Consider the following 230,686-nt stretch of genomic DNA (forward strand, 5'->3'; position numbering starts at 1 on the left):
CGATCGTTCAACTTAACGAGAACGCCCGGCTTAACTTTATCTACGTAGCCGAAGTTGGTGAAACCGATGCTGCCGTAAACATTTACGATGGACAACGCCAATATTTCGTCACAGCCGTACAAGCCTTCGTCGTTGGCGATCATGTCCTGCAGCGGCGGCAGCAGCTTGCCCTCCTCGGCAAGCATGTCCAATTGAATGCCGGTCAGGATGGCATTTTGCACCTCGCGCTTGTTCATGACGGCCGCGACGCTTTCTTCGCATTCCTCCATCGTCATATCCGGAAAATAATCTTTCTGGAGAAATAAAACGAGTTCTGCGATCTGCGTTCGTGTGACGCCGCGCTGGGCCAGCCATTTATCCGTTGCCTCGGCTACTTTGCGGCTGTCTAATGCGTATGCGCCCGGATCGGACATGGCGGTACCTCCTGCTTGTTTTTTTTTGTGGACGGATCGGGTCTAAAAGAAATGTGAGCCCGTATACATAGTACTACAAAAGGGCCAGTACCACCAAGCCGCCACGGCTTAGACGAAGGGGAGGAAACGAATGACGATTCGGTATCATTGGATCCGCAAAGCGGCTCTGGCAGGGGCTTTGACGCTGCCGCTCGCGACTGCAGGCTGCGGCTTTTTCTCAAAGGAGACGAGCCAGAACATTGATCCGCCCCCGGCGGAAGCGCAGAGCGGCACGCAGACGACAAATGCCGGAGCGGCCGCCGCGTCCGCGGACGGGCAAGGCGCTCAAAGTTCGATGACGGTCTATTTGAAGGACGGCAACGGCTATTTGGCGCCGGTGTCGCTGCAAACCGCGGAAGGTACCGGCATCAGTCCGGGGCAAAGAGCGCTTGAGCTTATGGTCGACGATGGACCGCACGCCTCCGGGCTCCCGCAAGGATTTACGGCGGTGCTGCCGAAGGGAACGACGGTCAAGTCGCTGCATGTGGACAAAAACAAGCTGGCCGTCGTCGAGTTTTCCAAGTCGTTTACGGATTACAATCCGCAGGATGAGAGGAGCATCGTCGAAGCGGTGACCTGGACGCTGACGGGGATAAGCGGCATCCAGAAGGTGGAGTTATGGTGCGAGGGCGAAAAGCTGAGCGAAATGCCGGTGGACGGCTTCCCGCTCGATCAGCCGCTTACAAGGGCGGTCGGCATCAACCTGGAACAGCAGCAAGGGACGGCATCCCGTTCGACTCCGGTCACCCTTTACTTTTCCGCTCAAACGGAAGCGGGCGACTCCTATTACGTTCCGGTAACGCGCCTCGTTCCGCGCTCCGGCGACAGCATGCTGAAGACGGCGATGACGCAGCTGATTGCCGGTCCGCTCGATTCGAGCGCCCTGACGGGTGTCATGCTTCCCGACGTCGGCGTGAAGGACATTTCCGCCAGCGGCGATACCGTAACGGTGGACTTGCAAGATGCGCAATATAAAAAAGGGGAGAAAGTGCCGTCGGAGATGCTGCAGGCGGTCGTGCTTTCCCTTACGGAAACGAGCGGCGCGTCCAAGGTGCAAATCAAGCTTAACGGCTCCTCCGACTACAAGGACGACAATAACGCGTCGTACAGCGCCCCTGTCAGCCGTCCCGAGCATCTGAACGCATTCAAATCGTAACGGCACGAACAGAAGAGGAAGAGCAGCCTGTCCCCGGACGGGCTGCTTTTTTTAAAATATAAGAAAAGATTTCACCGCGAAACGTATGGTCGACTATTAAGGCGGCGTCAGCCGTTTCTGCTTGGTTAGACCGGAAAAGCACCTCGCCATCATGCGCCGCCTGTCATCCTTTTGGCAGGGCAGAGTGAAACGGATAAGCATAAAATCGGGTAATGGGACATACATTGGTTATGATCCGTTTTGGCAGGATAAGTGTGAAAGCGCAAAAGATGCTTTTCGCGTAGGTCTTTGGTAGAATGGGAAGGATTAGCATCATAATGAGGGTTGGGAGGACACACATGAGAACAGACCGCCGGGAAGCCGGTCAGACAAGACCGGTGACAATTACGACAGGCGTTAACAAATACGCGGAAGGCTCCGTGCTGATTGAAGTCGGAGATACGAAAGTGATGTGCACCGCTTCGGTGGAGGAGCGCGTTCCTCCGTTTATGAAAGGTCAAGGCAAAGGCTGGGTAACGGCCGAATACTCGATGCTGCCGCGGGCGACCCAGACGCGCAACCAGCGCGAATCGGCACGAGGCAAGCAGAACGGGCGCACGATGGAAATCCAGCGGCTGATCGGACGGGCACTGCGCTCGGTTGTCGATCTGCATGCGCTCGGCGAGCGTACGATTACGCTCGACTGCGACGTTATCCAGGCTGACGGAGGCACCCGCACGACTTCGATTACGGGCGGGTTCGTAGCGCTGGCGCTCGCGGTACATAAGCTGTCCAAGACGGCCAATTTCACAAAATATCCGATCCGCGATTATATGGCATCGGTGAGCGTCGGCGTTGTCGGCGAAAGGGCTGTGCTCGATTTGAACTACGAAGAGGATTCCAAGGCGAAGGTTGATATGAACGTTGTCATGACCGGCGCAGGCAAGTTTGTCGAAGTTCAGGGAACGGGCGAAGAATCGCCGTTTTCGCGGGCCGAGCTCGATGAGCTGCTTGGCCTTGCAGAGTCGGGAATCGCCGGACTGGTCACCAAGCAAAAGGACGTACTGGGCGAGGCCGGTTCGCGCATCGGAACGGCAACCGTATGATGGCCGGCGGAAGCGTTATTGTCGTCGCGACGGGCAACGCCGGTAAAGTGCGCGAATTCGCCCATGCCTTTGCCGCATACGGCAAAGAGGTAGCAAGCATCCGCGATTATTCGGGCATTCCCGATATTGTGGAGGACGGCGATACGTTTGCCGCGAATGCGCGCATTAAGGCGAAAACGGTAGGCGATGCGCTCGGACTGCCTGCGCTGGCCGACGATTCCGGGCTGTGCGTGGACGCGCTTGGCGGCGCTCCGGGCGTCTATTCCGCCCGGTATGCGGGCGAGGGGGCTGCCGATGCGGACAATAACGCCAAGCTGCTGCGCGAACTTAAGAAGGCTGCGGAGGCGGGAGGGATCGTGCCGGAGGCGGCTGACGGACTGCCAAGCGGCGTACGCGCGCTCAGCACCGCCCGGTTCGTATGCGCGCTTGCCTTTTATGATCCCCGGTCGGGCGCATTTACGGAAAGCGAAGGAACCGTCTCGGGGCTTATTATCGACCGGCCGCTGGGCGAGGGAGGCTTCGGCTACGACCCGCTCTTTTGGCTGCCGGAATCCGGCCTCACGACAGCGCAGCTGTCCACTGCGGACAAGCAGCGCATCAGCCATCGCGGCCGCGCGCTGGCGCTGCTGCTTAAGAAGCTTGGTTCGCTGTAGCGGCGCATGCGGCCTGACCGACAAAGTTACTTAAGCTGTGACTGAAGAAGTGCTGATCCGTCGCGCGTGTTAGGAATTGTTCCGTGCCAGTAAGCGGTCGGTTTCCCGGCCGTCAATCGGGCTGATCGCATTAAATCTGTGCAGGCGCACAGGTTGATGCCGTCCGATAAAAGTCCCGCAGCAAGACGCCTCGCCGGCCTCCAGCTGCGGGACTTTTTAGCGTAATCGGCTTTTTTCGGATTTATGCCTGGTCGTTCAACCGCATCGAATCGGCCATTACGCTTCAATACCGTAAGGAATGTTGTCGGGATAGCGTGCCCATGGGGCTATGAACACAAAAGCCCCGGTTCTGATGACTGGAGCTTGAAATCGCGTTAACGGATCGAAATGTTGTATTTCCGCAGCCAGAGGTTCATCTGATACAGGTAGGCGAACAGCTGCGGCCCGCCCATCAGCTGGCTGAACCAGGGGGTATGCGAACCGGCCGCGTCGGATTCTGCAAATTCGCGGACTTTTTTAACATTAATCAGGGGCAGCAGCGGCGAGGAAGAGTCGTCAAGCACCTCGAGCAGCATGCCCCGGACAGCGTTCAAGTAGTTTGGATTGTGGGTTTTCGGATATGGACTTTTTTTGCGCGTCAGGACGTCTTCCGGCAGAACGCCGCGCAGCGCCCGCCGCAAAATGCCTTTTTCCCGGTCGCCCGCCGTCTTGATTTCCCAAGGAATGTTAAACACATATTCGACCAGTCGGTGATCGCAGTACGGCACCCGCACTTCCAGCCCGGCGGCCATGCTCATCCGGTCTTTGCGGTCGAGCAGCGTCGGCATAAAGCGGGTGATGTTCAAATAGGACATCGTCCGCATTTTCCGCTGCTGTTCGTTTTCACCCGCCAAATGCGGCACCTCCGCGACCGCTTCGCTGTACCGGTCCTTAATATACTCCAGCGGTTTTGCCCATTCCGCCGCCTCCGGGGATAATAGCTCCGCCCGCATCCCGGAGGCGAGCGACCACGGGAATGTGCCGGCGCTCAGCGCTTCTTCGCGATGGAACCACGGGTAACCGCCGAACAATTCATCCGCCGCCTCGCCGGATATGGCAACGGTAGCGCCCTTCTTTATTTCACGGCAGAACAGCAGCAGCGAGCTGTCCACGTCCGCCATGCCCGGCATATCCCGCGCCCAGAGGGCATCGTCCAGTGCTTTCACAAGCTCGGGTGTATCGAATTGCACCGCATGATGCTCGGTTTGCAAATACGATACCATGCGCTCGATCCAGATCCCGTCCGAGTTCGGCTGGAAGGCGTGAGCTTTGAAATGCTTATCGTTGTCGACGTAATCGACGGAATAGGTATGAACGCTGCCTTGGCCGTTCCGGTTATAGTACTTGACGGCCAGCGAAGTGAGCGCGCTGGAGTCGAGCCCTCCCGACAGCAGCGTGCATACCGGCACGTCGGAGGCAAGCTGGCGCTCGAGCGTATCCTGCAGCAGCTCGCCGATATGGAGGGCGGTTGCGTCGACATCGCCCTCATGCTCCCAGCTTTGCAGCTCCCAATACGTCGAGATGCGCACGCCCGCGCGGCTCACCGTCATGCACTTGCCGGGCTTAAGCTCCGACAGCTCTTCGTAGACGCCGACGCCCGGCGTACGTGCGGGCCCGACAATGAACAGCTCCGCGATGCCCACCGCGCCGACAACCGGCTTGAAGGCGGGATGCGCCAAAATCGCCTTCGGTTCGGAACCGAACAGGAACAGCCCGCCGGTACGGCTGAAGAACAGCGGCTTGACGCCGAGCCGGTCGCGGGCCAGAAACAGCTCCTGCTCCTTCGTATCCCAGATCGCGAAGGCGAAGATGCCGTTAAATTTTTCGACACACGATTTGCCCCATTCCATATAGGAGACCAGCAGCACTTCCGTATCGCAGGTAGTCGTAAACACCCTTCCGCGCGTCTCCAATTCCCGCTTCAGCTCCGGCGCGTTGTACAGCTCCCCGTTGTAAACGATGATATAGGAAGCGTCTTCCTCTTTCCGGATCATCGGCTGTGCTCCGTTTTCCGGATCCATTACCGACAGCCGGCGATGACCGAGCGCGCAGTGGGATGAAATCCAGGTTCCGCCTGCGTCCGGCCCGCGAAGCGCGAGTGTACACGTCATTCCTTCCAGTATTTCGCTCTGTTCCGTCAGGTCGCGTGTCCAGTCGATCCATCCGGTGAATCCACACATTGATTCTCAGTCCTCTCATGATTGCTGGGCTAAATTCGCGTATTAAAATAGATATGCTGAAAAAAGGGATAAGATGTCTGTCCAATGGGCGAAACTAACGGGACAGGTGACGCTTCCAGGAAAGAGTTGTGGAGGAATGTCGAAAGAGGCGTTCGCCTGCCGAAACCGTCCGCAGTTTCAAGAAGCTGCCCGGCTTTCGGAAGCACGAGATGACCACAGGACTTTAGTGGAGGGAAAAAGCAAGAAAGGGGAAGTGAGCGATGAATGTCATAGAAGCGCACGTACGACGCTCCGTCGAACGGGACGGGGCCACATGCGGGGAGGTGGAGGTGCATACCGATGACCCTCAGTGCGAGAATGTACTCGCTTATTTTTCAAATTCGGGAGACAATGAATTCGACCTCGTGTCTATCGTGAGGAACGATGCGGATTTTCTTACGGACTGGTTCGATAACAGCATGCACACCGCCTTTGAGGAAATTTCGATGCAATGGTTTGAAAATCGAAACACAAAGACGGATTGGGGCCGCAGGGAAACGTTTAAGCTGCAAGTGCTGGAAAGCGGACAGGTCCGGGAGTATTTGCACCGGTTGTTGGGTTAATTCTGCTGCGAAAATAAAAAAGGAGGGCGGTCGCCCTCCTTACGTTAATCTTGTTATATCAGCTGCTCTTTTCCTAACATAGCGCCGCACCATGTGCGGAAAATATCCAAGGCCGCTCCGCTGTCCAGCAGCGATTTGCACGTGTAGACGCCTTCTTCGACGGAACCGACGCGTCCCGCCAAATGAAGCCGGACCGCTCCGCAAAGCATAACCTGGTTCGTAAACGCCATGTGCGCTTCGCCGCGAAGCACCTCTTCGGTGACGCGAAGCTGATCGGCTGCCGTCCATCCGTTTTCCTTCTCGGGCAGCGGTGTTTCCAGTCCATATTCGTCGGGGTTCACCACATGCAGGCGCGGCTCACCGCCGTCGACGATGTAGGTCCGGGTCGCACGGTCGATAAACATATCCTCGGATCCTTCGGGCCCCTGGACGATTAACGCTTTCTCGTATTGCAGATTTTGGATCAGCTTGGACATTCTCTCAAACACGGTGTTATGGTAGACGCCATATACAATATAGGGCGATCCCGAGTAATTCACCAGTTTCTCCGCCGAATTCAGCACCGTGCGCATGCCGAGCTCTTCGCGAATCGAACGCAGCTCCTTCAGCGGCGGACACCACATCTCGGCAGGGACAAACAAAACTCCGGTCGCTTCCGCAACGCGGATGAGGGCGTCCTTTTGCATCCGCTGCGCGTCAATGCCCATTTCCAGCAGCAGATCGAGAAGCGTCGTTCCCCATTTCGGAGGAAGGGAAGGGGCCGAGTGCAGGGTTACGGGCAGTCCGGCCGCGGCGAGCACGAAGGCGGTCGGGAAAGTCGCCATAAACGATTTTTTGCGTCCGTCGTAAGGGCCCGCGCAGTCAATGCCTTTCCGAACCGGCGCGCGTTCCGCATGTTTGCGGAGCACCGTTACAAACGCCTCCAACTCCTCGACGCTTTCCATCTTAATGCGCTCAGCGATGAAAAAAGCTCCGATCTGGGCCGGAGTGGCTTTACGGGTCATAATCCATTCGGCCGCCTGCAGCGATTCTTCCATGCTCAAATCGCGGGCGCCCCTCTTGCCGCGAGCGACTTCCTTCAGCAAGTTAATCATGTTGTTTCTTGCCTCCTTTATTTCGATTCCTTCAGGAGCTGGTATACTTTAACGATTGAGGTAGCCACATCGACGATCCGCTTCCGTTCGTTCATTGCCTGTTTGCGCAGAAAATCGTAGGCTTCCGCTTCGGAAATATTTTTCATCTTGGACAATATGCCTTTTGCCATGTCAATCCACTTGCGGTCTTCTAGCTGCGCCATCATCTGGGCGCGCTCGCTTTGCCATTGCTTCCGTTCAAAGTACTGTCTGGAGCTGAAATGAAGCGCCCAGTGCAGCTCCTGTTCGCTCATCGAAGGTGTGAGGATGCCGTCAACGGTGACGTTTTCCTCGCATGCCTCCAACGATTCCGAAGCAGAAGACGCGCTGCACCACCAGATCAGCGGCAGCGATCTGGTCCACAGAAGTTCTTTCCCCCATCCTTTGAGCTCTCCCACCGGCAGATCCAACACCGCTGCGTCCGCTTTGTTTACCATCACTTTAGCCCTCTCGAGCGTCGAAGCGGTGCAAACGAAATAGCCGTACTCCTGCAGGATAACTTTAGGCGAAGACGTTGGTTGATCGGAATATTCCGGGGACGATCGTGCCGTCTCGGTTTGAATCACAATCAAAGAACGCATGCAGAGCGATTCCTCCTTGTCCGAATGAACCCTAGCGTCATTATACTGCCATATATATATCATACCTGTTAACCAAATGTCGATATTAAGTTTTTTCAAATTATAAGAAAGTATGCAGTTTTCTCGCCTTCTTCCTTATATTTCAATGCGAAATATCACAGCAAGGATTTTTTATCTGTCCGCTGGACGGAGTCACCCGTGTCTGCTTTTGTAAAGATTTCTTTTTTTATGTCAACTATATTTGTGTCAACTATATTGACACCAGGCTCGCCGGCATAGTATATTGTCTTTACAAAACAAATGAATAAGGATCAATCGGATACAATGGCGTATCTGGAATCATTGGCAACGAAGCCTATTTTCGCTACTGCATGGGAAACGTGTAATCTTTTCTCCCGTTCAGAGCGAAAATAGGCTTTTTCTGGTCGCAGGTTTATCTGGTCGGTTGTACTTTTTCGGTTTCCTGTTGATAGAGAGAGGAGAGATTCGATGAAAACGACAAAAAAATTAGTGATGATCGGCAACGGTATGGCGGGGGTACGGGCAATCGAACATCTGATCAAGCTCGCTCCCGATTCTTATGAAATTACGATTTTCGGTGCGGAGCCGCATCCTAACTATAACCGGATCATGCTTTCCACCGTTCTGGCGGGCGGATCGAGCATGGATGAAATCATCATTAACGATCTGCAGTGGTACGAGGATAACCGGATCCGTCTCTATACCGGCGAGCCGGTTGTGAAGATCGATTCGGCAAACCGCAAGGTTATCTCCCGCTCCGGCATCGAAGCGGAATACGATAAAGTAATCATCGCGACGGGCTCCAAGGCGTTCATCCTGCCGATTCCGGGCGCCGACAAGGAAGGGGTCATCGGCTTCCGCGACATCGCGGACTGCGAAACGATGATGGATGCGTCCAAAACGTACCGCAAAGCGGCCGTAATCGGCGGCGGTTTGCTCGGTCTTGAAGCGGCGCGGGGCCTGCTTAACCTTGGCATGGATGTCACGGTCATCCATATCAACGGTCACCTGATGGACCGCCAGCTGGACGAACCGTCGGGCAGAATGCTCCAGCGGGAACTGGAAGCGCAGGGCATGAAGTTTCTGCTGAAAAAGCAGACACTCGAAATTACCGGGAAGAAACGCGCGCAAGGCCTGAAATTTGCGGACGGCACCTCACTTGAAGCCGACCTGGTCGTCATGGCCGTCGGAATCCGGCCGAACGTGGAAGTGGCAGGCGCTTCGGGCATCGACGTCAACCGCGGCATCGTCGTGAGCGACTGGATGGAAACGAACGTGCCGGACGTCTATGCCGTCGGCGAATGCGTCGAGCACCGGGGAATCGGCTACGGGCTCGTTGCGCCGCTGTACGAGCAGGGAGCGGTGCTGGCGAAGCGTCTTGCCGGTATTGAAACGGACGGGTATACAGGCTCCGTCACGTCCACGAAACTGAAGGTTTCCGGCGTCGACGTCTTCTCCGCGGGCGAATTCAAAGATTCGCCGGACAGCCGTTCCTTGAAGATCCAGGACGAAGTGGGCGGCGTGTACAAGAAGCTCGTCATCCGTGACAACAAGCTGGCCGGTGCGGTATTGTTCGGCGACACCGCCGACGGCGCGTCGCTGTTCTCGCTCATCAAGAGCGGAGAATCGATTGCGGGACGCGAAAAAGAGCTGCTGCTCGGCATTCCGTCCGAGCTGATGGGCCAGTCCAAGGGAGCGAAGTTCGAGTCGATGCCGGATGATGAGATCGTCTGCGGCTGTAACGGGGTCAGCAAAGCCGCGATCGGCGAAGCGATTACCGCGAAAGGCTGCACGTCGGTAGCCGACATCAAGGCCTGCACGAAGGCGTCTGCATCCTGCGGCGGCTGTAAGCCGCTCGTGGAAGGTTTGCTTCACTTCTACGCCGGCGATGCTGCGACCGAGTCGAAGGAAGGCATTTGCGGCTGCACAAGCCTGAGCCGCGAGGAAGTTATCGACGAGATCAAGCGCATGCGCCTGATGACCGTCAAGGAAGTCATGAACGTGCTGGAATGGCGGGAGAGCGAAGGCTGCTCTAAATGCCGCCCGGCGCTGAACTACTACCTCGGCATGCTTTGGCCGGAGGAGTACGTGGACGAGAAAGAGTCCCGGATCACGAATGAGCGGTACCACGCCAACATCCAGAAGGACGGCACGTACTCCGTCGTTCCCCGTATTTACGGCGGCGTCACGTCGCCTGCGGATCTGAAGAAAATCGCCACGGTGGCGGAAAAATATAATGTTCCATTAGTCAAGTTTACGGGCGGACAGCGGATCGACCTGCTCGGGGTGAAGAAAGAGGACTTGCCGGGAATGTGGGAAGACCTCGATATGCCGTCCGGTCATGCTTACGGAAAGACGCTGCGTACGGTCAAAACGTGCGTCGGCAACACGTTCTGCCGGTTCGGCACGCAGGATGCAATGGGTATGGGCATCAAGCTGGAAAAAGCGTTTGAGCGGCTGAACACGCCGGCTAAAGTGAAGCTGGCCGTCTCCGGATGTCCCCGTAACTGTGCGGAAGCAACGATCAAAGATTTCGGCGTCGTCGCGATCGACGGCGGCTGGGAGCTGCATGTCGGCGGCAACGGCGGCATTCACGTCCGAGCGACCGATTTGCTGTGCACGGTCAAAACGGATGATGAAGTTATAGAGTGGGCCAGCGCTTACTTGCAATATTACAGGGAGAATGCGCGGTGGAACGAGCGGACGTCGAACTGGATCGAGCGGGTCGGACTGGATTCGGTGAAAGAGGCGCTCGCGAAGAAGGAAGACCGTGAAGCGCTTGTGGAGCGGATCGAGAAGACGCTCAGCCTTACAACGGATCCGTGGAAAGAAATTATTGAAAACCGTGAACTTCGCAAAAATTTCGAACCGCTGGCAGACGTACAGACGGTAAAGCAATAGGAGGAACGACACATGGCTAAACTGTTGGTTGGACATCTCTCGGACATTGACATAAAAGGCTCCCGGACGATCCGGGTGCAGGATACAGAAATCGCCGTATTTCGTTTGTCCGACGGCAGTGTGCGCGCGGTGGAAAACCGCTGCCCGCACAAAAACGGACGTTTGTCGGAAGGCATGGTATGCGGGGATGCGATTCATTGTCCGCTGCACGATTGGAAGATCGATCTGAAGAGCGGGCGCGTGCATGAACCCGACGACGGCTGCGTAACGACGTATGTGACGGAAGTGGAGCCGGAAAGCGGCTCGATCTACGTCACTATATAATAGGTAGATATTCAGCTTAGAAGAAACGGGGCGGCCTTGATCATTTGCCGCTTCAATTCTTTTATATAAAGGAGGACAAGCGTATGTCATCTGACATCCCGGCCGGCTGTTGCTCCGGCGGCGTCTTATTATCGGGCATCATGTTTGATCTGTCCAATCAGGAGAAGAGCGGCGGCGCAGCGCAGGCGGACAGTACCGCTTATACGGTGAAGGGCGCCTTCAAGCCCGCTGTGGAGAGTGGACTATGAGACAAACGGGGAAAGTATATATTGTCGGTGCCGGCCCTGGCGATCCCGAGCTTGTGACACTTAAGGCGGTTCGGCTGATCGGAGCGGGGGATGTCATTTTGTATGACCGGCTGGTCGGAAAGGAACTGCTGGCGCACGCCAAACCGGGGGCCGAATTGATTTACTGCGGCAAAGCTCCGGGCCGGCATGCGATGCAGCAGGAGATGATTAACAAAGCGCTTGTCGCGTATGCGCAGGAAGGAAAAACGGTCGTCCGCCTGAAAGGAGGCGACCCGTTCATATTCGGCCGCGGAGGCGAAGAAGCGCTCGAGCTTGCGGCGGCAGGCATTCCTTATGAGATCGTTCCGGGCATCACATCGGCGATCGGAGCTGCCGCTTATTCTTCGATCCCGCTTACGCACCGGGGCTCTGCCGCTTCCTTTGCCTGCGTGACCGGCAGCCGCTGCCGGGGAGGGGAGACGGGGATTCGCTGGGATCTGCTTGCACACAGCGTCGATACGCTCGTTATTTATATGGGCGTCAGCCATCTCCCGGATATCCGTCAGGAACTGCTCGCGCATGGCAAGGACGCATCGACTCCGGTCGCTTTAATCGAGCGCGGCACAACGAATAAGCAGCGGACGGTCGTCGGCACGCTGGCCGATATCCACGAGCTGGCCGAGTCGCAGCGGGTCAAAAACCCGGCCCTTATCGTCGTCGGAGAAGTCGTCAAGGTGCGGGAGCAGCTGGCGGGCCTGGAGCAGCAAGCGCTGGCCGAATACGGATACGGAGAGATGTTTGGCTAAAGTGAATATTTTTGCGCCGTGAAGCGGCGGTATGAAGCCTGTTGAGAAATCTCAACGGGCTATTTGTTTAGGGCTTTCCTTCCCCCTAACCAAAAGACAAAGCGCGAAAACGATGAAAGCGACAAGCATAACAAACGAAGAGAAGCCGAAATTGACTTTTTGCGAAGTGAGCTTCTGCAAAGCAGCCGTTAGCGATGCGCAATGCAGCTTTTTTTGTCTTCGGCATGACGACAAATGGCGAGGCTTACCTGCGGTAATATTCATTTCTGTTGACATTCAGAACTTGTCGTTATAATTTTGTTATAAAAAGCAACATGTCTTTTACATGAGGGTGAGAAGAGTGGCCGTAGAATACAGCTTACATCAAACCCAATCGACGGGACTTGCGATGAGCCGCGAGATGCTTCAAGGTCTGGAGATTTTACAGCTGTCCGCATTTGATCTGAAAGATTACATCGAGCGGCAACTCATTGAAAATCCGGCGCTTGAGGAGCAAGGCGAAATTGTGTTTTCCTTTACACCGAAGGTTGGAGTTGCTGCAGGAAACTCCTTTACGGAACGGCGGGTTGATCCTCTGGACATGGTCGCTTCCCGAGCGGATACATTAGAGGCGATTTTGTTGGAACAGCTCAATTGCCTTCGAGGACTTCCCAAGCAAATCAGGTTCATAGCGCGTTATATTATTGGTAATTTGGATGACAGTGGGTATTTGAGGATGAAGGCGGACGATATCGCTGATATCCTTCAGGTTTCGATTACGGAAGCAGTCCAGAGTCTGTCGCTGGTACGCAGCTTTGAACCTGCAGGGGTGGCGGCGGAAGATCTTCGTGATTGCTTGCTACTACAGCTAAGACATAGACCGGAGCGTCATGCGCTTGCAGAATCGATTGTTACTGATGATCTTGATCAATTGGCGAGCGGCAATTATAAAGTATTGTCGAACAAATACGGCGTGTCCGTTCACGATATTCGTCAAGCCCTAGAAGTGATCCGCAGCTTTAATCCGCGTCCGGGAGGGTTTGGCATAGTAGAGGATATCCCTTATGTCATACCGGACATCATTATTCGCAAAGAGGCCGGACGATACGTCATTACGGTCAACGATAAGACCATCCCCCGTCTGTCGGCAAATACAGCGTACAAGCAGTTAGTGAAAGACAGCAAAATCACGGACAAGGAGCGGCGCTTTTTAAACGAGCACCTTCGCTCTGCCCAGTGGCTCCTGAAATGTATAGAGCAGCGAAATGCGACACTGCTTCGTATAGCAGAGGCTATTTCCACGCTCCAGACTGAATTCTTGGACAAGGGGCTCAGCTTTTTAAAACCTATGGCCCACAAGGATATTGCTGAACAAGTCGGTTTGCATGAGTCGACGGTAAGCCGTGCGGTCCGGAGCAAATATATTCGGACGCCAGGGGGCGTCTTTGAACTAAAAGCTCTTTTTTCATCGGCGCTGCAAGCTTTGTCCGGCGAGTCCGCTTCTTCTGAAAGCGTCAGAATAGAGCTCCAGAAACTTGTGAGCGGAGAAGATCGAGTAAAGCCTTACTCCGATCAACAGCTGGCGGATCTGCTCATGGCACAAGGCGTTGTGATCGCAAGAAGGACAGTTGCCAAGTACCGGAAGCAACTCGGCATTGCTCCGGCTCTTCAGCGAGCAAACAGGAGGTAGAGGGGGAGTTTGATTGAAGCGGTTGAACATCGCAGTAATCGCCGGGTATGCTGCAACAAGCGCTAAACTCTGCAGCCAACTCACAACATTGCTCGGCCAATACATGTTATTCCATCCGTTTTCCGTAGACAATTGGACAGGTGAGCAGGATATGGATTTGGTAATGATCAGCTCTCATATTTTGTTCATTAAGCATTCTCCCTTCCATATCAAAAAGCAAACGGACATTTTAATTCTCAAACGGACGTTGTCGAAAAAAGGGTGGGATCGGATCAAGAACTTGCCTTCCGGCAATCAATATCTCGTGGTCAATGACGAACGCGATTCAGTCGTCGAGACGATCTCTTTGCTTTATGAATTGGGATTACGCCATGTAGATTTAATTCCATACTATCCCGGAGCGCCGGAAACCCGGAACGTATTGCGGGCGATTACCCCGGGGGAAGCGGAGCTGGCACCCGAAGGCATGGCGGAGGTGATTGATGTCGGGGACCGGGTAGTGGAAATCAGCACCGTTGTCGAGATTTTGACCCGCTTCAATCTGCTCAACGGAGAAACAAGGCGTATTTTAGACGCATATGCCAAGAAAATCGTGACATCCAATCAAGGTTTGCAGATGACGATGCAGGAGTTGATTGATGCCAAAAACTTGTTTGAGGAAACTCTCAACATGGTGCAGGACGGTGTCGTAACCTACGATGATAATGGCATTATCACCTTTGTCAACCGAACTGCGGAACATTTGTGGGGCGCTGGCGTGTGGGAACTGTCAGGCCGCAATATTACGGAGTTATTTAGTCACCATCATATCGACTTGAAACTCCTTAATGAAGATGCGAAAGATCAGCTTACAACGATAAATAAGAAAACCGTAATTCTGAATAAAATGCCGATACGGGGTCACGGAAGCGCGACGGAACGGGTGCTGATCCTAAAAATGGCGGAAAAGGTCGAGGAACTTGAGCTAAAGCTGCGCACGCAACTTCGTGAAAACGGACATGCGGCGAAATTCTCATTCCGGGACATTGTTACCGGCTCAGAGGCGATGAAGCGTCTGATCGCACGAGCGAGTAAAATGGCCAAAAATGATTTTAGCGTGCTGATTCTCGGTGAAAACGGTACAGGCAAGGAACTGTTCGCCCATTCGATTCATCAGCAATCCGATCGCTCCAGATTTCCGTTCATAGCTATAAACTGCAGTGCGCTCCCAGAAAACTTGCTGGAAAGCGAGCTGTTCGGTTATGAGGACGGCGCTTTTACTGGCGCCAAAAAGGGCGGAAAACCGGGACTTTTCGAGCAGGCGCATAGAGGGACGATTTTTCTTGACGAAATTGGCGACATATCAGCCAATTTACAAATCCGCTTACTCCGCGTCCTGCAACAGAAGGAGATTCTTAAGGTCGGGGGAACGAAGGTGCTGCCGGTAGATGTTAGGGTGATCGCGGCGACGAACAGGGATTTAGCGGCCATGGTACGAGACGGTACCTTCAGGGAAGATTTGTATTACCGACTCAAGGTGCTTCAATTGAAAATTATGCCACTACGGGAACGCAAGGAGGATATTCCATTACTCGCACGCTATTTTTTGACACGCCGGGGCTACCCGCACGAACTGCCGGATGATGTGATGGAAGCGCTGATGTGTTACCACTGGCCAGGTAACATTCGCGAGCTGGAAAATACGATGGAATACGTGTCCATCATGAGTGACGGAACGTTTGGCGTGGGAGAACTGCCTTTTTTGGAAGCGGAGCCGGTTCAAGGCTTGCAGAGGATACTTGACCCCATCGAGGGTGAGGTAGTCAATCCAGCTCGGACCCCGGTTTTGGCGGGCGATTCGATTTCCGTGAATTGGAAGTCGATCAATACGGCATCAAACGGCTCCTCAGCAATCGCGGCGCTGCCTGCGGAATGTTTAGACGTCGATCTCGATATGCTGGTCCTCGAAATGGTCTTGGAGGCCAAGGTAAAAGGCGGTCACACAGGCCGCAGAAATATTGTGGAAATAGCCAAAGGCAAAGGTGTGGTCATGACGGAAAATCAGGTGCGGCGGCGTATGGAAGGCCTTCGCGCTAAAGGCCTGGTGTACTTGAGGCTCGGTCGTTCCGGGTGTTCGCTTACGGCCGAAGGCTATCGATATTTGCGGGAAAAGCAGCAATATTCAATTCCAGAGTACCCCGCTGAAACGAATAGTTAAGCAAATACAGACCGTTTGTTAACGACGTTAGGAGCGTGACAGTCAAGGGCACCGAAAGGTGCTTTTTTTATTGAAATGGGTTTAATAGGTGAAAAATATGGATTATTAGGATAATTGGGTCAATTGGGTTACTGAAAAGATGATCTGAATGGGAGGGAGATATTTCGATATCGGCAAACAGCTAACTTTATGGTTCATTATATCAAATAAAAACTGATTTTCGTGGCTGGCACGCTTCTTGCTTATATTTAGGGTGAGCTCAATTTATTTAAAAGGGGTGACATCAGAACTGAAGACACAATCAATAACAAACGTGGAAATGCAGCTGCTTGTAGCGCTTGCCTCCAAACTGATCGGCTTCGAGAACACCGAAGCGGAACGAATCAACCGCTGTGCCGAATTTTGCAAGGAATGGTTGAACGAACATGGTGTAAGTTGCGAAACGGTTGAGAATGAAGGGCTGCGCAGTGTTGTGGCAACCGTTGGCAGCGGCAGTCCTACCGTCCTTCTAAACGGACATTTGGACGTTGTCCCCGGTTCGCCCGAGGATTTTGTCCCTCGGGTGGAGGGGGGAAGCTCTTCGGTCGTGGCACTTATGATATGCTCGGCGCCGTCGCCGGCATGATGGTGCTGATGGTGAAGCTAGCGGCATCTTCACTAAACTGCCGGGTCGTACTGGTTCTTGTGCCGGACGAGGAAAGCGGAGGCGAGCGTGGAACGGCACATTTGGTGAAGCAGGGCATCATTGGCGATATTGCCATCTGCGGCGAGCCTACAAATCTCAATATCGCCGTTCAGGCTAAAGGCATATTGCAGTTGCTCGTCGAGGTCCCGGGTGTGGCTGCTCACGGAAGCCGGCCCTGGCTCGGAACGAATGCGATTCTTAAGGCGATGGACCACTTTCGAAAACTCACTTCACTGCCTTTTTTTCAGGAAAGCACATTATTCTTCCATCAGCCATCTCTTAATCTGGCAAAAATTCAAGCCGGTCATGTGTTTAATCAGGTTCCCGATCGATGCGCGCTCGGTATCGACATCCGCTATCTGCCAGGTCAGAACCCGGATGACATTTTGAAGGCGGTTCGGGAAGTGATGGCCGGCTCTGAGGTGAGAGTGCATTTTCATGGGACGCCGGTTGAAACCAAGACGGACGATGTGTTGGTGAGCAGGCTTTGTCGTCATGCGGGCGCCTCTTTCTTCGGCCAAGACGGGTCTGCGGATACACGGTTTTATGCTGAGCAGGGAATTCCTGCCGTGGAATTCGGACCCGCAGGGGCTAATCACCACGGTCCCGGAGAATATGTGGATATTGCGTCGCTGTGCGATTATGTACGGATTTTGCATGAATTTATTTTACATATAAAGGATGATGAACAATGAAATTTGACAATAAGGTCGTAATCGTTACCGGTGGTGGATCGGGCAACGGAAGATCCATCGCGCTGCGTTTTCTGGAGGAGGGGGCGAAGGTCGTCGTAGCCGATCTGAATTTGGATGGAGCCAATGAAACCGTTGCGATGGCTTCGGCCGGCAGCAAGGCACTGGCGTTGAAAGCGGACGTGACGAACAAACGCGATGTGGAGCAGATGATTGCAAGCGCCGTGGAGGCTTTCGGTACGCTTGATATTCTGGTTAACAATGCGGGCATCGTTGCCTTTACTCCGTTCCTGGAGTTATCGGAGGAAGAATGGGACAAAGTGCACGATGTCAATCTGAAGGCTCCTTTCCTGTGCTCGCAGGCTGCTGCCAAAGTAATGATTGATGGCAAAACGCAGGGGCGCATTATTAACATTACATCGGTGGAAGCACACCGGATTGTATCGAGCAGCGGTCACTGTCAGCCCCATTACAACTCCTCGAAGGGAGGGCTCAATTTGCTCACCAAGGCGGTGGCGCTGGAACTGGCGCCTTACGGGATCACGGTGAACAGTGTGGCTCCGGGTGTGGTGGCGACACCTTTTACCGAGAACGGTCTCAAGAATCCTGAAATCAAGAAGTGGGTGCTTGACCGAATCCCGGTCGGTAGAATCGCGGCTACAGAGGATATCGCCAATGCAGTGCTTTTCCTGGCCATGCCGGAATCGGAATATATTACAGGATCGACAATATTTGTGGACGGCGGTTGGACCATCGCTTAATCCAAACTGGAAAAAAGGGGAGACAAGGATGACAAGACTGAGTTTAGCAGCCCTGGGGAATATGGCCGACTCCGGCGAGATCACTTCCGTCATTGTAGCCGGTGTTGACATGCAGGGAAAGCTGTTCGGCAAGCGCATCCCCGCAAAACATTTTGTGGAAGACGCTAAAGACGGCATTCATATGTGTGCTTTGAATTTGGCCTGGGACGTAAGCCTTAATTTCGGCGCCTTCGACTTTTGTAATTGGGAGACGGGTGCCCATGATATGAAAACCGTCCCCGATTTATCGACGTTGCGGCCTTATCCTTGGTCCCCTCAAACGGCTTTTGTACTCGCCGACCTTTACGATAAAGACGGCTCGGGGATTAGCATCGCTCCGCGAAATATGCTGAAGGCGCAGATCGCCAAGGCGGATTCCATGGGTTTCAAGGCATTTGCCGCATCTGAAATTGAATTTTATATTTTCAAGGAAACCGCCGAATCCGTTCGGGTCAAAAATTATACGAACCTGACCCCCTTGTTTCCGTATCCGATCGACTATTCGGTATTCCGATTGACGGTCGACCACTGGTTTCTAGGTCAATTGACGACGAACCTCGAGGCGGCCGGCGTGCCGATCGAAGCGCTAAAAGGCGAATGGGGCAACGGTCAAATCGAACTGAACGTTCGTTACGCGGAAGCTCTTGAGATGGCCGACCGCACCGCGATTTATAAAAACGGGATTAAGGAAATGGCTGCCTTGAACAACCTGATGGCTACATTCATGGCAAAACAGGATACGAACGACTCCGGAAGCAGCGGACATACCCACATCAGCCTCTGGGACAGGGAAGGGGTCTACAATCGACTTTACGATCCGGATGCGGAATACGGCTTGTCGACGAACGGACGCTACTTCCTCGGAGGAATGCTCGCGCTGGCGCCGGAAATGATGGTATTCTACGCTCCTTATGTGAATTCGTACAAGCGCATCAACGATTTCGGCTCCGGCGCACCGAATACGGTAAGCTGGGGTATTGACAATCGCAGCACCTCGTTCCGTTTTGATGGTAAAGGCAAGTCATGCCGCTTTGAAAATCGGGTGCCCGGCGCCGACGCCAATCATTATTTGGTGCTGACCGCGATGCTGGCTTCGGGATTGTACGGCATCGAACATAAAATCGAGATTCCCGGTCCGATCAAGGGCAATGCAAGCGGAATGGAGCTGCCCAAGCTTCCGACCAATCTGTACGATGCTTGCCGGCTGCTGGAGAAAAGCGATACCGTTCGCGAATTGCTTGGGAGCAGTGTGGTCGATCATTATTTGCAGGCGGTCCATCTGGAGCTGCAGGAATATTTTTCGACCGTGACAGACTGGGAGCGCCGGAAATATTTTGAGTTTATCTAGCCAATTGTGGGTTTTATTAACTTGATCATGATCAGGGAGGATGCGGATGGATAGCGTAATGCTAAATGAATGGAATTATAACTGGGTCGGAGGCGAACGACGCTCGTCTGCGGCCACGATGGAAGTACGCAATCCGGGAACAGGAGAGCTGATCGGTCTCATCCCCGACCTGGAGGATCAAGGCGTGCAAGAGGCCATAGATCACGCCAGTGAAGCGCTGCACGAATGGTCGGAGCTGCCGGCCAAGAAAAGAGCCCGCTATCTGGAAGAATGGTCGGAGCGGCTTATGCACAACCGCGAAGCGCTTGCTCTGTTGCTGTCCAAGGAGCAAGGCAAGCCTTTCTCTGAAGCGAGAGGCGAGATCGAAGGGACTGTCGACATTATACGGTGGTATGCGGAGGAATCAAAAAGGGCTTACGGTGAAATCATTCCTTCCTCCAATCCGGGCCAGCAGTTGCTAGTGTACCGGGAGCCGATAGGCGTAGTAGCGCTAATCACGCCGATGAACTTCCCTAGCGCGACCGTAGCGCGGAAGGTTGCACCGGCGCTTGCGGCTGGTTGCACCCTAGTGTTGAAGCCGGCCGAAACGACGTCCATGACCGCCATTGCCATCTTCAGCCATCTCATACAGACGGGTCTGCCTAAAGGGACGGCCAATCTGGTAACGGGAGACCCTTCGCGAATCGGGAGCGTACTGATGCAGGATTCCCGCGTACGCAAGGTTTCATTTACAGGTTCGACAGCCGTTGGTAAAAAATTGATGGAGCAGGCTGCGGCGACCGTCAAAAAAGTATCGCTTGAGCTGGGCGGCAATTCGCCGGTCATCGTGTTCCCGGACGCCGATCTGGACAAAGCTGCCAAACAGATTGTCGCCAATAAATTTGAAAACTGCGGCCAGGTTTGTAATGGAATTAATCTCATCTATGTGCATGAGGATGTTCACGACGCCTTGTTGGACAAGCTTCTTACGCTTATCCGGACATTGATCACGGGTATCGGTACAGAACCAGGCACCGACATCGGCCCGCTCATTAATGAAAGGGCGGTGCAGAAAGTGGAGCGGCTTGTGCTAGACGCCATAAATAAGGGAGCCAAGCTGCTCACCGGAGGAAAACGCCTTACGGAAGAACCATATACTCGCGGGCACTTTTATGCTCCGACGCTGCTGGATGGCGTTACCCGCGAGATGCATATAACGCGTGAGGAAATATTTGGGCCGGTCATGCCCGTATTAACATTTAAACGTGAATCGGAGGCTGTGGCTGCTGCGAATGATACGAGCTATGGTTTGGCGGCTTATCTTTTTACTCGAGATTTCGCCCGAATCCACCGGATGATCCAGCAGCTGCAAAGCGGCAATATTGGGATCAACGGGACATCGCTTGCTTACACGCAGGCGCCGTTTGGCGGAATTAAAGAGAGCGGCATCGGCCGTGAAGGCGGAAGACAAGGGCTTGAAGAATTTATTTCGTTAAAATATGTCGCCATGACCACGGTATAACGTTGGGGCGAACAGCGCGGCCATAGGTGGGGATCGAGTATGAGAGTGAGCAATCAACAAACGCTGACGGTGCTCATGAAGCGTCGTGAAGAGGTGCTGCTGCGAATTACGGGATTGTTTGTCCGCAGAAGCCTCGAAATCGAGAGCTTGAAACTGGAATGTAAAGTTACGCCGAATGACGGTGTGTTATGGCATATGACCGTCACGGCACGGGCTGAGGAACGAGAATGGAAACAGCTGATTCTGCGGTTGCTCAAGTTAATCGATGTGCTGTCGGTGAATGGCAGTGGCCTCGGGGCTGCATTAAACCGGAAGGCTGAGTGATGATGGAGGAGGGAAGGACGATGCAAACGATTACGCTTCGGGTAACCGACAGGCCCGGCGTATTAGCGCGCGTTTCTGAACTTCTTGCCGGTCGAGGCTGTAATATCGATAGCATGAAGATCACGCAGGAATGCCGTCCCGGTTTCGCTCTTATGCGCATTAACGCCCGTATCGATAATGACCATCTGGATATTCTCGTCCGAGAGATGGGGAGCCTCCAGGATGTGCTCGTCGTCCGGTCGGCTCGGGAACGGACAGCGGCGTTCTCATATTGGACCGTAGCATACGGCTTGTTCGTTACGATTTTGGGTATTAATTTGGCTTCTCCTTTATATGCGGCTTATAAGATTCAATGGAGTTTGACACCAGGGATGATCGCGCTTCTCTTCGCGGTTTATGCCTTTGTTGTAATACCTTCGATCGTTTTATTCGGGCAGTTGTCGGATCGAATCGGATCCAAAGCTATTCTGCTTTGGGGGATCTTGGTATCATTGCTTGCCTCAATCTGCTTCGCAATGGCGGGTGGGGTTTCCATGCTGCTGTTGGCTAGGGCGATACAGGGGCTTTCCGTAGGGATGTTCAACGGCGTAGCGGTATCCGCGTTGACGGCGCTCCATCCTAGTCGCGACAGTCACCGTGCCGCGTTCTTTGCGGCACTCTCCGTCACGACGGGAAACGCCCTCGGGCCGTTGATGTCCGGGGCGCTTGCTGAGTGGGCGCCGTTCCCGACCCGGCTTCCATACCTCGTACACGGATTGTTGATCCTTCCCGGTATAATCGGGTTGCTGTTAGTGCGCATCCAGCACCCGGTTCCGGTAAAGACCCGGCTTCATTTGCCTGTCTTGCCACGCACAATCCGGGCTCCATTTTATACAGCCGCTGCGACTTCCTTTATTGCGTGGGCCGTGGTCAGCCTGTTCCTGTCGGTTATCCCATCTTACATGGACGAGTGGATTGGCAGGTCGTCGAGCTACTTATTCGCCGCTTTTACAGCTGCTATTGTATTGGGCGTATCATCGGCCAGCCAATCTCTGTTTGCTAAATGGCCATTACCCCGGATGGCGGCCGCGGGATTCGTTCTCCTGTTTTCAGGCCTGACAAGTCTTGTACTCACCATGCATGTAAGTTCATCGATACTGCTTGCGGTGTCGGCAGTTCTCGTCGGCCTCGGACATGGCCCGCTGTACGCCGGCAGCTTGGCATCCGTCAATGAACTTGCTCCGGAACAGGCTCGCGGGGATACGGTTTCCTTTTTTTACGCCGGCACTTATCTGGGCGTTGCGATCCCCGTTTTAGGTTTCGGGTATGCCGCTGAATACATCGGTTTTGTGCATGCTGTCGAATTATTTAGTGCGGTGATGTGCGCATTTTCGGTTTGGACTTGGATGCGTTGGCGAAATGTGAACAAATGGAGGGATTTCAGATGAGATTGTTTGACATCATGGACAAGGACGATTACGAAGAGGTACTGTTTTGCAAGGATAAGCGATCCGGATTGAAGGCGATCATCGCGATTCACGATACAACGCTTGGTCCGGCACTGGGTGGAACCCGAATGTGGGCCTATGGCTCAGAGGAAGAAGCGCTTGAAGATGTACTGCGCTTGGCCAAGGGCATGACCTACAAAAATGCCATTTCAGGGTTGAATCTGGGCGGAGGCAAAACCGTGATTATCGGAAACCCGCGAACCGACAAGAGCGAAGCGATGCTGCGTGCGTTCGGTCGCTATATTCAAAGTCTGAATGGACGCTATATCACTGCCGAAGACGTCGGAACGACAGTCGAGGATATGGATACGATTCACCAGGAAACGGATTACGTAACCGGCATCTCGCCAGGATTCGGTTCCTCGGGCAATCCGTCCCCGGCAACAGCTTACGGCGTGTATCAGGGCATGAAGGCTGCAGCAAAGGAAGCTTTCGGTTTCGATAGTTTGGCCGGTAAAACAATCGCCGTTCAGGGCGTCGGCAATGTCGCTTTCAATCTATGCCGGTATTTGCATGAAGAAGGGGCGTACCTTATAGTGACCGACATCAACAATGAAGCGGTCCGACAAGCTGTTGAAAAGTTCAGAGCGGTAGCCGTAGACCCTGAGGATATTTATGATGTCCACTGTGATATTTACGCGCCGTGCGCGCTAGGCGGGACAATCAACGATGAGACGATTCCACGGCTTAAAGCCAAGGTGGTCGCGGGCTCGGCCAATAATCAATTAAAGGAAGCCCGCCATGGCGATCGGCTGCATAAAATGGGAATCGTTTATGCACCGGATTATGTAATTAATGCGGGCGGGGTCATCAACATAGCCGATGAATTGAACGGATACAACAAGGATCGCGCATTCAAGAAGATCGGAGAAATCTATGGGACGCTTAACCGAATTTTCGATATATCCAGAGCTGAAGGAATCCCGCCGCACGCGGCCGCGGACCGTCTGGCAGAACAACGCATCGATCAGCTCCGTCATGCCCGCAGTACGTTCTTGCGGAACGACCACCATGCTATAAGCCGTCGCCGTTCATTCAATAAAGCCTGATCAACGAAAAGACAGTCCGTCTGCCGTTTGAAAGGTGGACGTTAATATTTTTCATTAAGGAAAGAGAGGCGCTGTTTATGTCGAAATCGGTGGCATCGAACGAAATGCTGAATTCGGGGGAATCCCCGAACACTCGGAGAGAACCGGCTGAAAAACAAACTGGCTATACTCAGGAATTGCGACGGACGCTAACGTTTAAAGATCTGGTTACTTTTGGCTTAATTACAATGCTGCCGATTGCTCCTACTCAAGTATATGCCCTGGCATCTGCCGAAAGCTTCGGTATGGCACCCCTTGTCTACTTGGTCGGTATGATCGCGATGGTGTTCACGGCGCTCAGCTACAGCGTGATGAGCCGTGAGTTTCCGATCGCCGGCTCAGCTTATTCATTCGTCCAGCGCGGACTTAATCCTCATGTCGGATTTCTGACCGGATGGATCATTATCCTGGATTATCTGATCATACCCGGCATGCTCATTTCGTTCTCGAATTTGTGGCTTTCCGCCGTACTCCCCGGTATCCCCCCAATCGTCATTCTGATTGTCTTCGCCGCTATCATCACTCTCGTCAATGTTCGGGGCATCATTCTTACCCGCTGGGCCAGCTATCTTTTTCTTTTCTGCCAATTGGGACTAATAGTGATCTTTATTATTTGTGCTTTAAAATATGTGCTGATCGACGGTAATGGGCTAGGCGGGTTTTCACTATCGCCTTTCTACCAGCCTGGGAAAGTCGACCTCCAATTCATCGCGACAGCCGCATCGATCGCTGTTCTTGGTTTTATCGGATTTGACAGCATCAGCACGCTTTCCGAGGAAACTAGAAACCCGACCCGAACGGTCGGCAGGGCCGTCGTAGCCAGCTTATGCCTCATCGGTTTGCTATTTCTGAGCCAATCGTATTTTGCGACACTGGCTCACCCGGATCATACTGACCTGGATCCTGGAATGGGCTATTTTGACATTATCCGCGAAGTCGGCGGTGATGTGCTCTACTATGCCTTCATCGTAATCGGAGTCGCATGTGTGGGCATCGCCAACGCATTGACGGTTCAATCGGCTATTTCACGCGTAATCTACTCCATGAGCCGCGACAAGCTTCTCCCATTCTCCGGCATCCTATCCAAAGTACATGACAGGTACAAAACGCCGGCCAATGCAACGATTTTCGTTGGACTCGTTTCCGTTCTCACCGGGCTTTTCCTGTCCCTGGATCTGCTTGCCAAGCTTGTCAATTTCGGAGCCATGTCCACCTACATGCTGCTCAATCTTTCGGTTATCACCCACTTCATCATCAAAAACAAACGAAGAGGCTTTGGGAGTCTCATTCGCTATCTCGTCTGTCCGCTTATCGGCTTCTCGGTCATAGGGTTCATATGGAGCGGCTTTGACAAGACGACTTACATCATCGGATTCGCATGGCTTGCAATAGGGATCGTGTTCGGCGCCATCAAATCAAAGGGATACCGCGAGGTGCCTCCTGCACTTTCGGAAATATGAGGGCAGGGGGCTTGACATGAGACTGAATAATAAAAGGGCAATCGTTACAGGAGCGGGACGGGGCATCGGCTTTCAAATCGCGAAGCGGTTTGCGGAAGAAGGCGCTCGTGTTGTGGCCACAGACGTTTTGGAAGCCGGGGCCGAAGCGGTGAGCGTGCTTAGCAACGCAGGGCTTGACATTGTCTTTCACCGCGCGGACGTTTCCCAAATCCTCGACGTCAGAGAGCTTGCCGAGTTCGCACGACGTACATTGGGCGGTGTCGATATCCTTGTCAACAACGCCGCCGTCAATATTCCCGGATCGATACTGGAGCTGACTGAGGAAATTTGGGACCGGACATTCGATGTGAATGTTAAATCGATTTTTCTGCTATCACGCGAAATCATACCGGACATGCGGGGCGCAGGCGGTGTCGTGATCAATATGGGATCGGCTAATAGTTATGTAGCGGAACCGCGACTGGCCGCCTATGTGTCCTCGAAAGGCGCGATACTTATGCTGTCTAAAGCGATGGCATTAGATTTCGGGCCAGACGGCATTCGTGTGAACTGCATTTGTCCGGGCTGGGTTGATACATCGTTTAACGATCGTCATGCCGAACTGTTCGGCGGCAGGGACGAGGTATTGAAAAATATCGCCGATATTCATCCTATCGGACGAACGATTCAGCCGGAAGAGATTGCGAATACGGCAGTATTTCTTGCCTCCGACGAAGCAAGAGCCATTACGGGAGCCGGTATTTTGGTTGACGGCGGATATACGATTAAATAGCAACTGCAAGATTATATAAGGCAACTCGGTTGCTGGCGCCCCCGCTTAAGCCTTGCGTTTGCGACTGCAGGAACGATCAGGCGTTATTTTGCGAAGTGAGCGGGGAGGAGTGATAAACAAGGTGTGATATTAGAGATAACAATGCTGGCAAGCTCTTCAAATAGAAGTTAAACCCAGTAGATCTTGAAGGGTGCCGTCCAATTTGCTGTGTTTGAACGAAAAGCCTTCTCTCTCCAGCCGCTCGGGAATGACCCAGCGGCTCTTTAATATTAATTCCGTTTCGGTGCGCAGCAGAAAGGAGCCGATTTCAAGCATCCATTTGGCAGCGGGCAAGCCTGCTTTTCGGTTCATCGCCGCTCGAAGCTGTCTCATCAGCTCGCGGTTCATAACGGGATTCGGCGCCGAACAATTGAAGATCCCGCTCAGGTCTTCTCTCTCTTTAAGAAAAAGAATGATGCGGAATAAATCTTCCACGTGAATCCAGCTAAACTTTTGATTGCCCGATCCCTGGACGCCGCCAAGCCCGAATGTGACGAGATTCCGGTAAGGGATCATAACGCCTCCATGCTCCCCGAGTACAATCGCGATTCGCAATGCGATTTGCCGGGTCTTCGGCAATTCGAACGAAAAAAACGCGCGCTCCCATGCTTTGGCTACTTCAACGGAAAAGCCGGAACCGATTTCGCCGTTTGCTTCCGTCATCGGCCGGTCTTCGGCATGCCGGTAAATGGTAGCTGTGCTGGAGTTGATCCAGAGCGGCGGCGGGCTGATGCACGCGGACAGCGCACTGCCCAAAATTTGCGTTGTCTCCTTTCTCGACTTAAGAATCGCTTCTTTATTTTTCCGGTTATAGCGGCAGTTGACCGACTTCCCGGCCAGGTTGATCACGAGCTCGGCATGTTCCATTGCTTCGGTTATGGCGCTCGGATCATTCCAGGATAGATGCCCGGGCTGTCTCGAAATAATGCGTACTTCATATCCGAGTTGCATAAACTTCTCCTCTAAATATTTCCCGATAAAACCGGTCCCGCCGGCCAATATCACTTTCTTCTTCATGAGCCCACCTCAATTCGTCCGTATATGAGCCTGTAATATAGGGTATCGGGCTTATTTTAACACAGGTCGTCCCCCTTGAATGACACGGGCAGAGGTTTTATTATCACACTCTGAATAGAGTATACTGTCAGTACCTGGATGGAGGCGGCGAATCCGGTTTAGGATAACAGGAGCATATAATTGGTAAAATTATGCACGAAGAGGTGAGTCTGGTGGCGTTTGAACCTGTCGATGCTTCATTTTTTGGACAACCTACACTGGAATTGGCGCGTTCGCTGCTCGGCATGCTGCTCGTGAAGGAAACCGAAGCGGGTACGGCTTCGGGATGGATTGTGGAGACGGAAGCGTACATCGGGCCGGGTGACCGGGCCGCGCACAGCTACAACAACCGGAGGACGGCCAGAACGGATGTCATGTTCGGTCCGGCCGGCCATGCGTACACTCACGTTATGCATACGCATTGTCTCCTTAATGTGGTCAGCGGGGACGTCGGCCATCCGGAAGGCGTCTTGATTCGCGCGCTTGAGCCTTGCACCGGAATCGAGCTGATGGCCAATCGCCGCGGACAAGTAAAAAAGAAACAAGAGCTTACAAACGGGCCCGGCAAACTGACCAAGGCGCTTGGAATCCGGATGGACGATTACCGCAGACCGTTATTTGAACGGCCGTTGTTTATTGCGGAGGGCAGAGGAGTCGAATTTATCTCGTCCGGTCCGAGGGTCGGCATCGACAACAGCGGCGAGGCTAAAGATTACCCGTGGCGGTTTTGGGATGCGGGGAGTCCGTTTGTATCAAAAAATGCGGTGAGAAAAACGAAAATGATATAAAATGAAGGGTATAGTTGGATAACGATGGAATAGGGGGGATACGAGTGGATTTAAACGGAAAAGTGGCGCTTGTTACCGGCGGCGGCACCGGCATCGGCAGAGAGACGTGCATCGCGCTCGCCAAGCGGGGGGCGGCGGTTGCCGTAAACTATTCGCGTTCAAAAGAAGAAGCCGAAGAAACGGCGCAGCAGATCCGAAACGAAGGCGGGCGCGCCATCGCGCTGCAAGCCGACGTTTCAAGCGACAGTGAAGTAAGACGCATGGTCGATCGTATTGTGCAGCAATTCGGGACGGTCGATCTGCTCGTCAATAATGCCAGCATTACCCGGCACATCCCGCTTGACGATCTGGAAGCGGCAACGGAAGACGTATGGGACGCGCTCTTTGACGTGAATGTCAAAGGGATGTTTTACTGTGCCCGGGCCGTCGCGCCTTACATGAAACAGAACAAACAAGGAGCCATCGTCAATGTCGGCAGCATTGCCGGACAAACGGGGGTAGGTTCTTCGCTGCCGTACGCTGTTTCCAAATCGGCCGTTCACGGGCTTACGAAATCGCTCGCGCGGGCTTTGGCGCCTGAAATCCGGGTGTGCAGCGTGGCGCCCGGCGCTGTCGCAACAAGATGGTGGGCCGGAAAGGAACAGCAAATGGAGCGGCTAAGCCCGAATCTTCCGCTGCAGCGCATCTCGACGGCCGAGGATATCGCCCATTTCATCTGCGCGACCTTGGAGCAAGAAGCAATTACAGGGCAGATTATCACCTTAGACTGCGGACAAACGCTGTAGGTTTAGAATAGCGCACCGCGCCGCCCGTTATACATCATCATTGCTAATGCTAAGCTTCATCCGTTTTCTGTTTCGGTAACGCAAAAATACCGCCCGCGATCCGGCCGATAAGCCGGAAGCGGGCGGTATTTTTTTGCTTCGGTCGTTCAGATCCCAAAATCGGCAGCTTATGCTGCCCGATCAGCGGACCGTTGGAAGGAGGTGTTAACCGCTGATCGTTTGTGCCGATTCGATAGGAGTCGTTTTGGCTTTGCCGCTTTCTCCCATCCAGCTGTTCCGCCATCTCATCTGCATGACAACGAGCAGGCAAAGCGCCGCGGCCGCAATGAGAGCGAGACAGATGAAGCCCAGCATATAAGAACCGGTCGATTTGTACAGGTTGCCGAGAATAAGAGGAAGCGCATATCCGCCCAGTCCTCCCGCAGCTCCGACAATGCCCGTCATCAGGCCGATTTCGTTTCCGAACCGCTGAGGAACAAGCTGGAATACCGAACCGTTGCCGGCTCCAAGACACATCATGCCGATAAAGAGCAGCGTTAAAACTACAGGAAGGGGAGGCAGCGTTGCAACGCAAGCAAGCATGATCCCGGCGCCTCCATACAGGATGGTCAGCATCCGCGCGCCGCCGATACGGTCGGACAAGAAACCTCCCACCGGTCGGAAGAAGCTGCCGGCAATGACGCAGATGGTTGTGAAATCTGCCGCGCGTACCGGAGCAAGGCCGTATTGCGAATTGAAAAAGATCGTCAAATAGTTGGCAAGTCCGACGAATCCGCCGAATGTGACGCAGTACAGGGCGCAGAACACCCAGGCGTCCCCTTGCTTCAAAATGTTGGCATACTGGCTAAGCTTTTTAGGCGCCGGACGGTTTGGACTGTCTTTGGCAATAAGCGTGAAGATGATGAAGACGAGAACGATCGGAATGATGGCTAGGCCGAATACGACTTCCCAGCTGCCGTAATGCTGGGCGATGCGGTTGGCGAACAGAGTCGTGAATACCGTTCCGCTGTTGCCCGCCCCGGCAATTCCCATCGCAAGACCTTGGTGCTCTTTCGAATACCACTGGCCTGCAAGCGGCAGCGCCGCTGCGAAGGAAGCGCCTGCAATACCAAGAAGCAGGGCGACGATATACATCTGATCAAGGGAATGAACGAATTTCCAGCCCATGACGAGCGGAACAAGCGTGACGAGCATACCGATTTGCCCGGTACGTTTCGGACCGATATAGTCGGTCAGAAAACCCAAAACGAGCCGCAAGATCGATCCTCCAAGAATAGGAAGAGCAACAAGGTTCGCTTTTTGTACCGGATCCATCGCAAAATCTTTCGCAATGATGACGCTGAGCGGACCGATCAGTACCCAAATCATAAAGCTGACGTCAAAATACAAAAACGCGCTGAACAGTGAAGGCTTATGCCCGCTTTGCCAAAACCCTTTTCTCTCCATCCTTCATCTCTCCCTTTTTTTTTTGATGAAGCCTGTCCGAGACCTTTGTTTCGTGCAGTCTGTACGGCTGCCGCCGGAAATTATCAAAAAAGGCCGCAACTCGTCCTTTAAATAGAACGAATCGCGGCCCCATTGCCGACGGCAGCACGTCATTGTGCAGCCTCTTGAATTTAGAATTGCTTCATCACGAAATTGTGATTTTCTACACAGATTATAAAGACTAATCAAAGCCAATGTCAATATATATGACACAACTTTTTTGGAAGTATTTTTTTCTAATCCAATAGTGTCATTTATATTGACACTGCATCTCGGATCGACTATTCTTGGAACATAAGACTCAGCACAACGGCGTGCTGACCAAGATGGCAATGACGCCCTTTTTCCTGTATATATGTATATAGGAAGAGGGCTTTTTCTGCATATGGGGATAAATAAAGTCATTAGGAGGGAGAGAATGTCCATTAAATATGCTGACATCTCCGAATCCGTCACGGTTGATCAGGCCAATCTTAAGCTTGCGTCGCTTACCCGGCTTCCTTCTATTGAGAAGATCCGTTTGGAAGAAGCCGCAGGACGGGTACTGGCGATTGATTTCGCAAGTCCATTTCCGCTTCCGCCGTTTCGCAGGGCGGCTATGGACGGTTACGCCATCCGCTCCGAAACCGTCCGCTTCGCAAGCCCGGACAATCCGGTACAGCTTGTTGTTCAAGGCGAAATAAAGCCGGGCCAGTATATGCCGGCATCGGCCCAGAAGGCGGGGGTGAACCGGGCGCTTCGCATCTTTACAGGCGCGCCTGTTCCCGATGTTTACGATGCCGTCGTCATGCAGGAAGCGGTTAGACGGATCGAGCAGCCGGACAACGCGCACCGCATTCAGATTGACCGCCCTTACCGCAGCGGCCAGCATATCGCCGAGCAAGGGGAAGATGTCCCTTCGGGAATGACATTGCTTGGCCAAGGTACGGTGCTGGGAGCGAAAGAGATCGCCGTGCTGGCCTCGTTCGGACAGATGGAGATCGACGTCTTCCGCCAGCCGCGGATTGCGGTCATCCCTGTCGGAGACGAGCTGATGCCGCTCGGGAGCAAGCTTGGCCCGGGACAGATTTACGAGGCGAACGGAATGATGATCCAGACGCGGCTGCGCGAGTTCGGAGCTTTAATTGTAAGATATCCGCCCGTACCGGACCGCCTCGAAGCGATTGAAACCGCAATCGGGGAGGCAGTCCGGCAGGCGGATATCGTTGTGACGACCGGAGGGGTGTCGGTGGGGGATTACGATCTGGTAAAGCAAGCGGCGCTCAATATCGGCGGAAGTCCGCTGTTCACCAAAGTATTGATGCGTCCCGGCACGCCGACCTCCGCCTTTGCAATAGATTCCCGGCTTCTGATCTGCCTGTCGGGAAACCCGTCGGCTTGTTTTGCCGGAATGGAGCTGCTGCTCCGTCCGGCCGTGATGCAGGCTTCAGGGCGCAAGGAGCGTCGGCTCGTATGGCTGGAAGGGCGACTGAGTGAACCGGTGGACAAACCATCCCCTTATCCGCGATATATACGCGCTTACGTGTACCGGGATGCGGATAAATGGAACGTCGAGCCGCTTCGGAACGATAAATCCGGCAATGTGGCCGCTTTCGCGCAAGCCAATGCGCTGGCGCTCATCCCGGCCGGGGGCGCCGGGGCCTCACACGGACAGGCGGTCCGCTGGGTCCCCCTCTCATCTTGACAGAATTCGGGTTTGGAGGATGAACATGATGAATACGAGACTGATCGTCATCGGCAACGGAATGGCCGGTATAAAAGTTGTGGAGGAGATCGTCAACCTTGCGCCTGGTTCATTTCAAATTACGGTTTTCGGCGCGGAGCCTTACCCGAACTATAACCGGATCATGCTTTCCAAAATGGTTCAGGGGAACGCTTCCTTCGACGACATCGTCATTAACGACTGGACTTGGTATAAAGAACGGGGAATCAAACTTTACGCAGGTGAAACGGTAGCCCGCATCAATACTACGGCCCGTACGGTGGAGACCGTCTCCGGCATCAAGGAATCGTACGACATTCTTATTATTGCAACGGGTTCCTCCGCTTTCATTCCTCCCATTCCCGGAACGGACAAAAACGGCGTCATCGCTTTCCGCAATGTGGACGACTGCACCAAGATGATGGAAGCGTCAAAGGTGTACAGCAAGGCGGCCGTTATCGGCGGCGGACTGCTCGGATTGGAAGCCGCCCGGGGGCTGCTTAATCTGGGGATGGAGACCGAGGTCGTTCATAATGCGCCGCATTTGATGAACCGCCAGCTGGACGAGACGGCGGCACGGATGCTGCAGCGGGAACTGGAAGGTCAGGGGATGCGGTTTAAGCTCAGTAAAAATACCGTGCGGATTACCGGCAGGTCGCGTGCACAGGGCTTGCAATTTTCCGACGGCAGCCGGCTTGCGGCGGATCTGATCGTGCTGGCCGTCGGAATCCGGCCGAATGTGGAGCTGGCCCGAAGCTGCGGCATTCATACGAATCGGGCGATCGTTGTCGATGATTACATGAGAACGAATATCCCGGGAATCTATGCGGTCGGAGAGTGTGCGGAGCATCGGGGAACCGCTTATGGCCTAGTTGCTCCGCTGTACGAGCAAGGCAAAGTGCTGGCGAAGGTCATCTGCGGAGTCGAGACCGGGCCCTATACGGGATCCGTCCCCTATTCGCAGTTAAAAGTTTCGGGAGTCGACGTCTTTTCGGCGGGAGATATAAACGACGATCAAGCCGAAACGGCGGTCCAGATGTATGACGGCATTCGGGGCACGTACAAAAAAGTGACCATGAGCGGCGGCGTCGTCTCCGGCGCAATCCTGTTCGGCGATACCGCCGAGGGTACTTCGCTGCTCGGCCTCGTGAAACGTGCCGCTCCCGTTTCGGCATTGTCTGCCGGAGACAGCGGCAAAAACGCCGCCGATGAAGCGGCCGCCTCCATGCCGGACAATGAAACGGTATGCGCATGCAACGCGGTCAGCAAAGCTGCCATCATGTGCGCCGTACTCGAAGAGGGTCTTTCGACAGCGGACCAGGTTAAAGAAAGGACGAGGGCTTCGGGATCGTGCGGCGGCTGCCGGCCGATGGTGGAGGCGCTTGTGCGGCACACGCTCGCAAGCGGCGGCTCGGTAACCGTCCGCTCGGCGGACCCCGTCTGCGATTGTACCGGCCTCGATCACGAATCGTTGAAAGAGGCGCTCTTGGATGCGGGATGCGGCACCCCGGCCGAAGCGATGTCCGCTCTGGGCTGGAATAACGAGCAGGGATGCCCGGTTTGCCGGCCGGCAATCCAATATTACTTGGAGACAATGAACCATAACGGCTGCGGAGCGGCTGTCAGTGAAGGCGGAACGGCATGTGCCGGGGGCGAGTCCATCGCAGGCACCGGCGCCGATGCGGAAGGCGGCGAGGGACGTAATGTCGGCGTGACGGTCCGTTTTGGAGTGGACGAGAGCATTGACTTCGCTCCTTACAATGCGCACGCAATAGGTAAGGAGCTTGAGAACAGCTGGAGCCGCTTAACGCTGCCCGCTTCGGTACGCGCCGTCTTCTCTTCCGGATATCCGGCAGGCGTTCTCGTACATGATATCGGTCTGACCGGATCTCCTGCCGGCTGGGAAGTCTACGCGGGCGGTCATGCGGAGCATCCGGTCAAGCAGGGGCAGCTGATCGGCACCGTCGAGACGGATGAAGAGGCGCGGAGCTTGGCCGCTGCCTGTCTTCAGTTGTACCGCGAAGGCGCCCGTTACGACGAGCCGGTATGGAAGTGGCTGGAGAGGGCCGGCGTCCTTGCAGTCCGTGAAAGCTTGCTGGATCCGGCGTTCCGGGAGGAGCTCGTGCAGCGCCAGGCTGCATCGGCCGCAGCTTCAAAGCATGAAGCCGTTCAAGTGATGCAGTCCAAACGAAGCGAAGGAAGCGAGGAAGGGGCAGGTGAAGCGAATGCGGCAGTCGTTAGAACCGGTTATTAAACCGCTCGCAGTGATGGAGTCGCAGTGTCCGTTCTGCAGCGTGCAGTGCAAGGTGAAGGTGACGGAGGAGAATATTCCGGAGTCGAGCCGCTTGTCCTATAAAGCGGAAGGAATTTCGAATGCGGCGTCGGAAGGCAGATTGTGCGTCAAAGGGATGAATGCGCATCAGCATGCAACGAGCGCAGCGCGGCTGCTGCATCCGCTTATCAAGAAAGACGGGCGGCTCGTGCCTGCATCGTGGGAGGAAGCGCTGCAGACGATCAGCGGGCATTTCAAATCCGCCATCAAGGAGCGCGGACCCGACTCCATCGGCGTTTACGGCGGAGGTTCGCTGACCAACGAAGCTGCTTATTTGCTCGGCAAGTTCGCCCGCGTGGCGCTCGGAACGAAGTATATCGATTATAACGGCCGCTTCTGTATGTCGGCAGCGGCTTCGGCAGGGAACAAAACGTTCGGAATCGACCGCGGTCTGACATGCCGGCTGGCGGATATCCCGCTGGCACGCTGCATCGTGCTCGCGGGAACGAATATCGCGGAATGCCAGCCTACGCTTATGCCTTATTTCAACAAGGCGAAAGAAAACGGGGCGAAGATTATCGTGATCGATCCCCGTGTGACCGCAACGGCGGCTGTTGCCGACCTGCACCTGCAGATCAGGCCGGGCACCGATGCCGCGCTTGCCAACGGCATGCTCAAAATCATTCTCGAAGAGGGATTGGCCGACGAATCGTTCGTCCGTGCCAGAACGAAAGGGTTCGAGGAGCTGAAGTCGCACCTGGAGAAAGCCGACTTAAGCGAGATTGCCTCGTTATGCGGGCTTAATGCCGAGGCGATTCGGGAGGCCGCGGTCACATACGCGCAGGCGGACACGGGCATCATTTTTACGGCTCGAGGAGTCGAGCAGCAGACGGACGGCCACATGTCGGTCCGGAATTTTCTCAATCTGGTGCTTGCAACCGGCAAAATCGGCCGGGAAGGGTGCGGATACGGAGCCGTCACCGGGCAAGGGAACGGCCAGGGAGGCCGGGAGCACGGACAGAAGGCCGACCAGCTGCCGGGCTACAGAATGATTGATAATGAAAGCGACCGGGCGTATGTCGCATCGGTATGGGGAATTGCGCCGGAACAAATCCCAGGCAAAGGCGTTTCCGCTTACGAGATGATGGAGCTTGTTGCTAAAGAACAGATCAAAACATTATTTGTTATGGGCTCCAACCCTATCGTGTCCAACCCGAATGCCCGTTTGGTCGAGGAAGGTCTGCGCAAGCTGGATTTGCTGGTAGTAGCGGATATGTTCCTGACCGAGACGGCTGCGCTCGCCGATGTCGTGCTGCCGGTCAGCGCTTATCTGGAGAACGGGGGGACAATGACGAATCTCGAAGGCCGCGTTTTGCTGCGGGAAGCGGCTCGTCCGGTTCCGGGAGAAGCACGCCACGATTGGAGCATTCTGTGCCAGCTTGCAAATCAGCTGGGCAAAGGCGATTATTTTACATTCGGTTCGTCGGAAGAGATTTTTAACGAGCTCAGACTCGCCAGCCGCGGAGGGGTGGCCGATTACTACGGCATAACGTACGACAGACTGCGCCGGGAAGAAGGCATATACTGGCCTTGTCCGTCCAAAGACGATTCGGGTACGGGCCTGCTGTTCCGGGAGAAATTCGCTCATCCGGACGGCAAAGCGGTATTTACTGTTGTGGAAAGCCGCAGCCCGCAGGAAACGCCGTCCGCGGACTATCCGCTGACGCTGACGAACGGCCGTTTGCTCGCGCACTACCTCACCGGGGTGCAGACGCGCAGAAGCCCTTCGCTCGCGGCGCGCGAAGTGGAAAACTTTATGGAAATTAACCCGAGAACGGCGCAAAAGTTCCGGATCGAGGACGGGGAGTGGGTCGAGGTCCGCTCCAGACGCGGCAGCTTTACCGTTCGCAGCCGGGTTACGAAACAAATTCGCGAAGATACGGTCTTCGTGCCGATGCATTGGGGCGGCGCCCAAAACGTCAACCGGGCGACCACGCCTGAACTCGACCCGTTCTGTAAAATGCCGGGTTTCAAAACGTCGGCCGTTTCCGTCCGCCCGGTTCGCCTCTTGCAGCGGGAGGGAAGATGACAGCGCCTGAAGCCGGGGCACCAAAAGCTGCGGCACCAAATGCTGTGGCACCATATGCCGGAGCACCAAAAGCAACTTCGCTCACGGCTTCCGACATGCCGGTGAAGAACTCCACTATGGAGGGGATCATTTTGGCGGGCGGTCAGAGCCGCCGGATGAACGGCGTCATGAAGGCTCATCTGCCCGTGGCGGGCATCGCCATGATTGACCGCGTCTCCGCTGAAATGAACGGCATCTGCGGCAAGGTTCATGCCGTCGTCGGAACTGAGGCGCAGCAAAGAGCCATAGGTGGAGGAGGTCTGTCCGTCGTTGTGGAATCGGAGCCCGGCCGCGGTCCGCTTCCCGCGCTGCAGACCGGCTTGTCCTTGGTTCGGACTCCTCTGGCGTGGGTATCCGCTTGCGATATGCCGCTCGCGTCGTCTAAAGCCGCCGCTTATATGGCCGAGATGCTGGTCCGGAGCGGCCGGATGGCAGCCGTTCCTTTCGTAGGCGGCAGGCTTCATCCGCTGCAGGCGGTATACCGCCCGGAATGCCTTCCTTTTATTCGGAAATGTGTATCAGCCGGCGAGCTGCGGATGAACGCTTTTTTGGAAACGGTTGATGTGCTTCAGATCACCGAAAATGTATTGGAAGAAGCGGGTATCGACGCCCGATTCGTAATAAATGTGAACCGTCCGGAGGAGTATGAGCAGATTTGCCGGATCGGCAACGAGTTTTTTCAACCAAACGCTTAAGAAAGGGGAAGAAGGATGGGTAATCCTGTAGTCTTTCAAATCGTCGGCTATAAAAATACGGGGAAAACGACTTTAACGTGCAGGTTGATCGACTTTTTCGGGGAGAGGGGGATGCGCACGGCAACGATTAAGCACGATGCGCACAGCTTTGAATCCGAACCGCCGGGATGCGATACCCGAAGTCACCGCGAGGCCGGCGCCGCTTGGTCAGCCATTACGTCGCCGGGTCGGACTGCAGTCGTCATGGAATTTCCTTCTTCCCTTGATGCGTTAATTATGCAGGCGCCGTCAGTCGATTTGGTGCTTGTTGAAGGCTTCAAGAACGAACGTTATCCGAAGCTGCTCTTGATCCGGGAAGCGCAAGATGTGCATCTGGCTGCATCGGCCGCAGGATTGACCGGCATCGTGCTTTGGCCGCAGCTGTATCGTCAAAGGAATTCGCTTTCATTGCCTTCCGGCATCCCGGTGATGGAAATCGGCGATTTCGAAGCGATTGCCCATCATGTGCTGGAGGCGGTGCTGCAGGCATGCGAGCCGGTGCAAATGCACCCGGCTGCTGCCGGTTCGCTGGCACGGAAGGCGCCCGCCGCCGTCAAAGCTGCGGACCCGGCCGGCGTGCGAATCGAGCGGAATCATCCCGCAGAAGCGAACAACGAAGGAGTGCGGTGGTACAAAGATTTAACGCTTGATACGAAGCGGATGACCGTATTCCGGGGCAGTCTCCCGATCAATCTGACGAAGACCGAATACGAGCTGCTGCTCCATTTTATTCAATCGGACGGGGCGGTGCTGACCCGTGAAAACATGATGGAAGATATTTGGGGCAGCCCCTTCTTCGGCAACAGCAATGTGGTGGATGTGCACGTGAAGGGCGTGCGGCGCAAGCTTGGGGACAGCGCAGCGTCCCCGGTCTATATTAAGACGGTGAGAGGCGTAGGATACCGTCTGGCCGATTAACGGCATCTTGCAACCGCATGCAATGATTAGACGGATGCTGTCTCATAAGTATTCACATAAAATGAGCTAGTCCTAAATAGGACAAAAGGGGACCTCCTGTTTCGCTGGCAAAGCGGAGTTGGAGGTCCTTTCCACGCTAAACCTGCGACTGTGCAGGTATTATCGATCGAAATCGCATGTCAGGAGGGAAAACCTGCAATGGCGATGGTACAGGAATTCTCAGCTTTTATCGCCTGAACGAGAGATGCAGACGATATGCGATTTTACGTCCGGATGCCTTTGTTCGGCCCAGCAGGATCGTGCTTCTTGTTGAAGAACGGCAGGTGCAGACCGTACCTTTTAACCGGCTTCTTGCTTAAGCCCCGCTGTCCGAAGGCGATCGTGGCGTTGATTTCCCCGCCCAAAATAATAATGATGGAGCTCAGATACAGCCAGATCAGGAGCACGATTACACCGCCGAGGCTGCCGTACGTTTTTGTATAGTTGCCGAACTGGTTTACATAAATGGAAAATAAAAACGAGGTGACGATCCAGCCAATGGAAGCGAAGACGGCACCGGGAATGACTTCCTTGAAATTCATTTTCCGGTTCGGTGTAATCCAGTACAGCAGCATGAACACGCCGATCATCGCAGCCAGCGGCACGACATACTTCAGAACCGCCCAAATCGGCTCGAACCCGTCGGGATAGCTTAACAATTGAAACATGTACTCTCCGATCGAACGGCCGAAAATAAGCATCAGCATCACCAGCATAATAACAAGCGCCAGCACGACCGTTGCGAGCAAGGAGATGCCGCGCACTTTCCAGAACGGACGCGTCTCCTCCTCGTCATATGCCTTGTTCAAGCCCTTGATAACGGCGTTAACGCCGCTCGAAGCGGCCCAAATCGTCGCAATCATCCCGACCGAAAGAAACGCGCCATTGCGGTTTACGGAAACCTCACGAATGATGTCGCGTACGGTGTCTCCCGAACTTGCGGGAAGGTTCCGGATCAGCCCATTGAGAACCGTATCGCTTGAAAGCTGCACAAATCCGATCAGCGTCACCAGAAAAATAAGAAACGGGAAAAAGGCGAGAATCAGATAATACGTAAGCTGGGCGCCGAGCGCAGGCACCTCGTCATCGCGGAAACGGGCGATCAAGTTTCGGGAAAAATCCATGATTCGAACTTTACGATTAAGTTGATGTTTCATATTATATTCCTCCTTCAGGTTTTGCCGGAGGCAAAACCACTTCGAAAGCATAAGGAAAAAATTCACCTCTCATTACCCGCGAACGATCGGTTGAAAACGGGCGGATCCATCGCCGTCAAGAGTGCTGCCGATTACATGGACAAGCGGATAGCTGAGAAAAAATATGCATGGCGGAATGCTGCTCTACGTTTAAGTTCTGTTTACAAGATGAATGAAGCCGTCTATTGAAGCTTTTCAGTAGCGGCTTTTTTGATTACTTATGTATTCCATTTTGTAACAAGAGATCGTAGTATTGGAAAGGGGTCGGAGTTTAACAGCCGGGGCTAATCGTTTGAACGCATTGATTTCAGAATTGCAATGGAAAAAAGGGGAAGTTAAGAAGTGGAGCATCTTAGTATTGAAATGCTGCTGTTTATTATCGCCGGAGGCTTTGTGGCCGCATTTGTAGACGCTGTTGTCGGAGGCGGCGGAATGATTGCGGTTCCGGTGCTGCTGATGACGGGTATGCCCGCCGATGTCGTGCTTGGGACGAACAAATTAGCGGGCACGATGGGCTCGCTGACAAGCACCGTAACCTTTATGCGTTCGGGAAAAGTGGATTTCAAGTCGGTCAAATGGCTGTTTCCGCTCTCCTTGTTAGGGGCGGTGAGCGGAACGCTGGTGCTGCGGCACATTCCTTCGGACTTTCTGAAGCCTCTGGTCGTCGTTATGCTGATCGGGATTACCGTTTATACGATTTTTCGCAAAAGTTGGGGAAGCAGCTCCACGTTCCGGAGCTACTCCGCAAAGTCGGCTTGGCTGATCGCCATCACCGCGCTCGGGTTTGGTTTTTATGACGGATTTTTCGGTCCGGGAACCGGTTCCTTCCTTATTTTCGCCTTTTTGATGCTCGGACTCGATTTCGTTAAAGCGGCGGGAAACGCCAAGGTGCTTAATTTCGGCAGCAATATTGCGAGCCTGGCTACTTTTATGCTGCTCGGCACAATTAACTACGAGATCGGCCTTCCGATGGGAGCGGCGATGATCGCAGGTTCGATGTGCGGATCCAAAGTAGCTATTCGCAAGGGCGCCGCTTATGTGCGGCCGCTGTTCATCATCGTTTGCGTATCGTTAATCGGCAAACAGGTGTGGGAGCTGGTATCGAAGTAACGGGCGGAGACAGATCGAAGATGAGCACAAGATGGAATAAAAGGGGGTTGGGCACGATTTCGTACTTAAATTCGCGATCGGATAACACCAACGCCCACTTACGGACAATACCGCAAGTGGGCGCTTTTTTTCGTTTATTCAAGACCAAACTGCGCTTTATTAACGAGTTCTCCGGATAGGAACATGAAATTGGCGTTTGCTCCGATCGAGCCTTCACCGTTATACATATAGACTACGGCGTCACCGCTCTCGGATAGTGCGTTTCCAGGACCGCCAACGATCTTTTTCACTTCCGAATAAGACATTCCAATTTTGACAGATTCATATTCTTCCAAACTAATGGTGGCGTTAGCATCATCGTCTCCCATCGCCTCAATCTCCTTTGACATTTCTTGATTTATCTCTTGCGATATCGTTTGAACCTCGGAATACTCTTCTGTATCGGGGAACTCATTCGAGAAAACGGTTATGTACGCCCGTGTCACGTCGGTATCGCCCTTTGCCTTATTTTCCTTGATTTTTTCAAGCATCTTTTTTGCGCTTAGCGAATTAGCCTTTTCGCTACTCAGTGCTTTATTTAGCTCGTTGATTTTGTTTGCATCACTTTCCGCAGCACGAAGCAGGTTTTGGTTTTTGGTCTGAAGTTCTTGAATTAGATCTTTATCTTCTTGACTACCACAACCGGTTAGCATGACAAGCAATGTCAATATTGCCGCAGTTCTAAAATTCCACACCTGAGTAATCCCTCCTCATACAAAATAATCCTAATTATACCAGATGTTACAATTGAACCGTATATAATAAGGAAGGAAAACGCCGGCTTGTTATCAGTCTTTCCTTTAACGTTCGTCTTACCCTTTCGTGGATCGCCCAACGCAAAAAAACCTCCCGCGGATTCTCCGCGAGAGGCTTCGTATGTAAAGCAGTTCAGGCGCTAATTAACGGCTAGACTGTTGCCCTTCCGTTGTGCCTGCCGAACATTCAACGTCCGACAAACGTTGATTTAACGGGCTTATTACGTGAAATGGCGTCCCAGAAGGGATTCGAACCCCCGACCGACGGCTTAGAAGGCCGTTGCTCTATCCAGCTGAGCTACTGGGACGTATAAAAAAGACAGAAACATTGAATATATTAGCACGCTCCGAACTGAAACGCAAGAGGTAACAACAATAAAATTTAAATATCTTTCAAACGCCATTCTATCCGCAATTGAAAAATTGGCTGCACTGGCATGCGCATTTTTTTCCAAAAACGGCCCCAAATCCATTTCAAGGCAATTATCGCCATAACAAGGGAAACAAAAAAAGCCCTGCATTTCAAGGCTTTCGTGAACTAAAAATCTTCGCTTCCCTTCCGAAGAGGTTATTCATTATGGAGCGGGTGAAGGGAATACTCAAAATCCTCGATTTCACTGTTCCCGCCGGGAACGGATCGAGGAAGATTTTGACGCGCGTCCTAATGAGATGATTCAAGATGTATTCACGGACGGTCGAACCGCCGAGGGTTCGCTTCCCTTCCGAAGAGGTTATTCATTATGGAGCGGGTGAAGGGAATCGAACCCTCGCCTCAAGCTTGGGAAGCTGGCGTTCTGCCATTGAACTACACCCGCATGCAAAAATCCGTGCTTCCTAAATGTACCATACAGGCCGGACCGAATCAAGAAAGACCCGCTCGTTACCTTGCTTCGACGGCTCATCTTGTATTAAGATCAGGACTTCATCCTCGCGCCGGATCTTATCTGTCAATTTGTCTCTTTTGAAAAACGGTTCCGATTCGATTCCGACATATGCAGTTATGGTTAAATTGTAAATGGGCAACCATAGGGACAGTCATTTTTATCTTTCGTAAACGTCATGTTATAATCAAACCAAATATCGGGTTGGCCATAACGCGGACGCGACAACGGGGCGGTGTTACCATTACGACTTCTAACGATTCGCATAACGAACAAAAGGAAAATGTCTATCTGTTTCCGAAAATGCTGGACCATTATCAGGTTCAGCTGACGCGGATGCTCGAGGCCGAGCAGTATGGCGAAGCGAAGCGGCTGCTCCGCTTTTTGCTGCAGTGCCAGGGCGAGGATCGCCGCCATTATGAGGAATGGGGCAACTTGCTCGCCTGGCTGGATATGGCGTTTCCGGGTACCGGCAACGACAGCCCCGAGGGGGATCCGGATGCGGAAGAGGACATCGACGAAGATTCGCTGCGCCGCGAAGCGCTTGACCCCGGCGAGCAGGACGAATCCTATGTCCAGCAGGTGCTATACATAATGAAAAATCATCCGATGATCGACCAGCAGATGCTCGCGCTGGAGCGGGCCGCGCATTTGCGCAGCCACGAGGTGGAAGAGGCGATTGTCAAATGGCTGTCCGGGGAGGCTGTACATCCGATCGTCCAATTTAAGGCGCTGCAATGCTTGCGGAAACGGGGGGTGACCGGCCGGATCGCTTTGGAACGGCTTGGGGAAACGGTGGAGCTTGACGTGGAAGTGACTCCGCTTTCGATGGACGATTTCCCTTCGCAAATTCAGCAAATGCTGGAACGGGTAGAAAAAGTGACGGAGGTCAACGATCCAACCTTGCCGCATTTTGCGAAAGAGCTTTGGAAGGAATGCCTCCAGTTTTTGTACGGCACCTCGGTCTATTCCTGGATGCTGCGCGATGACATGGAGACGGTTGACTGTTTCGCCGCCGCCCTTCATATGACGCTGCTGCTCGCCGTCTACGGCTCGGCCGACGATGACGAAATCAGGGATACATACGGAATAACGGGAGAGCTTCGCTTCCGGTACGAACAGGCATGCCGGGCGCTGCGGCAAATCGCCGAATTCCAGGAAGGATATGGGGATGACCCCGAACCTTGAAATCCACAGCGATGTTGTTTATAATGGAATGGTTTATGAAAACGTGATAGAATCAGCGTAAGACGCTTATTTTTTTGGAGGGGAAAGCATAAAATGAAAGCAACCTGGGAAAAGATAGACAAGAACATCGTCGCAATCGATGTTGAAGTAGAATCGGAAAAAGTCGATGCAGCCATCGACCAAGCATTCAAAAAAGTCGTTCAAAAAGTAAACGTTCCGGGCTTCCGCAAAGGCAAAGTGCCGCGTGCGATGTTTGAAAAACGTTTCGGCGTGGAAAGCCTTTATCAGGACGCGATCGATATTATTTTGCCTGAAGCTTATTCCGAAGCACTGCAAGAAACGTCGGTTAAACCTGTAGACCGTCCGGAAATTGACGTCGAGCAATTCGGCAAAGGACAAGCTTTCAAGTTCAAAGCGAAAGTAACCGTTAAGCCGGAAGTGAAGCTTGGCGAATACAAAGGCCTTGAAGTGCCGGCCGGCAGCTCGGAAGTAACCGATGAAGAAATTGGCGAAGAACTGAACCGTCTGCAGCAGCGTCATGCCGAACTGGCCGTCGTTGAGGAAGGCGCAGCCGAAAACGGGGACATTACGGTTATCGACTTCGACGGATATGTGGACGGAGAACAATTCGAGGGCGGCCAAGCGGAGCGTTATTCGTTGGAGCTGGGATCGAACTCCTTTATCCCGGGCTTTGAAGATCAAGTGGTCGGCATGCAAACGGGCGACTTCAAAGACGTTGAAGTAACGTTCCCGGAAAGCTACCATGCGGAGAACCTTGCCGGCAAAGCGGCTGTGTTCAAAGTAAAGCTGCACGAGATCAAACGCAAAAATCTGCCGGCTCTGGACGATGAGTTCGCCAAAGACGTCAGCGAATTCGATACGCTTGAAGAGTACAAGCAGGATCTGTCGAGCAAGCTGAAAGAGCGCAAAGAAAAAGAAAACGAGCAAGCCCGCGAAACGGCCGTTATCGAGAAGGTGGCTGAAGGAGCGGAAGTTGAAATTCCGGAAGCGATGATCAACACGGAGATCGATTATCTGTTCCGAGATTTCGAGAACCGGATCCGTACGCAAGGTCTGACGATGGACCTGTACTACCAATTCTCCGGACAAGACGAGGCTGCTCTTCGCGAACAAATGCGTTCCGACGCCGAGCGCCGCGTGCGCAACAACCTCGTGCTGGAGCAAGTTGCCAAAGAAGAGGGCATTGAAGTAACGGAGGCCGACGTGAATGAGGAGCTCGAAAACCTCGCCAAGCAGTACAGCCGTACCGTTGAGGAACTACGCGGAATTTTTGCCCAAAACGGATCTCTGGACAGCCTGAAGGACGATCTGTCCCTGCGCAAAACACTTAAATTCCTCATTGAAAACAGCAAAGTCGTAACCGAGGTCGCTTAAGTTTCGCGATAACCGGTTTTCAGAAGGTAAGGCACGTCTTTATGCGTGCCTTATTTTTCACCAATCGGCCGTCCGCTCATCGCTACATAAAAATATTTGTGAATCCCGGGGGTATTTTCCCCGTACATAACAGCAAGCCGTGATCGTATACTGTAATATTCGGAATGCTTTCCTGAAAAATGACATTGCATCTTCAACGTGTTAAAATGGAAGAGTATTCAGACTCCAAACCAGAAAAGAGGTTGGTCGCATGAACTTGGTACCGATCGTAGTTGAACAAACAAACCGCGGGGAGCGTTCTTACGATATTTACTCCCGGCTCCTGAAGGACCGGATTATCTTTCTCGGCAGCGCCATCGACGATGACGTCGCCAATTCCATCATTGCACAGCTGCTCTTTCTGGCGGCCGACGATCCGGAGAAAGATATACACCTTTACATTAACTCTCCCGGCGGTTCAGTGACGGCGGGAATGGGTATTTACGATACGATGCAGTTCATTAAGCCTGACGTATCAACCATCTGCGTCGGCATGGCCGCAAGTATGGGATCGCTGCTTCTTACGGCTGGAGCCAAAGGTAAGCGCTTTGCGCTGCCGAACAGCGAAGTTATGATTCACCAACCGCTCGGCGGCGTTAGAGGACAGGCGGCGGATATCAAAATTCATGCCGACTGGATCATCCGCACGAAGCAAAAGCTGAATCAGATTTATGTGGAACGAACGGGACAGTCGTACGAGAAAATCGATCGCGACACCGACCGGGATTTCTTTATGAGCGGTGAAGAGGCGATGAATTACGGTCTCGTAGACAAAGTGATTACGACGCCCGAATCGCCGACGCTGTAACAATCTCTACTAAGGGGTGATTGCATGTTCAAATTCAACGAAGAGAAAGGCCAGCTGAAGTGTTCCTTCTGCGGCAAGTCTCAGGATCAGGTTCGTAAGCTCGTAGCCGGACCAGGCGTATATATATGCGATGAGTGTATTGAATTGTGCACGGAAATCGTGGAGGAGGAGCTCGGACACGAGGAAGAGCTCGATCTGAAAGACATTCCGAAACCGAAAGAAATCCGGGCCATTTTGGACTCGTATGTCATCGGTCAGGAAGCGGCCAAAAAGTCGCTCTCCGTTGCGGTTTACAATCATTACAAACGGATCAATTCGCAGAACAAGCTCGAAGACGTCGAGCTGCAAAAGAGCAACATTATGCTTGTCGGCCCGACGGGCTCCGGTAAAACGCTGCTTGCCCAGACGATGGCCAAAATTTTGAATGTGCCGTTCGCCATTGCGGACGCCACTTCGCTTACGGAAGCCGGTTATGTCGGCGAAGACGTGGAAAACATTTTGCTGAAGCTGATCCAGGCGGCCGATTACGATGTGGAGAAAGCCGAGCGCGGCATCATCTACATCGACGAAATCGATAAAGTGGCGCGCAAATCCGAAAACCCGTCCATCACGCGCGATGTTTCGGGCGAAGGGGTACAGCAGGCGCTGCTGAAAATTTTGGAAGGCACCGTCGCTTCCGTTCCGCCGCAGGGCGGACGCAAGCATCCGCATCAGGAGTTCATCCAGATCGACACGACGAACATCCTGTTTATTTGCGGCGGCGCGTTCGACGGACTGGAACAGCTGATCAAACGCCGGATCGGCAAGAAGGTTATCGGCTTCAACGCCGGCGGCGAAGGAACGAAAGATATGAAAGCCGGCGAATACTTGTCGCTCGTGCTTCCGGAGGATCTGCTCAAATTCGGTCTCATTCCGGAATTTGTAGGACGTCTGCCGGTTATTTCCACACTGGAGCCGCTTGATGAGCAGGCGCTAGTACGTATTTTGGCGGAGCCGAAAAACGCGCTCGTGAAGCAGTATCAAAAGCTGCTTGAGATGGATAACGTCAAGCTGGAGTTTGAACCGGCAGCGCTCGAAGCGATCGCCAAAGAAGCGATCAAGCGCAACACCGGTGCTCGCGGTCTGCGTGCCATCATCGAAGGCATCATGCTGGAAGTGATGTACGAGGCTCCTTCCCGCGAGGAAATGAGCAGCTGCGTCATTACGGAAAAAGTCGTTCAGGATCGCATCATTCCGGAACTGACGGCCAAAAAAGGCAAGAAGAAGGAAGAAAGCGCCTAATTCGAGCAGTTCGATTACCGTCTTAGTCTCCACCCTGCCGGCAGCCTGGTTCAGGCTGCCCAAGCAGGGTGGACTTTGGCGTTCATGGGGAGAGAACCTTATGTATTCGCGTAAAGATACCGTTCCGGTTAAAGTAGGCGGGCTGACGATCGGCGGAAGCAACGAAGTCATCATCCAAAGCATGTGCACGACCAAAACGGCGGATGTGGAAGCGACCGTGGCCGAAATATTGCGGCTGGAGGAAGCGGGCTGCCAGATCGTGCGGGTAACCGTCAATAACAAGGAAGCCGCCGCTGCCATTAAGGAAATCAAGAAACGCATTCATATTCCGCTTGTCGCGGATATTCATTTCGACTACCGGCTTGCCTTGGCGGCGATCGAGAACGGAATCGACAAGGTAAGGATCAATCCCGGCAACATCGGCCGCCGCGAGAAGGTCGAAGCGGTCGTCAAAGCGTGCAAGGAACGCGGAATTCCGATCCGCATCGGTGTTAACGCCGGTTCGCTTGAGAATCATCTGCTCGAAAAGTACGGGTACCCGACTCCGGAGGCGATGGTGGAAAGCGCCTTGTTCCATATCGGCATTTTGGAGGAACTCGATTTTCACGATATTATCGTGTCGCTCAAGGCGTCGGATGTACCGATGGCGCTGGAAGCGTACCGGATGGCTGCGGAGCAGATCAAATACCCGCTCCATCTCGGCATTACCGAGGCGGGGACGCTGTTCTCCGGCACGATCAAGAGCTCGGCCGGCATCGGCGCGCTGCTGGCGATGGGCATCGGCAACACGGTGCGGATCTCGCTCAGCGCCGATCCTGTGGAAGAAGTGAAGGTGGCCCGCGAGCTGCTGAAGACGTTCGGCCTCATCACGAACGCGGCCACGCTCGTTTCATGTCCGACCTGCGGACGCCTAGACATCGACCTGTTCTCGATCGCCAATGAGGTCGAGGACTATATCGCATCTATTAAAGTTCCGATCAAAGTATCGGTACTCGGCTGCGCGGTGAACGGCCCCGGTGAAGCGCGCGAGGCGGACATCGGCATTGCGGGCGCCCGCGGCGAAGGGATGCTGTTCCGCTACGGAGAGATGATCCGCAAAGTGCCGGAGCAGGAGCTGCTCAGCGAGCTTAAGAAAGAAATCGACGAGATTGTGCGCGTCTACGAAGCGACCGGCGAAATTCCGGGCCGCAATAAGCATCACCCCGTCACGAAGTAGAGGGGAAAAAGGAGTTGCTGTGCGGGAGGGTTTTGATCGAGTGTGGTATTAAGGCCGCTGCGCGGCTGATTCGTGCTTCCGATCGCTGTTGTCCTCCGATTTCTGAATGGTATTAGATTAGGGTAGAAATCGGAGGACAAAGGCGAACGCTGACGCTTCTCCAGTCACAAGTCAGCCTCTCCACTCCTCTACACCGCAGATGCAAACCCTCCCGCTTCGCTCTCCTTTTTTAGAGGGGAAGCAGGTGCAGCTGCGCGGAAGGCTCGCTTGCTTTTTAAATCAATAAGAATGTGCGCACTTCTTGTTTTTAAAGGTGCGGAAAAAATTTACAAGCCCCGCTTAACAAGCGGCTTCATTTTTCACCCTTCTCTTGTACATGTGCAGCGCTGAGGCGAGCACGGAATCAAGAGAAGGGTTTTTCTTGCTTATCACGATTATTCCATCCCCATGGAGGCAATACTAGCCTTTATTGGACTTTATTTCGCAGGAGCTTTGAAAGGAGCGGGATGGAAATGACATTGAGTATGTTTTTAATGCTGGTGCAGGTGTTTTTTGCGGTCGTGATCGGCGTCTATTTCTGGAACATGCTGCGCAACCAGCGCACGAACAAGTCGGCCGTCGATAAGGAATCGCGCAAGGAGATGGATAAGCTGCGCAAGCTGCGCTCCGTTTCGCTCACGAAGCCGCTTGCGGAGAAGACGCGGCCGCAGTCGATGTACGACATCGTCGGCCAGCGGGAAGGCTTAAGGGCGCTGAAGGCGGCGCTGTGCAGCGCTAATCCTCAGCACGTCATCGTGTACGGCCCTCCCGGTGTCGGCAAAACGGCAGCGGCGCGCGTCGTGCTGGAGGAAGCGAAAAAAAACCCGGCGTCGCCGTTTCTGGCGGACGCGAAGTTTACGGAGATCGATGCGACGACGGCCCGGTTCGACGAGCGCGGCATTGCCGATCCGCTGATTGGCTCGGTTCATGATCCGATCTATCAGGGAGCGGGGGCCATGGGCGTGGCCGGCATTCCGCAGCCGAAACCCGGCGCGGTGACGAAGGCGCATGGCGGGATGCTCTTTATTGATGAAATCGGGGAATTGCACCCGATTCAAATGAATAAACTACTGAAGGTGCTGGAGGACCGGAAAGTATTTTTGGAGAGCGCTTATTACCATTCCGAGGACACCAACATTCCGCTTTATATTCACGATATTTTTCAAAACGGCCTGCCGGCCGATTTCCGGCTTGTCGGCGCGACGACCCGTTCGCCGCAGGATCTGCCGCCCGCGCTCCGTTCGCGCTGCATGGAGATTTATTTCCGGCCGCTGCTTGCCGATGAGATCGGGGAAATCGCCGATAACGCAGTGAAAAAAATCGGTTTCGGGCCTTGTCCGGATGCAATCGAGGTCATTAAAAAATATGCCACCAACGGCCGGGAAGCGGTCAATGTCGTGCAGCTTGCGGCAGGGCTTGCGCTCTCCGAAAAACGCGACTCGATTACGGCCGCCGACATTGAATGGGTCGTGAACAGCAGCCAAATTCCGCCGCGCCCGGACCGGAAAGTTCCGGCGTCGCCGCAGATCGGCTTCGTCAACGGACTCGCCGTATACGGTCCTAATATGGGCACGCTGCTGGAGATTGAGGTGAGCGCCATTCCGGTCGCAGCCGGAAAAGGAACGTTTACGATTACCGGCGTCGTCGACGAAGAGGAGCTGGGCGGCGGACAGCGGACGCTGCGCCGTAAAAGCATGGCGAAGGGATCGATCGAGAACGTGCTGACGATACTGCGCCGCTTCGGCATGAAGCCGGAAAATTACGACCTGCACATCAATTTCCCGGGGGGCACGCCGATTGACGGTCCTTCTGCCGGCATCGCGATGGCGACGGCAATCGCTTCCGCGATCAAAGGGATTCCGGTCGACAACAAGCTGGCGATGACCGGCGAGGTCGGCATTCACGGCAATGTGAAGCCGGTAGGCGGGGTGCTGGCGAAGGTGGAGGCCGCATTCCAGGCGGGAGCGCAAAGGGTCATTATTCCGAAGGACAACTGGCAGGCGGTTTTTGCCGATCTGAACGGTGTGGAAGTCATAGCAGCCGATCGCGTCGAAGAAGTGTTCAATCTCGTATTTCCGAAGGAAGAGGAGCTTGCGCAGCCGGCCCAGCAGCCCGCGGCGAGCGAACTTTTTCGCGCTCCGGGCGTCTCCTATTTGCAGGCGGATTCCGTAGAGTGATAAAATGGATGATACATACATTTTGGAGGTGCTGGTATGGGACCTGGAAAAGGAAAAGGTCGTCGGCTGCCTCTGCTGCCGCTGCGAGGACTGCTCGTTTATCCCAGCATGGTGCTTCACCTTGACGTAGGAAGGGAGAAGTCCGTCCGCGCGCTGGACCGCGCCATGATCGATGATCATATGATTCTGCTCTGCTCCCAGTCGGAGGTCAATATTGAAGAACCGACACGGGACGACATTTACCGGGTTGGCACGATTGCGCGAGTCAGACAGATGCTGAAGCTTCCGAACGGCACGATTCGTGTCCTTGTGGAAGGCGTTGTCCGGGCGGAAATTACCGGCTACCTGGACAATGATGACTTTTATGAAGTGACGGTACGCGAGCTTCCGGAGGAGGAATCGGGGGATTCGGAGATCGATGCGTTAATGCGCACCGTGCTGAACCAGTTCGAGCATTACATTAATTTATCGAAAAAGGTTACGCCGGAAACGCATGCCGCGGTGTCCGACATTGATGAGCCGGGCCGTCTGGCCGACGTTATTACAAGCCATCTATCGCTCAAAATCAAAGACAAGCAGGAGATTTTGGAGACGGTAGACGTGCACGCCCGTCTGGAGAAGCTGCTCGATTTGCTGAACAACGAGCGGGAAGTGCTCGAGCTTGAACGCAAGATCAGCCAGCGCGTGAAGAAGCAGATGGAGAAGACGCAGAAGGAATATTATTTGCGCGAGCAGATGAAGGCGATCCAGAAGGAGCTCGGCGATAAGGAAGGCCGAGCGGGCGAGGTGGAAGAGCTTCGCTCCCAGCTGGAGGCGTCCGGTGTGCCGGATCACGTGAAAGAAAAGATAACGAAGGAAATCGACCGTCTGGAAAAAATGCCGGCTTCCTCTGCCGAAGGCGGCGTGATCCGCAATTATATCGATTGGTTGTTGTCGCTGCCGTGGAACAAAACGACGGAAGACCGCTTGGATTTGAAGCAGTCCGAAGAGGTGCTGAATCAGGATCACTACGGACTGGAGAAGCCGAAGGAGCGGGTGCTGGAATATTTGGCCGTCCAACAGCTTGTGAAGAAGCTGAAAGGGCCGATTTTGTGCCTTGTCGGACCTCCCGGCGTCGGCAAAACGTCGCTGGCCCGCTCAATCGCGAAATCGCTGGGCAGGCAGTTTGTGCGCATTTCACTCGGGGGCGTGCGCGACGAAGCGGAAATCCGGGGCCACCGCCGCACTTATGTGGGCGCGATGCCCGGCCGGATCATACAAGGGATGAAGACCGCCGGTTCGATGAACCCGGTGTTCCTGCTGGACGAAATCGACAAAATGGCGATGGATTTCCGCGGCGACCCGGCATCGGCGCTGCTTGAGGTGCTGGACCCCGAACAGAACAACACGTTCAGCGACCATTTCATCGAAGTTCCGTTCGATCTGTCGAACGTCATGTTCATTACGACGGCGAACGCGATGCACAACATTCCGCGGCCGCTGCTCGACCGGATGGAAGTGCTGTACATTCCGGGCTATACGGAGCTGGAAAAAATGCAAATCGCGCGCTCGTTTCTGCTGCCGAAGCAGAAGAGGGAGCATGGACTCGAAGAGGATCGTCTCGTTGCCTCGGAAGACGCGCTGCTGCAGCTGATCCGCGAATATACGCGGGAATCCGGCGTGCGCAACCTGGAGCAGCAGGTGGCGGCAATTTGCCGCAAGGCGGCCAAGCAGCTTGTGGCGAACCCGGAGAGCGCACCGATCGAAGTCGGGCCGCAGCAGCTGAAGGAATGGCTCGGTCCTTCCAAATTCCGCTACGGGCTGGCGGAGGCCGAGGATCAGGTCGGCGCAGCAACCGGACTCGCCTGGACGGAAGTCGGCGGCGATACGCTCGTCATCGAAGTGACGGTGCTGACCGGCAGCGGCAAGCTGACGCTGACCGGCAAGCTGGGCGACGTCATGAAAGAATCCGCCCAGGCGGCATTCAGCTATACCCGCTCGCGGGCGAAGGAACTGGACCTCGATCCGCAGTTCCATGAGAAGAACGATATTCATATTCATATTCCCGAAGGCGCGATCCCTAAAGACGGACCGTCTGCCGGCATCACGATGGCGACGGCGCTTATTTCGGCGCTTACCGGCCGCAAAGTGTCCCGGGCGGTCGCGATGACCGGAGAGATTACGCTTCGCGGAAGGGTGCTTCCAATCGGAGGCTTGAAAGAGAAATCGCTGGCCGCGCACAGGGCGGGCATCACGAAAGTGCTTATTCCGAAAGACAACGAACGCGACCTGCGCGATATTCCGGACAGCGTCCGCAGCGATCTGGAATTCGTTCCTGTCAGTCATATGGATGAAGTACTCCGGCATGCGCTGCTGCCGGCCGAAAGCAATGAGAAAGCGGGTACTACCATTTCATGAAAATAACGCAAGCCGAGTTTATTATCAGTGCGGTTCAGCCGCACCAGTACCCTGATGACGCCTTGCCGGAGATTGCTCTGGCGGGGCGTTCCAATGTCGGGAAATCGTCGCTGATCAACCGCATGATTCAGCGCAAAAACCTGGCGAGGACAAGCTCCCAGCCGGGCAAGACGCAGCAGCTTAACTATTACCGGGTCAACGATCAGGTATATTTTGTGGACTTTCCGGGTTACGGATACGCAAAAGTTTCGAAATCGCAGCGCGAGGCATGGGGAGGGATGATCGAGCGGTATTTGCAGCAGCGGGAGCCGCTGAAGCTCGTTCTGCTGATCGTCGATATCCGTCATCCTCCTTCAGCCGACGACGTGCTTATGTATGGATGGCTCAAGCATTTCGATATCCCGCTCTGCGTCGTTGCGACCAAGGCGGACAAAATTCCCCGCGGCAAATGGGACAAGCATATTCGCATGATCCGCGACAAACTGCAGGCCGATCCCCGGGACCGGGTTGTTTTATTTTCCTCGGAAACGGGTAACGGGAGAGACCAGCTGTGGGAGGTCATAGCCGGCGCGGCAGGAATCGGCGGCTGAAAGAGCGCGGCGATCGGTAAAAATGCGGAGCATACTGCGTGATTAGCCGGGTCAATCAAGGAATCAGGCGGAATTTTCAGAAATATGGCGGATTATAACGGCTGAGCGGCAGGAATAAAAACCCGAAATCGCGTATAATATACTTAAGGTATGTAGCCGAGGCGGCGCAAGCCTCCGAAACCAGCTTTAAAGTTTAAAGAATTGAGGGATTTTTATGGCTCAGCGGATAGCCACGGAATATGTTAAAGCCAAACTGCAGTTAACGCGCGAAGAGATGATCCGATTTGTCCGGTTTTTTGATGAGCAGCAGGTGCGCCTGCATGTGAAAGTGCTCGATAACGGCAGCCAAGAGGTGGTTCTCGAAGATCGTGCAGGGAGGGAAGAAATCCGCTTTACGTTTGAACGGGAAGAAGAGCTTTACGTATGCGTACTGTCATGCCGGCTGTTGCATCCGGGATTAACGAATGCGATGCGCAAGGCGGTCATGACATTCAAGGGCGACGCTATCGTCCGCCGTATTTACAGCCATTATACGATGATTTATCACTACGAGTCAGGCATGGTAAGGCGTATTGAAGAGAAAAATGATGCCGGCTTAAGATTGGTGTTCCAGTACAAGGACCGTCTTGGCGAGCTGGAGCGTCAGTTCCGGGAACGTGAGGTGGAGCGGCGGATTGAGCGGCTGCAAAGCCGGATCAACGAGCTGCTCGATCTTCGCAACGGCGCCTGCTCCGCGGGCGAAGTTCAAGGGATTGACCGGCAGCTGCAGATTTGCTCTCATCAGCTATTCGTCCTGGAAGCCTGATACTGTATCGTGAAGGAGCCGCCTTTTGGCGGTTCTTTTTTCATCGGTCCGTGTCCAGAAAATTAATATTTCATTTCAAAAAAAAGGGTTGCATTTAGCGGCGATAGATGTTATTTTTATCTTCGTTGAAATCAATAATAGGAACCAGGATTCACTCAGGACATGGTAATGTTACGAGAGATTATTCCCTCGAGAAGTGAATGACGTAGGTCCTAGCGGATGAAATTTTTCAAACATTTTATTCCTAGGAAGGGGGAGCCGAAAGATGGAATATTCGACTTTCGGAAGGCACGTTGCGGTTGATACTTGGGGTGTAGATTTTGAACTACTTAACAATGCGGACTTTTTGGAAGCCCACATGGTAGAGGCGGCCGAAGCTTGCGGCGCTTCCGTACTCTCGGTTCAAGCCAAACAATTTGAGCCTCAAGGTGCAACGGTGTTGGTGCTTTTATCGGAAAGCCATCTCTCGATTCATACTTATCCCGAGAAAGGCTTTGCCGCTCTGGACTGCTATACCTGTGGTGAAACTGTGGATCCGCAGCTGGCGATCGATTACATGCTTGCTGTACTGAAACCGGAAACGGCGTATGCGAAGAAACTTGTGCGGGGCATGGGTGAACTTCAAGTAGTTGAACCGCAATTGAAACAAATCGAGCTGGTTTAATACCGGCACCCGCTATTTGTAACGAAATAACCATGGGGATCCATGGTTATTTCTTTTTGTACCGGAATAGAAAGCGCCATTAAAGGTTAAAAATAGAAAACATGCGTCAAACAAGTTTCATAAATTCATCACGGAACAGATCGTCCAAACATGATATAATAATGAAGAATTCTTAAAGAGGCAGGTGATGAACGCATGCACATTATTGTTGTCGGTTTGAACTATCGAACGGCGCCCGTCGAAGTCCGGGAACGGTTCACGTTTGTGGAACGGGATTTGCCCGAGGCACTCAGTCAGCTGAAGCAAACCAAAAGCATATTGGAATGCGCCATCGTTGCAACCTGCAACCGTACGGAACTGTACGCGGTCGTAGACCGTCATCACCTGTGCGCTCATTATATCCGCTCGTTTATGGAGAAGTGGTTCTCTCTTTCCAGAGATGAATTCACAAACCATTTATATATGTATGAGGACGATCATGCGATCGAACATTTGATGCGCGTTACAAGCGGTTTGGACTCGATGGTGCTTGGAGAGACCCAAATTTTGGGACAAGTCCGCAACGCCTTTTTGCTTGCCCAGCAGCAGAAGACGACGGGAACGATTTTCAATATGCTGTTTAAGCAAGCCGTTACGATGGCCAAGCGCGCCCACTCCGAAACAACGATCGGCGAATCGGCCGTATCGGTCAGCTATGCGGCGGTGGAGCTGGGCAGAAGAATTTTCGGTCAATTTTCCAAAAAAACGGTCATGATTTTGGGCGCGGGCAAAATGAGCGAGCTGACGGCCAAGCATCTGTACGGCAACGGTGCGGACCGCGTGCTCGTCGTGAACCGCACATACGAACGGGCGGTGGAGCTTGCGGGTAAGTTTAACGGCATTCCTTGCTCGATGGAAGAGGCGGTTAGCCGGCTGCATGAGGCGGATATTATTATCAGCTCGACCGGAGCCAGCGGATTTGTTCTTACCCGCAGCCAGGTGGCTGAGGCGATGAGCAAGCGCAAGTCGCGGCCGTTGTTCATGATCGACATCGCGGTTCCGCGCGATCTGGATCCGGCCATCGCCTCCGTCGAAAATGTGTTTCTTTACGATATCGACGATTTGGAAGGCATCGTAGAGATGAATCTCGAGCAGCGGCGCAAGGAAGCGCAGAAGATCGAGCTGATGATCGAGGATGAGCTGGAAGAGTTTAAGTTGTGGTACAAGACGCTCGGCGTCGGCCCGCTGATCCGGGCGCTTCAGGAGAAGGCTTCGGATATCCAGCAGGAAACGATGGCCAGCTTGACCAAGAAGCTGCCGGGACTGGACGAGCACGAATTGAAGGTCATTCATAAGCTGACCAAAAGCATCGTGAACCAAATGATGCACGATCCGATTCTCCGCATTAAAGAGCTGGCCGCCGACAAAAAAGCCGACGAGGCGATGGAGCTGTTTGTGAAGCTGTTCGCACTCGAAGAGCCGCTTGCGCAAGCTGCCGCGGCCGAAAGGAATGCGGCTGCAGCGGCATCCGCATCCGGCAAGGCAGACATAAAGAGCGCCGGTAGAGGCGCATTGGCAGCGACGATGCCTTAAGCCGGGAGGCGCATATGTTCAGTAAATATTGGTTCTACGACGCGATTTTGTATGTGTATGCCCTGAGCCTTCTGTTTTACTTCTCCGACTTCGTGGACGCGAATCGGAGAGCAAAGCGGATAGGTGCAGGGCTGCTTGTTTTCGTCTGGATTTTGCAAACGGGCTTCCTGCTTGTAAGAATCGTATCCCATTTCGACATGACGTTGTTTTCCCGGTTTGAATACTGGTTTGGCGTCTCATGGCTGCTCGTCACGGTGTCGCTTGTCATCAGCCGCTTTTTCCGGATCGAGTTCATCGTGTTTCTCGTCAATGTGATCGGTTTCGGGGTGCTTGCCCTGAATTTGTTCACGAATCCGAATGCCAAGGTTAAGCCGGCCGCATGGGAAACGACCCGGGAGCTGCTTATCGTACATATTAGCCTTATTACTTGCTCGTTCGCCGCGCTGACGATCGGAGCCGTTTTTTCCGGAATGTATCTTTTTTTGCACCGGAGACTCAAATTCAAAAAGTGGTCGCAAACGCTGCTCCGTCTCCCGAGCCTTGAGCTGATCGACCGTTATGCGTTCCGGTGGGTGCTGGTCGGCATGCCGCTGCTCGCGCTGTCTTTATCGGTTGCGGTCGCGTTGATCGTTTTGGAAGGCAGATGGAACTATTTGCTGGACTGGAAAGTCATTTCCTCGTTCTCCGCTTTGGCGATGTACTGCGTCTATTTGATTCAGCGGGTGCTGCTCGAACGGACAGGCTGGCAGACGGCGCAGTGGAATCTGGTTTGCTTCGCCTTTCTCATCGTCAATTCGTTGATCAATCCGATGTCGAAATTTCACCAATGATCATGACCTCTTATGGAGGGAGCGTGCGATAGATGGGCGGTTACCCGGTCATACTGAAACTGGAAGGAATACGGTGCGTCGTCATCGGCGGGGGCGCCGTGGCGGAGCGGAAAACAGCCGGTCTCTTGGATGCGGGGGCGGATATCGTTATCGTCGTCAGTCCATCGCTCACACTGCAGCTGAGGAAGCTTGCCGAATCGGGACGGATTACGGCCGAAATAAAAGAGTACGAGCAGTCCGATATCCGGGGGGCGGGACTTGTATTCGCGGCTACCGACAGCCGGGAAGTAAACGCCCGGGTTGCCAGTGACGCCGCCCGCGCCGGCGTTATGGTGAATACCGCCGACGAGGGTAGCGGCGGCTCGTTCATCACGCCCGCTGTCGTCCGGCGCGGCGATCTGCTGCTGGCGGTAACGACGTCCGGCGCAAGCCCGGCGCTGGCGGCGCACATCCGGCAGGAGCTTGAGCACCGTTACGGGCCGCGTTATGAAGCGGCTCTGCGCGATTTGAAACGTTTGCGCGAAGAATTGAAGAAGTTGGTACCGGATGCGGTCAAGCGTAAGGAACTGCTGCGGGAGGCGGCCCAGCGAATGAATGCGGAGCTGACGGCATCTGAGGTTCATGCGGTCAGGGAACGGAATCCGGGCGATGCCGACGTGGAGCAGCACTAGGCGTGTCAAGAGTGCGGCAGCGGCTGTTAATGATGGTCGGCCCGCGCGGCGGAGCCTTTTTGCCACATTCTCACTGCCATTCATACATACTTAAAGAGGAGGCTGATTCGCATGACATTGCGCAAAGGGCGGACGATTGTGGTCGGAACGAGGCAGAGCGCGCTTGCGCTGACCCAGACCGGCCAGGTTATCGACGGGCTGCGGGAGCTGTCGGCACGGCACGGGATGGATTACAGCTTTGAAATCCGCAAAATCGTGACGAAGGGTGACCGGATCCTCGATGTGACGCTGTCGAAAGTAGGCGGCAAAGGTCTTTTTGTAAAAGAAATCGAGCAGGCGCTGCTTGATAAAGAGATCGATTTGGCGGTACACAGCATGAAGGACATGCCGTATGAGCTGCCGGAAGGGCTCATGAACGGAGCTGTTCCGAAACGGATCGATCCGCGCGACTGCATCATTACACGCGGCGGCGAAGGGCTGGCCGAGCTGCCTCACGGAGCCAGAGTGGGGACGAGCAGCCTCAGGCGCGCCAGCCAGCTGCAGCACTACCGTCCGGATCTTCGTCTGGAACCGGTCCGGGGCAATATCGACTCGCGAATCCGCAAGCTGGAAACCGAAGGCTTCGATGCGATCGTGCTGGCGGCAGCTGGTCTTACGAGAATGGGCTGGCAGGAGAGGATGACGGCGCCGCTTGAGGTCGATGTTTGTCTGCCGGCCGTCGGGCAGGGGGCGCTTGGCATTGAATGCCGCCAGGAGGATACGGAAATCAGGGAACTGCTGTCGCTGTATAACGATCCGGAAACAGAGCTTGCCGTCCGTGCGGAACGCAGCTTTCTCGGCGCCCTGAACGGAGGCTGCCAAATTCCGATCGGCGCTTATGCGACGATAAGCGGGGGTTCGGAGGAAGAACCGGAGCTGCAGTTGACCGGTATGGTAGGCAATCCTGACGGAAGCACGGTATTAAAGGAAATGCGCCGCGGAACGGATCCGGAAGCGCTTGGGAAAGAAGTTGCGGATGCGCTCCGGGCGATAGGAGCGGATCGCATTTTGTCGGAAATTGGGGGATAAAGATGGATAAAGGGAAAGTGTTTCTGGTCGGCGCGGGCCCGGGAGATCCGAAGCTGATCACCGTCCGCGGACTGGAGTGTATCTCCTGCAGCGACGTCATCGTTTACGACCGGCTTGCCAGTCCGAGGCTGCTGAAGCATATGAAGCCGGGAGCGGAGAAAGTGTATGTGGGCAAGCTGCCCGACCGCCATACGATGAAGCAGGAAGATATCAATCAGCTGCTGGTCGATCTGGCGCTGCAAGGCCGAACGGTGACGCGGCTGAAAGGCGGCGACCCGACGATTTTCGGCCGGGTGGGGGAAGAAGCGGAGCTGCTGCAGGAGAATGGGATCGAGTTCGAAATCGTCCCGGGCATTACGTCGGCGATCGCGGTTCCCGCTTATGCCGGCATCCCCGTTACGCATCGGGATTTGGCTTCGTCGCTGTCGATCATTACCGGTCATGAAAGTCCGGACAAGCTGGACCGTTCCATCCACTGGGACAAAGTGACGAACGCGACCGGAACGCTTATTTTTCTGATGGGCATCGCCAAGATCGGATACATTAGCGAGCAGCTGATCCGCTACGGCAAATCGCCGCAAACGCCGGTCGCGCTCATCCGCTGGGGAACCCGTCCCGAGCAGGAGACGCTTGTCGGCACGCTGGAGACGATTGAACGCCAAGTGAAGGAAGCGAATTTCCAGCCGCCGGCGGTCATCGTCGTAGGTGAAGTGGTGAACCAGCGCGAGCAGTTAAAATGGTACGAAAACAAACCGTTGTTTGGGACGCGTGTGCTCGTCACGCGCGCGCGCGCGCAGGCCAGCGAGCTGTGCGACCGCATTGAAGCGCTTGGAGGAGAGCCGTGCGAATATCCCGTTATCGATGTGCGGGAGCCGGAAAGTCCGCAGGCGGCGCTTGCGATCCGGGAGGCGCTCGCCGATCCGCAGCGCTACGACTGGATCATGTTTACGAGCGTGAACGGAGTCGAGTACTTCTTCCGCTGGCTGAAACGGCTGGGCGTCGATATCCGCGCGTTCCACCGCGCGCGGATCGCGGCTGTCGGTCCGAAGACGGCAGAAGCACTCGAAGCACGCGGTCTTTGCGTCGATTCGCTGCCGTTCAAGTTTCAAGCGGACGGTTTGCTGGACAGCTTGGCGGATCATATTGAGCCCGGACAAACCGCTCTTCTGCCCCGCGGCGATTTGGCGCGGGAGACGCTGCCCGCAGCGCTGGATCAGCGGGGCGTAAAATCGGTAACCGTCGACGTCTACGAAACGGTGCTTGCCGATGCGCAGGATGTGTTCGCGCTTGAATGGCTGCGGAACAAGGAGGTCCATGTCGTTACGTTCACCAGCTCCTCTACCGTTACGAATCTGATGGAACTGCTGCGGCGCAGCGGCGTCGATAATCCTGCCGAGCTGCTGCAGGGTGCCGAAATCGCCTGCATTGGACCGGTAACGGCCCGTACGGCCAAGGAAGCCGGCTTGACGGTGACGATCGAGCCGCAGGAGGCGACCATCGACGGGCTCGTCGCCGCAATTGCGGCGCGGCGGGCGGAAATGCGGTTATAAGACGGGATAGGCCGGAAGCTTTTTTTGCCGAATCACATCCGAAGCTACCGATGCTGTCTTCATCAGTGACGACAGTTTCGTGAACATATAGAAGTTTGTCTTTGTGCAAAAGCGATTAGGAGGTCAACGCTATGAACTTTCCAACCGTAAGACACCGCCGGCTGCGCCGGACCGCCGCGCTGAGAGGTCTCGTGCGTGAAACGGTATTGACGCTTAACGATCTCATTTATCCGATTTACGTTACGTATGGTTCGGACATTAAGGATGAAATCTCTTCGATGCCCGGTGTGTACCGTTTTTCACTGGACAGACTCGAAGCGGAAATCCGCGAAATCGTAGACGCCGGCATTACGTCCATCATGATATTCGGCATTCCGGAACATAAGGATGCGGTCGGAACGAGCGCCTATGATCCGAACGGAATCGTGCAGGAAGCGACGCGCAAGGTGAAGGAGTGGGCTCCGGATCTCGTCGTTATTGCCGACACCTGTCTGTGCCAATATACGGACCACGGCCACTGCGGGATCGTTCATCGCAACGAAAGGACCGGAGAGGCGGAAGTCGACAATGACGCTTCGCTTGCACTGCTTGTGCGCACCGCCGTCTCCCAGGCCCAGGCGGGCGCCGATATGATCGCGCCGTCCAACATGATGGACGGGTTCGTGCTGTCCATCCGCGCCGGACTGGATGAAGCGGGGTTCGCCGACATTCCGATTCTTTCTTATTCGGTTAAATATTCGTCGGCCTACTACGGCCCGTTCCGGGAGGCTGCCCATTCCGCGCCGCAGTACGGCGACCGCAAGTCGTATCAGATGGACCCCGCCAATTTGCGGGAAGCGCTGCGCGAAGCGGAGTCGGACATCGCCGAAGGGGCGGACATGCTGATGGTAAAACCGGCTCTCGCCTATTTGGATGTCATACGCGCGCTGAAAGAAAATTTCGATCTTCCCGTAGCCGCCTACAACGTAAGCGGCGAGTATGCAATGGTGAAGGCGGCTAGCGCAAACGGCTGGATCGACGAAAAGTCGATCGTGATGGAGTCGCTTCTCGGCATGAAACGCGCGGGCGCCGATTTGATCATTACGTACCACGCGAAGGACGTCGCCCGCTGGCTGTAGAAGATAGGCTTACGAAGTGGTTTTGCTTCGCAAAAACTTAAGCTTATGCTTACGATGTGGTTTTGCCTCCGGCAAAACCTTTAGGAGGGATCATATGATCGGACAGATAGGCAGAAAAAAGGACGACCGGTCGCGGGAAGCGTTTGAGAAAGCGAAACGCGTTATTCCCGGCGGCGTCAACAGTCCGGTGCGCGCGTTCAAATCGGTCGGACTGACGCCGGTTTACGTGGAGCGCGGAGAAGGCTGCACGGTTTACGATATTGACGGAAACCGGTATATCGACTATGTCGGTTCGTGGGGACCGCTCATTATGGGCCATGCCCATCCTGAAGTTGTGGAGGCGCTGAAGAAGACGGCGGAAAAAGGAACGAGCTTCGGCGCGCCGACGGAGCTGGAAACGCTGATGGCCGAGCTCGTTTGCGAGCGCGTTCCTTCCTGCGACATCGTGCGGATGGTCAACTCCGGCACGGAGGCGACGATGAGCGCCCTGCGGCTGGCGCGCGGCTATACCGGACGGAGCAAAATTTTGAAATTCGAAGGCTCGTACCACGGCCATGCCGACAGTCTGCTCATTAAAGCGGGTTCCGGCGTCGCGACGCTCGGTCTTCCGGACAGCCCCGGCGTTCCCGAAACGATTGCGGCGCATACGATTACCGTTCCATACAACGACCTTGAATCAGTCAAGCTCGCGTTTGAGAAGTTCGGCGAGCAGATCGCCTGTATTATCGTCGAGCCGGTTGCCGGCAACATGGGCGTCGTGCCGCCGCTGCCGGGATTTCTGCAGGGCCTGCGCGATGTGACGGAGAAGTACGGCACTCTGCTTATTTTTGACGAGGTGATGACGGGGTTCCGCGTCGACTATCATTGCGCGCAAGGTTTGTACGGCATAACGCCGGATTTGACCTGCCTCGGCAAAGTGATCGGCGGCGGTCTTCCGGTCGGCGCTTACGGCGGAAAAAGGGAAATTATGGAGCGGATGGCGCCGGCGGGGCCGATTTATCAAGCCGGCACGCTGTCGGGCAATCCGCTCGCAATGGCGGCCGGATATACGACGCTGAAGCTGCTGACGCCGCAGACGTATGAGCTGCTCGAGCGGCTGTCCGTGCAGCTGCAGGCCGGATTCGAGCACAACGCCCGCAAGATCGGCATCCCCGTAACGATCAACAGGGTAGGCTCAATGATTTGTCCTTTCTTTACGGAGCAGCATGTCATCAACTACGACATCGCCCGGACATCGGACCTGGAACGGTTCAAAAACTATTTTGGCGCGATGCTGGAGCTTGGAGTAAGCGTCGCCCCATCCCAGTTCGAAGGCATGTTCATGTCGGCTGTGCATACGCCGGAAATTGTGGATCAGACGATCGCTGCGCATGATAAAGCGCTGCGCCGCCTGTAACGAAAGGCGGACAGGGCATGTTTGATTACAGCCAGGCGCTCCGGAAAGGGGAATGGCTGGAAATACCGCTTTCCGCCCTAGCGCTAACCGGATCGGAATCAAAAGGAGCGGCAGTGCCCGCAGGTTTAAGCAATCCGGACGAAGGAGCGGTCCAGTCTGAACCCGAAAGCCGTCCGGACGAGGAAGTCGGCCCGTCCGAAGCCGGAAGCGATGAGCGCGAGGGAGCCGCTCCGCTTGGGGCCGGAAGCCACCCGCACGAAGTGCGGCAGAGGCTTCTGGCCCTCTCTTTGTTTCCGGCAAAATGGATCAACCGTCTGTTTTCGGTCGGCGGCATACGTCTGGAAGGAGAGACGGTGCGCCTGCTGGCGTTTCCGGCGGCGAATCCCGCCGCCGACCCGCTGTATCGCCAGGCAGCGGAAGCGCTACGCGAACTGAAGCGGAGGGAGGAGAAGCCGGGCAGTAACGGCCGACCGGACAAATCCGGCAGCTTGAAAGCGGCCGGCGCCGCAATCGTTCCCATTCTGTACCAAGACGATTACTGCATGGTACTCGATAAGCCGGCCGGAATGCCCGTGCATGCTTCTTTTCCCGGACAGCGGGGAACGCTGGACGAAGCGGCGGCGCTGCACTGCCTGCTTGCGGGTGACCCGCTGCCTGTACGGCATGTGCACCGGCTCGATGAGGATACGTCGGGACCGGTTCTTTACACGAAAAACGATCTTTCCCAGCTGCGGCTCGATGAAGAGATGCGGCATAAACGCATTGACCGGCAGTACATCGCGCTTGTGGAAGGGATTCCCGCGCGCAGCCGGGGGACGGTCCGCGCTCCGATCGGCAAGGACCGGCACCACCGCTCGCGCCGGCGGGTACATCCGGGTGGCGATGAAGCCGTTACCCATTACGAAGTGGCGGAACGGTTTGCCGCCGCCGCTCTGCTGAGGCTTCGCCTGGAAACGGGCCGGACCCATCAGATCCGGGTTCATATGAGCCATCTGGGACATCCTCTGATCGGCGATACGCTGTACGGAGGAAGCGCAGGTCTGCTCGGACATCAGGCGCTGCACGGCGAAAAAATCATTTTCACCCACCCGCTCTCCGGTGACCGGATGGAAATCGTTTCACCCGTACCGGAATGGTTTGAAGCGGTCCGTTCGCGTTTGAAGGGTTAATTCATAGTCATGCCGTGCTTCTCCCTGCCATATAGATAGATAGTGAATGATATTATAGCCCAAGCATTCAGCAGGGGAAGGGAGGATTGAAGCATGACGGATCAAAGTAACGGGCTGCGCTTCGACGTTTACGAACGCGTTCATTTGCCGGATGAAGTCCCCGCTATCGAGGAACTTGAGGAAATTGAGCTCGTTCCCCGCATCCAGGTAGTGCAGCAGGGTAATCAGGCGCTGCTCAAGGGGCAGCTTCTGCTGCGCGGCGTCTACAGGACGCTGGAGAGCGAGACGTCCCCGCAGACGATGGAGCACCGCATTCCGGTCGAAATTACGCTTCCTATGAACCGTATTGAACGGCTCGACGATATTTCCGTGGAAATCGATAACTTTGATGTCGATCTGCTCTCGGTCAGAACGCTCAATATTACAGGTGTGCTGTCGCTTCTCGGGATAAAAATGGAGGGGGCGCCCGAACCGGATCCTTCGTGGCAGGAGGAGCCGTTTACCGTCGTACACCGGCGGGATCCGGATTTTTTGCCGGACAATGCCGGGGCGGGAGCGGCAAGCGTCTTTCCGAATCCGGCAGCGGACGATGCTGCTTGGGGTGCGGCGCGGAGAGCTGCGGCGGAACCGGGTGCCGACTATGAGGGCGCTCAGCCGTATAAAGCGTATGCGGCGCCGCCGCAAACAGCAGGCTTGCACAGTGCGCCGCAGCCGTCTTTCAGGCAGCCGGCAGCGCCGGATCCGGAGGCGTATTGGCCGGTGGAGCGGCCTGCAGCCGAGCTTGCAAGGCCGCAAGCGGATCGGCCGCCGCACCAAACGGCCGCGGCGGATGCTTATGCGCAGCCGTCTTTTCCTGCATGGACGCAGCAGCTGCAGCAGGCGATACGTCCGCAGCCGCCGCACGAGCCGGTGACGGAACCGTTTGCCGGGGAAGCGGAAAGCCATTCCGATATATCTGCCGGGTATACGAGTTATCCGGAGAAGGACAGGGAGCCCGAACCCCAAGGATGGGAGCTGCTGTCCGGGGGAGCGGATGCACAGCTATATAATGAGCCTGAAGAAGAGGATCAATACCAGGATGTACCGGATCGTGCGGAAGCGGAGGCGTACTTTCATTCCGTAGCCGGAGCATATGCGGAACAAACGGAAGGTGCGGATCAACGGCCGGATGAAGATGAGGCGGAGGAGGAGCCGGTTTATTTTTCCCCGTTCTTTACGGAGCCTGAGGCGTCGTTCGCCGCAGCTCCGCCGGATAACGAAAAACAGGAGATGCGGGTAGCGGTCGGCAGCAAGAAGCCGCACCAACCGCAGGAGCCCGCGCGGAGGGAACAAAGCGGATTCGGCTTTAAATCGCTGCTTGCTTCCAGCAGGCGCGAGCAGGAAGCAAGGCAGGCCGCGGAGCAGTACGCCAGCCGGCTCGCTTTGGAGGAAGAAACAAGCGGCGGAGAAGATATTGAATGGAAAAGTCTGTTTTTGGGGCGTTTCGGCGAGGAGGACGAATTCCGCAAAGTCCGGCTGTGCATTGTACAGAGGGAGGAGACGCTCGATCAGATCGCGGAGCGTTATCAGCTCAATCCGCGTGAAATCGCGCTGTACAACCGTCTCTCCAATCAGAGCGTCGCCCAGGGACAGGTGCTCTACATTCCTTGACTTCGCAGCGCAGCGAAAGTTGTCCGGCGCTCTGAACATCCGCCTCCGCCTTGAACCGGGGCTGCTCCCTTATTGCTTGCGACGGCGTTTTCCAAATGGAAAACGCCTTTTTTATTTTTGGGCGTTCCAATAAGAAGGCGCATCAACGATCCGCTTCCGTTTTTTCATGTGGATGATGTCCGCTTGGCGGGCCCAATATCGCGCGGTCAGGTTGACTGAACGGCTCAATAACGGTAAAATAGACATAATCTTATGTTGATCTCAACAACGTTGATGGGGAAGAGCCGGCAGATGAGCCTTCAGAGAGCAAAACCGTGTATGCTGTGAGGTTTTGCAGGATATCGCTGCGGCAGGTCGCCCCGGAGTTGCCCGCCGTACTGCAGCGTTTAAACGTGTGATGCCTGCGTACCGGCCGGCCGGCAGCAGCCGTTATCTGTTCAGAGTGCCGTTCTCCCGGAAAGGGACACGGAACAAAGGTGGTACCACGGAAGATAACCTTTCGTCCTTTGCTATAGGGGCGAGAGGTTTTTTTATTTTTCAAAATCTAGCAAAGTTCACGTTTCATGCCTGACCTTTCTTAGATTTCACCGCGAAACTATTGCTGGCCCGTATAAGACGGCGGCTGCAGTTTCCGCTTGCAAGCTACAATTACTCATAGTGAGGATGAACGCGATGTCTGAGAAACAAACGACAACGGAAATGCCGACGACATACGATCCGAAAGCGGCAGAACAAAAAGGCTACGATTACTGGATAGAAGGCGGCTACTTCAAAGCCGGTCAAAGACCGGATGCGAAGCCGTATACGATCGTCATTCCGCCTCCGAACGTGACGGGGATGCTTCATATCGGCCACGCGCTTGATTTTACGCTGCAGGATATTTTGATCCGCACGAAACGGATGCAGGGCTATGACGCCCTCTGGCTGCCGGGCGCCGACCACGCCGGCATTGCGACGCAAACAAAGGTGGAGCAGAAGCTGCGCGAGGAAGGATTGTCCCGCTACGACCTGGGCCGCGACAAGTTTTTGGAGCGGGTGTGGGAGTGGAAGGAAGTGTATGCCGGCACGATCCGCGAGCAGTGGGCGAAAATGGGCTTTTCTCTCGACTACAGCCGCGAGCGGTTTACGCTTGATGAAGGACTCTCGCGCGCGGTGCGCGAAGTGTTCGTCCGCCTGTACGAGAAAGGTCTCATTTACCGCGGCAAAAAAATTATTAACTGGGATCCGGCCGCGCGCACGGCGCTTTCCGATATCGAGGTTGAATATAAAGAAGTAAACGGCAATCTGTACCACCTCCGCTATCCGCTTAAGGACGGCAGCGGTTACGTGACGGTCGCCACGACCCGTCCGGAGACAATGCTCGGCGATACCGCCGTCGCGGTTCATCCCGAAGACGAGCGCTACAAGCATCTCATCGGCCAAATGCTCGTGCTGCCGATTATCGGCCGCGAAATTCCGATCGTCGGCGACGAGTATGTCGAGAAGGACTTTGGATCCGGAGCGGTCAAAATTACGCCGGCCCACGATCCGAACGACTTCGAGGTCGGCCTGCGCCATGACCTGCCGCAAATTATTGTCATGGACGAGAGCGGCATCATGAACGAGAACGCCGGCCCTTACAATGGAATGGACCGCGCGGACTGCCGCAAGGCGATTGTGAAGGATCTGCAGGAGAGCGGCGTTTGCATACAGATTGAAGAGCACGTCCATCAGGTCGGCCACAGCGAACGGAGCGGCGCGGTCGTCGAGCCGTACCTGTCTACGCAGTGGTTCGTTGCGATGAAACCGCTCGCGGATGCGGCCATTGCCGCGCAGAAGTCCGGCAAAGGCGTCAACTTCGTGCCGGACCGCTTCGAGAAAATTTATTTGCACTGGATCGAAAACGTGCGCGACTGGTGCATCTCCCGCCAGCTGTGGTGGGGACACCGCATTCCGGCGTGGTACTGCGACAAGTGCGATTCGCTGCACGTTGCCCGCGAAGATTTGGCCGAGTGCCCGTCCTGCGGCTCGGGCGAGCTGCGCCGCGACGAAGACGTGCTCGACACGTGGTTCAGCTCGGCGCTGTGGCCGTTCTCGACGCTCGGCTGGCCGGATGAGGACAGCGAAGATCTGAAACGCTACTATCCGACCGATGTACTCGTGACCGGATACGATATTATTTACTTCTGGGTTGCCCGGATGATTTTCACGGCGCTTGAATTTACGGACCAAATCCCGTTCAAGGACGTGCTTATTCACGGTCTGGTGCGCGACGCCGAAGGCCGCAAAATGTCCAAGTCGCTCGGCAACGGCGTCGATCCGCTGGAAGTGATCGAGAAGTACGGCGCGGATGCGATGCGCTTTATGATTTCGACCAGCAGCACGCCGGGACAGGATTTGCGCTTCCGCTGGGAGAGGGTGGAGCAGGCCCGCAACTTCGCGAACAAAATTTGGAACGCGTCGCGTTTTGCGCTTATGAACCTGGAAGACGTCTCCTTCGCGGATATCGATATCAGCGTGGAGCTTGGCACGGCGGACCGCTGGATTTTGCACCGGCTGAACGAAACGTCCCGCTCCGTCACGCGTCTGATCGATGCTTACGAATTTGGGGAAACCGGCCGGTTGCTGTATAATTTCATCTGGGACGATCTATGCGACTGGTACATTGAATTCGCGAAGCTGAACCTGTACGGATCCGATCCGGCAGCCAAGCGCGCGACCCAATCGGTACTCGCTTACGTGCTGGATCGAACGCAGCGGCTCATCCATCCGTTCATGCCGTTCATCAGCGAGGAAATCTGGCAGCATCTGCCGCATGAAGGCGACACGATTACGCTGGCCCAGTGGCCGGCGTACGACGAGAAGCTGGAAGCGCCGGAAGCGGTGCGCGAGATGGAGCTGCTGATGGATATGATCCGCGCGGTGCGCAACATCCGGGCTGAAGTGAACGTGCCGATGAGCAAAAAGGTAGAGCTGTTGATCAAGCCTTCGGGCGAAGCGGAAGCTGCCATCCTGACGCGCAACGAAGAGTTCGTGAGCCGGTTCTGCGGCACGTCGGCCCTTACGGTCGATATCTCGCTTTCCGCTCCCGATAAAGCGATGACGTCCGTCGTCTCCGGCGCCGAGCTGTACTTGCCGCTGGCGGGACTGATCGATATCGAGCAGGAAATCGCACGGCTTGAGAAAGAAAAAGCGACGCTGGACGGCGAAGTGCTGCGCATCGAGAAGAAACTGGCGAACGCCGGCTTCGTATCGAAAGCGCCGGCCAAAGTCATTGAAGAAGAACGGGCCAAAATGGCCGATTATGCCGATAAACGCGCCAAGGTGCTGGCTCGCATCGACGAGCTGCGCGGATAGCCGGCTTTAGGAAGAAGGAAGCAAAGGTGACGGAACGAAAGCAAGAGATTCTTGAACCGATGTCAAGCTACGAGGAAGCGCGGCAGTGGATTGAAGGGCTGGTGCCGTTCGGCATCCGGCCCGGTCTTGACCGGGTCAAGGAACTGATGGAACGGCTCGGACACCCCGAGCGCCGGCTGAAGTTTATCCATGTCGCGGGCACGAACGGGAAAGGTTCCGTATGCGCCTATTTGACCTCGGTGCTGATCAAATGCGGCTACGATACGGGGACGTTCACGTCCCCTTACATAACCAAATTTACGAACCGGTTCCAATATAACGGGCGGGATATCGAAGAAGAAACGCTGCTTATGCTGGCAAACCGGCTGAGGCCGCACGTGGAAGAAATCGCCGCGACCGAGCTCGGTTCTCCGACGATGTTCGAAGTGGCGACGGCGCTGGCGATTCTTTTTTATGCAACGGTCGCATACCCGGATTTCGTCGTGTTCGAAACCGGGCTCGGCGGCCGTCTCGATGTGACCAACATTGTGACGCCGGTTATTTCGATCATTACGAATGTCGGGCACGACCATATGGATATTTTGGGCGACACGCTTGCCAAAGTCGCAGCGGAGAAAGCGGGCATTATCAAAAACGGCGTACCCGTCGTCTCCGCCGTAGCGCCGGGGGAAGCGCTGGACGTCATCAAGGCGAAAGCGGCCGCTTCCAAAAGCACGCTCTATCAGCTTGGGGAGCAGTTCCGCGAACTGCCGCTGCAGGTAGCCGAAGACGGGCAGACGTTTACGTTCGAGGGGCCTTTCCGCACGGTTTCTCCGCTAAGCGTAACACTGAGCGGCGCGCATCAGCGAACGAACGCGGCCGTCGCCGTCATGGCGCTGGAAGTGCTGCGCCAGTATTACGCGCTGCTGATTGACGACGAGCATTTGATCGAAGGGCTGAAGAGCACTGCTTGGCCCGGACGGCTCGAAATGGTGTCCAGGCAGCCGCGGATGCTGCTCGACGGGGCGCACAATCCCGAAGGAGCCGAGACGCTTGCGGCGGCGCTGCGCGACGTGTACCGCTACGAGCGGCTTTATATTATGATGGGAATGCTGGAGAACAAGAGTCATCGCGAGTCTCTCCGGCATATACTTCCAATAGTGGATACTCTTATTCTGACCGAGCCCGATTTCCGCAAAGCAATGCCCGCAGGGCGGCTCGGAGAAATCGTCCGCGAGCTGCTGCAGGAGGCCGGGCGTCCCGTCGAAGTTATCGTGGAGCCCGACTGGACGGCCGCGCTTGACAACCTGCAGCGGATCACCGGGGACGCCGACCTTGCGGTCGTTACCGGAACATTATATTTGATAGCCGATGTCCGCGCCCGAGTGCTGGATCATTCGGATTCTGAAAAAGGTTGGTGAACCGTCATCGTGAGTACAGCAGAACATGTTCATTTCATCGGCATCGGCGGTTACGGCATGAGCGCCATTGCGCGCGTCATGCTCGAAATGGGATATAAAGTAAGCGGCTCCGACGTTACCCGGCAGGAGCTGACCGAGAAGCTCGCCAAGAAAGGGGCGGCCGTATATATCGGGCATGACGCGAGGCATGTGGCCGGCGCCGATCTGGTCGTCTATTCGACCGCTCTTTCCCGGGACAATGTGGAGCGCAAGGCGGCGGAGAGCCTCAATATTCCGGTGCTTCACCGCTCGCAAATGCTTGCGCGGCTGATGAACGCGGGCAAAGGCATCGCGGTGGCCGGCGCGCACGGCAAAACGACGACTTCGTCGATGATTGCGCTCGTCATGGAAACGTGCGGCGCCGACCCCACCTACATTATCGGCGGCGAAATCGTCAATGTGGGAACGAACGCCAAGGCGGGCAAAGGCGAATTTGTCGTCGCCGAGGCGGACGAAAGCGACGGCTCCTTCCTGCACTATCATCCGGCACTGGCGGTCGTGACCAACATCGAGCCGGACCATCTGGAAAATTACGGCGGCAACTTCGACAACTTGAAGAAGGCGTATGTCCAGTTTCTGTCTCAGGTGAAGGAGGACGGCAAAGCGATCGTTTGCGCCGACGACGAAAACATCGTGGAGCTGCTTCCCGCGCTGACCGCATCGCAGCCGAAGGAACGAATCATTACGTACGCCATTGACGGTGAGGCCGACTACAAGGCGGACAACATCGTCCTTGGCGACCGCAAGCTGTCGTTTACGATGTCGCACGGCGGCACGGAGCTCGGCACGGTCGAATTGTCCGTTCCGGGACGCCACAATGTATACAATGCGATGGCGACGATCATCACCTGTATGGAAGCGGGGTTGACGTTTGCAAGCATCGCGGCCGCCATCAGCGAATTTATCGGCGCCAAACGCCGTTTTCAAGTGATGGGCGAAGTGAACGATATTCTGATCATTGACGATTACGCTCACCATCCGACGGAAATCCGCGCGACGATCAGTGCGGCCAAGGCGACGGGGAAGCGGATTGTCGCGGTGTTTCAGCCGCAGCGCTACACGCGCACTTTTTTCCTGCTTGAGCAGTTTAGCCGTGCGTTTCCGGAAGCCGATGAAGTGATCATAACCGATATTTATTCGCCGGCCGGAGAAAAGCAGATTGAAGGCGTAAACTCGAGCAAGCTGGTGGAGATGATTCGCAGCAACAGCAACCCGAATACGACCTACGTGCCTTCCAAGGAAGAAGTCCAATCCTACCTTTCGCAGCGCGTGCAGCCCGGCGATCTTGTGCTGACGATGGGCGCGGGAGATATTTGGAAAGCGGCCGACGGGCTGGCCAAACAGCTGAAGGACGGGCTGCAGTAACGTTCAGGAAAAGCAACATAAAGAGGCGATCCGCTTTCGCAGCGGGCCGCCTCTTTTTGCGCATAACTCTCTCAACCGGTTCATAGAGTAGCAATAGAAGAACCGGACAAGGAGAGATAATGAATGAATCCGAAAGCGCGCATAACATACCGTTTCGATCAGACCGGCAAACTAGCTCCCTCCCCGGTGCCTTCCCGCTCGCCCGGCGCCTTGGAAACGGACCGGCCGGAGGCAAAGAGCAGTGAGTATACGGACAAAAGGCGGGTTAATGCGTCGAATGATAATAAAGGGACCGAAAATACGCTTTACCGGGAACCGCTTGAATTTACAACCGAATTCGTGCCGTGGGAGAGCCCGTTCCAGGATGATGTGAAGGCGCTGGAGCAGCTGATCCGCGACATGGAAAATGCTCCCGAGGATAAGGGGAAGGGACTGTCCGGAAACGTCATTCCGGACACAAGCATTAAGCCGGACGCAGGTGCCCGGCCGGAGCTCAGTTCCAAGTCTCAATCGCGCGGAGGACCTCATTCAGGCGCAAATCCGCAATCACCCTCGGAAGTGACCCGGAATATGGGCGGGTTTGATTCCGCCGAACATTACCCTTATTTTGACGTGTACTCCAACGGGTTTGAGCGTGAAGCGCCTTATGAGGCGGAGCATTCGCTGTTTACAGGGCCGATTATCGAGCTTGATGATGAGTATGAGGCTCTGCATGATAGAAAAAAGCTTTTTTTCGCCTCCGCTCGTCTAAAAGGACGCCAAGACATTCCGCCCAAATTCAGCGGCGCCCATCCGGGCAAAGGACCTTCGTGGCTGAAAGTGATCGCAACCGTAGCCGGAGCGCTTGCGACCGGAGCGCTGTTTGGCTATATGGCGCTGGCGATGTTCGCCGGGGAAGACGTCCTGCCGGACGGCGCCGCCGGCAACGCTCCGGCAGCGCAGAGCGATGCCGGGCGTCCCCCGGCCCAAGCAAACGGCGGCAGCGCTGATGGAACGGCGGGGGGAGAGGCGGCCGCAAACACGCCGGACAAAGCGGCGGGACAAGACGGCGCTGCGGCGCAGAAGAACGTGAAGGTGGACGGACAAATATACCAGCTGCTTCAATATGGTGTATTTAGAACGAGCGAGAGTGCCGATGAAGCGGCCGAACAGCTGCGTTCCAAAGGCTTCGCCGCCTCCGCTGTTTCCATGGACGGAGGGTATCGCGTCTATGCGGGCGTGGCCGGCGATCGCGATGGAGCGCTGGCGCTTGCCGGACAGCTTCCGGGTGTGGAAGTGTATATCAAGGAAGTGGAAGTCCAGCCGCTGTCATCGATAAGCTATCGCGGAGATGCTGCAGCGTTCAATGACTTTGCGCTGGCGACGAATCGTCTGATCCGCGCGCTCAGCGATTTGTCGCAGGCCCAGCTCATGCAGGATCAGCCGTCGGCGGTTTCCGAGGCGGCCACACAGGCGTGGACCGAGCTTCACCGGAAGTGGACGACGCAGCTCGCTCCGGTCCGCAAAGGCGTTGCCGCAGAAGCGGCGGTCGCGGCCGTCGATAAGCTGGCTCAAGCGGTCAACAGCGCCGCCGTTTCGATGGACAGCTATAACAAGAAGCCTTCCCGCGCGTCGATGTGGACGCTTCAGGGGGCGCTTATGGACGCTTTGTTCGCCGAGAAAGAGCTGTTCGGACTTATTCGCGCATTGTAAGGCCGCATTTGATCGCGTATAATAGACGATGATGTCAATACATGGCGAGAGGCGTTGAAAGATGAAGAAAAACGGCTGGATTCTCCTGTTATTCATCATACTCGGTCTTGTAACGGGATCGCTTGTGTCCACATGGTTCAAGACCGTCCAGGGGTTGTCTTTCCTGTCGAAGTCCATACCGCTTACGTGGTCTCCTGCCGCCGATTTGCACGTCGTCAGCTACGATTTGACTTTTCAAGTGGACCTGAGTCTGTTCAGCATTGCCGGGCTGCTGCTTGCGCTGTGGCTGTACCGGAAAATGTAGCATCGACCGAAAAAATAGGCATCCCGCATCATATCAAGGAGTGCGATACGTAAGATGACTTCTGAACCGAACATACCGAGCCGGCTCGTGCTGGCTTCTTCTTCTCCGCGCCGGCAGGAACTGGTTGCATCTTTGGGCCTTTCCCTGCCGGTTCATATTTTGCCGACGGATACGGACGAATCCGTTCCGTCCGGATGGACGCCGGCGCAAATTGTCGAGCGGCTCAGCCTGCGCAAAGCGCGGGCTGCGGCGCGTCTCCTGGCCGCAGCGGGCGATAGCGTGCCTTCTCTTGTGCTGGGAGCCGATACAATCGTCGTGCTGGACGGGGATGTGCTGGGCAAACCGGCAAACCGTGCGGATGCCGTGCAGACGCTTCGACGTCTGCAGGGCAGATCGCACAAGGTTTATTCCGGAATGACGCTGATCGGCACGCATACGGGAGCGGAGATAAGCGCGCACCGAATGACGCGCGTTACGATGAAGCCGCTTGATCATGAAACGATTGAACGCTACGTCGCCACCGGAGAGCCGCTTGACAAAGCGGGCTCCTACGGCATTCAAGGACTCGGCGCGACGCTGGTTTCCGGCATTGAAGGCTGTTACTTCAATGTGGTCGGACTGCCGCTGTCGCTGCTGTCGGACATGCTGGCCGAGCAAGGCGTTCCCGTTCTTTAGACGCGGTAGCGTTTCTACTATTGGCAGGAGAGGCGGAAAAGAGATGCAGGAGTCTTACCGATTGCGCGATGTCCCTGAGGAAGAGCGTCCCAGAGAACGGATGATGAGGCATGGGGCCGAGGCGCTCAGCCATGCCGAGCTGCTGGCGATCTTGCTGCGTACCGGTACGCAGCGGGAGTCGGCGGTTCATTTGGCGGGGCGGGTTCTGAAAGAATGCGGCAGTATACGAAATTTGGTTGATATGGGCATTCAGGAACTGACGACGATTCGCGGGATCGGTCCTGCCAAAGCGCTGCAGATCCGGGCCGGCATCGAGCTCGGGCGCAGGCTGGCGCGCAGCCGTCCCATCGATATTGTCACGGTCCGCAGTCCGCACGATGCGGCCGATTATATTATGGAAGAGCTGCGGTACTTAAAAAAAGAACATTTTGTCTGCTTGTTCCTCAATACAAAAAATCATATTATCGGCCGTGAAACGCTGTCGGTCGGCACGCTTAACGCTTCGCTCGTACACCCGCGCGAAGTGTTCCGCTCCGCCGTCAAGCATAGCTGCGCGTCTATCATCTGCGCGCACAATCATCCGAGCGGCGACCCGACTCCGAGCCCGGAAGATGTAACGCTTACACGGCGTCTTGCGGAAGCCGGAGAGCTGATGGGCATTGACGTGCTGGATCATATTGTCATCGGCGACGGACGATATATTAGTTTGAAGGAACAAGGCCTGATGTAATATAATAAGATGGATTGTCGCAATTAAGAAGGGAGTATTCACATGTTTGGTGGTTTTTCGAAAGATTTGGGAATTGACCTGGGTACCGCAAATACCCTTGTATATGTAAGAGGCAAAGGCATAGCTGTCAGGGAGCCGTCGGTGGTGGCCCTGCGTACCGATACAAAGACAATTGAAGCGGTCGGCGAGCACGCCAAGAAGATGATTGGGCGCACACCAGGCAACATCCGCGCCGTCAGGCCGATGAAAGACGGCGTAATCGCGGATTTCGAAACGACCGCCACCATGATTAAATATTTTATCCGACAGGCGCAGAAGCAGCGTTCGCTGTTCCCGCGCCATCCTAATGTTATGGTATGTGTGCCGTCGGGCATTACGGCCGTGGAGAAAAGAGCGGTCGAGGACGCTACGAAGCAGGCCGGCGCCCGCGAAGCGTATACGATCGAGGAGCCGTTTGCGGCGGCGATCGGAGCGGACCTCCCCGTATGGGAGCCGACGGGAAGCATGGTCGTCGATATCGGCGGCGGCACGACGGAAGTGGCCGTTATTTCGCTCGGCGGAATTGTTACGAGCCGCTCGATCCGCATTGCCGGCGACGAAATGGACGAAGCGATTATCCAGTACATTAAACGTCTGTACAACTTGATGATCGGGGAGCGGACGAGCGAGCAGCTGAAGATGGAGATCGGTTCGGCAATGCCGCTGGAGACGCCGGAGCAGATTGAAATCCGCGGCCGCGACCTCGTAACGGGACTGCCGAAAACGCTCTCCATCACCTCCGATGAAATTGCCGAAGCGCTGACCGATACGGTGCATGCGATCGTCGACGCCGTCAAAGTAACACTGGAGAAATGTCCGCCGGAGCTGTCGGCCGACATTATGGACCGCGGCATCGTGCTGACCGGCGGCGGAGCGCTGCTTCGCAATCTGGACAAGCTGCTTGCGCGTGAGACGGGAATGCCCGTCATCGTAGCGGAGAACCCGCTCGACTGTGTGGCGATCGGAACCGGACGGGCGCTGGAAAACATTCATCTGTTCAAAAACAAGGGCGTTTCCCGCTCCAGAAGATAAGGAAACGGGCACGCTCCCCATTCCGGAGCGGCGAGAAGCAGGTAAGCAAGCAATAATGGGCGGGTGATCGAATTGTTTAAGCTGCTGCGAAACAAGCGGTTGTTCGTGCTCATGATCGGTTTTATTCTTTTCATCGCGGTGATCGGGTTCTCGCTCAGCAACCGCAAAGAGTTGTCCTGGCCGGAAAAATTCGTCAAGGATACGGTAGGATACACGCAGCAATGGTTGTACAAGCCCGCTGGTTACATAGCGGGCTTGTTCCAGGATATTCGCCAGCTGCGTTCAATCTACGAAGAGAATGAACAGCTCCGCACGATGGCGGCCGCTTACGCGCGCGACAAGATAGAGTACAATTTTACGAAGCAGAAAAACGAGGAGCTTGAGAAGGCGCTCGCATTTACGGAACGGCAAAAGCAAATGAATGACTACCAATATATCGTGGCCCAGGTGGTGGCGCTCAGTCCCGACCCTTACAATAAGACGCTGACCATTAATCTCGGCTCGCAAGATGGGATCGAAGCCGATATGGCCGTCGTCACCGTGGACGGTCTCGTCGGCATGGTGAGCAAAGTATCCGCATTCACCTCAACGGTCATGCCGATTACGGAAATCGACGATCAGGCTCCGGTTCCGAAGTGGATTTCGGCGACCATTCTCGGGCGTGAATCGGACTCATTCGGCATTATCAGCAATTACGACGAGGAGACGGACCGTCTGCTCATGACCAAAATTCCGGAGTCGGACAAGATGGCCGTCGGTGATACGGTCATTACTTCCGGTCTTGGAAATGTGTTCCCGAAAGGCATTGTGATCGGCACGGTGGAGTCGAGGCAGGTGAGCGACTTCGGCCTGACGAATACCGCAGCGGTTGAAATCGCCGCCGATTTCGACCATCTGTCGGAAGTGTTCGTTGTCAAGATTCCAAAGCTGGAGACCGGAAATCCATGAGCATGCGTTTCATCGTGCTGATCATGCTGCTGCTTTTTCTGGTGGAAGGAACGATTGTGCCCTGGCTTGTTCCGGACGGCTTCGCGGGGCGTCTCGTTCCGCATTTCACGTTTGTCATGGTTCTTTACGCCGCCTTGTACCACTCCAGGCATTCGGCGCTGCTGCTGGGCTTTGGCTTCGGTATGCTGCAGGATGTCGTCTACTACGGGCATCTGATCGGCGTTCACGCGTTTACGATGGGGCTGATCGGCTATGCGGTCGGCATCATGCTGGAGCGCAAGCGCAGCACGCTGTTTATGGCGCTGGCCATGATCGGCTTTGCGGACTTATTTTATGAAGTGCTTGTATTCTATGTTTACAAAGTGTTCCGGATTACGAACGAGACGTTCGCCTGGGCGATGTACGACCATATTCTTCCGAGCTTGTTCTTGCAGCAGGCGTTTGCGCTTGCGGTCTATATCCCGGCCAGACGCTGGTTTTCCGAAGCATCGCGGAACAGGCTGGACAAAGACCGGGATTAGCGCATCAGCGCAAAAGCAGGAGATAGCGGCTTTCGTCCAGAATTGATTACGTTCAGGGAGGGACGAGTGTGACCGACAAACAGCATATTACGATCAAGGGCGTTAAAGAAGGTCTCGTGTTCCTCTTTGACGATCAATGCGAATTTTCGGCGCTGCTGGACGAACTTCATTACAAGATGGAGAAGTCGCATCAGCAGCTGCTTTCCGGGCCGCTTATTCACGTTCATGTCAAGCTTGGCGCAAGGGCCGCGTCGGATGAGGACAAGGAACGGATCAGAGCCGCCATCCGGCAGCGCGGAAATTTGCTTGTGCAGTCGATTGAATCGGAAATGGAAGCGCAGCAGAAACGCGATGAGAACGCCGAGCGGTTGAAAATGATGACGGGTATGGTCCGGTCGGGCCAAACGGTTGAACACGACGGAAGCCTGCTGCTGCTGGGAGATGTGAATCCCGGCGGCGCTGTCGTATGCACGGGTGATATTTTCGTGCTGGGCGCGCTGAGGGGAATGGCTCATGCCGGCGTGAGCGGTAGGGAGGACGTCATTATCGCCGCTTCGCTGCTGCGTCCGACTCAGCTGCGCATTGCCGAGGTCATCAGCCGTCCGCCGGAAGAATGGATAACGGGCGACGCTTCCATGGAGTATGCGTATTTGACGGAAGGCGTGATGCAGATCGACAAAATGAATCAGCTGTACCGGATGCGCAAGGATGCGATTGTGTTCAAAGGGGTGTAGATCATGGGAGAAGCAATCGTCATAACATCGGGCAAAGGCGGCGTCGGCAAGACGACGACCTCTGCCAATCTGGGAACGGCGCTGGCGCTGCTCGGCAAAAAGGTGTGCATGGTCGATACCGATATCGGCCTGCGGAATTTGGACGTTGTGATGGGACTTGAAAACCGGATCATTTACGATTTGGTCGATGTCGCCGAAGGCCGGTGCCGGCTGCAGCAGGCGCTCGTCAAAGATAAGCGGTTCGAAGATTTGTACATGCTGCCGGCTGCGCAGACGAAAGACAAGAACGACATCTCGCCGGAGCAGGTGCGGGATATCGTGCTTGAGTTGAAAAAAGAATACGATTACGTGATCATCGACTGTCCGGCAGGCATTGAGCAAGGTTTCCGCAACGCGGTTGCGGGCGCCGACCGGGCTATCGTCGTCACGACGCCGGAGAACGCCGCGGTTCGCGACGCGGACCGGGTGATCGGACTGCTCGAGCAGTCCAATATTTCGGCAAAGCTTGTCATCAACCGCATACAGGCCAAGCTCGTCAAAAACGGGGAAATGCTCGACGTCGACGAAATTTGCCAAATTCTAGCCATTGATTTGCTGGGCGTCGTGCCGGACGACGACCGGGTCATTAAAGCGGCGAACTCCGGGGAGCCGACGGTCATGGACCCTTCTTCGCGCGCAGCAATCGCTTACCGCAACATTGCCCGGCGCATTCTGGGCGACATGGTGCCGCTTATGTCTTTGGAAGACAAGGCAGGAAAATTTATGCGGCTGCGCAAGTTTTTCGGAATAGGATGAGCGCATTGTGATTAATAAACTGAAAAAGATGGATGCCGGCATTGTGATCATCCTCGTCTTATTTATGATCATCAGCACGCTGCTCGTGCGCAGCGCCACCTACGGCAACAGCGAATTCCCCAATTACGATGTGAAGACGCTTATTTTTTACGGTATCGGCTTTATTGTCGTCCTGCTCATTACGCTGCTCGATTACCGGCTGTTTCTAAAAGGCTGGCTGTATTTGTACGTCATTTGCATCGTGCTGCTCATTCTCGTCTACTTCTTCGGCGCCGACATTAACGGAGCGCGCAGCTGGTTCAAGCTGCCCGGCGGCTTTCAGTTCCAGCCCGCGGAGATGGCCAAATTCGTGCTCATCATCGGCATCGCGTACTTGATGGGTCGCAAAGGCGGCGATAAACTGAGCTTTACGACCGACCTGCTGCCGATCGCGGCGTTCTCCTTTTTGCCGTTTGCGCTTGTCATGATTCAGCCGGATCTCGGCAACGCGATTATTTTTCTCGTCATCGTGCTCGGCATGCTGTGGATCGGAAATGTAAAGTATTCCCACGTACTCATCGGCCTCGCGGCCGTTATCGGGGGATTGGTGCTGTTTGTGACGCTGTTCACCACTTTCAACGGGGAGATCAAACAGTACTTGGACGATCATGAGAAGGGGCACTGGTACAAGCGGATCAACACCTTTATCGACCCGAACAGCGCTTCGGACGATGACAAGCACCAGTCGCAAAACGCAAAGATCGCCATCGGCTCGGGCGGACTTACGGGCGACGGATATATGAAAGGCGACTCCAAAAACCGGCGCTTTATCCCTTACCCGTACTCGGATTCCATCTTTGTCGTCATCGGGGAGGAGTTCGGTTTTCAGGGATCGGCCGTTCTGCTGCTGCTCTACTTTTTGCTGATCTACAGGATGATTATTATCGCCTTCCAGTGCTACGACCTGCGTGCGTCGTTTATCGTCATCGGCATCGTGTCGATGTACGTGTTTCAGGTGTTCCAGAATGTCGGCATGATGATCGGCCTGATGCCGATTACCGGCATTACGCTGCCGTTCATCAGTTACGGCGGGACATCGCTGCTGCTCAATATGCTTAGCATCGGCATCGTGTTCAGCATTAGGGCGCATCAGGAAAAATATCAGCTGGATTGACGAGTTTATCCATGTAGCGATATAGCCGATACAGACGCGTCAACTAGATCGAACCGTCCGGACACGAGCCGGGCGGTTTTTTTGCGCCGGTCGCCCTTATCAAAGCTGCTTCATTGCCGGCAGAGACGCTCACACTCTTTGTTTTCTTTCTCCCGACCGCCTGCAGCATACTTGTCTTCCTTCGCTCATACAGATAAGAACAAGCTTTCCTTTACGCAACTGTAAAGGGCTCGTACGGAGCAGAATGGGAGGGGACGGGAATGAAAATTCAGAAGAGCGTCCGGCAGCGCCGGCAGGAAAAAATCCGCCGCCTGACAGAAGATGGCACGAAAGCGTCCGGAAGACTTCCGGTACGCCGGGAACATCGCACGGATCCGGCATCTCCTTATCGATACGATGCATACGACAGCGGTGCTTTTGATTCGGAGAGGTTTCCGATCCGGGATGATCATAGAGGCTGGCATGTGGGAAATCCATTCCCGAATCTAAACGTTACGGCGGGCGGCGAATACGGCGATCCGGATAACGATCCGGAGAAGGCCTGGAAAGAGCAACAGGCCGATTGGTGGCGAACGGGAGCTGGCGGGTTCGAACGGACGCCTTACATTAGGCAAGCGCGGGGAAAAGGAATGGACGACAGCTCCCGGGACCGGCGCTCCGGCGGCACTTACGGCAGCGAAGGCGGCGGGCCGCTGCTGCGCGAGCTGAGAATGAGGCTGCTGGCGGCGGCCCTGCTGTTCGGCGCCGTATGGGGTCTGTTTCAGGCGCAGGGCGAGTGGGCAACCGGCGGGCAGTCGTTTGTAACCCGGGCACTGACGCAAAATATGGATTTTCAAGCGGTAGCGGTATGGTACCGTGAAACATTTGACGGCGCCCCGACGTTTATACCTATATTCGGCGGCAGCGATAACGAAGCGAAGAGCGTGGCGGGCACCGTGAAGCTGCCGGTTACCTCGCCGCTTGAGGGAGGATCGATCGTGCGCACGTTTGCCGAACTGCTCAGCGGCGTTGAACTTGCCGGGAAGCCCCAGGAGGACGTCGGCGCAGCGCAGGAAGGCCGGGTGACGCTCGTATCCGGCGACAGCGGCAGCGGCTTCACCGTTGTCATTCAGCATGCCGGAGGGCGTTCGACGATATACGGCAACATGAGCGCGGCGGAAGTGAAAAAAGGCGACTGGGTGCAGCCCGGGCAGACGATCGGCGAGCTGGGGCCGCAGGTGGGGACAAGCGGCACGGCGCTGCTCTACTTTGCCGTCAAGCAAAATGACAGCTACGTCGACCCTGCGGACGTGGTCCCGATTGATTAAAATTAGAGGCATCGTCTGGTCGCTGCACCCCTTGTTTGCGGTTATTATGCTCATGTCCGTGCTGACCGGATATTTTATCGAGCTGCTGACGCTGTTTACGCTTGTGCTGATCCATGAGATCGGTCACGTGGCTGCGGCTCGCGGCTTCGGCTGGACGGTGCGCGCGGTGAGGCTGCTGCCGTTCGGCGGAGTTGCGGAGATGGAAGAAGAGCCCGGAGCTCCTTCCGCCGAAGAAGCGGTCGTCGCCCTGGCGGGTCCGCTGCAAAACGTATGGATGGGGGCGGCAGCCTGGGCGCTCGGCCATTTCGGGCTGATGGATTCTGCTGCGGCCGCTTATATTGCCGAGGCGAACGCCATTCTCGTTCTATTTAATATGCTCCCGATTTATCCGCTGGACGGCGGAAGACTGCTTAAGGTGGCACTAAGCTTCAGCTTCAATTATTATAAGGCGCTGCAGGGGAGCGTTGTGGTTGGCATGGCGCTGAGCGTCCTGATGGTCGGTTATTCGATCTACCCGCTCTTTTTCGGCGGCGGCGTTCATGCCAATTTGCTGGCCGTAGGTTTCTTTTTGCTTGCGAGCAATTGGACCCAGCGGCGCAATCTGCCGTTTGTGTTCGTACGTTTTTTGATGCACCGGGACCGGGTGGCGGTGCGGCGCATCACGCAAGGGGCGCATGCGCGGCCCATCGTCGTGACGGCCGGTCAGTCGATCTGGTCGACCGTACGGCTGTTTTTGCGCGAGCAGTATCACCTCGTTTATGTGATGGAAGAGCGGGGGAAAATTGTGCGCGTGCTGCCGGAACAGCGCATAATCGAAGGCTATTTGGCGGGAGACCGTGCAGTTTCGGACCTTTTCAGGTAGAATAGAATCTGGATCCACCGATCATTCGATTGCTTGTTATCATGGACAACTAACGGTCTTTGGCCGCGCAAGGCAGGTGTGAGCGGATAACGATGAAAACGATGCTGATTCATGAAGAAGGCGAACTGCTGCAAACGGCTGTGCTGCACAACGGGCGGATCGTTGATTTTTTCATGGAGCGCTCCGAAACGGGCGGGCTTGTCGGCAACATCTACAAAGGCAGGGTCGTCAACGTACTCCCCGGCATGCAGGCGGCGTTCGTCGATATCGGATTGAACAAAAACGCTTTTTTATATATTGACGAGCTGCTGCAGCCAACCGATGAGAAGCGCCAACGGGACAAGCCGTCGATTACGGAGCTTGTGCGTCCCGGTCAGGAGCTGCTCGTTCAGGTCATCAAGGAGCCGCTCGGCAGCAAAGGGGCGCGCGTGACAAGCCATTATTCGCTGCCCGGCCGCTGGCTCGTCTACATGCCGAATGCGGATTACGTCGGCGTTTCCAAAAAAATCGAGTCCGAAAGCGAACGCAACCGGCTGCGCGGCGTGGGCGAGTCGCTCCGGCAGCGCGGGGAAGGAATTATTATGCGGACGCTTGCCAAGGGCGAGAGCGAGGAGTCGCTTCGAAGCGATCTGATGCAGCTGCGCCAGACGTGGGAAAACGTCCGCTTGCGGTTCAAAGCGGCGAAGCCGCCGGAGCCGGTGCTGCTTGAAGCCGGTTTGCTGAGACGGATTTTTCGGGACATGCTCTCCTCCGATATCGATGAAGTGTGGGTGGACGATCCGGCGCTGTTTGAGGAAGCGGCCTCGATGATCCGCGAGCTGGCTCCTGCGATGGAGGGGCGTTTGCGCCTTTATCCTGCTCACGGCTCGGTGTCGCTGTTCGAAAAATACGGAATTGCGGAGCAGCTTAACGCCGCGTTCCAAACGCGCGTCTGGCTTCCGAGCGGCGGCTACCTGATCTGGGAGCAGACGGAAGCGTTAACCGTCATTGATGTGAACACCGGCAAATTTACGGGGACGAGCGGGCTGGAGGACACGGTGTACCGGACGAATCTCGAAGCGGCGGACGAAATCGCCCGGCTGCTGCGGCTGAGGGATGTCGGCGGCATCGTCATCGCCGATTTTATCGATATGGAAGCTTCGACCCACCGGGAAGCGGTGCGGCAGCGACTGGAAGAGTCGGCGGGCGGCGACCGTACCAAATGCCAGATCCACGGCTGGACCCGTCTCGGATTGCTCGAAATTACACGCAAAAAGACGCGGGAGAACGTCGGCCTGCAATTTTACCAGCTGTGCGAGACGTGCGGCGGCAGCGGGAGACGGTATGTCGGGCTTCCGAAAGCGAGACGGGGCGCCGACGCGGGCGGCCATCGTCCGCAATAGCGCTTTTTGCACCTTATACCGATAAGGAATAAAATTGCAGTTGAACCGTACGGTTTTGTGTGCTACAATACTTGGGTGTATGTCACGCAAGACATACTCAGGTACCGCTCCGGAGGGGTTAATTCAAGTGCGGAAGGGCTTTGCCCGCAAGCCGCCACCTTATCCAGGCGAGTCTTGTATAACAAGGAGGTGCACCAATCATGTTCGCAATTATCGAAACAGGCGGAAAGCAGTACAAAGTTCAGCAAGGAGATGTCATCTACATCGAGAAACTGAACGCAAACGAAGGCGAAAGCGTAACGTTTGACCGTGTTCTGGCCGTATCCAATGGCGAAGGTCTCGTAACGGGAACTCCGGTTGTATCCGGCGCTACCGTTTCCGGCAAAGTCGAGAAACACGGCAAAGGCCAAAAGATCATCGTTTACAAATACAAAGCCAAAAAGAACTACCGCCGCAAACAAGGCCATCGTCAACCGTACACGAAAGTTACGATTGAGAGCATCCAGGCTTAAGGGGCATTCTCATGATTTCCGTAACGATCACAAGGCGGGCTGATGGGCGAATCGCTGCTTTCGCAGTGGAAGGGCACAGCAATTACGCCAAATCTGGCCGGGATATCGTATGCGCGGGCGTTTCCGCCATTACGGTAGGAACCGTCAATTCGATTGAGGCTCTTACCGGCGTGGAGCTGCCGGCTTCCATGAAGGACGGCTGGCTGCAAAGCGACATTCCGCAGCTGGGGGACGAGGCCGCCGAGGCTAAGCTTCAACTGCTGCTGGAGTCGATGGTGGTTATGCTGGACGGCATACGAGAATCATACGGCAAGTATATCGATATACAGGAACAAATCGTGTAACGAAGGAGGGAAACAACGATGTTGAAACTGAATCTTCAGCTTTTCGCCTCCAAGAAAGGCGTAGGCTCCACGAAGAACGGACGGGACAGCCAGTCGAAACGTCTGGGCGCAAAACGCGCTGACGGACAAGTGGTAACGGCCGGCAACATTTTGTACCGCCAACGCGGAACGAAAATTCACCCGGGCAACAACGTAGGTATCGGCAAGGACGATACGTTGTTCGCGCTTATTGACGGCGTAGTCAAGTTCGAGCGTTGGGGACGTGACCGCAAAAAAGTGAGCGTATACGCAGTGGAAGTGGCTCCGGTAGCTGCAACTGTAGAAGCTTAACAACCGGCAAGCGACCCGGCCTGACTAGACAGGCCGGGTTTTTTTGTCGGGAAGCGGCAGCAGGACGCCGTCACCCGGGACTTTCCGGTCCGCAGCCGGCCTGCGGCATTCCGGTGAACGCATTTCGTCTCTTAAGAGAGTCACCTTAACCGAGAAAGTGGGATTGTGAAATGAATCGCTTTGGAGCGGCAAAGCTGAGTGCGGCGGTATCCGTGCTGCTGCCGGCGGCTAGCGTCATAATTTGGCCATCCCTGCTGTGGGTGCATGCGGTGTTCGTCTTTTGGCTTGCGGGTGCATCCGCCGTGTGGATTGCCGCCGACCGCAAAGAAGGGGCGGGACGGCTGGAGCGAGCGGTGCAGGCGGTGCAAAAATCGGCCATTCATACGTTGAATCATCATCGCCATGACTGGATGAACGAGCTTCAGGTTCTGTATGGATATATCCGGATGGGTAAGCCGGATAAAGCGGTCGCAAGTGTGGAAAAAATAAGAGACAAGATGGCGATTGAGAGCCGGATCTCGAAGCTTGGCGTTCCGTCTCTGGTCACTTTTATTCAGTCGTTCCGCACATTTTCCCATTCGCTGCAGCTCGATGTGGATATTGATACGGGGCTTCAATTCGAAGATTTGCCGCTTGACCGTCAAGCCATCGCCGATGCTATTGTCGATGTGGTCAATGCTTACCGGTTCCAGGTCAAGCCGGGACCAGGCGAGCCCGCCACATTGCGGCTGAGGATTTACTGCAGCGATAACAGCCTTCAGGTTGAGCTGCATTACGATGGCGATATTAAAGATGAGGATCAGCTGCTTCAAATATTGAAACAACGCCTGCTCGGAACGCCGCTGCAGGCCGCGCGGCTGACGCAGTTCCACCATGTGCTGCTGGAGGCAAAGCTGTCCGCTTGAACGGAGGATTATCATGTTTGTCGATAAGGCAAAAATATTTGTAAAAGGCGGGGATGGCGGAGACGGCATCGTATCGTACCGCCGTGAGAAATATGTCCCTAACGGAGGTCCCGCAGGCGGCGACGGAGGCAAAGGCGGCGACGTCATATTCCGGGTCGACGAAGGGCTGCGCACGCTGATGGATTTCCGCTATCAGAAGCACTTTAAAGCGCAGCGCGGCGAGAAGGGCAAGCCGAAGGGGATGCACGGCGCGGGCGCGGAAGATATGATCGTCCGCATTCCTCCGGGTACCGTCGTCATTGACGACGATACCCAGGAAATTATCGCCGACCTGACCCGTCACGGACAAGAGGTCGTCGTGGCCCGCGGCGGGCGGGGCGGCAGAGGCAACATGCGCTTTGCGACGCCGAACAATCCGGCCCCGGAAATTTCCGAGAACGGCGAAGAAGGTCATGAGCGCTGGCTCGTGCTGGAGCTGAAAGTGATGGCGGACGTCGGTCTGGTCGGGTTCCCGAGCGTCGGCAAATCGACGTTGCTGTCGATTGTTTCGTCGGCTAAGCCGAAAATCGGCGCGTACCACTTCACGACGATTACGCCGAATCTCGGCGTCGTCGACGTCGGCGACGGACAAAGCTTTGTCATGGCCGATTTGCCGGGACTGATCGAAGGAGCCCATGAAGGGGTCGGCCTCGGTCACGAGTTTTTGCGGCACGTCGAACGGACCCGCGTCATTATTCATGTTGTCGATATGGCCGCTACGGAAGAGCGCGACCCCTATGAGGACTGGGTCAAAATCAACGAAGAGCTCGTGCTTTACAACCCGAAGCTGGCGGAGCGCCCGCAGATCATTGCGGCCAACAAGATGGACATGCCGGAAGCGGCGGAGCATCTGGAGGCGTTCAAAGCCCGTCTGGCGGAGACCGCATCGGACCGGGAATATGAGATTGTTCCGATCTCTTCCCTGACGAAGGAAGGTATTCAGGAGCTGCTGTACAAGGCGGCGAAAGCGCTCGAATCGGTGCCGGATGCGCCTGCTGTCGAGGAAGTGAAGGATGTCACCGAGCGCAAAGTGTACAAGCACGAGGCGCGCCAGGAAACGACGTTCCGGGTATACAAAGAAAACGAAGGATTCGTTGTCGAGAGCGAAGCGATCGAGAGTGCGATCAAACGCGTCAACCTCAATTCGTACGATGCGGTGATGCGTTTTGCCCGCATGATGCGTAAGATGGGCGTCGACACCGCCCTGCGCAAAATCGGAGCCAAGGACGGCGATACCGTCCGGATCGGCGATTTCGCGTTTGAATTTTTCGAAGGCAGCGATTACTTCCACGAGTAACGAGCTTCCGCCCTTGCGGCGGGAGCTTTTTTCATCCTTGACACTGAAAAAGATGCCGCTGCGACATGCTGTCCAAAGAACCTTAGATGTTACGGGAACCTCAGATTATCCTCTTCTTTGCTTTGTTTCCAATATGATACAATTGACCGAAAAGGAGAGTGGATACTAGTGGTTAAATATTTACTCATTGGATTAATATTTCTACTGACTGCATGCAGTGCTCAAGATACAACCGATAATCTGCCGGAATGGGAATTGAGCGGAACTTTTGAAGCTGGCGGAGTTAAGATGTACGGAAAAAAAGACCGGTTAGGGTTTGTACCTCAAGGCAATAGCGATATATCGAAAGGTGGACACTTTATCATTTATTTCTGGGGAAAGCAAGAAGAATTAGCGAGTACATACAAGCTAATAGGCGTACACAAGGAGACGGGGATAACACAAACATTGTATCCCGAATGGGATGTTTCAAGATCGAAAAATCCGGTAGGAGCCGATGCGCAAAGTGGAGCCAAATTCGTGCTGGACAAAGAAGGAAATAAAAAAGGAATGTGGCGGCTTGAAGTATACATGGGTGATCGATACTTTGATAGTATCGTTGTAGAAGCAACATGACTCTACTCGGCAGACGAATAGGATAATATCAAAATTTGACCAATTACTCCTAAAAAAAGTGGATCTTGTCAAGATTCACGGTCTAGAATTTTATTTTTTGTCTGAAACCTGCCTCTTTTTCTTGGGAAAAGCAGACGCGGCTGCGCAGAAGGAGCCCTTTGTCACCTGAACAAAGCAAGCCTCCTCGAACAAACTCATGCCTTTATTTAAAAGACGAAATAGAAGTGCAGTGCCGAATTTCATTCCCTGTTCACTCCCTGGTGATAAGGGAGCGGAATGGCTGGTTCGGAGTCGGAGAAGCGATAGCGATCGGAGACCCGAACCAGCCATGCAGCGGCCTTCTTTCAACCAATAATCCGCGGCGCTCATTTTCACCGCCCAACCTATTGCCGTTCCTCCCGTATTACGTTATAATGTCCACTATATAAGAACAACTGTCTTTTATAGGAGGACGTTTTGATGGCGGTACGTTACTACGTCGTCCGCGAGGATCTTTTGCCCGAAGCGATCGTCAAGACGGTAGCGGTGAAGGACATGCTCAAGCGGGGAGAAGCGGCTACCGTGCACGAGGCGGTGGAACGGGCCGATTTGTCGCGGAGCGCCTTTTACAAGTATAAGGACGGCGTGTACACGCTGAGCGAGCTGGAGCGGGGACATATCGTGACGTTGTCGATGGATTTGGAACACCGCTCCGGCGTGCTGTCGAACGTGCTCGGATTGCTTGCCAGGCGAGGGGGAAATGTGCTGACCATCAATCAGAGCATTCCGCTGCAAGGGCTTGCCAATGCCGTCATCTCCATCGATACGGCGCCGCTGACCGGGGAAATGAGCGAGCTTCTGGAAGAGATCCGGGAGCAGCAGGGCGTACGCAACGCAAGCATAATCGGACAAGGATAACAGCCAGATATCACAGCTGATTGACGGAAAATTGAATGTTGGAGGAAATCGATATGAAGCCGGTAAAAGTGGGACTGCTCGGACTGGGAACGGTCGGAACGGGCGTGGTCCGTATTGTGGAAGGTCATCAGGAAGATTTGCGCAGCCAGGTCGGATCTCCGATTGTCATTGAAAAGGTGCTTGTCCAAAACAAGGACAAGGCGCGCAGCATCAGCATCGACGCATCGAAGCTGACCGAAGATGTTGCGGACATCATTTATAATCCGGATATTGATGTCGTCGTCGAAGTGATGGGCGGCATTGAACATACAAAGCAGCATATCCTTGAGGCGCTGTCGAGAGGCAAGCATGTCGTGACGGCGAACAAAGATTTGATGGCGCTGCACGGCCAGGAAATACTCGCCAAAGCGGCCGAGAACCGCTGCGACGTGTTTTACGAAGCAAGCGTGGCGGGCGGCATTCCGATTATCCGGACGCTGATCGAAGGCTTTTCGTCGGACCGGATTACGAAAATAATGGGGATCGTCAACGGGACGACCAACTATATTTTGACGAAAATGAGCCAGGAGGGCGCATCCTACCTCGATGTGCTGAAAGAAGCGCAGCAGCTTGGATATGCGGAAGCAGATCCGACCTCGGACGTCGAGGGCCTGGACGCCGCACGCAAAATGACGATTCTCGCCCGCCTTGGCTTCCGCGCCGAATTTGCGCTCGAGGACGTTTCCGTACAAGGAATTTCGGGTGTGTCGAAAGAAGATATTTTATATGCAAAACGTTTAGGCTACGAAGTGAAGCTGCTCGGCATTGCGGAGAGAAGCGACGACCAAATCGCGGTCAGCGTTCAGCCGACGATGGTGAAGCAAAGTCATCCGATCGCCTCGGTGAACGGCGTGTTCAACGCGGTCTACGTACACGGGGAAGCGGTTGGGGAGACGATGTTTTACGGAGCCGGCGCCGGCGAGCTTCCGACCGCAACCTCGATCGTCGCCGACCTTGTCGCCGTCGTGAAAAACTTGAAAATCGGGGTCAACGGACTGCAGGACGTCGCGTCATACAAGGAAACGAAGCTCAAAACCGACGAGCAGATTTCGTCCAAATACTTTTTGCTGCTGCACGTTGACGACAAAGCGGGCGTGCTGGCGCGCATTACGCAGGTGTTCGCCGAGTACGAAGTGAGCCTCGAATCGGTTCTGCAGCAGCCGAATCCGCACAATCCGGAAGCCGAAATCATCGTCATTACGCACGATGCGAACAAAGCGGCGATGAACAAAGTGCTGCAGGCGTTCGACTCGCTCGAAGTGATCCGCAAGGTGAAAAGCATTTACCGCGTGGAAGGCTAAGTGTAAGCTGCTGCCCATGCGGGCGGCGCATGTGACGGACCGCCAGATTGCAGCGCAGCGACGCGCGCTGGAGCAGAGCGGCGCGAAAGGATAGGAGTTTTTGCAGATGAGAAAAAGCGAGGATGCGATGAAAACGGTCCGTTCGTACACGCTGCAGCCGGTTGATCGCAAGTACGCGGCCGCCCGGGCTTAAGCCGAAAGGAAGGAACGTTTTCACGGATCAATCGCAAATTGGAAGGTGAACGTATTGGCAGGGCGTACTATCATCGTCAAAGTTCCGGCCAGCACAGCGAATCTCGGACCGGGATTTGACTCGCTCGGCATGGCGCTCTCGCTGTTCGCATGGATCGAGATGGCCGAAGGGAACGGACAAACAGTAATTAAAATGCACGGCAGCGGTATGGACAGCATTCCGGCCGACAAGAACAATTTGATTTATAAAGTGGCTCAGCTCGTATTTCGGGAGGCGGGCGTTTCCGTTCCTGAGCTGAACATTACGATGTACAGCGATATTCCGCTGACCCGGGGGCTAGGCAGCAGCGCTTCCGCCATCGTCGGCGCGCTTGTTGCCGCGAACGCATTGATCGGCAGCCCGCTGACGGAAGACAAGCTGTTCCAGATGGCTTCCAAGCTGGAGGGGCACCCCGACAATGTCGGGGCTTCGCTGTTCGGCGGCATCGTAATTTCCGCTTTTGACGGCCGCCGCGCCGATCATGTGCGCCTTGAGCCGCATCAGGCGCTCGATGTGCTGGTCGCGGTTCCCCGCTTCCAGCTTTCGACCGAGAAGGCGCGGCATGCGCTTCCAAAGCAAATCGGCATGGCCGATGCCGTCTTTAATGTGGGACGCAGCTCGCTGCTTGTTGCGGCGCTTGCGTCCGGACAGCTGCACCTTATTGCCGCCGCGATGAAGGACCGCCTTCATCAGCCTTACCGGGCGGCGCTTATTCCCGGCATGGCGGAGATATTGGATGGCGCCGCGCACCATGGCGCGCTCGGCGCGGCCCTAAGCGGGGCGGGCCCGACGGTGCTTGCGCTGTGCGAAACGGGCAGCCCAAGGGCGGGGGAGCTCGAAAAGTATTTGATCGATACGTTTGCCGAAGCCGGGGTAACGGCTGATACGATGTGGTTGAAGCCGTGCGTCACCGGCCCGGTAATCGCCGAGGTAACCGATGAACAAGCGAAAGTTCCCTTTATGGAGCGGATAAAAGGAGAAGTGCGGGCATGATAAGCGTAGCGTTGCTGCCGGAAGGAACGGTTTCCGACGAGGCGGCCCGGTATCTTTGCGGTAACGATGGGGCCGTCAGGGTATACCGGAAGCTGATCTCGGATGTGTTTTTGTCTACCGTAAACGGGGATACGGACTACAGCGTCATCCCGATTGAAAATACGATCGAAGGATCGGTCAGTATGCATCTGGATTGGCTCATTCACGAAGTCGATTTGCCGATTCAGGCGGAATGGATCTACCCGTCGATTCAAAATCTGATCGGCCGCAGCAGCGAATGCCGGGGCGACAACGGCGAAATCGACTTCGGCCGCATTGTGCGGGTGATGAGTCACCCGGTTGCGATGGCGCAGTGCCAGGAGTTTCTGCGGGCCAATCTTCCGCATGCGGATTGGAAAAATGTGAGCAGCACCGCCGAAGCGGTCCGCATCGTGCAAGAGAATCCGGGCATGGGACTGGCGGCGATCGGCACCTCGATCGCGGCGGAGCATTTCGGGCTTGACGTGCTCGCTCCCGGTGTGACCGATCACAGTAATAACTTCACGCGGTTTTTGCTCGTGGGGAAGGAGCCGTTCAGGCTGAAGGAGTCGCCGGTCCGCAAGACGACCATTCTCGTGACGCTGCCGGAAGATTATCCGGGCGCGCTGCATCAGGTGCTGTCGGCATTCGCTTGGCGCCGCATCAACCTGTCGCGGATCGAGTCGCGGCCGACGAAGAAACAGCTCGGCACGTATCATTTTTATATTGAAATCGAGATGGCGCTCGACACCGTTCTGCTGCCGGCGGCGCTGGAAGAAATTAAAGCGATCGGCTGCGGGGTACGGATTCTCGGCTCTTATCCGCTGTTCGCGTATGAAGGTCGTCAAGGCTAGATTCGGCGTCAACGACTGCCAATGAGCGTTAACCAAAATGAAAGCGGAGGTGCGGCAGCGATGGCAGAGCAGGTCATTGTGCGGCAAGCTCGGGCTTCCGCTCAAGGAAGAGCCGTTTACGCTGCATGACGTTTATGTGGCCGACGAGGTTTTTTTTACCGGCACCGCTGCGGAAGTGATCGCCGTTCGCGAAGTGGACGGCCGCACGATCGGCTTAGGGCAAGCCGGCCCGGTTACGCTGCGGCTGTTGGCCGAATTCCGCCGCTTGGTCGAAACCGACGGCGTACGGGCTTTTTAAATCGCATACTTTCCTCAATCATGGACCGGCACCGTCGGAGCTTACAGGCTTTGACGGTGTTTTTGCGTCTATCCGCTTTTTCGCCTCATTCGTGATCGGTCACGTTCATATTATTTTTTTAAAAAGGGCGACACCCGCCCATCTTCTGCATAGGATGTAAGGATTGGCAGGAGGCCATGCGCCGCTGCATGCCAGAACGTGAACAGGAGGTATTTGGCGAGTGAAGATCCATATCGTGAAAAAAGGAGACACGTTGAGCTTAATCGGCAAAAAGTATGGAGTGACGGTGGATGAAATTTTGAAGCTGAATCCGGGTATTGAAAACCCGGACGTCATCGATGTCGGTTTAAAGGTAAAGGTTCCGTCTCCTGCGCCAGGGGACAATGTGATGCATCAGCATCTCGTAAAGCAGGGCGATACGCTGTGGAAGCTGTCCAAGGCTTGGGGAATTCCGCTCGGCGACCTGATTAAAGCCAATCCCCACATCAATAATCCGAGTGTTCTGATGACCGGTGATATCGTCAATATCCCGAAAGTAAGCTCGCTGTCGGATGCTGCCGAGTTGAAGGAGCCGAACCCGATTCCGCCGGGCTCGGGCATTCTTCCGCAGTCGGTAAACGCGGTGCCGCCCGCCGGAAATGTGGCCCCTATTCATGAAAAACCGAATACAGCGCCGATCCAGGGCAAGCCGTCAACGGCGCCTGTACCTAATGTGCCTCCGGTTAAGCCGTTGACCGAAATGATTCAGAAGCCGTCCACGCTGCCTGTCCCGGCGCCGCTTCCCGCTCCGCCTGCCCCCGCTCCGGTTCCGGAGAAGAAATTGCCCGAAGCGAAAGCGCCTGAAACCAAGTTGCCCGAAGCAAAAGCACCCGAAGCGAAAATGCCTGAGGCGAAAGCGCCTGAAGCGAAAGCACCTGAAGCGAAGTTGCCTGAAGCGAAAGTGCCTGAAGCTAAAGCGCCTGAAATGAAAAAGCCTGAAATGAAGAAGCCTGAGGCAAAGATACCGGAAGCGAAAAAGCCCGAAATGAAAAAGCCCGAGATCATGCCCGAAATCAAAAAAATGGAGAACCCTGCCCCGGCTGCCGTTCTTCCGTATCAGCCGAACATTAATCTGTTTGAACAGTACGGTGTTCCTGCTGCCGATGCGGCAGCCATGTACGATTTTCCGAAAATGCCGGAAAATACGGAGGCGGTTTACGGTGGCTATGGGATGCCCAATCAGACATATCCATACCATGGAATGGGAACGATGCCCGGAGGCGGATATCCAACGGATGCATGGGGAACCGGATATCCCGTCATGCCTGCAAGTACATGGGGTTCGCCGATGATGACGGCCGAGACATCCCCTTGGTCCGTCGGCTCTTACCCTAATGTGCCGGGGGGAGAATCACTGTTGAACGCCGCCGCTCCGGTTGCGCAGATGCCGAAAAAGGAATTTATCGGTGCTGAAGGCTTTGGCGGCCCTAACGATAACGCCCCGGCCCATATCGGAGCGGCAGGAACGAAGCCGGCGGCACCCGCGCCATACACACCTTATGTAGTTTATCCCCCCGTGCCTGGGTCGGAAAACGTGATGCCGTACGCCAACACCGCGCTTGGAGCGGAAAATATAATGCCGTACGCCAATCCCATGCTTGGAGCGGAAAATATAATGCCGTACGCCAATCCTGCGCTTGGAGCGGAAAATATAATGCCGTACGCCAATCCTGCGCTTGGAGCGGAAAATATAATGCCGTACGCCAATCCCGCGTTTGGGGCGGAAAATATAATGCCGTACGCCAATCCTGCGCTTGGAGCGGAAAATATAATGCCGTACGCCAATCCCGCGCTTGGAGCGGAAAATATAATGCCGTACGCCAATCCCGCGCTTGGAGCGGAAAATATAATGCCGTACGCCAATCCCGCGCTTGGAGCGGAAAATATAATGCCGTACGCCAATCCCGCGTTTGGGGCGGAAAATATAATGCCGTACGCCAATCCCATGCTTGGGGCGGAAAATATAATGCCGTACGCCAATCCCATGCTTGGAGCGGAAAATATAATGCCGTACGCCAATCCCATGCTTGGGGCGGAAAATATAATGCCGTACGCCAATCCCATGCTTGGAGCGGAAAATATAATGCCGTACGCCAATCCCATGCTTGGGGCGGAAAATATAATGCCGTATACCTTTCCGGGCTATGGCGCCTTGGGCGGCGCCGCTCAGCCAAACTTGCCGCTGCCTATTTATCCGGCTATGACGGCAGGGTACGGTTACGGCGGGTGGCCGGCTCCTTTGAATGCGGCCGCTATGAACCCGCATACGTATCCGTACCCCGGCTATTCATACGATCCATATAAGGCTGCCGAGGCGGGTAAGGGGGCGAAAGAGGACTGTAACTGCATTGGCAAGGAGGCGCGCACCGAAGAGGCTGCAACCGCGCTTCAATCCGAACCAGAGCGGAAACCGGATAAAAAAGGCAAGTCCCATTCCAAACCGGCGAAGGAAACCGCAAGCCTCAAGCAGGCCCGCAAACCGGTCGTCCGCACCGCCAGTGCCAGACCGCCCGGCATTCGGGTAAGAAACAGCAGACCTTGGATTAACAGTTAAGAGCGGAACAATATGGACTCTCGTGCCAAAGATGATCGCGGCGGCACGGGGGTCTTTTTTTTCATGCTCAGCGGGGGAAGGGAAGTTGTCCATAGTGGCATGTATGGCGAATATTTCATCTCATACGGAGAAACAATAGCAAAAAATGAATTCGAAGGAGCTTCGGGGTGATGAAATTCAACCTTTGGAAAAATTTAAAAAGACGGATCCGCCGAGGCAGGCGGCCGCTGCTGACGCTTGGGTGCTGTTTGCTGCTGCTCGGCTCGGGCCCGCTTGCGGGTACTGCATCGGCGGGCGGCAGCGTCGATCATGCTGAAGGGGAACCAGCTCCCGGCTTGTCGGACAGGCTTCAATCGGGACAGCCTCCGGTTAATGTCCGTCTACGGCGCACGTTTTTGTGCGGGGAAGAGCTGAAGCTGCTTGGCGTAATGCCGGTCAAAAAAGTCGTATATCTGCTCAGCTCGCACCCGCAGTGGACGGCAACGCTGGATAATACCGGAGCCGTCGAGCTGACGGAGAGTGTGGACGATTTATCTGAAACGTGCAAAAAACACGCGGTGATCGGTCTGGACAAAAACGGCAATCTTTCGCTTTTTGACGGGCCGCCGAAAAAAGAAAAGGTTGTGCGGACGTTTTTTCAGCTCGATATGCGTTACCTGGAAAGCGCGCTGCCTAAAGAAGAAGTGGACCGGCTTATTAACGGCATCCGGGTGCAGGATAAGGACGAATACGACAGTGTGCTGTCCACCTTCACCGAATTCGCATTGAACAGCAGAGCGGCGTCCGCAAAAACGAACTGACCTCTGGCCGGCCAGGCCCCGGATTACGAGCCGGATTAACTTCACATACTGGATAGACGGGGCTGTCTCAAAAGCAAGTTAGTAGCGGTATCAATCAAGCCCTTCGAGGTCGGCAACCGGACGATCGGCGCGAAGGTGAACGGACGGATTGTACCGCTCGACCAAAAGCTGAAGCTTTAAAAGTGTAAACGAACCGGTCAAGGGGCTATCCTTGGCCGGTTCGTTCGTTATAGTGCTCTACTGCCTGCTTTTTGTAACGCAAATCGTCCATGCTTCCCCAATTTCATACCGCCGTCGAACGCTCCAAACGCTCTGTATGAGGGATATGTTTGAAAAAGATGCGTTCGTGCATCTCTATTCCTTTAATTAATTAATCGATTACATAAAAATTCATGCAAAAATGCTTTTATTGTCGATCCCATCTTACGTTTAATAAACCAAAGCCAGAATTCCCCTTCCTCAAAATGCGTAGCATTTAGATGGGGGATGAATGGCTCTTTTTTTGTTCCGAAACGGAAAAAGAAAAGAAAGTAATGGAATTATCTAAGACAAATTTGATATACTAAAATTACAAACATACGTTCTGGAGGTGGCGAAACCATGCTGCTCAATTATAAATTTGAGATTTATCCAACAACCCTACAACAAGAAAAACTGAATACGTGGATTGCATGGTGTCGTCAAACTTACAATAGTGCGTTATTGGACAAACAAAATCGGTACAAAACATGTATGCCAATGAAATTAGACAGTAATAACCATTCAGTATTTCCCTCAACTATCATCTCATTCTTTGCATCAAATTATCGTCAAAAAGTGATTACGGATGCGATCTTCGGGCATGCAAAAGACATTTTTGAACGAATCGCGCAAAACTATAACGTTACCCTAAACGAGTGGAATCATGACCACGATCATATCCATGTCCTATTCAAAGCCAATCCCAATTCGGAATTGTCGAAATTTATCAATGTGTATAAAAGTGCGAGTTCCAGGCTCATCAAAAAAGAGTTTCCTGCAGTTCGAAAGCGGCTCTGGAACGAATATTTCTGGTCGCAAAGCTTTATGCCTCATAACCGCTTGCGGCGCTCCTTTAGAGGTATTGAAAGCATATTTTGAACATCAAGGGAAGGAGGCGAAACAAACATGATTCGATGCCTTAAAACACCGTTTCGAACGTCGGCAGCCGACCTGAACCGGTTATTCGAGTGTAACCGGATTTCAGCTGAAATTTGGAATCAGTGTCTTTCCGTCGCGAAAGAGTATTCCTTACAGCGAGGCGGCAAATGGATTGGTCAAACAGAACTTCAAGCCGCATTGAAACAGCAGTTTCCGCTTCATTCCCAATCGGTGCAGGCGGTTTCCCATAAATATTTGTTTGCGAGAGACAGTGCCAGACAATTGAAGAAGCAAGGTTTGGCTTGCAAATACCCGTACAAGAAAAAGAAATACTACAACACGAAATGGGTCGATAAATCGTTCAAAATCAAGGGCAGTGTGATCGAACTCAGTCTGGGTTTGCATAGCGGCAAGCGTCAGCAACCGATCAAAATTACCGTTCCTCACCTGCCTGATGCCGACATCAAAGAAATTGAACTTGTATTTGACCGGAAACTGATGATCTCAATGAGCTATGACGATGGCAAGGAGGCACCCGTAAACGAAGGGGAGCAGGTGGCGGGCGTAGACTTGGGCGAGATTCATTCGATTGCGGCGACGACGACGTCAAACCAATCCCTCATCGTGACCGGAAGAAAAGTAAGGAGCATTCATCGGCTTCGTAACAAGAAGCTTGCCGAAATTCAGAAGCGGATGAGCAAGTGCATCAGAGGCAGCCGTCAATGGAAGAAGTACAACCGGGCCCGAAAGTATATGCTAGGCAAAAGCGAGCGCCAATTACACGACGCGATCCACAAAACGACACGAGCGTTTGTACAGTGGTGTGCAGATCAAGAGGTGAAGGAGGTCGTCGTCGGACAAGTGGAAGGAATCCAGCGCAACACGAAAAAGAAGCGAAGAAAAACGGTGAATCAGAAGCTGTCCAATTGGAGTTTTGGGAAAATCCGGAAGCAACTTGCTTACAAGCTTGAAGCATACGGAATCGGCGTCCAAACGATTGACGAACGTTACACAAGTCAACAATGTCCTTGTTGCGGCCGGAGGAAAAAGTCTTCGGCAAGAATTTATACGTGCTGCTGCGGTTACAACGAACATCGGGATGTTCACGGCAGCAAAGGGATTTTGTCCAAACATCTCTATAGCGAGATCCGTTACTTGGGCAAAACGGAAGCAATCAAGTATCTACGGATCGCGTAAAAGCGAAAAGTAGTAGATGGTGAGTTCCCACCCACTTGCAAAAGTGTTGCTTACAGAACCATTCCGTTTCATTTCCGCTGCAAGCAGCGAAAGACAGCAGAAAACCTGCTGTGTTGTAGAAAGCAACGGGATGGCTAGTAAGAAACCCCTTGCCTCTAAGCAGAGCGTAGGCAGGGGAGGTTCATGCCGTAAATGCCCTGAATTCCTGCACCATCGCAGGTTCTCCCTCTCGACATACGATTTCGATCGATAAAACCTGCACCGTTGCAGGTTTAGCGAAAAAGGGCCTCCGACTCCGCGTTGCCAGGGGAACCGGAGGACCTTTTGCTTCTATTTGGGGCTGTCTCGTTTATGTGAACAGTTATGAGACGGCTTTTTTGGCGTGTGCGAGAGTGTCGAAAGTACAATAAAAACGCGTGTTCTCATTATAGGTTTCTTTTGTTATAATGAGGAAGTCCGGCGGCTGCCGGCTCCGAAATAGCCGCCGTTGCCGATCAGAGAAACCGGCTTTGTTCGTTACGGCCGGCCGGTGGAATGCGGGGAGAGATTGCGACTTGCGGATATTAGGAATAGATCCCGGCATTGCGATTGCGGGATTCGGTTTTGTAGATAAGGTCGGGAGCAAGCTTACGCCGGTGCAGTACGGGTCGATTGAGACCGAAGCGGGTACTGCGCCGGAGAAGCGGCTGCTTCAAATATATGAAGCGGCGGTTGCGCTGATAGAGAAGTACAAGCCGGACGCCGTTGCGGTGGAGAAGCTGTTTTTTAACCGCAACGTGACGACGGCTTTTGCTGTCGGGCAGGCTAGAGGCGTCATTATATTGGCTGCCGCCCAGCGCGGGCTGCCCGTAGCTGAATATACGCCGCTACAGGTTAAGCAGGCCGTTGTCGGCTACGGCAAGGCGGAGAAGCGGCAGGTGCAGGAGATGGTCCGTATGTTCCTGAAGCTGTCTTCGGTTCCGAAGCCGGACGATGTGGCCGATGCGCTCGCTGTGGCGATTTGCCATGCCCACTCCGCTGTCCTGCAGCAAAAAATTAACGAGGTGTCGCGCAAATGATCGATTATGTACGGGGACGTGTCGTCCACTTGGAGAGCGATTCCATCGTGATAGACGTCAGAGATATCGGCTATCAAGTTATCACGCCCAATCCCTATGCGTTTGCCAAAAACGAGGATGCGGTTACCGTTTATACCCATTATCATGTCCGGGAGGACGCCGCACTGCTGTTCGGATTTCAAACGCGCGAGGAGCAGGCGTTGTTCCGGAAATTACTAGAAGTATCTGGAATCGGGCCGAGAGTAGCGGTCGGCATCTTGGGAGGCGGTCGTCCGGAAGCGGTAGTCGCGGCGATCCACCGCGAAGATTTGTCCTTTCTGACCCGGCTGCCGGGCATCGGCAAGAAGACCGCCCAGCGGATGATTTTGGATTTGAAGGATAAGCTCGCGATGAGCGCAGCCTCCATCGAGACGATGTGGGAGGCTGAAGCTGTCGGCCAGACGGCGGGGCCGGACCGTTACCCGGTATGGTCGGAAGCTCGCGAGGCATTGGCCGCGCTAGGTTATTCGGCGGCTGAGCTCGACCGCGCCTGGGAAGGAATGGGCGGTGCCTGCGAGCCCGGAGAATCGGTTGACGCATTGATGAAACGGGCGCTGCAGCAGCTTTTCAAAGGTTAACCGTCAGGCGCTGACGGTTACGCAGCGGCTTTGCAGCCGCAAAAGCGGAACGAATGCTTACGAAGTTGGTTTTGCCTCCGGCAAAACCGTAGCTTATGCTTACGATGTTTTGCCTCCGGCAAAACCTGGCTTATGCTTACGAAGTTGGTTTTGCCTCCGGCAAAACCTGGCTTATGCTTACGAAGTTGGTTTTGCCTCCGGCAAAACCTTAAGGAGGACTCGAAATGGACGACGAGCGGATGATATCCGCGAACCTGATGATGGAAGATCAGGCGGTGGAGTTCAGCCTGCGTCCCCGGTATTTGTCCGAGTATATCGGACAATCGCAAGTGAAGGAAAATTTGAAAGTGTTTATCGAGGCGGCAAAGCTCCGCAAAGAGGCGCTCGATCACGTGCTGCTGTACGGTCCGCCGGGCCTTGGCAAAACGACGCTGTCCAATATTATCGCCAGCGAGCTTGGCGTCAATCTGCGCACGACTTCGGGACCCGCGATTGAACGGCCAGGAGACCTCGCCGCCCTGCTGACGAATCTCCAGGAAGGGGACGTGCTGTTCATCGACGAAATCCACCGCCTGCACCGCTCCGTGGAGGAGGTGCTGTATCCGGCGATGGAGGATTTTGCGCTTGATATTATGATCGGCAAAGGTCCAAGCGCCCGTTCCGTGCGGCTTGAGCTGCCCCCGTTTACGCTTATCGGCGCGACGACACGCGCAGGGCTATTATCGGCTCCGCTTCGCGACCGGTTCGGCGTTGTCAGCAGGCTGGAATATTATCAGACGGATGAGCTCGCGTTTATTATTGCCAGATCGGCGGAAATTCTCGGCATCGGCATGGTGGGCGACGCTGCGACGGAAATCGCGCTGCGCGCACGGGGGACGCCGCGGATCGCCAACCGGCTGCTGAAGCGGGTGCGCGATTTCGCCCAAGTGAGGGGCAGCGGCATTATAACTCCCGAGCTTGCCGAGCAGGCGCTAGGTCTTATTCAGGTGGACCCGCTCGGCCTGGATAGGATCGATCACAAAATGCTGCAGGCGATGATTGCCAATTACCGCGGGGGGCCGGTCGGGCTCGACACGATTGCGGCGACAATCGGCGAGGAAAGCCAGACAATCGAGGACGTATATGAGCCTTATTTGATGCAAATCGGCTTTTTGCAGCGGACGCCGCGGGGACGGCTCGTGACGCAGCTAGCCTATAAGCATTTGGGACTTCCGCTTCCGGACGCGGAATAATCGAAGAGGCCGTCTTTCAAAAGAGGAAACGATATGCGCGCAGCGCAATAGAAGTAAGCGATCGATCTTGAAGCGGATGGATGCATCCGGATGCCGCAGCAAAAACAGTGAACCGGCCGACAACTCGGGGAGGCGGATCGGCGTGATGGGAATAAGAGGAATGAAGCGACGGGCCGAAGATGGGCTGGAGCAGAAAGAAGATGTTTTATTTGTGCTTTACGACGAGCATTGTTCGCTGTGCACTTCGTCCGTGAACGGACTAAAACGGCTTCAATCGTCCGCCGATCTCCGCTATATTCCGCTGCAAAGCATGAGCGGAGATGATGCTCCGCACGTTCCGGGGTTTTCCGGAATCGGCATGGAAGCGTTGTATGAAAAGCTGCATGTCGCTGACGAAAGAGGCCGTTTGTATGCCGGAGCAGATGGTGTGATCCGAATTATGAAGACCGTTCCCGGATTGCGCTGGATCGGCTTCTTGTACGGAATCCCGGGGATGAGCCGGTTTGGGGACGCCGTATACCGGTTCATCGCAAAGCGGCGTTATGAGTGGTTTGGCCGTACCGATACCGGCTGTGCGAACGGCGCGTGCAGCATACCTCAAAGGAAGCCGGGTCCGCCCGAATCTAATGAATCGGGCTCTCATCGCCAAAGCCGAAATTGAGGAACGCAGGGCTTATGCTTACGAAGAGGTTTTGCTTACGAAGTGGTTTTGCCTACGGCAAAACCTAACATGCTTACGAGGTGGTTTTGCCTTCGGCAAAACCTTAAGGAGGAGAGAGAACGGATGATAAAGCGCGGGAACTTCAAATGGTTTGCCGCTCTCATTGCCGCCGGTTTGCTGGCGTTGTCCGCTGCGGCGGTTAATCCGTCCTACGGCGCGCTGCCGAAGCTCGACAACATCCGGGTAGCCCTATTCCTATCATTTCCTGGGAAATATAACCTTGTGACGCCGGCCGCCACCTTGAGTTCTGCGGGGGGACTGAAGATCGGATTTCGCAATCCGGACAGCACCAGCCAGCTCGTAACGGTCGCATCGGGAACGAATGTCCGTTTCGCTTTGGACGATTATAAGGTAAAGCTGATCGAAACGCCAAGCTTTACTAATGCGTTGGCCGTCTTTAATGCGGTCAAGAGCGCTTCCGGCAGCGGCTACATCACGTCGCTTGGCAAAAACGGCACAACCGTATACCAGGTGACGGAAGGCAATTACGCGAGTGCGGCCGAAGCCGCGGCCGCTTCCGCCAAATGGAGCTCGAACAGCTCGCTCAAAAGTTTGGGCGCCGCAATCGAATTGGCCGGTCCGCTCCATTTGGAGAGCGGCACTTTCTCCTCCCAGCAGGAAGCGGAGCAGGCGGCTCAATCGTTCGGCGATGCGGGTGTCGACGCGTTTGTCGCTTTAAGGCAGCCGCCGGGCGAAAATGCGGCTCGTTATTCCGTTATGGTAGGGGCTGCGTCAGATCAAGCCGGATTGGACGGCGTGAAGCTGAAAGCCGCTTCGGCGGTCGGAAGCGATTCGCTTCAGGCGGCAAGCGCGGACCCTTATATGCTGATTCGCAGAGATTTGACCGGGACCCAGAAAGCGGACAGCAGCATCATGCAGTACATGCTTCCTCCAACCGCTGCAAAAGTATGGGTTTCTCCGGCGGGAAGCGAAGGTTTGAAACTTTCCGAAAGGTACAACCGTACATATAGAGGAAATTTTGAGTTCAGCGGCATGAACGGCAAGCTGGCCGTCATCAACGAACTGCCTTTCGAACAATATTTGTATTCGGTCGTAGGGGCGGAAATGCCGGGATCGTGGCCTGCCGAAGCGCTGAAGGCGCAGGCGGTAGCCGCCAGAACCTACGCGTTGTATCAGGGGACCGGTTTTCAAATCGCGCAGGTTGTCGATACGACACTGAGTCAGGTTTACGGCGGCATCGGGAGCGAAAAAACGTCGACCGTCAAGGCTGTCCAGGCTACAGAGGGTGAAGTCGCCGTTTATAACGGGGCGTTAATCGAGTCGCTTTTCTCTTCCAGCTCGGGAGGCAAAACCGCCGATGCGACCGAAATATGGAATCAAGGCATCGCTTATTTGAAAAGCGTCGACAGTCCGGACGATTTGTCGGAAAAAGGACTGTACCGCTGGTACCGCATTGCGCTCCCTTCCGGCATGACCGGTTATGTGCGCGAGGATGTGGTGGAGCCTACGGGCCGGACGAATGCCGCAGGTGCGCCGATCGTGCGCGTCAAGCAGGACGGAACCAACATCCGTACGAATCCGCTCATCCAGGATAATGTGGCTCCTGTCGGCAAAGCTTCGGCAGGCACCGAAGCGGCGGTGCTGGAGGAGACGGTCCAGTCCAACGAAATGAACTGGTACCGGGGGCCGTTTTCATCCGACGACCTGCTCGCATCGATGAAAGGAAAAACGTCGGCGCCGGTATCCGGTCCGATCCAGTCGCTGCAAATTACCGGCCGCGGTCCTTCCGGCCGCGTGACCGAAATGCGGATCAATGGAAGCGTGCTTCCAATAAAATATCCGGATTCGCTCCGCTCCGCGCTCGGCGGGCTTCCGAGTACGCTGTTCAATGTGGAGTCGACCGCAGACATGACGATGATGGGAGCCGGTGGCGAAGCAAGCGTGAAAACTTCCCGTACAAGCGGCGCATACGTTCTCGGTGCCTCGGGCAGAGCTGCGGCCGGAGAAGGCAATATGTTCATTATGAACGGAAGCGGGACAATCCGCCCGGTCACGCAAGAAGCCGCCTACCGTTTCACCGGAAACGGCAGCGGACACGGATTGGGCTTGTCCCAATACGGCGCCAAGGCTCTGGCGGATAGAGGGTATGATTACCAGAAGATTCTGAAATACTACTATACAGATGTTACCATCGTGAAGGACTGAGTATACGTTCATGAAAGCAGAAGATTTTGATTTTGAACTTCCCGAATCGCTGATCGCCCAGACGCCATTGGCGGAAAGAACCGCTTCCCGCCTGCTGACACTGGACAAGGACAGCGGGGAAATCGGTCATCACGTCTTCACGGACTTGGCCGATTACGTTCAGCCGGGGGATACACTCGTGCTGAACGATACCCGGGTGCTGCCTGCCCGCTTGATCGGAACCAAATCCGATACCGGCGCCAAAGTGGAGCTGCTGCTGCTGAAGCAGCTGGAGGGCGACCGGTGGGAAACGCTGGTGAAGCCGGCGAAGCGGGTTAAAATCGGCGCGAGTATCCGCTTCGGGAAAGACGAAAGCGGAGCTCCGCTGCTGGAAGCGGCGGTGGAAGAGGAAGGCGACATGGGCGCACGCGTCATTCGTTTTCGGTACGAAGGCATTTTTCAGGAGCTGCTGGACAAGCTGGGCGAAATGCCGCTGCCGCCGTACATTAAGGAACGGCTGGAGGACAGGGAGCGCTATCAGACGGTATATTCAAAACATGAAGGCTCGGCGGCCGCTCCGACGGCCGGGCTTCATTTTACGAAGCCGTTTCTGCAGCAGCTGGAGAATAAGGGCGTTTCGATCGCTTACGTTACGCTGCATGTGGGGCTCGGCACATTTCGTCCGATGTCTGCGGAAAACGTCGAGGAGCATGTTATGCATTCCGAGTATTATGAGATCGATGAGCATAACGCGGCTCTTATCCGGCAGACGAAGCAGCGGGGAGGGCGAATTGTCGCCGTCGGCACAACGTCGGCCCGGACGCTGGAAACGGCGGCGGCCAAATTTCCGGAAGGGCTTCAGGCCTGCAGCGGATGGACCGATATTTTTATATATCCGGGTTATACGTTCAAGCTTGTCGATGCGCTGCTGACCAATTTTCATCTGCCGAAGTCGACGCTTGTGATGCTTGTCAGCGCGCTCGCGGGACGGGAGCGCATCATGGCCGCATACAAGGAAGCGGTCGAACGGCAGTACCGGTTTTTCAGTTTTGGCGACGCGATGTTTATTTATTAGGGAATGGATGAGTGAGAAGCTGTGGCTGTTAAATATGAACTTATAAAAGTATGTAAGCAATCGGGCGCAAGACTTGGACGTCTGCACACGCCGCATGGAATAATCGAGACGCCGACATTTATGCCGGTCGGAACGCAGGCGACGGTCAAAACGATGAGTCCCGAAGAACTGAAGGCGATGGACGCGCAAATTATATTGAGCAACACGTATCATTTGTTTTTGCGTCCTGGGCATGATTTGATCCGCAGAGCCGGAGGCCTGCACCGTTTCATGAACTGGGACCGTCCGATTTTGACCGACAGCGGCGGATTCCAGGTGTTTTCATTGAGCGAAATGCGCAAGATCACCGAGGAAGGCGTCCAGTTCCGTTCGCATCTGAATGGCGACAAGCTGTTTCTTTCGCCCGAGAAAGCAATGGAAGTCCAAAATGCGCTCGGTCCCGACATTATGATGGCGTTCGACGAATGCCCGCCTTATCCGGCGGACTACGAATATGTGAAAAACTCGCTGGAGCGGACGACCAGATGGGCGGAACGCTGCTTGAAGGCGCATGCCAGGCCGCATGATCAGGCGCTGTTCGCGATCGTACAGGGAGGCATGTATGAAGATCTGCGCCGCCAGAGTGCGCTCGATTTGACTTCCATGGATTTCCCGGGGTATGCTATTGGTGGACTGAGCGTAGGCGAGCCCAAGCATTTGATGTTCGAAATGCTGGAGAGCACGGTACCGCTGCTGCCGTCCGGCAAACCGCGTTATTTGATGGGCGTGGGCTCGCCGGATGCGCTTATTGAAGGCTCGATCCGCGGCATCGATATGTTTGACTGCGTGCTGCCGACACGCATCGCGCGCAACGGAACGACGATGACGAGCGGAGGACGGCTGGTCGTACGCAACGCGCAGTTCGCGGAGGACCTCGGGCCGCTTGATCCGGAATGCTCCTGTTATACGTGCCGCAATTATTCGCGGGCTTATATCCGGCATCTCATTAAAGCGGACGAAACGTTCGGACTCCGGCTGACCACATACCATAACCTGCACTTTTTGCTGCAGCTGATGAGAGATGTAAGACAAGCGATCATGGAAGACCGGCTGCTCGATTTCCGGGATACGTTTTTCGCTAAATACGGTTTGCACGACAATGATAAAGGATTTTAAGAGGGAGGTGTAACAATACCGATGATCAATCTTGCAGGTGAGGCAGCAGGAGGCGGATCAGGCGCGCTCGGGATGATCCTGCCGTTTGTACTGATGTTTGCCGTCTTTTATTTTCTTCTGATTCGTCCGCAGCAAAAAAAGCAGAAGCAGCGTAACGCTCTGCTCAGCTCGGTCAAAAAAGGAGATAAAATTTCCACGATTGGCGGCATGCATGGCACGATTACGGAACTGACCGACGATACGGTCGTTCTGCGTGTCAACGATACGACCAAAATTACGTTCGAGCGGAGCGCGATCAGCAATGTCATTACAAGCGCCCCCGCCCCGACGGAGAAACCGGCTGGCCCCGTGAAAACGGAAAAGCTGGAAAGCAACCCGGAGCAATAAACCGGCTGCTTAAGATGAAGAAAAGACAGTCAAAGCGAAGCGTTTTCGCTTGACTGTCTTTTTTTGTCCGGCCGGAACGATTTCCGCGAAAGCCGGCCGGCTATCGGTGCCGCTGCGCAACCTGCTCTGCCAGCAGCGCGATCCTCTCCCGCAATTGTGCAGGGGCGGCAACCTCCGCTTCACCGTGAAGCGTTAAAATGATATCGGAGGCGGCTTCTTCCGAGTCAAACAGCAGCCGGGCCTCATAACCAGGCTCCTGACCGGGCGCGAGTTGTCTGCTGCCGATACCGGGCCTGATATGCTCCAGCGATGAAACCGCCTCATTTTCGCGATGCCGGCGCTTCAGTTCCGTAAGTTCCACGTACCGCAGTCGGCGCAGCTTGGCCAGTCCGGCATCCGTTAACAACACGGTGGCGGCAAAACGCGGAAGCCGCTCCTTGAACGACCGAACCGATTGCTCCCACCAATCGCCAAGAGAAAAAGAAGACGGGCGGCTGAACGTCTCCGCTGTCATTTCGGCTTCTTTCATACGGGAAATCCGGTAGGAGCGCATTTGTCCGTCATGCTCGGCGGCCAAGTACCACAAATGGCCTTTAACGATCAGTCCGTAAGGATTTACGGTCCGGACCTCACCACGGTTCTTTTCCTCCACTTCCGGTAAATCCGGTTCTCGATAAGCGCTATAGCGGAAGCGCAGCCTCCGTTCTTTCCACACCGCTTCCTGCACGAGCGCAAGAAAAGGAGTGTCCTCTTTGACTTGATGCCATCCGGCCCCATCGACGTGAAGTCTTTCCCGGACAAATTCCGCATGCGGCAGACTTGCCGCCGGCAAGGCGGCCTGAAGCTTGATCCACACCGATTTCAGCTCCTTCGATAAGCCCAGATCTGCGGCCGCATCTTTGGCTTGAAACAGGTGCAGCGCTTCGAGCTCGGACGTCGTGAGTCCGGTAAGATTGGTCCGGTATCCCTCCATCAAACTCCAGCCTCCCTTGGCGCCGCGATCCGAAACGACGGGTACGCCCGCCGAGCCAAGAGCGTCCATATCGCGCAAAATCGTTCGTTCGGACACTTCAAGCCGCGCCGCCAACTGTTTGGCCGTCAGTTTCCTTCCTGCTTGCAGCAAAAGCATAATGGACAACAGCCGGTCCCCTCTCATAAATGACAGCTCCTTATCGCTATATTCAGATCATACTCTCCGCTCTTTCTTAGATTACCAATATAATTATGACAATTGTTGTCGTGATTCACAATTATACTAATCGTATATTTCCGAAAATTTGAAAAAGGGAGTGTTGCTTCTATGACGCAATCCGTTTGGAACCCGAAAGATAAGCTGAAAGGAAAAGTGGCGCTGGTGGCGGGAGGCGCAAGAGGCGCCGGACGCGGGATTGCCGAGGCGCTCGGAGAGGCGGGAGCGACCGTCTATGTGACCGGCCGGACGACGCGCTCTGCCCGTTCCCCCATGAACCGTCCGGAAACGATCGAAGAAACGGCCGAAAGAGTGACCGCCAAAGGCGGAAACGGCATCGCTGTGCGGGTCGATCATTCGTCCGTTGATCAAGTGAAAGATCTGATCGGGCGTATCCGCAGCGAGCACGGCCATCTTCATCTGCTCGTCAACGACATTTGGGGAGGCGATCCGCTTACGGATTGGAGCAAGACATTTTGGGAGCATTCGCTGAGCGATGGAATGGCCGTTATTAACGGTGTTCTGACGACACATCTCAACACCGCATACTGCTCGGCTCCGCTACTGATCGAAAGCGGCGGCGGACTATTGATCGAAATCACGGACGGAACGGATTACAAGTACCGCGGGAACGTGTACTACAGTTTGGCCAAGGCGGCCGGCATTCATTTGGCGGCCGCGATGGCGGAAGAGCTGAAGCTGCACGGGGTGGCGGCGCTGGCGCTGACGCCGGGATTTTTGCGCTCGGAAGCGATGCTCGATCATTTTGGCGTGACGGAGAGCAACTGGAGGCAGGCAGCCGCCATCGAGCCTCATTTTATCGCATCGGAAACGCCGCTTTTTGTCGGCCGCGCGGCCGCGGCACTGGCATCCGACCCCGCAGTGATGAACAAGTCGGGCGGGGCATACAGTTCATGGGGGCTGTCGGATGAATACGGCTTTATTGATGCAGACGGCAGCAGACCGCATTGGGGCAATTACTTTGCAACGATTAAATAAATGCAAAGAAAGACGGGCTGTCCTGGCAAAGGAGCCCGTCTTTTCGTAAAGCAAACGATTATTTTAATTCCTCGCCGGCTGCATAAGGGATTCTTACCCGCCGGACGGAAGTGAGGCGCATGTCACTGAGCTTGAAGCCCATTGCCGAAGCGAAGACGGCAAGCAGGACGCCGCCCATCATATCGGTCAGCCAGTGAATGCCCATGTAGAAGATGGTGAAAATAATAATCGCGGCGCTGGCGCTGACAAACCACGCCCATTTGCGGATTCCGGACCGGATCGCGATGATGGCCATCGTGACCGAAATCGACGTGTGCAGGCTTGGAAAACAATTATCCAGGCCGGACAGGCCGCGGTACTGGTTTTCAAAATCGGGAAACGATTCGAGCATATAAAAATGGACGGAAGGATTGAACGCCCAGACCTCTTTTACGGGAAAAAACAAATAAAACGGAATCGCAATGAGATAGTTAAGCATGACCGCGTAGCAGGTGGCGTAATACAGTTTTTTGGATTTATCCATATAAGTGTACACGCCGATCGATGCGATGAGCAGCGACTGAAACACAACGATATAGAAAAACGCGAGTACAGGCGTCAGCCAGGGCGTATGGAACAACTGCTGGAACAGCATCACGAAGTTGCCTTCCATCGACTGGATCGCGTGCGTAAAGTCGGCGTGGTATTGCATTTTTTTCTCGATCAGCAGTTCGTATTTGTTGCAAAATAAAATGGCGATCAGCGCCACGAAATGGAACAAATATCTGCGCGAAACGAACAAATTCCGGATAAAAAGACCTGCCGCTCTAAACGGATTGCGTCCGGTTCCGTACGCTATGAGCAGAGCAACGGTCACAACGGTGTAAATAAGCACCGTAGTCATGCTGTGAAACAAAACCATGTCTTTCCCCCTAATATCCCCTCATAGTGATTTGAGGGGCAATCTCTTAAATGACTGAACTAGTATAGCACAATTAAGGGGGAAATTCACAAGCGGCGTCACTCTTTGTCCGTTAAATATATGGAAGAAACCCGCCTTGACTCTGTTATTTTTTCCAGTTTACACCAATCATTCCGCCGAATGAACCTGCCAACGCCGCAATCAGAAGCAGCAGCGCCGTTCGGCTGGACAGTGCGGCATCCGCTGCGAGGAAGCTGATGATGAGCACAAGCAGTCCGTAAATGAGCCCGAGCGCACCCCCGTAATACCACCCTTTAAACCCGGAACGTTTTCCGGATACAAAACCGCCGGCCAATGTGGAGATGCCGTGTATGCCGAGCGCGCCGGCAGGCAGCCCGTCTTCCTTGAGCCCTCCGTAATGCAGCAGCAGCGACAATAGAACCGCTCCCGCGGCGAGCCAGACGCTCGCGTAGAGCAGCCCGGACAGCAGCGGCGATCCTGCACGGACATGATTCACATTTTTATTGGCATTCATTGGATTCACCCTCCCGATTTTCTCCTATTCAACCATATGGTCAAGCCGGCCGGTTTAGTACAACCGTCCCTGTCAGAAGGTTGGTTCGCTGCCATAAATTTCGACTTCCGCATTCCGCATGATGCCGGGAATGGAAGGCGACAATACGGTGTAGCGACCGCCAGAGATGCACGTTAAGCACGACAATTTAAGGAGGGATTTCCGTGGAGTTGTTTTCGCTGCTAATCCGAACGGTAATCATTTACTTTGTTGTGTTCCTGATCATGCGCCTGATGGGAAAAAGGGAAATCGGAAAAATGTCGGTGTTTGATCTTATCATTTCGTTCATGATCGCCGAGAGCGCCGTTATTGTCATCGAAGACACGGAGCGGGCTATATGGGATGGTGTCGTACCGATGCTCGGATTGATGGTCATTCAGGTTTCGATCGCTTTTGTATCGATGCACAGCCGCAAATTGCGGCTGCTGTTCGACGGCAGGCCGAGCATCATTATCGCGAACGGCAAGCTGGACCGCGAAACAATGCGGAAGCAGCGCTACAATTTGGATGACCTGATGCAGCAGCTGCGGGAAAATCAAATTGTCAGCGTGCACGAAGTTGAATTCGCCATCCTCGAAACAAGCGGCAAGCTGTCCGTCATTAAGAAAGAGTCTGCGAAATCCGAAGAAAACGCCCATGTGACGGACTCGCCGGCGCAGCCATGGTTAGAGGAGCCGAAGCAGCCGGACATGACGGAGCTGCAGCAGCGATCGCCGGTTGGAACGAATCTTGAACTTCCCGCCGGGATCCGCTTCGAAACGCTGCCGATTCCAATTATTATGGAAGGGAAAGTGATGGAGGACGGATTAAGCAAGATCGGAAAAAACCGTTTTTGGCTCAAAAAAGAGCTCGGCCAAAAAGGGGTTTCCAATACGAAGGATGTGTTTTTCTGCTCCATCGACCATAAAGGGCGGCTGTTTGTCGATATCGAGCGGAAACCGGCTCATTGACATTCCTGTACATGTACCTCCAAGCAGCTATTTAAACCATCGCCCCAAAAGCGGAATGCGTGCCACGTCGTAGCGGTCGATAATGCCCATTGCGATCATGAGCAGCAAATAAATGACGGTTCCGGCAAAGCAGGCGGCAGCAAGGCTCAACCATTCGGCCGGCAGACCGCCGCGGTTCATCAGCAGCCGGCAAGCGGCTCCCATGACGATCATCGCCGCGCCGACCTTCACGAAATCCGGCAGCTTCATGCGGAAGCCGACAAAACGGGCGACGCTGAAAGCATGCAGAAGCGTAACGAGCACGATATTGACTCCGATGGCAATCACCGTGCCGTAAATGCCGAGCTCGGGCCTGGAAGTCAGCTCGGTAATTAAATAAAGCTTGACGACCGCGCCGACGAACGTGTTCATGAGGGCGGTTCCCGGTTTATCGAGCGCCTGCAGGGCCGCCTGCAAAGGGGCCTGCAAATAAATAAACAAGCCGAATGGGGCGAGCAGCTGCAGCATGGGCGCGATGTCGCCATGATCGTACAGCACGCGGCAGAGTGGCTCGGCGAGCAGTCCCATCACGACGACGCACGGAGCTCCGGTTACAAGCGCAAGCCGCATCGATTGATGCAGACGCTTGTGAATGGCGATGCGGTCGCCGCGCGCGGCCGCTTCGGCCAATGACGGGACGAGCGAAACGGCGAGCGAATACGTCAGCGCCGTCGGCAGCAAAATAAGCGGGATAATCATCCCCTGCAGGGAGCCGTACTGCGCGGTGGCGCTGCCGGTGGCGATTCCCGCGGCCAGCAGGGCGCGCGACGTAAGAATCGTTTCCAGCAAATACGACAGCGATCCGACCATGCGGCTCGCCGTTACCGGTATCGATAATCCGAGCAGGCGCCGCACGATCGGCACGCGCCGTTTTCTCGCTGCCGGTGCATTGGGCGGCGGATTATTCCCAGGCACAGCGTTGTCATTTGCGGCTGCGCCGCTTGAACCGGGGCTTTCCAACTCGCTCTGATCGCGGCGTTTCGCCTTCCGGTATTGATAGAGCAGAACGGCAAGCCCTCCGACCTCGCCGGCTACGACGCCCAGCATGGCGCCGGCTGCGGCCCATTCAAGTCCGAGCGGCAGCAGCGCCGTGGCGATCAATAGCTGGCCGCCGATGCGGATCAATGTTTCGACGACTTGGGACACAGCTGTAGGTACCATATTTTGCTTTCCTTGGAAGTAACCCCGGTAAACGGACGAAAGGCCGACAATAAAGAGCATCGGAGTCATAAACAGGAACGTTTGATAGACACGGGAATCGGTCAGCAAATGTGACGTAATCCAGGGAGCGAATGCGAGCAGCCCCGCCGTTGTGAGGAAGGCTAAAATCAAGGTCAGAGCCATCGCCGCCCGAAAAATATGTCCGACGCGCCGGGTGTCGCCTTTGGACTCCGCTTCCGCGATCCACTTGGCGACCGCAAGCGGGATTCCGCCCGTAATGACCGTCAGCAGCACGCCGAGAAACGGAAAGCTGAGCTGGTACAGACCGACGCCTTCGGCCCCTATAATGCGCGGCAGTACGATCCGCGGCACAAAGCCGAGAATCCGGTTCAATATTCCCGCCGCCAGCAAAATCATAGCTCCTTTAATAAACGTTTGCTTCGTCACGGCTATTCCCTCATCTCTATTTGTCCAGATCAAACGGGCATTCCGGCATCGCCTTGCATGTCCGTATTTCATTTTATGCGTGGCATGTCTTTCGGCATGTCACGCTTTTTTTCGGCGGTTCCAGATATAGAAGCAGGAATATCAGGCAAGAGAATCGAACAGTACATAGGGACGGAGTAAAACGGCCGTTTGACGCGGACTGCTTTGCGAAGATGCAAACAAGGGGGTTACAGCATGAGGAATGACGAGCTGAACGGCGAAATATTTACGCTTTGCGAAAGCAAGGCGGAGGAATTTCGGCTCATCGGATACGAACAAGTGACGGCGCAGGATATATGGGATTGCGTCAGCGACAAATATGCCAAACACGGCGAACCGCCTTTGCATCAACTCGTAAATGACATCCTGTCGCTTAAAACGCCGAAGTTTATGAATTTTTTAACGATGAGCGCATACAAGGGAACCCGTTTTTAATCAGGGGGCTCTTTTTTTTGACTCAATTTTCCCACCTAGGTATAATAGGGACTATTGAGAACTTAAGGGGGAACATCAAGCACAATGAAACGGATGCTAGCTTTTTTGCTGCTGGTCGTCATCTGCTTTGGCGCGATCGCGGCAACCAGCCCGTACCTGATGGATCGAATCAAGCTGGGGCTGGATCTCAAGGGCGGATTTGAAATACTGTATGAAGCTTCTCCACTGCACGAGGGCGGCAAAGTAACGAGAGAATCCCTGAACGAAACGGCCAAAAGTCTGGAGAGCAGGGTTAATAAAACAGGCGTTTCCGAGCCGGAGGTGACGACGGAAGGGACGAACCGGATCCGCATCAAGATCGCCGGTCTCGGCAAAGCCGACGAAGCGGCGCTGCGCGAGAAGCTCGTCGAGCCGGCCGAGCTGACGTTCCGCAGCGCAAGAGGCTGCGCAGCGGACAAAGGCTACTGCAAGATCGAGCTGATCGGCAACGACTTCAAAGAAAACGGCGCAGCCATTTTCCAGGATTCCCTTGGCGGCTACCAGATTTCCATCAAGCTTAACGATCAAGCCAAATTTGCCGAAGTGACGCGGGAAGTTGCCAAGCTTGCTCCGACGGGAAATAATCAGCTGGCAATCTATCTCGACGACGAGCAGCTGTCGGCTCCGAACGTCAATGAGGAAATTAACAGCAACGAAGCTACGATTACCGGCAATTTCACGCGCGACGAAGCGGCAAACATCCGCGATACGATCAACCTGGGCGCGCTGCCGCTTAAGCTGGAAGTCAAATATACGCAGTCCGTTGGAGCTACGCTCGGCAAGCTGAGCTTGCAGCAGACGGTGTGGGCCGGCGTAATCGGCACCATTCTCATTTTGGCGTTTATGCTCATTTTCTACCGGATCCCGGGCGTTGCTGCAGCCGTCTCGCTGATCTTCTACATTTGGCTGCTGCTTGTCGGCTTCTGGCTGCTGGATGCGACGCTTACGCTTCCGGGCATCGCCGCATTCGTACTCGGCATCGGCATCGCCGTCGACGCCAACATTATTACGGCCGAACGGATTAAAGAAGAAATCCGCACCGGCAAGAGCATCATGTCCGCGTTCCGGGCAGGTACGAAAACTTCGCTGCGGACGATTATCGACGCGCACGTCACGACGATTATTGCGTCGCTGGTACTGTTTTTTATCGGTGCGGGTACGGTGAGAGGCTTTGCGGTCACGCTTATTTTGAGCATTATCGTCAGCCTGATTTCCAACGTCGTCCTGTCGCGTTATTTGATCTACCTGCTTATCCGGAGCGGCAAAGTGAACAAACCGGGCCATTATGGGGTAAAGGAGAGTGAAATCAGTGCGCTCTAAAGAAACCAAATTTAATTTCATTCATGTGAGCCGCTATTTCTATATTTTCTCCATCGCCATTACGGTCATCGGAATTGCGGCGCTCGCCTTTTTTGGCTTGAATTACGGGGTTGACTTTAAGTCCGGTTCCAACGTCGATATCGCGGTAACGAAAAATTTGTCCGACCAGAGGAGCAGCATCGAATCGTATTTGAATGCGAACGAATACGGCGAGCATACGCTGACGATGGGCACGGAACGGATTACGATCCGGTTCGAAGATGTGCTTACCGACGCCAAGGAGAAGCAGCTTAAAGCTGACTTCGCCTCCAAATTCGATGCCGGCGCTTCGCTGGAAGTGAACACGGTCGACGTCGAGATGGCAAGGGAAACCGAGTGGAACGCGCTGAAAGCGATGCTGATTGCCTGCATCGGCATTATTATCTATATCGCCATCCGCTTCGAATGGCGGTTCGGCGTGGCGGCGATCGTCGCTCTTGTCCACGACGCTTTCATCACGATCAGTCTGTTCTCGATTTTCCGGCTGGAAGTGAATTTGCCGTTTATTGTGGCGATTTTGACGATCATCGGTTATTCCATTAACGATACGATCGTTATCTTCGACCGGATCCGCGAAAATTTGCGGTTTGCCAAATTGAAGACGACCGCGGATCTCATCCATGTCGTGAACCAGAGCGTATGGCAAACGCTGACCCGCTCCATCAATACGGTGCTTACCGTCATGATCGCGGCGGTTTGCCTGTTCATTTTCGGCAGCGAATCCATCAAACTGTTCTCGCTGGCGATGATAATCGGGCTTGTAAGCGGCGCTTATTCCTCGATCTTCATCGCAAGCCCGTTGTGGTTCATGTTAAAGAAACGCTCGAAGCCGAAACCGGCCGCCAAATCCCAGGCCGCGTCTTGATGATGAGTGTTATTAGCTAATGCTTACGAGGTGTTTTTGCTGACGCAAAAACTTTAGCTTATCCTTACGAGGTGTTTTTGCTGACGCAAAAACTTTAGGAGGCGCATATCGCAATGATGCAGCATGATGCGAAAGCCGAGTCGGTACGGGCACTGATCGTCAATACCGGACTCGCTCTCTTCAAAGGAACGGCAGGATGGTTTACGGGGAGCGGGGCGCTGCTTGCGGACGGTTTCCGTTCCGCCTCGGAAGCTTGCGCATCTTATGCGCGTGCGGCCAATTTGCGGTCGGGTGGCCGACATCCGGCCGACAAGTCTTCGGCGCCGAGGACCGAAGCGGCCGCCAATCTGATATTGGCGGTGCTGCTGCTTATTGTCGGCTTGGAAATCGGTATTTCCGCCGTCCGCAATGCGGTTTACGGCCTTCAAGCCGCTCCGGACTGGTACGCCGCCGCGGCCGTTCCGGTCGCATTCGTGATGAAAGCGGTGCTGGTCCGGGATTTGCAGTGGAAGAGCGAGATCGCATTTTCCGCAGCCGCTCTGCTTGGAGCGGGCGGCGCGCAGCTCGGACAGCTGCTGCAGGCGGAGCCTCTTTATTATCTGGATCCTGCCGGCGCGCTGTTCATCGCGGTGCTGGTCATCCGCAAAGGCTGCAAGCTGGCAATCGCGGCAACGCGCAGAGAGCAGGCGCCGTCTCCGGTAATGGAAACGGCGGATGAGCTGATGGAAGTGATCCAGCGCGTCGAGGGGGTTGTCACCGTCGAAGCGCTGAAAGCGAGAGAGAGCGGCCATTATATCGTGGCGGATATCGTCATCAGCGTTAATCCCCGCATTACCGTTCTGGAAGGAAATGAAATCGCCAAGAGGGTAAAGCTTCTTTTAATGAAGCGTTTCCTCCATCTTGCCCATGTTCACGTTTATGTGGAGCCATACGATCCCGGATATCCGTATAAATCGAACCACGATCCGAATCAGGAGCATTCGCCCAGCCTGCTGCAATAGTATTTAGTTTCCGACGGTTATTTTCGAGTGCGATTGATTGTCAATAATCGATGCATCAAGAGAAGTGACGCTGCTGCCGGTGCAGCAGCGTTTTTTGCGAAAGGGTGGTGATAAACGCCGTGATTAAATCCAAAACCCGCTGGCTTGTCAAAGGGTTGGATGCAGCCGGCGAGCAGCAGGCAGCCCATCTTGGCCGGGAGCTGAAACTGCCGCCTCTTGTCGCCCGCCTGCTCGTTCAAAGGGGGTATGAAGACCCGGCGAAAGCGCAGTGGTTTCTGAGTGCGGGAGCGGAAGACATGCATGATCCGATGCTCTTGCTCGGAATGGAACAGGCGGCAGCCCGTATTCGTCAAGCGGCTCAAAGCGGGGAAAAGGTCCGCATCTACGGCGATTATGATGCCGACGGCGTATCTTCGACAGCGCTTCTGCTGCACGTGTTCCGCCGGCTCGGCATCGATGCCGATTATTACATTCCGCATCGCACAAGGGAAGGGTACGGACTCAATAACGACGCGATACTCCGCTCCGCGGAAGCGGGGATTACACTGCTCGTTACCGTCGATACCGGAGTCAGCGCCGCCCGGGAGGTGGAATATGCGCAGCAGCTCGGCATGGACGTCATCGTGACGGACCACCACGAGCCGCCTGCCGTGCTGCCGCAGCCGCTGGCGCTTGTAAACCCGAAACAGCCTGGCTGCCCGTATCCGTTCAAAGGGCTGGCAGGCGCAGGCGTCGCCTTCAAGCTGGCGCACGCGCTTCTGGGGCGCCCGCCGCTGGAACTGGCGGACATCGCGGCGCTCGGCACAATCGCGGATTTGATGCCGCTGACCGGCGAGAACCGTATTCTCGTCCGCTGCGGACTGGAGACGATGCGCAGCGGCTCCAGAACCGGGCTGCGTGCGCTGGCAGAAGCCGCCGATGTATCGCTCGGCTCCGTTTCCGCTTCGGACGTGGCCTTCTTTATGGCGCCGCGCATTAATGCGGCGGGGCGGCTGAAGCACGCCTCGGAAGCGGTCGTTTTGTTAACGACCGAGGACGCCGAACAGGCCGGGAATTCGGCAGCCGTGCTCGACCTGCTGAACCGGGAACGTCAGCATATCGTCGATGAGATGACAAAGGAAGCGGAAGAGCTGTGGCAAGTCCGCAAACGGCAGTGTATCGATGAAGGGCTCCCGGAACCGGGCGTCATCGTGTTGGCTGCGGAAGGCTGGAACCCGGGCGTCATCGGCATCGTCGCCTCCAAGCTGCTGGAGCGCCATTATAAACCGGCGGTAATCTTGGGCATTGATGCCCAGACCGGGATGTGCAAAGGCTCCGCCCGCTCGATTGACGGATTCGACATGTATGCCGCCTTAACGGAATGCGCCGGCTTGATGGACCACTTTGGCGGCCACCAGGCCGCTGCAGGGATGAGCCTTCACCGCGACCGTCTGCCCGAGTTCGAACAAACGTTGTGCGCTTGTGCAGCTCGGGTGCTTAAGGCCGAAGACCTAATACCAAAGACGTTGATCGATCTCGAATGCGCACTTTCGGAAGCGACGCTGGAGACGATCGGGCAGCTGTCGCAGCTGGAGCCGTTCGGAAGCGCCAATCCGGCTCCAAGACTGCTGATCAACGGCGCCAGATTGGCGGAACGAAGGGTCATCGGGAAGGAACGGAACCATTTGAAGCTGCTGCTTGGCGGCGTTCAAGGAGCGGATCTGGATGCGATCGGCTTTGGGCTTGGCTGGGTAGCCGGGCGGCTGGAAGCGGCTGAGAGCGCCGATGTGATCGGCGAGCTGTCCGTGAACGAATGGAACGGACGCCGCAAGCCGCAGCTCCTGCTCCGGGATCTGCGCGTATCGGAGCTGCTTGTTTATGACAGGCGCAACGAAACGGAACCGCTTGCGAGCTTGCGCCGCATCGCGGATGATGCTGCCGCCGGCGGATCGCAGCTGTACGTTGTAGGAGACGAGGGCGGGTTGCCGGAAACGGCATCCGCGCTTCAGTTGGGCGATTCAAAGAAGCATGCGGATGAGACCGGCAGCATAGCGGGCTTTTATACATATGAGGCGCTGCCTGCCGACTTGTCCGATTGCCGCGAGCTGGCGCTTATCGGCCGCCCGCCAGCGATCGAACGGCTGGCCGCATTTTTAAGCCGGTGCCCGAATTTGGAAGCGGTGCACGCGATGTACCGCACCGCCGGTCCGGCAGGTTTTCCGCAGCGTGAACATTTCGGCGCCGTTTATCAGCTGCTGAGGCGTGCCGGGGAAATTCCGGCGGCAATCGCACCGGATCGGCTTGCTTCTCAAACAGGCTGGCCAAAAGAGGCGGTAGAGATGATGCTGGGCGTCTTTAAGGAATTGGAATTGGTAACAAGGCTCGGAGGGGCAATCGCCCCGGCGGCATCGCCCCGGAAGCGCGAGCTTGACGAATCCGCTCTGTACCGCGACTGGCGGCAAAGGACGGAGGAAGCGGCCGTGCTGCAGGCGCCGCTGGAAGAGCTCGCCCGTTGGATGCGTAAACAACTTCATTTAACCGAAAGGAACTGATCAAATATGGATATCAATTTCAAGGATTACATCCGGGAGATCCCGGATTTTCCCCAGCCCGGAATCCTTTTCAAGGACATTACGACGCTGTTGAAGCACGGCAAAGCGTATGGGGCGGCTATTGAAGCGCTGAAAGAAGCGGTGAAAAATAAAGAAATCGATCTGATCGCAGGACCGGAGGCCCGCGGCTTTGTTGTCGGCGCGCCGCTGGCGCTGGCGCTCGGTGTCGGTTTTGTGCCGATTCGCAAAAGCGGCAAGCTGCCGGGAGAAACGATCGAAGCGAAATACGCTCTGGAATACGGCAATGACTGTCTCGCCATGCACAAGGATGCGATCGCTCCGGGCCAGAAAGTGCTCATCGCCGACGACTTGCTCGCCACCGGCGGCACGATCGCCACAACGATCAATCTGATCCGCCAGCTTGGCGGCGAGGTGGCCGGCGCCGCATTTTTGATCGAGCTTGAAGACTTGAACGGCCGCGAGAAGCTGGGCGATGTCGATGTATTTTCGTTAATCAAGTATTAAAATGCCTGCGGCTGCTGCGCCGCAGCTGAGCGGACGACAGCCGCCTAAATCAATGTGGGAAGCCTCTTTGCCCTGTTTGGGAAAAGGGGCTTTTTTGCATTTAAATCGTATCGACCGCTAGCGCGAAAAGCGAAGTTGAATGAAAATTTGCGAGTATTCGCAACCCTGCGGACGGTTTTTGTCGAACAAAGTCGAACTTTCGCTATTATCTCGAACCGGAATGGTCCGATCGGACCGCTTTGCTAGTTGACGTAGCGGCTACACAAAAGGCATAATATGAGATAAACCAAAAAAACAGGACTAATCGGAATTGCGTAACTAGTCGAATAAAGACATTTTCGCGGGAAAGGGACGTTTCATGGGCATAGAGCAGCTACTCGAAAAAGCGTCGACATATATGAAAGATCAGGATCTGCAGCGGGTGCGCGTCGCATACGAATTTGCCGAGCAGGCTCATCACGGGCAAGTGCGCAAATCCGGCGAGCCGTATATTTTACATCCGATCGCAGTCGCGGACATTCTGGTCAATATGCAAATGGACGTCACGTCGATTATCGCCGCGCTGCTGCACGACGTTGTGGAAGACACGACCGTGGATCTGGCCGAGGTGAGGGCGCGGTTCGGGGAGACGTGCGCCATGCTGGTCGACGGCTTAACCAAGCTGGAGAAAATCCGCTTTCGCTCGAAGGAAGAGCAGCAAAACGAGAATTACCGTAAAATGTTCGTCGCCATGGCGCAGGATATCCGCGTCATTCTGATCAAGCTGGCGGACCGTCTTCATAATATGCGTACGCTCAAATTTCAGTCGGAGGAAGCGCAGCGGCGGATCGCTTACGAAACGCTCGAAATTTTTTGCCCGATTGCGCACCGGCTCGGCATTTCGGCGATTAAATGGGAGATGGAAGATATCGCGCTGCGCTATCTGAATCCCCAACAGTATTATCGCATTGCCAATTTGATGAAAAAAAAGCGGGTCGAGCGCGAAGCATACATTTCCACAGTTGTCGGCCGCATTAGCGAGAAGTTGGAAGAAATGGGCATCGACGGCGATATTTCCGGCCGTCCGAAGCATATTTACAGTATTTACCGCAAAATGTCGATGCGCAACAAGCAGTTCAGCGAAATCTACGATTTGATGGCAATCCGGATTATCGTGGACAACATTAAGGACTGCTACGCCACGCTCGGCATTATTCATACATTGTGGAAGCCGATGCCGGGACGGTTCAAAGACTATATCGCCATGCCGAAGGCGAATATGTACCAGTCGCTGCATACGACCGTCATCGGTCCGAACGGCGAGCCGACGGAAGTGCAAATCCGCACGTGGGAAATGCACCGCACAAGCGAATACGGGATCGCCGCCCACTGGGCGTACAAAGAAGGCATGCCGACTCCGGGCGGAAATTTCGAAGATAAGATGACCTGGTTCCGCGAAATCTTGGAGCTTCAGCATGAAGCCGAGGACGCCTCGGAGTTTATGGAATCGCTCAAAATGGACTTTTTCTCCGACCTCGTGTTCGTTTTTACGCCCAAAGGGGAAGTGATCGAGCTGCCTGCCGGCTCCGTGTCGCTGGACTTCGCGTACCGGATTCATACGGAAGTCGGCAACCGGACGATCGGCGCGAAGGTGAACGGACGGATTGTGCCGCTGGACCAAAAGCTGAAGACCGGGGACATCGTGGAGATTTTGACGTCGAAGCATTCCTACGGCCCAAGCCAGGACTGGATCAAAATCGCCCAATCGTCGCATGCGCGCTCCAAAATCAAACAATGGTTCAAGCGCGAGAAGCGCGAGGAAAATGTTGCAAAGGGACGCGAAATGCTCGAACGCGAGCTGAAACGGCTCGGTCTGGAGACATCGGTCTGGATGACCGAAGACAAGCTTCAAGAAGCGGCGACCAAGTTCACCTTCACCGATATCGAAGATATGATGTCCGCGATCGGATTCGGAGGCATTACGGCTGCCCAGGTTTGCAGCAAAATGACGGAGAAGATGCGCAGGGAAGCGGAAGAAGCGAACCTGATCGAGCTGACGAACGAACCGAAGGAAATGAAAACGCCGGGTCCGAAGAAAAAGCCGGCTACGGGCGGCGTTTCCGTGAAGGGGATCGACAACCTGCTCGTCCGGTTCGCCCGCTGCTGTTATCCTGTTCCGGGCGACGAAATCGTCGGCTACATTACGCGCGGACGCGGCGTATCCATTCACCGGAAAGATTGTCCCAACCTTCCGATCGAGATGGAGGGCGAGGAAGCGGACCGCCTGATCGAAGTGGAATGGGAAGATTCGGCCGATTCCAACTACAGCGTCGACATCGAAGTGACGGGCCACGACCACCGTGGATTGCTGAACGAAGTGCTGCAGGCGGTATCGGAGAGCAAAACGAACATTTCCGCCGTTACCGGCCGCACCGGCAAAAACAAAATGGTCATCATTCATATGACCATACTCATTCGCAATGTCGACCACCTGCAGTCGGTCGTCGAGAAGATCAAACGTTTGAAAGACATTTACTCGGTGCAGCGCATTATGCAGTGAGAAGAATGGAAGTGTGCGGAAACGGAATATCGCTGCGCGGCTGATTCGGGTCTCCGATCGTTGTTGTAGCCGGATCGTTTTTATTATGTAACTCTATAAGGGTTACGATCCGGCTACAAAGGCGACCACTCCGTTTCTCCGACTCCGAACCAGCCGCTCCGCTCCGTTTTTCGCCGCACTTCCAAAGAGGAAGGGAAGGAAAGAAAGCTTGAGAGTAGTCGTTCAAAGAAGCAAGCAGGCGTCCGTAACCGTGGGCGGCGAGACGGTAGGCGAGATCGAATCGGGACTCGTGCTGCTTGTCGGCATTACGCATGATGATACGGAACGCGACATCCGCTGGATGGCGGACAAAATCGCCGGCCTGCGCATTTTTGAAGACGGCGACGGCAAGATGAATCTGTCGATCCGGGAAGCAGGCGGCGCCGTTCTGTCCGTATCGCAATTTACGCTCTACGGCGACTGCCGCAAAGGAAGGCGTCCGAGCTTCATCGCGGCAGCCCGCCCGGAATATGCGCAGAAGCTGTACGACGAATTCAACGCACAGCTTCGAAGCGCCGGGCTAACCGTCGAAACCGGCCGCTTCGGCGCGATGATGGACGTTTCTCTTGTGAACTGGGGACCGATCACGCTGATCGTCGACAGCAAGGAATAACGGATGCTCCGCTGCTGACTGCAGAATGTTCGGGACGGCAGATCGTAACGCAAGGTCAATGCCGTACCGCTGACTGTACACTGCGGTTATAGAGAACGGCGGCCCGGGCAACAATAACCTTTATTAAATGACAGCGCCCTTTAACACGCCTGCTGCGACGGTGGTGCTGAATAAAGGAGATTGGGACCGGGTGAGGCAAGGATATAAGGAGCAAGGCATGGAAAAAGCGAGTCGGGCGCTTTTGCAGCCGGAACGGCGGGAAGCGATGCTGCTGGCGGAGCTCGACAATGAGATGGAAGCCGAGTGCGATTGGTTTGTCGGAACGATGGTTCCGAGGCGGGAGCAGGCGGAAGGATAAATAAAGGAGTTACATTTTCATACATGTGCACATTCAGGCGGCGGATTCCTCCTTTTAGCGGACGCTGTCGCATATCGTGCCGTTATTTTTCGAAGACGTCAACGTTACATTTTCGGACGGGCCCTTGCCCGGAGAGGCGGATATCGCGATTGCGCTGACCGCAGAGCTGGGGCCGGTTGAGGAACAACAGATCAGCCTTGAAGCTTCCGCGCAGAAGAATATTCTATCGACGGGAGCGTCTTTGCATTCCCGGCAACGTCGCGTTTATACGGCGGCTGTGCCGGAAGATGAGCACCGCAAGGTGCTGAAGCAATCGCTGTCACGCGTATTGCTTGATGTGCTGCAGCAACATACCGGACTCGTTCAGCCTTGGGGCATATTAACCGGCATTAGTCCGACGAAGCTGCTTCACGAACGGATGTGCAGAGGAGCGGATCCGGCTGCCTACCAGGCGGGAACTGCGGGAGGATTACCTGATAAGCGAAGAAAAAATCGCGTTGATGGAAGAAATCGTGGAACGGCAGCTGGCGGCCATTCCTGACTTGTACAGCCTTCGCGGTGAAGTGAGCATCTACATCGCTCACGGTTCATACGCGTTCGTTCAAACGGGCTTCGGAAATGACGCAGCACCGGTGTACCGGCAAAAAAACATTCTCGGCAGCTTGGAAAATGTCGGCTACTTTTCTTCACTATACCGAAGCGAAAATTGAAGCGTTGGAAAAGCTGTTCGGCGCAGCGCCGGCTGCGCAGCACGCATCTCTATAGGTTGAAGACCAAAATAAAGCGCTTTAATTTTTGTAATGAAACTGTAACTTGATTAACATAGTTCTTTAACATCGTCAGCCTATAATAAGACTCGACCCCCTTTTTAATATAATCTACTTTTGAACCTGCGGCGATTCGCCGCAGGTTATTTCTTTTTTGGATGAACCGGAAGGGTAAAATAGCCGAGCCGTTGCCCAGGATTATGACAATTTTGGCGCTTACCCGTTTGGAGTAAGCAATGAAGCGGCTTTTTTCATTCGGTCCTGCTGTCTCTTTCGCTGCTTGACTTTACCCGGCGGTGTTAGGTAAAATATAAAAATGTAACTGTTCATAAACTTTCAATGATGGGAACGAGTAATCGCCACATACGTACTCAGAGAGGGACGCCTTTAGGCTGGAAGCGTCCTTATGGTAGTGGGACGAAGGACATCCCGGAGAACATTCGTCGAACCGATGCCGCAGCGCAAGGCGAGCGGAAGACGCAGTAGACGAATGCGTGTAACGGGCGTTAACCGTTTGGAAGCGGTATATCGCAACTCCGGTCTCACGCCGGAAGCGGGTACCGGAATCGGGGTGGCACCACGGGAGAACCGAGCTCTCGTCCCTGGCGGCGTTTTGTCGTCAGAGACGAGGGCTTTTTTGCTTGGCCAAACGATCGGCTGGGCTGCCTGACTTGGCTGAGGCCCGAATTCGAAACGGATCGGCACATATAAAGGCTTGCAGGTTTATTTTAGCTTGGTTGGTGCCGTGATGCGGTGAAGAAACAGGAGGGGTTACAATGGCTTTTCAAAAACCGCCGGGAACGCAGGATTTGCTGCCCGGAACGGTGGACCAGTGGCAGTATGTCGAAGGAATCGCGCGCGATGTGTGCCGCAGATTCAATTTCCGCGAGATCAGGACGCCGATCTTTGAATCGACCGAGCTGTTCCAGCGCGGTGTAGGCGAAACGACCGACATTGTGGAAAAAGAGATGTACACCTTCACCGACCGGGGGAACCGCAGCATTACGCTGCGGCCGGAAGGGACGGCAGGCGCGGTGCGCGCATACGTCGAGAACAAGCTTTACGGCGAGCCGGATTTAACGAAATTGTATTATATCGGGCCGATGTTCCGGTATGAGCGGCAGCAGGCGGGGCGCTACCGCCAGTTCCACCAATTCGGCGTTGAGGCGCTCGGGTCCGTCGATCCGGCGCTTGATGCGGAAGTGATCGCGCTTGGGTATACGTTTTATACGGAAGCGGGATTAAAGGGCGTGCGCGTCGAAATCAATTCCGTCGGGACGCCTCAGGTGCGGGCCGTCTTCCGTCAGCGGCTGCTCGAATTTCTGGAGCCGAAGCGCAGCCAGCTCTGCAAAGACTGCCAATCGCGGATGGACCGCAACCCGCTGCGCGTGCTGGACTGCAAGACGGATCAGGCGCACTTTGAGGGGGCGCCGTCCATTCTGGACAGCCTGGATGACGAGTGCCGCGAACATTTCGATAAGGTGCGCGGTTACTTGACAGGGATGGGCATCCCGTTCGAGGTTAATCCGCGGCTGGTGCGCGGTCTCGATTACTACACCCATACCGCATTCGAATTTAAGGCGGAAGGAATCGGAGCCATCGATACGATCGGCGGGGGCGGACGTTACAACGGACTTGTCGCCGATATCGGCGGACCGGATCAGCCGGGCGTAGGCCTCGGCCTCGGACTGGAGAGGACGCTTCTCATCCTGGAGCACCAGGAAGCGAATCCGGAAGGGCTCGCTGCCCTTGATGTCTATGTCGTAGCGCTGGGTGAAGCTGCCGAGCGGGAAATACCGTCCTTGCTGTTCCAGCTGCGGCTGGCGGGACTGTCGGCGGAACGGGACTATTTAGGACGCAAAATGAAAGCCCAAATGAAATCGGCCGACCGCTTCAAGGCGCGGTTTACGGCCATTCTCGGCGACGACGAGCTGGCGGCCGGCGAAATCGCCCTTAAGGATATGTCCACAGGCGAGCAGCGCATGGTTCCGCTCGCTGCGCTCGCGAATGAAATAGTAAGCCGGCGCTGATTGTTCAAGCGAACATCGATTGTTTGACAAGTACAAATTCGGCTGCTAATGATGTTTTCTTGCATTTTTGCTTATGTGCCACAACTTTGAAGTCGGTGAAAAAAAAGAGCGGAGCGGCCGGTTTGGAGTCGGAGAAGCGGCAGCGTTCGCTTATGTCCCCGGATTCTAACCTTCTTAAGGATTTATTGAATCGAGGAATCCGGGGACGGAAGCGATTCAAGAGACCCGAATCGGCCGCGCAGCGGCTTACTTCACCGCGCTTTACCACAAATTATTAAGGGGATGGAAACGATGATGTTAAAAACCCATCAATGCGGGCGGCTGACGAAAGCCGACGTGGGACAAACGGTAACTTTGAACGGCTGGGTGCAGCGCCGGCGCGACCTGGGGGGCGTATTGTTCATTGACCTGCGCGACCGGACAGGCATCGTGCAGATCGTCTTTAACCCGGACTTCTCCGGCGATGCGCTGGAGGTCGCCGACCGTGCGCGCAACGAATACGTGCTGGCTGTAAAGGGAACGGTCGTGCAGCGCGATCCGGAAACGTTCAACCCGAACCTGCCAACCGGCGAAATTGAAGTGCGCGTACAAGAAATCGAAATTATGAACGCGGCCAAAACGCCTCCGTTCCCGATCGAAGACGGCGTCGAGGTCGACGAATCGCTGCGGTTGAAATACCGTTACCTCGATTTGCGCCGCCCGGAAATGCAGAAGACGCTGCTGCTCCGCTCGAAAGCGGCCAAACTGTTCCGCGACTATTTGGACGGCGAAGGCTTTATTGAAGTGGAAACGCCGATTTTGACGAAAAGCACGCCGGAAGGCGCCCGCGATTATTTGGTGCCGAGCCGCGTTCACCCGGAAGAGTTTTTCGCGCTGCCGCAGTCGCCGCAAATTTTCAAGCAGCTGCTTATGGTCGGCGGTCTGGAGCGTTATTATCAAATCGCCCGCTGCTTCCGCGACGAGGACCTGCGCGCCGACCGTCAGCCCGAGTTCACCCAGGTGGACATTGAGACTTCCTTCCTGTCGCAGGACCAGCTGCTCGGCATGATGGAAGATTTGACGGCCAAGCTGCTGAAGGAAACGGTAGGGGTGGAGCTGCAAACGCCGTTCCAGCGCATTACGTATGCCGACGCCATGAACAAATACGGCTCCGACAAGCCGGATCTGCGCTTTGGCCTTGAAATCGAAGACATTACCGATATCGTATCGGCAAGCGACGTCAAAGTGTTCGCCAACGTGGCAGCGAGCGGCGGCGTGGTCAAAGCACTGAACGCCAAAGGCTGCGCAAGCTGGAGCCGCAAGGAGCTCGACGACCTGCAGCCGTTCGCGGCCCGCTACGGCGGCAAAGGGCTGGCATGGATTACGGTGAAGGACGGCGAATGGCGCGGGCCGATCGTCAAGTTCCTGAAGCCGGAGGAAATCGCGGCGCTTACCGAGCGGCTGAACGTCGAAGACGGCGACCTGCTCACCTTCTCCGCCGACAAGAAAAAAGTCGTCGCCGACGTGCTCGGCAACCTGCGCTCCAAGCTTGGACGCGATCTGGGTCTGATCGATGATTCCGTGTTCAAATTCGCCTGGGTCGTCGACTTCCCGCTGCTCGGCTGGGATGAGGAAGCGAAGCGTTACGTCGCGGAACATCATCCGTTCACCCGTCCGAACGAAGAAGATCTGCACCTGTTCGACAGCAACCCGGGCGAAATTCGCGCCCAAGCGTACGATCTTGTGCTGAACGGCTACGAAGTCGGCGGAGGCTCGATGCGGATCTACAAACGCGAAGTCCAGGAGAAAATGTTCGCAGCGCTCGGTTTTACACCGGAAGAGGCGCATGAGAAGTTCGGCTTCCTGCTCGACGCGTTCGAATACGGCACGCCTCCGCACGGTGGCATCGCGTTCGGTTTCGACCGCCTTGTCATGCTGCTGGCCGGCCGCACGAACTTGCGGGAGACGATTGCGTTTCCGAAGACGGCAAGCGCGACCGATCTGCTTACCGACGCTCCTTCTCTGGTCGAGGCGTCGCAGCTGGAGCAGCTTCATATCCGCACTGTGCCGAAGCCGGGCTCGAAGCCTGCCCCTGCCGCACCGCAGGCACAAAGCGGCACGGAAACGGCTCCTGCGAAATAACGTCTGCAGAGATTAAGCCGGCAATAGATGAGGGGGCGACGGTCCGCCGCCCCGCATCTGCCGCGGCTTGTAACAGACGATAACCTGATGTGCGACTAACGCAACGATTTTAAGGAAGGAGGCTTGCCGTTTATGCTGCACCAATTCTCCCGTACGGAGCTGGCGATCGGTCCGGAAGGACTGGACATTATGAAGGGAAGCACCGTCGCCGTGCTTGGCATCGGCGGAGTCGGTTCGATCGCTGCGGAAGCGCTCGCCCGTACGGGCGTCGGACGAATCGTCCTGATTGACAAGGACGTCGTCGATATTACGAACGTGAACCGTCAAATACACGCGCTTACAACGACGGTCGGAGAGCCGAAAGCCGACCTGATGCGCGATCGGATCAAACTGATCAATCCCGATTGCGACGCCGTCAGCCTGCGGATGTTCTACACGGAAGAGACGTACGAGAAGCTGTTCGAGTATCCGCTCGATTACGTCGTCGACGCTTCGGATACGATTTCGTACAAGATCCATCTGATCAAGCAGTGTCTGGAGCGGGGCATTCCCATTATTTCCAGTATGGGGGCGGCGAACAAAATGGATCCGACGAAGTTTGAAGTGGTCGACATTTCCAAAACGCATACGGATCCGATCGCCCGCGTCGTCCGCCAGCGCCTGCGCAAGGAAGGCATCCGCAAAGGGGTAAAGGTTGTCTTTTCGGCCGAGGAGCCGAAGAAGCCGCGCCTCGACGTAACGCAGCGGATCGTGCCGGAGAATGCGCCGGGAATCCGCAAGGCGCAGCATCCGCCGGCGAGCAACGCTTTCGTGCCACCGGTCGCGGGCCTCATTATGGTCAGCGTCGTCGTGCGGGATTTGCTGGCCAAAGGCGGAGTGACCGTCTAACGGAGTGACCGTCAATCGGTGTACAAGCAACTGCTTGTCGCCTATTATACGCGTCCGGCCGCTTGCCTGAAGTCGAATCCCTGCCGCAGTTCAACCTTGCCCGTGCGTGGCACTTTAGAAATATCGCTGCCGTTTGGCCGCCGAAAGAGAAAATAACTCTTGCGCGGCCGGGCGGCATTTTTCTATAACGAAAAAGCATTTTTTGACAAACCGTATTGACCTGATGAACCGTGAGGTTTACCATCATGCTAATAACTTTCTGTCAGGAGGCCGAACACGATGAACGAATGGATTAATCGCCTGCCCAAGATTGAACTGCACTGCCACCTGGACGGCTGTGTAAGACCGCAGACGGTAGCGGAAATCTCCGAACGCGAAGGCATCGAGCTGTCCGCAGACAGTCTGGACGAACTGACCTCCTGGATGAGAGTGCCGCCGTCGTGCACCAGTCTCGTCGAATATTTGAAACGGTTTGAGCTGCCGCTGCAGTGCATGCAAACCCCGTATGCGCTGGAACGTATCGCACGGGAATTGGCGGAAGACGCCGCTTATGAAAATGTAAAATATATGGAAGTCCGATTTGCTCCCCATCTCCATACCCGGCAGGGCATGACAGCGGCAGAAGTCATTGCGAGCGTAGGCGCGGGCCTTGCGGCTGCCGAGAAAAACGCCGATATTATCGTGCGGATGATCGTGATCTGCATGCGTCATCATTCCGTGGAGCTGAACATGGAAGCGGTCCGCGCCGCGGCCCAATTCTTAAGCAAAGGCGTCGTCGGCGTCGACTTGGCCGGCGATGAAGCGAATTATCCGCCGGAGCTGCACGAGAGCGTGTTCCAGCTTGCCGATGAGCTTGGCATTCCGGTCACGATCCATGCCGGAGAAGCGGGAGGGGCGAATAATATCCGCACCGCCGTCGAACGGCTGCATGCGCGGCGGATCGGCCACGGCGTCCGCCTGTATGAGGATGCCGAGGTTGCCCAGCTGCTTCGCGAGCGGAACGTTCCGCTGGAAATGTGCGTGACCAGCAACGTGCAGACGAAGGCCGTCGATTCCTTCGAGAAGCATCCGATCCGCCTGTATTTGAACAGAGGGATCGGCGTCACGGTCAATACGGACAACCGCACCGTTTCCGATACCGATTTGACGAAGGAGTACAATTTGCTGTCCCACCGTTTTCAATTTAAAGCTGCCGACTTTAAAAAAGTCGCCGTTCGGGCGATTGAGGCCGCTTTCGTCGAGCCTGAACTGAAGCCGCAGCTGCTGCGGAAGTTCCAGGAGGAATGGGAAAAGCTCGGCATATAAAAGCGAACGTTTGTACGCATATGTCCAGTGTGATACAATTTGCTTACCCTATGGCAAAAGGTTGTGCGAATCAATGGATTTATTCAGTTACCAGGAAGCGGAACGGCCGCAGCACAGGCTGCTTGCCGACCGGATGCGGCCGCAGACGCTGGACGAATATATCGGGCAGGAGGATATCGTCGGCCCCGGGAAGCTGCTGCGGCGGGCGATCGAGAGCGACCAGGTATCGTCCATCCTGCTCTACGGCCCTCCGGGCTGCGGCAAAACGACGCTGGCGCATATTATATCCCTTAGCACGGACGGGGATTTTGTCAGGCTGAACGCGGTTGACGCTTCCGTCAAAGATGTGCGCGACGTCATCGAACGCGCCAAGACGAGCAAGTCGCTTTACGGCCGCAAGACGATTTTGTTTCTCGACGAGGTGCACCGCTTCAACTCCTCGCGGCAGGACGCGCTGCTGCCGGCGGTGGAGCAGGGCATAATCGTTTTTATCGGAGCGACGACGGAAAATCCGTTCCATTCCGTCAACGGCGCCCTTCTGTCCCGCTCCACGCTTTTTCAGCTGCATGCGCTCGACAAGCGGCACGCGCTCGAGGCGATGCGGCGCGCGCTCGCCGATTCCGGCCGCGGGCTCGGGTTTATGGATATCCGTGCGGACGAGGACGCGCTGGAGCATATCGCGGCCATGGCCGGAGGCGATATCCGCCGGGCGTTGAACGCGCTCGAGCTTGCCGCCGTTACGACGCCGTCCGAACCCGACGGCTCCGTTCGTCTTACGCTTGAGGTCGCTCAGGAATCAATTCGCAACAAGGCGATTCGCGCCGACGAATCGACGCAGTACGATGTGCTGTCGGCGTTTCACAAGAGCATCCGCGGCTCCAGCGATGCCGCGCTGTACTGGTTCATGTACGCGGTGGAGAAGCTCGGCATGGACCCGGTGGTTTTCCTGCGGCGGCTTATCGTGGCGTGCAGCGAAGATATCGGCCTGGCGAACGTTCAGGCGATGGTGCAGGCGGTGACGGCGATGGACGCCTATCATAAGATCGGCTGGCCCGAGGCCAAATACAATATCGCGCAGGCGATTTTGTTTGCGGTCGAGAGTCCGAAGTCCAACGCCACAGCGATGGCGCTGTCCCGCGTCCAGCAGGCGATGGACAGAGCCGGCGCCTCCGATGTTCCGCTGCATCTGCGCGATGCCCATTACAAGGGCGCAGAGAAGCTCGGTCATACCGGATATTTGTATCCGCACAATTTTCCGGGGCATTATGTCGAGCAGCAGTACTTGCCGGACCGGCTGGCGGGCGAAACGTTTTATCAGGCGACCGCTCAAGGCACGGAGGACAAAATCCGCATCAATCAGGAACGGAGAAAAAACAAGCGACATTCGGAGTCTTAACGGTACAATAAAGACCAGGTTTGAGAGCGAAATGACTTCTTTTTCATGATATTTGCCTTTGACAAAAACTATTGGAGTAGTACAATTGAAATGGCTGTAAATAAAGCGGAATACGTTCATGAATGGGAATGATCGGAGGCGCCTGCATATGCTGTTTGCAGGGCACGGTCTCCTTTTTTACTTAAAGTTTCCCCGGCGCAATTTTAATGCACGATGTCAAAAGAAGTAGGAGGATTAAAGATGGCAGACAAAACGGTCGTATTGAAATCGCCGGAAAAAGGTTGGAGACGCAGCGGCATGGAGCCTTCACTCGCCGAATCGCATCGTTCGCTTGGCATACCGCGCCGCGGTTCATGGTTTCGCAAATTGCTTGCCTTTATGGGTCCGGGCTATCTGGTTGCCGTCGGTTATATGGACCCCGGGAACTGGGCGACAGGCATTGCCGGGGGATCGATGTTCGGTTATACGCTGTTGTCTGTCGTCCTGCTCTCCAATCTGATGGCGATGGTGCTGCAGGCGCTGGCCGGCAAGCTCGGCATTGTTACGGGCCGGGATTTGGCGCAAGCGTGCCGGGATCATTACAGCAAGCCGGTCTCATTCGTTTTATGGCTGCTTTGCGAATTGGCGATTGCCGCCTGCGATTTGGCGGAATTAATCGGAACGGCAATCGCGCTCAACCTGCTGTTTGGCATTCCGATGCTGTGGGGAGTTATTTTGACCGCCTTCGATGTGCTGATCGTGCTGCTGCTGCAAAACAAAGGTTTCCGTTACCTGGAAGCACTCGTCATTACGCTGATCGGCACGATTGGACTGTGCTTTCTGATTGAGCTTGTGTGGGCGCAGCCGGTCGTCTCCGATGTGCTGGGCGGATTTGTTCCGAGCGCCGAAATCATTCAAAATCCGGAAATGCTTTATATTGCGGTCGGGATTCTCGGGGCGACCGTCATGCCCCACAACCTGTACCTGCACTCATCTATCGTGCAAACCCGCAGCTTCGACACGTCTGATGCAGGGAAAAAAGAGGCGATCCGCTTTGCTGCGATCGATTCCTCCGTGGCGCTGTTTATGGCCTTGTTCATTAACGCCGCCATCCTGATCGTGGCCGGAGCGGTATTTCATACGTCGGGTCATACCGATATCGCTGAAATCGGCGATGCGTACCACCTGCTTTCGCCGCTGCTCGGCGGAGCCGCGGCCAGCATCCTGTTCGGCGTCGCGCTGCTCGCTTCGGGGCAAAACTCGACGCTGACCGGCACGCTGGCGGGACAAATCGTGATGGAAGGCTTCCTGAACATTCGCATGCCGGGCTGGCTGCGAAGGCTCGTTACCCGGCTTATCGCCGTCATTCCCGCTGTGATCGTCACGGCGGTCTCAGGTGAGCAGGGAGCAACCGATCTGCTCATATTAAGCCAGGTTATATTGTCGCTTCAATTATCGTTTGCCGTTATTCCGCTTGTGAAATTTACGGGCGACAAGGCGAAGATGGGGCGGTTCGCAAACCGGCCGTGGCTGAAAATTTTATCCTGGTCCATCGCCTTTGTCATTGCAGTACTGAATTTTTATCTGCTTTACCAAACGGTAAACAATTGGTTCTAATCTGCATTTTCCCGCTTTTCGAAAGTAGAATGGGTTTCATAGGACTTCGCCTCCGGTTAATGATGAGGGCGAGGTCTTTTTTTGCGCAAAAACGCGCAGTCGAGCGTAAAAGAAGCATATTCATGCAACAAGACGTAATAAACTTAACAATAATCTGAAAATTGACCGTTTACCGCCCCATAAGGCGAAAGCGGCTGCCGGGGCCGCATTGACGGGACGGCCCGAATTGGAATACTCTTATCTTATAATCTTTTTTTATAAATCATTTAGGGAGGTGTGCCTGTCTTTTGCCGATGCCGGCCCGGCCGGGGCGGAAGACGGGGAAATTGTTGAGTGACCCTTTACCATTATGGCTCAGTGCGCTTTTGATTATTGTGTTAGTATTTTTGAACGGTTTTTTTGTTGCAGCTGAATTTGCCATGGTCAAAGTCCGGGGAAGCCGGATTGATACGCTTGTTTCGGAAGGACATTCGCGTGCCCGATTCGCTTCGCATGTAACGGGGCACTTGGATGCTTATCTGTCCGCCTGCCAACTGGGAATCACGCTTGCGTCTCTTGGTCTCGGCTGGGTTGGGGAACCCGCCATCGCAAACGTTCTGGAACCATGGTTTCACGCAATAGGGCTCGATGGAGTGGTTGTGCATACCGTCTCGTTTGTCATCGCATTCTCCTTTATGACCATTTTGCATATCGTATTGGGAGAACTCGCGCCGAAGACATTAGCCATCCGCCAATCGGAGACCGTAACGCTGTGGACCGCTGCGCCGCTCGTCTACTTTCACAAAATCATGTATCCGTTCATCTGGGTTTTAAATGGAATGGCGAACTGGCTGCTGAAGCGTGTCGGGATCGAACCGGCTTCGGAGCACGTCTCGGCGCATACCGAGGATGAAATTCGCATCTTGATGAAAGAAAGCCATAAAAGCGGTCTGATCGACAAAGTCGAAATGACGCTGATGGACAATATTTTTGAGTTCGTCGAAACGCACGCCCGCGAGATTATGATCCCCCGTACGGAGATGATCTGCCTCTCGACCAACGTTCCGTTTGAACAAAACCAAGAAATCGCGCTGCGGGAAATGCATACGCGTTACCCGGTTTACGAGAACGATAAAGACAATATTATCGGCTTCGTGCATATTAAAGATTTGCTGAAAACGACCGTTCCGGCCCCAACCGACATCCGTCAGGTAATGCGTCCGATAACGACCGTGCCGGAATCGATGCAGATCAGCACGCTGCTGAAGCTGATGCAGAAGAAGAAAACGCAGATCGCCCTGCTGATCGATGAGTACGGCGGCACTTCCGGCCTTGTGACACTGGAGGACATTATGGAAGAAATCGTCGGCGAAATCCAGGACGAATTCGATGAGGAACGGCCGGATATCGAGAAAAGGGATGAGAGCACCTATTCGCTCAGCGGACTGATGCTGATTGAAGAAGTGAACAGTTTCTTCGGTCTCGATATCGATACGGACGATTACGATACGATCGGCGGCTGGATGTATTCCAAGATCGAAATTCCGCCGACGCGCAACCAGCGCGTGACCTATTCCGAAGATGTCGAGTTCATTATCGAAGAAACGGATCACCTGCGCATTTCACGCATCACGCTCCACAAAAAGGCTGCAGCGGTAAACGAGTTGCCGGAGGCGGAAGCCGACCTGCAGGTCGGCATGGGATAATGGTAGGCCGGGGCTTTCGCCCCGGCCTTTTGGTTGTGAGGAACAAGAGCGGCTGGAGATGGAATTCCATCTCCAGTCCTTCGCATCGCACAGCGCTCATCGTTGCGGCAAGCGCAACATTTACAGAGCAAAAGCGACATACAACAAATGCATCAAGAGCTGATGGAATAGAGCAAAAACCACAAACATGAAAGAACAAGGGAAACAAAAAAGTAGAGAGCAACGGCAGCAAGCAATTATTTTGGAAAAACCTTGACATTAAAGGAGGTTCGAGATTACATTATATATGAACATATGCTCATATATAAAAACGAGAAACTGCAGCAGTTACCAAACGTAGCACTTATAAAGATGATATATTTAAACAGGGACGATAAGGACAATCATAATGTATCATAGCGACGATAACGACGTTATTCGCCATTATAACAAGCCGTCTGCCAATGCCGCCAATAGGAGTGATCTGCATGCACAGCCACAGCCACGACAACCAAGGTCATGACCATTCACACCATCATCATCACAATCATCATCACCACCATGATTTATCCAAGGAAGGCAACAAAAAAGGACTGAAAATCGCCCTTGCGATCACGCTCGGCATTATGCTGTTGGAGTTTGTTGGAGGACTCGTTACAAACAGTCTTGCCTTGCTCTCGGACAGCGGGCATATGCTAAGCGATGCCGCTGCGCTTGTATTAAGCCTGGTTGCGTTTTGGTTTGCGTCGAAGCCGGCATCACCTCGGAGAACGTTCGGCTATTACCGTTTTGAAATATTGGCCGCTCTGTTCAACGGCATTGCGCTGTTTTTTATTGCCGGTTTTATAATCTTGGAAGCTTATGAACGATTTTTTGAACCGCCTGTTGTAGCCGGCGGCTCGATGATGCTCATCGCTCTAATCGGTTTGGCCGCGAATCTGGCAAGCGCCTGGTTCCTTATGCTGAAAGGCGATGTTAAAAACAACGTGAATATGAAGAGTGCTTATATTCACGTTTTAGGTGACGCATTGGGTTCGGTAGGCGCAATCGCAGCCGGACTTTGCATGTACTTCTTTGACTGGTATGCGGCAGACCCGATTATCTCCGTTCTTGTGGCTCTTCTGATTTTGAAAAGCGCTTGGGGAATCATTACGAATACCGTCCATATCCTGATGGAGGGTACGCCCGGCTCCATTGATCAAACCAAAGTGAAACGGGCATTGGAAGGCATTGAAGGCGTGAAGAACGTGCATGACTTGCACATTTGGACGATCACTTCCGGACTGGATTCGATGAGCTGCCACGTGCTTGTTGAAGACGGATATGATTGCCAAGAAGTATTGCAAAAGGCATTGCAGCTTATGAAACACGACTATCATATCGACCATTGCACAATTCAAGTTGAAAATTCAACGATCCGCCACGAGCAGACGAAGATATAGTCGGGGGAAGCTGTGATGAAGCGTTACGACGTCATTGTTATCGGGTCGGGGCAAGCCGGACTTGCCGCGGGATATTATTTAATGAAAAAAGGGGTATCGTTCGTACTTTTGGATAAAGGAAGCGAAGCCGGAGAGGTGTGGAGAAACCGCTATGACAGTTTGGTTCTTTTCACCCCAAGGTTTTACAGTTCCATGCCCGGAATGCCCTTAAACGGCGAACCAGGCAGTTATGCGGCAAAGAATGAAATCGCTGAATACCTTAAAACATATGCCGAACAATTTGCATTGCCGATTCATTACGATACGGAAGTATTATCGTTAAAGAAAACGGCGAATCGGTTTCTTGTTGAAACGAATCAAGGTCGGTATGAATCCAAAAAGGTCATTATCGCCACAGGTCCGTTTCAAAAGCCGTACATCCCTTCTATTTCAGCCGGTTTGCCAAAGGGAATCAAGCAGATCCATACCGCTCATTACCGAAATGAAGCTGACCTTCAAGATGGTTCGGTGCTCGTGATCGGAGCAGGAAATTCAGGCGCGCAGATTGCCGTTGAGTTAGCCCAAGACAGAGACGTTTATTTGTCGGTAGGGCACACAATAAAATATATGCCGTTGATGCTTTTGGGCAAAAGTATTTTTTGGTGGTTTCGTGAGTTAGGCGTTATGAAAGCAAACCTTAATTCTGCAATGGGCAAATTCATAAGCCGGCAACCGGATCCCATATTCGGCTTTGATCTGAAGAACATGATTCGTGAGGGCAACATACAACTGAAAGCCAGAACAAAAGCCGTGACAGGCGATTCGATCATGTTTGAGGACAATTCCTTGCTTCAAGTTCAAAATATCGTGTGGGCGACCGGTTTTCATTCCGATTACAGCTGGATCCAAATACCCGGCGTTATCAACGGACAAGGAAAGCCGATTCATGAAAGAGGAATCAGTCCGGTTTCGGGCATCTATTTTGTCGGTTTGCCATGGCAATACCGAAGAGGTTCAGCACTTATTGGCGGTGTCGGCCAAGACGCAGAATTTATCGTAAATCGTCTAATTTAAAAAAACGCCCCAGCTATTATCTGGGAATTGAATGGATGGTTTCGAGCAGATGTCGGCAAAAAGTAAACAAACCGGTCAAGGGCAGTTCCTTGACCGGTTCATTTTTGATTATTGATGCTGAGCTTCCGGGACAGCCTCTAATTCAAGCCTTGGAAGCCGAGAGGACGAAGCTTTCTTCGACGAGGTGAACGCGGTCGATCGTGCCGCCGCCGAGGCATACGTCGCCGTCGTAGAATACGACCGCTTGTCCCGGCGTGACCGCCTTCTGCGGCTTGTCGAATACGACTTCCGCGCCGCCGCTGCCGTCCAGCGTAACTGTTACGCCCTGATCGGGCTGACGGTAACGGAATTTGGCGGTGCAGCGCACGGGACCTTGCGGCCGCTCAGGGGCGATCCAATTGACTCCTGCGGCAGTGAGGCCGCGCGAGTACAGCCGCGGATGGTCCTCGCCTTGAACGACATACAGGATGTTGCGCTCCAAATCTTTGTCGGCGACGAACCACGGCTGCCCCGTACCGGATCCGCCGATGCCGAGTCCTTGACGCTGGCCGAGCGTGTAGTACATGAGGCCGTCGTGACGACCCTTCGTATCGCCCGTCCGCAGGTCGACCATCGGTCCGGGCTGTGCGGGAAGGTATCCGCTCAGGAATTGCTTGAAATTCCGTTCGCCGATAAAGCAGACGCCGGTGCTGTCTTTTTTGCGGGCGGTAGCAAGTCCGTTCTCTTCGGCAATGCGCCGCACTTCCGACTTCGGCAGATGGCCGATCGGGAACATCGCTTTGGACAGCTGCTTTTGGTTCAAAGCGGACAGAAAATAAGTTTGGTCCTTTCCGGGATCGACGCCGCGCAGCAGCTTCGTTTCACCGCTGTCATCGCGCACGACGCGGGCGTAGTGGCCTGTGGCCAGGTAATCGGCCCCGAGTCCGAGCGCTTTTTGCAGAAAATCGCCGAACTTGATCTCGCGGTTGCACATCACATCCGGATTCGGCGTGCGGCCGCGCTTGTATTCATCAAGAAAGTAGGTGAACACTTTCTCGTAATAAGCTTGCTCGAAGTTAACCGTATAGTAGGGAATGCCGATCTGCTCGCAGACGCGGCGGACGTCCTCAGCGTCTTCATCCGCGCTGCACACGCCGTTCTCATCGGTCTCGTCCCAGTTTTTCATAAAAATCCCGATCACATCGTAGCCTTGCTGCTTCAGCAGCAGAGCGGTTACGGAGGAATCGACCCCGCCGGACATGCCGACGACGACGCGGGTTTGCGAGTTGTCCGCGCTTGCGGAATCATTCATTGCACAGTCACCACCTTCAAAATCATCCATTAACGGCAAATCGTCCTTCAAAAAAATGGACGGCCGTTACCTCATTGTACCATAGCTATGCCCGTTTTACCGAGCAATTCTACAGCCGAAGCGCACATTTGTCACGAAAATGTTAACGATTTTTAACACGGCGCGCTTTGAATATGTTAACATATCTGTGATATGGGAATACCATGATTTAACTAGCACAGCGAAAATAAAGGCAGAATACAATACAATTGTATGCGGACCAGAACATTTGGAAAGAGGGGCCCACTATGAAGATATCGACGAAAGGCCGTTACGGTCTCACAATTATGATGGAACTTGCAGCCCGTTTCGGAGAAGGGCCGATCTCACTTAAGAGCATCGCGGAAAAAAATCAGCTGTCGGAACATTACTTGGAACAATTGATCGCTCCGCTGCGCAACGCGGGTCTTGTGAAGAGCATCCGCGGCGCTTACGGCGGTTACATTTTGTCTAAAGAACCGGATACGATTACATCCGGCGATGTGATCCGGATATTGGAAGGGCCGATATCGCCGGTCGATTTCACGGAGGAAGACGACCCGGCCAAGCGCGATTTGTGGCTGCGAATCCGCGACAGCATCGCGGAAGTGCTTGATTCGACGACGCTTTCGGACCTGATTTCGTTCAAGGATGAGAACCATATCGACAGCTACATGTTTTATATTTAATCGTGCGGTGACAGCCGCGCTTAAGCGGCTGGCGGTTCACCTCATTTTAAACGGGCGGGATGAGAATGGAAAGATTTTATTTTGACCATGCGGCGACAACGCCGCTCCATCCGGAAGCAGCAGCGGCGATGCTGGACGTGATGCAGGGGCCTCCCGGCAATGCGTCCAGCATTCACTCGTTTGGGCGCGAAGCGCGGCGGGTCGTCAACGCTGCAAGGGAGCGCATCGCCGGCACGCTGGGCTGCCGGCCGGACGAGGTCATTTTTACCTCGGGCGGCACCGAAAGCAACAACACGGCATTGACCGGCGTTATGGCGGCGCTTCGCCGGTCGGGCAAGAACCATATCGTCACAACGGCCATCGAGCATCACGCCGTTCTGAATGTATGCGAGAAGCTGGAGCGGGAAGGCGTCAAAGTGACATATGTTCCGGTCGATAGCGCGGGACGGGTATCGGCCGATGATATCGCTGGCGCAATCGGTCCGGATACGGGAGTGGTCAGCGTCATGTACGGCAATAACGAAACCGGCACGATCCAGCCGATTGAGGAAATCGGCCTTGCCGCCGAAGCGGCGGGCGTGCTGCTGCACGTCGACGCGGTGCAGGCATACGGCAAGGTGGCGATCGACCTGCAGCAGCTCCCGGTCCACATGCTTACCGTTTCCTCGCATAAAATTAACGGTCCGCAAGGGATCGGCGCGCTTTATGTTAAGAAGGGAACGCCTTATTATCCGCTGCTGTTCGGCGGCTTGCAGGAGCGCAAGCGCCGGGGCGGTACCGAAAATGTGGCCGGCATTGCAGGCTTCGGAAAGGCGGCCGAAATTTGCGCTGCCGAGCTTGAAAGCCGGAAACTTTTGTGGGACAAGCTTCGTCTTTATTGGATAGAGAGGATGCGCCGGGCTGCGGGGGACGATATTTCGATAAACGGGCATGAGCTTTACCGGCTGCCGCATATCGTGAACATCAGTTTTACGGGAATCGATACCGAGAGCATGCTGATGAATTTGGATTTGGCCGGTATCGCCGCTTCCGGCGGTTCCGCATGCACGGCGGGAGCGCTCGAGCCGTCGCACGTGCTGCGCGCGATGGGGGTGCCTGATTCGTTATTGCAATCGGCTGTAAGGTTCAGCTTCGGTTTGGGGAATACTTTGGAAGAACTGGAGCAAGCGGCTGGGAAAGTTGAAACTTTTCTGCGGCGCGTTCGTACTACAAAGTAGGAGGCCTTGGCGTAAAGTGATTAAGCTGCAGCAGATGATTGGCCTGCCTGTAATCGATTCCCGCAAGGGAAAGCGGCTTGGAACGGTAAAAGACGCCTGGTTTGACGAACACTGGCTGCTTCGGGGCATTGTGATGGAAGCTCGGGGCTGGTTTTCGAAATTCGTGCGTGCGGTCCTGTGGGACGATGTGCTGACATGCGGCGAAGACGCCGTATTCATTATCGGTGCAGGAAGTATCCGCAGCATGAGAATGACCGAAATACAGCGCTCTTTTCAGAGCGGATGCATCCGGTTGAAAGATTTGCCGGTCGTAACGATTGAAGGAATTCAACTTGGCCGGGTATCGGATGTTTATTTTGACCCTTACAGGGGTACACAGATAGTAGGTTACGAATTAACGGACGGATTTGTAGCGGATTTGATGGAAGGCCGTAAATGGCTGCGGGCTCCGGAAGATCCGGACGTATTTATGCTAGGCGAAGATGCGATTATCGTGCCGGCCATGAACGAGGCCGACTTGGAGCCCGTCGCAGCTTCCGATCCGTAAGATAGGGAGAATGTATGATGATGAGATGTCCCAACTGCAACTCGAAAGATATCGGCAAGATCGGTTCCCACCAATTTTACTGCTGGGGCTGCTTTATTGAATTGACCGTCAACGGCGAGAAAATGTCCGTTTACCAAGTCGAAGAAGACGGAACGCTCAGCTCGCTCGACGATTTGTTCTTTGAGGAAGACATCGCGCAGCCGGAAATGCACGCGAACTAAAGAAGCATGCAAGAGCCGCTTAGGAGGTATCCGTACCTTTGGAAGCGGCTCTTGTTGTTTTGTCCGTTTCTCGCTCGCCCCTTCAAGGGATGATTCCCCCAGGTTGTACATATACTGTCATTGTACGGGCTGTACAACTTCAACCAACCGGACACGTTTGCCCGGGCCGCGGAGGGAAAGGGATGGAGCGGTTCACGCATAATCGCCTGCTGATGGCGTTTGCATATATCATACTCGGACTATTGTCCCTGTTTCTGCTGCTGCAGATTAAGCCGATGCTGATGCAGGTGTACGACTTTCTTAAAGCGGTGCTTACGCCCTTCATCATCGCCATGATCATTTCCTATGTGCTGCATCCCGTCGTCAGCATGCTGCATGACCGCAAAGTTCCGCGTACGGCAGCGGTGCTGCTTATTTATGCGGTGTTCAGCGCTTCTCTCACCGTGCTGCTCGTCAATATGATTCCGATGCTGGTGGAGCAGCTGCAGGAGCTCAATGCGCATGCGCCGGAGCTGACGATGAGGGCGCAAAACCTGGTGAGCGATTTTAACAATAATTCTTATCTCCCCGACAGTTTCCGCAACGGGCTGAACCACTCGCTGTACGGGATGGAGAAGAGGCTGACGCAGTTTATTACGAACCTGATCAACAATATCGGATCGATGCTGAACGTCGTCTTTGTGGCGTTTATTATTCCGTTTCTCGCTTTTTATATCTTAAAAGATTTTGAAGTTTTCGAACGTACCGTCATTACGTATGTCCCCAAGACGCACCGCAAAAACATCGTGCGCATGTTCAAGGATATCGACGACGCGCTTGGCAGCTACATAAGAGGGCAGTTTCTCGTCTGCGTCATCGTCGGCGTTCTCGCTTACATCGGCTATCTCATCATTGGCATGCCGTATGCGCTGCTGCTGGCCGGGGTTGTAGCGGTGACGAATATCATTCCGTATTTGGGGCCGTTTTTCGGGGCGGCACCGGCGCTGTTGATGGCGTCCACCGTGTCGCTGAAAATGATGCTGCTCGTCGCGCTCGTCAATACGGTGTGCCAGATCCTTGAAGGAAACGTCATTTCTCCGCAGGTGGTGGGAAGGACGCTGCATATGCATCCGCTGTCGATTATTTTCGCTTTGCTCGTCGGGGGCGAGATCGCCGGAATTGTCGGCATGATTCTGGCTGTGCCGGTTTTCGCCGCGTTGAAGGTGATTGCGCAGCATCTGTTTGCGTATTATGTGCGGCGGCGCACGACGTGAACCGCCCCGGATCAATAAGTGCGCCTCACCAATATTGACATTTCATGGACAAAGGTACTATAATAATTATGTATATTTTTTGCCAGAATCTCAAATCGTTGATGAAATAAAGTAAGCCGCAGCCCGGCAAGCAGAGAAGGGGTTTCTTCCGAGTTCCAATCATATGCGCGGAACGCAAGGATGGCTGCAATAACCCCCATGCCGAAGAGCGGTCGAAAGCTGATTTCGGAGTGTGAATGAACTTCACCGGAAGGACCCGTTAACGTCCGCATAAGGCGATTGCGCCACTCTTGGATACCGGCGCAATAACCAGGGTGGTACCGCGATCTTTTCGTCCCTGTCATTACTGACAGGGACTTTTTTAATTCGGTGTGGGGAAAGAGGAGGCGCTGCGCGGTGATGAAAAATGAGCCGCTGTGCGGATTCATTTGATCTTACGATCGCTGTTGTAGCGGATTCTTTTTGAATTTACTTTAATTTAATCTAGGGGGAACCAAACAATGAAAGCAGCAGAAATCCGTTCCAAATGGCTAAAGTTTTTTGAAAGTAAGGGTCATAAGGTCGAACCTAGCGCCTCGCTCGTGCCGCATAACGACCCGTCGCTGCTCTGGATCAATGCCGGGATGGCGCCGCTCAAAGCGTATTTCGACGGCAGGGTGATCCCCGATAACCCTCGGATTACGAACTCGCAGAAATGCATCCGCACCAACGATATTGAAAATGTTGGAAAAACCCGCCGTCACCATACGTTTTTCGAGATGCTGGGCAACTTCTCCATCGGCGATTACTTCAAGGAGGAAGCGATCACGTGGGCGTGGGAGTTTCTGACCGGGAAGGAGTGGATCGGCTTTGATCCCGAGCGCCTGTCCGTAACGGTTCATCCCGAGGATGAAGAGGCGTTTGCCTTCTGGAACAAAAAGATCGGCCTTCCGGCGGAGCGCATCGTGAAGCTGAAGGACAACTTCTGGGACATCGGCGAAGGCCCGTGCGGACCGTGTACCGAAATTTTTTACGACCGCGGCGAAAAGTACGGCAGCGACTTGTCCGATCCTGAAATGTATCCGGGCGGCGAAAACGAACGGTACCTCGAAGTATGGAACCTCGTGTTCTCGCAATACAATCATAACAAGGACGGCAGCTACACGCCGCTGCCGAACAAAAACATCGATACCGGCGCGGGTCTGGAGCGCTTCGCTTCGATTTTGCAGGATGTCGATTCCAACTTCGACACCGATCTGTTCATGCCGATTATCGAAAAAACCTGTTCCATTGCGGGGGTAAAATACCGCGAGAGCGAAGAGCACGATGTCGCCCTCAAAGTGATCGCCGACCATATCCGGACCGTCGTGTTTGCGGCATCCGACGGCGTGCTGCCTTCGAATGAAGGCCGCGGTTACGTTATCCGCCGCCTGCTGCGCCGCGCGGTGCGCTACGGCAAGTCGCTCGGCATCGATAAACCGTTCTTGTACGACTTGACCGGTACGGTCGGCGATGTGATGGGCGTTTATTACCCGTCGGTCGTCGAAAAACGCGAATTTATCGAGCGGATTATCCGCAATGAGGAAGAGCAGTTCCACCGCACGCTCTCCGACGGATTGGGGCTGCTCGCCGATCTCGTTGCGGCGGCGAAGGCATCCGGTGCATCCGAAATTGGCGGCGCGGACGCCTTCAAGCTGTACGATACGTTCGGTTTCCCATTCGATTTGACGGAAGATTATGCGGCCGAGAACGGCATGACGGTCGACCGTGCCGGCTTCGATCAGGCGATGGACGCCCAGCGGGAACGGGCCCGCGCTGCCCGTCATGAATCCGCTGGCATGAGCGTGCAGGGCGGACCGCTTGCGGACTTTACGGTTAAAAGTGAATTCGTTGGCTATAATGATCTCGTAAGCGATGCAAAAGTAACCGGCATTGTGCTGGATGGAGCGCTTGTCGACATTGCGGGCGAAGGCAGCCTCGTGCTGGTCATGCTCGACCGCACGCCGTTCTATGCGGAAAGCGGCGGTCAAATCGGCGACAAAGGGATCATCAGCGGCGACGGCTTCACGCTGACGGTGCAAGACGTGACGAAAGCGCCGCACGGTCAGCCGGTGCATCACGCCGTCGTTACAACCGGCACGCTTCGCGTTCATGAGAAAGCAAAAGCGGAAGTATCCCGTATTGTGCGCGAAGACATCGTCAAAAACCATACGGCGACCCATTTGCTGCACAAGGCGCTCAAAGAAGTGCTGGGCGACCACGTCAATCAGGCTGGATCGCTTGTAGAGCCGGAACGTCTGCGGTTCGACTTCTCGCATTTCGGTTCGATTTCGGCCGAGGAGCTGACGGATATTGAACGCCGCGTCAACGAGCAGATCTGGAAAGGAACGGCCGTCGTTATCGAGAACAAATCGCTTGCCGAAGCGAAGGAGATGGGCGCGATGGCGCTGTTCGGCGAAAAATACGGGGACGTTGTGCGCGTCGTGCAGGTCGGCTCCTACAGCCTGGAGCTGTGCGGCGGCTGCCATGTGAATAACACGGCGCAGATCGGTCTGTTCAAGCTGGCCGGAGAGAGCGGCATCGGCTCGGGCGTACGCCGGATCGAAGCGGTAACCGGGCGGCATGCGTATGCTTATGTGGAGGAGCAGCTGGACGTGCTGAAGCAGGCGGCCGGCCTGCTGAAGAGCAGCGCGGCGGACGTGCCGAAGCGGATCGAAGCGCTGTTCGGACAGGTGAAGGAGCTCGGACGCGAGAACGAGTCGCTGCAAGGCAAGCTGAGCCGCATCGAAGCGGGAGCGCTCGAAGCGAGCGCCAAGACGGTAAGCGGCGTTACGGTACTGGCTGCGCGCGTCAATGCCCCGAATATGGATGCGCTGCGCGGGATCGCGGACGAGCTGAAAGCGAAGCTCGGCTCCGCCGTCATCGTCCTCGGCGCCGCGGCGGACGACAAAGTCAACCTTGTGGCGGCTGTTTCGCCGGATTTGGTGAAGAAAGGCTTCCATGCCGGCAAGCTGATTAAGGAAGCTGCAGCCCGCTGCGGCGGGGGCGGCGGCGGACGTCCGGATATGGCGCAGGCGGGCGGCAAGGACGCTTCCAAGCTGGATGAAGCGCTCGCTCTCGCAGAAGAACTGGTTCTTTCGCAGGCAAGTGTGATATAGTAAAGGTGTATAGCCGAATTTAGGCGGTATTAGGAAAGCGAGGTGCTGACGATGAGTTCTTTGGACAAAACGATGAAATTTGACGTGAAAGCGGAAGGGCAAGAGAAATCCTCCGAGGATATTTTGCTGACGGTGTACGATGCTTTGGTCGAAAAAGAATACAATCCCATTAACCAGATCGTTGGATACCTGCTGTCCGGGGATCCCGCGTATATTCCTAGGCACAACAACGCCAGAAGCTTAATTCGAAAAAAAGAACGCGATGAGTTGATCGAGGAACTGGTCCGCTCCTATTTAAGTCAACACCGCTAATGAAACGGAGTCGGCCTGACGATGAGAACGATGGGTTTGGATTACGGTGACCGCCGGATCGGGGTTGCCGTAAGCGACGCGTTCGGCTGGACGGCCCAAGGGCTCGTCGTGGTCGAACGCCGCGGAGGCGAGTCGGAGATGGATGAACTTGTCCGTCTTTGCGCCGAACACGAAGTAAGTGAAGTCGTTGTCGGATTGCCTAAGAATATGAACGGCTCAATCGGCCCGCGTGGCGAAATTTGCATCGCATTTGCTGAAAGTTTGAAGCAAAAGTTGAATTTACCTGTCCACCTTTGGGATGAAAGGCTGACGACGGTATCCGCCCACAAGACGCTGATCGAAGCGGATGTCAGTCGGAAGAAGCGAAAGCAGGTCGTAGACAAAATGGCGGCAACGCTCATTTTGCAAAATTATCTCGATTCTAAAACGAAAAGGTGAGGGTAACGATGACAAAGGACGACATGCAGTTTGAAGAACCGGAAATTATTTATATTCCCGACGAAGACGGCAACGAGGAAGAATTCGAAGTCATCATGAAGTTCGAGGTTGACGGCTCGGACCAGAAATATATGATGGTCGTTCCGCTGAACGTTGAGGACGAAGACGCCGAAGAGGATGAAGTATACGCGTTCCGATATGAAGAAGAGGGCGACGATCTGAAACTGTATACGATTGAAGACGAAGAAGAATGGAACATGGTGGAAGAAACGTTCAACACGCTTCTGAGCGAGCTGGAAGAAGAAGGGAAGTAGTGAAAGAGGCCATGGAAGATCACGCACATGCGCTAAAGCGTATTTCCGTGCTGAAAGAAGCCTACGGCAATGAAGTGCTGCTGGTGGACGAGAACGGCGCGGAGCAGCCCTTCGCGCTGAAGGCCGAGTTTTCGCTCGGAAGCCGTTGTTATGCCGCCCTTCAATCTCCGTCGATGCGCAAAGAGGATGAAGTGGAAATGTTTCTCATCGTGATGGGGGCGGATGGAACTCCGCAGCTTGAAACGATCGAGGGCGACGAAGAGTGGGAGGCCGCTTCCGAAGCGTACGACGAGCTTCTGTTTGCAGAGAACGTCTAATAGCAAGGCAACGGGGGCGGCTTCCACCGCCCTTTTGTTGCGGGACGGATTTAGTATTCGGGACTAAGATTGGCGGCATTCATGAATCGGATAAGCGGCCCGCGCCGGATGCGCATGCAGACGCTGCGGCCGCTTTTTGCATGGATCGCCGTTACGTTGAAATGGGGGATCGTTTCGTTGGACAGGCTTGAGCATACGATGAACGAACGGCAGGGACGGGAACAAAACGGACCTGCGCGGAGCCGCATTACGTTATGGGTCATTACGGTGCTGATCGGCATCATGCTTGCGACCGCGGGCGGCATCGCACTTTATGTATGGAACGGTCTGCGTCCTGCGCCGGCCGGAGATGTGAAACGGATCGAAGTCGCAAAGGGATCGACTGCTTTTCAAGTTGCCGATTTGCTGGAGAAGCAGGGCATCATTCGCAACTCATTTATTTTTAAATACTACTTGAAGTTTCATAAGGAGGGCGGGGCTTTCCTGGCGGGAACGTATGATCTTGCACCGGGAATGACCCATGATGCGATCATCAGCAAACTGAACAAAGGCGAAACGGTTAAAGCGGAGACGATCCGCTTCACGATCCCGGAAGGATTTACGCTGCTGCAAATCGCCGACAAGCTGTCCTCCGAAGGATTGGTCGACAAAGCGACGTTTATCCAGCTTGCGGACTCGAAGCGGAAATGGCCGGATTCCGAGGCGGCCGGCTTCATTCCGGAGCAGGTCAATTACAAGCATCTTTTGGAAGGCTACTTGTTTCCGGAAACGTACGAGATGAAGGTCGGCAGCACCGAGGAAGAGATTATCGACCGGATGCTCTCGGAACTCGACCGCAAGCTGAACGAGCTGCCGGACGATTGGGAAGAAACGCTCCAGAAACGGCAAATGTCGCTTCACCAGCTGCTCACGGTCGCATCGCTCGTGGAACGCGAAGTCGTCGTCGATCAGGAGCGGCCGATCGTAGCCGGCGTCATCTACAACCGTCTTGCCAAACCGATGCGTCTGCAGATCGACGCGACGGTGCAATATTTGCTCGACAAGCCGAAAGAGCGGCTGTACGAGAAAGACTTGACGGTGGAGGACCCTTATAACACGTACCGTTACGACGGTCTGCCCCCCGGCCCCATCGCCAATCCGAGCCTGAAATCGATCGAAGCGGCGTTGTACCCGGATTCGAATGACTACTATTATTACGTGACGAAAAAAGACGGCACACAGCAGCATCTGTTTGCCAAAACGTTCAGACAGCATGAGCAAAACATCCGCAAAAGCAATGCGGAGGCGAAAGGAGGAGAGTAAGCCAATGGCGGTTAAACCGGAGTTATTGACGACGGCCGGATCTTTGCAAGAGCTGATCCGGTACAAGGAAGCGGGAGCGGACGCGTTCGTGATCGGCGAATCGCGTTACGGTTCCCGGCTGCCGGGTGAGTTCAAGCTGGCCGATATGGCGGAAGCGGTCCGCGCGGCGAAGCAGGGAGAGCGGCCGGCACGTATTTATGCGGCTGTGAACAACTTGATCGATAACGAGACGGCCGATTCGCTCGATCACTATGTGAGCGGACTGGCGGATTGCGGAGTGGACGCCGTCGTGTTCGGCGATCCGTCCGTGCTGATGGCGGTGCGCGCCGCAGCCCCGGGTATGAAGCTGCACTGGAATGCGGAAATGACCTCGACAAGTTATGCGGCGGCCAATTACTGGGGACGCCGCGGCGCGAGCCGCGTCGTGCTGGCGCGCGAGCTGAACATGGAGCAGGTGCACGAGGTGAAGGCGAACACCGAGCTTGAAGTGCAGGTGCAGGTGCACGGCATGACGACCATTTATCATTCCAAACGTTCGCTGGTCGACAGCTATTTGGGACAGCTCCGGGCGGGTGAAGTCAGTCCGGCGGCCCTGGATGCCGGCAAAGAACGCGGATTGTATGTTACCGAAGCCGAGCGGCCGGGAGAGCGGTATCCGATTTACCAGGACCAATTCGGTACCTACATGATGAGCTCCGACGATATATGCATGCTGGAAAATTTGCACGAGCTGATGGAAGCGGGCATCGACAGCCTGCGGATTGAAACGTTGCTGAAACCGGCACACTATAACGAGACGGTTATCCGTTCGTACCGGAAGGCGATTGACGCGTACTTTGCAGATCCGGAAGGATACGAATTCCGCGAGGAGTGGCTCGATGCGATTCGCAGCGTGCAGGATAAAGACAGGGAACTGAGCTTCGGTTTCTTTTATAAAGAGCAGGTTTACTAAGAGAAAATCAGGAGGTGAAGACAATGAGTGCAACGATCACAAAAGGAGGCGCCAAGCTGACCGGCCGCCGGCACCGGCTCGACCGGCCGGAGCTGCTGGCGCCGGCCGGAAGCTTGGAAAAGCTGAAGTTCGCCGTGCATTACGGCGCGGATGCGGTATATATCGGCGGACAAAAGTACGGCCTCCGTTCGAACGCCGACAACTTCAGCTTTGACGAGATGCGTGAAGGTGTCGAGTTCGCGAAGCGCTACGGAGCCAAAGTGTTTGTCGCGACGAACATTTACGCCCACAACGAGGATATTGAAGGTCTGGAAGATTATCTTCGCAATCTTCAGGATGCCGGCATCAGCGCCGTTATCGCCGCCGATCCCGCCATTATCGAGACGGTGCAGCGCGTCGCTCCGAAGCTTGAGGTGCATTTGAGCACGCAGCAATCGGTGCTTAACTGGAGAACGGTTCAGTTCTGGAAAGAGGAAGGGCTGCCGCGCGTCGTATTGGCGCGCGAGACGAGCTTGGAAGAGATTGCGGAGATCAAATCCAAGGTCGATATCGAAATTGAGGCATTCATTCACGGGGCGATGTGTTCGTCCTTCTCGGGGCGCTGCGTGCTGTCGAACCATTTCACGGACCGGGATTCCAACCGCGGCGGCTGCTGCCAGTCATGCCGCTGGAAATACGATCTGTTCGTGGATGAGGAGATGATTGCCTCAGAAGAAGACAACGCCTTTACGATGAGCTCCAAAGACCTGTGCATGATCGAACATCTGCCGGAGCTGATCGAGGTCGGGGTGGACAGCTTCAAAATCGAAGGACGGATGAAAAGCGTCCATTACGTGGCGACGGTCGTGAACGCCTACCGTCAGGCGATCGATGCGTATTTTGCCGATCCGCAAGGCTATGAACTGAAGCCGCAGTGGGTGGAAGAAATTCATAAAGCGGCGAACCGTCCGCTGAATACCGGATTTTTCTTCGATACGCCGGGTACGGAGGATCATATTTACGAGCCGGAGGATAAGCAGGCTCCTTACGATTTCGCCGGCGTGGTGCAATCTTATGATGCGGATAGCGGTATCGCCATCATTCAGCAGCGGAATAACTTCAAGCCGGGGCAAGAAGTGGAGTTTTTCGGCCCGGGCGGAACGTTCTTCAAGCAGGTGATTACAGAAATCCAAGATGAAGAAGGCAATGTTCTGGATGCGGCCCGGCACCCGCTGCAGCGGGTGCTCGTCCGCACCGAGCAGCCGGTCAAGCCGATGGACATGATGCGCAAACGGATTCGCTAACACACGAAGTTGTTTTTCGTTTATGAGGTCAGCCAGAATTTCTGGCTGGCCATTTTTGCGTGAGAGCGGCGATCGTAAGCCCAAACCAGCCTCGCAGCGACTCCTTTTTCACGGCTCTTCTAGGTCTTTAGTTATATTTTTTTCGCTTCGCCTTCTAATATTTCCGCCTGTCTGTTCCGATAAATTAAAATAGCAATCATTATGACAGGACGGTGAACGTACTATGAAAATGTCCAAGCAATATAAGACAGCTGAGCCGAAGCAGCAAACCGGACAGCCGAACGTTGCATCCGAAGCGCCATCCGAACGCAAATCGCAGTTTCTCGGCGCTGCCTCCAAAATTAAACTGAGGAATCCGTTTAAATCGGTCGGTTCCAAATTGTTTATCATTATTTTTTCCAGCATTTTATTTTGTGTTCTCGCTGTCGGCGTATCGTCGTACAACCTCTCCAGACAAATTATTTCCAATAAAGTGTCCGACAGCAGTCTCGGTACGATTGAACAAATGAGCAAAAGCGTCAATTTGGTGATGAACAATATTGAAACCCGCTCCATGCAGTTTATTACGGATCCGCAATATAAGAGCGCAGTGGCCAATTTCGCTCTTTCTTCCGGCCAGTCCGAATCGGACCGGTATTTGGCTTCCATCAATTTGACAAACCTTTTGCAATCGATCCAGCTGAGCGACGGCAAACTGCAAAACATTTATCTGCTTCCGGTTGATAATAAAGGCGACGATTTTTTGGTCGGAACGAATCAGCTGGACATGAAGGCAGTCCGCCAAACGCAGTGGTATAAGGAGGCGATGGAAGGTGCCGGAGCTCCCGTATGGACATCGACGCAGATTAACGGCTTCGACGGCAAAGGCTTTACACCGACGCTCGGGTTAGCCCGGGCGCTTCGAAATTTCAATACGGGCACTCCGGTTTTTGTGCTGCTGATTGAAGTGAAAACGGAAACGCTGAAAGCACAGTTCGACGGCGTAAATTTGGGAGCGGGCAGCAAAATTCAACTGCTGGACGGTGCCAACAATATTTTGATCGACAGCGCGGACGAAAAAATGGTCGGAAAACCGGCTTTTGAAGTGCTGGGAGCCCAGAACAGCAAAGAAGCTTCGGGCAAAATCAATACCGATACGCCCGATGGTGAAGAACTAATCGTGTACAACACGCTCGATTCGTCCGATTGGAGGCTTGCCGGATTAATTCCGGTCGATCAGCTCGTTAAAGACGCAGGAAAAATATTTTGGATGACGCTCGTGATGGCGGGAGTTGCAGCGCTGTTGGCGCTGCTCATCGGTTTTATGGTGATCCGGAATATTGCCAAGCCGCTTAACAAGCTCAGTCAATTAATGAACGAAGGCAAAGAAGGCAATTTGTCCGTCCGGGCTTCCGTGAAATCAAAAGATGAAATCGGCCAGCTGGCTGCCAGCTTCAATGAGATGATGGTGCAAATTACGGCACTCGTCGATCAGACGCGGGAGTCCGCGTCCCAGGTGCTGCTTACCGCCGGCGAATTGTCGGACGTATCGAAACAAACGGCGATTTCGGCCAGGGAAATTGCGGTTGCGACCGAAGAGATTGCAACGGGAGCGACCAGTCTCGCCGTCGAAGCCGAACGGGGCAGCGATTTGACGGGCGGAATCGAATCGAGAATGAAGCAGGTTATTACGGCCAACGACGAAATGGGCGTATCCGCCCACGAAGTGGAACGCGCATCACAGCAGGGCACCACTTATATGAACGGCTTGATCGAAAAGACGGGATTGACGGAGCAAATGACGCGCAGCATGGTGGAGAAGGTGGACCACCTGAAGGAAAGCACGGGCTCAATCCGCAAAATTTTGGATGTGCTCAACAATTTGACGAAGCAAACGAATATTTTATCGTTGAATGCGACGATCGAGGCGGCGCGCGCGGGTGCGGCCGGCAAAGGGTTTATGGTCGTTGCGGATGAAATCCGCCAGCTGGCCGACCAGTCGCGGCAGTCAATCAATGTGGTGGCCGAAATAACGGAGAAAATACAGAGAGAAATCGACGAGACGGTAGGCGTACTATCGGAAGCTTACCCGCTCTTCCAGCAGCAGATCGGAGCGGTTAAGGAAGCGAACCAAATCTTCTTATCGGTACAGTCTCAAATGACGAGCTTTGTAGAGCGTCTGGAATCCGTTACGGAATCGATCGGCGGGCTGGACGAATCGCAGTCCCGGCTCACGATTGCAATGAGCAACGTCAGCGCTGTTGCCCAGCAGTCGTCGGCGACGTCGGAACAAGTGGCTTCGCTCAGCACGGAGCAGCTCGGCATCAGCGATGGACTCGTAAAATTGTCCGATAAGCTGGAGATGTTGTCCAAAGGATTGCAAGGATCCTTATTGCGGTTTAAAGTATAACGACAGCAAAAATCAACAGCCGCAGGGAAGCCGCCGAAGCTTCCCTGCGGCTGTTTTGCGTCGGTCTCAGCGCTTTGGGACGACGTTTGACTGGCCCGACTTTTTTTATTGCCAGCGTGCATGAACCGGCGCGTCTTTGGGCCAGACTTGTGTGGTAAGCAACTAGAGAGCCGTGCGATCCGGTAACGCGAGGAAAATCGTCCTTAACGTTAACGGACGGGAAAGTGGAGGGCGCGGCGTTAACGGGGGAATACTTATGCGGCAGCGCATCGTACTCGTAAGCGGAATGATAGCACTATTCATGCTCGTCTTTATATGCCGGCTTGCCTGGCTGCAGCTCGCCCCGCAGCCGGCAAATGGACAAGCCGCGCGCGGGCGAAGCGGACTTGCCGTTTCACAGCGGGAGCGCACGCTGCTTCTGGACAGCGGCCGGGGCGATTTGTACGACCGCAGCGGGATCGCGCTGACAGGGCAGTCGTACGAGGCGCTGGCGCTGTTTCCGGTTAACCGGAAGCAGCGCGGCAGCGCTTCGCAGATCGGCAAGCTTGCCGCAGTATTGGGCGTTGGCAAAGGCGATTTGGCGGCCGAGCTGGAGCGGCTGCGGGAGCCGCAATTTTGGAAGGCGAAGGGATCGAAGGTACCGATGCCCTTGACTAACGAGCAGGTAAAGCGATTGAAGCGTTTACGCCTGAACGGTATCGTCGTCCTTCCTTACCGGAACCGTTACCCGGAGAACGAAGCCGGCATTCACGCGCTTGGATATGTAAGCGAAAATCCGGAACGTCTGAAACAGCTGTACACGAAGAAGCTCGGGAAAGGGGAAGCGCATATCGACGATCTTATCGGAGGGGCGGGACTCGAATGGTCGCTGGAAAAGCTGCTGCGCGGCAGCGGTTCGGCTGCCGTTTCCTTTTTTACAGACGGTGCGGACAATCCGCTGCGCGGGCTCGATATGCGGCTGACGCAGCCGGACAACCCTTACTACCCGCTCAAGGTGACAACGACGCTCGATCTGCCGCTGCAGCGGGAGCTGGAACGTTACTTGAAGCGGCAGGGACTTACGCAAGGGGCGGTTGTCGTGCTGGATGCGCGCAGCGCCGACATCGTATCGATGATCTCGCTGCCTGAGCTGGACCCGCTGAAGATCGGCCGGCCCGGAACGGACGCGTCCAATCATGCCGTCAAGGCCTATCCGCCCGGCTCCGTATTCAAGCTGGTAACGGAAGCGGCCGCGCTGGAAGCGGGGGTGACCGATGAGCGGGAAGCGTTTCACTGCAGCGGCGAATACGGTCGTTACGGGCTTTCGGATGCGAAGCGGGGCGGGCACGGGACGTTGACGCTGCGGGAAGGATTGGCGCAATCGTGCAATATCGTGTTCGCTACGATAGCGGAGCGGCTGCAGGAAAAGCAGCTGCTGAAGGCGGCGGATCAGCTCGGCATCGGCCGCCGTATCGGATGGAGTCTGGCTGGAAAACGCGATCATGAAGACACGCTGCGGGGACCTCTTCGTCTGTTGTGGGAGGAAGAAGCGGGAGAAGTGTTTGCGGGCGGCGGACTGCCTGCCGATCATGACGGGGGCAGGCTTGCGCAAAGCGGCATCGGCCAGCGGGACGTGAAGATGACGCCGCTGCAGGCGGCGAATCTGGTCGTAACGCTGCTGCACCGCGGGCATGTCCTTCAGCCGCGTCTTGTTAAGGAAATCCGCTATGCCAACGGTCAGCGGATGGCAGCCCTCTCCGCGCATGAAGCGCCTTCGCGCTACGGCCGGATTTCGCCGGCTACGGCAAAGGCGCTGCTGCGCGGCATGGAGGCCGTCGTCGACCATGGGACAGGCCGGTCGATACGCGCCGGAGTCTGGAAGCTGGCCGGCAAATCCGGCACGGCCCAGATCGGTAGGGCGGAGGCGGCAGACGCCCGGAACCATCAATGGTTTGTCGGCTACGGGCCGGTGAGCGCCCCGCGTTATGCCGTGGCGGTGCTGGCGGAGAACCGGCCGGCCGGCAGCGCCAACCTGGCGGCGAAGCTGTTCCGCGGCGTGATGGATATTTTGTCCGCCGGCAGCTAGCCGCCGTTTTGCTCCTGCGTCGGCTTAACGGTTGCGGGGGCGGCGTCGTATTCTCCTTTGGGAGCGGATATCCACCGTTTCAGGTAGCCTTGATCGTATAGTGCTTTGATCAGAATCATCAGCACCGGAGACAAAATGACGCCGGACACGCCGAACAAGGACAGCGAGACGACCATGAACGACAGCATCGTGAATGCCGATACGCCGAGCGTATCTCCTGTAATTTTCGGTTCCAAAATTTGCCGGGTAAGCACAACGACAACGAACAGCGCCGTCAGCCAAATGCCGAGCGATACGTGGCCCACAATAAAAAGATAGACGATCCACGGAATGAACACCGTGCCGACCCCAAGCAGCGGCAGCACATCGAACACGGCCGACAATACGGCAACCGTGAGCGCGTTGTCCACGCCGAGCAGCAGCAGCGAGACGAATATAATGACAAACGTCAGCGTAATCAGCTTCAGCTGCGCTTTCAAGTAGGCGCTGATCCCGGAAAAAACATTTTTACGCAGGAAAGTGAACGCCTTTTTGAACGTCCGGGGCGTTTTTTCTCGTGCCAGCTTCTTCCAGTCCCCGATTTCGATACTGAGGAAATAGGCCAGTATGATCCCGACCGCGAAATTAAAGATGAAAGCGGAGAACGAAGACAGGTAACCGGCCAGCCGGAACAGAAAGCCTTTCGCTACTTTTTGTCCCCAGTCGGTGACGGAGCCGATATAGTCGTTCAGTTTATCCAGCATGCCGGGCGGCAGAGCATGAATTTTCGATTGTAGGAAGGCGGAGCCTTCGGCGATTTGCACATTCAGCAATTGTCGGTATTCCGGCAGCCTGTCGGCCAGGCCGGTCGCTTCCCGCACAACGATATACCCCGCCCCAAAAAACAAGCCGAGAATGACGGTCGAGAACAGCAGAATCGATAACGCCGAAGCGATCAACTTCTTCAGCCCGAGGCGGTTCAAGCGGCGTGCGAGCGGCTCGATCATCATAAAGATGACAAAAGAGAAAAAGATCGGTGTCGCGATCCGGTACAGAAAGCTGAATACGAGCATGATCAAGTATACCGTCAGGGCGATGAGCGCAATATCGAAAGCGGTCCGCCAATATTTTTGATAAAAGCTTAGCATAAACGGGCTCCTTTTCTTCGTCAAAGTAACATATTTCTTCCCTATTATACGATAGAATGAAATAGCTGCCTATTTTGAAGCGCAGTCCAGTATGCTACAATAGGAAAAGACTTCGCAGTCGCCCGTTCCGGCGGGACGGGCAACAGATGCAGATATGGTGGGGAAAAGATCATGGAGAATTTGCTGCTGTGGGGATTCTACTTGCTGACGTTTTATGCTTTTCTCCCGGGATTGGTAAGCCGGACTTTCGGATTCAAGGTGTTTAAGAAAGGACGCACGGAGCGGGAAATCGCGCTCACGTTTGACGATGGGCCAGACCCCGTCTATACGCCGCAGCTGCTTGACCTTCTTGCGCGCTATGACGCGAAAGCGACTTTTTTTGTCGTCGGCGCTCACGCCGAGCTTCAACCCGAGCTTCTGCGACGGATGCGGGACGAAGGACACGTCATTGGGATTCACAACTATGTGCACAAGTCCAATTGGCTCATGCGTCCATCGACCGTGAAGAAACAAATCAGGCGCACATGTGACATTATCCGGGAAGCGACCGGCGAACGCGCCTCGTATTACCGGCCTCCATGGGGAATTGTCAATTTGTTTGACTTCTCCAATCTCGGGTATTTAAAAATCATTTTATGGTCCTCGTTGTTCGGAGACTGGCGGATCCGGCTGGGCGCCGATCGACTCGGCAAGAGGATCATGAAGAAACTGAACCCCGGTGAAGTGCTGCTGCTTCACGATTGCGGCCAGACCTGGGGAGCGGACCCGGATGCCCCGGCCAACATGCTGAAGGCGCTGGAAGCCTGCCTGATCGAAGGCCTCCGCCGCGGGTACCGGTTCGTGCACATCGAGGAGATGATTGCATTGACCGAACGGAACAAGCCTCTTCATACGGGACTCGGCAAACGGCTTCTGGTCGGGTTATGGATGCTATGGGAAAGCGCGTTTCACGTTCTTTTCCGGCTCAAGCCGGTCTCCGGCGGGGCCGATGAGCCGGCCTTCCATTACAGGATGACGACATATGGCGGACCGCCGGTTAAGCTGGAGGACGGCGTTACCCTTTCGAAAGGCGATCCGATCGCCGAGCTGCACTTCGATAACCGGATGCTGCAAAATGTCGCCCGTCATTCCTCATCTCCGCTTGGAGTCGCCATACACTTGCTCCGGGTTATGGAGAAAGCGCTCCCTCTGCTGGCGTCCAGTTTGCTGGCGGACCCGAAAGCGGAAAACATAAGGGCGGTCTACGGTATTACGATGATTCACCGCGGCGCCAGCCGGCTTGGGTTTGACGTCGTGGAGCTGCCCGAAAACTGGTTCGCCCGGATATCGCGCATCTATTTGCGGCTGTTATTCCGGATTTTGACGAGCAACCGCGCACCCCGGAAGAAAAGGAGTGCAGGCGCTGGCGGCACCAAGAATTCCATGTCGCCGCGTATGCTGCTGATGTCCAGAGAACGCATCCTTCGCTTTGCCTCGCCCCTCGACTTCACGGATGAGGAATGCCGCCGCTCCGTCCAAACGCAGGAGCTTCCTGCAGGGGGAACGGTCGCGGAGAGCGCGTCAGTAAGCAGTACGTCAACCGTTCATTAAAAGTTTCATTTTTATACGGACTCATATCGCCCATTCGAAACGCGGTTTCGAATGGGTTTTTTAACAATATTGACTTCCATGCCGCCTTCGCGGCACCACTGATAAATGAGGGGTGGAGCGTTCTTCCACCTTGTTTTTGTTTAGTTATGGCTGCAGGGTTTGGGAGAATCTTGAGGAAGGGGGAGTCTTCGAGCAGTGAACGGCAGCGAACGCCTTATGAAACTGGCCTAAAGAATCGTAAAACCGTTATTTCAGGAATCAAATAATGAATCTACGGTTCGTTAGAGCTTGGAACAGGTTCATTATGTACAAATAACGATGACTCGGTTCGTAAGCCATATCATCAGCATTCATAAATCGCTTGCCAAGGAATCCATCGTTTCGGTCGATCAGCCTTAGCAATATCTGTCTTTGTACTAGGATCGGCAAGTTCAAATGCTATAATTAAGGAGGTAATGGAGTCAAGTTATAAAGGAGGTTAAGTACCAGAAGCCTATTTCTGATCTCTACTTATAACAGCATAGAGCTTGACCGGCCAAAACCAGCTCGACAAAATATTTGCCGAGAACGTCTTCTCCGATGAATGCTGCATTCGAGTTATAAATCATTAAGGGTCGCATCGAGTTTGATAATTACTAATACAAGGGAGCGGGAAAATCCATGATAAGTCAAGTTGGTCAAATTATGTTGTATGTAAATAACCAAGATGAGGCGCGAGATTTTTGGACCGAAAAAGTAGGATTTAGTGTCATTTCGGAAGAAAATAACGGTCAAGGAATGAGATGGATTGAAATTGCTCCGACTAAGGGTGCAGAAACAAGCATCGTTCTCCATAATAAGGAATTCGTTGCAAAAATGTCACCCGGATTAAACCTCGGTACGCCTTCCTTAATGTTTTTTTCGGAAAATCTCGATCAATTACATGGCGACTTATCGAATAAAAATGTCAAAGTCGGAGAAATTGTAAACATGCCTTCCGGAAGAGTATTTAACTTTGCCGATCATGAAGAAAATTACTTTGCTGTAATGGAGAAAAAGTAAACGCTTTCTATTCAGGGGCAGAAGCCGTCCGACGTATACAAAAAGAACCGGCTGCGCTTGTATAAGGCAGCCGGTTGTCATGATAAACGTATTATTTCATCCCGATCTTAAAACTTCATCACGCCGCCCGTGCTGGCCGATGTGACAAGGTGGGAATAGCGGGCAAGGTAGCCTTTTTTCACTTTCGGTTCAAAGCCTGTCCAAGCTTCGCGCCGCTTCGCCATTTCTTCGTCGCTGATTTCGAGCGTGATCGTGCGGTTGTTCATATCCAGCTCGATCATGTCGCCGTCATGGACGAAAGCGATCGGACCGCCTTCGGCCGCTTCCGGAGAAATGTGGCCGATGCTGATGCCGCGCGATGCGCCGGAGAAGCGTCCGTCGGTGATCAGGCCGACTTTGGCGCCCAGGCCCATGCCGACGATTTGCGATGTCGGAGCGAGCATTTCCGGCATGCCGGGTCCGCCTTTAGGGCCTTCGTAGCGGATAACGACGACGTGGCCTTCTTTAACTTTGCCTTGAGAAAGCCCTTCAAGCACTTCATCCTGCGAGTTAAAGCAGATCGCCGGACCGCGGTGGTAGCCGCCTACGGATTTGTCGACCGCGCCTACCTTGATGATCGCGCCGTTCGGGGCCAGGTTGCCGAACAGAACAGCCAGGCCGCCGCGCTCGCTGTGCGGATCGTCGATCGGACGGACGACGTGGCGGTCGCTCGCTTCAACGCCTTCGACGTTTTCACGGATCGTCTTGCCCGTTACGGTGATACATTCGGTGTGCAGCGCGCCTTCTTTTTTCAGCAGCTCGTTAAGAACTGCGCTAACGCCGCCGGCACGGTAAACGTCCTCCATATGAATGTCGGAGGCCGGAGCCAGCTTGGACAGATGCGGCACGCGGTTGGCTACTTCGTTGATGCGGGCGATCGGATATTCGATGCCGGCTTCGTGAGCGAGCGCAAGCGTGTGCAGCACGGTATTCGTCGAGCCGCCCATCGCCATATCGAGCGCAAACGCGTTGTCGATCGCTTCCGGCGTAACGATGTCGCGCGGACGCAGATCCATCTCGATCAGCTTCATCAGCTGGCGTGCGGATTCCTTGACGAATTCTTTCCGTTTCTCGTCGACGGCCAGGATGGTGCCGTTGCCCGGAAGCGCAAGGCCGAGCGCTTCGGCGAGACAGTTCATCGAGTTGGCGGTGAACATGCCGGAGCAGGAGCCGCAGGTCGGACAGCCGAACTGCTCGAGCTCTTTTAGGCCGATATCGTCGATTTTGCCGGCCATGTATTGGCCGACGCCTTCGAATACGGACGTCAGCGAGATCGCCCGTCCGTCGCTCGTGCGGCCGGCTTTCATCGGTCCGCCGCTGACGACGACGGTCGGGATGTTGACGCGCAGCGCACCCATCATCATGCCCGGCGTAATTTTGTCGCAGTTCGGAATACAGACTATACCGTCGAACCAGTGCGCATTAACGACCGTCTCTACGGAGTCGGCAATGATTTCGCGGCTGGCCAGCGAGTAGCGCATGCCGATGTGTCCCATCGCAATCCCGTCATCGACGCCGATTGTATTGAACTCAAACGGAACGCCGCCTGCCTCGCGGATCGCTTCCTTTACAATTTTACCGAATTCCTGAAGATGCACGTGACCCGGTACAATATCAATATACGAATTGCAAACCGCGATGAACGGCTTGTCAAAATCTTCTTCCTTAACGCCGGCGGCGCGCAGCAAACTGCGGTGAGGCGCACGGTCGAAGCCCTTCTTAATCATGTCTGAACGCATTTTTTTTGCCGACATGTGAGTCCCTCCCTATAAGATGTCCATTATGTGAGTGTAACACATGATGAAACCTTTGACCAGCATCGGGCATGTCCGTAGAAAGCGGTAAAACCGCGCTATAGCGGCAAAATTTTATAAAAAGGGCAAGAAACGCCGATACTTGTTATTTGCGGGCTTTTTCCGGCCATGTTCGTAAGCAAGAAGCTTCAATGGTGTCACGCGGACAGGGCCGGGATACTCGGCCGGGCGTCCATGTCAAGATTGCCTGCCCGATGCACAGTTGGATCGGCGACTTTTGTAGCGTGTAACCAAAACTGACATGACCGTATTTACTTCCATTTTTGCTTATGTCTATAATGGAACTATCCTAGGGAAAGAGGTGAACACATTTGCAGCTTACCGAGCGCGAGAAAGAAAAACTGATGATTACCGTTGCCGCTGATCTGGCCCGCAGAAGGCTGAACCGCGGCGTGAAATTAAATTATCCGGAAAGCATAGCGCTGATTACCTCGGAGATTATGGAAGGGGCGCGGGACGGACTGACCGTTGCCCAACTGATGGAATTTGGAACGCAGATCTTAAAGCGCGACCAGGTCATGGAAGGCGTGCCGGAAATGATTCATGAGGTACAAGTCGAGGCCACGTTTCCGGACGGGACGAAGCTGGTCACCGTACACCATCCGATCGCGCACTGACGGGTACATAACAATGTTCGTATAAAAGAATAACCGAAGGGGGCACAAGCGATGATTCCAGGCGAATACCGGACGCGCGAGGGCAGCATCGAGCTGAACGCGGGCCGCAGCACCATGGAGCTGATCGTTGTCAATACGGGCGACCGGCCGGTCCAGGTCGGATCGCACTTTCATTTTTTTGAAGTGAACCGCGCTCTTGATTTCGACCGCGAGCAGGCATTTGGGATGAGGCTTCACATCCCCGCCGGGACGGCGGTCAGATTCGAGCCGGGCGAAGAGAAGCCGGTTGTGCTGGTCGAGCTCGGCGGCAACAAAATTTCATACGGCCTAAGCGGCATCGCGAGTGGACCGGCCGTCCGCGGCGGGATGAGCGAAGAGGTGCGGGCGCGTCTCGCGGCTTGGAAAGGGGAGACATCATGAGTTCCATGGATCGCAAAAGTTACGCCGGCATGTTCGGACCGACTACGGGCGACGCAGTCCGACTTGCGGATACGGAGCTGTGGGCGGAAATCGAGCAGGATTTTACCGTTTACGGCGATGAATGCAAGTTCGGCGGCGGAAAAGTTATCCGCGACGGCATGGGCCAGTCGAGCGGCGCGCTGCGCAGCGAGGGCGTGCTCGACACGCTCATTACGAACGCTGTCGTGATCGACCACTGGGGCATCGTCAAAGGCGACATCGGTATCCGCGACGGTGTCATTGTGGGGATCGGCAAGGCCGGCAATCCGGACATCATGGACGGGGTTACTCCCGGCATGGTCGTCGGCGCGAGCACGGAAGTGATTGCGGGCGAAGGCAAGATCGTCACGGCCGGCGGCATCGATACCCACATTCACTTTATTTGTCCGCAGCAGATCGAAACCGCGCTCTCCTCGGGCGTAACAACGATGATCGGCGGCGGCACGGGACCGGCGACGGGAACGAACGCCACCACCTGTACGCCGGGAGCATGGCATATGCAGCGGATGCTTGAAGCGGCGGAAGCTTTTCCGATGAACATCGGTTTTACGGGAAAAGGCAACGCCTCCTTTACGGGACCGCTCATCGAGCAGATCGAAGCGGGAGCGATCGGCCTGAAGCTGCACGAGGACTGGGGTACGACGCCGGCGGCGATCGATGCCTGCCTTAAGGCTGCCGACCAGTACGACGTGCAGGTGGCGATCCATACCGATACGCTTAACGAATCGGGATTTCTGGAAGATACGCTTGCCGCGATCGGCGGACGCACCATTCATACGTACCATACGGAAGGAGCGGGCGGAGGACATGCGCCGGACATTATCCGCGCCGCGGGCGAATTGAACGTTCTGCCGTCGTCGACTAACCCGACCCGCCCGTATACGATCAATACGATCGAAGAGCATCTGGACATGCTGATGGTGTGCCACCATCTCGACACCCGCATCCCGGAGGACGTCGCTTTTGCGGATTCCCGCATCCGTCCGGAAACGATTGCGGCGGAAGACATTTTGCACGATATGGGCGTGTTCAGCATGCTCAGCTCCGACTCGCAGGCGATGGGCCGCGTCGGCGAAGTGATCATCCGCACCTGGCAAACGGCGGACAAAATGAAGCGTCAGCGCGGGCCGCTCGAGACGGACAGCGAAGGCAGCGACAACTTCAGGATCAAGCGCTATATCGCCAAATATACGATTAATCCGGCGATCACGCACGGCGTATCGCATCTGGTCGGTTCGGTCGAGCCCGGCAAATTCGCGGATCTGGTCTTGTGGAGCCCGATGTTTTTCGGCGTCAAGCCGGATATGGTGCTGAAGGGCGGAAGCATCGCCTACGCACAGATGGGAGATCCGAACGCCTCCATTCCGACGCCGCAGCCGGTGTTCGGACGTCCGATGTTCGCCGCGTTCGGCAAGGCGCTGACGAGCAGCTCCATCACGTTCGTGTCGCAGGCCGCCTATGACAGCGGAATTAAGGAAAGGCTGGGGCTCAGCAAACGCGTCGAGCCGATTAAAGGCTGCCGCAGCGTAACGAAAAAAGATATGATCCACAATGATGCGACGCCGCAGATCGGAGTCGATCCGGAAACGTATAAAGTAACCGTCGACGGCGAGCACGTCACCTGCGAACCGGCGGAAGTTGTGCCGATGGCGCAGCGTTACTTCCTGTTCTGATGGATCGGAACGTTACCGTTGCGAACGTGTCGCCCGGAGCTGCCCGCGTCTCCATTCCGTGGCTTGCCTTTCAACAGCTGCTGGATTCGGCGCTGCCCATCGGCGGATTCTCCCATTCCTTCGGGCTGGAGACGCTGGTGCAGGAAGGCAGGATCCGCACGACCGCCCAGCTGCGGCAGTATGCGGAAAACATGATGCTGATGAGCTGGGCGACCAGCGACGCCATGGTGATCAAAGCGGCATACCGCGATATGCCGGGTGGAGACTGGGAACGGCTGTGGGCGGTGGAGCGGCTTGTGCACGTGCAGCGGGCCGCGCTTGAGGCGCGCACCGGGGTGGAGAAGATGGGCAGGCGGCTGCTGCAGCTGGCGGCGGATATTTTTCCCGCGATCGACTGGGAGCCGCTGCAGACGGCGCAGCGAAACGGCGCTTGCATCGCTACCCATCCGCTAGTGCTTGGGTATGCAAGCTTTCAGCTCGAAATTTCGCTCGTACAGGCCGTGGAAGGTTATCTGTACAACTGCGTCGTCACCTGCATCAACAGCGCGCTGCGTCTGATGTCGATGGGACAAACGGAAGGCCAGCGGCTCATCGCCGCGATCATGCCGCTCTCGCAGCGGGCGCTTGAAATTGTGCAAGAACTGGAACCGGAGGACGCCTGGAGCAACATGCCGATGGCGGAGCTGGCGATGATCCGGCACGAAACGCTGTACTCGCGTCTTTTTATGTCATGACGACCGGTTATAGGGAAGCCGCACTGGCGGATATTTCCCGATTCATTTACCTTATTCATTTACTCTAATCGAACGATTAAGGAGGAATTATCAATGTGCCAAGGACAAGGACACAGCCATCAACAATGGGAAAAACCGTCGATTCCGGCGGGCCGGCCGATCCGGATCGGAATCGGAGGACCGGTCGGTTCCGGCAAAACGGCGCTGGTTGAGCGCCTCTCCCGCGAGCTTAGCGGCGACTACAGCATCGCCGTTATTACGAACGATATTTACACGAAAGAGGATGCCCGCATTCTGGCCGCAACAGGCGTGCTGCCGGAAGAACGCATTCTAGGCGTCGAGACGGGCGGCTGCCCGCATACGGCGATCCGCGAGGACGCGTCCATGAACTTTGAAGCGATCGAGGAGCTGGAACGCCGTTTTGACGGGTTGGATATCATTTTCATCGAGAGCGGCGGGGATAATCTTGCGGCGGCGTTCAGCCCGGAGCTGGTAGACCGGTTCATTTACATTATCGATGTGGCGCAAGGGGAAAAAATTCCGCGCAAAGGCGGCCCCGGCATTATGCGCTCCGATCTGCTGGTCATTAATAAAATCGACCTGGCTCCTCATGTCGGCGCTTCGCTTGAGGTCATGGGAGAGGATTCGAAGCGGATGCGCGGCGAGCGGCCGTTTGTGTTCTCCAATCTGTTCGGCGGCGACGGCGTAGCCGACATGGTTTCCTGGATCAAGCACGAAATCGCCCACGCTACCGGAACCGAGCATTCGCATGAGCACGAGCATGCCCATGAACACGGCCACCACCATCACCACGCCTAATCCTGAGGCGGCAGCCGGAGCCGGCGGACGGCTTCCGGCGTCCGCGGGGGACGCTTTGGGAGCCTCCAAACGCTCCGTGCTGCGCGCATCCTTCAACCGGCGCGGCGATCGAACGGTGATGGAGGATAAGTATCATACTGCGCCGATCAAAATCGCCAAGTCGTTTCCGCTCGAGGATGAGCTGGCCGTTATGGTGATGGACGTCTCGCCGGGCATGCTGGAGGGCGATTGTTACGAGCTGGAATGGACAGCCGGCGAAGGTTCCGGTATCTATGTGACGAACCAGTCGTTCATGAAAGTCCATCCATGCCCGGATGGGAGAGGGGCGGCGCTGAAACAGCGCTTCTCGCTTGCGCCGGGCGCGTTCGTGCAGCACATGCCCGAGCCGGTGATGCTCTACAAGGATGCAAAGTTCGCAAGCGACACCGTCGTGCATTTGGCTCCCGGCTCAGCCTGGATGCAGGCGGAAGTGCTCTGTCCGGGCCGAACGCTTCGCGGCGAAGTGTTCGCTTACCGCCGTTTCGATAACCGGCTCGCCGTTTATTACGGGGACGAGCTGATTTTCGCCCAAAGGCAGAGGATCGAGCCGGCCGTGCAGCCGCTGTCCTCCGCGGGTTGCTGGGATGACAAAACGCACTTCGGAACGTTTTATCTGTTTTCCGACAAGATCGATGGCAGCCATCCCGCTGCTGTGCGGGAAGCGCTTGACGCGCTGCCGCAAACGGCCGGCCGGGAGGTGCTGTACGGCGTGACGCTGACGCACCGTCACGGGCTCGCCGTGTCCGCCGCAGCCGGAGCGGCATGGCCGCTGCAGCAAGTTTTGGAAGCGGCATGGACTTGCGCCCGCAGCGCCGTCTTCGGGAAGCAGCCGCTTCGCTTCCGAAAATAAATTCACTGACCCGCCGTCACCTCCGGATCCGGAACGTGGCGGCGGTTTTGTCTGTTTGCGTGCCCGTTTGGTGCCGTAAACGGAAATAGAACCTTTTTGCTTGATGTAACCCTTTTAAAAACGATATAATTAGTTCGACAAAAGTTATATGTTGTGGAAATCACAGTGGCTTACAGCGGTGTCGGGAGGCAAATCAATGGAAGAAACCAAGGAAGATACGTCCGAGTTAATGAAGGAGCTTGACGACCGTTTCAGGCAGGTGCGGCGATTAATTAATTTGGAATGGAATCGGGATAATATACACGGATTGGGCATCACACACGGACGCATTTTGATGATGCTGGCGGAAGAAGGACCGCAGAAAGCTTCGGCGATGGCGGAAGCGATGAAGATCACTTCAGGGGCCGTCACGGGTCTCGCCGACCGGCTCGTTGAGCTCGGGTTCATTTCCAGGGAAAGAGGGGAAGCCGACCGGAGAGTCGTTTTGCTGGAGATTACCGAAGAAGGCCGAAAACTGATTTCGAACCTGGAAGAAATCAAGCATTCCATTATGAAGCGGCTGTTTTCGGGAATGTCCGAGCAGGAGATGAGAAATATGCTGCGTTATTGCAATATCATGATTGATAATTTTGAACGGGAAGCTTAGCCGATAAAGCGCGCGTCCCCGGATGGACCGCATGAAAGCCGAAGAAGCTGCCGGAAGGTAGGGGGGCGCTCTCTCGGCTTTGCTTGCCGCATGGAAAGTTTATGTTCACGAAAGCATTCATGCGATGTTTACTTCTTTCCGATTGGCGGCAAAAGCCTCCGCTAAACGCGGCCGCTCATCTTCGAATGACTCCGATAGGAGTTTTTTTCATATGTAGGGTCAGGAAGAATTGTAAATACTGCAGAATGCGAAAAATGGTTTGGAGGAGTGTTGAGGATGCTGAATACGTTTTCGAATGAAACTATCGAAGCGCTGCTCCATCACCGGTCGATCCGCCGTTATAAGAACGAACCGGTGACCCGTTCCCAGCTGGAGCTTATCTTGCGCTGCGCCCAGCAGGCTTCGTCATCGAGCCATATGCAAACCTACAGCGTCATCAGCGTCACGGAACCGGACAAGCGCCGTGCGATCGCCGCATGGGCCGGCGGCCAGCGCCACGTGGAACAAGCGCCCGTGTTTCTTGTCTGGTGCGCCGATCTGCATCGCTTCGACCAGGCGGTTGCAGGCGCCGGCGGGCAATTCGAACCTTCCCTTGAGTATTTCCTTGTCGCGACGGTAGACGTATCGCTGGCGGCGCAAAACGCCGTCATTGCAGCGGAATCGATGGGACTTGGAGCGGTTTATATCGGAGGCATCCGCAATGAGATGAAGAAGGTTGCCGGGCTGCTTGAGCTTCCGGAGCTCGTCTATCCGGTCTTCGGCTTGTGCATCGGCGTTCCGGACGAGCAGCCGGATTTAAGGCCGCGGCTGCCGCAAGAAGCCGTTTTTCACGAGAACCGCTATAATAGGGACGCCTTCGGGCAGACGATCGAAGCATACGACAAAACATATCATACTTACGCTAGCAGCCGGAGCGGAGGAACGAAAGATACGACCTGGTCGATTGAAATGAGGGGCAGAACGAAATATCCGCCCCGGCAATACGGCGATTTTTTGCGGGATCAGCGGTTTAAGCTGGATGACGGTCAAGAGGATCAGGACGATTAGGACCATCAGGGCGAATAGGACGATTAGGACGATTAGGACGAACTGAACGATTAGACGGACTGGACGTACAAGGGCAATCGCACGGAGCAAGCAGTCGGCTGCCGGGACCGCCGCACCGCTGTTCCCGGCAGATGAGCAAAGGGGCTATCCAACCCTTTCATAAACTTCATAAACCTGATAACGAACCGGTCTAGGGGCTGCCTTGGCTTCCTTTTGCCGGTTCGTTTGTTTTTTGGTCTGCTCCTGCTTCAGCAGTTTGTAGCAAAGTAACGTCGTCCGTCCACATGATTCACTTTCGGCAAGCCTTGAGCAGGAATCGCAGAAACATCACAATCCACTGAGCAGGAACCGCCGAAAACGTCGCAATCCACGTAGCAGGAACCGCCGAAAACGTCGCAATCCACTGAGCAGGAACCGCCGAAAACATCACAATCCACTGAGCAGGAACCGCCGAAAACATCACAATCCACTGAGCAGGAACCGCAGCACCCTCGGGGATCGCTAGTAGAACGATCCTGAAAAACCGTTCCCATTACGGGTTGTTCTTGAATGCTAACGGAAGCAGATGACGTTATTCTGCTCATTTTGTTCGATTTGAAAATCTAACGGAAGTATCGGGCCTTATTTCTGTTTTTCTGTCTGAACATATACCATTTTAAATCGATTAAGAGCTGTGAGTTCCGTTAGATTTCCAAATGGGCTCATAAAATCAAAATAAGAGCAGTGAGTTCCGTTAGGGTTCGCCGCTGCCAGTCCTAATGAGCTTCGACCCTTGGGGCAGCTGCTGATTGGGCTCATAAGCTTCGATAATCAGGGCAGCCTCCGCCACCCTTTAATCGTCGCCATCTTTCCGATCCGCACCGGCACCGTTAAGCAGGTCGGTACCGTGGAACTCCTCCGGTGGAGCGGCGGGATCAATGGGCGTATCTTCGGCAAGTTCCGCCAAGTCCGGATCGGTGACGACACCGATTCGGGTACGCGATTTGGGCGGATACTTCTCCTCAAGCTCCCCCTCGGTATTGGGCAGAGCGTCTTTCTTTGTCTCCGCGGTAAACAAGCCGAATTCCGAATCGATATCTTTTTCCGTGACCAGTGTATCAGGATCTTGTTTGCGGTTCGTCATGATTTTTCCCTCCTAAAGGTTTTGCCGAAGGCAAAACCACTTCGTAAGCATAAGCTTGGTAACCATAACATGAGTTTGCGTTCGTTATTTTATACCCCGTCTTAATAGAAATGAAGCGATCGCCGCCCGTTCGATAGCGACCGCGGCCTCGTTTTCTCCCGCCAAATCTCTCTCTCCTGCCATTATTTTGGCAATGAAATAGTCGATTGCAATCTGTTAAGCTGTTGCAAGTTATGTTTAGCAGAAAAGAGGCTTATTAACAATGGGCAAACGAACCAAACAAGCGCTGTTTTCCGCTGTCGCGGCCAGTCTACTGGTCTGCGGCGGCTTTGCCGGGCAGCCCGTCCATGCGCAATCGACGCCATTTAACGACATAGAGGGAAGCTACGCCAAGAGCGCGATCGTCTCCCTCTATAAGCATCAAATCGTTAACGGAACATCTGCATCCGCTTTTTCACCCCGCAAAAAAGTGAGCCGCGCCGAGCTACTGGCCGCCTTGGAGCGGCTGCTGAAGCTCGAGAAGACGTTCTCTCCTGTAACGGAATTCGACGATGTGCAGGCTGGCGCCTGGTATTTCGGATACGTGCAGGCGGCCGTGCAGCTCGGCTTGGCGGACGGTACCAGCGCAACCTCCTTTCAGCCGGATAAACCGGTTACGAGGCAGGAAGCGGCTGTGCTGCTCCAACGGGTGCTGAAGCAGCCTGCCGCCGCCATTTCAACCTCCGCATTCCGAGATCGCGGCAGTATTGCGTTCTGGGCGGCGGGGCCGGTATCGAACATCAGCAAGCTGGGTTTGATGAAAGGGGACGGCACCGGCGCATTTCGTCCGGACGCGCCCGTTACCCGGCAAGAAATGGCCGTGCTTTTGTATCGGATCCAGAAGCGTCCGGATTGGAGCGGGCAATTCGGACGTCCTAGTCGGGACCGCATTCAGCTGGGATGGCAGTATTTGCAATCAACGGAGCAGTATAAAAGGACGGTGCTCAAGGCCGGCATCAATATTCTTTCCCCGCGATGGTATTTCATCGGGGAGCAGGGGGCGGTTTCCGACGGAACCGATCCTTCATTGGTGAAGTGGGCTTCGGAAAACGGAAAAAAAGTGTGGGCTCTGGTGGGCAATCGGTCGAACAGAGAGTTAACGAGTGAAGTTCTTTCAGACCCGTCTCACAGAGCGGCGCTCGCAAAAAGGCTGTTTACGCTTGTCAAGCAGCACGGCTTGAACGGGCTGAATATCGATTTCGAGAATATGACCGTGGGCGATAGATCCGAATATGCGCTGTTCATAAAGGATTTGGCGAAGCGCCTGCACAGCATCGGGGCCAAGCTGTCAGTGGATGTTGCACCCGATTTCGGAGCGGATTGGACGGATGAATTCGATTATGCGGCGCTTGGAGCCGCCGCCGACTACGTCGTGTTGATGAGCTATGAAGAGCATTGGATCGGAAGCCCGATCGCCGGGTCGGTCGCTTCACTGCCGTGGTCCGCCCAGGGATTAAAAACGTTGATGGAGCAGGTCAGCGCGAACAAAATCATCCTGGGGATGCCGCTCTTTAGCCGGGATTGGACGTTTCAGCCGGATGGATCTTTTCCGTCGCACGACATCAATTTGACGGAACAAAACCGCCTGCTTGCTACGAACGCCGCCGCTGTAGAGTGGAACTCCTTTCTCGGCCAATATGAGGCGAGTTATACGGTGAACGGCTTGCAGCACCGCATTTGGCTGGAGGAAGGGCGCTCTCTCACGCAGAAGACCCGTCTGGCCCTTGACAATAATACGGCTGGCCTGGCTTATTGGTACACAGGCGGCGGAAGCGACGATGTTTGGGCGAGCATCCGCAATGCGATCCGGTTTAACGGATACGCATTCGACTAAAAGCAGCTGAGTTACGCTTAGATGCGTTTCTTCATGCATTCGGTTATCCGGAAAATTCCGGATAACCATTTTTTTTTGAGGTAAGCGACTCTAATATGCAGCCTACCGATGAAAAAACGGCCATTGCCATGAAGTGAAAAATAACGTAAAATAGTTGAAAATATGATAAATGAGCATTTTGCAAAATTTCAGAAATTTAGCCCGAGTGAAGATGAGGTGACCGGAGGATGGCGGAGGAACGAGGAGAGGAAAAACAGGCCAAGATGGTCGATGCGGCCCGGATGTATTACCAGTTGGACTACAGTCAGCAGGAGATCGCCCAGAAGCTCGGCGTTTCCCGGCCTACCGTTTCCCGATTTTTGCAGCAGGCGAAGGACGAGGGCATCGTACAGATCAAAATCGTCGATCCCAAAGAGAACAACAGCCATTACGCGCAGCAGCTGGAGCATAAATTCCGGCTCAAGAAGGCTGTCGTCGTCTCCGTTCCGCAGTATGACGATTCGACGGTCAAAAAGTATTTGGGCGAAGCGGCGGCATTGTACTTGCACGAAATCGTCAAAGACGGGGATACGATCGCCGCAACCTGGGGCACGACGCTTTATGAGGTTGCCACCCGGCTGCAAAATAAGCATGTTCGCGGCGTAAAAGTCGTTCAGCTGAACGGAGGAGTCAGCCATACGAATACGAACACGTACGCGCATGAAATCGTCCATTTGTTCGGCAAGGCGTTTCATACGAATCCTTATTTTATTCCGCTGCCGGCGATTGTCGATCATTCCGTCGTCAAGCTTGCCATTGAAGCGGATCGTCATATCCGCAGCATTTTGGAAATGGGCAAGCAGGCCAACATTGCGATGGTAACGGTAGGGGCTCCGACAGAGGACTCGGTTCTGATCAAGGCGGACTATTTTTCCGAATCGGATTTGCGGATGATCTATGAAAAAGGCGCCGGAGACATTTGTTCCCGTTATATCGATATTCAAGGCAAACTGATCAGCGCGGAGCTCAATCAAAGAACGATCGGAATCGATCTGGAGGAGCTGCAACAGAAGGAGCAGTCTATTCTGGTGGCCGGCGGTCCGAAGAAGGTCGATGCCGTTTACGGAGCGTTAAACGGGAAATATACAAATGTGCTCATTACGGACAGCTTTACCGCGAAATATTTATTGGAACGGGAGCAATGAACCGGCCAGGGCCGGAATTCGACAGGAGGAACATACATTGGGAACGGAATTTACAGCAATTAGCGGGGCGCAGGCGGCTTCATATATCGATCATACATTGCTTAAACCGGATGCCGTGCTGTCGCAAATCGTTCAATTGTGCGATGAGGCGAAGCAGTACGGCTTCGCAACGGTTTGCATCAATCCTTACTGGGTGCCGGCAGCGTTCAGGCAGCTAGTCGGATCGAAGGTCGGCATTACGACGGTGATCGGGTTTCCGCTCGGCGCAGCAAGCACTTTCGTTAAAACGGCGGAAGCAAGGGACGCCATTGCAGCCGGAGCGACGGAGATTGATATGGTGCTTAATGTCGGCGCTCTGAAATCCGGGCTGGATGAAGAAGTGGAAAAGGATATTGCGGCGGTTGTCGCAGCTTGCGCCGGACGCGCCGCTGTAAAGGTCATACTGGAAACGGGACTGCTGTCCGACGAAGAAAAGGTGCGCGCTTGCCGTCTCAGCAAGAAGGCCGGAGCCGACTTTGTCAAGACGTCGACCGGTTTCGGACCGGGAGGCGCTACCGTTGCGGATATTGCCCTCATGCGGCAAGCCGTCGGCCCTGAGATGGGCGTGAAAGCTTCTGGCGGCGTCCGTGATCTGGCAACGGTGCAGCAGCTCATTGCTGCAGGAGCTACCCGGATTGGCGCCAGCTCAGGAGTTGCAATCGTAACCGGCGCGAAAGATCAGGGTCAAGGCTACTAATATTTCGATCAAATACGAGGAGGCTGCCACAGAATTGGACTTTGGCCGGCCTCTTTTTCATTTATGAGCCTCAAACAAAGCGAACGCTCTGTCATAAACATCAAACGCAAAGGCAGGTATTCTGACACGAAATTGTCACCACCTCATCGTCCAATAGAAGTTGGAGCAAGCTAGAATAGATGTGGGCAGGTTCCGAAAAAACGCTGCGGCGGTGGCTATAATAGCCGTTATGCGTTATAATGCCGTAGACAGCATACGGCTTTTTTCGTGTTACTGAGCCCAACAACGACGATGAAGACAGGTGGAACGGGAATGAAAATCGGTTTTCGGACGGTTAAAACCGCCCTCGGCGTCAGTATTGCGATTTTGCTGGCCCAGTCTTTAAATCTGGAATATTTTACGGCGTCCGGAATCCTGACGCTGCTTTGCATTCAGCGGTCGCGCAGACAATCGACCCGCGCGGTCAGCAGCAGGTTCTTCGCTTGCTTGATCTCCTTGTTTCTCTCGAGCGCATTATTTGAACTGATCGGCTATCAATTTTACTCTTTTCTCATTCTGCTCCTGATGTTCATTCCGCTGTGCGTGCGGATTGGCGTAAAAGAAGGAATCGCGAGCAGCTCCGTTATCGTGATGCATGTCTATATGCATGCCAAGCCGGAATGGTCGTTTTTCTGGAACGAGTTTCTGGTCATTCTGATCGGCCTTGGCGTCGCGCTGCTTGTGAACTGGTACATGCCCAGCAGCGACAAGGAGCTGAAGCAGACGAAAGAGGCCATTGACGGGCTGGTAGCTGCTATATTGAACGAAATCGCTCTTTTTCTGAAAGAAGGGTCCACGCAGTGGGATGGCAAAGAAGTGCTGCAGCTTGGGGATACGCTCCGTAAAGCACGGGCGCTGGCCGTGCTGGAAACGGAAAATATGATGCGCAAGGACGAATATTTGGAAAACTATTTAAACGCGAAGCAGCAGCAGTACGATTTGTTGAAAAGCATGCTGCCGTCCATTTCCCGAACAAACGTGAAAATGGAACAGGGCATGCGGATCGGCGAATTTGTGCAGGAAATAAGCAAGGGGTTGACGGAGCCCGGATCCGGACGGATTGATCGCTTTTGCAACCATCTGCACGATATCCGCGAGTATCACAAGCTGCTGCCGCTTCCGGTAACAAGGGACGAGTTTGAGAACAGGGCAAGCCTGTATGCGATTGCCAACGACTTGGAACGGTTTCTGGCCATCGAGGCCGGGGCGCGCAAGGAGAAGAGACGGGGCAAACAGCGCGAAAAGAAGCTGCAGCCGAGCCGATAGACGGTGCGTGCGGATTTCCGCATATCTAGCCGTATTCAAACGCTTATGTTCTAAAGGGGTCATATTCCGGATCAAGCCGGCGCCTGAATCATATCGGGCGCCGGCTTGATTCGTTAAGACGGTATTCTACCCGGCTGCTGCTCGTATGTTTCATGCACCTCAGAAAAAGTGAACCGACCGATTCGGGGAAGGAATAAGAGGACTCATGTGGAATACGTAAGCTTATAATTGCTGCAGATGAGTGGGTGGATGCGGGGAGGGAATGCACGGATGGCCATTCATAGAGACGAAATTATCAGCCCGCTGCCGATCCGCACGTTCGATCCGAAGATTGATACGAGCAGACTCAAGGTCAAATCGCTGAAGCTCATGAGCGCCGGCCATCTTCCGGGCCGGACAATGCAGCGCAGCAAGGCGGTGTTCAGCCACTGGGCATTCGTATATATAGCCGGCGGCAGAGGTTATTTCCAGGTGGGCGGCGCCGCCAGGCAAAAGGTGGAAGCCGGAACGCTGTTCTGTTTTTTTCCCGGTGCCGAATTTGATTACGGGCCCTATTCCGGGTGTTACTGGGATGAGTATTACTTCACGGTAGAAGGCATGCGGGTGCAGGAGTGGCTGGACAATTGGTATACGGAGCCGGAGACGGTCAAGCGGGTTGGAACCGACGATTCGGTGCTGAGCAAAATGGAGCAGATCTTTATGATGATGGAAAGCGGAATTCCGGTCAATCTCGATTCGGCTTCGCTGCTGCTGGAATCGGTTCTGTATAACTTGACGGCAAAAGCGGCTCCCGGCGAGTCCGGCGGCAGAAAGCCATCCGGAGTAGCCGCTGTCATCGACGATTTGTCCAATCTGCTCTATGAACCGCTGAATGCGCAGAAAGTAGCGGAAAAACACCACATCTCGGTGTCGACGCTGCGGCGGATCGTTCATGCGTATACGGGCTTTCCGCTGGGCGAGTTTGTCCATCGGATCAAGACTTCCGAGGCCAAGAAGCTGCTGCTCAATACGGATTTTACGGTCAAGGAGATCGGGGAAAGACTTGGTTATGCGGATGTGTTTTATTTCTCGCGGCTGTTTAAGAAATTTGTGGGGTCATCTCCGCAAATTTACCGCGCCCATAACGGACATTGAAGCATGCGTACTTTTTTAAGCGCGCGGCCGTTCGTTTATGATTCCTGTGATGAATGAAACGATCGTTCCGCAGCTGATCAAGCCCCTTCGTCATCAAGGCGGAGGGGCTATACGTCTATCCTAATGATTGAAGCGGAATCTTGATTTGCACGATCGTGCCGAAGCCGCGTTTGCTGAAGATGCGCATACGGTAAGGCTGCCCGTACGTGAGGATCAAACCGGCCGCGCAGAGCGCCCCTTTTTTCGCCACTCTTACTGATCCTCTTTAAACACCGGCTGGATCGTCAGCCCGAACGTAAATTCCTTTTCATCCAGACGGTATTGCTCCGCAAGCTCCGGACCGCATGAAGCGGAGCCGACGCCGCTCATTTTATAATCGAGATGAACAATCGTTTCTTTCCGTCCCGCAAGCTCGTACGTGTGGGCGGCTTTCGTCAAATCCTCCGGCGTAAAATGGGCGGCATTAAAGGAAAAAGGTTCGGCGGACGTGAACTTAAGGCCCATTCCGAGCGGATTCGATACGGTCGCCCATTCCGTGCCGTACCGGGAACCGTTCTCCTGCGGCATGATGTAGGGCTCAAACATTTCGCCGACCGTTGTTTCATACCGGCCTTTTTTTACGCTTCGGCGCTTGTCGACATAGCTTTCACGCGGGCCGTATCCGTAATATTCCACTTCTTCGTTTCCTTCCGGCAGCGTCAGCTGCAGGCCGAACCGCGGCAAATAGACGAGGCCGTCCCGGACGCGGACGTCGGTCTTGAGCGAAATCGCCCCGCTTCCATCCACCATCCATACCGCTGTTCCGTGCAATAACGGATAGCGGATATAACCGCCTAGTGAAAATTTGACGGTTACCTCCACGGCGAAATCGGCATGTTGACGCCACTCGCACTCGTAAACTTTCATTTCGGCCCGGTCATAGCCCTCGTGAATCCAGTTCTTCTTCACATGCATATCGTTGTCGATCGGAGCGCGCCAAATGTTAAACCGGGCGGGGCCGGCGAGCATGTTAACGCCGTGCTTGGAAATGCCCGTAAGCGTGCCGGCGTTCAGATCGAACTGGTGACGGAAATCCGGACCGGAAACGGTTAGCCGGTTGTTTTCGGCGGCGGCGTAAACGGGAGCTGCGGCGGCTGCAGGCTGTCTTCTCTCCCCGGCAGCGGGAGCGGGAACGGGAAGCTCAAACTGCGCGAAGCTCAATTCGTATCCGGGCGCCGCCCAAGCGGTCTCAAATTTCTGCCAGCAGCTGAGCGTCAGCGTCCAGGAGCCTGCCGCTTCCGGCGGCAGCGAGTACGGAAGCGACACGATTTCACCCGTTCCGGGCGCCGCGCTTAGCTCTAAGATTTGGCCCTGATCCGTTATGACTCCGTCCCGCTCAACTTTCCAGTAGACGGCGATATTCGAAAGATCGATGAAATCGTAGCGGTTAACCGCCCTAACCCGGCCGCCGGCCAAATCAACGGCTTCAAACTTGACCGGCGCAATGATTTGTTTCAGCTCCAGCAGTCCGGTATGCGGCCTGCGGTCCGGGAAGACAAGGCCATCGAGGCAAAAATTGCCGTCATTCGGCCGATCCCCGAAATCTCCCCCATATGCGTAAAAGGCCGTTCCATCCTCCGTCATTGTCGCGATTCCGTGATCGCACCATTCCCAGACGCAGCCGCCCATCAGCTTCGGGTAGCGGTCGATCACATTCCAGTAATCGTTCAGATCCCCGGGACCGTTCCCCATTGCATGGCTGTATTCGCACAGGAACAGCGGTTTGCGGCTGCTTTCGTCTTTGGCGTACGCTTCGATTTCGGCAACGGTTGCATACATGCGGCTTTCCATATCGAGGCATTCCGTATTTGCATGTCCGTTGTAGCCGGGAGCGGCTCCTTCGTAATGAACCGGTCTGGAAGGGTCGCGCTCTTTCGTCCATTCCGCCATTGCGATATGGTTCAGGTCGTAGCCAGACTCGTTGCCCATCGACCAGATGACGACTGAAGGATGGTTTTTGTCCCGCTCCACCAGCCTCTCGGCCCGGTCAAGGAAGGCGTTTCTCCACTGTGGATCGGCCGAAAGCTTATGGAAAGCTCCGGGTGCCCAGTCTTCGGCAATGCTGATGCCGTGGCATTCCAGATCGGCCTCGTCGATGACATAAAAGCCGATCTCGTCGCATAAGTCGAGAAAGCGGTAATCGTTCGGATAATGGGACGTCCGGATCGTGTTGATGTTGTGGCGCTTCATGATCATCAGATCCCGCTTCATGTGGTTCAGTGGAATCGTCTGCCCGAGCACCGGATGGGAATCGTGGCGGTTGACCCCTTTTAATTTGACCGCTTGGCCGTTAATCCGAAAGACGCCGCCGTGAGTGTCGACGGTGCGGAATCCGACCGGGAAGCGCAGCACCTCTTCGCCCGCATAGATGTAAAGCTGGTACAGGTACGGATGCTCCGCATTCCACAAGACAGGCTTGTTCACTTCGAGATGAAGCGTACCGTCGCCGTCCACGATCAAGTCGCTGCGGCCGATGGAATGATTGCGGGCATCGCGCAGCTCGGCGGACACTTGCAGGCTGCCGGTCGATTTCAAATCGAAATGCAGCAGGGCGGATTCGAAATCGGCGGACAGCTCCGTTCGGATTCCGATATCCCGCACGTGGACCGGATCGCGGCCGAGCAGGTACACATCCCGGAAAATGCCCGAATACCTCCACAAATCCTGATCCTCCAAATACGTGCCGTCGCACCATTTCAGAACCATCGCCGCAATCCGGTTTTGCCCCGGCTGCAAATAAGGGGTGATGCGAAACTCCGCCGGCATGCGGCTGCCTTTACTGTAGCCCGCAAAGCTTCCGTTCACCCACAAATAGAAGCAGGAATTGACGCCCTCGAACACGATATACGTTTCTTTGTCCGACAGACGTTCGCCAAGCTGGAAATCCCGTATGTACAGGCCGGCGGGATTGTCGTCCGGTACGAAGGGGGGATCGCACGGAATCGGGTAGTTGATATTCGTATAATGCAGCTGGTCGTACCCGTTTGTCTGCCAGCAAGAAGGGACGAGCAAATCGTCCCAGCCGCTGACGTCGGCACCCGCTTCATAAAAATGATCGTCGACCTGCGCGGCGCTTTCCCGGTATTGAAATTTCCAGCTTCCGTTCAACGTTTGATAATAGGGCGAATTCCCCCGTTTGCCTTTCGCTGCGGCTTCCATATCCCGGTAAGGAATGTAAGCGGCTCTGGCCGGCTCGCGGTTCACATGCAGCACATTCGGATCTTCCCAATATTTATTGATGCGGATCATCGCTCATCCATCTCTCCTTGTCCCACAGGGTGTTGCGCACGCTTTGGAGCGGCGTCTGTTATAAATTATAGATGTGATATACTGGTGAATCAAAGGGGGCAAAACAGACAAACTACCATACAAAAAGGACATCGGGGAGGGCCCTATGGAACTGCTGCAGCTTCGCACCAATTTGAACGCGGCCTTTGCGGGAGGCGTTCCGTTCTACGTCTATACGGTTGGAACCGAGAAGCAGCCGCCCATTACGCGGCTGAACGGGTTTTCCGCCAAACAGCTGTTTTTTACGATTTCAGGACAAGGCGAGTTTCGGCAGCTCGGGCAGCATAATTGGGACATTTTGAAGCCGAACAGGCTGCTGTATATTCCGGGCGGACTGCCTCACGAATATGTGCCGAAGGGCAGGGAGCCTTGGATCACCGGGTATGTCACATTTGTGGAAAAAGAAGACGGGTGGATGGAAAGCTGGGGATTCGGCCGCAAACCGCAATTGTTCGATCTGAAAGACAGCGGCCGCCTGTATGCGCTTCTGGAAAAGGTGTGGTTCCATGCCGGTCCTTGTTATAACGAATGGAAATCGGCCGAGCAGTTTCTGGCGCTGTGCGTGGAGATCGGCAAGCAGGCTGTTCATGACGAAATCCGGAGCCCGGGCAGCCCGGCGAAGCCAAGCCGCGATCCGGATACGGCGGCGGGACGCATCACCCGTTTTCTGCACGATCATATCGAACGGAATTTTACGCTGTCCGACCTTGCTTCATACGTCGGCTATTCGCCCAAACAGACGGTGCGGCTGTTTAGGCAGGAGTTTGGCGTCACTCCGCACCAATATTTGCAGCGGATTCGGCTGCGGACGGCCGCTTTGCTGCTGGAGGAGCATCCCGGCGTCACGGTGCGGCAGGCCGCCGCGCATATCGGCATGGAGCCGGTCTACTTCGCGCGGCTGTTCCGCCGCGAATTCGGTGTCGTGCCGTCGGAGTACGGAACCCGTGGAACAAGCGGCTCATGAAGATGCCGTTGCCGGCAGTAGCTTCATGCCGGCTAGGGCTGCATGTACTTCTCTTCCATCATTTTGATCAGCTGATAGACGGTCCGGTTGTGCGGAACGTCGATCTTTAGCTGTTCCGCGAGCCGGATGACGGCCCCGTTGATCGCCTCGATTTCCGTACTCTGCTTTTTCAAGACATGCTGCAGCATGGAAGGCAAATGATGGCCGGAATGTTCAGGCAAACAAGCCTGGTGCAGCTTTTCCGCAATTTGTTCGCTGTCAATGCCGATGCCCAGTTGATTTGCTACCGACGTTACCTCTTCGATTATAAAACGGGTCAGCTGCTTGCCGAGCGGATGATTTTCCGCCTCTCCGGCGAACATTCGGGTAATGGCGCAAACCGGATTGATCGCGGCGTTGAAGGCGAGTTTTTCCCAAATGATTTTTAACGTATCCCCGGAAACGGCCGCTGGCAGCCCCGCTTCATTGAGCAGCGCCGCAAAAGAATGCGCGCTGTCCGGATTATCGTCTGATAATTTCGCGACATACGTCGTTCCGACGTCGCCGCTTTTAATCGCCCCGGGTCCCAATAAATCGCTGCTGCACGTTGTGACCCCCACGATAATTCGTTCCCGCGGAAAATATTTCGGCAGTATTTCGATGCTGCCGATGCCGTTTTGCAGCGAAACGACATACGTATCGGGCCCGAAGAGCGGCCTGAAACGGTTGATCGCATCTTCGGTATGCTGATTCTTCGTAAAAACGATCACATAATGATACGGCTTGTCCGCTTGAGGCGAGTCGAACGCGGGGATGCGAAATGTTTTGTCGGTTGTACCATTCGATACTTGAAGGCCGTAGTTCTGAATTTGGTCCACATGCTCTTTCCAAGTGTCGTATAACGTAACAGCGCAACCCGCCTCCGCAAGCCGGGCGCCGAATAATCCGCCCATTGAGCCTGCTCCTACAACTGCGATGGATACCGAAACGTTCATTTATGTCCTCCTTAAGGTTTGCCGGAGGCAAACCACTTCGTAAGCATAAGCTAAGGTTTGCCGGAGGCAAACCACTTCGTAAGCATAAGCTCTCCATATGTCACATTCATGTAAACAGACGGCTTCTGCCGCTAAAACCGAAAATATCCGTATGAATTTACATCATTAAAGATGAAAAATAGCTTGATTGGATCCTACCATCATCCTGCCAGGCAGAGCTAGTGAACGAATCATACAGTAAAAAAAGAAATTACCGGACGATTTGCCGGTTCTTTTTTTAAGATTAATCAGCTATTGTTATAGGTGTGACAAGGAAGTTGACGTTTTGCAGTACATTTAGTCACACATTCCGATTATTTATTAAAAAACGAGCGAGCTCTCCGGGTCGACATTTTGTGCTGCCTCGGCATCCGCTGCATGGGGATCACCTACCACGATTTCCAACGCGCTCGGTTCGGGACTGACGGAGGAGCGCGACGGCGGGCTGACCCGGTTCGGACGGCGCGTGTTGGAGCGGATAAACAAGCTCGGAATGGCGATCGACATTTCCCGCTGCGGCGACCGGACGAGTCTGGATGTTATCGAGGCTCGCGCTGCAGCTTGCGCTGGACGATCAGCTGTCGATCGGCGCATCCCACAGCGGAGGAGTATGACGAACCCGCGTATGTCGGGGCGTCGAAAATCCGTCGGAAGCGATGCCCAACATTGTCAAACGGCTCGTCCGGCGTGGATACAGCGACAGCGACATCGCCAAAGTGACCGGCGGAAATGCGCTGCGCGCCTTGCGGGAAATATGGGTGAAATAAGCTGCGGCGAACAGGAGGTGAAGTATATGAGCAGTACCGAAGAGCGGGTTGCGATCGTGACCGGTGCCTCTCAGGGCCTCGGTTACGCCATTGCCGCCAAATTGGTGCAGGAAGGGAAGAAGGTCGCATTCGTCAGTCTCGGACTCGATTCCGTCAAAGCGGAATTCGAGCGGGAGACAGGTGAGGGAAGGGTGATATTCTGCGAAATGGACGTCTCCGACAATGCGGCGATTGCCCGGTGCGTCGAAGATGTGACGCGAAGCTGGGGACGGATCGATATTTTGGTCAACAATGCCGGAATCCGCACGGAGACGGCGATCGAAGAAATCGGCCCCGAGGAATGGAACCGGATTATGGCCGTCAATCTGGGAGGCACGTTCTTCTTCTCCCAAGCGGTCGTTCCGGTCATGAAAGAGCAGAAGTGGGGGCGAATCATCAATATGTCGTCCTTCGGCGGCCAGTTCGGACCGCTTACGTCAAGCGCGGCATACAGCGCATCGAAAGCCGGCCAGATAGCGCTCACGAAAGTATTTGCCCGTACGCTGGCCGAATACGGCATCACGGTTAACGCCATTGCGCCGGCCGCCATCCGGACGCCGGAGATGGATAAAATTCCGGCGGACGCGCTTGCGGGCATGGTCCGGACGATTCCCGTCGGCCGGGTCGGGGAAGCGGCGGAGGTGGCGGAGCTCGTTTCATATCTCGTCTCCGATTACGGCGGTTTTGTAACCGGAGCCACAATGGATATTAACGGCGGCAGACTGATGCGGTAAATCAATAATAGAGGAGTGATTGTTCATGGCAATCGAACATGGGGCGCCGCAAATTCCCCCGATGCTGAGGGTGATGATCCAGTTCGAATCGACCGGCTGGTTCGATACGACCGGCGAAGAGAAAACGCAGCACATACTGCCTAAATTAAACGAAGTGCTTACCGGATGGAAGGACAACGGGTCGAAGCTGATCGGAACGCTTGACCGGGATATTTTAACTGCGGGACATGCGGGTTCGGCCGGATATCATGCCGTCTTTCTGTACGATGTTCCCGATCTGCAGACGGTGACCAACATGACCCACTCTTTCCGCGCCACCGGACTCGACCGTTATTTCCGTCTCGAAGCGGTGCTCGGCCGTCCGTTCTTTTTGCTCGAAAAAACTGATTGAAGATAAGCTATCCAACACTTAATTTTGGCAGGAAAACAAAGCGTGCAGCAAGTACGGAAACAAGCCGGATATTGTCTTTTCCAGGCGCTCTATCTCGACAACGACGAGCAAAAACTGAAAGCGGAGCCCGCGCTCGCAGCTAACAGTATCTAAAATTCGGAGAAACACTAAATTTGAGATGATAAAAGGGTGGGGGAGAAACATATGAAAAAATGGTGGATGGGCATTTCATTGTTGTTGATCGTTGTCCTGCTGGCCGCTTGCGGCTCAAAGTCAAACGCTCCGGCAGCTTCGGGCGAAAGCGCGCCGGCATCCGGAAATGCGTCAACTTCTTCCGGCGACAAGCCGATCGAGCTTACGTATGCCTTCTTCGCTCCAGCTACCACGTTTCCGGCCAAACAGATGGAGAAATGGAAGGAAGAAGTGGAGAAACGGACAAACGGAAAAGTGACAGTCAAGCTGTTTCCCGGAGGAACGCTGCTGACCGATAAAAATATGTACGACGGCGTCAAGAGCGGAGTTGCCGATATCGGACTGTCGGTTATGACGTATGAACCCGGCCGCTTCCCGCTCATGACGATCGCCGAAATGCCCTCCGGTTTCCCCAATGCGAAAGTGGCAAGCCAGGTCGTCTATGACCTGATGCAGGAATATCCGCAGGACGCCTTTAAAGACATGAAGCTGATCACCGCATTCGCAACCGAACCCGCCTATCTTCAAACGAAAGACCCGATTTCCACATTAAGCGACTTGAAAGGGAAGCAAATCCGGATTTCCGGCGCGCTTGCCCCGGTACTGAAAGGGATGGGTGCTTCTCCTGTCGGCATGTCCCAGTCTGAGGCGGTAGAAGCGCTGCAGACGGGCGTCATTTCAGGCTATGTATCGTCGCGCGAAGTATTGAAGGATTTGAAATTTGCCGAGATGGTCAAATACGAAACGAACTACCCGCTGACGGTATCCACTTTTGCCGCCGTCATGAATAAGGACAAATGGGATTCGCTTCCTCCCGATGTTCAGAAAGTGATTAACGATCTTGGTCCGGAAATTGCCGCATGGGCCGGCGAGTTTTTGGATACCTCCGTCAAAGGAGCGATGGAGTGGGCGCAAACCGAGCAAGGCTTCAAAGTGATCGAGCTTTCTCCGGAGGAAAAGAAAGTGTGGGACGAGAAGCTGAAGCCGTTCCAGGACAAAACGGTGTCCGATCTGCAGGCTAAAGGCTTGCCTGCGGAAGAGTTCCGCAAACGGGTGTACGAGCTGAAGGATCAATATTCGAAGTAAAGCGCGGCACGGCCAAATCATCACGGAACGTTGGAAAAGCGAATCCGCCAACGTTCCGGACGATGGCCGATTATTATCGGAAATGAGGTGTGTCCTTGGAACAAGCGAGCGAGATAAAATCCGTGCAGACGGCGAATACGGAGACGGCTGCCGACAAAAAAGAAGTCGTCTTGCTGGCTGTGCTGGAGAAAATCAGCATCAGATTGAATACTGCGCTGGCGGTCGTTGCCGGAGCCTCCATGGTGCTTATATGCGTATTGATCACCGTCAATGTTATTATTCGAAAGTTCGTCTCTCCTATCTTCGGCATTAACGAAATGGTCGGCTGGCTGTCCGCGATCACCGCGGGGTTCGCGATCGGATATACCCAAATTCACCGGGGCCATGTCGATATGGATATTGTCGTCGACAAATTTCCTCCCCTGGTGAGAAGAACCATTTACAGCGCAACGCATTTGATCAGCATGGTCTTTTTCGCATTCGTTTCCTATCAGCTGGTTGTTTATGCCAATAATATGATGAAAGAAGGAACGCTCTCGGAAACGCTCGCGGTCATTTATTACCCGTTCATCTATCTGCTTGCCATCGGCTTCTTCGGCTTAACGCTAGCCCTTTTCGTCGACTCCATCAAATTCATCATTAAGGGTGATCACAAGTGAGTTTAACCCTATATGCAGTTATAGGCATTGCGGTTTTGTTTCTGCTGATGTTTTTGCGGATGCCCATCAGCTTTTCCATGCTCATTGTCGGATTTGCCGGCTTGTACGCCGTTGTTTCTTCGAAAGCCGCATTTACCGTCGTCAGCGGCGATTTATGGTCGCAATTTTCCAGTTATTCGCTCAGCGTCATTCCGCTTTATGTGTTTATGGGTGAAATCGTATTTCGGTCAGGCATTACGGAACGGCTCTTTCAAGCCGCTTATAAATGGGTTGGGCATTATAGGGGCGGAATGATCTGGACGGTCATCCTGGCCAGCGCCGGCTTCGGTTCAATCTGCGGATCCAACTCGGCTACCTCTGCGACGATCGGTTCGATGGCGCTGCCGGAATTGAAAAAATTCAAATACAGTGACACGTTAAGCACAGGAAGCGTCGCCGGAGGCGGGTCGCTCGGCATTATCATCCCTCCGAGCACCGTGCTGCTTGTCATCGCGATCCAGGCGCAGCTGTCCATTAAAGACTTGTTTGTCGCCAGCATCGTGCCGAGCATTTTGTTGGTCGTGTTGTTTCTGCTTGTTATCGGATATGTTTGCTGGCGCGACCCGGAGATGGCTCCCGCTGCCGGCCACAACCCGACCTTGATCGAGAAGCTCAAAGCGATATCGGGCGTGATGCCGACGCTGCTGCTGCTCATATTCGTCATCGGCGGCCTGTTTCTCGGCTGGTTTACGCCGACGGAATCGGGGGCGGTCGGCGCTTTCGGATCGCTCGCGTATGCCGTTGCGAGGCGCAAATTAAGCTGGGTTAACTTCAAGCTGGCCGTATTCGACTCGCTTCGTTCATCGGCCATGGTCATCATGATGGTCTTAGGAGCGCTTGTATTCGGCCGGTTTCTGACGATTACCCGGCTGCCGTTTGAAGTCGCCGACTGGGTCACATCGCTAACGATACCTTCCGTATGGATTATGGTCATGATTTTTGTTGTATTTGTTATCGGCGGCCATATTATGGACGCTTTCGGCTTCCTTATTATTTCAATCCCGATCTTTTTCCCGGCCGCCGTTCAGCTCGGCTACGATCCGATCTGGTTTGCCGTCATGATGTGTATCATTACAAGCGTGGGCGCGATTACGCCGCCGTTCGGTATTAACGTATTCGTCGTCAAAGGGCTAGTGCCGGATGTGCCGGTAATGAGCATCTTTAAAGGTTCGTTATATTACGTGTATGCTTACCTCATTTGTATCGTCATTTTGACGGCATTTCCGAAATTGATGACATTTATTCTATAAACGGGATGTGAAAGCATGATGAGTTTGAGCGAATATATCGAAGGGCTGCTGGGGGAAGAGGAGCCTTTGCTGGAAGTGGAGCCGGCCAGTCACCTTTCCCTCCGGAAAGAGGGTGAGGACGAGTGACCGAGCAGCTGATGTTTCAGGACATCGACTCCTTGTCGCAATTGATCCGCACCAAGCAGCTTTCGCCGCTTGAAATTACGGGTCGGGTTCTGCAGCGGATCGACCGGTTGAACCCGGTGTTGAACGCTTATATACGGGTAACTCCCGAAGAGGCGATGCGACAAGCGGAAGCGCTTCATGAAGAAATGATGCAGGGGCGGATCAGAGGTCCGCTGCACGGCATTCCGATCGCGGTCAAAGATATTATCCAGACGAAAGGGACGAATACGACGGCCGGATCGAAAGTGTTCCAGCACTGGGTGCCGGACGAGGATGCGTTCGTCGTGCAGCGGCTGAAGGAAGCGGGGGCCGTCATCGTCGGCAAAGCGAACTTGCATGAATTTGCGATGGGCGCGACGACGGAAAATCCGTATTATGGGGCTGCGCGCAATCCGTGGGATCTGGACAAGATTGCCGGAGGATCGAGCGGCGGGAACGCCGCCGCATTGGCAGCCGGAATGTGCTTCGGCGCGATTGGAACCGATACGGCAGGCTCGATCCGCCAGCCGGCAGCCTTAACCGGAACAGTCGGACTGAAGCCGACATACGGACGGGTGAGCACCCGCGGTTGTCTTCCGTTCAGCTGGTCGCTCGACCATATCGGACCGATGGCCCGCACGGTGAAGGACGCCGCGATTTTGCTGGAGGCGATCGCTGGGCACGACAGCCTGGACGACTTCTCCTCGCGCGAGTCGGCTTCACGCTATCTCGCCGATTCTCTGACGGATTTGAAAGGATTCAGGATCGCAATTTGCCGCGAGTATTTCTTTGAAGGGATGCACGGTGAAATCGAACGAACGGTTGAGCAGGCGCTGAACCGGCTTGCAATTCTTGGCGCGGAAATCGCAGAGATTGACATTCCGGGGCTTACCGATGCCCAGTGGGCCGCGCGGATCATCGCCCAATCCGAAGGTTATGCGTTCCATAAGCCGATGCTGGAGAAGCTTCCGCATCTGTACAGCGACGATGTGAAGTTCCGCTTGAACTTCGGAAAGCAGGTTGCGGCTGAAGAGTATATTCGCGCGCAGCGGATCCGGAACAAATTTATCGGGGATACGCTGGCGGCGATGGAGGGCATGGATATGCTCGCCGCTCCGATGAACCACAATCCGCCGTTCAATATCAATTCCGTCACACCGGAGGAAGCGATCAACAACATGTTCCGTCTGGCGAAGGCGCCGCTCGCCAACCTGCTCGGATTTCCGGCTCTGTCCGTGCCATGCGGCTTCACAAGCGGCAATCTGCCGGTCGGGCTGCAGCTCATCGCAAGGCCGTTTGCAGAGAACGTGCTGCTTCGGGTCGGCGATCTGTATGAGCGCTCGGAGCCTTGGGCAGGACGGCTGGCGGAAAACACGGCATTCGAGAGCGGAACAATCGGTAATATGCGTTAAGCGAATTTGAGTGTAGTTCCGGCAATAAAGTGCACGAGGTGATGTTCTTTTGCGACCAAAGGTATATATTGCCTGGCCGATCCCCCGAGAAGTCGAGGCCTATTTGAATGAACACTGCGAATGCCGCAAATGGCAAGGAACGGCCGCGATCGGGTACGACCAGCTGAAACGCGAGCTGCAGGATGCAGAGGGGCTGCTGATGGGAGAAGGCACCATCGATGAAGCGATGCTGGCGGATGCGCCCTTTTTGCGGGTGATAAGCAATATGAGCTCCGGCTATAACCATTTGGATATTGAAGCGATGAAAGCAAGAAATGTGATCGGCACGAACAACCCGTCCATTTCTAACGATACGGTTGCCGACCTCGTGATGGGTCTGATGCTGGCTGCCGCGCGCAACATTCCGCAGCTGGACCGGTATGTCAAAGCCGGCGGCTGGCGGCATGGGATCGGTGAAGAATGGTTCGGCGTCGATGTCCACCATGCGACGCTCGGATTGATCGGCATGGGCAGCATCGGCCAGTCGATTGCAAAGCGCGCCAAGCTCGGTTTTGGCATGAACGTGCTGTACAGCAGCCGCAGCCGCAAGCCGGAGGCGGAGCAGGAGCTTGGCGCCGTCTTCACCCCGCTGGACGATCTGCTTCGCCGGTCGGATTTTGTCGTCGTCATGGTTCCGCTGACGGAAGAAACGAAGGGGTTCATCGATGAACGGCACTTTAACTTGATGAAATCTTCGGCCGTGTTTATTAACGCCTCGCGCGGCATGACCGTCAATGAGCAAGCGCTAACCGAGGCGATGCGCGCCGGAAAAATAAGGGCGGCGGCACTTGACGTTTTTCAGCACGAGCCTGTCGATCCCGCCAATCCGCTGCTGCTTATGGATAATGTCATTACGCTCCCCCACGTCGGTTCCGCTACCGCCAAAACCCGCCATGAGATGGCCATGTCCGCCGCCCGCAATCTCGTTATCGCATTAAAGGGAGAGAAACCTCCGAATCTAATCAAGGAATTTCAATTAGGGGGGGCTTCCTTTTGAAGGTATCGCTGTTTATTACCTGCTTGTCCGATATTTTTTTCCCCGAAGTCGGAAGAAGCGTAGTCAGCATATTGGAGCGAAACGGCGTCGAGGTTGATGTCCCGCTCACCCAAACGTGCTGCGGACAGCCTGCTTATAACAGCGGTTATGTGAAAGACGCGCGCAAAGCGGCGAAACAAACGATTAAGGCGTTTCAGTCCAGTGAATATGTCGTCGCCCCTTCCGGCTCTTGCGCGGCGATGGTGCGCCATTATTATCCGGACATGTTTGAGGGTGATCCGGAATGGTCGGCCAAGGCGGCGCAGCTGGCGGACAAAACGTTTGAATTTACCGAGTTTGTCGTCCGCGTGCTGGGAATCGACGATGTTGGCGCGGTCTGCGAGGATTCGGCGGCTTATCATCAGTCATGCCATATGAGCCGGGGGCTCGGCGTTCGGAGCGAGCCTGTACAGCTGCTCTCCCGTGTCGAAGGCCTCGAGATGAAGGAACTGCCGTATTGTCAGGACTGCTGCGGTTTCGGGGGGACATTCGCATCCAAAATGAGCGCGATTTCCGAAGCGATGGTCGATGAGAAAATCCGGCATCTCGAATCAACCGGCGCGAATATGCTGATCGGGTCCGATATGGGCTGCTTGATGAACATTGCCGGCCGCCTGCGCCGAACGGGAAAAAACATTCAAACGATGCATATTGCGGAAGTATTGGCGAAAGGAATGGCTACATGAACCTGCAAGCTGCCGATTTCAAAGCTCGCGCCAAGGAAGCGTTAAACGACACGCAGCTGCAGCGGGCCGTTCCCTTTGTTCAGGACCGTCTGAGATCGGGGCGCGTGCAGGCGGCGGAAGCGCTCGGGAACGTGGAGGAATGGAGAGAACTGCTTTCCGAAATCCGGATGGATACGATCGACAATTTGGACAGCTACCTGGAGCAGCTGGCGGGCAATGTCCGGGCAAACGGCGGGCACGTGCACTTTGCATCCAAAGCGGCGGACGCCGTTTCGATCGTGAGCCGCATCGCGGAAGAGAACGGCGCACGTAAGATCGTGAAAGCCAAATCGATGATTACGGAAGAAATCCATCTGAACAAGCATTTGGAAGAACAGGGGCTAAGCGTCATTGAGACCGATTTGGGCGAATATATTTTGCAGCTTGCCGGAGAGAAGCCGTCCCATATTATCTCTCCCGCTCTGCACAAGCGGCGGGGGGAAATAGCCGAGCTGTTCTCGCAAGCGGCCGGACGGAAGCTGTCTGAGGATACTTCCGAGCTGTGCGCGTTCGCGCGGGAACATCTGCGGGAAGCGTTTATGGAGGCGGATATCGGCATTACCGGCTGCAACTTTGCGGTGGCGGAATCCGGTACCGTCGTGCTTGTCAGCAACGAAGGCAACGCCCGCCTGACGACTTCGCTGCCGAAAATTCATATTGCCATTATGGGCATGGAAAGAATCGTACCGACGTGGAACGAGCTGGATCTCGCCTTGACGATGCTGACACGCAGCGCCACCGGGCAGAAAATTTCCGTCTATGTGACGGGCATCAGCGGTCCTCGGCAGGCAGGCGATCTGGACGGCCCCGAGCAGTTTCATCTCATTATTGTGGATAACGGCCGTTCCGATATTTTGGCGACGGCTTATAAGGAAGTGCTAAAATGCATCCGCTGCGGAGCGTGCATGAATGTGTGCCCGATCTACCGTCATGTCGGCGGCCATGCGTACGGCAGCGTCTACAGCGGACCGATCGGCGCCGTGCTTGATCCGCTGCTTGAAGGGTACGAGACGGCGAAGGAGCTTCCGTACGCATCAAGCTTGTGCGGGGCGTGCACGGAAGTATGCCCGGTCAAAATCCCGCTGCACGACTTGCTGATCGAACACCGCAAAGATGAAGTGGAACAAGGCTACACCCCGCAAATGGAAAAAATGTCGTTCGGCGCCTTCGGCTTTATGGCCTCTCATCCGGCCGTTTATTCGAAGGCGGCGAAAATCGCGTCCGCCGGGACTACGCTCTGGGCCAAAGACGGTTATATATCCGGCGGCCCCGGTTTGCTGGCCGGATGGACGGCCGGCAGGGACCTGCCGCAGCCGGCCAAGCAGTCTTTCCGCGATTGGTGGAAAGAGAAAGGGGGCGCCCGCGATGAATGAGCCGGTAGAGCAGGCCGCGTTTCTTGGTTCGATCGCGGAGAAGCTCGGACGAAAGCGCCGTACAGCGGTCTCCCCGCCATCATGGGATCGTAAGCCTTGGGAGGGCTCCGGTCAGGAACTGAACCCGGAAGCGGAGGCCGGCGGTCGGCAGGCAGCCGAACATGAACAGCTGATCCGGCAGTTTATGAAGCAATTGTCGGCACTGAATACAGCTGTGTACCGGATATCCCGGGCGGACTTCGGGCGCGTTCTGTCCGAAGTGATTGCAAAGCACGGCATAGGATCCGCAATCAGCTGGGACGATGGGCGGTTGCACGAGCTGCAGCTGGAGTCAACGTTGAATCGAAACGGCATCCATCACCGGCTCTGGCGGACAACGGAAAATGAGCGGGAGCTGCGGACATTTGCGGAAAGTGCGGATATGGGCATTACGTTTGCCGATATGGGGCTGGCGGATACCGGTACCGTTCTGCTGATGAACGGAGGCGGCCGCGGCCGGCTCATCAGCCTGCTTCCGCCGGTTTACGTAGCCGTTTTGCCGGAACGCTTCATTTATCCGCGGCTGTCGGATGGCATGTCCTTCGTTCGCAGCCGCATTCCAGAAGGTCTGCCCGCCTGCATCAATTTCATCACCGGCCCGAGCCGGACCGGAGATATCGAAGCGGATCTGGCGCTTGGCGTCCACGGTCCCGGAAAAGTTCATATTATCTTATTACAAGATTAACGGATTAAAGAGGAGGAACTCCAATGGCGACAAATGTCGATTTGATTCAGCACATGTATCCGATGAAATTTGAAAGCGTGGAAGCGGAACGGCTGCACCGGAAGCAGCGTCTCGCCGGAGCGCTCCGCTTATTTTCCCTATTCGGTTTTGACGAAGGCGTTGCGGGACATATTACGGCGCGCGACCCGGAATATCCCGATTATTTCTGGGTGAATCCGTTCGCCAAACATTTCAGCCAGATTCGGGTGTCCGATCTGCTGCTGGTCAACGATAAAGGCGAGATTATGGAAGGGAGCGGCATGGTTAACGTTGCCGCATTCGCCATTCACTCGCGCATTCATGAAGCCCGTCCGGACGTCATTGCCGCTGCGCATGCCCATTCCGTTTACGGCAAAGCTTTTTCGACCCTCGGCCGTCCGCTCGACCCGCTGACCCAGGACGCGTGCGCTTTCTACAACGATCACGGAGTGTTCAACGATTATTCCGGTGTTGTGTATGAGACGGAAGAAGGAGACCGGATTGCGAAAGTGCTAGGTTCGAAAAAAGCGGCGATTTTGCAAAACCACGGGCTGCTGACGGTCGGTCATACGGTGGAGTCTGCCGCCTGGTGGTATATCACGATGGAGCGCTCGTGCCAGGCGCAGCTGATGGCGGAAGCGGCGCTGACGCCGCCGATCCCGATTGGTCCCGAGGCGGCCGCCGGCACGAGAGATCAGATCGGCACCGAGCTGGTCGGCTGGTGCTGCTTCCAGCCGCTGTGGGATAAAATTGTGAAGCTGCAGCCGGATTTGTTCGACTAAGAAGGGGAGGTAACCGACGATGGAGATTGCAGTCTTAGGCGGAGGGAACGGCTGTTACGCAGCCGCTGCCGATTTATCGGAACAAGGACACAGCGTAAGACTTTGGAGAAGAGACGGTTCCGCATTTCAGACCGTGATGGACAAACAAGCGCTCATCTTAAAGGACGCGGCAGGCGAAAGAGAAGTGAAGCTGGCGATGGCCGGCACGGATTTGGCTTCCATTATAAAAGACGCCGCCTTGATCTTGATTCCGCTGCCGGCTTTTGCGCAGGAATCGCTCGCCCGAGAGATGGCTCCATACCTTCAGGACGGGCAGGTCATTTATTTGCCTCCGGGCACGTTCGGCAGCTACGTGATGGCCAAAGCGCTGCAAGAGGCCGGCTGCACGGCGAACGTTGCCTTTGCGGAAACGGGCACGCTGCCGTATCTCGCCCGCAAGCACGGACCGGATACGGTCGCCATTTCCGGCCGGGCGACCCGTTTGCCTACCGGCGTGTTTCCGAGCGAGCTTTCCGAACATGCTTTCACCGTGCTGGAACAAGCGTTTCCGGCCGTTGAACGGCTGCAGGACGCGCTCGACGGAGCGCTGATGAACGCGGGGCCGGTTATTCACCCGCCGCTCATCTTGATGAATGCCGGGCCGATCGAGCATTTTGACTATTGGGATATTCATAATGAAGGGACGCAGCCGGCGATCCGCAGGGTGCATGATGCGCTTGATGCGGAGCGGATCGCGATTCGCGAAGCGCTCGGATACGGCGCCCCGCATTTTCCGCTTGCCGATCATTACAGCAAGGACGGCGACGAATGGATGTACGGCAACGCCGCGCACGAGAAGCTGGTCGACAGCGCGGACTGGCGCGAGCATCTCGAGCTGGCGACGCACCGCTATATGCGGGAGGATATCGCCTGTGGACTCGCTTTTCTCGTATCGCTGGCGACGTGGGCGAATGTGCCGGCACCGGTGGCGCGGGGACTGCTGGCGGTCGCATCGGTTGTCGCCGGCGAAGATTTGGCGGAGACCGGCAGGACGCTGCAGCAGCTTGGGCTCGACCGTTTATCCGCGCCGGAAATGAAGCGGCTGCTTACGCGCGGTCTTGAACATGAGGTCGCGTTATGAACGGGGATAAAGCCCGCATCGCCGTAGTGGGCGCCGGCCGGATGGGGATCGGCATTGCGCAGGTGTTCGCGTATGCCGGCCACCCGGTCGATCTGATCGACATCAAAGAACGCAGCGAGCCCGAATCGGCGCGCATCTTGCAGGAAGCAACCGATCAGATCCGCGGCAATCTTAAGTTTCTCGCTTCGCTCGGCCTGATGGACGAGCGAAGCGTCGAACCGATGATGGGGCACATCGCCTGCCATGACTCCAGTGAATTGGAGACGGTGCTGCCGCAGGCGGATGTGGTGTTCGAAGCTGTGCCGGAAATTCTGGGCGTAAAGCAAAGTACGTTCGAACGGATCGGCGCCGCCGCCAGAGCGGAAGCGACGGTTGCTTCCACCACGTCCACTTTTGCAGTGGATACGCTCGCTACTTACATAGCCCGTCCGCAGAGGTTTCTGAACACGCACTGGCTGAATCCGGCCTATTTGATTCCGCTGGTGGAAGTGAGCCCCGGCGCCGCAACGGATCCGGAGGTGCTGGACGGCATGCTGGCGCTGCTGGAGCGCATCGGCAAAGTGCCGGTCAAATGCGCGCCGTCTCCCGGCTTCATCGTGCCGCGCATTCAGGCGCTGGCGATGAACGAAGCAGCCAGACTGGTCGAAGAAGGAGTCGCGTCGCCGGAGGATATCGACAAAGCTTCCCGGATCGGATTCGGCATCCGCTTCGCCGTTCTGGGGCTGCTGGAATTTATCGATTGGGGCGGCGGCGACATTTTGTATTACGCCGACCGCTATTTGGAGAACGCTTTATCCGCCGACCGGTTCGCTTCCCCTGCGATTATTTCCGGGAACATGGCAAGCGGCCGCACCGGTATGAAAGCGGGGCAAGGGTTTTACGATTTTTCATCCCGGGACTTAAGCGCCTATCAGCAGGAAACGATGAAGAAGTTCGTCGATCTGCTCAGCCATCTCGGGCTAATGCCTGCTCCCGGGGAAGTCTACTCCGGGCAATTCAAAGTCTGATCGCAATCCCGTGCGCGTTGCGTCGCATCATGTCGGCGGTCATCCGGCGCAACGGCGCTTGAACATGCGTGGCAATTTGGCGCAAAATAATTGACGCTTTGGAAGCATTGCTTTTACAATGTGATTACCAAGATATTATCTATTCTTCCTCTATGCGGATACCAAGGGAGAGATGGACGTTGACGAAAGCAAGCACCATGTCCCTTAAAGATCTGGTCCAGTTCGGCAAAGAAGAGGGCGAATTTTTTTTAAGAGACCGGAGAATGATTCTGACCAGCACGGAAGCGTGGGGGCAGCTATGCAGAGATTTGATTGTCGCGCTCGGCATGGAAAGGGCCAAACGGTTTCTGATGCGCTACGGCTGGAAGTTCGGTGTGAGCGAAGCGCAGTATTTAAATGACATGTTCAGCTGGGACGATGATTTGGAGTGGATTTTGGCCGGATCGAAAATGCACAGTATCGCCGGACGCGTCTTCTCGACGCCGGTCCGGCTCAACATTAACAAAAGCGAAGGCCTGTTCGATGTCGAAGGCTTTTGGGTCAACTCCTATGAAGCGCTGCAATATTTAAAGCATTTTCCGCTCTATCATGAGCCGGTATGCTACTTTTTGGTCGGCTATGCGAGCGGCTACTGCACGGAAACGCTGGGCAAGAAAGTGATTTTCAAAGAAGTGGAATGCATCGGCAAAGGCGACACGCGCTGCCGTTATGTCGGGAAGACGCTCGAAAAATGGGGAAAGGATATTTCCGAGGATCTGATCGACTATGAGCAGGAGAAGATCGAGGATGAGCTGGAACTTGCCTACAAGCGGATCGAGAAGCAGAAGGAAGTTCTCAACCGGGTGACAACGCTCAGCCACGAAATGACCCGGATTATTTTGCAGGGCAAAGGGCTGGACGATATGGCCAAAATATTGGGTGAAAGCCTGCACTGCGGCGTCATAATCGAAAATCATCATTTCGAGCGAATGAACGGCTTCGGAGACATTTCGGACGATTCGTTGAAAAGAATTATGGAGCATCCTTATTTCTTGAAGGCGGGCCATCAGCGCGACAAAATCAACAAAATGCTGGCGGAGCGATGCACGGTCCAGCTTGAAATTAACGAGCCGTACGAGTTGCCGCATATCCGGCTTGTGACGCCGATCGTGCTGCGCAATCAAGTGCTGGGCTTTATTTCGCTGCTGAAACGCGAAGGTGCTTTCGGCGAACTGGAGCCGGTTCTGCTCGAGAGGTCGGCCAATACGTGCGCGATCCAGATGCTGAACGAGCGGACCGTGACGGAGACCGAACAGCGCTTGAAGGGCGAGCTGCTGGATGAGCTGTTTAATCCGACCGCCGACAACCATTCGGTTTCCAGAAGGCTTGCCTATTTGGGCTACGATTTAAGCCAGCCTCATTATGTGTTCGTCTTTCAGTTTGAGATTGCCGGAAATAAAGTACTGATGAAGGATAACGAAATTTCCACCGCGCTGAGCAGCAAGATCATGCAGCTGCTCTCGGATCTGGCGGAACAGAAAGGGTTTCGCCTGCTGTTCTCGACAAGACTGGACCGTATCCATGCGCTCATCCCGGAAGCGCTTGTTGACAAGCTGAAATTGACCGTGCGGGAATTCGGGGAAACGATGATCGGGAAGCTTGACCCATTGGACGATTCCGTAAACGTCGTACTGGGCATTAGCGAGGTATGCCGTGAGCTGTCTTCCTTGTCCAAAGCGTTTAACGGCGCCGTCAAAGCGACCGAAATCGCGAAGATGAAGCGGAAGAACGGCCAGGTCACGCTTTCGTCAGATATCCGCCACTTGACGATTTTGCTCGATGCCCGGCGGCCGGAAGAGTTGGAACAGTATTCCGCCAATCTGCTCGGATCCATCTATGAGTACGATCAGAAATACGGGGCGGAATTTTTAAAAACGATCTATTATTATTTTGAGAACGAATGCAATCTGCACAAGACGGCGCGGATGCTGAACGTGTCGATCAGCGGCATGCGCTACAGGCTCGAGAGGATCAAGCAGCTATCGGATATCGATCTGTCGAATTCGATGAGCCGCTTTGAAGTCCAATTGGCGCTGGAAATTTTTTTGGTGCTCGGCAAAGTGAATTTTTAAATGCAGCGCCCGCGCATGAATAATCAAGCCGGCAGGCGTCATTCTTCATTCAGGGAGGATGCCTGCCGGCTTTTTTTGCCTTGCAGAAGAGACCATCCGTACACGGTCAGAAACAACACCATCATCAGCGCCGACGCCCGGTACATCATCGCATAGCTTGAATTGGCCGCGATCACGCCCAGGCTGAGGGAACCGACGGCAATGCCGACATCCATCGAGTTGAAGAACGCGCCGTTTGCGGCACCGCGCAGCCGGGGATGAGCCCGATTGATCGTCCATGCCTGCAAAGACGGTTGCAGCGTACCGAATCCGATGCCGTAACAAACGGATGAAAGAAGCAGGACCGTCAAGGAATGGGCCGAGGATAACAGCAGCAGTCCGGCGAACACCATCAATCCGCCGAGCGGCAATACGGCTTGGTGACCTTTCCGGTCAAATAATTGTCCGGAGAACGGACGAACGAGAATGACCAGCAACGCGTTGCATAAGAAAAACCAGCCGACGTTCGATACTCCGATTTCGGTGCCGAACAAGGTCATATAACTGATCAATCCGCCATAAGTAAAAGAAAGCAGCAGGTTAAGCACGCAGGGAAAAGCGATGCTCCGATCCATCCATGCCGGCATCCCGGATGTTCTCAAAGGCGCCGGGGGCGCGCTGCGAATCGGAGGAGCGGATTTAATGCTCCAGATCAATGGAACCGCGGCGATGACGAGTATGGTCGCAACGCCGAACAATCCCGGAGCACCGTATTGAAGGAGAAGCCAAATGCCGACAACCGGAGCGAGCGCCATCGACAAGCCGGTGGATAAGCCGAAATATCCCATCCCTTCTCCCATTCTACGGGCAGGCACGATTTCCGACACCATCGTTCCGAAAGCCGTCGTTGCAATGCCGAAACCGATTCCACTAATGAAGCGGAACAGAATAAACAGCAGCACGGAAGGAAGCCAGTAGAAGGCCGCGGTCGAAATGAGAAGACAGATGAGCGCTGCGTACAGCAGCTTTTTCCTCCCGGTTGTTTCCAGCGCTTTGCCGACGAAGAAACGGGTGAGGATCGCCGACACCGCAAAGATGCTGATGATGAGACTGACCGTAACGCTCCCGGCGCCGAATCTTTGCGAAACGTATGCCGGCAGCGATACCGTCGTCATCTGCAGATTCAAATAGACCAGCAGATTAGATAAAGTAAATAAAACGAAATTTCGGGTCCAAAGCTTTGGCTTGCTGTCTCCCGGCTGAATCCTCATCATATCCCTCCCTCATTCAATCCCGGCATCTGGCTTGAGCTGGAATGAAGCATAATTTAGTTGTTACTATAACTATATGCACAGTAACTTTTCCGGTCAATCTATGATAGACGCTGAATTTGCTTGCAGCATCTGTATGATAAGGATAGTTGTGAAACCGGCCGGAGCGACGGCATCCATTATTTTTATGATAAAATAACGGATTCGTATTTAACATAAATAGAGATGCCATTTATGATGGGGGGACAGACAGGCTAAACGTTGACGAAGGAGAAGCAAATGACATCATTTAACAACGAGTTAAACGGATTGCAAATTCCGGCATCCGCCTTCGAACTGCCGACATCCGGCGCTACGGTTATTTCCGCGACGATCGTTTCGGAAACGGAACCGGGTAACGTTAACGGTGAATACTGCAAAGTGCTGGGGGCGATCCATCCCGTCGACAAGAACGCTTGGGACATCCATTTCGAAGTTAATTTGCCGGCCGACTGGAACCGTAAAGCACTGCAAATGGGCGGGGGCGGTTTTAACGGCAGTTTGGTGACCGGATTGGAAAATAATAATTACGATCCGGAAGGCAGCCGGACGCCTTTGGCAAGAGGTTACGCGACTTTTGGCAGCGATTCCGGCCATGTCGGGGTAGGCTGGGATGCAGCCTTTATGCTGAATGATGAGGCGCTGGCGAATTTCGGCGGAAACCAGCTCAAAAAAACGTACGATGCCGCGATGTATATTATTAAAGCGTGGTACAATGAAGCGCCGAGCCAAACGTATTTTTCAGGCGGCTCTACAGGGGGGCGCGAAGCGTTAAACGTGATCCAGCGTTGGCCCGAAAATTATGATGGCGCAGTTGCGCTTTATCCGGTGCACAACTGGGTTGCCAAAGTTTTGGCAGACAATCGAAATGCCAAGGCATTGTATGCAAAAGGCGGATTGGGCTGGATAAGTCCGGAACAAAACAAAATTTTGAATGACAAGGTTCGTCAAATCTGCGATTCGCTGGATGGTATTGAAGATGGCATAATGAGCGATCTTACGGCCTGCCAGCAAAAATTAGATCAGATCCTGGAACAATTGCGCTGTCCGGACGGCGGCGACGATGCTTCTTGTTTTACAGAAGATCAAATTGAAGTTATCAAAACGTTCCATTCCCCGATGGAATTGGGCTTTTCGCTGGCGAACGAATTGAGAACGATGCCGGGATATTCTCAGCTGGAAGGAGCGGATCTCGGAGTCCAATTCGGGCAGACGCCAATTCCGGATACGCCTTTATCCGAAACAACAGACGGTGTCATGGGTGTGTTTGCTCAGCAGGTGATCCGATTCGCGATTGCCCAAAATCCCGAATTTAATGCGATGACGTTTTATCCCGACGAGTGGATAAGCCGTCTTCAGGAAGTATCGGAAATCGTCGATGCTACCGATCCTGATCTTTCCGTCTTTATGGCGGCCGGCGGCAAGCTGATTTTGGTGCACGGCACGGCTGATGAAGTGGTTACTCCTTACGGATCCGTTCAATATTACAAGCAGCTGGAAAAGCGGTTCGGAAAAGAGGATCTCGATCAATTTGTCCGGTTCTACCTGATACCCGGATATGGTCACGGCGGGGGTGCCTTTCAGATGTCGGCAGATTTGCTCGGTGCCCTGGATGATTGGGTCGTGGGCGGAACGGCGCCGGGCAATCTGGTTGCGGCCGACAAAAATCCGGGCAACAACGGCCGTACGAGGCCGATGTGTCCTTATCCGTCTTGGCCGAAGTATAATGGCACAGGCGATGTCAATTCGGCAGCAAGCTATACGTGTACGATAAATGGTTGACAAAACCAGCCCTTAAAGTAAACATTGGAAGATCACGACTAAAGTGTTCAAGCCGATGGATCCTTTAAGGGTTTTTTCGTTTTATACATGGGAATCACATTCCGAATCGCATTAGCGATTTATCAAAGTCCCGCTCCCAAAAGAGCAAGTATGATATAATAGCTCACATAATAGATGTTTATTTGACGATAAATAATTAATGCTTAACATTATATATAATGTATCTTATAATTTTAAGTAAGGGAAGCTTACAACGATTCAAAGAGCATCGGTTCATGTACTCCGAGTGATCCCTTTTTAATATGTCCAACGAAAGAAGCGGCATTCGCTTCATCTGCCGGAATCTCCGAATAAAGCTAAAGGGATGATGATGATCATGAACGATTTTTACCGGATATACAAAATTATGAAAGCCAATAAAGAACAAAGATTCGCGCTGGCGACGATCGTCCGGGTCGACGGATCCGCTTACCGGCGGGAGGGCGCCAAGATGCTGTTCGGAAAAGACGGCAGCCGCTACGGAACGATAAGCGCCGGTTGTCTGGAAGAAGATTTGAGTTATCATGTTCAAGAGGTGCTGCAATCCGGCGATCCGAAGACGGTCCAATACGACTTAAGAACGGTGGATGATCTGTCCTGGGGGCAAAGCGCGGGCTGTGACGGCAACATCGAAGTTTATATGGAACCCATCCACTGGGAGCAGGAAGTGGCACACGACCGGGTGAAGATTTGGCCGCATGTGGACCGGTTATTGAATGAAGGAAAAAGCGTTATCTGCGTGAAGTGTATCGGTGGTAAGATGGAGAGGGGGATACAATTCCTTTACTCCGGCGATACCGAAATTACGGGAACGGAATCGGATCGTCAACTTCAGACCAAGCTAAAGAAATATGTCCAAACGTTCGCGGCAAGCGGAAGCAAGACGACGTTATATTTTGTTCCTGAACTCGGGAGCGACTTTTTGTTCGAGCTCTATACGCCTAAAGAGATGTTATATATTTTTGGAGCCGGTCCGGATGCCGAACCGCTCGTTCAATTGGCTTCACAAGTCGATTTTTCGGTTACGGTTATTGATCCAAGAAGCGGCCGGTGCAATGCAGAGTATTTTCCGACCGCCGATTTTACAATTGTCGACCATCCGGAAACGTATTTGGCGTCGGCAACCTTGCCTCATAACAGCTACGTTCTCATCATGACGCACAATTTTAACCGCGACCAATTCATTTTGGACCGTCTTCTCCAGTCCCCGCCTTATTATCTTGGCGTCCTTGGACCGAGAAGAAGAACGGAGCGTTTAGTAAGGAATAAAGCTCTGCCGGATTTCGTTCATTCCCCGATCGGCTTGAACATCGGCGCCGAAGGGCCGGAGGAGATCAGTATTAGTGTGATGGCGGAATTGATACAGGCCAGAAAACAGGCTAGCAGACAGACGAGCTATCCGGAATACAGCTGTTTCGCCTATGCAGATTCGGGGGGAAATATATGATAACCGATACTTTTCACCGCCCATTAAAAGATTTAAGAATTTCCGTCACGGATCGCTGCAATTTACGCTGCACGTATTGCATGCCGAAAGAAATTTTTGGTGCGGATTATCCGTTTTTGCCGAAATCGGAGCTGCTCGACTTTGATGAAATCGAGAGGCTGGTGCGGATTTTTGCCGCTTTCGGCGTTACCAAGATCCGGATAACGGGAGGCGAGCCCTTGCTTCGCCCCGGTCTGCCCCGATTATTGGACAGGATCAGGGCAATTAACGGAATCGAAGATATTGCCCTTACGACAAACGGGCTGCTTCTCCCCAAATATGCTGAAGATCTGAAATCCGCCGGCTTACACCGGGTGACGGTAAGTTTGGATTCGCTTGACGACGAGCGTTTTGGCCGCATCAACGGACTGGGCGTCGGAGTCGAGCCGGTGCTGAAAGGGATCGATGCCGCGGCAAAGGCAGGCATAAAAGTGAAAATTAACATGGTGGTCCAAAAAGGAGTGAACGACCAGGACATCGTTCCGATGGCGCAGTATTTCAAGGAGACGGACCATATATTGCGCTTCATCGAATTTATGGATGTCGGAAATACGAACGGCTGGAAGATGGACCGGGTTGTGACGAAACGGGAAATTATCGATATGATCGGCAAAACGATGCCGCTCGAGCCGGTTCAAAATGAATATGGAGAGGTGGCCTCCAGGTATCGTTATATTGGCACAAACAAAGAAATCGGGATCGTTTCGTCTGTTTCCGACGCGTTTTGCTCGACATGTACGAGGGCGAGACTGTCCGCTAACGGTTCCTTTTATACGTGTCTGTTTGCGTCGGAAGGTACGGATTTGCGGACACATTTGCGGTCCGGCATCTCGGACGAAGAGCTCTCGGCCATCATTGCGGCTGTTTGGAATAACAGGGACAACCGTTATTCCGAGATCCGGAATGAAAATACGGGAGAAGGCGGCAAAAAACCGAAAATTGAAATGTCCTATATCGGGGGTTAAGTTATTGTATGCGATTGCTGCAGAAGACCAGAAGGAGAAAGCCTTTTGGTCTTTTTGCACTCTATATTATATAAAAAATTAGAGAAGTTTTTTACCTTATACCAGAATCATGCTATTATGGAAGTATTCAAAAGCGGTTCTTTTGACCTGGAGGGAGAAGGACTAATGGAAATGGCAAACAAGCTGGTGAAGGAAACGACAACAATGGCGGTTTACAGGCGGATCTACGACCTCGTATTAAATGGAAATTTTCCTCCGGGCGAATGGATCCGCGAGCGCCAATTGAAGGAACTGCTCGGAGTAAGCAGCACGCCGATCCGTGAAGCGTTGCGAATGCTCGTTCAGGAAAGGATTCTGGAATCCGTCCCCCATCACGGGGTCCGCGTCAAAGATCTTTCGCTCAAGGAAATCAGGGATTATTATGAGCTTCGTGCCGAATTGGAAGGGTTGGCAGCGGAGTTGGCCGCACAGCGCGGAAGCAGTACCCATTTTAAGCAAATGGAAGATCTTCTTCGGCTCCAGCCCGAACATTTCGACAACGCCGACCATGCGCAGGAGGCGATCGATTCGAATAATCAATTTCATGATCTGATCGTGGAAGCCAGCGGGAATGAAGCGTTAAAGAGCACGCTGCTGCATCTGCGTGCAGGAATAAGCTGGATTCAGGTTATGGCATGGAACCGAAACAAAGACCAAGACCGTCATTCGTTAACCTACCATCAGCACCGCGGAATTTTGGAGGCACTCATCAATCGGGATCCGAAGCTGGCTCGCTCTAGAATTCATGAGCATATTTGGGATTCGGTCAGTTTAATGGTATCTTCTCCGCACGAAGATGTAAGCGGTAAAATTTGGTCCGAAACGACATAGCCGGTTCATCGACAGTCAGACATGTACAAGGGCTTCTCTACGGATAGCGGTTCCTTATACATGTCTGTTTTATTAGAAGCAAGTCCTTTCCTCGTTAACCAACCTCTTGAACACTCCAGTTTTCCTGATTTAATTGAATGCCCTTATTCGCTAAATTGTCTTTATTATAAGCTAAGTAGTAGTTCATTTTGGTCAGCTGAATCTCTTTCGACAGCGGGATGCTGACCATTTCGTTATGTTCGATTTCTTTTTCCACGAATAATGGAGGTAACAAGGATACGCCGAGATGTTGGGTGATCAGGTTTTTGATGATTCCTACCTGGTTGGAATAAAGCTTTTTCTTAAAGCATCGTTCAGACAAGTTCGCCACGTTGTTTTTGTACGGCTCGTAAACGATCATCGTTTCTTCTTCCATGCATTCAAAGTTGTCTAACACGGACAGTTTCGCCAACGGATGTGATGCGGGGAGAATCAAGCTGAATTCTTCAGAGCCGAGCAGGTAGCTTTCATAATTCGCTTTTTGAATGACGCTCGTTGTAAAGGCGATGTCCACCGATTTATCGACCGAAGACTGCAGAACATTGGACGTTTCCAGAAAGGTCAAATGGATGTTCAAATGATCGTTTAAATTAGAGAAGTCTTTAATCGTGTTATAGATAAGCGGGTGGCAGAGCGGAATTGAACTTCCGATCGAAAAAGAGCTTGGATGAGTGATTTCTTGTTTGGCCATCTTCAACGTATTCATAACGGATTGAGCATGGGGCAAAAACCTTTCGCCTGCGCGCGTCAGCTGCACATTTCGTTTCCCCGACTTTCCTCTTGCAAAAAGCTCCTGCCCGAGCATTTCTTCCAGCAGCGTAATCCGATTCGTAACCGTCGGCTGAGGCACATACAATTGCTTGGCCGCCTCCGTAAAATTACCGTATTTGCAAACAACAATGAATGTTTCAAGATGTATGATGTTCATCGAAAAGTACTTCCTCCCTTGATAAGTAACATGGATAGCACCCCGTTAAACATAATTGGAAGCATTCATCCTATAAACAGTCCTTTTTCGTAATATTATATAACATATATAATGTTGCGTCTATCATTTTTCCCATCCGATTCGGGAAATCGAAACTTTATGTTAAGAAATATGACGTAAAAATGGCAGTGAAAATGCGGGTTTCGATCTCACATTCACAATCCTTATTCGAAAATAAACGTTTCATATTTAACATTTTATATAATGCAAGATAGAATTCGATTAAAGAAAATTTTTCAAATTTCGTTGCAGCCGCAAATGCTGCAGCGGATTTCTTTTGAAAGGGGTGAGAGAAATCAATCCTATGCGGAACGAGAAGGATGATAACTGAACAATTTTTGGGGGGTTGTCCAAGAGTTTACTTTATCGTGATTTGATGAATCGAGTCGCTCAGTTGCTTGAACATGAAGACGAATGGGTTCGGAAGCAGGTTTAGAGAAATAGATTTATCACTCTATTTGAATGATAAGGGAGAAGTGGCGGGAATGAAAAAGAAAATTGGACTTGCATTATTATCCTTTACGTTAATGTTTACGCTCGCGGCATGCGGCGGGACTTCTAAAAATTCTTCCGATACAGGCACAAAAGAGACCGGCAATTCGCAAGCTGCAGCAACGGACGAGCTCGTTCCGGAAGAGGGCGCCAAGCTGGTGTTCTGGCATCCGAAAACTCCTTTCTCCGAATACGCGGTGCAAGAGTTTGAGAAAAAATACAATATCCCCGTTGAGCTTCAAGATGTGGGTTACGACGCGGTTCTGAATAAATACAAAGCCGACGGCCCGGCTGGCAAAGGCGCCGACGTCTTTGTTCTTGGTCATCTTGAATTGGGAGACGCGGTGAAATCCGGCAGCATCCTGCCAAACGATTATTTTGAAGAAGACACGAAAAACACCATGCTTGACGAAGCGAACAAAGCGTTCTCGTGGGACGGCATTCTTTACGGATATCCAAGCTATGCTTATTTGCCTGCCCTTTACGTCAACAAGGATTTGGTGAAGGATGCCAAGCTCGACACTTGGGATGATATTATCGCGTTCGCGAAAACGTTTAATGATATTCCGAACAACAAATACGGCTTTTTCTTTGAGGCTAACGGCTATGGCAGTGCGTTTCCGTTCATTGCGGCCGAAGGCGGCTATATTTTCGGCAAAGGCGGCACTGACGCAAGCGATATCGGACTTAATAACGAGGGTGCGATTAAAGGGGCGGAATATTTCCAATCGCTGAAAGAAATTTTGCCGCTCAAAGCTGCCGATACGACAACCGACGTCAAAACGAGCCTTTGGGAGCAAGGCAAGATCGCTATTATTGCCGATGGAGCCTGGAACAGCGGCCGCTTCCAAAAGCTTCCGTTCAAAGTTGAAGCGATGCCGTGGCCGAAAATGCCGGACGGAAAAATTCCGCCAGTTTTGACCGGTGTAGGCGGATTCTTCGTAGGATCGTACACGCAATATCCGAATGCCGCCAAGCTGTTTGCGAGCTTCCTGATGTCGGAAGAAATGCAGAAGAAAATCAATGAAGTGACAGGGTTCCTTCCGCTCGCCAAAAACTTGCAAAAAGAAGAGCTGTACAAGGACAATCCGGTTACGCTCGGTTTCATTCGCCAATTGAAACAGTCGGTGTTTATGCCTAACATTCCTGAAATGAAGATCTTGGCGTACAATGATACGGTCGTCTCGCCGGCATTTGAAAAAATTTGGGATGGTGCCGATGTAAAGTCGACGTTGGACCAAGCGGTACAGGGCTTGAAAGATACGATCGGAAGCCAGAAGTAACAAGCCGTTTGACTGAGCTTGACAATAAGCAAATGCGTCCCCCCGGCAACATTTGCCGGGGGTGTCCATTACAGATGTTAAGGGAGTTGGCATAGATGTACGAGCATCGCAAGGAGCTGGAAGGATTATACCAACAGCATAAGGCTATTGAACACCGCAAAATTGCGGCAGTCTTGTCTGTTCTTCTCATGGGTCTCGGCCAATTGTATAACCGGCAGTTTGGGAAAGGGATTGTACTGCTGCTCTTCTCTTGCCTGGGGATTTATACGGCTATAACCCGGCTTCCGCATGCCGTCTGGGGTGTGGTTACACTAGGAGAAAAAGAAAGGCATCTGGAAAAGGTCGGGAAAATATACAAGCAAGTGATGGGCGATCATTCGATCTTTTTATTGGTCGAAGGTCTCATTACCGTTTTAGTCGTTTTTGTATTTGTTTGGATGTATGTTCTGAACGTTAAAGATGCATACCGGACCGGAAAGGTGCGGGAAGAAGGCGGAACAACGAACACGTTCAGTCAAAGCTTGAAATATATAGCGGACTACCGCTTCCCGCAAATCGCGATCTCCATCCCGATGCTGGGCATTCTGTTTTTCACCATTATGCCGATTATATTCATGATATTGCTGGCCTTTACCAATTACACCATCAACAATCAGCCGCCCGCGCATTTGATCAATTGGCACGGCTTCAAGACGTTCAAAGATATTTTCGCGATCAAATCGTGGAGCCATACGTTATATGCAGTGGCGCTGTGGACCTTTGTTTGGGCGCTGCTTACGACGCTGACCAGTTTTATCGGCGGCTTTGCCGTCGCTCTGGTTGTTCAGCGTAAAGAAGTGCGTTTCAAGTCATTCTGGCGGACGCTGTTCATTTTGCCCTACGCCATTCCGGCATTCGTCTCGACCTTGATATTGAAGAACATTTTTAACGGACAGTTCGGTCCGATCAATCAATATTTGAAAATGCTTGGACTGCCTGCCGTTTCCTGGCTTTCCGATCCGACGATTGCGAAAGTGACGCTCATTATCGTGAACTTCTGGCTTAGCTTTCCGGTCATGATGTTAATGATTATCGGCATCTTGACCACGATTCCGAGCGATATGTATGAAGCGGCTGATATTGACGGGGCCAACGGTTTCCAGAAGCTTCGCCTCATTACGTATCCGGCCGTCATGTTCTCGATGGCTCCGCTGCTCGTCATGCAGTTCGTCGGCAACATTAACAACTTCAACCTTATTTTTCTGCTCACGGGCGGAAAACCCGGCAACTCTGAATTCCGATTCGCCGGCCATACCGATATTATGATCACCTGGATTTACAAGCTGACCGTCGACCAGGGGCAATTCAATTTTGCTTCGGTCATCGGCATTTTCATCTTCATTATTTTGTCGTTCTTCGCCATCTGGAGCATCCGTAATACGAAAGCGTTCAAGGAAGAGGAGGTGAAATAAATGGCCGGTGCGAAATCAAAAAAAGTTTTCAGCACGACGTTTGTTTACGTCTTTCTTAGCCTCGTCGGCATCGTCTCCATTTATCCTGCCGTATGGGTTATCATGTCCTCGTTTCGCATAGGGGGCTCGTTGTTCAGCGAGACGCTCATCCCTAAGCAGCTTACGTTCATTCACTATATGGAATTGTTTGAGAAATACGACTTTGCGCGCTGGTATATCAATTCGCTAAAAATTTCCGTCGTCAGCACGATTTTTATGACGATCCTCATTTTACTGACTGGTTATATTTTCTCCACCTTCCGGTTCGGTGGCCGCAAAACGCTCATGAGCACCTTGCTCGTTCTCGGGTTGTTCCCTTCATTTATGAGCATGATCGCCGTCTACATTTTGCTGAACATGTTGAATTTGCTGGACACCCATCTGGCCGTCATCATCGTCTATGTGGCAGGTTCGCCGGTCTTTTTCCTGTTTGCCAAAAGCTACTTTGATACGATTCCGAGAAGCTTGATCGAAGCCGCGCGGATCGACGGAGCGAGCCACCTCAGCATCTTCTTCCGCATCGTCGCTCCGCTTTCAACGCCAATGGTCGTCTATATGGCGCTGCTCAGTTTTACAGGCACGTTCACCGATTTTATTTTTGCCAGACTTGTTTTAAGCTCGACGGAGACGAAGACTCTTGCCGTCGGATTGTTCGATATGATCAACACCAATTTTTCAACCGACTTCACCATTTTCGCAGCAGGGTGCGTGCTGATCTCCGTACCGATTACGTTGTTGTTCCTCATCATGCAGCGTTATCTGGTCATGGGGCTGACGGCTGGCGGCGAAAAAGGATAACCGCATGAATCCGCTATTCATAACAGCGATTATTACAGGGAGTGAACAACATGTCCGATTCGCCCGTTAAGCTGATCAAGGAAACGACGACAATGGCGGTCTACAGACGGGTATACGACCTCGTGCTGAACGGGCATTTTCCGCCGGGCGATTGGATCAGGGAGCGCCAATTGAAGGAATTGCTCGGGGTAAGCAGCACACCGATCCGCGAAGCGCTGCGGATGCTCGTTCAGGAACGGATCCTGGAATCCGTTCCCCATCACGGGGTCCGCGTCAAAGGACTTTCGATGAAGGAAATAAGGGATTACTATGAGCTTCGTGCCGAATTGGAAGGCTTGGCAGCCGAATTGGCCGCACAGCGGGGAAGCGCCGAGCTTTTTAAACAAATGGAAGATCTTCTTCAGCTGCAGCCGGATTATTGCGACAGCGCCGATCACGTTACGTTAGCGGTGGAGTCCAACAATCAATTTCACGATCTGATCGTGGAGGCTAGCGGAAATGAATCGTTAAAAAACACGCTGCTGCATCTGCGGGCAGGAATCAGCTGGATCCAAGTGATGGCATGGAACCGCAACAGCGACCGGCATTCCTTAACGTATCATCAGCACAGAGGAATTTGGGAGGCGCTTGTAAGCCGGGATCCGAAGCAGGCGCGCGCGAGAGTCCACGAGCATATTTGGGATTCGGTCAGTTTAATGCTGCAAGCTCCCCACGGGGAATTAACCGGAAAGCTTTAGTATGGCGGCAAGAAGCCGGTTCATCCAGGCAGACATGTACAAGGGACAAACTTTCGAAACTTTCGGATAACAGGTTCCTTATACATGTCTTTCTTCATTTATCCGACTTCTTGAGTGCTCCAGTTTTCCTGGTTCAATTGAATGCCCTTGTTCAATAAATTTTCTTTATTGTAGGCCAAATAGTAGTTCATTTTGGTTAATTGAAGATCCTTCGACAACGGAATGCTGACCATTTCGTTATTTTTAATTTCTTTTTCTACAAACAAGGGAGGCAAGAAGGAGACGCCGTGATGCTGGTTGATCAGATTTTTGATGATGCCGACCTGGTTGGAATAGAGCTTCTTCTTAAAGCCCAGCTCCGGCAGGTTTGCGATGCTGTTTTTGTAAGGCTCGTAAAAAATAATACTTTCCTCTTCGATGCATTTGAAGTCTTCCAATATCGGCTGAGCTGACAAAGGATGTGAAGCGGGGAGAATCAAGCTGAATTCTTCAGAGCCAAGCGGATAGCTTTCATAATAAGCGTTCATTATTAAATCGGTTGTAAACGCGATGTCTACGACATTGTCGACCAAAGACTGCAGGACGTTAGACGATTCCAAGAAGGTCAAATGGATATTGATATGCTCGTTCAAATTGGAAAAGTCTTTGATGACATTATAAACATAAGGGTGATTCAAGGGAACCGAACTTCCGATCGATAAAGAGCTCGTATGGGATATTTCCTGCTTGGCCAGTTTCAGCGTATTAATAACGGATTGCGCGTGCGGAAAAAACATCTCGCCGGCCCGGGTAAGCTGAACATTCCGTTTTCCCGATTTGCTTCTTGCAAAAAGCTCCTGGCCGAGCGAATCTTCGAGCAGCGTGATACGATTCGTTACCGTCGGCTGCGGAACAAAGAGATGTTTTGCGGCCTCCGTAAAGTTACCGTATTTGCAGACGATAATGAACGTTTCCAAATGTACGATGTTCATCGTCAAGAAGCCCCTCCCCTAGAAAATAACACGGATACCGCATTGTTAACCATTGCAGAAGCATTCATCACCATTTAAACAACCTCCTTCGCGTAAGATTATATAACATATATAATATTTAGTCTATGATTCAATTGAGATTATTAGGCCGTTAAAACCGGTCGTGTAACCGCAAATTATGGCGAAATGCAGTAATGGCGCGGGATTGGAGCTAACATTCATAATCTTTATCTTTATATAAGCGATTCATATTTAACATTATATATAATGCATCTTATAATTCAATTACAGAAAAGATTCACAATACTTAACGCAACGCTTTACCGTGGTTGCTGCAACCGGTGGGATGTTAACCATCCTGACGCGCCTTGTTTCTCCTTTATCAATTGTAATTTTGGATTAAGCAATGTAGGAGTGAAAACATGACAGACCCACCCAACAAACTCATTAAAGAAACGACAACGATGGCAGTTTATAAACGGTTGTTCGACTATGTCATGAACGGGCAGTTCAAACCGGGCGAATGGATCCGGGAGCGCCAGCTGAAGGAACTGCTTGGCGTCAGCAGCACGCCGATTCGCGAAGCGCTGCGAATGCTTGTCCAGGAACAGGTGTTGGAATCGGTGCCTCATCATGGCGTCCGTGTCAAAAGTTTTTCATTGAAAGAAATTAAAGATTATTATGAGCTTCGCGCCGAGCTGGAAGGACTGGCAGCGCAATTGGCGGCGGAGCGCGGGAACGTTCATCTGTTCAATAAAATGGAAGAAGTTCTTTTTCAGCAGCGCAAATTTCTCGATAGTACCGACCCTGCTGCCGGAGCGATCGAATCCAATAATCAATTTCACGATCTGATTGTGGAAGCCAGCGGAAACGAAACGTTAAAAAATACGCTGCAGCATTTGCGGGTAGGAATCAGCTGGATTCAGCATATGGCATGGAATCTCAATAATGACCGGCATTTTATTACTTACTATCAACACCGGGCGATACTGGAAGCGATTGTATCCAGAGACGGAAACAAAGCCCGCGCCCGAATGCATGAGCACATATGGGATTCAATCAAGCTGATTTCGCTTAACGCATCGAAAATGACAGAAACTCTGCAACAAAGTTAACATACGTAAGGATTAAAAGCGCGAATAGAAGGAAAGGTGATTGCACTTATGGAAATATTGAAAAATGAAGTTCAGACGGATGTATGTATCGTTGGCGCCGGTCCTGCCGGAATGCTGCTCGGACTGCTGCTTGCCAAGCAGGGTATCGAAGTCATCGTGCTGGAAAAAAACGTTGACTTCCACCGCGAGTACAGGGGAGAAATTACGCAGCCCCGTTTTGTCCAAATGATGAAGCAGCTTAACTTGCTGGATTATATCGAAAGCAACGACCATGTGAAAATTAACGAAGTTGTCGTTTTTCACGATCAAAAAGAAATTATGCAGCTCGCTTTTGATACGTTGATCGAGGAAGAAAGCTATTGTGCGCGGCTTACCCAGCCTACGCTGCTGATGGCGCTGCTGGAAAAAGCAAAGCAGTATCCGAACTTCAAGATGATGTTCAACACGAAGGTGAAGGATTTGCTGCGGGACGGCGAAAAAATCGTCGGCGTGTACGCGCAGCGGCAGCCGGGAGACTCCACGAACGCTGAGCAGCTGCCAAGCGAGGGCGAAATGAATATTCATGCGAGAGTGACGGTTGGTGTGGACGGCCGAAATTCCACCATGGAAAAGCTCGCTAATTATGAGCTGGACCTCGATTATTATGTGAACGATCTGTTATGGTTCTCGTTTGAGAAGCCGGAATCATGGGACTATAACATTTACCATTTCTATTTCCAAAAAAATTATAACTACCTCTTTTTGCCAAAGCTCGGCGGGTTGATCCAGTGCGGCATCTCGCTCACCCGAGGCGAGTTTGCAAAAATCAAGGAAGAAGGCATCGAGCCGTTCAAACAAAGAATTATCGAGGATTTGCCGATTTTGCGGCCTTATGTGGAACCGATGACCGACTTTAAATCGTTTGTTTTGCTACTTTGCAAAATGAGATATGTGAAGGAATGGGCGAAAGACGGCTGCCTGCTGATCGGAGACGCGGCCCATTGCGTAACGCCGTGGGGAGCGGTCGGAAGCACGCTTGCGCTTGGCAGCGCCATTATTACGGCGGACGTTCTTTATAAAGGGTTTAAAAATAACGATCTGTCGCTCGAAACGCTGAAGCAGGTTCAAAAGAGACGCGAACAAGAAGTGAAAATGATCCAGAACCTGCAAGTTACGCTGGAGAAGTTTTTAACGAGAGAGCCGCTTAAAAAAGATTTAGCCCCGTTAATGTTCAGCATGGCGACGAAAATGCCGGACATTATGACGACTTACAAGCAGCTGTACACAAGGGAAACGCCGCTCGACATCGATGAATCTTTCGTTTTTGCCGACTAAGCCGCAGGGGGACCGATCTTATGTTTATTACGAAGCATGATGGCCAGTTGTATATCGTCAATCAATACGATCATTCCGTCCAGGCGGGAGAGGTTGCGCGCCGCTGGGGGAACGAAACGTTCGCACGGCCGGATCATTTCGAATCGCTTTGTTTGGCGGTGCAGAAGCACGATATCGGCTGGGTCGAATCCGATGAGAAAGTGTTGTTCAACGAACAAACCGGACAGCCCGTTCCTTTCCTGAGCGTCAATCTTCTGCAGCACGTCGATTTTTACGGAAAAGGATACGAGCAAGTCAAGGATGAAGATCTTTATGCCGGCCTCTTGGTAGGCATGCATTGGATCGGCTTGTACACGAGCCGGTTCGGGTATGATCCGTCGTTTACGTTCAACATTCCGCAGGAGCTGGCTTCCTTTATCGACGAGAACATCACAAAGACGCAGAAAGATTGGGTCGAGATGAAGATGCAGCTGTGGAACCGCAAGGAACGGAGAAGCCTGTTCGAAGATCATCTGTGGATGAATTACGAGATTGTGCAGCTGATGGACCGGCTTTCCCAGTACGTCTCGATGCACCAGGCCGATACGAAGAACGAATGGGTGCTCGGTCCGGTTCGGCAAACGGTAGACAGCGAAGGATGCATGATCACGATTCAGGGGCAAGGCGACGGAACGGTTGTCGTCGATCCGTTTCCATTCGATGATGTCGTGGAAACGACTGTCCTGGCCCGTAAAATTCCGGATATTCAGTACGGAAACCATAAAGAAGTTTACGATGCAATGGAAGCAGCTCCAGTCGAGAAGGTCGTCTGGAAATTCATACCTAAACAAGTTTGATCAACAGCTGGAGGAGATAAAATGGCAAAGATTCTCATTCACTTAACCCACGGTCCCGAGGCGCCTACACAAGCCGACCGCGCATTTCTGATTGCGAAGACAGCCGTCCGGGAAGGACACCACGTTTCGATGTTTCTCGCCGGCAGCGCCGTCCAGCTGCTGAAAGATGCTCACCTGGACAGCGTCATCGGCGTTGGAGACGGCGTCACCTCACTGCGTGAATCGTACGATGAAATCGTCGCCGGCGGCGGAAAAATTTATTTGTCGCGCATTTCCTGCGGAGCCCGCGGCGTAACCGGTCAAGAGCTGATCGGGAAACAGGTGGAGCTGGCGGAGCCGAATGTGCTTGTGCAGCTGACAGTCGATCATGACCGGGTTATCACGTACGGATAAGGAGGGGCCTCTATGGAACGCGTATGGGACAAGTTCCTCGATGAACGGGACAAGGCGATCTACAGTAAAGCCGGTCTTGGCGAGCCGATGGGGCTCGGCAGCAAACCCGCACTTGTTATTGTAGACGTTCAATACGGATTTACAGGCGAATCGCACCAGAGCACCGAGGAATCGATGAAGATCTATCCGACAAGCTGCGGCGAGAGCAGCTGGAAGGCGATTCCCCATATCAAGAAACTGCTGGACGCCTCGCGCGAGGCGAAGATTCCGGTGTTCTACACCATCCTGGAGGGCAGCAAGAGCGCTCCGAACGACCGGATTGCCGTTAAGGGCAACAATTTTGATTTACCGGTTATGCTAGAAGGAGAGAGAGGAACCCGGGTTGTCGAGGAATTGCAGCCGCAATACGGGGAAATCGTCATCTCGAAGAAGAAAGCGAGCGCCTTCTTCGCGACACCGCTCGTTTCTTATTTAACGGCAGCTCATGTTGATACCGTAATCGTGACGGGCTGCACGACGAGCGGCTGCGTACGCGCCTCTGTCATCGACGCCTTCTCTTATAATTACCGGGTTATCGTACCGGAAGAATGTTCGTTCGACCGCGGGATCGCATCCCATGCGATTAATCTGTTCGATATGCAGCAGAAGTATGCGGATGTCGTGCCTGTGGCGGACGTGATTCAGGAGCTTTCGTCTCGTTAAGAGGATAAAAAATATAAAAATGACATAAGGAGTGGACATCAATGGACGTTCAAGGCGATGTAAAAGTAAAAGCAAGCAAAGAAGAGGTGTGGAAAGCTCTTAACGATCCGAACGTGCTGCAAAAAGCGACGCCGGGCTGCAAATCGATCACGGAAACTGAGCCGGACGTTTACAAAGCGGATATTACGATCGGAATCGCGGCTGTACGCGGCAGCTATGAAGCGGAAATTAAAATTTTGGATAAAACGGAACCGGACAACTACCGGCTCGTCATGACCGCCAACAGCCCGGCCGGTTTTATCGAAGGCGACGCGCGTGTCTACCTGGAAACCGACGGTGATTCCACTGTTATCAAATACGCGGGAACGGCTCAAGTGGGCGGCCTGATTGCAGGCGTCGGCCAGCGTATTTTGGGCGGTATCGGCAAGATGATCGTGAAAGATTTCTTTAAGAAGCTCGCCAAAGAAGTATAAGAGAGAGGGGGAGGGGCTAATGAAACCGGCAGCATTCGATTATTTGAAACCGAAGACGTTGGATGAAGCACTGTCACTTCTCGATGAATACGGCTACGACGCCAAAGTTCTGTCCGGCGGACAAAGCCTGATCCCGATGATGAACATGCGGCTGGCGCGGCCGCCTTATCTGGTCGATATTAGCGGACTGAAAGAGATGAGCTATATCGAGATCGATGAGGAAGAGGTCAAGATCGGAGGCATTACCCGCCATTATATGGTGGAGCATTCGGAGGAAATCAAAAAAGCGTGTCCGATGCTGGCGGAAGGGATCAAGCTGATCGGACATTCGCAAATCCGTTCACGCGGTACGATCGGCGGCAGCATCGTGCACGCCGACCCGACGGCGGAGCTTCCGGTCATGTTGACGGCGCTTGACGGCAAAGTGACGGTCGTCTCCAGCGAAGGAGAACGCGAGATGACGCCGGAAGAACTGTTCCTGACGTATATGACGACGACGATGGAACCGAACGAAATTTTGACCTCCGTTCATTTCCCGGTTATTCCTCCGCGGACGGGCCATGCGATCGAAGAGTTCACGCTTCGCAGCGGCGACTTTGCTCTTATTCTCGCTGCGGCGACCGTAACGCTTGATGAAGAAGGCAAAATCGAACAAGCGACGCTGTGCGTAGGCGGCGTGGACGGCGTTCCTGTAAAGCTGGAAGATGTCACCGATGAATTGATCGGTCAATATCCGAGCGAGGAATTGATTGCGGAAAGCTGCGCACAAATCGCGGATCTGGTCGATCCCGAGAAAGATATTCACGCCAGCGCCGAGTACCGTAAAGATTTGTGCGTGGCGTTAAGCCGCCGCGTGCTTTCAAAAGCTGCCGAGCGGGCAAAGCAAGGCTAAACAAAAGGATAGGGAGGCGTAACGTCCATGACGGAAAAAACCGCAGAACAGAAACGGTTGGAGACGATATCCTTAAAGGTTAACAATAAACAATATACGGTTGACGTTGAGCCGCGCATGCTGTTATCCGATGTTCTTCGGGACGAGCTGCGCCTGACGGGAACGCATGTCGGCTGCGAACACGGTGTTTGCGGAGCCTGCACCATTATTATGGACGGCCGGCCTGTCAGATCCTGCCTCGTATTCGGCGTGCAAGCGAATGAAGCGGAAATCGCCACTGTCGAAGGACTGGAAGGGGAAAACGGCGAGCTTCATCCCGTTCAACAAGGCTTTTGGGAAAAGCACGGTTTGCAGTGCGGCTTCTGCACCCCCGGCATGATGATGACCGCCTGCTCCTTTTTGGAACAAAATCCGGACCCGACCCGCGAGGAAATCCGCGAAGCGATCTCCGGCAATTTGTGCCGCTGCACCGGTTATCAGGGCATCGTAGACGCGGTTGAATTTGCGGCAAAAGAAATGCGCGAAAGGACGGAGTAACATGTCAATCGGCGCAAGCGTTAAACGGCTTGAAGATTATAGACTGGTGACGGGGAAAGGACAGTATGTCGGCGATCTTCAGTTTCCGGATCAATGCGAGGCTTTCATTATCCGCTCCCCTCACGCCCATGCAAAAATCATCTCTATCGATACGGGAGAAGCGAGCCGGCTGGAAGGCGTCATGTTGATTCTGACAGCCGCAGATCTGCCGGAAGATCTGAACCCGATTCCGATGAGGCTTTCTCCCGACCCGATTTTGGAGAAGGCCTTGCAGTTTCCTCTGGCAAAGGACCGCGTCCGTTATGTCGGCGACCCGATTGCGGTTGTTGTCGCGGCGAACCGGTATGTTGCCGAGGATGCGGCCGACTTGATCAAAGTGGAATACGAAGTGCTGCCGGCGCTGACGGATGTGTATCAATCGCTTCGTCCGGAAGCGCCGCTCATTCATCCTCTGGCGGGAAGCAACGAAGTGTATATCATCAACGGACGGAAAGGCGACGCCGCCGATCAGCTAAAGTCGTGCAAGCATGTGCTGGAAGAAGAATTGTATGTTCAGCGCCACTCCGGCATCCCGATGGAAACGCGGGGGCTGCTTGCTCTCTGCGACGACAATGAGAAGCTGACCGTTTACGGCGCGGCGAAAGTCGTCCACTTCAACCACCAGCTGATGGCCAGGCTGCTGAACAAAAATAAAGAAGATATCCGTTTGATCGAGACCGATTGCGGCGGCGGTTTTGGCCCGCGCGGCGAATTTTATCCGGAAGATTATTTGATCCCGTTTGCATCGATGCGGCTGAAGCGGCCGGTCAGATGGATCGAAGACCGGCTCGAGCATTTTAAAGCGACGAACCATTCCCGTGAACAGAAACATAAGGTGACCGTCGGGTTTGACGATGACGGCCGGATTCTCGCGCTGCGGGATGAAATCTTTTTTGACCAGGGCGGATACATCCGTACGCACGGCACGACGGTGCCGTCCTTGACCCAGGCGATGCTCCCGGGTCCATACGACTTCGGTCATATCGAATTGATTACCCATGTTGTGCTCACCAACAAAACGCCGGTCGGAACGTACCGCGGTCCGGGCCGGTTTGAAGGAACGTTTGTACGTGAGCGGGTCATCGACATGGTCGCCCAAAGGCTGAATTTGGATCCGACAATCGTCAGAGAGCGGAACTATATCCGTCCGGAACAGATGCCGTACAGCAACGGACTGTTCGCCCTCGGTCAAACGATCGAATACGACAGCGGGAATTACCTGGAGACCCTCGATCATGCCCGCAAGTTTATGGGCTGGGAGCAGTTCGCCGAGAAACAGGCGAAAGCCCGGGAAGAGGGACGGTTTATCGGACTCGGCTTCGCTTCCTTTGTCGAAAAATCCGGTTTCGGACCATGGGAATTCGCAGAGGTGGAGATGGGTCCGGACGGAAGGGTCGTATGCAAGACGGGACTGACGGAAGTCGGCCAAGGGATTACGACGACGCTGGCGCAAATAATTAGCGATCAGCTCGGAATTCCGTACGATTATATCAGCGTCATTCACGGCGACACAGACCTTGTTGAGAAAGGAAACGGTTCTTTCGCCACCCGCGGCGCGGTCGTCGGCGGATCTGCCGCATGGCATGCCGCAGGCGAGCTGAAGGAAAAGCTGCTGCAGACCGCTTCGGGCGTACTCGATGTTCCGGCAGCGGATCTCTCCCTTTCGAACAATCATGTTATATACAACGCCGATCAGCATATCGCAATGCCGCTTGCCGACTTGCTCAAAATATGCGCCGATCAAGGCGTTGATCTGACCGTGAAGTACACGTTCCACATCGATCATATGACCTATCCTTACGGATGCCACGCGGCCGAGGTGGAAATCGACCCGGATACGGGGGCAATCAACATCCTGAACTACTATATTGCATACGATCTCGGCAAAGCGATCAACCCGATGCTTGTCGAAGGCCAATTGGTAGGCGGCATGGCGCAAGGACTCGGAGGCGCGCTGTACGAGGAGCTGAAGTATGACGAAATCGGCCAGCTCGTATCGGGCAGCTTCATGGATTATTTGATCCCGACTTCGATGGAGGTTCCGGAGGTCAAGACGGCAATTTTGGAAAATTGCCCGTCTCCGCTCAATCCGCTTGGCGTCAAAGGCGCCGGAGAAGGCGGAACGGTTGCGGTCGCTCCCGCGCTTGCCAACGCCGTCGTCAATGCGATGCAGGAATTCGCCCTGCCGATCACTTCTTTACCGGTACGGCCGGAACAAATACGCGAAGCTTTAAAGCAAGCGAAAGCTTAAAGGGTGAGCGATACAGATGAGTTCGCAAACGGAGCAATGGCTGGAGCAATTGACGCTGGACGAAAAAATCCGTTTATGCGCAGGGGAAAATATGTGGAGCACGGCCCAGATCGAGCGGCTTGGCATTCCGCCGCTCTTTATGGCGGACGGCCCTCATGGCGTCCGCAAAGAGAAGAGCGACATTCTGCTCGGAGTAAGTGAACCGGCCACCTGTTTTCCGACTGCTTCCGCGCTCGCCTCAACGTGGAACGTCGAGCTGATAGAGCAAATCGGCACTGGATTAGGGACCGAATGCAGGCGTCTGGATGTGCAGCTGCTGCTCGGACCCGGGATCAACATGAAGCGCTCTCCGCTGTGCGGCCGTAATTTTGAATATTACTCGGAAGATCCGTACTTGTCCGGAGAAATCGGCGCCGCTTTCATTCAAGGGGTGCAGAGCCAGGGCGTCGGCACGACGCTCAAGCATTTCGCCTGCTACAATACGGAGTTTGAGCGGATGACGATCAGTTCCGAAGTCGACGAACGCGTCATGCGGGAAATCTATCTGGCGGCGTTCGAGCGCATCATTAAGAAAGCGGAGCCTTGGTCCATGATGGCTTCATACAACAAAGTGAATGGAACCTACGCGACGGAAAGCAAGTTTTTGCTGACGGATGTACTGCGGGGTGAATGGGGTTATACCGGTTTTGTCATGTCCGATTGGCTGGCGGTCCAGAACCGGGTGAAGGCGCTTGAGGCCGGAATGGATCTGGAAATGCCGGGACCTGCGCTTTCGGGTGCCCGGGCATTGAAGGAAGCTGTTTTGTCCGGAGCGCTTCCAGAGCAGTCGCTGAACGACGCCGCCCGGAACATACTGCGCGCCGTGGAGAAAAGCATGGAGCCGGCAAATACCAATCCCGATTGGAGCTTTGAGACCGCGCACGGGCTTGCCCGGGCCGCGGCCGAGGAAGGGATCGTGCTGCTGAGGAACGAGGGCGGAATATTGCCGCTCGATCGTACGCAGCTCTCTTCCTTGGCGGTCATCGGGAGAAACGCCAAATTTCCGCTCGTTCAAGGCGGAGGCAGCGCCAAGATTAACCCGGCGAAGCTTGATATCCCGTTCGATGAAATCCGGAACCTAGTGGATGCGCGGACGGACATTTTTTATGCGGACGGCTACATGGATAAGGCTGCCGCCGATCTGAATCTCATCGCCGAAGCCGTAAAGGCCGCCGGTATGGCCGATGCGGTGCTGCTGTTTGTAGGCGATGGGGAAGATGAAGGTAACGACAGGGAACATATGGATCTGCCCGAAAGCCATGTCCAGCTGCTTCAAGCCGTTGCGGCCGTCAACCGAAACTGCATCGTCATTCTCAATAACGGTTCGGCGGTGGAGATGCGGAGGTGGATCGATTCGGTGCCTGCGATTCTCGAAGCGTGGCTGCACGGACAAGCCGGTGGAAGCGCGATCGCAAACATTGTATTCGGCGAAGCGAACCCTTCGGGGAAGCTGCCGGAGACGTTCCCGGTGAAGCTGTCCGACAATCCGTCGTATTTGAATTTTCCGGGGGATCAAGGCAGGACGGTTTACGGCGAAGGATTGTTTATCGGTTACCGGTATTATGACCGGAAACAAATCGAGCCTCAGTTCCCGTTCGGCCACGGTCTCTCGTACACGACATTCGAATATTCCGATTTGCAAATCGAACGGAAGAGAGAAGAGGGCGAGCTCTCCGTTTCCGTCAACATCACAAATTCCGGACATAGGGCCGGGAAAGAAATCGTGCAGCTGTATATCGGCGACCCGCAGTGCGGGCTCGTCCGTCCGGATAAGGAATTGAAAGGGTTCGCGAAGGTGGATCTTGCGCCGGGCGAAACGAAAACGGTCACGATCGATTTGGACAAGCGGGATTTCAGCTACTATGATCCCAAGATTGGCGATTGGGCAGCCGACAGCGGCTCATTCGATCTTTTCATCGGCGCCTCGTCACAGGATATCCGGTTGTCGGAGCGGATCGAACTGGAATTCGCGTCCAAACCGGTGCCGCCGCTGAACGAATACAGTCTGCTGAAGGAGTGGCTGAGTACCGATCAAGGCGCCCAGGCCGTCCGATATTTGGCGGAGCATGTTGCGGAAGACTCGCATTTGAAAGAAATGATTTTAAACGGGGAGCTCAGAGGCTTCTTCCAGGAAATGCCCTTGTACCGGTTTGTACGGCTTTTGTCCAAAGACGGAACAGCGGCACGATGGTCCGACCGAATGATGGAAGATTTATTTGGTCAATAGCTTATGGGGGTGAAGAGATGAAGTATTTGGGTCAGCCAATGAAACGAAAAATCGACCCGAGATTGATCAGGGGGCAAGGCCGGTATGTGGCGGATATTCAATTTGACGGCACGTTAAGCGCCGCGTTTCTGCGGAGTACGCACGCTCATGCCCGCATTAAAGGGATCGATCTGGACAAAGCAAGAAAACTTCCGGGTGTTGTCGCCGTATACGGTCCAGACGATGCGGAAGCTCTTCCATTCCTGCCCGTCATTTTCCCGAATCCGAACTTGATATCCGTAACCCAGCGGCCGCTCGATAGAACCGTTCACCACGTCGGCGAGCCGGTTGCGATGGTCGTCGCAACGAACAGATATATCGCCGAAGACGCGCTCGATTTGATCAAGATCGAATACGAGAAGCTGCCGGCCGTTTCCTTACTTGAAGATGCCGCACGCCCGGGAGCCCCGCTCGCTCACCAGCATTTGGAATCGAACGTGGCGATGAAAATCCGGCAGTCGATCGGCAATGCCCATGAGCGGATGAAGGAAGCCGATCTTATCGTCAGCCACCGGTTCGATATCGGCCGGGTGAGCTGTCTGCCGATCGAGACGCGCGGACTGCTCGCCAAGTGGAACTTTCAGCAGGCCGAGCCGACACTGGAAGTGTACGCCGCAACGCAAAGCCAGCATGAAATGCGCAAAATACTCGCCGAATCGTTCCATATCTCCGAGCACCAAGTTCGGGTTATCGCCCCGGATGTCGGCGGAGCTTTTGGCGCAAAGGCTCCGTTTTATGTGGAAGATATGCTCGTTCCATGGGCGGCAATGCAGCTCGGAGCGCCGGTAAGCTGGATTGAAGACCGGATGGAGCATATGATGAGCTGCATTCACGAACGCGAACAAATTCACGAAGCGCAGCTTGGCGTCACCAAGCACGGAGATATTGTAGCCGTTACGGATAAAGGGCTGGCCAGTACGGGCGCATACGTCCCTTGGGGCGTCATTGTGCCGATCATTACGTCGACTTTGATTCCGGGGCCTTATAAAGTAACGGACTATTCCTGCGAAATTGACGTCTATTACACGAATACCGTTCCGCTTGCGCCGTTCCGCGGTGCGGGAAGGCCGCAAGCCGCCATGATCCTGAACCGCTTGTTGGACGAAGCGGCTGACAAGCTGAACATCGATCCGTTTGAAATCAAACGCCGGAATCTCATTCAGCCGCATGAATTTCCATATCGGACCGGGCTGCTGTCCCGCGACGGCAAACCGCAGATTTACGACAGCGGCAACTTTCCGAAGCTGGTCGAGACGATTACGCATGAAGGCAAATACGAGCACTGGCGCAACCTGCAGGAACAATACCGCAATGAGGGCCGGAACATCGGAATCGGGACGGTCGTCTGCATTGAGAATACCGGATTCGGCAACTATGAAGGGGCAACCGTGCGCGTAGAGGAAACGGGCGAAATCAGCGTTTCTACCGGCGCGGCTACCCAGGGTCAGGGCCATGAAACGTCGCTTGCCCAGGTTGCGGCGGAAGTGCTGGACGTGCCGGTTGAGCAAGTGACCGTCCGGGAAGGCGATACAGCCGTCTTTCCTTACGGAACGGGAACGTTTGCGAGCCGTATCGCCGTTATTGCGGGCAACGCGGTCTACAAGGCGGCGCAGGAAGTTAAGAAGAGAACGCTTCAGCTGGCGGCGCATCTGTTAAATGTCCCGGCGGATGAGCTTGAACTGAGCGGCGGTTTTGTCCAAAAGAAAGAAGAGCCGCTTACGCGGATTTCGCTCGGCGAGCTGTCGCATGCCGCCAAAGGAATGCCCCCGGGCAAAACGTACGATCTTCCGATCGCTCCGATTCTCGAAGCAACGGATTATTTCGCCCCGGAAGGAGCGGCAATCACCTCGATGGCCGATATGGCGGTTGTCGAAGTGGATCCGGAGACGCTGCAGATTAAAATTTTGGATTATTCGTCGGTTCACGACAGCGGAAAGCTGCTCAATCCGCTCATCGTAACCGGCCAGTACCAAGGCGGCATTTCGAACGGGATCGGAAACGCATTGTACGAAGAAATCGTCTACGATAAAGAAGGGCAGCTGCTCACCAGCAGCCTGATGGATTATCTCGTTCCTTCTTCTACGGAAATTCCGGAAATGGCGATTCATCATATTGAAACGCCTTCGCCTCTCAATCCGCTCGGTGTAAAAGGAGCGGGCGAAAGCGGATCGATTCCGGTGCCGGCCGTCATCCAGTCGGCGGTACAGGATGCGGTCCGTCAGATGGGCATTAAAGTCGAGAAAATTCCGGTTAAGCCTTCCTATTTAAAAGAACAGCTGAAAAAGGTACAGGAGCTGGCGGAAGTTACCGTGAACTAACCTCTATATATGCATCTGCTGGACTTCTTTAAGTCGAACAGCAGATGCTTTTTTCTTTCTACGACAGCAAGATTAACGAACAGAATATCTCTGCCCATTCTTGCTCCAATTAGGCCAGATATGCGTCAGGGTCACGATTAAAGCGTCTGCGCTCCACATTTTCGGTCAAACGGGAATCCCATTCTGCTTTAGGCTAATTGCGTAAAGAATCGTATTACCGTTATTTTAGGAATAATGAGACTTCTTGAGCGGTAACGAACCCTACAATCATTATTTCACCAAAAACAACCAAACCGAGCCGATAGGAATGGATTAGTGACTCTACGATTCGTTAGAGCTTGGAACGGTTTCAATATGTACAAATAACGATGACTCGGTTCGTAAGCGATACGATGCTGGTCTGTGATCCGTAGATGTTCATCCAACTGAAAGCCGAGCCCCGCAAAACTGGGAGAAGGCCATGGAAGCTGTTTGGAACTTGGAGTGACAGCGAAGAATCTCCGGCGCAAAAGGATCGATATGGTATCGATAATCATATTCAGAAAATTCATATTTATCTGACAACGACAAGCTGATATAATAATATTATACAACTGAATAGTCGGTAGGTTACAGCAATTTCTTCCGAGACACTACACCGTCAACGATTTCACGTTTTCTTCGCTCCAAGCAGACATGGAAATCCGGGCGCGGTGTTTTTGTCATCTTCAGCAATCATCATCACGAAGGAGGGAGCTCTATGGCAATCTTGGACAAACTGGCCGATTATCGGGTAAAAGAACATGGGCTGATCTGGGAAGGCCCGTTCGTGGAGTATTTGGCGCTCGTGCGGAAGCGCCCTCAGATTGCGGGACTCGCGCATGACCGCATTTACCGGATGATTGAATCGAAGGGGATCGTAGACAGGGGCGAGGGCAAGCGGGAGTACAAGTTTTTCAGCTCAGCGCTGTTCGGTCTCGAGGACGATCTGCAGACGTTGGTCGAAGAATATTTCCGTCCGGCTGCACAGCGGCTTGATGTACGGAAACGGCTGCTGCTGCTGATGGGACCCGTCAGCGGAGGCAAGTCGACGCTCGTCTCCCTTCTGAAAGAAGGATTGGAGAAGTTTTCGCGTACCGACGAAGGAGCTGTATACGCGATCAAAGGCTGCCCGATGCAGGAGGAGCCGCTTCATCTTATTCCGTCCGAGCTGCGGGCGGAATTTGCACAGGAGTACGGCGTCCGCATCGAAGGGGATTTGTGCCCGGTTTGCCGGCTGCGGCTGGAAACCGAATATGACGGGCGGATTGAGGACATGCCGGTAACGCGCGTGCTGTTCTCGGAGGCGAAGAGAGCCGGAATCGGCACCTTTGCCCCATCCGACCCGAAGTCGCAGGATATTGCGGATTTGACAGGAAGCATCGACTTCTCCACCATCTCGCAGTACGGCTCCGAATCGGATCCGCGGGCGTATCGCTTCGACGGAGAGCTGAATAAAGCGAATCGGGGTCTTATGGAATTTCAAGAGATGCTGAAGTGCGATGAGAAATTTCTTTGGAATCTGCTTTCGCTGACGCAGGAGGGCAATTTCAAGGCGGGACGTTTCGCTCTCATATCGGCCGACGAGCTCATCGTTGCGCATACGAATGAAACGGAATACCGTTCGTTTATCGCCAACAAGAAGAACGAGGCACTGCACTCCCGGATGATCGTCATGCGGATTCCTTATAACTTGAAAGTAAGCGAGGAAGAGAGGATCTATTCGAAGCTGATCGGCCAGTCCGATATCCGGGGCATGCATCTTGCGCCGGGGTCTCTCTGGACCGCTGCCGTATTCAGCGTGCTGTCCCGCCTGAAGGATTCGAAGAAGCCGGGCATCGATCCGATCAAGAAAATGTTTATCTACGACGGAATCGAGGTAGACGGCGTTAAGAGCGGCGATGCCCAGGAATTGCGCAAAGAGTTTATGGACGAGGGCATGTCGGGCGTTGACCCCCGTTATGTCATCAACCGCATTTCCAGCGCGCTGATCAAAGGCGACAAGTCATGCCTCAACGCGCTTGATGTATTAAAGTCGCTGAAGGAAGGGCTCGACCAGCATGCTTCGATCTCCAAGGAGGAGCGGGAGCGTCTGCTTAACTTCATCACGCTGGCGCGCAAGGAATACGACCACAAAGCGAGAACGGAAGTTCAGCGGGCGTTCGTCTATTCCTTTGAAGATTCGGCGCATTCGATGATGAACAATTATTTGGACAACGTTGAGGCCTACTGCAACGGATTTAAGCTGAAAGACCCGATTACCGAAGAGGAGCAGGAGCCGGACGAGAAGCTGATGCGCTCCATCGAGGAACAAATCGGAATTACGGAAAATCAGAAAAAAGCGTTTCGGGAAGAGATTTTGATTAAGATTTCAACGCTCGCCCGCCGGGGCCGCAAGTTCGAATACACCTCTCACGAGATGCTGAAGGAAGCGATCGAGAAGAAGCTGTTTGGAGACCTGAAGGACGTGGTAAAAATTACGACGTCGGTCAAAAATCCGGACGAAGTACAGCTTAAGCGGATCAATGAAGTTTCGGCGCGACTGATCGAGCATCACGGCTATTGCGCGACATGCGCCAACGAACTGTTGAAATACGTCGGCAGCTTGTTAAACCGCTAGAGGGAGAGGTGGAGCCGTATGAATGAACCGTTATTCGTGTTGTCGCAGGATGATTGGTCGCTCCACCGCAAAGGTGAGCTGGACCAGCAGCGGCATACAAAGAAGGTTAAGGATGCGATCAAACGCAATCTGTCGGATTTGGTCAGCGAGGAAGCGATCATTACGTCGCAGGGAGACCAGATCGTGAAGGTGCCGATCCGCGGCATGGACGAGCCGAAGTTTCGATACGATTATTCGGACAAGCAGCAGGTCGGACAGGGCAGCGGCGGCACCCGGGTCGGTGACGTCGTCGGTCAGGCCCAGCCCGGGCAGGGCCGCCAGAAGGGACCGGGTCAGGGAGGCGAGCCCGGAGCCGGCGACCAGCCGGGCATCGATTATTATGAGGCGGACATTACGGTGGACGAGCTTGCCGAGTTGATATTCGAGGATTTGCAGCTGCCCCGTCTGAAGCCGAAAAGCGAAGTTGATCTTACGGTGGACGATATACGCTTCAACGATGTCCGCCGCAAAGGCATGATGGGGAACGTCGATAAAAGGCGCACGTTAATGGAATCGATCAAACGCCGCGCTCTGTCGGGCTACGGGGGCGGTTCGGACCTAGCATCCGGCGCCGGCCTGGCGGGTGGGGAGGCCTTGCCTTCCCCGGGCGGTCATGGCCTGATCCGAAATGAGGATATGCGGTTCAAGACTTGGGAGGATGTTCGCAAGCCGCAGAGCGCCGCTGTCGTAATGGCGATGATGGACACGTCCGGCTCCATGGGGCCGTTCGAGAAATATATTGCACGCAGCTTCTTTTTCTGGATGGTCCGGTTTTTGCGTACGAAATACGAGCAGGTTGAAATCTGCTTCCTGTCTCATGACACGGAAGCGAAGCGGGTCGGGGAGGAAGCCTTTTTCACAAAAGGCGAAAGCGGCGGCACAAAATGTTCTTCCGTCTACAAGCTCGCGCTCGAGCTGCTGGACAGCGAATTTCCGCAGTCGCATTACAATGCGTATGCCTTCCACTTTTCCGACGGGGACAATCTCGATTCCGACAATGCCGTAACATCGGCTCTCGTGCGTGAAATGCTGGAGCGGATCAACATGCTCGGTTATGGCGAGATTCGCCGTTACGGTATGGGAGGACGGCTGTGGGACTCGATGAAAGACATCAGCCATGAGGCGTTCAGCCGCTCGGTGCTCCGTGAGAAAGGCGACGTGTATCGCACGCTCAAAAGCTTTTTTGGCGAAGCGGCCGTAGGATGAGGAAGGAGAGTGGTCATGAACCAAGCGGATTATGAACAGCTGGAACAGTCAATCGGCCGCCTGACCGAAATGGCCGCAGCGGAAGGGCTGGACTTCTTCCCGATGCGATATGAGGTGTGCCCGTCCGAAGTGCTGTACTCGATCGGCGCTTACGGCATGCCGACCCGCTTCGCCCACTGGAGCTTCGGCAAAGCCTATCAGCGGATGAAGGCGGAATACGATTTCGGATTAAGCCGGATCTATGAGCTTGTCATCAATTCCAATCCCTGCTATGCGTTTTTGCTGGACCGGAATACGCTGCTGCAGAACAAGCTGATCGTCGCCCATGTGCTGGGGCACAGCGATTTTTTCAAAAACAATGCGATGTTCGCGGCGACGGACCGGAAGATGGTCGACCGGATGGCGGTTTTTGCGTCAAGGATGCGCGCGTTCGAACAGGAGTATGGCGCCGATGAGGTGGAGTATGTACTGGATGCGAGCTTGTCGATCCAGGAACACGTCGATCCGCAGATCCGCTCCGGCCGAAAAGACGGCTTTGGCGAGAAGGAAGGCGGCACGAAGGATGTCGTCGGGTTTATTGCGGGCAACAGCCGGAAGCTGAAGGATTGGCAGCGGGAAATCCTTTATATGCTGCGCGAGGAGATGCTGTACTTCTGGCCGCAGATGGAAACGAAAATTTTGAACGAAGGGTGGGCGACGTTCTGGCATTTGCGGCTGATCCGGCAGCTGGAGCTGAACGATTCGGAAATTGTTGAGTTCGCCAAGATGAATGCGGGCGTCGTGCAGCCGGGAAGCGGAAGCCTGAACCCCTACTACCTGGGACTTCGTATGCTGGAATATATCGAGCGCCGGGAAGGGACGGAAGCTCTTTTCGATATACGCGAGATGGAATCCGACGTATCGTTTCTGCGCAATTATTTAAGCAAGGCACTTGTGGAGGAAATGGATTTGTTTCTGTACGGACGCGATGGCGACGTTTACCGGGTGACGGACAAGGACGTAGCAACCGTCCGCGACACGCTCATCCGCCAGCGCTCCAACGGCGGTTATCCTTACATCACCGCGATTGACGATGATTACGGCGGTCGCGGCGAGCTGCTGCTGCTGCACCGGTATGAAGGGCTGGAGCTGGATCGCAAATACGTGGACCGTACACTGCCGATGGTGCACCGGTTATGGGGCCGTCCGGTTCATCTGAAGACGTGCAATAAGGATAACCGGGAACTGCGATACAGTTTTGACGGCAGTCAGATGCAGGCGGTGTAGCTTCTCCAGATCGAAATGAAAATAATGGAAGTTTTCGACTGCAATGCATGACCAAATGACTATCTCTTCTATGAACCTATGAAAAAGATGCCACCGTACGAATCAATTGGTATAATGGCAATAAAAAAATACCAGTTGAGAGGTTAGGAACATTGAGAAGAAGCCTTTTTGGAGCACTTGTTTTCGCTTTGCTGCTGACAGGGCCGCAGACGGGCGAGGCAGCCGGATCGTCCGGCGTATACCGGGTTGCAGCCGATTCATTGAATGTGCGGGAGGAACCTGACGGGAAGGCCCGGGTTGTCGGCGTGCTGAAGGCAAGAACCATTGTACGCGTATCGGACGATCAGTACGGCTGGGTGAAGGTGAAAGCGGGCGAAACAACCGGCTGGGCGGCCGGCCACTATTTGAAAAAAGCGGATGGTGCCGCCGTGGCGGATGCTTCTTCCGGGAAGAGTACGAGCAGAGCAAAATCGGCAAGGTCGGCTGCCTCTTTGGGGGATTCGGTGCGGCTTCGCAAAGGTCCGGGAACCGGATACGAGGTGATTGGCAGCGTCAACAAAGGCGACCGCCTGACGGTACTGGAATCCGAGGACGGCTGGAAACGGGTACGTACCGCCGATGGAACGGTAGGATGGATGTCCGGGCAATATGTCGGCAGCGCAGCGAATATCGAAGCGGTATCTGCGGTGAAGAACGTTTCGTCCCGGACTGGAAGCATCCGCGGAAAAGTGATCGTCATCGATCCGGGGCACGGCGGCAGCGACCCCGGCATGATCGGGACGAAGCATGAGACGCTGGAGAAGGACCTTACGCTGAGCACGTCGGTTCTTGTTGCTGACCGGCTCCGTACGCTTGGTGCGCAAGTGATTATGACGCGCACGAAGGACAGCCAGAAGCCTGCGCTGTCCGAGCGGGTCCGGATCAGTGAAATGGCGGGCGCGGACGCCTTTGTCAGCATTCATTTCAATTCCTCGGAGCAAGATACGTCCGGTTCGCTGACGTTTTATTATTCGAAGCAGAAGGACGAACGGCTGGCGCGGGCGATCGAAGGACGTCTTAGCCAGCGGATCGGCCTCAAAAGCAACGGCATCTCGTTCGGCGATTTCCATGTGCTACGCGAGAACGACACGCCGTCGGCGCTCGTGGAGCTCGGTTTTCTGAGCAACGCAAGCGATGAGGAAATTGTGCGCACGAAGAGCTACCAGCGCAAAGCGGCTGCAGCGATCGTCGAAGGATTTAAAGATTATTTTGAATAAGGATGCCAGATTGATAGCGAACGGGCCGTTAACCGGTTGTCCGATAAGGACGACCGGTTAACGGCCCGTTCTTTTTTTTCTGCTGTTTTTCGTCTGTCTGCTTGTCGTCGGTTTGCCGATTTTGCTGGAGGAAATGACGATCGGACGCCCGATTTCTCCAAGCTCAAACCAGTTTCCGCACTAACGGCGCTCGGACATGCCTTCTTTTCTCTTTCGCTCGGAATGGGGTCTATTCAACGTGAAGAGAGCTTCGAACAGGAGCTTTTCTACGGGGGGCCCGCCGCGATCATCATCGTTATCTGTTCTCATCAATATTTCGCTGAAAGTCACTACATCAACTGCGAGCCATCGGCTGGGTATGTTTGACATTGGATTTTCTTATCTCTTTCATACGCGATTCCTATTTAACAGCAGAAATAATATAACTTATACTCACGAAATAGAGGGTGGATAAGGTGAAATAACTGCGGAAGTAGGCGTTAATCTTGAACAAATCATCATTATTAGGGCTTCATTTCCTCAATCCTGCCGCTTGGAGCCGGAAATTCAATCATATGTCGCTTCGCAAAAAAATAAATGTCATTCATTTTATCGCAATTTCGACCTGCGTGCTGTTCCTGACCGTTTGCCTGCACCATATGATTTTATCGCAAGCGGAGGAGCGGGCGATCGAGAGCTCCGAACAAGAGGTCGAGCTGATTATCAATACGGTAGGTACACTTGTAAACAGTATGGAAAATTTTTCGAAGCTTGCGATCGTGAATCAAACCAGCCAGTATGTGTTATCACGAAGCAGCGCGAATCAATCGACGACACTCGACCATTTGGAAAACTTGAATTTAATGTATGCCAGCTTGAATTCATTAGTCAATTCCAGTCCGTTAATCGATTCGGTCATCGTTCAATCGGTCAACGGCAATATTTATTACTCATCGAATCTATCCTCGATTACGGCGCAAGAAATGGCGGTTTATCCGAATGAGCGGCTTCTGCAGGCGAAAGGATCGGCCGTATGGGTCGAAACGTTTCAAAGCCCGTTCTTGTCGGACGGCAGGCAAAAGATGATGCTTGCTGTAGGCCGTAAAATTACGAACATGAATGACGGAACGACGATGGGATACGTGTATCTCAACATCGAGGAGCAAAAAATGGCCGGCCTTTACGGCAGCAAGCGGGAAAGCAACGATAGCCAAATTAGGGTCTTGAACGATAACGGGGACATTCTTTCGAGCACGGATTCAAGCTTGCTGGGGCGATCCATCGAGCATTCCGAATATTGGGATATGGTGAAGAGCGGCAATAAAGGATATCAAATTTTTCGGGAAGCGGGCCGGAACGAACTGGTCACGTTTAAAAAAATGGAGCCCATCGGCTGGAACATCGTTTATATCGAACCAACGGACCGGCTCATGAAAGATCAGTGGAAAATAACGTCGTTTAATATCGGATTCGGGATCGCGGCGTTGCTGCTGGCATTGTTTCTGTCGACCTTTCTTTCGAACCGGATTACGAAACCTCTTATACGGTTAAGCCAGGCGATGACGGCGGTCGGCGACGGCAACCTGGATATTCGGACGCAAGTGGCTGCGAATGATGAAATCGGGCGGCTGGCGTTCAAATTCAACGAAATGGTCGGCCGGATTCA

Annotated in this window: 200 protein-coding genes, 2 tRNA genes and 5 pseudogenes (2 of these 207 running past the window's edge); 183 read left to right on the forward strand and 24 right to left on the reverse strand. The window is 54.4% G+C overall.

Translation table 11 applies throughout. The annotated features are described in order from the left end of the window. Positions 1–413, reverse strand: the 5' portion of a protein-coding gene (locus VN24_RS17405) for a phosphatidylglycerophosphatase A family protein (RefSeq protein ID WP_045671435.1). The gene continues 139 nt to the left of window position 1, outside the view; only the first 413 of its 552 coding nucleotides appear in the window; the start codon lies at positions 411–413; its stop codon lies beyond the left edge, outside the window. A 130-nt stretch (positions 414–543) separates the two neighbouring features. On the opposite strand from VN24_RS17405, the gene VN24_RS17410 reads away from it, so the two are divergent. The 3 genes from VN24_RS17410 to VN24_RS17420 all read left to right on the forward strand — a co-directional run bounded on the left by VN24_RS17410 (position 544) and on the right by VN24_RS17420 (position 3,346). Continuing rightward, positions 544–1,608: a GerMN domain-containing protein gene (locus tag VN24_RS17410; RefSeq protein WP_045671436.1), complete on the forward strand. Its 1,065-nt coding sequence runs from the start codon at positions 544–546 to the stop codon at positions 1,606–1,608. A gap of 338 nt (positions 1,609–1,946) precedes the next feature. After that, positions 1,947–2,693, forward strand: a complete 747-nt coding sequence (rph, locus tag VN24_RS17415; RefSeq protein WP_045671437.1) for a ribonuclease PH — start codon at positions 1,947–1,949, stop codon at positions 2,691–2,693. Further along, on the forward strand, positions 2,690–3,346 hold the full coding sequence (locus VN24_RS17420; RefSeq protein ID WP_045671438.1) for a non-canonical purine NTP pyrophosphatase: 657 nt from the start codon (positions 2,690–2,692) through the stop codon (positions 3,344–3,346). The genes rph and VN24_RS17420 overlap by 4 nt, the downstream gene beginning before the upstream one ends. A 374-nt stretch (positions 3,347–3,720) precedes the next feature. Here the strand turns inward: VN24_RS17420 and asnB are convergent, their stop codons facing one another. Continuing rightward, positions 3,721–5,565: an asparagine synthase (glutamine-hydrolyzing) gene (gene asnB, locus VN24_RS17425; RefSeq protein WP_045671439.1), complete on the reverse strand. Its 1,845-nt coding sequence runs from the start codon at positions 5,563–5,565 to the stop codon at positions 3,721–3,723. 260 nt (positions 5,566–5,825) lie between these two features. On the opposite strand from asnB, the gene VN24_RS17430 reads away from it, so the two are divergent. Continuing rightward, positions 5,826–6,167 (forward strand): hypothetical protein, encoded by a 342-nt coding sequence (locus VN24_RS17430; RefSeq protein WP_045671440.1) that lies wholly within the window; start codon positions 5,826–5,828, stop codon positions 6,165–6,167. A gap of 53 nt (positions 6,168–6,220) precedes the next feature. Here the strand turns inward: VN24_RS17430 and VN24_RS17435 are convergent, their stop codons facing one another. Both VN24_RS17435 and VN24_RS17440 read right to left on the reverse strand, forming a co-directional pair. After that, entirely contained in the window at positions 6,221–7,261 is a 1,041-nt protein-coding gene (locus VN24_RS17435; protein WP_045671441.1) for an anthranilate phosphoribosyltransferase, read from the reverse strand. 17 nt (positions 7,262–7,278) lie between these two features. Continuing rightward, positions 7,279–7,881 (reverse strand): ANTAR domain-containing response regulator, encoded by a 603-nt coding sequence (locus VN24_RS17440; protein WP_045671442.1) that lies wholly within the window; start codon positions 7,879–7,881, stop codon positions 7,279–7,281. A 489-nt stretch (positions 7,882–8,370) separates the two neighbouring features. Here VN24_RS17440 and nirB (VN24_RS17445) point away from each other — a divergent pair, with 489 nt between their 5' ends. The 16 genes from nirB (VN24_RS17445) (at position 8,371) to VN24_RS17510 (ending at position 26,183) form a co-directional block, all read left to right on the forward strand. Next, on the forward strand, positions 8,371–10,803 hold the full coding sequence (gene nirB / locus VN24_RS17445; RefSeq protein ID WP_045671443.1) for a nitrite reductase large subunit NirB: 2,433 nt from the start codon (positions 8,371–8,373) through the stop codon (positions 10,801–10,803). Between the two features lie 12 nt (positions 10,804–10,815). Then, entirely contained in the window at positions 10,816–11,127 is a 312-nt protein-coding gene (gene nirD / locus VN24_RS17450) for a nitrite reductase small subunit NirD (protein WP_045671444.1), read from the forward strand. 83 nt (positions 11,128–11,210) lie between these two features. Then, positions 11,211–11,375: a hypothetical protein gene (locus VN24_RS27710; RefSeq protein ID WP_158453682.1), complete on the forward strand. Its 165-nt coding sequence runs from the start codon at positions 11,211–11,213 to the stop codon at positions 11,373–11,375. Further along, complete coding sequence (gene cobA, locus VN24_RS17455; protein ID WP_045671445.1) at positions 11,372–12,160, forward strand: uroporphyrinogen-III C-methyltransferase; 789 nt, start codon at positions 11,372–11,374, stop codon at positions 12,158–12,160. Before VN24_RS27710 ends, cobA (VN24_RS17455) begins: the two co-directional genes overlap by 4 nt. Before the next feature lie 340 nt (positions 12,161–12,500). Beyond that, complete coding sequence (gene rpoN / locus VN24_RS17460) at positions 12,501–13,829, forward strand: RNA polymerase factor sigma-54 (protein ID WP_052703017.1); 1,329 nt, start codon at positions 12,501–12,503, stop codon at positions 13,827–13,829. A gap of 13 nt (positions 13,830–13,842) precedes the next feature. Continuing rightward, positions 13,843–16,026, forward strand: a complete 2,184-nt coding sequence (locus VN24_RS17465) for a sigma-54 interaction domain-containing protein (RefSeq protein WP_052703018.1) — start codon at positions 13,843–13,845, stop codon at positions 16,024–16,026. Positions 16,027–16,345: 319 nt separating this feature from the next. Further along, positions 16,346–16,651: a zinc-binding metallopeptidase family protein gene (locus VN24_RS26465; RefSeq protein ID WP_148505266.1), complete on the forward strand. Its 306-nt coding sequence runs from the start codon at positions 16,346–16,348 to the stop codon at positions 16,649–16,651. Next, entirely contained in the window at positions 16,648–17,406 is a 759-nt protein-coding gene (locus tag VN24_RS17470; RefSeq protein ID WP_238590720.1) for a M20 family metallopeptidase, read from the forward strand. The genes VN24_RS26465 and VN24_RS17470 overlap by 4 nt, the downstream gene beginning before the upstream one ends. After that, entirely contained in the window at positions 17,403–18,164 is a 762-nt protein-coding gene (locus VN24_RS17475) for an SDR family NAD(P)-dependent oxidoreductase (RefSeq protein WP_045671447.1), read from the forward strand. Before VN24_RS17470 ends, VN24_RS17475 begins: the two co-directional genes overlap by 4 nt. Before the next feature lie 28 nt (positions 18,165–18,192). Continuing rightward, entirely contained in the window at positions 18,193–19,551 is a 1,359-nt protein-coding gene (locus tag VN24_RS17480; RefSeq protein ID WP_045671448.1) for a glutamine synthetase family protein, read from the forward strand. A 46-nt stretch (positions 19,552–19,597) separates the two neighbouring features. Next, positions 19,598–21,052 (forward strand): NAD-dependent succinate-semialdehyde dehydrogenase, encoded by a 1,455-nt coding sequence (locus VN24_RS17485; protein WP_082083841.1) that lies wholly within the window; start codon positions 19,598–19,600, stop codon positions 21,050–21,052. 39 nt (positions 21,053–21,091) lie between these two features. Beyond that, positions 21,092–21,376 carry an ACT domain-containing protein gene (locus tag VN24_RS17490; protein WP_045671449.1) on the forward strand — a complete coding sequence of 95 codons (285 nt, stop codon included), beginning with the start codon at positions 21,092–21,094 and terminating at the stop codon, positions 21,374–21,376. Positions 21,377–21,396: 20 nt separating this feature from the next. After that, positions 21,397–22,803 (forward strand): MFS transporter, encoded by a 1,407-nt coding sequence (locus VN24_RS17495; RefSeq protein ID WP_045671450.1) that lies wholly within the window; start codon positions 21,397–21,399, stop codon positions 22,801–22,803. After that, the gene (locus VN24_RS17500) at positions 22,800–23,912 is read left to right on the forward strand and encodes a Leu/Phe/Val dehydrogenase (protein WP_045671451.1); all 1,113 of its coding nucleotides are present in this window, start codon (positions 22,800–22,802) and stop codon (positions 23,910–23,912) included. Before VN24_RS17495 ends, VN24_RS17500 begins: the two co-directional genes overlap by 4 nt. Before the next feature lie 77 nt (positions 23,913–23,989). Next, entirely contained in the window at positions 23,990–25,411 is a 1,422-nt protein-coding gene (locus tag VN24_RS17505; RefSeq protein ID WP_238590721.1) for an APC family permease, read from the forward strand. Between the two features lie 16 nt (positions 25,412–25,427). Continuing rightward, on the forward strand, positions 25,428–26,183 hold the full coding sequence (locus tag VN24_RS17510; protein WP_045671452.1) for an SDR family NAD(P)-dependent oxidoreductase: 756 nt from the start codon (positions 25,428–25,430) through the stop codon (positions 26,181–26,183). A 156-nt stretch (positions 26,184–26,339) separates the two neighbouring features. Here VN24_RS17510 and VN24_RS17515 read toward each other — a convergent pair whose 3' ends face one another. Next, positions 26,340–27,239, reverse strand: a complete 900-nt coding sequence (locus VN24_RS17515) for a TIGR01777 family oxidoreductase (protein ID WP_045671453.1) — start codon at positions 27,237–27,239, stop codon at positions 26,340–26,342. A 191-nt stretch (positions 27,240–27,430) separates the two neighbouring features. On the opposite strand from VN24_RS17515, the gene VN24_RS17520 reads away from it, so the two are divergent. Together VN24_RS17520 and VN24_RS17525 are read left to right on the forward strand one after the other, a co-directional pair. Then, positions 27,431–28,066 (forward strand): DNA-3-methyladenine glycosylase, encoded by a 636-nt coding sequence (locus VN24_RS17520; protein WP_045671454.1) that lies wholly within the window; start codon positions 27,431–27,433, stop codon positions 28,064–28,066. 44 nt (positions 28,067–28,110) lie between these two features. Further along, a complete protein-coding gene (locus VN24_RS17525; protein WP_045671455.1) occupies positions 28,111–28,851 on the forward strand; it encodes an SDR family NAD(P)-dependent oxidoreductase in 741 nt (246 codons plus the stop codon). Positions 28,852–29,055: 204 nt separating this feature from the next. Here the strand turns inward: VN24_RS17525 and VN24_RS17530 are convergent, their stop codons facing one another. Then, entirely contained in the window at positions 29,056–30,297 is a 1,242-nt protein-coding gene (locus VN24_RS17530) for a nitrate/nitrite transporter (protein WP_045671456.1), read from the reverse strand. Positions 30,298–30,754: 457 nt separating this feature from the next. Between VN24_RS17530 and VN24_RS17535 the strand changes: the two genes are divergently transcribed. From VN24_RS17535 to mobB, 5 genes are all read left to right on the forward strand, one after another. Further along, positions 30,755–32,020, forward strand: coding sequence for a molybdopterin molybdotransferase MoeA (locus tag VN24_RS17535; RefSeq protein ID WP_045671457.1), 1,266 nt, complete (start codon positions 30,755–30,757; stop codon positions 32,018–32,020). Positions 32,021–32,048: 28 nt separating this feature from the next. Further along, the gene (gene nirB / locus VN24_RS17540) at positions 32,049–34,292 is read left to right on the forward strand and encodes a nitrite reductase large subunit NirB (protein WP_045673423.1); all 2,244 of its coding nucleotides are present in this window, start codon (positions 32,049–32,051) and stop codon (positions 34,290–34,292) included. After that, positions 34,264–36,399: an assimilatory nitrate reductase catalytic subunit NasC gene (nasC, locus tag VN24_RS17545; RefSeq protein ID WP_045671458.1), complete on the forward strand. Its 2,136-nt coding sequence runs from the start codon at positions 34,264–34,266 to the stop codon at positions 36,397–36,399. Before nirB (VN24_RS17540) ends, nasC begins: the two co-directional genes overlap by 29 nt. 131 nt (positions 36,400–36,530) lie before the next feature. Then, positions 36,531–37,133, forward strand: a complete 603-nt coding sequence (mobA, locus tag VN24_RS17550; protein WP_045671459.1) for a molybdenum cofactor guanylyltransferase — start codon at positions 36,531–36,533, stop codon at positions 37,131–37,133. Positions 37,134–37,148: 15 nt separating this feature from the next. Next, entirely contained in the window at positions 37,149–38,090 is a 942-nt protein-coding gene (gene mobB / locus VN24_RS26470) for a molybdopterin-guanine dinucleotide biosynthesis protein B (protein ID WP_052703022.1), read from the forward strand. Positions 38,091–38,353: 263 nt separating this feature from the next. On the opposite strand, the gene VN24_RS17565 is transcribed toward mobB, so the two are convergent. After that, on the reverse strand, positions 38,354–39,286 hold the full coding sequence (locus VN24_RS17565; protein ID WP_045671460.1) for a YihY/virulence factor BrkB family protein: 933 nt from the start codon (positions 39,284–39,286) through the stop codon (positions 38,354–38,356). A gap of 381 nt (positions 39,287–39,667) precedes the next feature. Between VN24_RS17565 and VN24_RS17575 the strand changes: the two genes are divergently transcribed. Beyond that, on the forward strand, positions 39,668–40,435 hold the full coding sequence (locus VN24_RS17575) for a sulfite exporter TauE/SafE family protein (RefSeq protein ID WP_045671462.1): 768 nt from the start codon (positions 39,668–39,670) through the stop codon (positions 40,433–40,435). A gap of 134 nt (positions 40,436–40,569) precedes the next feature. Here VN24_RS17575 and VN24_RS28250 read toward each other — a convergent pair whose 3' ends face one another. The 3 genes from VN24_RS28250 to VN24_RS17590 all read right to left on the reverse strand — a co-directional run bounded on the left by VN24_RS28250 (position 40,570) and on the right by VN24_RS17590 (position 42,044). Beyond that, positions 40,570–41,169: a DUF3862 domain-containing protein gene (locus tag VN24_RS28250; RefSeq protein WP_052703023.1), complete on the reverse strand. Its 600-nt coding sequence runs from the start codon at positions 41,167–41,169 to the stop codon at positions 40,570–40,572. A gap of 291 nt (positions 41,170–41,460) precedes the next feature. Further along, positions 41,461–41,537: transfer RNA gene (locus tag VN24_RS17585), tRNA-Arg, on the reverse strand. A gap of 433 nt (positions 41,538–41,970) precedes the next feature. Next, positions 41,971–42,044 (reverse strand) — tRNA-Gly (locus tag VN24_RS17590). A gap of 270 nt (positions 42,045–42,314) precedes the next feature. Between VN24_RS17590 and VN24_RS17595 the strand changes: the two genes are divergently transcribed. From VN24_RS17595 to yajC, 60 genes and pseudogenes are all read left to right on the forward strand, one after another. Next, the gene (locus VN24_RS17595) at positions 42,315–43,298 is read left to right on the forward strand and encodes a hypothetical protein (RefSeq protein WP_238590723.1); all 984 of its coding nucleotides are present in this window, start codon (positions 42,315–42,317) and stop codon (positions 43,296–43,298) included. Between the two features lie 93 nt (positions 43,299–43,391). After that, positions 43,392–44,693 carry a trigger factor gene (tig, locus tag VN24_RS17600; RefSeq protein ID WP_045671464.1) on the forward strand — a complete coding sequence of 434 codons (1,302 nt, stop codon included), beginning with the start codon at positions 43,392–43,394 and terminating at the stop codon, positions 44,691–44,693. Positions 44,694–44,943: 250 nt separating this feature from the next. After that, a complete protein-coding gene (gene clpP / locus VN24_RS17605; RefSeq protein WP_045671465.1) occupies positions 44,944–45,540 on the forward strand; it encodes an ATP-dependent Clp endopeptidase proteolytic subunit ClpP in 597 nt (198 codons plus the stop codon). Between the two features lie 24 nt (positions 45,541–45,564). Next, the gene (gene clpX, locus VN24_RS17610) at positions 45,565–46,821 is read left to right on the forward strand and encodes an ATP-dependent protease ATP-binding subunit ClpX (protein WP_045671466.1); all 1,257 of its coding nucleotides are present in this window, start codon (positions 45,565–45,567) and stop codon (positions 46,819–46,821) included. 100 nt (positions 46,822–46,921) lie between these two features. Next, complete coding sequence (gene ispG, locus VN24_RS17615) at positions 46,922–48,037, forward strand: flavodoxin-dependent (E)-4-hydroxy-3-methylbut-2-enyl-diphosphate synthase (protein ID WP_045671467.1); 1,116 nt, start codon at positions 46,922–46,924, stop codon at positions 48,035–48,037. Positions 48,038–48,549: 512 nt separating this feature from the next. Further along, on the forward strand, positions 48,550–50,253 hold the full coding sequence (gene lonB / locus VN24_RS17620; protein ID WP_045671468.1) for an ATP-dependent protease LonB: 1,704 nt from the start codon (positions 48,550–48,552) through the stop codon (positions 50,251–50,253). Between the two features lie 36 nt (positions 50,254–50,289). Then, positions 50,290–52,650 carry an endopeptidase La gene (gene lon / locus VN24_RS17625; RefSeq protein ID WP_045671469.1) on the forward strand — a complete coding sequence of 787 codons (2,361 nt, stop codon included), beginning with the start codon at positions 50,290–50,292 and terminating at the stop codon, positions 52,648–52,650. After that, the gene (gene yihA / locus VN24_RS17630) at positions 52,647–53,240 is read left to right on the forward strand and encodes a ribosome biogenesis GTP-binding protein YihA/YsxC (protein WP_045671470.1); all 594 of its coding nucleotides are present in this window, start codon (positions 52,647–52,649) and stop codon (positions 53,238–53,240) included. The genes lon and yihA overlap by 4 nt, the downstream gene beginning before the upstream one ends. A 214-nt stretch (positions 53,241–53,454) precedes the next feature. After that, complete coding sequence (locus tag VN24_RS17635; protein WP_045671471.1) at positions 53,455–54,045, forward strand: hypothetical protein; 591 nt, start codon at positions 53,455–53,457, stop codon at positions 54,043–54,045. Positions 54,046–54,310: 265 nt separating this feature from the next. Further along, a complete protein-coding gene (speD, locus tag VN24_RS17640; protein WP_045671472.1) occupies positions 54,311–54,709 on the forward strand; it encodes an adenosylmethionine decarboxylase in 399 nt (132 codons plus the stop codon). Positions 54,710–54,904: 195 nt separating this feature from the next. Then, entirely contained in the window at positions 54,905–56,281 is a 1,377-nt protein-coding gene (hemA, locus tag VN24_RS17645) for a glutamyl-tRNA reductase (RefSeq protein ID WP_045671473.1), read from the forward strand. 14 nt (positions 56,282–56,295) lie between these two features. Continuing rightward, positions 56,296–57,111, forward strand: coding sequence for a cytochrome c biogenesis protein CcsA (ccsA, locus tag VN24_RS17650; RefSeq protein ID WP_045671474.1), 816 nt, complete (start codon positions 56,296–56,298; stop codon positions 57,109–57,111). Between the two features lie 32 nt (positions 57,112–57,143). Continuing rightward, positions 57,144–57,782 carry a precorrin-2 dehydrogenase/sirohydrochlorin ferrochelatase family protein gene (locus VN24_RS17655; RefSeq protein WP_045671475.1) on the forward strand — a complete coding sequence of 213 codons (639 nt, stop codon included), beginning with the start codon at positions 57,144–57,146 and terminating at the stop codon, positions 57,780–57,782. A 111-nt stretch (positions 57,783–57,893) separates the two neighbouring features. Beyond that, a complete protein-coding gene (gene hemC, locus VN24_RS17660; protein WP_045671476.1) occupies positions 57,894–58,850 on the forward strand; it encodes a hydroxymethylbilane synthase in 957 nt (318 codons plus the stop codon). Positions 58,851–58,852: 2 nt separating this feature from the next. Continuing rightward, positions 58,853–60,400 carry a uroporphyrinogen-III C-methyltransferase gene (cobA, locus tag VN24_RS17665; protein ID WP_045671477.1) on the forward strand — a complete coding sequence of 516 codons (1,548 nt, stop codon included), beginning with the start codon at positions 58,853–58,855 and terminating at the stop codon, positions 60,398–60,400. 131 nt (positions 60,401–60,531) lie between these two features. Continuing rightward, entirely contained in the window at positions 60,532–61,518 is a 987-nt protein-coding gene (hemB, locus tag VN24_RS17670) for a porphobilinogen synthase (protein WP_045671478.1), read from the forward strand. Between the two features lie 94 nt (positions 61,519–61,612). Continuing rightward, on the forward strand, positions 61,613–62,914 hold the full coding sequence (gene hemL / locus VN24_RS17675; RefSeq protein WP_148505267.1) for a glutamate-1-semialdehyde 2,1-aminomutase: 1,302 nt from the start codon (positions 61,613–61,615) through the stop codon (positions 62,912–62,914). Positions 62,915–62,931: 17 nt separating this feature from the next. Beyond that, positions 62,932–64,083 carry an RluA family pseudouridine synthase gene (locus VN24_RS17680; RefSeq protein ID WP_045671479.1) on the forward strand — a complete coding sequence of 384 codons (1,152 nt, stop codon included), beginning with the start codon at positions 62,932–62,934 and terminating at the stop codon, positions 64,081–64,083. A gap of 93 nt (positions 64,084–64,176) precedes the next feature. Continuing rightward, positions 64,177–65,733, forward strand: coding sequence for a LysM peptidoglycan-binding domain-containing protein (locus VN24_RS26480; protein WP_052703024.1), 1,557 nt, complete (start codon positions 64,177–64,179; stop codon positions 65,731–65,733). Between the two features lie 672 nt (positions 65,734–66,405). After that, positions 66,406–69,069, forward strand: a complete 2,664-nt coding sequence (locus VN24_RS17690) for a valine--tRNA ligase (RefSeq protein WP_193790075.1) — start codon at positions 66,406–66,408, stop codon at positions 69,067–69,069. A 59-nt stretch (positions 69,070–69,128) separates the two neighbouring features. Further along, positions 69,129–70,469 (forward strand): bifunctional folylpolyglutamate synthase/dihydrofolate synthase, encoded by a 1,341-nt coding sequence (locus VN24_RS17695; RefSeq protein ID WP_148505376.1) that lies wholly within the window; start codon positions 69,129–69,131, stop codon positions 70,467–70,469. Positions 70,470–70,478: 9 nt separating this feature from the next. Continuing rightward, a complete protein-coding gene (murC, locus tag VN24_RS17700; protein WP_045671482.1) occupies positions 70,479–71,873 on the forward strand; it encodes a UDP-N-acetylmuramate--L-alanine ligase in 1,395 nt (464 codons plus the stop codon). A gap of 123 nt (positions 71,874–71,996) precedes the next feature. After that, positions 71,997–73,565, forward strand: a complete 1,569-nt coding sequence (locus VN24_RS17705) for an SPOR domain-containing protein (protein WP_045671483.1) — start codon at positions 71,997–71,999, stop codon at positions 73,563–73,565. A 61-nt stretch (positions 73,566–73,626) separates the two neighbouring features. Continuing rightward, the gene (locus VN24_RS17710) at positions 73,627–73,869 is read left to right on the forward strand and encodes a DUF4321 domain-containing protein (protein WP_045671484.1); all 243 of its coding nucleotides are present in this window, start codon (positions 73,627–73,629) and stop codon (positions 73,867–73,869) included. 54 nt (positions 73,870–73,923) lie between these two features. Beyond that, positions 73,924–74,544, forward strand: coding sequence for a Maf family protein (locus VN24_RS17715; RefSeq protein WP_045671485.1), 621 nt, complete (start codon positions 73,924–73,926; stop codon positions 74,542–74,544). 43 nt (positions 74,545–74,587) lie between these two features. After that, positions 74,588–75,274, forward strand: a complete 687-nt coding sequence (gene radC / locus VN24_RS17720; RefSeq protein ID WP_045671486.1) for a RadC family protein — start codon at positions 74,588–74,590, stop codon at positions 75,272–75,274. Positions 75,275–75,316: 42 nt separating this feature from the next. After that, positions 75,317–76,345: a rod shape-determining protein gene (locus tag VN24_RS17725; protein ID WP_045671487.1), complete on the forward strand. Its 1,029-nt coding sequence runs from the start codon at positions 75,317–75,319 to the stop codon at positions 76,343–76,345. Between the two features lie 63 nt (positions 76,346–76,408). Beyond that, the gene (gene mreC, locus VN24_RS17730; RefSeq protein WP_045671488.1) at positions 76,409–77,293 is read left to right on the forward strand and encodes a rod shape-determining protein MreC; all 885 of its coding nucleotides are present in this window, start codon (positions 76,409–76,411) and stop codon (positions 77,291–77,293) included. Continuing rightward, positions 77,290–77,814 (forward strand): rod shape-determining protein MreD, encoded by a 525-nt coding sequence (gene mreD, locus VN24_RS17735; RefSeq protein ID WP_045671489.1) that lies wholly within the window; start codon positions 77,290–77,292, stop codon positions 77,812–77,814. The genes mreC and mreD overlap by 4 nt, the downstream gene beginning before the upstream one ends. A gap of 68 nt (positions 77,815–77,882) precedes the next feature. Next, a complete protein-coding gene (locus VN24_RS17740; RefSeq protein ID WP_045671490.1) occupies positions 77,883–78,548 on the forward strand; it encodes a septum site-determining protein MinC in 666 nt (221 codons plus the stop codon). Positions 78,549–78,551: 3 nt separating this feature from the next. Next, a complete protein-coding gene (gene minD / locus VN24_RS17745) occupies positions 78,552–79,343 on the forward strand; it encodes a septum site-determining protein MinD (RefSeq protein WP_045671491.1) in 792 nt (263 codons plus the stop codon). A 7-nt stretch (positions 79,344–79,350) separates the two neighbouring features. Beyond that, positions 79,351–80,496, forward strand: a complete 1,146-nt coding sequence (locus VN24_RS17750; protein WP_045671492.1) for an FtsW/RodA/SpoVE family cell cycle protein — start codon at positions 79,351–79,353, stop codon at positions 80,494–80,496. A 260-nt stretch (positions 80,497–80,756) separates the two neighbouring features. Further along, positions 80,757–81,803 (forward strand): M23 family metallopeptidase, encoded by a 1,047-nt coding sequence (locus VN24_RS17755; RefSeq protein ID WP_045671493.1) that lies wholly within the window; start codon positions 80,757–80,759, stop codon positions 81,801–81,803. Beyond that, positions 81,796–82,665 carry a M50 family metallopeptidase gene (locus VN24_RS17760; RefSeq protein ID WP_045671494.1) on the forward strand — a complete coding sequence of 290 codons (870 nt, stop codon included), beginning with the start codon at positions 81,796–81,798 and terminating at the stop codon, positions 82,663–82,665. Before VN24_RS17755 ends, VN24_RS17760 begins: the two co-directional genes overlap by 8 nt. Before the next feature lie 92 nt (positions 82,666–82,757). Continuing rightward, the gene (locus VN24_RS17765; protein ID WP_045671495.1) at positions 82,758–84,047 is read left to right on the forward strand and encodes an Rne/Rng family ribonuclease; all 1,290 of its coding nucleotides are present in this window, start codon (positions 82,758–82,760) and stop codon (positions 84,045–84,047) included. Positions 84,048–84,247: 200 nt separating this feature from the next. Then, positions 84,248–84,559, forward strand: coding sequence for a 50S ribosomal protein L21 (rplU, locus tag VN24_RS17770; protein WP_045671496.1), 312 nt, complete (start codon positions 84,248–84,250; stop codon positions 84,557–84,559). A gap of 11 nt (positions 84,560–84,570) precedes the next feature. After that, the gene (locus tag VN24_RS17775) at positions 84,571–84,903 is read left to right on the forward strand and encodes a ribosomal-processing cysteine protease Prp (protein ID WP_045671497.1); all 333 of its coding nucleotides are present in this window, start codon (positions 84,571–84,573) and stop codon (positions 84,901–84,903) included. Between the two features lie 18 nt (positions 84,904–84,921). Then, a complete protein-coding gene (rpmA, locus tag VN24_RS17780; RefSeq protein WP_045671498.1) occupies positions 84,922–85,233 on the forward strand; it encodes a 50S ribosomal protein L27 in 312 nt (103 codons plus the stop codon). Between the two features lie 170 nt (positions 85,234–85,403). Then, a complete protein-coding gene (locus tag VN24_RS17785; protein WP_045671499.1) occupies positions 85,404–86,138 on the forward strand; it encodes a Spo0B domain-containing protein in 735 nt (244 codons plus the stop codon). A 13-nt stretch (positions 86,139–86,151) separates the two neighbouring features. Then, positions 86,152–87,474, forward strand: a complete 1,323-nt coding sequence (gene obgE / locus VN24_RS17790; RefSeq protein ID WP_045671500.1) for a GTPase ObgE — start codon at positions 86,152–86,154, stop codon at positions 87,472–87,474. Positions 87,475–87,642: 168 nt separating this feature from the next. Then, a complete protein-coding gene (locus VN24_RS17795) occupies positions 87,643–88,089 on the forward strand; it encodes a hypothetical protein (RefSeq protein WP_045671501.1) in 447 nt (148 codons plus the stop codon). A gap of 459 nt (positions 88,090–88,548) precedes the next feature. Then, positions 88,549–88,986 carry an ACT domain-containing protein gene (locus VN24_RS17800; protein WP_045671502.1) on the forward strand — a complete coding sequence of 146 codons (438 nt, stop codon included), beginning with the start codon at positions 88,549–88,551 and terminating at the stop codon, positions 88,984–88,986. Between the two features lie 53 nt (positions 88,987–89,039). Continuing rightward, entirely contained in the window at positions 89,040–90,326 is a 1,287-nt protein-coding gene (locus VN24_RS17805; protein ID WP_045671503.1) for a homoserine dehydrogenase, read from the forward strand. A gap of 247 nt (positions 90,327–90,573) precedes the next feature. Continuing rightward, positions 90,574–91,551, forward strand: a complete 978-nt coding sequence (gene thrB, locus VN24_RS17810; protein WP_420798577.1) for a homoserine kinase — start codon at positions 90,574–90,576, stop codon at positions 91,549–91,551. Beyond that, positions 91,548–92,423, forward strand: coding sequence for a prephenate dehydratase (pheA, locus tag VN24_RS17815; protein ID WP_045671505.1), 876 nt, complete (start codon positions 91,548–91,550; stop codon positions 92,421–92,423). Before thrB ends, pheA begins: the two co-directional genes overlap by 4 nt. 76 nt (positions 92,424–92,499) lie before the next feature. Next, a pseudogene (locus VN24_RS17820) lies at positions 92,500–92,721 on the forward strand (branched-chain amino acid aminotransferase); the annotation flags it as partial. 220 nt (positions 92,722–92,941) lie between these two features. Then, complete coding sequence (locus tag VN24_RS28255; RefSeq protein WP_052703025.1) at positions 92,942–95,314, forward strand: LysM peptidoglycan-binding domain-containing protein; 2,373 nt, start codon at positions 92,942–92,944, stop codon at positions 95,312–95,314. 170 nt (positions 95,315–95,484) lie between these two features. Then, complete coding sequence (locus VN24_RS17830) at positions 95,485–96,114, forward strand: BofC C-terminal domain-containing protein (RefSeq protein ID WP_045671507.1); 630 nt, start codon at positions 95,485–95,487, stop codon at positions 96,112–96,114. Between the two features lie 105 nt (positions 96,115–96,219). Then, positions 96,220–96,288 (forward strand): annotated as a pseudogene (locus VN24_RS28720) (TGS domain-containing protein); the annotation flags it as partial. Between the two features lie 426 nt (positions 96,289–96,714). Further along, positions 96,715–96,828 (forward strand): annotated as a pseudogene (locus VN24_RS28475) (helix-turn-helix domain-containing protein); the annotation flags it as partial. A 24-nt stretch (positions 96,829–96,852) separates the two neighbouring features. Then, positions 96,853–97,264: pseudogene (gene tnpA, locus VN24_RS17835) on the forward strand (IS200/IS605 family transposase). Beyond that, a complete protein-coding gene (locus VN24_RS17840; RefSeq protein WP_045671508.1) occupies positions 97,261–98,430 on the forward strand; it encodes an RNA-guided endonuclease InsQ/TnpB family protein in 1,170 nt (389 codons plus the stop codon). The pseudogene tnpA and the gene VN24_RS17840 overlap by 4 nt, the downstream one beginning before the upstream one ends. Positions 98,431–98,984: 554 nt before the next feature. Next, positions 98,985–99,488 (forward strand): crossover junction endodeoxyribonuclease RuvC, encoded by a 504-nt coding sequence (ruvC, locus tag VN24_RS17845; protein ID WP_045671509.1) that lies wholly within the window; start codon positions 98,985–98,987, stop codon positions 99,486–99,488. After that, on the forward strand, positions 99,485–100,105 hold the full coding sequence (ruvA, locus tag VN24_RS17850; protein WP_045671510.1) for a Holliday junction branch migration protein RuvA: 621 nt from the start codon (positions 99,485–99,487) through the stop codon (positions 100,103–100,105). The genes ruvC and ruvA overlap by 4 nt, the downstream gene beginning before the upstream one ends. 224 nt (positions 100,106–100,329) lie before the next feature. Beyond that, positions 100,330–101,337, forward strand: coding sequence for a Holliday junction branch migration DNA helicase RuvB (ruvB, locus tag VN24_RS17855; protein ID WP_045671511.1), 1,008 nt, complete (start codon positions 100,330–100,332; stop codon positions 101,335–101,337). 76 nt (positions 101,338–101,413) lie between these two features. Further along, the gene (locus VN24_RS17860) at positions 101,414–101,998 is read left to right on the forward strand and encodes a thiol-disulfide oxidoreductase DCC family protein (protein WP_238590939.1); all 585 of its coding nucleotides are present in this window, start codon (positions 101,414–101,416) and stop codon (positions 101,996–101,998) included. Positions 101,999–102,121: 123 nt separating this feature from the next. Further along, a complete protein-coding gene (locus tag VN24_RS17865; protein ID WP_045671513.1) occupies positions 102,122–104,224 on the forward strand; it encodes a SpoIID/LytB domain-containing protein in 2,103 nt (700 codons plus the stop codon). A 10-nt stretch (positions 104,225–104,234) separates the two neighbouring features. Then, the gene (gene queA / locus VN24_RS17870; protein WP_045671514.1) at positions 104,235–105,278 is read left to right on the forward strand and encodes a tRNA preQ1(34) S-adenosylmethionine ribosyltransferase-isomerase QueA; all 1,044 of its coding nucleotides are present in this window, start codon (positions 104,235–104,237) and stop codon (positions 105,276–105,278) included. A 21-nt stretch (positions 105,279–105,299) separates the two neighbouring features. Beyond that, positions 105,300–106,433 (forward strand): tRNA guanosine(34) transglycosylase Tgt, encoded by a 1,134-nt coding sequence (gene tgt / locus VN24_RS17875; protein ID WP_045671515.1) that lies wholly within the window; start codon positions 105,300–105,302, stop codon positions 106,431–106,433. Positions 106,434–106,454: 21 nt separating this feature from the next. Beyond that, positions 106,455–106,820, forward strand: a complete 366-nt coding sequence (gene yajC, locus VN24_RS17880) for a preprotein translocase subunit YajC (protein WP_082083852.1) — start codon at positions 106,455–106,457, stop codon at positions 106,818–106,820. A 100-nt stretch (positions 106,821–106,920) separates the two neighbouring features. Here yajC and VN24_RS17885 read toward each other — a convergent pair whose 3' ends face one another. After that, complete coding sequence (locus VN24_RS17885; RefSeq protein ID WP_045671516.1) at positions 106,921–107,976, reverse strand: helix-turn-helix transcriptional regulator; 1,056 nt, start codon at positions 107,974–107,976, stop codon at positions 106,921–106,923. Between the two features lie 144 nt (positions 107,977–108,120). Between VN24_RS17885 and VN24_RS17890 the strand changes: the two genes are divergently transcribed. Beyond that, positions 108,121–109,008, forward strand: coding sequence for an SDR family oxidoreductase (locus VN24_RS17890; RefSeq protein WP_045671517.1), 888 nt, complete (start codon positions 108,121–108,123; stop codon positions 109,006–109,008). Between the two features lie 58 nt (positions 109,009–109,066). Here the strand turns inward: VN24_RS17890 and VN24_RS17895 are convergent, their stop codons facing one another. Together VN24_RS17895 and VN24_RS17900 are read right to left on the reverse strand one after the other, a co-directional pair. After that, entirely contained in the window at positions 109,067–109,909 is an 843-nt protein-coding gene (locus VN24_RS17895; RefSeq protein ID WP_045671518.1) for a phosphatase PAP2 family protein, read from the reverse strand. Between the two features lie 145 nt (positions 109,910–110,054). Then, entirely contained in the window at positions 110,055–110,444 is a 390-nt protein-coding gene (locus VN24_RS17900) for a TIGR04086 family membrane protein (RefSeq protein WP_148505268.1), read from the reverse strand. A 203-nt stretch (positions 110,445–110,647) separates the two neighbouring features. Between VN24_RS17900 and VN24_RS17905 the strand changes: the two genes are divergently transcribed. Continuing rightward, positions 110,648–111,433, forward strand: a complete 786-nt coding sequence (locus tag VN24_RS17905; protein WP_045671520.1) for a YetF domain-containing protein — start codon at positions 110,648–110,650, stop codon at positions 111,431–111,433. A gap of 27 nt (positions 111,434–111,460) precedes the next feature. Here VN24_RS17905 and VN24_RS17910 read toward each other — a convergent pair whose 3' ends face one another. Next, positions 111,461–113,080: a putative polysaccharide biosynthesis protein gene (locus tag VN24_RS17910; protein ID WP_045671521.1), complete on the reverse strand. Its 1,620-nt coding sequence runs from the start codon at positions 113,078–113,080 to the stop codon at positions 111,461–111,463. Between the two features lie 234 nt (positions 113,081–113,314). On the opposite strand from VN24_RS17910, the gene VN24_RS17915 reads away from it, so the two are divergent. The 21 genes from VN24_RS17915 to VN24_RS18000 all read left to right on the forward strand — a co-directional run bounded on the left by VN24_RS17915 (position 113,315) and on the right by VN24_RS18000 (position 137,685). After that, entirely contained in the window at positions 113,315–113,554 is a 240-nt protein-coding gene (locus VN24_RS17915; protein ID WP_045671522.1) for a post-transcriptional regulator, read from the forward strand. A gap of 84 nt (positions 113,555–113,638) precedes the next feature. Next, the gene (secD, locus tag VN24_RS27025) at positions 113,639–114,913 is read left to right on the forward strand and encodes a protein translocase subunit SecD (protein WP_082083854.1); all 1,275 of its coding nucleotides are present in this window, start codon (positions 113,639–113,641) and stop codon (positions 114,911–114,913) included. Further along, positions 114,903–115,817, forward strand: coding sequence for a protein translocase subunit SecF (gene secF, locus VN24_RS27030; RefSeq protein ID WP_082083856.1), 915 nt, complete (start codon positions 114,903–114,905; stop codon positions 115,815–115,817). The genes secD and secF overlap by 11 nt, the downstream gene beginning before the upstream one ends. A 113-nt stretch (positions 115,818–115,930) precedes the next feature. Further along, positions 115,931–116,818 carry a cation diffusion facilitator family transporter gene (locus VN24_RS17925; RefSeq protein ID WP_052703026.1) on the forward strand — a complete coding sequence of 296 codons (888 nt, stop codon included), beginning with the start codon at positions 115,931–115,933 and terminating at the stop codon, positions 116,816–116,818. Positions 116,819–116,937: 119 nt separating this feature from the next. Beyond that, positions 116,938–119,349 carry a single-stranded-DNA-specific exonuclease RecJ gene (gene recJ, locus VN24_RS17930; protein ID WP_045671523.1) on the forward strand — a complete coding sequence of 804 codons (2,412 nt, stop codon included), beginning with the start codon at positions 116,938–116,940 and terminating at the stop codon, positions 119,347–119,349. Between the two features lie 12 nt (positions 119,350–119,361). After that, positions 119,362–119,874, forward strand: a complete 513-nt coding sequence (locus tag VN24_RS17935) for an adenine phosphoribosyltransferase (RefSeq protein WP_045673432.1) — start codon at positions 119,362–119,364, stop codon at positions 119,872–119,874. Positions 119,875–120,232: 358 nt separating this feature from the next. Next, the gene (locus tag VN24_RS17940) at positions 120,233–122,413 is read left to right on the forward strand and encodes a RelA/SpoT family protein (protein WP_045671524.1); all 2,181 of its coding nucleotides are present in this window, start codon (positions 120,233–120,235) and stop codon (positions 122,411–122,413) included. 208 nt (positions 122,414–122,621) lie between these two features. After that, positions 122,622–123,065: a D-aminoacyl-tRNA deacylase gene (dtd, locus tag VN24_RS17945; protein ID WP_045671525.1), complete on the forward strand. Its 444-nt coding sequence runs from the start codon at positions 122,622–122,624 to the stop codon at positions 123,063–123,065. 217 nt (positions 123,066–123,282) lie between these two features. Further along, positions 123,283–123,423, forward strand: a complete 141-nt coding sequence (locus VN24_RS27715) for a hypothetical protein (protein ID WP_158453683.1) — start codon at positions 123,283–123,285, stop codon at positions 123,421–123,423. 76 nt (positions 123,424–123,499) lie between these two features. Beyond that, positions 123,500–123,964, forward strand: a complete 465-nt coding sequence (locus tag VN24_RS17950; RefSeq protein WP_045671526.1) for a hypothetical protein — start codon at positions 123,500–123,502, stop codon at positions 123,962–123,964. A 77-nt stretch (positions 123,965–124,041) separates the two neighbouring features. Further along, entirely contained in the window at positions 124,042–124,188 is a 147-nt protein-coding gene (locus VN24_RS27720) for a hypothetical protein (protein WP_158453684.1), read from the forward strand. A gap of 408 nt (positions 124,189–124,596) precedes the next feature. Continuing rightward, positions 124,597–124,860, forward strand: coding sequence for a hypothetical protein (locus tag VN24_RS27455; RefSeq protein WP_148505270.1), 264 nt, complete (start codon positions 124,597–124,599; stop codon positions 124,858–124,860). Positions 124,861–124,966: 106 nt separating this feature from the next. Then, positions 124,967–126,220, forward strand: a complete 1,254-nt coding sequence (gene hisS, locus VN24_RS17960) for a histidine--tRNA ligase (RefSeq protein WP_045671528.1) — start codon at positions 124,967–124,969, stop codon at positions 126,218–126,220. A gap of 291 nt (positions 126,221–126,511) precedes the next feature. Then, positions 126,512–128,341, forward strand: a complete 1,830-nt coding sequence (aspS, locus tag VN24_RS17965; RefSeq protein ID WP_193790076.1) for an aspartate--tRNA ligase — start codon at positions 126,512–126,514, stop codon at positions 128,339–128,341. A gap of 132 nt (positions 128,342–128,473) precedes the next feature. Beyond that, complete coding sequence (locus VN24_RS17970) at positions 128,474–129,229, forward strand: tRNA threonylcarbamoyladenosine dehydratase (protein WP_045671530.1); 756 nt, start codon at positions 128,474–128,476, stop codon at positions 129,227–129,229. A 279-nt stretch (positions 129,230–129,508) separates the two neighbouring features. Then, entirely contained in the window at positions 129,509–130,534 is a 1,026-nt protein-coding gene (add, locus tag VN24_RS17975; RefSeq protein WP_045671531.1) for an adenosine deaminase, read from the forward strand. 73 nt (positions 130,535–130,607) lie between these two features. Further along, positions 130,608–131,930 (forward strand): replication-associated recombination protein A, encoded by a 1,323-nt coding sequence (locus VN24_RS17980; RefSeq protein ID WP_045671532.1) that lies wholly within the window; start codon positions 130,608–130,610, stop codon positions 131,928–131,930. A 240-nt stretch (positions 131,931–132,170) separates the two neighbouring features. Next, complete coding sequence (locus tag VN24_RS17985; protein WP_045671533.1) at positions 132,171–133,526, forward strand: Nramp family divalent metal transporter; 1,356 nt, start codon at positions 132,171–132,173, stop codon at positions 133,524–133,526. Positions 133,527–133,819: 293 nt separating this feature from the next. Continuing rightward, positions 133,820–135,211, forward strand: a complete 1,392-nt coding sequence (locus tag VN24_RS17990; RefSeq protein WP_082084239.1) for a hemolysin family protein — start codon at positions 133,820–133,822, stop codon at positions 135,209–135,211. Between the two features lie 467 nt (positions 135,212–135,678). After that, the gene (locus VN24_RS17995) at positions 135,679–136,632 is read left to right on the forward strand and encodes a cation diffusion facilitator family transporter (protein WP_045671534.1); all 954 of its coding nucleotides are present in this window, start codon (positions 135,679–135,681) and stop codon (positions 136,630–136,632) included. A gap of 15 nt (positions 136,633–136,647) precedes the next feature. After that, a complete protein-coding gene (locus VN24_RS18000) occupies positions 136,648–137,685 on the forward strand; it encodes a flavin-containing monooxygenase (RefSeq protein WP_045671535.1) in 1,038 nt (345 codons plus the stop codon). Positions 137,686–137,827: 142 nt separating this feature from the next. On the opposite strand, the gene mnmA is transcribed toward VN24_RS18000, so the two are convergent. After that, positions 137,828–138,976, reverse strand: a complete 1,149-nt coding sequence (gene mnmA, locus VN24_RS18005) for a tRNA 2-thiouridine(34) synthase MnmA (protein ID WP_045671536.1) — start codon at positions 138,974–138,976, stop codon at positions 137,828–137,830. A 287-nt stretch (positions 138,977–139,263) separates the two neighbouring features. Between mnmA and cymR the strand changes: the two genes are divergently transcribed. From cymR to VN24_RS18080, 15 genes are all read left to right on the forward strand, one after another. Then, positions 139,264–139,683: a cysteine metabolism transcriptional regulator CymR gene (cymR, locus tag VN24_RS18010; protein WP_045671537.1), complete on the forward strand. Its 420-nt coding sequence runs from the start codon at positions 139,264–139,266 to the stop codon at positions 139,681–139,683. A 65-nt stretch (positions 139,684–139,748) separates the two neighbouring features. Continuing rightward, positions 139,749–140,900 carry a cysteine desulfurase family protein gene (locus VN24_RS18015; RefSeq protein WP_045671538.1) on the forward strand — a complete coding sequence of 384 codons (1,152 nt, stop codon included), beginning with the start codon at positions 139,749–139,751 and terminating at the stop codon, positions 140,898–140,900. A gap of 16 nt (positions 140,901–140,916) precedes the next feature. Beyond that, positions 140,917–141,447 (forward strand): PRC-barrel domain-containing protein, encoded by a 531-nt coding sequence (locus VN24_RS18020; protein WP_052703027.1) that lies wholly within the window; start codon positions 140,917–140,919, stop codon positions 141,445–141,447. A 17-nt stretch (positions 141,448–141,464) separates the two neighbouring features. Then, a complete protein-coding gene (locus tag VN24_RS18025) occupies positions 141,465–141,668 on the forward strand; it encodes a hypothetical protein (RefSeq protein ID WP_045671539.1) in 204 nt (67 codons plus the stop codon). A 182-nt stretch (positions 141,669–141,850) separates the two neighbouring features. After that, complete coding sequence (locus VN24_RS18030) at positions 141,851–142,921, forward strand: AI-2E family transporter (RefSeq protein ID WP_045671540.1); 1,071 nt, start codon at positions 141,851–141,853, stop codon at positions 142,919–142,921. Positions 142,922–143,421: 500 nt separating this feature from the next. Further along, on the forward strand, positions 143,422–146,058 hold the full coding sequence (gene alaS / locus VN24_RS18035; RefSeq protein WP_045671541.1) for an alanine--tRNA ligase: 2,637 nt from the start codon (positions 143,422–143,424) through the stop codon (positions 146,056–146,058). A gap of 51 nt (positions 146,059–146,109) precedes the next feature. Further along, complete coding sequence (locus VN24_RS18040; RefSeq protein WP_045673435.1) at positions 146,110–146,370, forward strand: IreB family regulatory phosphoprotein; 261 nt, start codon at positions 146,110–146,112, stop codon at positions 146,368–146,370. Positions 146,371–146,391: 21 nt separating this feature from the next. Then, entirely contained in the window at positions 146,392–146,808 is a 417-nt protein-coding gene (gene ruvX, locus VN24_RS18045; protein WP_045671542.1) for a Holliday junction resolvase RuvX, read from the forward strand. Positions 146,809–146,816: 8 nt separating this feature from the next. After that, the gene (locus VN24_RS18050; protein WP_045671543.1) at positions 146,817–147,122 is read left to right on the forward strand and encodes a DUF1292 domain-containing protein; all 306 of its coding nucleotides are present in this window, start codon (positions 146,817–146,819) and stop codon (positions 147,120–147,122) included. Then, the gene (locus tag VN24_RS18055; RefSeq protein ID WP_238590724.1) at positions 147,122–147,439 is read left to right on the forward strand and encodes a DUF1292 domain-containing protein; all 318 of its coding nucleotides are present in this window, start codon (positions 147,122–147,124) and stop codon (positions 147,437–147,439) included. Before VN24_RS18050 ends, VN24_RS18055 begins: the two co-directional genes overlap by 1 nt. A gap of 261 nt (positions 147,440–147,700) precedes the next feature. Beyond that, positions 147,701–148,741 (forward strand): endolytic transglycosylase MltG, encoded by a 1,041-nt coding sequence (mltG, locus tag VN24_RS18060; protein ID WP_420798632.1) that lies wholly within the window; start codon positions 147,701–147,703, stop codon positions 148,739–148,741. A 4-nt stretch (positions 148,742–148,745) separates the two neighbouring features. Next, positions 148,746–149,693: a peptidase U32 family protein gene (locus VN24_RS18065; RefSeq protein WP_045671544.1), complete on the forward strand. Its 948-nt coding sequence runs from the start codon at positions 148,746–148,748 to the stop codon at positions 149,691–149,693. A 23-nt stretch (positions 149,694–149,716) separates the two neighbouring features. Then, the gene (locus tag VN24_RS18070) at positions 149,717–150,976 is read left to right on the forward strand and encodes a peptidase U32 family protein (protein ID WP_045671545.1); all 1,260 of its coding nucleotides are present in this window, start codon (positions 149,717–149,719) and stop codon (positions 150,974–150,976) included. 223 nt (positions 150,977–151,199) lie between these two features. Next, complete coding sequence (locus tag VN24_RS18075) at positions 151,200–153,365, forward strand: methyl-accepting chemotaxis protein (protein WP_238590725.1); 2,166 nt, start codon at positions 151,200–151,202, stop codon at positions 153,363–153,365. A 256-nt stretch (positions 153,366–153,621) separates the two neighbouring features. Continuing rightward, on the forward strand, positions 153,622–155,430 hold the full coding sequence (locus tag VN24_RS18080) for a peptidoglycan D,D-transpeptidase FtsI family protein (RefSeq protein ID WP_045671546.1): 1,809 nt from the start codon (positions 153,622–153,624) through the stop codon (positions 155,428–155,430). Here the strand turns inward: VN24_RS18080 and VN24_RS18085 are convergent. After that, on the reverse strand, positions 155,427–156,557 hold the full coding sequence (locus tag VN24_RS18085) for an AI-2E family transporter (RefSeq protein ID WP_045671547.1): 1,131 nt from the start codon (positions 156,555–156,557) through the stop codon (positions 155,427–155,429). The two genes, VN24_RS18080 and VN24_RS18085, sit on opposite strands and share 4 nt — an antisense overlap. A gap of 171 nt (positions 156,558–156,728) precedes the next feature. On the opposite strand from VN24_RS18085, the gene VN24_RS18090 reads away from it, so the two are divergent. Then, a complete protein-coding gene (locus VN24_RS18090) occupies positions 156,729–158,147 on the forward strand; it encodes a polysaccharide deacetylase family protein (RefSeq protein ID WP_052703028.1) in 1,419 nt (472 codons plus the stop codon). 660 nt (positions 158,148–158,807) lie between these two features. Next, on the forward strand, positions 158,808–159,188 hold the full coding sequence (locus VN24_RS18095; protein WP_045671548.1) for a VOC family protein: 381 nt from the start codon (positions 158,808–158,810) through the stop codon (positions 159,186–159,188). A 107-nt stretch (positions 159,189–159,295) separates the two neighbouring features. Here VN24_RS18095 and ilvD read toward each other — a convergent pair whose 3' ends face one another. Next, positions 159,296–160,981: a dihydroxy-acid dehydratase gene (ilvD, locus tag VN24_RS18100; RefSeq protein WP_193790077.1), complete on the reverse strand. Its 1,686-nt coding sequence runs from the start codon at positions 160,979–160,981 to the stop codon at positions 159,296–159,298. A 371-nt stretch (positions 160,982–161,352) separates the two neighbouring features. Here ilvD and VN24_RS18105 point away from each other — a divergent pair, with 371 nt between their 5' ends. From VN24_RS18105 to nfsA, 8 genes are all read left to right on the forward strand, one after another. Then, entirely contained in the window at positions 161,353–161,658 is a 306-nt protein-coding gene (locus VN24_RS18105; protein WP_045671549.1) for an urease subunit gamma, read from the forward strand. 51 nt (positions 161,659–161,709) lie between these two features. Continuing rightward, positions 161,710–162,078 carry an urease subunit beta gene (gene ureB / locus VN24_RS18110; RefSeq protein WP_045671550.1) on the forward strand — a complete coding sequence of 123 codons (369 nt, stop codon included), beginning with the start codon at positions 161,710–161,712 and terminating at the stop codon, positions 162,076–162,078. Next, positions 162,075–163,790: an urease subunit alpha gene (gene ureC, locus VN24_RS18115; protein ID WP_045671551.1), complete on the forward strand. Its 1,716-nt coding sequence runs from the start codon at positions 162,075–162,077 to the stop codon at positions 163,788–163,790. The genes ureB and ureC overlap by 4 nt, the downstream gene beginning before the upstream one ends. After that, the gene (locus VN24_RS18120) at positions 163,790–164,524 is read left to right on the forward strand and encodes an urease accessory protein UreF (protein ID WP_045671552.1); all 735 of its coding nucleotides are present in this window, start codon (positions 163,790–163,792) and stop codon (positions 164,522–164,524) included. Before ureC ends, VN24_RS18120 begins: the two co-directional genes overlap by 1 nt. A 93-nt stretch (positions 164,525–164,617) precedes the next feature. Beyond that, a complete protein-coding gene (gene ureG, locus VN24_RS18125) occupies positions 164,618–165,343 on the forward strand; it encodes an urease accessory protein UreG (protein WP_045671553.1) in 726 nt (241 codons plus the stop codon). Continuing rightward, positions 165,306–166,232: an urease accessory protein UreD gene (locus VN24_RS18130; protein WP_238590726.1), complete on the forward strand. Its 927-nt coding sequence runs from the start codon at positions 165,306–165,308 to the stop codon at positions 166,230–166,232. The genes ureG and VN24_RS18130 overlap by 38 nt, the downstream gene beginning before the upstream one ends. Positions 166,233–166,428: 196 nt before the next feature. Next, complete coding sequence (locus VN24_RS18135) at positions 166,429–166,878, forward strand: MarR family winged helix-turn-helix transcriptional regulator (RefSeq protein WP_045671554.1); 450 nt, start codon at positions 166,429–166,431, stop codon at positions 166,876–166,878. 276 nt (positions 166,879–167,154) lie between these two features. Continuing rightward, positions 167,155–167,925, forward strand: a complete 771-nt coding sequence (gene nfsA, locus VN24_RS18140; protein WP_045671555.1) for an oxygen-insensitive NADPH nitroreductase — start codon at positions 167,155–167,157, stop codon at positions 167,923–167,925. Positions 167,926–168,757: 832 nt separating this feature from the next. Here the strand turns inward: nfsA and VN24_RS18145 are convergent. Further along, a complete protein-coding gene (locus VN24_RS18145; RefSeq protein ID WP_045671556.1) occupies positions 168,758–169,048 on the reverse strand; it encodes a hypothetical protein in 291 nt (96 codons plus the stop codon). A 262-nt stretch (positions 169,049–169,310) separates the two neighbouring features. On the opposite strand from VN24_RS18145, the gene VN24_RS18150 reads away from it, so the two are divergent. The 5 genes from VN24_RS18150 (at position 169,311) to VN24_RS18170 (ending at position 175,280) form a co-directional block, all read left to right on the forward strand. Beyond that, the gene (locus VN24_RS18150; protein ID WP_052703029.1) at positions 169,311–170,921 is read left to right on the forward strand and encodes an S-layer homology domain-containing protein; all 1,611 of its coding nucleotides are present in this window, start codon (positions 169,311–169,313) and stop codon (positions 170,919–170,921) included. Positions 170,922–171,148: 227 nt separating this feature from the next. Next, positions 171,149–172,105 carry a DNA-binding transcriptional repressor DeoR gene (locus VN24_RS18155; protein WP_045671557.1) on the forward strand — a complete coding sequence of 319 codons (957 nt, stop codon included), beginning with the start codon at positions 171,149–171,151 and terminating at the stop codon, positions 172,103–172,105. 58 nt (positions 172,106–172,163) lie between these two features. Further along, entirely contained in the window at positions 172,164–172,841 is a 678-nt protein-coding gene (deoC, locus tag VN24_RS18160) for a deoxyribose-phosphate aldolase (protein WP_045673443.1), read from the forward strand. A 312-nt stretch (positions 172,842–173,153) separates the two neighbouring features. Then, positions 173,154–174,146 carry an aromatic acid exporter family protein gene (locus VN24_RS18165; RefSeq protein WP_052703030.1) on the forward strand — a complete coding sequence of 331 codons (993 nt, stop codon included), beginning with the start codon at positions 173,154–173,156 and terminating at the stop codon, positions 174,144–174,146. Between the two features lie 270 nt (positions 174,147–174,416). Further along, a complete protein-coding gene (locus tag VN24_RS18170; RefSeq protein WP_045671558.1) occupies positions 174,417–175,280 on the forward strand; it encodes an AraC family transcriptional regulator in 864 nt (287 codons plus the stop codon). A gap of 115 nt (positions 175,281–175,395) precedes the next feature. Here VN24_RS18170 and VN24_RS28480 read toward each other — a convergent pair whose 3' ends face one another. Both VN24_RS28480 and VN24_RS18175 read right to left on the reverse strand, forming a co-directional pair. Continuing rightward, entirely contained in the window at positions 175,396–175,530 is a 135-nt protein-coding gene (locus tag VN24_RS28480; protein ID WP_274520392.1) for a hypothetical protein, read from the reverse strand. 2 nt (positions 175,531–175,532) lie between these two features. Then, complete coding sequence (locus VN24_RS18175; protein WP_045671559.1) at positions 175,533–178,568, reverse strand: glycoside hydrolase family 2 TIM barrel-domain containing protein; 3,036 nt, start codon at positions 178,566–178,568, stop codon at positions 175,533–175,535. 145 nt (positions 178,569–178,713) lie between these two features. On the opposite strand from VN24_RS18175, the gene VN24_RS18180 reads away from it, so the two are divergent. After that, a complete protein-coding gene (locus VN24_RS18180) occupies positions 178,714–179,571 on the forward strand; it encodes a helix-turn-helix domain-containing protein (RefSeq protein WP_045671560.1) in 858 nt (285 codons plus the stop codon). A gap of 32 nt (positions 179,572–179,603) precedes the next feature. Here VN24_RS18180 and VN24_RS18185 read toward each other — a convergent pair whose 3' ends face one another. Further along, a complete protein-coding gene (locus VN24_RS18185; RefSeq protein ID WP_045671561.1) occupies positions 179,604–180,545 on the reverse strand; it encodes a ketopantoate reductase family protein in 942 nt (313 codons plus the stop codon). 484 nt (positions 180,546–181,029) lie between these two features. Here VN24_RS18185 and VN24_RS28725 point away from each other — a divergent pair. From VN24_RS28725 to VN24_RS18260, 16 genes and pseudogenes are all read left to right on the forward strand, one after another. Next, a pseudogene (locus VN24_RS28725) lies at positions 181,030–181,140 on the forward strand (membrane dipeptidase); the annotation flags it as partial. A 100-nt stretch (positions 181,141–181,240) separates the two neighbouring features. Next, positions 181,241–181,351, forward strand: coding sequence for a membrane dipeptidase (locus VN24_RS27465; protein ID WP_148505271.1), 111 nt, complete (start codon positions 181,241–181,243; stop codon positions 181,349–181,351). 26 nt (positions 181,352–181,377) lie between these two features. Further along, positions 181,378–182,124: an SDR family NAD(P)-dependent oxidoreductase gene (locus tag VN24_RS18195; protein WP_045671563.1), complete on the forward strand. Its 747-nt coding sequence runs from the start codon at positions 181,378–181,380 to the stop codon at positions 182,122–182,124. 25 nt (positions 182,125–182,149) lie between these two features. Then, positions 182,150–182,515 (forward strand): hypothetical protein, encoded by a 366-nt coding sequence (locus VN24_RS18200; RefSeq protein WP_045671564.1) that lies wholly within the window; start codon positions 182,150–182,152, stop codon positions 182,513–182,515. Between the two features lie 204 nt (positions 182,516–182,719). Beyond that, positions 182,720–183,793, forward strand: a complete 1,074-nt coding sequence (locus VN24_RS18205; protein ID WP_052703031.1) for a TRAP transporter substrate-binding protein — start codon at positions 182,720–182,722, stop codon at positions 183,791–183,793. A gap of 95 nt (positions 183,794–183,888) precedes the next feature. After that, positions 183,889–184,452, forward strand: coding sequence for a TRAP transporter small permease (locus tag VN24_RS18210; protein ID WP_052703032.1), 564 nt, complete (start codon positions 183,889–183,891; stop codon positions 184,450–184,452). Beyond that, on the forward strand, positions 184,449–185,741 hold the full coding sequence (locus tag VN24_RS18215; protein ID WP_052703033.1) for a TRAP transporter large permease: 1,293 nt from the start codon (positions 184,449–184,451) through the stop codon (positions 185,739–185,741). The genes VN24_RS18210 and VN24_RS18215 overlap by 4 nt, the downstream gene beginning before the upstream one ends. Positions 185,742–185,863: 122 nt before the next feature. Beyond that, the gene (locus tag VN24_RS18220; RefSeq protein WP_238590728.1) at positions 185,864–187,297 is read left to right on the forward strand and encodes an amidase; all 1,434 of its coding nucleotides are present in this window, start codon (positions 185,864–185,866) and stop codon (positions 187,295–187,297) included. Between the two features lie 49 nt (positions 187,298–187,346). After that, positions 187,347–188,333, forward strand: a complete 987-nt coding sequence (locus VN24_RS18225; RefSeq protein WP_045671565.1) for a 2-hydroxyacid dehydrogenase — start codon at positions 187,347–187,349, stop codon at positions 188,331–188,333. Next, positions 188,330–189,058 carry a (Fe-S)-binding protein gene (locus VN24_RS18230; protein WP_045671566.1) on the forward strand — a complete coding sequence of 243 codons (729 nt, stop codon included), beginning with the start codon at positions 188,330–188,332 and terminating at the stop codon, positions 189,056–189,058. Before VN24_RS18225 ends, VN24_RS18230 begins: the two co-directional genes overlap by 4 nt. Then, a complete protein-coding gene (locus VN24_RS18235) occupies positions 189,055–190,470 on the forward strand; it encodes a LutB/LldF family L-lactate oxidation iron-sulfur protein (protein WP_045671567.1) in 1,416 nt (471 codons plus the stop codon). The genes VN24_RS18230 and VN24_RS18235 overlap by 4 nt, the downstream gene beginning before the upstream one ends. Then, complete coding sequence (locus tag VN24_RS18240; RefSeq protein WP_045671568.1) at positions 190,463–191,194, forward strand: LutC/YkgG family protein; 732 nt, start codon at positions 190,463–190,465, stop codon at positions 191,192–191,194. Before VN24_RS18235 ends, VN24_RS18240 begins: the two co-directional genes overlap by 8 nt. A gap of 23 nt (positions 191,195–191,217) precedes the next feature. Beyond that, positions 191,218–191,994: a class II aldolase/adducin family protein gene (locus VN24_RS18245; RefSeq protein WP_045671569.1), complete on the forward strand. Its 777-nt coding sequence runs from the start codon at positions 191,218–191,220 to the stop codon at positions 191,992–191,994. A gap of 19 nt (positions 191,995–192,013) precedes the next feature. Beyond that, on the forward strand, positions 192,014–193,114 hold the full coding sequence (locus VN24_RS18250) for an NAD/NADP-dependent octopine/nopaline dehydrogenase family protein (protein ID WP_045671570.1): 1,101 nt from the start codon (positions 192,014–192,016) through the stop codon (positions 193,112–193,114). Beyond that, on the forward strand, positions 193,111–194,121 hold the full coding sequence (locus VN24_RS18255; protein ID WP_045671571.1) for a 3-hydroxybutyryl-CoA dehydrogenase: 1,011 nt from the start codon (positions 193,111–193,113) through the stop codon (positions 194,119–194,121). The genes VN24_RS18250 and VN24_RS18255 overlap by 4 nt, the downstream gene beginning before the upstream one ends. Before the next feature lie 179 nt (positions 194,122–194,300). After that, positions 194,301–196,232: a XylR N-terminal domain-containing protein gene (locus VN24_RS18260; RefSeq protein ID WP_045671572.1), complete on the forward strand. Its 1,932-nt coding sequence runs from the start codon at positions 194,301–194,303 to the stop codon at positions 196,230–196,232. Positions 196,233–196,270: 38 nt separating this feature from the next. Here VN24_RS18260 and VN24_RS18265 read toward each other — a convergent pair whose 3' ends face one another. Beyond that, a complete protein-coding gene (locus tag VN24_RS18265) occupies positions 196,271–197,482 on the reverse strand; it encodes an MFS transporter (protein WP_045671573.1) in 1,212 nt (403 codons plus the stop codon). Between the two features lie 279 nt (positions 197,483–197,761). On the opposite strand from VN24_RS18265, the gene VN24_RS18270 reads away from it, so the two are divergent. The 4 genes from VN24_RS18270 to VN24_RS18285 all read left to right on the forward strand — a co-directional run bounded on the left by VN24_RS18270 (position 197,762) and on the right by VN24_RS18285 (position 202,663). Further along, positions 197,762–199,303: a tannase/feruloyl esterase family alpha/beta hydrolase gene (locus VN24_RS18270; protein ID WP_045671574.1), complete on the forward strand. Its 1,542-nt coding sequence runs from the start codon at positions 197,762–197,764 to the stop codon at positions 199,301–199,303. A 376-nt stretch (positions 199,304–199,679) separates the two neighbouring features. Further along, a complete protein-coding gene (locus VN24_RS18275; protein ID WP_045671575.1) occupies positions 199,680–200,789 on the forward strand; it encodes an XdhC family protein in 1,110 nt (369 codons plus the stop codon). After that, on the forward strand, positions 200,786–201,793 hold the full coding sequence (moaA, locus tag VN24_RS18280; protein WP_045671576.1) for a GTP 3',8-cyclase MoaA: 1,008 nt from the start codon (positions 200,786–200,788) through the stop codon (positions 201,791–201,793). Before VN24_RS18275 ends, moaA begins: the two co-directional genes overlap by 4 nt. Before the next feature lie 165 nt (positions 201,794–201,958). After that, positions 201,959–202,663: a GntR family transcriptional regulator gene (locus tag VN24_RS18285; RefSeq protein ID WP_158453685.1), complete on the forward strand. Its 705-nt coding sequence runs from the start codon at positions 201,959–201,961 to the stop codon at positions 202,661–202,663. A gap of 94 nt (positions 202,664–202,757) precedes the next feature. Here VN24_RS18285 and VN24_RS18290 read toward each other — a convergent pair whose 3' ends face one another. Continuing rightward, a complete protein-coding gene (locus VN24_RS18290) occupies positions 202,758–203,630 on the reverse strand; it encodes a LysR family transcriptional regulator (RefSeq protein WP_045671578.1) in 873 nt (290 codons plus the stop codon). Positions 203,631–204,175: 545 nt separating this feature from the next. On the opposite strand from VN24_RS18290, the gene VN24_RS18295 reads away from it, so the two are divergent. The 4 genes from VN24_RS18295 (at position 204,176) to VN24_RS26490 (ending at position 208,490) form a co-directional block, all read left to right on the forward strand. After that, positions 204,176–205,465 carry a sugar ABC transporter substrate-binding protein gene (locus tag VN24_RS18295; RefSeq protein ID WP_045671579.1) on the forward strand — a complete coding sequence of 430 codons (1,290 nt, stop codon included), beginning with the start codon at positions 204,176–204,178 and terminating at the stop codon, positions 205,463–205,465. A 95-nt stretch (positions 205,466–205,560) separates the two neighbouring features. Further along, a complete protein-coding gene (locus tag VN24_RS18300; RefSeq protein ID WP_045671580.1) occupies positions 205,561–206,916 on the forward strand; it encodes a carbohydrate ABC transporter permease in 1,356 nt (451 codons plus the stop codon). Continuing rightward, the gene (locus VN24_RS18305) at positions 206,917–207,753 is read left to right on the forward strand and encodes a sugar ABC transporter permease (RefSeq protein ID WP_045671581.1); all 837 of its coding nucleotides are present in this window, start codon (positions 206,917–206,919) and stop codon (positions 207,751–207,753) included. Between the two features lie 50 nt (positions 207,754–207,803). Beyond that, on the forward strand, positions 207,804–208,490 hold the full coding sequence (locus tag VN24_RS26490) for a GntR family transcriptional regulator (RefSeq protein ID WP_052703034.1): 687 nt from the start codon (positions 207,804–207,806) through the stop codon (positions 208,488–208,490). A 98-nt stretch (positions 208,491–208,588) separates the two neighbouring features. Here VN24_RS26490 and VN24_RS18315 read toward each other — a convergent pair whose 3' ends face one another. Continuing rightward, a complete protein-coding gene (locus VN24_RS18315; protein WP_045671582.1) occupies positions 208,589–209,461 on the reverse strand; it encodes a LysR family transcriptional regulator in 873 nt (290 codons plus the stop codon). A 422-nt stretch (positions 209,462–209,883) separates the two neighbouring features. On the opposite strand from VN24_RS18315, the gene VN24_RS18320 reads away from it, so the two are divergent. The 17 genes from VN24_RS18320 to VN24_RS18400 form a co-directional block, all read left to right on the forward strand. Then, positions 209,884–210,576 carry a GntR family transcriptional regulator gene (locus VN24_RS18320; RefSeq protein WP_045671583.1) on the forward strand — a complete coding sequence of 231 codons (693 nt, stop codon included), beginning with the start codon at positions 209,884–209,886 and terminating at the stop codon, positions 210,574–210,576. Between the two features lie 48 nt (positions 210,577–210,624). Continuing rightward, positions 210,625–211,890 carry an FAD-dependent monooxygenase gene (locus tag VN24_RS18325; RefSeq protein ID WP_052703035.1) on the forward strand — a complete coding sequence of 422 codons (1,266 nt, stop codon included), beginning with the start codon at positions 210,625–210,627 and terminating at the stop codon, positions 211,888–211,890. A gap of 20 nt (positions 211,891–211,910) precedes the next feature. Further along, on the forward strand, positions 211,911–212,726 hold the full coding sequence (locus VN24_RS18330; RefSeq protein ID WP_045671584.1) for a DUF3891 family protein: 816 nt from the start codon (positions 211,911–211,913) through the stop codon (positions 212,724–212,726). A 21-nt stretch (positions 212,727–212,747) separates the two neighbouring features. Further along, entirely contained in the window at positions 212,748–213,119 is a 372-nt protein-coding gene (locus VN24_RS18335; RefSeq protein WP_045671585.1) for a DsrE family protein, read from the forward strand. Between the two features lie 12 nt (positions 213,120–213,131). Then, the gene (locus tag VN24_RS18340) at positions 213,132–213,821 is read left to right on the forward strand and encodes an isochorismatase family protein (RefSeq protein ID WP_045671586.1); all 690 of its coding nucleotides are present in this window, start codon (positions 213,132–213,134) and stop codon (positions 213,819–213,821) included. A 41-nt stretch (positions 213,822–213,862) separates the two neighbouring features. After that, on the forward strand, positions 213,863–214,294 hold the full coding sequence (locus VN24_RS18345) for an SRPBCC family protein (RefSeq protein WP_045671587.1): 432 nt from the start codon (positions 213,863–213,865) through the stop codon (positions 214,292–214,294). A 19-nt stretch (positions 214,295–214,313) separates the two neighbouring features. Then, positions 214,314–215,186 (forward strand): FAD binding domain-containing protein, encoded by an 873-nt coding sequence (locus VN24_RS18350; RefSeq protein ID WP_045671588.1) that lies wholly within the window; start codon positions 214,314–214,316, stop codon positions 215,184–215,186. A 27-nt stretch (positions 215,187–215,213) separates the two neighbouring features. After that, the gene (locus VN24_RS18355; RefSeq protein ID WP_045671589.1) at positions 215,214–215,723 is read left to right on the forward strand and encodes a (2Fe-2S)-binding protein; all 510 of its coding nucleotides are present in this window, start codon (positions 215,214–215,216) and stop codon (positions 215,721–215,723) included. A 1-nt stretch (position 215,724) separates the two neighbouring features. Next, positions 215,725–218,013, forward strand: a complete 2,289-nt coding sequence (locus VN24_RS18360) for a xanthine dehydrogenase family protein molybdopterin-binding subunit (RefSeq protein ID WP_045671590.1) — start codon at positions 215,725–215,727, stop codon at positions 218,011–218,013. Positions 218,014–218,029: 16 nt separating this feature from the next. Then, complete coding sequence (locus VN24_RS18365) at positions 218,030–220,279, forward strand: glycoside hydrolase family 3 C-terminal domain-containing protein (protein WP_045671591.1); 2,250 nt, start codon at positions 218,030–218,032, stop codon at positions 220,277–220,279. A 17-nt stretch (positions 220,280–220,296) separates the two neighbouring features. Continuing rightward, positions 220,297–222,636 carry a xanthine dehydrogenase family protein molybdopterin-binding subunit gene (locus VN24_RS18370; RefSeq protein WP_045671592.1) on the forward strand — a complete coding sequence of 780 codons (2,340 nt, stop codon included), beginning with the start codon at positions 220,297–220,299 and terminating at the stop codon, positions 222,634–222,636. A 739-nt stretch (positions 222,637–223,375) separates the two neighbouring features. Then, positions 223,376–225,274 carry a PrkA family serine protein kinase gene (locus tag VN24_RS18375; RefSeq protein WP_045671593.1) on the forward strand — a complete coding sequence of 633 codons (1,899 nt, stop codon included), beginning with the start codon at positions 223,376–223,378 and terminating at the stop codon, positions 225,272–225,274. 18 nt (positions 225,275–225,292) lie between these two features. Continuing rightward, a complete protein-coding gene (yhbH, locus tag VN24_RS18380) occupies positions 225,293–226,519 on the forward strand; it encodes a sporulation protein YhbH (protein ID WP_045671594.1) in 1,227 nt (408 codons plus the stop codon). Positions 226,520–226,534: 15 nt separating this feature from the next. Further along, positions 226,535–227,785: a SpoVR family protein gene (locus VN24_RS18385; protein ID WP_045671595.1), complete on the forward strand. Its 1,251-nt coding sequence runs from the start codon at positions 226,535–226,537 to the stop codon at positions 227,783–227,785. 152 nt (positions 227,786–227,937) lie between these two features. Beyond that, positions 227,938–229,041, forward strand: a complete 1,104-nt coding sequence (locus VN24_RS18390) for an N-acetylmuramoyl-L-alanine amidase family protein (protein WP_045671596.1) — start codon at positions 227,938–227,940, stop codon at positions 229,039–229,041. Positions 229,042–229,077: 36 nt separating this feature from the next. Continuing rightward, positions 229,078–229,407: a hypothetical protein gene (locus VN24_RS27035; RefSeq protein ID WP_082083879.1), complete on the forward strand. Its 330-nt coding sequence runs from the start codon at positions 229,078–229,080 to the stop codon at positions 229,405–229,407. A gap of 119 nt (positions 229,408–229,526) precedes the next feature. Then, a protein-coding gene (locus tag VN24_RS18400) for a sensor histidine kinase (protein ID WP_148505273.1) crosses the window boundary here: on the forward strand, positions 229,527–230,686 show its 5' portion. 679 nt of this gene lie beyond the right edge of the window; 1,160 of the gene's 1,839 nt are visible here — the first part of the coding sequence; the start codon lies at positions 229,527–229,529; its stop codon lies off the right edge, out of view.

Origin of the sequence: Paenibacillus beijingensis (assembly GCF_000961095.1) — a bacterium.
GTDB lineage: Bacteria > Bacillota > Bacilli > Paenibacillales > Paenibacillaceae > Paenibacillus_O > Paenibacillus_O beijingensis.

Excerpts from the sequence above, each read along its gene's own strand:
- VN24_RS17410 (WP_045671436.1), top strand. The coding sequence starts at position 544 with ATGACGATTCGGTATCATTGGATCCGCAAAGCGGCTCTGGCAGGGGCT.
- rph (WP_045671437.1), top strand. The coding sequence starts at position 1,947 with ATGAGAACAGACCGCCGGGAAGCCGGTCAGACAAGACCGGTGACAATT.
- VN24_RS17420 (WP_045671438.1), top strand. The coding sequence starts at position 2,690 with ATGATGGCCGGCGGAAGCGTTATTGTCGTCGCGACGGGCAACGCCGGT.
- asnB (WP_045671439.1), bottom strand. The coding sequence starts at position 5,565 with ATGTGTGGATTCACCGGATGGATCGACTGGACACGCGACCTGACGGAA.
- VN24_RS17430 (WP_045671440.1), top strand. The coding sequence starts at position 5,826 with ATGAATGTCATAGAAGCGCACGTACGACGCTCCGTCGAACGGGACGGG.
- VN24_RS17435 (WP_045671441.1), bottom strand. The coding sequence starts at position 7,261 with ATGATTAACTTGCTGAAGGAAGTCGCTCGCGGCAAGAGGGGCGCCCGC.
- VN24_RS17440 (WP_045671442.1), bottom strand. The coding sequence starts at position 7,881 with ATGCGTTCTTTGATTGTGATTCAAACCGAGACGGCACGATCGTCCCCG.
- nirB (WP_045671443.1), top strand. The coding sequence starts at position 8,371 with ATGAAAACGACAAAAAAATTAGTGATGATCGGCAACGGTATGGCGGGG.
- nirD (WP_045671444.1), top strand. The coding sequence starts at position 10,816 with ATGGCTAAACTGTTGGTTGGACATCTCTCGGACATTGACATAAAAGGC.
- VN24_RS27710 (WP_158453682.1), top strand. The coding sequence starts at position 11,211 with ATGTCATCTGACATCCCGGCCGGCTGTTGCTCCGGCGGCGTCTTATTA.
- cobA (WP_045671445.1), top strand. The coding sequence starts at position 11,372 with ATGAGACAAACGGGGAAAGTATATATTGTCGGTGCCGGCCCTGGCGAT.
- VN24_RS26465 (WP_148505266.1), top strand. The coding sequence starts at position 16,346 with ATGCAGCTGCTTGTAGCGCTTGCCTCCAAACTGATCGGCTTCGAGAAC.
- VN24_RS17470 (WP_238590720.1), top strand. The coding sequence starts at position 16,648 with ATGATGGTGCTGATGGTGAAGCTAGCGGCATCTTCACTAAACTGCCGG.
- VN24_RS17475 (WP_045671447.1), top strand. The coding sequence starts at position 17,403 with ATGAAATTTGACAATAAGGTCGTAATCGTTACCGGTGGTGGATCGGGC.
- VN24_RS17480 (WP_045671448.1), top strand. The coding sequence starts at position 18,193 with ATGACAAGACTGAGTTTAGCAGCCCTGGGGAATATGGCCGACTCCGGC.
- VN24_RS17485 (WP_082083841.1), top strand. The coding sequence starts at position 19,598 with ATGGATAGCGTAATGCTAAATGAATGGAATTATAACTGGGTCGGAGGC.
- VN24_RS17490 (WP_045671449.1), top strand. The coding sequence starts at position 21,092 with ATGAGAGTGAGCAATCAACAAACGCTGACGGTGCTCATGAAGCGTCGT.
- VN24_RS17495 (WP_045671450.1), top strand. The coding sequence starts at position 21,397 with ATGCAAACGATTACGCTTCGGGTAACCGACAGGCCCGGCGTATTAGCG.
- VN24_RS17500 (WP_045671451.1), top strand. The coding sequence starts at position 22,800 with ATGAGATTGTTTGACATCATGGACAAGGACGATTACGAAGAGGTACTG.
- VN24_RS17505 (WP_238590721.1), top strand. The coding sequence starts at position 23,990 with ATGTCGAAATCGGTGGCATCGAACGAAATGCTGAATTCGGGGGAATCC.
- VN24_RS17510 (WP_045671452.1), top strand. The coding sequence starts at position 25,428 with ATGAGACTGAATAATAAAAGGGCAATCGTTACAGGAGCGGGACGGGGC.
- VN24_RS17515 (WP_045671453.1), bottom strand. The coding sequence starts at position 27,239 with ATGAAGAAGAAAGTGATATTGGCCGGCGGGACCGGTTTTATCGGGAAA.
- VN24_RS17520 (WP_045671454.1), top strand. The coding sequence starts at position 27,431 with ATGCACGAAGAGGTGAGTCTGGTGGCGTTTGAACCTGTCGATGCTTCA.
- VN24_RS17530 (WP_045671456.1), bottom strand. The coding sequence starts at position 30,297 with ATGGAGAGAAAAGGGTTTTGGCAAAGCGGGCATAAGCCTTCACTGTTC.
- VN24_RS17535 (WP_045671457.1), top strand. The coding sequence starts at position 30,755 with ATGTCCATTAAATATGCTGACATCTCCGAATCCGTCACGGTTGATCAG.
- nirB (WP_045673423.1), top strand. The coding sequence starts at position 32,049 with ATGAATACGAGACTGATCGTCATCGGCAACGGAATGGCCGGTATAAAA.
- nasC (WP_045671458.1), top strand. The coding sequence starts at position 34,264 with ATGCGGCAGTCGTTAGAACCGGTTATTAAACCGCTCGCAGTGATGGAG.
- mobB (WP_052703022.1), top strand. The coding sequence starts at position 37,149 with ATGGGTAATCCTGTAGTCTTTCAAATCGTCGGCTATAAAAATACGGGG.
- VN24_RS17565 (WP_045671460.1), bottom strand. The coding sequence starts at position 39,286 with ATGAAACATCAACTTAATCGTAAAGTTCGAATCATGGATTTTTCCCGA.
- tig (WP_045671464.1), top strand. The coding sequence starts at position 43,392 with ATGAAAGCAACCTGGGAAAAGATAGACAAGAACATCGTCGCAATCGAT.
- clpP (WP_045671465.1), top strand. The coding sequence starts at position 44,944 with ATGAACTTGGTACCGATCGTAGTTGAACAAACAAACCGCGGGGAGCGT.
- clpX (WP_045671466.1), top strand. The coding sequence starts at position 45,565 with ATGTTCAAATTCAACGAAGAGAAAGGCCAGCTGAAGTGTTCCTTCTGC.
- ispG (WP_045671467.1), top strand. The coding sequence starts at position 46,922 with ATGTATTCGCGTAAAGATACCGTTCCGGTTAAAGTAGGCGGGCTGACG.
- lonB (WP_045671468.1), top strand. The coding sequence starts at position 48,550 with ATGACATTGAGTATGTTTTTAATGCTGGTGCAGGTGTTTTTTGCGGTC.
- lon (WP_045671469.1), top strand. The coding sequence starts at position 50,290 with ATGGGACCTGGAAAAGGAAAAGGTCGTCGGCTGCCTCTGCTGCCGCTG.
- yihA (WP_045671470.1), top strand. The coding sequence starts at position 52,647 with ATGAAAATAACGCAAGCCGAGTTTATTATCAGTGCGGTTCAGCCGCAC.
- VN24_RS17635 (WP_045671471.1), top strand. The coding sequence starts at position 53,455 with ATGGCTCAGCGGATAGCCACGGAATATGTTAAAGCCAAACTGCAGTTA.
- speD (WP_045671472.1), top strand. The coding sequence starts at position 54,311 with ATGGAATATTCGACTTTCGGAAGGCACGTTGCGGTTGATACTTGGGGT.
- hemA (WP_045671473.1), top strand. The coding sequence starts at position 54,905 with ATGCACATTATTGTTGTCGGTTTGAACTATCGAACGGCGCCCGTCGAA.
- ccsA (WP_045671474.1), top strand. The coding sequence starts at position 56,296 with ATGTTCAGTAAATATTGGTTCTACGACGCGATTTTGTATGTGTATGCC.
- VN24_RS17655 (WP_045671475.1), top strand. The coding sequence starts at position 57,144 with ATGGGCGGTTACCCGGTCATACTGAAACTGGAAGGAATACGGTGCGTC.
- hemC (WP_045671476.1), top strand. The coding sequence starts at position 57,894 with ATGACATTGCGCAAAGGGCGGACGATTGTGGTCGGAACGAGGCAGAGC.
- cobA (WP_045671477.1), top strand. The coding sequence starts at position 58,853 with ATGGATAAAGGGAAAGTGTTTCTGGTCGGCGCGGGCCCGGGAGATCCG.
- hemB (WP_045671478.1), top strand. The coding sequence starts at position 60,532 with ATGAACTTTCCAACCGTAAGACACCGCCGGCTGCGCCGGACCGCCGCG.
- hemL (WP_148505267.1), top strand. The coding sequence starts at position 61,613 with ATGATCGGACAGATAGGCAGAAAAAAGGACGACCGGTCGCGGGAAGCG.
- VN24_RS17680 (WP_045671479.1), top strand. The coding sequence starts at position 62,932 with ATGTTTGATTACAGCCAGGCGCTCCGGAAAGGGGAATGGCTGGAAATA.
- VN24_RS26480 (WP_052703024.1), top strand. The coding sequence starts at position 64,177 with ATGACGGATCAAAGTAACGGGCTGCGCTTCGACGTTTACGAACGCGTT.
- VN24_RS17690 (WP_193790075.1), top strand. The coding sequence starts at position 66,406 with ATGTCTGAGAAACAAACGACAACGGAAATGCCGACGACATACGATCCG.
- VN24_RS17695 (WP_148505376.1), top strand. The coding sequence starts at position 69,129 with ATGTCAAGCTACGAGGAAGCGCGGCAGTGGATTGAAGGGCTGGTGCCG.
- VN24_RS17705 (WP_045671483.1), top strand. The coding sequence starts at position 71,997 with ATGAATCCGAAAGCGCGCATAACATACCGTTTCGATCAGACCGGCAAA.
- VN24_RS17710 (WP_045671484.1), top strand. The coding sequence starts at position 73,627 with ATGAAGAAAAACGGCTGGATTCTCCTGTTATTCATCATACTCGGTCTT.
- VN24_RS17715 (WP_045671485.1), top strand. The coding sequence starts at position 73,924 with ATGACTTCTGAACCGAACATACCGAGCCGGCTCGTGCTGGCTTCTTCT.
- radC (WP_045671486.1), top strand. The coding sequence starts at position 74,588 with ATGCAGGAGTCTTACCGATTGCGCGATGTCCCTGAGGAAGAGCGTCCC.
- VN24_RS17725 (WP_045671487.1), top strand. The coding sequence starts at position 75,317 with ATGTTTGGTGGTTTTTCGAAAGATTTGGGAATTGACCTGGGTACCGCA.
- mreD (WP_045671489.1), top strand. The coding sequence starts at position 77,290 with ATGAGCATGCGTTTCATCGTGCTGATCATGCTGCTGCTTTTTCTGGTG.
- minD (WP_045671491.1), top strand. The coding sequence starts at position 78,552 with ATGGGAGAAGCAATCGTCATAACATCGGGCAAAGGCGGCGTCGGCAAG.
- VN24_RS17755 (WP_045671493.1), top strand. The coding sequence starts at position 80,757 with ATGAAAATTCAGAAGAGCGTCCGGCAGCGCCGGCAGGAAAAAATCCGC.
- VN24_RS17765 (WP_045671495.1), top strand. The coding sequence starts at position 82,758 with ATGAAAACGATGCTGATTCATGAAGAAGGCGAACTGCTGCAAACGGCT.
- rplU (WP_045671496.1), top strand. The coding sequence starts at position 84,248 with ATGTTCGCAATTATCGAAACAGGCGGAAAGCAGTACAAAGTTCAGCAA.
- VN24_RS17775 (WP_045671497.1), top strand. The coding sequence starts at position 84,571 with ATGATTTCCGTAACGATCACAAGGCGGGCTGATGGGCGAATCGCTGCT.
- rpmA (WP_045671498.1), top strand. The coding sequence starts at position 84,922 with ATGTTGAAACTGAATCTTCAGCTTTTCGCCTCCAAGAAAGGCGTAGGC.
- VN24_RS17785 (WP_045671499.1), top strand. The coding sequence starts at position 85,404 with ATGAATCGCTTTGGAGCGGCAAAGCTGAGTGCGGCGGTATCCGTGCTG.
- obgE (WP_045671500.1), top strand. The coding sequence starts at position 86,152 with ATGTTTGTCGATAAGGCAAAAATATTTGTAAAAGGCGGGGATGGCGGA.
- VN24_RS17800 (WP_045671502.1), top strand. The coding sequence starts at position 88,549 with ATGGCGGTACGTTACTACGTCGTCCGCGAGGATCTTTTGCCCGAAGCG.
- VN24_RS17805 (WP_045671503.1), top strand. The coding sequence starts at position 89,040 with ATGAAGCCGGTAAAAGTGGGACTGCTCGGACTGGGAACGGTCGGAACG.
- pheA (WP_045671505.1), top strand. The coding sequence starts at position 91,548 with ATGATAAGCGTAGCGTTGCTGCCGGAAGGAACGGTTTCCGACGAGGCG.
- VN24_RS17830 (WP_045671507.1), top strand. The coding sequence starts at position 95,485 with ATGAAATTCAACCTTTGGAAAAATTTAAAAAGACGGATCCGCCGAGGC.
- VN24_RS17840 (WP_045671508.1), top strand. The coding sequence starts at position 97,261 with ATGATTCGATGCCTTAAAACACCGTTTCGAACGTCGGCAGCCGACCTG.
- ruvA (WP_045671510.1), top strand. The coding sequence starts at position 99,485 with ATGATCGATTATGTACGGGGACGTGTCGTCCACTTGGAGAGCGATTCC.
- ruvB (WP_045671511.1), top strand. The coding sequence starts at position 100,330 with ATGGACGACGAGCGGATGATATCCGCGAACCTGATGATGGAAGATCAG.
- VN24_RS17860 (WP_238590939.1), top strand. The coding sequence starts at position 101,414 with ATGGATGCATCCGGATGCCGCAGCAAAAACAGTGAACCGGCCGACAAC.
- VN24_RS17865 (WP_045671513.1), top strand. The coding sequence starts at position 102,122 with ATGATAAAGCGCGGGAACTTCAAATGGTTTGCCGCTCTCATTGCCGCC.
- queA (WP_045671514.1), top strand. The coding sequence starts at position 104,235 with ATGAAAGCAGAAGATTTTGATTTTGAACTTCCCGAATCGCTGATCGCC.
- yajC (WP_082083852.1), top strand. The coding sequence starts at position 106,455 with ATGATCAATCTTGCAGGTGAGGCAGCAGGAGGCGGATCAGGCGCGCTC.
- VN24_RS17885 (WP_045671516.1), bottom strand. The coding sequence starts at position 107,976 with ATGAGAGGGGACCGGCTGTTGTCCATTATGCTTTTGCTGCAAGCAGGA.
- VN24_RS17890 (WP_045671517.1), top strand. The coding sequence starts at position 108,121 with ATGACGCAATCCGTTTGGAACCCGAAAGATAAGCTGAAAGGAAAAGTG.
- VN24_RS17895 (WP_045671518.1), bottom strand. The coding sequence starts at position 109,909 with ATGGTTTTGTTTCACAGCATGACTACGGTGCTTATTTACACCGTTGTG.
- VN24_RS17900 (WP_148505268.1), bottom strand. The coding sequence starts at position 110,444 with ATGAATGCCAATAAAAATGTGAATCATGTCCGTGCAGGATCGCCGCTG.
- VN24_RS17915 (WP_045671522.1), top strand. The coding sequence starts at position 113,315 with ATGAGGAATGACGAGCTGAACGGCGAAATATTTACGCTTTGCGAAAGC.
- secD (WP_082083854.1), top strand. The coding sequence starts at position 113,639 with ATGAAACGGATGCTAGCTTTTTTGCTGCTGGTCGTCATCTGCTTTGGC.
- VN24_RS17925 (WP_052703026.1), top strand. The coding sequence starts at position 115,931 with ATGATGCAGCATGATGCGAAAGCCGAGTCGGTACGGGCACTGATCGTC.
- VN24_RS17940 (WP_045671524.1), top strand. The coding sequence starts at position 120,233 with ATGGGCATAGAGCAGCTACTCGAAAAAGCGTCGACATATATGAAAGAT.
- VN24_RS27715 (WP_158453683.1), top strand. The coding sequence starts at position 123,283 with ATGGAAAAAGCGAGTCGGGCGCTTTTGCAGCCGGAACGGCGGGAAGCG.
- VN24_RS27720 (WP_158453684.1), top strand. The coding sequence starts at position 124,042 with ATGACGCAGCACCGGTGTACCGGCAAAAAAACATTCTCGGCAGCTTGG.
- VN24_RS27455 (WP_148505270.1), top strand. The coding sequence starts at position 124,597 with ATGGTAGTGGGACGAAGGACATCCCGGAGAACATTCGTCGAACCGATG.
- hisS (WP_045671528.1), top strand. The coding sequence starts at position 124,967 with ATGGCTTTTCAAAAACCGCCGGGAACGCAGGATTTGCTGCCCGGAACG.
- aspS (WP_193790076.1), top strand. The coding sequence starts at position 126,512 with ATGATGTTAAAAACCCATCAATGCGGGCGGCTGACGAAAGCCGACGTG.
- VN24_RS17970 (WP_045671530.1), top strand. The coding sequence starts at position 128,474 with ATGCTGCACCAATTCTCCCGTACGGAGCTGGCGATCGGTCCGGAAGGA.
- add (WP_045671531.1), top strand. The coding sequence starts at position 129,509 with ATGAACGAATGGATTAATCGCCTGCCCAAGATTGAACTGCACTGCCAC.
- VN24_RS17980 (WP_045671532.1), top strand. The coding sequence starts at position 130,608 with ATGGATTTATTCAGTTACCAGGAAGCGGAACGGCCGCAGCACAGGCTG.
- VN24_RS17985 (WP_045671533.1), top strand. The coding sequence starts at position 132,171 with ATGGCAGACAAAACGGTCGTATTGAAATCGCCGGAAAAAGGTTGGAGA.
- VN24_RS17990 (WP_082084239.1), top strand. The coding sequence starts at position 133,820 with ATGCCGGCCCGGCCGGGGCGGAAGACGGGGAAATTGTTGAGTGACCCT.
- VN24_RS17995 (WP_045671534.1), top strand. The coding sequence starts at position 135,679 with ATGCACAGCCACAGCCACGACAACCAAGGTCATGACCATTCACACCAT.
- VN24_RS18000 (WP_045671535.1), top strand. The coding sequence starts at position 136,648 with ATGAAGCGTTACGACGTCATTGTTATCGGGTCGGGGCAAGCCGGACTT.
- mnmA (WP_045671536.1), bottom strand. The coding sequence starts at position 138,976 with ATGAATGATTCCGCAAGCGCGGACAACTCGCAAACCCGCGTCGTCGTC.
- cymR (WP_045671537.1), top strand. The coding sequence starts at position 139,264 with ATGAAGATATCGACGAAAGGCCGTTACGGTCTCACAATTATGATGGAA.
- VN24_RS18015 (WP_045671538.1), top strand. The coding sequence starts at position 139,749 with ATGGAAAGATTTTATTTTGACCATGCGGCGACAACGCCGCTCCATCCG.
- VN24_RS18025 (WP_045671539.1), top strand. The coding sequence starts at position 141,465 with ATGATGAGATGTCCCAACTGCAACTCGAAAGATATCGGCAAGATCGGT.
- VN24_RS18030 (WP_045671540.1), top strand. The coding sequence starts at position 141,851 with ATGGAGCGGTTCACGCATAATCGCCTGCTGATGGCGTTTGCATATATC.
- alaS (WP_045671541.1), top strand. The coding sequence starts at position 143,422 with ATGAAAGCAGCAGAAATCCGTTCCAAATGGCTAAAGTTTTTTGAAAGT.
- VN24_RS18040 (WP_045673435.1), top strand. The coding sequence starts at position 146,110 with ATGAGTTCTTTGGACAAAACGATGAAATTTGACGTGAAAGCGGAAGGG.
- ruvX (WP_045671542.1), top strand. The coding sequence starts at position 146,392 with ATGAGAACGATGGGTTTGGATTACGGTGACCGCCGGATCGGGGTTGCC.
- VN24_RS18050 (WP_045671543.1), top strand. The coding sequence starts at position 146,817 with ATGACAAAGGACGACATGCAGTTTGAAGAACCGGAAATTATTTATATT.
- VN24_RS18065 (WP_045671544.1), top strand. The coding sequence starts at position 148,746 with ATGGCGGTTAAACCGGAGTTATTGACGACGGCCGGATCTTTGCAAGAG.
- VN24_RS18070 (WP_045671545.1), top strand. The coding sequence starts at position 149,717 with ATGAGTGCAACGATCACAAAAGGAGGCGCCAAGCTGACCGGCCGCCGG.
- VN24_RS18075 (WP_238590725.1), top strand. The coding sequence starts at position 151,200 with ATGAAAATGTCCAAGCAATATAAGACAGCTGAGCCGAAGCAGCAAACC.
- VN24_RS18080 (WP_045671546.1), top strand. The coding sequence starts at position 153,622 with ATGCGGCAGCGCATCGTACTCGTAAGCGGAATGATAGCACTATTCATG.
- VN24_RS18085 (WP_045671547.1), bottom strand. The coding sequence starts at position 156,557 with ATGCTAAGCTTTTATCAAAAATATTGGCGGACCGCTTTCGATATTGCG.
- VN24_RS18090 (WP_052703028.1), top strand. The coding sequence starts at position 156,729 with ATGGAGAATTTGCTGCTGTGGGGATTCTACTTGCTGACGTTTTATGCT.
- VN24_RS18095 (WP_045671548.1), top strand. The coding sequence starts at position 158,808 with ATGATAAGTCAAGTTGGTCAAATTATGTTGTATGTAAATAACCAAGAT.
- ilvD (WP_193790077.1), bottom strand. The coding sequence starts at position 160,981 with ATGTCGGCAAAAAAAATGCGTTCAGACATGATTAAGAAGGGCTTCGAC.
- ureB (WP_045671550.1), top strand. The coding sequence starts at position 161,710 with ATGATTCCAGGCGAATACCGGACGCGCGAGGGCAGCATCGAGCTGAAC.
- ureC (WP_045671551.1), top strand. The coding sequence starts at position 162,075 with ATGAGTTCCATGGATCGCAAAAGTTACGCCGGCATGTTCGGACCGACT.
- VN24_RS18120 (WP_045671552.1), top strand. The coding sequence starts at position 163,790 with ATGGATCGGAACGTTACCGTTGCGAACGTGTCGCCCGGAGCTGCCCGC.
- ureG (WP_045671553.1), top strand. The coding sequence starts at position 164,618 with ATGTGCCAAGGACAAGGACACAGCCATCAACAATGGGAAAAACCGTCG.
- VN24_RS18130 (WP_238590726.1), top strand. The coding sequence starts at position 165,306 with ATGCCCATGAACACGGCCACCACCATCACCACGCCTAATCCTGAGGCG.
- VN24_RS18135 (WP_045671554.1), top strand. The coding sequence starts at position 166,429 with ATGGAAGAAACCAAGGAAGATACGTCCGAGTTAATGAAGGAGCTTGAC.
- nfsA (WP_045671555.1), top strand. The coding sequence starts at position 167,155 with ATGCTGAATACGTTTTCGAATGAAACTATCGAAGCGCTGCTCCATCAC.
- VN24_RS18145 (WP_045671556.1), bottom strand. The coding sequence starts at position 169,048 with ATGACGAACCGCAAACAAGATCCTGATACACTGGTCACGGAAAAAGAT.
- VN24_RS18150 (WP_052703029.1), top strand. The coding sequence starts at position 169,311 with ATGGGCAAACGAACCAAACAAGCGCTGTTTTCCGCTGTCGCGGCCAGT.
- VN24_RS18155 (WP_045671557.1), top strand. The coding sequence starts at position 171,149 with ATGGCGGAGGAACGAGGAGAGGAAAAACAGGCCAAGATGGTCGATGCG.
- VN24_RS18165 (WP_052703030.1), top strand. The coding sequence starts at position 173,154 with ATGAAAATCGGTTTTCGGACGGTTAAAACCGCCCTCGGCGTCAGTATT.
- VN24_RS18170 (WP_045671558.1), top strand. The coding sequence starts at position 174,417 with ATGGCCATTCATAGAGACGAAATTATCAGCCCGCTGCCGATCCGCACG.
- VN24_RS18175 (WP_045671559.1), bottom strand. The coding sequence starts at position 178,568 with ATGATCCGCATCAATAAATATTGGGAAGATCCGAATGTGCTGCATGTG.
- VN24_RS18180 (WP_045671560.1), top strand. The coding sequence starts at position 178,714 with ATGGAACTGCTGCAGCTTCGCACCAATTTGAACGCGGCCTTTGCGGGA.
- VN24_RS18185 (WP_045671561.1), bottom strand. The coding sequence starts at position 180,545 with ATGAACGTTTCGGTATCCATCGCAGTTGTAGGAGCAGGCTCAATGGGC.
- VN24_RS27465 (WP_148505271.1), top strand. The coding sequence starts at position 181,241 with ATGCCCAACATTGTCAAACGGCTCGTCCGGCGTGGATACAGCGACAGC.
- VN24_RS18195 (WP_045671563.1), top strand. The coding sequence starts at position 181,378 with ATGAGCAGTACCGAAGAGCGGGTTGCGATCGTGACCGGTGCCTCTCAG.
- VN24_RS18200 (WP_045671564.1), top strand. The coding sequence starts at position 182,150 with ATGGCAATCGAACATGGGGCGCCGCAAATTCCCCCGATGCTGAGGGTG.
- VN24_RS18205 (WP_052703031.1), top strand. The coding sequence starts at position 182,720 with ATGAAAAAATGGTGGATGGGCATTTCATTGTTGTTGATCGTTGTCCTG.
- VN24_RS18235 (WP_045671567.1), top strand. The coding sequence starts at position 189,055 with ATGAACCTGCAAGCTGCCGATTTCAAAGCTCGCGCCAAGGAAGCGTTA.
- VN24_RS18240 (WP_045671568.1), top strand. The coding sequence starts at position 190,463 with ATGAATGAGCCGGTAGAGCAGGCCGCGTTTCTTGGTTCGATCGCGGAG.
- VN24_RS18245 (WP_045671569.1), top strand. The coding sequence starts at position 191,218 with ATGGCGACAAATGTCGATTTGATTCAGCACATGTATCCGATGAAATTT.
- VN24_RS18250 (WP_045671570.1), top strand. The coding sequence starts at position 192,014 with ATGGAGATTGCAGTCTTAGGCGGAGGGAACGGCTGTTACGCAGCCGCT.
- VN24_RS18255 (WP_045671571.1), top strand. The coding sequence starts at position 193,111 with ATGAACGGGGATAAAGCCCGCATCGCCGTAGTGGGCGCCGGCCGGATG.
- VN24_RS18265 (WP_045671573.1), bottom strand. The coding sequence starts at position 197,482 with ATGAGGATTCAGCCGGGAGACAGCAAGCCAAAGCTTTGGACCCGAAAT.
- VN24_RS18270 (WP_045671574.1), top strand. The coding sequence starts at position 197,762 with ATGACATCATTTAACAACGAGTTAAACGGATTGCAAATTCCGGCATCC.
- VN24_RS18275 (WP_045671575.1), top strand. The coding sequence starts at position 199,680 with ATGAACGATTTTTACCGGATATACAAAATTATGAAAGCCAATAAAGAA.
- moaA (WP_045671576.1), top strand. The coding sequence starts at position 200,786 with ATGATAACCGATACTTTTCACCGCCCATTAAAAGATTTAAGAATTTCC.
- VN24_RS18285 (WP_158453685.1), top strand. The coding sequence starts at position 201,959 with ATGGAAATGGCAAACAAGCTGGTGAAGGAAACGACAACAATGGCGGTT.
- VN24_RS18290 (WP_045671578.1), bottom strand. The coding sequence starts at position 203,630 with ATGAACATCATACATCTTGAAACATTCATTGTTGTTTGCAAATACGGT.
- VN24_RS18295 (WP_045671579.1), top strand. The coding sequence starts at position 204,176 with ATGAAAAAGAAAATTGGACTTGCATTATTATCCTTTACGTTAATGTTT.
- VN24_RS18300 (WP_045671580.1), top strand. The coding sequence starts at position 205,561 with ATGTACGAGCATCGCAAGGAGCTGGAAGGATTATACCAACAGCATAAG.
- VN24_RS18305 (WP_045671581.1), top strand. The coding sequence starts at position 206,917 with ATGGCCGGTGCGAAATCAAAAAAAGTTTTCAGCACGACGTTTGTTTAC.
- VN24_RS26490 (WP_052703034.1), top strand. The coding sequence starts at position 207,804 with ATGTCCGATTCGCCCGTTAAGCTGATCAAGGAAACGACGACAATGGCG.
- VN24_RS18315 (WP_045671582.1), bottom strand. The coding sequence starts at position 209,461 with ATGAACATCGTACATTTGGAAACGTTCATTATCGTCTGCAAATACGGT.
- VN24_RS18320 (WP_045671583.1), top strand. The coding sequence starts at position 209,884 with ATGACAGACCCACCCAACAAACTCATTAAAGAAACGACAACGATGGCA.
- VN24_RS18325 (WP_052703035.1), top strand. The coding sequence starts at position 210,625 with ATGGAAATATTGAAAAATGAAGTTCAGACGGATGTATGTATCGTTGGC.
- VN24_RS18330 (WP_045671584.1), top strand. The coding sequence starts at position 211,911 with ATGTTTATTACGAAGCATGATGGCCAGTTGTATATCGTCAATCAATAC.
- VN24_RS18335 (WP_045671585.1), top strand. The coding sequence starts at position 212,748 with ATGGCAAAGATTCTCATTCACTTAACCCACGGTCCCGAGGCGCCTACA.
- VN24_RS18340 (WP_045671586.1), top strand. The coding sequence starts at position 213,132 with ATGGAACGCGTATGGGACAAGTTCCTCGATGAACGGGACAAGGCGATC.
- VN24_RS18345 (WP_045671587.1), top strand. The coding sequence starts at position 213,863 with ATGGACGTTCAAGGCGATGTAAAAGTAAAAGCAAGCAAAGAAGAGGTG.
- VN24_RS18350 (WP_045671588.1), top strand. The coding sequence starts at position 214,314 with ATGAAACCGGCAGCATTCGATTATTTGAAACCGAAGACGTTGGATGAA.
- VN24_RS18355 (WP_045671589.1), top strand. The coding sequence starts at position 215,214 with ATGACGGAAAAAACCGCAGAACAGAAACGGTTGGAGACGATATCCTTA.
- VN24_RS18360 (WP_045671590.1), top strand. The coding sequence starts at position 215,725 with ATGTCAATCGGCGCAAGCGTTAAACGGCTTGAAGATTATAGACTGGTG.
- VN24_RS18365 (WP_045671591.1), top strand. The coding sequence starts at position 218,030 with ATGAGTTCGCAAACGGAGCAATGGCTGGAGCAATTGACGCTGGACGAA.
- VN24_RS18370 (WP_045671592.1), top strand. The coding sequence starts at position 220,297 with ATGAAGTATTTGGGTCAGCCAATGAAACGAAAAATCGACCCGAGATTG.
- VN24_RS18375 (WP_045671593.1), top strand. The coding sequence starts at position 223,376 with ATGGCAATCTTGGACAAACTGGCCGATTATCGGGTAAAAGAACATGGG.
- yhbH (WP_045671594.1), top strand. The coding sequence starts at position 225,293 with ATGAATGAACCGTTATTCGTGTTGTCGCAGGATGATTGGTCGCTCCAC.
- VN24_RS18385 (WP_045671595.1), top strand. The coding sequence starts at position 226,535 with ATGAACCAAGCGGATTATGAACAGCTGGAACAGTCAATCGGCCGCCTG.